This is a genomic window from Lentibacillus saliphilus (assembly GCF_019093865.1).
GTDB classification, from domain to species: domain Bacteria; phylum Bacillota; class Bacilli; order Bacillales; family Amphibacillaceae; genus Lentibacillus_B; species Lentibacillus_B saliphilus.
Genome location: NZ_JABJXD010000006.1, coordinates 1 through 175,227 on the forward strand (window position 1 = coordinate 1; position 175,227 = coordinate 175,227).

Below are 175,227 nucleotides of genomic sequence, written 5' to 3' on the forward strand. Positions count from 1 at the left end.
GATGTTTGACTCTCTTATTTGGTTTTGAAGGTACAAATTATTTGTATCTTGATATACAAACAAGTATAATATATATTGTTGGTTCATATAATAAAGGCGTACTGTGCAACACGACGAACAGTCTTTACGCTTTAAAAATGCATGATCAACAACTCAATATTATCTCATATCGCGGGGTGGAGCAGTCTGGTAGCTCGTCGGGCTCATAACCCGAAGGTCGCAAGTTCAAATCTTGCCCCCGCAACCAAAATCTTTAAATCGTAGTACTTTACATTTAAATATGGTCCGGTAGTTCAGTTGGTTAGAATGCCTGCCTGTCACGCAGGAGGTCGCGGGTTCGAGTCCCGTCCGGACCGCCACTTCTTAATTGTTATAGTTTGATATATAAAACACACGATTCCCTTCGTGTGTTTTTTCGATTGTTTTAATGTTTATGTAAGACGTTACTCTCTATACGTTATCTCCCACATGTTACTTTATTTTTTCTTTTGATCCGGTTTCTGCTATCATGAATATAGCATAGTGAAATGCAAGGTGATGTCGTGATGAATGAGTTTGAATTTATTAATACCATAAAACAAAATGCTTATAGGCAACCATCTTTAATAAAAGGTATTGGAGATGATGCAGCTGTTTTTCGTCAATCATCTCAGGATGTTGTAACAGCGATGGATACGTTTGTAGAGCACGTTCATTTCTCAAAACAGACAATGTCACCATCTGACATCGGATATAGGGTACTAGCAGCAAACTTAAGCGATATGGCCGCAATGGGTGCGGAACCTGCATTTTATCTCGTCTCAATCGTTGTAGGTGATCATTGGAAAAAGAATGAGCTTCAAGATATATTTAAAGGTATGCAGGAATTAGCGAAACAGTATTCGATTGATTTAATTGGTGGCGATACAGTATCAGGTCATGAATTATCGATAACCGTTACAGTCATTGGTTATGTTATAAAAGAAAGAGCCCGTTTTCGAAGTGCTGCTAGAGACGGAGATGTTGTTTTTGTGACGGGAACGTTAGGTGATGCTGCAGCTGGTTTACATATGTGCCTACATCCAGGTGAGTATAAAGACAAGCATCACTTTATTCGTAAACATATTAGACCTGAGCCACGTATCGCATTTGCACGGGCATTAACGTCATTAGATAGAGTCGCCTTAAACGACATTAGTGATGGTATTGCGAATGAAGCATACGAAATTGCAGATGCGTCAAATGTAACTGTTCATTTATATAATGATAAAATACCAAGGCATTCAGGATTAAAGCAATTTAGAGCGTCTGATGTACATAATTGGGTATATTTCGGTGGGGAGGATTTTGAACTCGTTGGGACAGTACCGGAAAAAGATTGGGAAAAGGTTATGACTGCTAGCGAACAAACATCAGTCCCTGTCACAAAGATTGGCTATATTTCGGCGGACAATGAAACTGGTGTTGTTTATCTTCACGATCAAGATGAAGTGATTCGTTTAGGTCAGTTTGGATATCATCATTTTTAAGTAGGTGTTCATATGAAAAAACGTGTGATAAAAACAAAATCAGAAACAGCAACGATTCAGGTAGCTGAAAGGTTAGCGATGCTTTTAAGACCATCTGATGTGATTACCCTTGAAGGGGATCTTGGTGCGGGCAAAACGACTTTTACAAAAGGAATTGCAAATGGCCTTGGTGTAAAGCGCAATGTAAATAGCCCAACCTATACCATTATTAAGGAATATGCTGGCGAGTTGCCGTTGTATCATATGGATGTGTATCGTTTAGAGGACTCAGAAGAGGATATTGGCTTTGAAGAGTATTTTAATGGTGACGGCATTACAGTTGTGGAGTGGGCGCAGTTTATTGAACCTTTTTTGCCACGAGAACGACTGGATGTGCACATTTCATATGTAGATGATTATTCGCGAGAATTGGTTTTTACACCACATGGGAACCATTTTGAGTCGATTGTTTTAAAACTACTTGGTTAATCAATATGCTATTGGATAAAGCCGTATTTTGTATTTGAAGGAGTCAACAAGATGAAGATACTTGCGATGGATACATCTAACAAAGCGCTTAGTGTGGCGATTGTAGATGAAGGTGAAATAATCGCTGAATTAACGACAAACATTGCTAAAAATCACTCGGTACGCTTGATGCCGGCAGTTGAGCAGATTATGAAGGAGGCCAACCTACAGCCAAGCGAACTTGATAAAATTGCTGTCGCAAAAGGTCCTGGTTCTTATACAGGCGTTAGAATCGGACTCGCGACAGCTAAATCAATGGCATGGGCACTGAATATTCCTGTTGTCGGAATATCGAGTTTGCAAGCAACAGTTTATCAGGGCCGTTTTTTTGATGGGGTTGTATCGCCCTTTTTTGATGCTCGGCGTGGCCTTGTTTTTACAGGTCTATACCGGTGGACGAATGGTAAGTTAGTCTTACAACGAGAAGAGATGAACGTTTCGATGGAAGCGTGGTTAAGTGAATTAAAGGCTTCTGATCAACGTGTTCTTTTTTTGAGTCCAGAGATCGAAAGCTTTCGATCAATGATAAAAGATGCGCTTGGAGAAAAAGCTGTCATACCAGAAGCGCCCTTTCATATCGCTAGAGCATCCCATCTCGCTATGATTGGTATGGGTGAAACGGCAGACGAGACACACATATTGACGCCGAATTACTTGCGCTTAGCTGAGGCAGAAGCAAAGTGGCTAGCCGCTCAAGAGGACAGTCAGAACAATGGTTAAAGCAGCATATGAGATTAGAGAAATGGATGCAAACGATTTAAAACGTGTCATGGAAATCGATGCAGCTGTTTATCAGACACCATGGTCGCAAAAGGTGTATGAACAAGAATTAGGGAATAATCCACACGCCTATTATGCTGTTATTGTTGTTAATGGTCACGTCGCTGGCTATGCGGGTGCTTGGATTGTCATGGATGATGCACAAATTACGAATATTGTTATTGCGCCGGAATTTAGAGGACAAAAGTTAGGCTCTCACTTATTTGAGCATATGCTCCAAATGGCGATATATAAAGGTGCCCAACGTCTATCTCTTGAGGTACGCGTATCAAATGTTATCGCACAGAGCATGTATCGTAAATTTGGACTCGTACCAGGTGGCATACGAAAAAATTATTATAAGGACAACCAGGAAGATGCGGTTGTCATGTGGGTGAATTTATTATGACTAAAGATATTTATATACTTGGAATTGAAACAAGCTGTGATGAAACGGCCGTTGCCATTATAAAAAATGGTCAAGACATCGTTGCAAATGTCGTGGCATCACAAATTGAAAGTCACAAACGGTTCGGTGGTGTCGTACCAGAAATTGCGTCACGTCACCATGTCGAACAAATTACACTCGTGCTTGAAGAAGCATTTGCAAAATCAGAGCTTAGCTGGGACGATATTACAGCTATTGCCGTCACAGAAGGACCAGGACTTGTCGGTGCTCTGTTAGTCGGTGTCAATACGGCAAAAGCGCTTGCTTTCGCCAAACAAAAACCTCTTGTCGGTGTGCATCATATCGCTGGGCATATATATGCCAACCAACTTCAGCAGCCATTGATGTTTCCATTGCTCGCCTTAATCGTTTCTGGCGGACATACAGAGCTTGTCATCATGAAGGCACATGGTCAGTTTGAAGTCATTGGTGAAACGCGAGATGACGCTGCCGGTGAAGCGTATGATAAAGTGGCTCGAATGCTCAATTTACCATATCCAGGCGGCCCAATGATTGATAAGCTTGCACATGAAGGGCAAGCAACGATTGATTTTCCTCGCGCTTGGCTTGATCCAGATAGCTTTGATTTCAGCTTTAGTGGTTTGAAGTCATCCGTGATTAATACGATCCATAATGCAAAGCAACGTGGTGAACAGCTTGAAAATGCAGATATTGCGGCTAGTTTTCAAGAGAGTGTTGTTGAGGTTTTAACGAAGAAGACGTATGATGCTGCCATTCAATATGATGTGTCACAGGTCATTGTTGCTGGCGGCGTTGCAGCGAATAAAGGCTTGCGTACGAGCTTAACGAAAGCCTTTGAACATACGAACATTCCACTCGCTATTCCGCCTATTCATTTATGCACTGATAATGCAGCGATGATTGCTGCGGCGGGTACAATTGCATACGAACAAGGTAAGCGAGCCGGTATGGATTTGAATGCCAATCCGTCGCTCCCACTTGAACAGTAAAAAAAGTTGTCCACATATGCCGTGGACAACTTTTTTAATATGCTGTTATAACCGCGTTTGATTTGTGGACACATTTTGTGGATAACAGCAGATCCGATTGTTGATAATGTGAATAATGATGTGAAATGTGAGCATAAAGCTATCGAAAATGTTGATAAGTCTGTGGATGATCTGGATAAGTGCATGTGTTCGTCATTATTCGACAGAGTTCGCTTTATGCCTCATCTTGTAGTTCTGTCCACTCTTCAAGCAACTGCTCAATGCTATGTTCTGTTTCCTTCGTTTTTTCTTGTAGCTCAAGTGCTTTTTCATGATCTTGATAGATCTCAGGCTCAGCAGCACGATTTTGAAGCGCCTCAAGCTCTGTTTCAAGCTTTTCTATTTGTTGTTCTAATTCTGTTATGCGCCGTTCCCGCTTACGTTGATCTCGTTGCCGTTTCTTTTCTTCTTCAAACGTCAGACGGTTGTTGTTTTGAACAGCCGCTTTTGGCTGTTCGGTTGATTGCAGCTCTTCTCGCTCAGCTTCTTCCTTCTTTTTCTCAATGTAATAGTCATAATTACCAAGATAGCTGGTCACACTGCTTGCTTGCATCTCTACAATGCGATCGGTAATTTTATTAATAAAATAACGGTCATGTGACACGAATATAATCGTTCCAGGAAAATCAGCTAATGCAGATTCAAGTACTTCTTTACTATCAATATCAAGATGGTTCGTCGGTTCGTCGAGTATGAGTAAATTAGCCTTTTGCATCATCAGCTTGGCCAATGCAAGTCGCGCTTTTTCACCGCCACTCAGATCATACACGTGTTTAAGGACGTCATCGCCAGAGAAAAGGAAGTTACCGAGAACCGTTCGAATGTCCTTCTCATTAACAAGTGGATGCTCATCCCATAGCTCCTGTAAAACCGTTTTATTGGAATTCAACGTAGCTTGTTCTTGATCATAATAGCCTGCTTGGACATTCGTCCCTAATTGAATTGTACCAGCTGTTGCTTGAAGTGAGCCGAGTATGACCTTTAGCAGCGTTGATTTTCCAATACCGTTTGGTCCGATAAGCGCGATGCGTTCTCCCCTTGATACATTTAAATTAAAGCCACTGAACAACGGCTTGCTGTCTTCTTCATATTGAAAAGAAAGCTCACGAATCTTTAAAACGTCATTACCACTTTGCCGATTGATCGAAAAGGAAAAGTTAGCAGAGCCCTCATCACCTAAAGGCCGATTAATTTTATCTAATTTCGCTAGATCTTTACGTCTGCTTTGAGCACGTTTCGTCGTTGAGGCCCGCGCTATATTACGTTGGATGAAATCTTCCATTTGCTTGATTTCCGATTGCTGTTTTTCAAAAGCCTTGAGATCGCGTTCATAATCAAGCGCTTTTTGATCGAGATACTTACTGTAAGATCCGATATAGCGCTTGGAATGATGGCGGCTAATTTCATAGACAATCGAGACGGTTTTGTCTAAAAAGTACCGATCGTGTGATACAATCACGACAGCACCTTCATATTTATTTAAATACTCTTCTAGCCAGCCGAGTGTATCAATGTCAAGATGGTTCGTCGGTTCATCAAGAATGAGTAGATCGGGTTGTGCAAGCAGCAACTTCCCAAGAGCAAGTCGGGTTTTTTGTCCGCCACTTAATTCCTGTATGGGAGTTGCATCATCATAGTTGGTAAAGCGAAGCCCGTTTAAAACCGCTTTAATTTCTGCCTCATAGCTGTAACCGCCAGCTTTTTCAAATTTGTTTTGTAGATCATCATAATCTCGCAGCAATTTGGCATAGGCTTCATCATCAAAGCGATCTGGTTCACCCATCTGCTGTTCCATAAGACGGAGCGTTCGTTCTTGCTCCTTTAAATGGTTGAAAACAGTCATCATTTCATCCCAGATCGTTTTTTCGGATTCGAGACTCGTATGCTGTGACAGGTAGCTCGTCGTTACACCCTTTGGCTTGATAAATTCTCCTTCATCGTAAGACAAGTCACCATTCATAATTTTAAGCAGGGTAGATTTGCCTGCACCATTACGACCAACAATCGCAACTCGATCCTTGTCTTGAATTTCCAGCTTAATGTTTTCCAATATCGTGTCGGCGCCAAACGATTTACTCACGCCGTTTAATTGCATAATAATCATTTTGTTCACCTCATATTCACAAGTGTATCGTATTATTGCTAAAACAAGCAATCATATTGTGAATCAACTCACGACTTATTGACAGTTTTCTGCTAAAATGGAAATGAACACACATATGGAGATGATTAAATGTCGCAGTTCACGCATTTTAATGAACAAGGCAGGGCACATATGGTTGATATTGGTGACAAGAAGCCAACAGAACGGACGGCAATTGCCCGTTCAAGTGTCGGTGTCACAAAACATATCTATGAACAGATCACGACGGGAAGCATAAAAAAAGGTGATGTGCTTGCTGTAGCACAGGTTGCAGGTATCATGGCCGCTAAACGAACGTCTAACTGGATTCCGATGTGCCACCCTCTGCCATTGAAAGCAGTTGATATTTCCTTTGATTGGAACTTAGAGCATGCTTCATATGAGCTTGTTATCGAGGTTTTTGTTAAAACAAAAGGTTCAACAGGCGTAGAAATGGAAGCGCTGACGAGTGCTAGCGCAACCGCATTAACAGTATATGACATGTGTAAGGCGCTTGATAAAGGCATGGTCATTGGCCCAACGTATTTGGTTGAAAAAAAGGGCGGTAAATCGGGAGACTATATTCGAAAGGAGAACGGATCATGACACAAAACAAAATACCACAGGCTACAGCAAAGCGACTTCCTCTTTATTATCGATATTTAAGAAATTTACAATCTCAAGGGAAATCACGTGTATCCTCAAAGGAGCTGAGTGATGCTGTTAAGGTTGACTCAGCGACAATCAGACGAGATTTCTCTTATTTTGGTGCACTTGGAAAAAAAGGCTATGGCTATAATGTAGAGTATTTACTTGGCTTTTTCCGTAAAACGTTAGATCAGGATGAATTAATTGAAGTCGCTTTAGTAGGTGTCGGCAATCTTGGTGCTGCTTTCCTTCATTACAACTTCATGAAAAATAATAACATCAAAATTGCGATGGCATTTGATTCTGATCCAGAAAAAATCGGAACAGAGATTTCTGGCGTACATGTGTACAATATAGATGACTTAGAAGAAAAATTAGACGACATTAAAGTCGCAATCTTAACGGTTCCAGCATCTGTTGCTGATGCCACGACCGAAAGACTTGCAGATCAAGGTGTTGAAGGGATTTTAAACTTTACACCTGCCAGAATTAACGCGCCGAAGCATATTCGAATTCATCATATTGATTTATCCGTTGAATTACAAGCATTGGTCTATTTTTTAAAGCATTATCCGTTAGTGTAAGATCATATATGAAAGAGCTGATGACAACATATCGGCTCTTTTTTTATGCTGCAATTCCGGAAAAGTTTGGATATTTGTAATTTGCTTAAAGGTAAGGTACGCTTAAATCATTCGACATACGAAATAAACGAGCAGGAGGTCAAATTATGGAACGTATTCCATCGAAGTGGCTCGTTGTCATTTCTATATTGTTTGGAACGTTTACAGTCATTTTGAATAACAGTATGCTCAATCCGATCTTGCCACATTTCATGGATATCTTCGATGCGGATGCCGTCGCAATTGGCTGGGTGTTAACGATTTTCATGGTGTCAATGGGGATGACAATGCCATTAACCGGATATTTAGGTGATCGGTTCGGAAAAAAACGTATTTATATTATTGGTCTCATCTTATTTATGGTCGGTTCAATATCAGGTGCCTTGTCACCTTCACTCCTTATGATTATTGTTTCAAGAGCCATTCAAGGTACAGCAGGGGGACTCATGATGCCAATTGCAATGGCACTTGTCTTTCATGCCTTTCCTCGCAATGAACGGGGTCTCGCTGTGGGGATTTACGGGATTGCGGCAATGGTTGCTCCGGCGATCGGTCCGACGGTCGGCGGCATTGTGATCGAGTATTTTTCCTGGCCATTTTTGTTTTTATTTAATATTCCCTTTGCAGTGGCTGGCATCTTTTTCTGTGCCAAATATTTAGTGCCGACAGAGAAGGATCCGGATTTAAAGTTTGATCTTATCGGTTTTCTTCTTGTGACTGGTGGTGTCGGTTCGGTGTTGTTTGCCCTTGGCAGAGGCTCGACCTTAGATGCGCTGTTATCTCCATCAAATATCATACTCATCATCGTTGGTGCCCTTCTATTAGTCGTTTTTGCCAAGTATGAGGGTAAGCAGACACAGCCGCTCCTTAACTTAGCAATCTTTAAAATTCCGACATATTCTGTATCAATCGTTGTGACAGCAACCGCTTCGATTGGATTGTTCTCAGGTATATTTTTATTACCACTTTTAATTCAAGACGTATACGGACTGTCTGAAATTCAAACTGGTCTACTATTTTTACCAGCGGCATTAATGAGCGGATTATTTATGTCAATCGGCGGGAAGATTCTTGATGTGAAGGGACCGAGATATGTTGTTCCAATTGGCCTTCTTGTGCTGGGGAGCTTTACCCTTTTACTTGGCTTTAATACATTAACGACGTCGTTTTGGTTTATTTTAATTGTTAATGTCATTCGAAGTGCCGGGCTAGGAATGTGTAATATGCCAGCAACAACAGCAGGGATGAATGCAATACCGGACGATCAGGTTGCCCAAGGCTCTGCGATGAACAATGTGATCCGGCAAATATTTTCATCGTTTGGAATTGTGTTCTTCTCGATTTACTTTGAAGTACGTCGGGGATTGCTTGCGACAGGTTCAGCGGGGTTGGAAATGCAAGAGGCTACGCTCCAAGCTCTCAATGAAGCGTTCTTAATATCTGGTATCGTTATTTTATGTGTGGTACCGGTGTCGTTTATTTTAAAAGGCGCACAGAGCGTTAAAAACGAATCAGAATCAGCTGCGTCATAAAGATAAGAGCCCGTTTTGGTTAACGGGCTCCTTCTTATGAATTCTTCTTATTTTTTGCGTGTAGGTGGGTGCGTAGGAAGCGCAGTCCTATACCGATATCTAAGGCGGCGATGACAGCTAGAGCGATGGTCATCGCATTAAAGCGTTCGCCTGGTACTGTAAGGGCGAGGTAAAAGAAAAACGACCCTAGTATAAAATAAATTATCGTATTTGCTAATGGTGATATACGCATGTTTAATCAGCCTCCAAAAATCATTTGCAGCTTTTCCATATTTTCCAGTTGCTTCTCCATATTTTCCAAAACACCAGACATCTGTAAAATAACCGAAATTGAGTTCAGCGTCATATGTACAATGATTGGCACAATAAGCCGCTTTGTTTTAACATAAAGAAAGGCAAATACAAAGCCCATCGCACTGTAAATTAAAATGTGCTCGATTTCACCGTGAATCACGCCGAACACACCAGCGGAAATGAACGCTGCGATAATAAAATTAAAGCGTTTATACAGCGAGCCAAATACAATCTTTCGAAAAATAACTTCCTCTAAAATCGGTGCAATGATCGTCGGTACAATGAAAAAGAGTGGCACAAGCTCGATCATATCTATAATCATCATCGTATTCTCTGAGCCGGCTTCAATACCGAATACATACATCTCAATAGAAGCAGCAATCGCATTGGCCATATAAGCCATAAAGACACCGAGAATCGACCAAAGTACGATTTCCCCTTTTGAAGCGGCATTTCTTAGCGGTGCTTCACGCATGTAAGGCTTCATAATGAATCCAATGACAACCAGTCCAATCACAAAGCTGATTAAGCTCCAATAAACGATCGCCTCATTTTGTGTCAATGGTAGTGCAACATATAGCAACGGGGCAAACAGTAATCCCGAAAATTGCATAATGATATAGGCTAAAATGACGCCCCAGTATCGTCCTGTCAACATCAACGACTCCTTCTAATTGGTATATAGTATATGCTTATGCAGCATATTGAGCGGGAATCAATTTATTTTTTCCATATGAACGTATTTTAGCATAATCTTGTCCCATATAGTAATAGTATGGTTGGACAGGGAGGAAATAGGGTAAACTCAAAAGGGCGTTTGTTGTCGTGGTTTCCGCTCAAAAAAAATATATAAGTTTATCTCTTGCATTTTCCAGATGAATTATTTATTATATTAATTGGAATTAGCACTCACCGATGTCGAGTGCTAACAAACTAAAAATCTGATGAGGAACTAAGGAGGTTTCGACATGATTAAACCACTAGGAGATCGTGTTGTCATCGAGCTTGTTGAACAAGAAGAAAAAACTGCAAGCGGCATCGTACTTCCCGATTCTGCAAAGGAAAAGCCGCAGGAAGGCCATGTTGTTGCGGTAGGTTCCGGCCGTGTAACAGACAACGGAGAAAAGATTGCGCTTGAGGTTAAAGAAGGAGATCAAATTATTTTCTCCAAGTTTGCCGGCACTGAAGTTAAATATGATGGTAAAGAATACTTGATTCTGCGTGAGAGCGATATTTTAGCAGTTATTGCTTAATCGCTAACCGGTGCAGAACAGAATACACATACTTAAACTAAACATTTTAAGGAGGCATTTTTACAATGGCTAAAGATATTAAGTTTAGTGAAGACGCTCGTCGCGCTATGATGCGTGGTGTAGATACATTAGCAGATGCTGTAAAAGTGACATTGGGACCAAAAGGCCGCAATGTTGTTCTCGACAAGAAATTCGGTTCCCCGCTCATTACAAATGACGGTGTAACAATTGCTAAAGAAATTGAACTTGAAGATCGTTTTGAAAACATGGGTGCACAGCTCGTATCTGAGGTTGCTTCCAAAACAAACGACGTTGCTGGTGACGGTACAACAACTGCAACTGTTTTGGCACAAGCAATGATTAGCGAAGGCCTTAAAAACGTCGCTTCAGGTGCTAACCCTGTCGGTGTTCGCCGCGGAATCGAAAAAGCGGTTGAAACAGCGATCAACGAATTAAAAACAATTTCTAGCCCAATTGAGGGCAAAGATTCTATTGCACAGGTTGCATCGATCTCAGCTAACAATGAAGAAGTAGGTCAACTCATTGCTGAAGCGATGGAACGCGTTGGTAACGACGGTGTTATTACAATTGAAGAATCAAAAGGCTTCAGCACAGAGCTTGAAGTTGTTGAAGGTATGCAATTTGACCGCGGTTATGCATCTCCTTACATGGTTTCAGACCAGGATAAGATGGAAGCCGTGCTTGATGATCCATACATCTTAATTACTGATAAGAAAATCGGCAACATCCAAGAAGTATTGCCACTTCTTGAGCAAGTTGTTCAGCAAGGAAAGCCAATCTTAATCATTGCTGAAGACGTTGAAGGCGAAGCGCTCGCAACACTCGTTGTGAACAAGCTACGTGGTACATTCAACGCAGTTGCTGTTAAAGCACCAGGATTTGGTGATCGTCGTAAAGCAATGCTTGAAGACATTGCTGTATTAACAGGCGGCGAAGTAATTACTGAAGATCTCGGCCTTGACCTTAAGAGTGCAACACTTGATCAGCTTGGTCGCGCTTCTAAAGTTGTCGTTACAAAAGAAAACACTACAATCGTTGAGGGTGCTGGAAACCCAGAAAACATTTCTTCCCGTGTCACACAAATCCGTGCACAAGCAGAAGAAACAACATCTGAATTCGACAAAGAAAAACTACAAGAACGTCTTGCTAAGCTTGCAGGCGGCGTAGCAGTTATCAAAGTCGGTGCAGCAACTGAAACAGAATTGAAAGAACGCAAGCTACGTATTGAAGATGCATTGAACTCAACACGTGCAGCGGTTGAAGAAGGTATCGTATCCGGTGGTGGTACAGCCTTAGTTAACATCTACAAAAAAGTAGCAGAGCTCGCACTTGAAGGCGATGAAGCAACAGGAGCAAGCATCGTACTTCGCGCTCTTGAAGAGCCAGTACGTCAGATTGCCCACAACGCTGGCCTTGAAGGATCCGTCGTTGTTGAGCGCTTGAAAGGCGAAGAAATCGGAGTTGGCTTCGATGCAGCTACAGGCAACTGGGTTAACATGGTTGAAGCTGGTATCGTCGACCCAACAAAAGTTACACGTTCAGCCCTACAAAACGCAGCATCTGTTGCAGCTATGTTCCTAACAACAGAAGCCGTTGTCGCTGATAAGCCTGAGGAAAACGAAGGCGGCGGAATGCCTGACATGGGCGGCATGGGTGGAATGGGCGGCATGATGTAATACCGCCCCCCAACCCTTGATATATAAGGGCTTGTATGTGAGATTAGAGTGATTTTCTAAACTTTGTATATTATTGTAGGCTTCTCATAAGTTGTCCAAACTTTTGAGAAGCCTCTTTTTAAATCTTTTTAAATTTCTTTTTATATGCAGATAGATATTGTTTATTTTACGGAATAATTTAATTTTGACGGGATTATTGAAATGGAATCAGAAGGGATGAGCGTAATTGAACTACAGGGTATTCTGGCTGCTTCTTTTTATCCAGGGTTTGTAAAAAACGCTAATTCCTTTTTTATCTACAAAACAGATGTTTATTATAACTGAAAATTACGTCATTATGTAACGCTAGTGAACAACCAATATATAATATTACATATATAGAAAAGGTAAAAAAACAAGAAGACTTGTTTATTCTAAACATTCTTCTTGTTTTTTTGTAGAAATAAATAATAAATAATGAAAGAGAACGAGGAAGTTATTTGTAATGTTAGCAATTATGAGTGACTTATGATAAGTGTTTTTTAGGAATAATTGAAAGGACAATACTACTTTATTAATTTAGGTTTGTCTTTTGGGTAAAGATTTGGGAGCCGATGAAGCTAAATTTATAATAATACGATACTAGTATAATTAAATAAAAGATTAAAATGTCGATAAAAAAGTAAATAATCTTTTTGTAATGTGTATAACTGACTTATATAAAGTCTAATAGGGGGAAAAACTTTGAGATTTTTATTTTATGTACTTTTAAATGCTATACTAATTTCTTTATCAGTAGTTGTTTACATGGAGTCTAAAGAGGGTGAGTTCCAGCATCTGATTGCAATTTGTATTTCTGTTATTGTTATTAACCTAATAATAGTTTTAGGAGATATCATACTAAATAAATTTGTCTTTAGTATTATTATGAAATACGATGAAAAGAGAAGAAAGAAAAAATATAGTCTGTATAATTGGGTAGGGGAATTAGGGCAAGACATATATTTGTATGAGGAACTAAATAAGGTTAAAGAAATAACTAATAATTCTATTAAACAGAACTTCGATTCAATTAAATTTTTATTGAAGGAAAAGTACCCTAATAAAAAGGAATTAAACGAATATAAAATTATACTTGAAGCAAGAGAAAAAAGTGAGCATGTTAAAACTTTAAAAGGTGTAGCGCAAGCATTTCTTATAGCGGGTTCATCTCCATTATTAATAAACGTTACTACAGGTGATATTGATAATGTTATCAATTTATTAAGAAATCTTTTTGTTTTTGTTATAACCTGGTTTGGTTTCCTTTTTATAATTAGGGATTTAAATCATCAAATGGACCGTAATATACTTTTGCTTAAATTGGTTAATATTTGTTTAGAAGAATACGATAGAGATAGAACTGCTTAAAACAAGGTCTGCCGTCTTACACGCACCAGTACTATGGACAATGATTACACGATTGATGACGCTTTGACTCGTTTTTCACTGGGCCTCATTACAGGTCCATTTCGTTCATTAATCGACCAATTCGACTCTGATAACTGGGCTAATTCTTTCTTTATTTTACGTGTTCCATAGTTATTACGGCTCTCTTTAAAAATGCGGGCAATTTCCTTTGAAAGCTCTTTATCTTCCTCTTCCTGTGCACTTTTACATGTTAAATAGTCATGATAGTAATACGTACTTTTGGGGATATTGAAGACGTCGCACATTGCTGAAACCGAATATTTGTGAGCAATATCGAATCACATCTATTTATGTTCTATGATCAGCGCAGCTTGCTTTACAATATCGTTCTTCATAAGTAAACCTTGATTTTCTTTGGAGAGGCGAATCAATTCATTTTGCTATTATGAGCGATTTTCCCTTCGCAGCGGAGGAGCCTGTTCACGATGATTCTTAATCCAGCGATCTAAAGCAAATGGAGTAATATCATATTCTCTAGCAATATCTGCACGTGATTGATTTTGGATTACCGTAATATTGTTAGTTGGCAGTTCGATAAGCACTTTATTAGCTCACTTAATCCATTTTCAAAAAAACTGGTATGATGGGCGGGCGGTTTGCTGAATCTATTAAGACAATGTCCTGGAAATATGTAAAAAATCAGATGTTAATTGGACTGGTGGAGTGTAATTTTTACTGATGTCGTGGCTTCGTATTTAATTAAGAGGAAACTGGTGCTTTACAAAAATATAAAGGTAGTGTTGAATTAAATGTGAAGAAAGTGGAATAAGGAGGAAACCAATGACTCAGGCAGTTGATGAAAGTAAGAAGGTTTTTTCAAAGGAAACAAAAGATTACTTTAAAAGTTTTGAACTTACGTTCACCTTATATCCTGATAATCAAACAAAGTCATATAAATCGCTCGATCATTTTTATTCTTTTATACAGAACGAGGTTGACTTTTGGAGAAAATGCACAACAGGAAAACCTAGTGCAATTCGTTCACACTTTGTCAAAATACTAAATTGGTTGGACCAAATATATAATTATAATTTTCAAAATCAAGATAGTGCGATTAAGAATAACATGAGACAAGTAATAAATAACATTAAAGCAAATCGTTATCCCTGTGTTTTTTCAATAACGTCGAGAGCAAAGTTTATTAAGGAACAGTATGAAATACATCCACAATTTGCAGAATCAGCGTGTGAATATCTTTTAAATATCAGCGGAAATTCCACCTTACAATTAAATATGAATGATAAGTATATCTTTAAGGGGCTAATTGATTCATACTTGTATGAATATCCTCAAACTACTAAAAGTATTTTTAAAAATGAGCAGGAGTCGCTTTATCATTTAAAAACAGATTACAACGATTCTCTAAATAAACTTGATAACGAGTACTATGAAAAGATGAAATATTTAGATGGTAACACTTCGAAATACCAGAGTGACTTAATCACATGGAAAGAGGACTTGCAAAATACAACAGAATCCTTTGTGGAAGATAAAGAATTAGAACTTGAAAACTTAGTTAGTTTATATGAAGAGAAATTGAAGTTAGAAGGCCCGGCAAAATATTGGGAGGAAACAAAAGACCAATATAAAAAAATTGGAAAGCGTTGGATGATAACGGCCGTATCTATTTCAATATCATTCATCACTTTTCTTACTATATTGCTTTTGAAACTCACTATAAATGATACGGAACTAAATTTAAATTCTATTAAAATGATGTTTATCTTAACGGTTATTATTTCTATTGGTATTTTTGTAATTAATTTTTTCATAAGACTGTCAACAAGTGCTTATCATTTGTCTCGTGATGCGCATGAAAGACATCAACTAGCTTATGTTTATCTAGCGTTACTAAAGGACAAGAGTGTGGAAGAATCCGATCGTTCAATCGTGCTCCAATCACTCTTTAGCAGAGCAGATACAGGATTACTTAAAGGAGAATCTAGTCCATCTCTACCAGATGGTTTATTGGGGCAAGCACTTAAAAATATGAATACTAAACAATAGCAATATGGGTATTATGATGCTAAATAAGGTGGACAGACGAAAAGACCTCTAGTTTTAGGTCTTTTCGGTTTTTTGTTATATTTTAGGTGATTCCTTTTTAAGTCAATATATAGGAACTATCTTCGTCAAAATGTAGGTGTCATACTTAAACGAAATATCTCTTATTATTAAGTCTTAAAGTGAACAGAATGAAAGTTGTTTAAAGTTAATTGTTCCTTCCTATGTTCTTCTAATAAAACAACTCATTTTAAACGTTGACACTCCAAAAATAACAAAATGCATCTCAAATACGTCTTCGTTATAATTTAAAGCCCTTTTTTATTTTTAATACTAAAAGCAGCCTAATGTTATTGGAATATCAGTATATTGATTGGGAGGATCTTATGAAAAAAGTACTGTAAAACCATTCTTCTTCCGTTATTTCATCTTTGTAATAGTAAGGTAGATATTATACGCATTATCATAGGAGTCAATATAGTTTTAAGGCTCAAAAAAAAATGATGAAATCGGCTGGGATTATAGGCAATTTATACCCCGAAATAATATAACCCGTTCAGACATAGATAAGATGATCGACATAAAAAGCGAATAGGTGACCTTAAAGAATCTTTAACACTAAAAGAGAAGCAAAACAATTATTGATGGCGCGATTAAACATATGACAATTTTTAACAAGATACCCTTAAAAGAAATTAACGTTTAAGGTGTTTTATTATGTCCACATATACCAACAAATACAAACTTGGCATCAAACAATGTATAGCCAATCGGTTCGTGGGCACTACTAAAATATAAGCTTCAGTATAAAGAGCATCGAGGAATGCACCTAGCGCGATCGCCACTTCTGAACGAGAATATGTGAACGTTTATCGAAAGATCTGTTGCTGAACTCGCGCGCATTTTTAGAAAAAAATTACTGAAAGCGTAGTCTAAACGAGGAAAGCCTGTTATAATTGGCACCTACAGTAATCACAGGAGTGGTTACCAACTCACCTTCCTCAGCAAAAAACAAGTAGTAAAGCCTGGGTATAACTCGGATGCGAGCTAAACCAAGACATCACTTGCTCAAAAGTGAGCTAGGTTTAGCGGGTTTTTGCGGTGTGGAATTTGGGTTAATAAATTCATCTAGTAAGGGAGACTATCATGAGCGGCTATAACACAGTATTAGGAAGAAATACGGAAAATGCACCAAACGAAAACGGTCTATATTCACAGACTGTAGCTTTCTCTCACTACAATAATCTTTCAGCTCAATTACCAATTGAACCGAAATCGGGCAAGTTGGTAGCTGGTGGAATAAAGGAGCAGGCTGAACAGTGCTTTAAAAATATTAAGGCGATTTTAGACAGCATCGATCATGTTATGAATGATGTTGTTCGGATCACTGTATTCGTTACGGATATTAAAGACGTTGACGCTGTAGACGAGGTTTATAAGTCATTCTTTACAACTTATGTTCCTACACGTACGGTAGTCGCAGTGGCAGCTTTACCAATGGATGCTTTGGTACAAGTTGAAGCACTTGTTTCAAATGGTGAAGGTACAATTCCAAACGCGCCACAAGCAGGCGATCTCATTAAGCTTACAAATAACACAGCAAATGCACCAACATGTGCTCTATCTACACAAACTGTGTCATTTTCTCATTACAATAATCTTTCAGCTCAATTACCAATTGACCCTAAAACAGGCAGACTGGTAGCTGGCGGTGTAAAAGAGCAAGCTGGACAGTGCTTAAAAAATATTAAGGCCATTTTAGAAAGCATCGACGTTCCATTTGACGATATTGTTAAAATCAACGTCTTCCTTAAGGACCTATCCGATATCGATGCCGTAAATGAAGTTTATACAACATTTTTCCCAGACTCAGCTATCGCTAGAACTGTAGCCTATGTCCCTGCACGGACAACGGTTGAAGCTTCAGCTTTACCGATGGATGCTTTAGTCCAAATTGAAGCAGTCGTTTCACACGGAGATGGTACACCGCCACAAGCTGTTGAAGACAGACATGGACTTGTTATCTGGGCAAACAACACTGACGACGCACCAAAGGATTCACTATCTACACAAACTGTAGCATTTTCTCATTATAACCACCTTTCAGCTCAATTACCTTTGGATCCAAAAACGGGTGAAATGGTAGCTGGCGGTGTAAAAGAGCAGGCTGAACAGTGCTTGAAAAACATCAAGGCAATTGTAGAAAGCATCGACCACGTTATGGAAGATGTTGTTAAAGTAAATATCTTCGTTAAAAACATCGCAGATATGGATGCTGTAGATGAAGCTTACAAAACATTCTTCCCAGGCGGCGTTCCTGCGCGGAGAACAGTTGGCGTATCAGCTTTACCTAAAGATGCTTTAATCCAAATTGATGCAGTTGTAGGAAACGCTGAAGGAACACCTCCTAAAGCATAATAAGTTATTGTAACTGCTTATATTGAAGACATAAAAGAAAGCTTTTCATGAGTTCATTGAACTTTTGAGAAGCTTTTTTGTTTATTGCTTTAGAATATATGATTACTGAATTCAGTGAATGACTGTCCGGTTAAAAATGTTTTTTGTTTGGAAAGTAGGAGTGTCAGACGAATTATTAAAAAAGTTTTGCGAAACATTGATACTTTTTTTTTTTTTGATAAAATTAAAGTGATTTAGAAACTTGATGCTTTCTAAATTGTATGAATATATCGAAGGAGGTTTTACTATTCAAAAAAAGATCTTAGGTGCTTCAGCAGTGATTTTAGGAATGATCATTTTACTTTTTTTATTGGTTGGGGACTACTATGACCTTCAAAAAGAGTTAGAAAGAGCATCAGCAGAAATGAATCCCCTATTCATATTAATGTCTTTGTGGGCGTTCTTATTCGGTGTATTGATGGAATGGAAAGGTTTAAGTTACCTTTTGAAAGGACAGTTTAAGTTTAACTGGAAGCTTCTTATTCCAACAGTGATATTGTCTGTTTTTGTTTTTATACCGAATAGCTATTGGGTGAAATGGTATGGGGTATCACAGGATTTTTACCCTAACATCTTCTTTTTACCTGAAACACATATGATTTTAGCCGTTTTAGCCGGAACGATGTTGGTTCGCTCTTTTACAGACAATAAGTAAAGCACTATCTTCATAAATATCTTTCCACATACGTTATTATTTTGGGAGATACGTTTTAAAGTTTGCTACGATGATAAAACACACTTCAAGCTGAGGACGCTCTTCAGTTTTTATATTTTTTTCCTATGAAAATCCGTTTTTAACATAACAGTGAACACCGTCTTATAAGTTGATTCACACAGGCATGACGTTAATAAACCTGTGTGAATCGCTAATCGAAGAGGACTTACTATTTTTTGTGTTTAGTCGTTTTTTTGCTCTGGGTTGTTTCAGCTTCAGGCTGGTCATCATAATAGGGCGCATCAGGGTTGTACAACCGGTATTCATTGGCGGCATCTTTTTTTGGGCGTTTTTTTGACATGTTTTCACCTCCGTCATGATATGTTCTAGCTTTATGAACTGGAGAATCCTTTCAAAAAGTATGTTCTCCTGTTTAACGAAGCGGTATACAGACGATAGGAGGGAAAATGTTATACGTACCGACGTAATCATATGGACAAAGAGTGGGGGAGAAGGGATGCATACCAGAAAGATAATAGGTGTTCTGGCTTTTGTTGTTTTTATAGTTGTTACAGGATTTTCTTTATATAAATGGGTGAGGTTTGGAACGATAGATGGTGGTTCTATTTTTTTGAGCTTTTTAAGTTTAGCTTATTTTTTCAACTGGATGACGTGGGGAAATGTTGAAGGCCCGAGGGAAAAAGATGAATTAGACCAACATATTGAACTTAAAAGTGCAAAGATAGGCTATTTCGCTTTAATGATTTTATCGGTATTTGTTTTATTCGTTTTTGATGGTGTATCCAATTTTAATGACATTGAAAATTTCCCTTTACTGATCGTGGTTGGTCTTACATTTGTAACATTGCCTATTACGGAATTTATCTACTCAAAAAAGTATAAATAACAGAAAGAGGACGCTGTCGTGTAACCTTTTCGAAAGCGTCCTTTGTCATATAGTGATGTCTTTGTTCGGTTCACAGGAAAAAAGATGTTCATACTCATATTAATGCAGATTACTCTTTTGATTTCTTAACGCATATTTTAATGACATCTTTTCCGGTGTGACTGAAGGCTAATGTTTCGCCTTCATCTCCTTTTCGAAAGGCCGATTCATAGCTGCTGACTTCACAGATAATGTCCTGCTTAGTAATGATATAGGATGGATTGGGGTGTTTGGTGTCAATTTCAATTAAGCAATGAAATGGGATCTCGTCAATAATTGTTTTCCCACTCGCCTTAGGTGTATCATATGTGATGATTTTACGCAATTTACCTTGGATGACGATGACCTCATCACACGTTTTATCAATGACTGCATGCACTTCTTTTTGAACGGATACGGTTCCTTTTATGGCTGGTGGGACAAGCTGTGTTTGATGTTTGACTAATTCAAAACAGCATAGCTTCTTTTTAGCTGGTGGTCCAGGTGGACCGGGTGGCCCCGGAGGTCCAGGCGGTCCGGGTGGGCCTGGTCGCCCAGGCTGTCCAGGAGGCCCGGGAGGTCCTGGTCGTCCAGGCTGTCCAGATGGCCCAGCAGGCCCCCGTGCACCACGTGGTCCTTGCTCACCTTTGTCTCCCTTTTCGCCTTTTTGTCCTTTTTTTCCACGCTTGCCAGGGGGACCGATACAATTGCATTTGTCCTTACAATCACAGTGTTCATGGCTTTTATGTGCCTCTTTTTCATCTTTTTCTTCTTTTGCCTGTTTGGCTTTATGCGCTTCTTGTATTTCCCGAAATTTCTTAGACTTGGCCGCCACCCTAATTCGCCTCCTTTGCTGTACCCGTTATTATGTTATGTAACAGAATCGTTTATTGTTTCAATGAATTTAGGTTGTTCATCTATACGGCTTTATGCCCCATGACATAAGATGTACTGATAGACTATTCGGAGAGGAGGGATGATGTGAGCGAAAATCATAAAAAAACATATCCAACAGATGCATATGATTGTGTTTGCGATACCCTTCTTTCTATTCAACATGCCCAGAGAAAAGCGAAAGCATCAAAGCAAGCGCATAATGGATATATCCCAATCATGCTGCAGACGCCTTATGGGCATCCATTTATGACATTTGGATCTGTAGGGAAAGATGATTGTTTCGTAACTGTATTTTTTAAAGTGAAGGCAGTTGATTGTAAGCAGCAATGTGCCACACTCATTTTGCTTCGTCCGAATCAATCGATTATTAATAAAGAGACAGAGGACGTGGAATGGCAGGACATTTGTGCAGTAGATTATGTAACAGAAACCGATGAATGTATAACCGTTAAACTGGATTGCTATAATGCTGTAAAATGCTTGTCGCCATCATTCGGTATTTCTAGTGAGGGCTATAAAATGACGTGATGGAGAACCTCGGCATTTTTATTTTTGAAATGTCGCAATTTACTTTTAACGTATGATCGACCAGTTTATTTGACTTTATAATAACGTTACATGGAGAAAACCTATCTAAAAAAGATAGGTTTTCTCCATTGTTAAATGTTGATCATGCATATAACCCTCTGTTGTTACCCACAGAATGGAAATCCGTCATCTGCAAACGCACCTTGGTTAAAGGCGGTCAGTATATCAATTGTGTTTGCTGGTACAGGACCAGGATTGTCTGGATCCGTTGTAGCAAAATAATCATCTGCTGTTTCAATGGCAGTTGCAACGGCTTCTGGAGGCTCTACAGTCTCGCCTTCATTAACACTGCAGCGCGTAATATTTAATTTTGCTGCAAGTAGCTGTCGACGTAGTTGGTTGTATTGTGGTGGCGGACCTGTCTGAAGGATCTCTCTAGCACGTTCAGGAGTGGTCACAATTTCCGTGAACATGCCACCTGGTGTACCAATGGTCTGCGGCAAATACATTAAATACTCACTATCTGGAATAGTCTCGTTGCGGTCCATCCAAAACCCGATTGTATTTGTACAACATTCACCAGGCTCTGGTCCTGACTCTCTCCTGCGCACACATACTTTAAGAATGTCTTTTTCGATCAATTTATAAGCGACTTCCTCTTCTTCCCCGGTTTCTGTGTTAGTCCGCATCCCAAAGTTGTTTAATTGCTCAAAAACAGTGCCAAGGACTGTACAGCCAACAACTTCAAAATCCTCAGCATCGCCTTCATTAACATCCTCACGGTCAATCATACACTGAAAACCAATTTCATCTCTTCTGATTGTACCAGGCTCAGGAATACCGAGAGAATTAAGTGCATCATACGTAATGGTTTTTATGAGTCTCCCACCGACAATAACCTTTTCCGGTACAACACCTTCGATCCAGGCTTCGCAGACGCGATTGACATCGACAGGGTTGGCTGTAATAGCTGGTTCTACAAGCTGTGTTTTATGGTCAATCATGATTTGGCAGCATGATTGAGGGTTAATAAGCAAAAAATTAGCCATTCATTAGACTCTCCTTTCTTATATGGTTCACTATATAAATATGTCGCGCTACATTCGTATGGTTGTAGATTTGTCCTATGTGTTTCGTTTTTAAGTCATTACACTATGTATTAAGTGTCAGGTGTAAAATTTACTGACATTTATCTCTAACAATAATAGTGGAACTTTAGAACCATACTTTGTGAAACACTAAACAAAAAGACCTATATGCCGATAAAAAATAGTAGTATTAAGTTATGACTTAACATGTCTTAATGCCGCATATTTTAACAGACAGGAGATACACCATGAGAAAGTTATTTCAGTTTAAAAGTATTAAGACAAAGATTCTTGCTGGTTTTACAACAATTATTATGTTCGTTTTCTTACTGAGTTTACTAACGTATCTAGCTTTTGAGGAAGTCAATAAGCAGACCGTAGAAATCGTTGATAAACAGGTTATGCTGATGATGCTTAATGAGGATTTGACATATAACATGTCAGAGATAAGGTCATTTGTTCGAGGGTATGCTTTGTTTAATGATGAAGAGAGTAAGCAGACAGCATACGAGCTATTAGAAGAAAGTAAGGAAATTAACAAACGCATGGAAGAGGTTGCAATCACAGACGTTGTTTTTGATTTGTTGGAAAAGAAAAGCCAGTGGACTGCAATGATGGAAAAGGCTTTAGAGGAAGTAAATGATCATCGCGATAAAGCCGCCTTACGTACCTTGGAGTCGGCTGCACCTCTATCACATGATGTTATTGAAGGTTTCGAGCAATTAACAGACGAAAAACGGAAAAATGTTGAAACAGGCGGTGACTTAGTTATTACCGTTGGAAAGGCGTCGAATATTTTCATCATGGTTATTTCGGGGTTAGTTGTTGTAATTGGGGTTGTCATTGCATTACTCACATCAAGGTCAATTGTTAAGCCGATCAAAGCTGTAATGAATCGGATGACTGCACTCGCACAGGGAGATTTAACACAAGAACCCCTTTCTGTAGATACAAAAGATGAAACAGCTGAGCTTGTAAAAGCGACAAATACGATGAATGAAAATAATCGTGAATTGATTGGACGTATCAAGGAAGTTACTGAAATCGTTTCGGGGCATAGTGAAGAATTAACCCAGTCTGCCAATGAAGTGACGACAGGAACAGAGCAGGTTGCGGTAACGATGCAGGAGCTGGCAACAGGCGCTGAGACTCAAGCAACGACTGCAGGCGATTTATCTACTGTTATGGGAACATTTGTAGAAAAAATTGATGCAACGAATGAACAAGGGAATCAGATTGAAACGTATTCAAATGATGTTTTAGATAAAACCAATCATGGTGGTCAGCTCATGCACCTTTCAACAGAGCAAATGGAGAGAATCAATCAGATTGTGAAGGATTCTGTGGTAAAAGTAGAAAGTCTCGACAGTCAATCACAGGAAATTTCCAAGCTCGTATCGGTTATAAAAGATATAGCCGATCAAACGAATCTTCTTGCCTTAAACGCAGCAATTGAAGCGGCACGTGCTGGGGAACAAGGTAAAGGATTTACGGTAGTAGCGGATGAAGTGAAAAAACTTGCCGAACAAGTTTCGGATTCAGTCAATGATATTACAGGAATCGTTAACAATATTCAAAATGAATCAGACCTTGTTTCTACCTCTCTAAAGGCTGGATATGAAGAAGTAGAGCGTGGTACGGAACAAATTCACGCTACTGAACATACATTTAATGAAATCCGTGATGCGGTTACTGAAATGGTCGTTAGCATTCAACATGTATCTAACAATTTGGATGAGCTCGATGATAATACTCAAAAAATGAACGCATCAATGCAGGACATCGCAGCAATCTCAGAGCAATCAGCTGCAGGTATTCAGCAGACAGCAGCCTCCGCCCAGCAGACGAGCAGCTCTATGGAAGAAGTCGCTAAAAGCTCTCAGCAGCTCGCAAAAGTCGCTGAAGACCTAAGTGAAATGATTGGGAGATTTAAGCTTTAAGAAGGAATATATAGTGGTATCGGAGCTGAACTTTGGAAGGTCAGCTCTCTTTTACATTGTCTCTCATCTAGAAAAAATGAATCAAATGCTTCATTTAGAGCGCGGTTATTTATGCTATAATACAGGACAGTATGATAGGGCTTTCATGGGTGGTGGCTCACTTTCCTTTCTTGCTTTTATCCAAGAAGGGAGGTGATGCCTAATGACAGTTTTTGAGTCACTGGTTCTGATGCTCTCTTTTGGAGCGTTAATCGTGTCCATTCTGTCAGAAAAAGAATAACCACCCTTGAGCCTGGCAAGCAACGAGGGTGATTAAGTCATCTGATATTGTGAGTCGCCCCCTGAAGGGCTATCGTACACGTGACCGTTCCATGTATCAGCATGGGCGGTCTTTTAATATGTTATGCGCTTCTCTAATTAGAGTATACCTTATTTCAGTCGGAAAATAAACACGGCTCCATAGCAAGTATCACGTCGCACCATAACCGACATTTTCAGACATAATCCGGAGAGTGCCAGGCACCCCCATCAAAACTTCCATACACCTGTAACATCTAGAAATACGATGATAATTGCAATGGGCACGATGTATTTAATCATTAAAAACCATATGGCGAATATGCGTTTACCAATGGTGGAGCCCATACTCAATTCCTCTAGCAAAACTGTTCTTGGAATTTTAAACGCTGCAAAGATGGAGATCGCCAGTGCCCCGAGTGGCATGAGTATATTAGAAACGAGATAATCAGATAGATCAAACATCGTTTTGCCAAAGATCGTAAAGTCACTTAATACGCCGTAAGATAGTGCGGCCGGAATACCTGCAAGGAAAATGCAGATGCCAACAATCCATGTTGTTTTTCTGCGTTTTTCACTTTTCCCTTTTGTTAGCGCTGCAACAATGATCTCAACCATCGAAAACGCAGACGTGAACGTTGCAAATAAAAACAGCATAAGGAAAATAAACAAGAAGCCGACACCGAAAGGCATTTCGTTAAAGACTGCTGGTAACACGATAAATAATAGGCCAGGTCCTTCTGTTGGTTCAAACCCAAATGAAAACACGGCTGGGAAAATAGCCAGCCCGGCTAAAACCGAAATGAAAATATTCATTAAAACAATTGTAAAGGCTGATTTAGACAAATCTTCTTTTTTAGATAAATAAGAGCTATACGTCACCATAACAGACACACCGACACTTATTGAGAAAAAGGATTGTCCCAGTGCAAATAGTATTGTTTTTGAATTAAGGCTTGAAAAATCCGGATATAAGAAAAAAGAAATGCCTTCACTAACGTTATCTAATGTTAAAGAGCGGATGATTAAAATGATAAAAGCAATAAATAAAGCCGGCATCATAATTTTACTTGCTTTTTCAATGCCTTTTTGAACGCCCTTAGAAACAACAATAATTGTAACGACCATAAAAATAAATTGCGCCACAATACTCATGTATGGGTTGGCGATGACGTCGTTAAAGAGTGCACCATATTCAGTTTCCGCTAGTCCAGTTAGCTGACCTGTGATCGTTTGAAATAAATAAAGCAGGATCCAACCACCGACAACACTGTAAAACGATAAAAGAATAAAACAGGTTATCATTCCAAGAATTCCGATGTAATGCCATCTTGAGTGAGGTGCAAAAGCTGTATAAGCCCTAATGGCGTCTTTTTGTGAGCCCCGACCAATAATAAATTCAGCAAGCAAGATCGGCATTCCGATAAAAAGGGTGAAAATCATAAAAATGAAAAAGAATGCGCCGCCCCCTGAAACGCCTGCGATGTAAGGGAACTTCCAAATTGCTCCTAGTCCAATTGCCGATCCAGCAGTTGCTAATATAAATCCAATCTTCGAGGTCCATTGTTCTGTAGGTTGTTTCATCGAAATCTCCTTGTCCATTTATAAGAGTTAAATAAATCTATTATATTGAATTTGTAGTGGAATTAAAAGTGTAAATGTGAACACTGAGAAAATAATGATGGTTAATACGTCTTCATGTGTAAAGTTTTTTGATATTAACTGGGGTTCAAAACTTAAACAAATGCCCCCCTATAAAAGTCAGCAAGGTAGCCAGCAGCTTATAAATGGGATAGGCTTAATTTAACCGTCATAGTGATCATTATGACATTGTCCATTATGATTAAAAAAAGCAACATCCTCAAACGCGTACTAAAATTCTGTCCGTCATTTCTTTGGTCTAATATAATATCATGTATTATACTTAATGTAAGCGTTTAAATAATTTGGGGAGGCTCTTATGATGACTGCGAATCAAACAATTTATGTGAACGAATTCACGAATGGTATTTTGGATCCAAATGAAGAAATGCTAGGTCCAGTGAAAGATGGTGGTCACATCATAGCGAATACGGCACCTGGGTGTTGGGGACCAATGATCACACCTTGTATTCGTGGTGGGCATGAAGTTACAAAACCTGTAATGATTGAAGGCGCAGAGGTTGGGGATGCCATTGCAATTCGAATTAAATCGATTGCAGTGACCTCGATTGCAACGGCATCTGGGAATGATCAGCCGGTAGACGGTCGGTTTTTAGGTGATCCATTTGTCGCTGTAAAATGTCCTAATTGTGGAGAGTTGTATCCAGAAACGAAAATAGAAGGTGTTGGACCTGAAGCGATTCGTTGTAAAAATTGTGGGCAAGATGTAACCCCATTTGTGTTTACAAATGGTTATACGATTGCTTTTGATTCAAATCGAAAAGTGGGTGTCACGTTAAATAAACAGGCTGCTGAGGCAATCGCTAAAGATGGTCATCACTATATGTCGACACCGGAAAACTCAGTGCAAAACCCAATCGTCACATTTGCGCCCCATGATATGGTTGGAACTGCTGCGCGTCTGCGTCCGTTTTTAGGTCAGCTCGGAACAACGCCATCTAGACCATTACCAGATTCACATAATGCAGGTGATTTTGGCCAATTTTTAATAGACGCGCCTCATGAATATGGTTTATCCAAAGAAGAATTAGAAGATAGAACAGATGGTCATATGGATATTAATAGAGTGCGGGAAGGCGCTATATTAATTTGCCCGGTAAAAGTTAAAGGTGGCGGTGTCTATATCGGTGATATGCATGCGATGCAGGGCAATGGTGAAATTGCCGGACATACAGCTGATGTGGCAGGTATTGTTGACCTGCAAGTAAAAGTTATTAAAGGGCTTACCATCGATGGACCAATGCTGTTACCAGTTGCGGAGGATTTACCACATTTGGCAAAGTCTTTAACAAAAAAGGAAAAAGAAGCGGCATTAAACGTTGCTCAACAGTGGGGCGTTGAGGAGATTGAAGATTCACTGCCAATTTCCTTCATAGGCACGGGTGCAACGCTGAATGATGCAACAGACAATGGATTAAAACGTGCTGCTGATGTTTTAGGCATAGAGGTTGCTGAAGTGATGAACCGAGCAACAATTACGGGCTCTATTGAAATTGGTAGGAATCCAGGCGTTATTACCGTTACAATGCTAGTTCCGACGAGATATTTGGATCAGATTGGTTTAACAGAAATGATTAAAGAGCATTATCATTACGATGTTTAACGATGATCGATACAATAAAGGCTACGATTGTTTAACAGTCGTTTAATTGGCTCAATCACTTTTAAAAATGATCACACCATATCTATTATGTTGTGATCATTTTTTCTTTGAAAGATTGTACTCATATTGGAGGTTTGAATGTACATTGCGTTGTTCTAAAGCGCTTATGAACGAGAAAAAGTGGTCATAAGATAAAGTGCTTTACGTAAATCGACAGGCTCTTCCCTAAGTAAAGTGGTTGTTTTACAAATCGTAATGTACTATTATAGCGTTATTCACCATTAATGTCTTATCTTGTGAATCAACTAACAAATAGACGCTGTATACAGCACCGAAAGGGGAAATCATCATGAAAATAGGCATAGACAAGGTCGGTTTTTTTGCGCCACATCTATACCTTGATATGACGGAACTGGCAGAGGCACGTGAGGTTGATCCGGGGAAATTTACGATCGGCATTGGTCAAGAAAAGATGGCGGTGGCACCACTTACACAGGATCCTGTAACGATGGCTGCGAATGCTGCTTGGGAGATTGTCGATGATGTCGATAGAGACGCGATTGATTTCGTTATTTTTGCGACGGAATCTGGTATTGATCATTCGAAATCAGCTGCGATATATGTGCATCAATTACTTGGACTCAAGCCTGGTGCACGCTGCATTGAAGTGAAGCAGGCTTGCTACGGGGCTACGGCTGCCATTCAAATGGCAAAAGGACATGTGGCACTGCATCCTGATCGTAAAGTGCTTGTTCTTGGCTCGGATATTGCGAGATATGGTTTAAATACTGGTGGTGAGGTCACTCAAGGCGCTGGAGCTGTTGCTCTATTAATCGGACAAGATCCGAAAATAATGGCACTTGAGGATGATAGTGTTTATTTAACGGATGACATTATGGACTTTTGGCGTCCTGTCTATTCAGAAATGGCTTTTGTTGATGGTAAATTTTCTAACGAACAGTATTTATCGTTCTTTTCCCGTGTTTGGGAGCAATATAAAGTCCAAAACAACTTAACATTAAAGGATTTTGCAGCGATTTGTTTTCATTTGCCTTATACGAAAATGGGCTTAAAAGCTTTGCGAACCGTACTTGAAGAAGGTGACGAAGTTGTTCAGGAACGTCTGCAAGCAAATTTCCAAAAAGGTCAAATTTATAATCGAAACGTCGGAAATATATATACAGGCTCGCTTTATTTGAGCGTGCTGTCTCTGCTTGAACAACAAGACGATCTGTCTGCCGGTGACCGAATTGGTCTCTTTAGCTACGGTTCTGGAGCGGTTGGGGAATTCTTTAGCGGCATTTTGCAGCCAGGCTACAAGACCCATTTACATGTGTCAGCACATGATGCATTATTTGCGGCGCGACAAGCATTAACCGTTGCGGAATATGAAGAGATTTTCCAAAGCGGCTTGCCAACGGACGGATCGGCAATGGAGCTTAATATTGATCTCGATCCTGCGCCAATTGTTCTGGCAGGTGTGGAAGATCATATGCGGAAGTATGTGAATAAGGCTAGTGAGGGCATGTGAAGACTGTTGAACTAAAAAAATAGCATGAAGCTTTGTGTGTAAAAAAGCCTGATAGATGGACGGGAAAACCGTCAATTCTATCAGGCTTTTTTTTATGACATTGGCTTATACTATATTTGCCCAATCAGGAACATTTAAGCTGGTGAGTATGGCAAGCTCCTCTTCGCGTTTTTCTAAGTAGGAGCTGATCTCTTGCAAATCTTGATCAACGTATGCAGGATGGGTCATGACCTCAACAGAAGCAGTATCAAGGGATTGGAGGCGATTAAAGATCTTATCGTTAACACCCTGTTCATAAAAATCGGTATAAAGCGTTTCTGTCAAAAGCAGCTGATGCTCATCTTTTAAACTATCTACATAGCGCACTTTAACATTGTACTGTTGAGCTAGGTTAATGACGATATCTTTTAGTGGTGGCCAGCCATGAACATGGTGATGGCTATCAATGTGGTGAAGCTTTAATCCTGTTTCCAAAAAAGCTTCAATCTGATGCATCCACTCTTTTCGAACCGCCTCAACGTTTGGCGGCTCCATGCTGGCGAACGTATTTTTGAATTTAAACAGACCATTCTCATCTACGAGACTTGTGACATCATTAGAAATCGGCTTTCCCCACGTTAGAACGAGATGAATGCCAATCTTTAATGAAGGATGTGCTTTTGCTTTACGAACCGCATAATCAGTTGCGCGACCATTCATCATTAAGGTTGTAGCTCCGACGACGCCCTTCGTATGTGCATGGATAATTCCATCCGTTACCCCTTTTGTTAAACCGAAGTCATCTGCATTAAATAGCACTTTCATATGTATGCCCCCCTTAATGATTAAAAATCATGCAACGGATAATCCCGTTCAATTAAGAAATTTGTTTTATCTCCTCGATAGTACGCACGGGAAAATTCAATACGCTTCCCAGTTTCATCCTCCGCAATTGTTTCCATGTAGAAGCAAGGTAGACCTTCTTCACACTGCAAAAGTTCGCAAATGTGTGCGTCAGCCAAAGTGATTTCAATATGTTCAGTCGTCTTTGCAATATGAACATTGAAATGTTCTTTTAATGCTGAGTATAAGGATGTTTCGACCTGTTCTTTGTTAATGCCAGGTGCAACAGTCCAAGGAACAAAGGCAATCTCATATTGTGTTGGCTCTCCATTCGCTTTACGTATACGTTCGATACGTTGAATAGGATCCTTTATAGAAATATCTAGAGAATGCAATAGATGTTCATTTGCTGGAACGACACTGATATCAACCAATTCGATTTGTGGCGTTTTTCCTTGTGTGGAAATTTGATCACTATACTTTTTGACAGTGTGGGTAAGTGTTTGTTTAACCTTTTCATCTGCTACAAAAGTGCCTTTTCCTTGCTTGCGGACAAGATAACCTTCTAGTGTCAGCTGATGAAGTGCTGTTCGGACCGTTGTACGGCTCACATTAAATGTTTCACAGAGCTCTAACTCCGGAGGGATTTTTTCACCTTTTTTATAAACATTTGTTTTAATGTCATTGAGTAATTTGTCTTTAATGTATGCATACAATGATTTATTATTTTCCATGGCCCTACTCCTTATATCGTAAGTTTAATGACGTCATTTAAACAGATCTAATTTATTAAAATGAGTATAGAGCGTTATGAACTTGAAAAGTCATACATATTAATAACATGACGATAACAATTGCTGCTCTTGTCATAATGAATACTTAGTTTAAGTGTACAAGATCCTCCTTATGATAACAACTAATACAGTCATAGGATCATTATAAATAAAATTTTAATTGTTATAGACAAATAAATAAATGTATGATACATTTTAAGTGAGCCGAGATATATTTTTTTTAAAATATATTAAAGCGCTTTCAACCCAATACCCCTTTAGGTGTAAGTTCTTGTCGGTTGAAAAAGATGATAAATGTTATGTATGAGAGTTTATGCTTAGACATATTCTAGTTGTTATTGTATGATACAAATATAACTTGTAGATACAATTAGCACCCTAGTTTAAAAGGAGAGATAGATATGTCAGTAAAAATTGTTGTGGTTGGTGGTGGATCAAGCTATACACCCGAGATCATTGAAGGCTTAATTAAACGGCATGAGCAGTTTCCAGTTTCTGAAATTGTTCTAGTCGACATAGAAGCAGGAAAAGAAAAACTTGAAATTATAGGCCATCTCGCAAAACGGATGATTGAAAAAGCTCAAAAACCTATTAAGCTATCTTGGACATTAGATCAACGAAAAGCACTTGAGAATGCTGATTTTGTATCTACGCAAATACGTGTCGGTGGATTGGAAGCGCGTTCAGATGATGAGCGCATCCCACTTAGTCACGGATTCATTGGTCAGGAGACGAATGGCGCTGGTGGGATCTTTAAAGCATTCAGGACGATTCCGGTGTTGTTGGAGCTTGCCCGGCAGGTTCATGAGATTTGTCCGAATGCTTGGATTATTAATTTCACCAACCCTGCAGGTATCGTCACAGAAGCGTTATTAAAGCATTCACCTCACAAGAAGGTCATCGGTGTGTGCAATATTCCTTATAATATGCGTCATTCAACAGCAGAGATATTGGAGGCTAATCCAGATGACGTCAAGATTGAATTTGTAGGAATGAACCATTTCATTTTTGGTAGAAACGTGTTTGTAAAAGGTGAGGATCGCACGAGTGACGTTTTGGAAACGTTATTAAATGCCGATCTCGATTACTCACCAGCAAATATTGTGAACCTCGGTTGGTCAAAGACATTCATCAATTCCACACAGCTTTTGCCAAATCCTTATCATCAATACTATTTCCAAACAGAGGAGGTATTGAAAAAAGACCTAAAGGCTTATGAGGAGCATGGTACAAGAGCAGAGGTTGTGATGGATTTGGAAAAATCTCTTTTTGAGATTTATAAAAATCCTGATTTAGATGTGAAGCCAAAGGAGCTTGAAGAGAGGGGTGGTGCATTTTATAGTGATGTTGCATGTAGCTTAATGGATTCGATTTATAACAATAAAGAAGATATTCAAACCGTCAATACATTGAACAATGGGGCAATTTCCGATCTACCAGATGATGCTGTTATTGAAGTCAATGCTGTCATAACACGTCATGGTCCGAAACCAATTGCTGTCGGACGAATTCCTGCATCTGTTAGAGGCATTACGCTCAATATGAAAGCGTTTGAGGAGCTTGTGATTCAGGCAGCTGTTAGTGGAAATTATGAAGATGCTTATCTAGCAATGGTTATGAACCCGTTAATATCAGATGAAAAGAAGAGTAAGACGTTATTAGACGACTTGTTAAAAGCTCATGGGGTGTATTTACCACAATTCAATCTATAGGGGGATGAAAATGAATAAATTCATAGAAATAGCTGGTCGTATAGGCGCACAAAGACATCTTGTTGCAATTCGTGATGGTTTTGTAGCTGCCATGCCACTCATCATTATTGGTGCGTTCGCCGTGTTATTCCAGAACTTCCCACCAATTGGGAAATTTGATTTCGTCGGTATATTAAATAATATTTTTGGTGAAGGAAACTGGCAAGTCACGACAGGAACAATATGGAACGGTACATTTGCCATACTTGGGATGCTTATTGCATTCACCATTGCGTACAATTTAGCCAAGTCATATGAAGTAGATGGGTTATCAGCAGGGCTAATTGCAACAGCATCTTATATTATGCTTGTGCCGGCTACACCTACTGATTGGGGTCTGCAAATGGCATGGTTAGGCACACAAGGCCTTTTCGTAGCGATCATTTTAGCGCTCGTATTAACAGAGCTATTTAGGTTACTGGTCAATTCCAAGTTTACGATTAAGATGCCGGAGGGTGTTCCTGAAGGGGTCGTTAAATCCTTTAAATCTTTACTCCCAGCAACAGTTATTTTATTGGGGGTTGGTATTTTCCAAGCGGTATGGGCAGCGCTAATCGATATCAGTGTATTTGAAATGATATTTAAAATTATTCAGGAACCACTTCAAGCGTTAGGCAATACATTACCAGCAGCATTACTTATTGCATTCTTAAATCATATCTTATGGTTCTTTGGATTACATGGTACGAATATTCTCGGTGGTGTTATTGAGCCTATTTATCTACCATTAATTGAGGAAAATATTGCTGCATTTAAGGCGGGCATGTCTGCAGTCGACGTACCAAACATTGTCACAAAGCCTTTCTTGGATTCTTTTGTCTTTATGGGAGGATCAGGTACAACGATCGCATTACTCATTGCTATTTTCATTGTTATACAGCGTGAGAAAAACCACCCGTATCGCCAAGTGGCAAAGCTAGGGGCTCCAGCATCATTTTTTAATATTAACGAGCCTGTCATTTTCGGTTTGCCAATCGTACTAAACCCAGTTATGCTCATACCATTTGTATTAGTGCCGGTAACATTAACGGTTATTTCCTACTTTGCTTTATGGCTCGGCATCGTACCAAGAACTGTTGCCTTTGTACCATGGACGACACCACCAATCTTGAGTGGATATTTGGTAACAGGTGGTAGTATTCGAGGTATACTGCTGCAGCTGGTGAATCTGTTTGTAGCAATCGTCATATATATCCCATTTGTTATGGCTGGGGTTAGAGCTTTAAGACAGAAAACGGAGGGTCAATCATGACGACACATCATGAAGGTGTAACAGAAGATATTCAAAAAGACATACAAATGCTATCCTTTACGATCATCCTGCATGCTGGGAATGCACGCTCATCTGCAATGGAAGCGATACATTGTGCAAAAGAATATAAGTTTGCTGAAGCAAGAGGTAAGATAGAGGAAGCAGAAGCAGAATTCACCAAAGCGCATCATGAGCAAACAAAGCTATTGACAGAAGAAGCAGAAGGCAACAACCATCAAGTCGGTGTTATTCTCGTTCATGCTCAGGATCATCTTATGACAGCGATGACAGTTAAGGATTTAGCGGTTGAAATGATTAGTATGTATGAGAAAATGCAACAATTGGAGGAGGAGAGATAAGATGAATATCGCTCTAGTCTGTTCAGCAGGTATGTCCACATCCATGCTCGTAAAGAAAATGAGAGAGGCTGCAGAAACAAGAGGGATGGATGCAACGATCGATGCTTATCCAGAATCACAATTAAAAAGCAGTCTAGATGAGCTTGATGTCGTTCTAATCGGACCACAAGTGCGCTTCTTGGAAAAGAACATCAGAGCACTTGTAGAACCAAAAGGTATCAAAGTCGACATTATCGACTCAATGGCATACGGCATGATCCAAGGCGACAAAGTCCTTGAACAAGCCATCCAACTGAAAAACGCTTAAATGTAGTTTTGCTACTCCCAATTTTGGCCGAATGATGTTTATTCATCATTCGGTATTTTTTTATGATCACTTTGCTCTTCTTCTTAATCTCCCTACAAATAAATTAGTGGATACTAAAAGGCACGCATTCTGCTCAAGAATGCGTGCCTTGCATTGATTCCATTTCAAAGTGTCATTATTTTTGGAAAGCTAGCTTCAACGTGTTGTCACCAAGCGTATATGATTTCATATCCTCATTTGCCTGATCTTCACCAATGGCGAGCTCTTTAACAAGAACGTTGTCGCGAATTAATGATTCATTCGCTTTAATGGCTGCAACGATATCATCATCACCATCAAGGACGATGTTGATGCGCAAGTCAATTGGGAGATCCTGTTGCTTGCGTTCGTCTTGAATGGCACGGATCACTTCACGTGCCAAGCCTTCAAGGCGCAATGCTTCAGTAATCGTTGTATCGAGAACGACGTGGAAGTCTTGGTTTGATCCCATAGACAAGCCTGCATCAGCGATACGCTCAACCGTTAATAGATCCATCGTCACTTCCGTGTCGCCATCATCTGTAGGTACGATTGCTTTTTCATTCGCAACAATCTGTGCGGCCTGTTCATCAGACAATGCTTCAAGATAGTTCTTAACGACGCGAACGTTTTTACCGAGAACAGGTCCAGCTGCTCGGAAGTTTAGCTTAACGTCATAGCGTACAAGATCATCAGATGAATGCTTGACAACGACGTCCTTCACATTAATTTCATCCTTGATGATGCTGCTGTATGTTTCAAGTGCGGCACCTTTATCCGGATTAACTGGAATGATCGTTAGCTCTGAAAGCGGCTGTTTTGTTTTGATGGCTTCAGTGTTACGAACACCACGTGCCAATTCAACAACCTGTAGGACAGCATCCATATCTTTTTCAAGCTGTTCATCAACGAGGGCTTCATCCACTTTCGGGAAAAATGCTAAGTGAGCACTTGTACCAGTTAGGTTTTGGTGAATATCCTCGGCAATAAATGGCGTAAATGGTGCCATAAGCTTGCTGAGCTGTGTCAACACTTGATGCAATGTATGATAAGCAGCCTGTTTGGATGGCGTCATGCCTTCTTCCCAGAAACGGTCACGGGAGCGGCGGATGTACCAATTGCTGAGCTCGTCAATGAAGCGTTCAAGCGCTTTAGCGGCTTTTGTAAAATCATACGCATTAAGTGCTTCTTCAACGACGATCGTCACCGAATTCAAGCGCGACGTAACCCAACGATCAAGCAACGTTTTCTCTCCAGCTTCTGCTTCGTCAAATGTGTACCCATCAATGTTGGCGTACAATGTGTAAAAGCCATGTGTGTTGACGAGTGTGTCAATGACCTTGGATTTCGCTTCAATAACAACACGTTCGGAAAAACGTTTGTTATTCCATGGTGCACTGTCAGCTAGAAGTGCCCAACGGAAGGCGTCTGCACCGAATTTCGTAACGATATCGGTTGGATTAAGTGCATTACCCTTACTCTTAGACATTTTACGGCCTTCTTCATCGAGAATATGTCCAGTGGATAGCACACGCTTGTAAGGTACTTTTCCAGTAAATAAGGTAGACACAGCGAGTAAGCTGTAGAACCAGCCACGGGTTTGGTCAATACCTTCACAAATCACATCAGCCGGGAATTGCTTCTCGAATTGTTCTTTGTTTTCAAACGGATAATGCTGCTGTGCATATGGCATAGAACCACTGTCAAACCAGACGTCGATAACTTCAGGAACGCGGTGCATGATGCCATCACATTTTTCACATTTCAGCTCTACACGATCGACATATGGTTTATGCAGCTCAATATCACCGATGTCACCGATCGCTTTTTCCTGAAGATCTGCTTGACTATGTGGTGCATATTGATGATCACAGGAATCACAAATCCAGATCGGGAGTGGTGTTCCCCAGAAACGGTTACGTCCGATATTCCAGTCCACCATATTTTCTAGGAAATTTCCGAAACGGCCGTGCTTGATATGATCTGGGTGCCATTCAACCGTTTCGTTATTAGCAATAAATTGATCTTTAAGGTCTGTTGTTTTAATGAACCAGCTTTCAATTGCGTAATATAAAAGCGGTGTATCGCAACGCCAGCAGTGTGGATAGCTGTGCTCGTACTTTTCCTTATGGTATAAAAGCCCTTTATCAGAAAGGTATTTAACAATATCGACGTCACAATCTTTAACAAAACGACCTGCGAAAATTGGAATATCCTCCGTATAACGGCCTTGCCCATCGACGACGTTATAAAAAGATAGCCCTTTTTCTTGAACGAGCTTGTAGTCATCTTCACCGTAAGCAGGCGCTGCATGGACAATACCTGTACCGCTGTCAGATGTGACAAAGTCTGCTGCGACAACAAAATGCCCTTTTTCTGGCTTCATAAATGGGAAAACAGGCTCATAATCGATACCGACAAGGTCGTTCCCTTTATGGCGCGATACGATCTCGTAAGACTCACCTAGTACTTTGTCAACCAAAGCTTCTGCCAAGATATATACGTCACCGTTTTGCTCAGCTTTAACATAATCAAGGTCAGGATTGACGACGAGCGTAACGTTAGCTGGCAATGTCCATGGTGTCGTTGTCCAGCCGAGGAAAAATTCGTTGTCTGAACCCTTCACTTTAAATTTCGCTGTTGCAGACAGGTCTTTAACGTCTTCATAACCTTGGGCGACTTCATGAGAACTTAAAGTCGTTTGACAGCTTGGGCAGTATGGACTAACACGATGGCCTTTAGAAAGCAGGTTCCGTTTATGCAAGTCACTTAAAATATACCAGACGCTTTCAATGTAACGGTTTTGCAGCGTCACATAAGGATCATCCATATCGAGCCAATAGCCGATGGATTCAGTAAACTCACGCCATTCCTTTTCATAGTTGAAAACACTTTTCTTACATTCTTCGATAAACTTTTCGACACCGTATTCTTGAATTTCTTGCTTGCCAGAGATGCCAAGCTGCTTCTCAACTTCTAATTCGACAGGCAGGCCGTGTGTATCCCAGCCACCTTTACGTAGAACCTGATAGCCTTGCATCGTTTTATAACGGCCAACAAAGTCTTTGATAACACGGCCAAGCACGTGTCCAGCATGAGGCATACCGTTAGCGGTAGGAGGCCCTTCATAAAAAACAAACGTCTCCGCACCTTCGCGTTCATCCATAGAACGTCTGAACACATTTTCCTCTTTCCAATAATCTTTTACGCGATTTTCGCGGTCCAATGCCGCTTCTTTTGTATTGACACTACGCATAATTTTTCACCTCTTAAATGACATGTATTTTGAATGACAACCTAAGTGCGTTGTCTGGAAATGACTGTATGATGGCGTTCATAATCGAGTGCGTAAACACAAAAAAACGCCCACTGTATAAAAACAGGGACGGACTATTCCGCGGTACCACCCATATTCCGTACACATTGTAACGTACGGCACTCGGTAGACGAATAACGGCCGCCAGCCGGTTTTACCTACTTGGTTTCGTTCGGTAAAACATCTCAGAGATGATCTTCAGTCAACATCCGTCATCGCTTTCCACCAACCAGCGACTCTCTAGAGACAGGATCGATGCCTACTCTTCTCGTCAACGACAGTAACATGTATATATTAGATCGTACACCGGATTCCCTGCTATGTAAAGTATTATTATTGAAAGTCTTGCCTATTTTAATGAAAACGATACGAGGTATTTCCGGTATATTTGAATCACTGTCTTAAATGCGCTATAACATCTCAGCATATTCAGATGTTCCCTTTTAACATCCTCAAGAGTCTTATGTGAACTCGATCATATGGCATATCCTTCTTAACCTCACAACTCGGAATTACCTGATGTCCTGTTCCAGCCATTTATGAGAACGCCGCTATGCTTTATCGAAAATTTTTGTCTATTAAAATGAAAACGATACACCGGTATGCTATACTCAAACTGTACGTACAAAAAATCTGAAAGTGGTGAATCACTTTGGTAAGATTACGTCAGTCAGTCTCCCAACAGTAACAATTTTTTAAGGAGGCTATTTAATTGAACAAAACGGATATCATTCCATTTTACGGTGGCACACACCCTGAACTTTTTGAAATAGAACGCAGATGTATGGATCGCCCTGGAAAGGTCATTGATTTCCTTGACCAGCGGCTACCCAACGGAAAAATTATCGATATCGGTGCTGGCAATGGCTACACGGCACAGTTGTTGATAAAAGAAACCAGACCAATTGTTGCGCTAGAACCGGATGAGATGATGATTGATTCTACCAAGCCACTCATTTGGGCGAAAGGAACGGCACAACAGGTCCCTTTTCATGCGAATACGTTCGAAAGCGCGTATGCGACGTGGGCGTTCTTTTTTGATGGTATGCCTGATGTAGACAAAGGACTTGCGGAGGTCGAACGCGTCGTTAAACCCGGCGGTGAGATCATCATTGTTGATAATTACGGACACGATGAATTCTGCGCCTTATCCACACGGAAGATTAATAGTAATGTGGATTATTGGACGGCAAAGGGCTTTGATTACACCGTTATTGACACAGTATTTGCGTTTGATTCAGTAGAAGAAGCACGAACGCTGCTGTCATTATATTTTGGTGACGAAGCGGGGACTGTGAATCAAACTGTATTTGACTATAAAGTCGTTGCTTATACGAAAACGAATCATAAATAAATCTGACATTAAAACATCCTCTTTGGACTGAGTGCCTGAGGGGATGTTTTTTTGTCTATTAGGATGCCATTGTTTAATTTTGTGTAGGAATTTTACAAAGGTGTATTCCCTCAGGTATGTATCGAATGCTGTGGATATTTGTAGTATAATGTACATTAGATTCATTTTAATATACTCGTTTTATTGATGGGAGGTTGTGGCATGGCAGTAGACCACGCAAAAATAGAAGAAGCTGCACGCATGATTCTCGAGGCAATTGGTGAAGATCCGACTCGTGAAGGGCTTCAAGATACGCCAGCGCGAATTGCAAGAATGTATGCAGAAGTATTTCAAGGTATGGATCAGGACCCGAGAGAATATTTTGCAACAATTTTTGGTGAAGATCATGAGGAGCTTGTGCTCGTTAAGGATATCCCATTTTATTCAATGTGTGAGCATCATCTCGTACCTTTTTATGGAGTCGCTCATGTCGGTTATATTCCAAAAGGCGGTCGTGTAACAGGACTCAGTAAATTGGCCCGTGCAGTTGAAGCAGTGACGAGACGCCCACAATTGCAGGAGCGCATTACAGCCACAATCGCTGATTCGATGATGGAAACACTCGACCCACATGGCGTCATTATCGTCATTGAAGCTGAACATATGTGCATGACGATGCGAGGGGTTAAAAAGCCAGGATCAAAAACAGTCACGTCGGCTGTTAGAGGTATCTTCAAGGATGACCCCGCATCCCGAGCAGAAGTATTCAGCTTAATAAAAGGCCAGCAATAAATAAGAGTTTGAACTGCTTCAGAAATGGAGCAGTTCTTTTTCATGGTCAAACATACAAAGCTTGTCCATCCATATGGTGTATAACATACTTTGAAACTAATCGCCCTCTATAATCGTATATTCAAATAGAGGCACATACTGAGTTACCTGGAACGGAAGGCGGCGAAACTCCCGCAAGAATCGGCGAGTCGCGCGTATAACTCGGCGAAACTTCTGAGAGAATCGGCGAGTCGCGCGTATAACTCGGCGAAACTTCTGAGAGAATCGGCGAGTCGCGCGTATAACTCGGCGAAACTTCTGAGAGAATCGGCGAGTCGCGCGTATAACTCGGCGAAATTCCTGAAAGAATCGGCAAAGCCCCACTGCAAGCGTCCGCCTGCGGTGAAAGGTAACGGCGTTATAGCGGAATGTATGTTAAAAATTCACTTAGAATAAATAGGCTTTACATCAATGCTAGATATACTATACAAGGAGGCCGTAAGATGAAAAAAATCACATTAGTTCTGTTTGTACTGCTCGGATTATTCGTGTTCCCATTAAAGGTTCATGCGGTCGATTATACGATCGAAAAAACAGATATTCATGCGTATTTACAAACAAATGGTGATGTCAAAGTTGAAGAAATGCATACATATGAATTTGACGGGGAATTTAACGGAATTACGAGAACACTTATCCCTAAAGACAGCACACAAATTCTCGATGTACAAGCGACTGAAAATGGATCACAATTGAAGGTTGTGCAAGAAGACAATTTGTATAAAGTGTATCGTGGCGGGACGGATGAAACGATTACCGTTCAGCTCACCTATACGATTAAAAATGGTGTCGACTTGTACACCGACATGGCACAATTGTACTGGCCATTTTTTGATGAAAGCAATGAGTCTGACTATGAAAACTTGAATGTGTACGTTCATCCTCCTGAACCAGTAGGGGACGTCGTATTTCTCGGATATGATGCGGCTTGGGAAACGGGAGAAGCGGATAGCAGCGGCGTCGTCCATTTTAATATGGGTTATGTTAATAGTGGTACAAATGGCGATGTACGAGTTGCCTATGATCAAGCGCTTTTTTCTGGTGCCCCGTTAGCGGCAAATCGAACAATTCGTGATGATATAGTGGCAGACAAAGAACAGATTGAAGCTGACAAAGCAGCATTTCAACAACGCAAGAACATGCTTGATCAGTTGGCGCCTTATGTGTTAGCTGGATTTGGTCTTTACTTAATCATTCTAATATTGCGTGCCCGTATCCAAAAACACAACGTCAATTTAGAAGTAGATCGTCAGTTTGTTGCCGATTTCTTTGTACCTAAACTTGAGATAAGCATGCCAGCGACAATTCAATATATGAAGGGCGTAACTGTGAAGATGGCAGATGTGTCAGCAGCGTTGCTCGATTTGGTTCGTCAAGGCTATGTCGAACGGGTTGATGATGAAACGTTTAAGCTAATTAATCGACAGGTAACGCATGACCATGAGCATCTGTTGATCAACTGGCTGTTTGGTCGTGTCGGTAACGGACAGACATTTAGCTTTAATGATTTAGAGCGCTACACGAACCTCAAAACAAATCATGAACAGTTTAGAGACGATTTAAGGCTTTGGCGACAAGCCATACAAGGTGAAGTTAAGCAGGCGGAACTGTATCAAAATAAAACGGGTTACAGATGGTTCATCGCTTTATCGAGCTTACTGCTTCTCCCATTAGCAGTTACGTTTATCATCTATGACTTGTTGCTCTGGATGTTGATCGCACTCTTGTTAATGGGTGTACTCATTGTGTTTGCAGTGGCTCACAATCCAAGAACGGTAAAAGGGATGTATATTAAACGGCAGTGGGATTCATTTAAAGAAACGTTTAGTGAAATCACGCCAGATCAATGGGAAGATTGGCATGATGATGACCAGAAACGGGCGTTCATTTATGGGGTTGGCTCTAGCGATAAAGTGATTATGGACAAAAATGAGGCGTTTGTTGAACAATATGCTGGGCCGAGGACTAGCTACTCTGACATGTACACGTTTTTGCTCATCGCAAGCCTTGCCAACATGCATTTTGGTAAAGCAGATACGGTGGCAGCAGCTACGATATCATCAAGCGGTGGTACACCAGGTGGTGGCGCTGGTGTCGGAGGCGGTGGTGGCGGCTCAGGTGCGTTTTAATATTTGATTATCGAAAGAACCTAGAGTTACTACACGTCTTATCCAATAAGCATACCGTATTATGTCCCGGGCAATATCAATATCAGTTTCTCAGTGGAAAAAGCAGGTGCGGGTATACCTCCTCGTAACCTGCTTTTTGTCTGTCTGTTTAGCCACTAAGAAATTCAAGCAAGAGCCATCGAACAACGATCCCTAGTCCCAATCCAATTGGGACAAAAATGATTGAAAGCCATACAGGTCCAAATAATTGTCCCCCAATCGAAAAGACTGGTGAGTAAATAAGTCCGACCGTAACGACATATGCTGAACAGGCAAGAGGTAAATAAGCAAAATCACTGCGTCCACCACCCCCATCCTTATAAGCATCCCACATTGCAAAAAAGTACAGACACGGATAAAACATGAGCCATGGATAGTTCGTTTGTTCAATGGCTTCTTCAATGTGGCCGTGAAAGCTGAGAATGATGACGTGATTAAGATTGCCAAGCACATTAACGATTAATTCGAGTGTTATGAGTGTTAAGCCTTTTATATATTTATGGTTTAATAGTTGACCAAAACCAGGTAACGCAATACTCCAAAGTAGCATCCCAATTGCTCGATTGTTGTTGTGCGATGTGTGCTTCATACATATCCCGAGGTCACAATGAGGTGATTCGAATATGAGGTGGATGAAAAAGCTTGCGTCTCTGTTTTGGTCTGTTGATAAAATGAGCGTGTTTGGATTAAATAAGGGATGAATGACATTTTCATCTTAACCATCCCTTTAATCCCCTTTCTTGTTTTGATTGATCAGTTGATCACGATCAACCATTTTTGGTGGTTCTTCCATCCACCCTTTTTGGATCAAAAGCGTTGCCCCATCTTCGGCGTATTTTAAAATCTCACCAACGAGTCTCATATAATGTGCGGCTAAATCTTTGCGTGTATACGTCGTTAACGCCATACCGTAAAATGTGACGCTAATGACAATGAGCTCGGTAACAATGTTCATCATTAATTTATCGGAATAGGGACTTGCCTTATGCTCGTCCGTCACCATGGCATCTGCCCCCATAGCAACGGGTATATTTTCTTCTTCTAAGACAGATTGGAATACGTTGACATGCTTCTTAGCAATATCCAACCCTCTAACGATATAATCTCTTACATCATCTGACTGTGCCACTTGTGAAAACCCCATTAACGTAGCAATGCCAAATTGATTTCGCTGCAGGTTGTCATTTAAATAGGCAATTTCAAGTGCTGTTAAAGGTCGTTTATCTCCAAACCATCCTGTCATAAAGCTTTGTTTCTCCACAAAATCAACGTCTTTCGTAACCGGAATGGTAGGAGGTTTAGGATAAATCCCTTTTTGCAGCGCAAGTGTGACGGCTTGATCATTCAATTGGTCAAATATATGTGCCCGATCGGAGAAAAATTCCCGAACATCTTCTCGCATCGACATAATGGTGGCATGTGTATGGGCCATCATGCCAAAGGCGCCAATTTGTGTCATATACAGTAAGTAATAGTCATCTGTATAAAGCCTGGGCGCTTCCACATTTATATCTTCTTCAGTAAATGCAAGAGGCAGCGGGTGGTCGGCTTGCTTAAAGAAGCCTTCCAAGCGCTTTAAATTACCTTGAAGAAATGCTCTTGTTTCAACAATCACATGCTTAATTGCATCATCCTCGATATGTTGAAGAAAGGTTTTAAGTACGTTTGAGCCGATTGAAGCATTCATATAGGCCGCCCATAATTGAGACCATTCTGCGGCGTTCAACTCCAAGTTCGTATTACTTCTCTCCATTATTCAGCGCTCCTTACTAATTAATTAGTTAGTATAGTTTGGATGAAAAGCGCTTCGTTATACAGAGTTTACCATTTTGTATAGAAAATCGCTTTTATGGGAAACAGAAGAGCATACAGTTTTTGTGAGGGATGCCGATGAACTTTAAATCGCTTATTGGTCGTATGAAAAAGATGAACCAACAACAAAATCAGAAACAGACTCAAAATCAAGGCGAGAACCAAACTTTTAATCAATTAGAGTTAAGCGATGTACTCGATGACAACATGACCGCTATCAAACAGTTCATGGAAAATCCGAGGGATCTTGTGGCCAGAACATTTCAGATCCGTAATGCAAATGTGACGTGCGGCATTATATATATTGATGGACTCGTAAATGGAGAGCTTGTTAATAACGATGTGATCAAGCCCGTGCAAACAGCCGCAGCTCACGACAAGCTGCCAGACGCAACAATGGCTGTTTTCGATATGCTATTTCAAGATATTATTGCTACTGGTGATGTGAAAAAAGGGAAGACGATGGATGACGTTATGAATGCCCTTTTGTCAGGTACAACAATATTGTTATTGGATGGAATGAACCAAGCCCTTTTAATTGATTTAAAAAAATGGGAACAACGGTCTGTTGGTGAACCGGTCTCTGAAACGGTTATCAGGGGGCCGCGAGATGGCTTCGTGGAAAACCTTCAGACGAATTTAACGCAAGTACGTCGTTATATTAGAGATGTGAATTTAAGGTTTGATACGCATCAGATTGGTAGACGCTCGAAAAAAGATCTTGTCGTCGCTTATGTAGACGGCATTATTCATCCAGATATTTTAAAAGAAGTTAATCGTCGTCTCAAAACGATTGATATGGATGATGCCCCGGAATCTGGCTTTATTGAACAATGGATAGAAGATAGTTTTTTATCTCCTTTTCCTCAAGTCATTAATACAGAACGGCCAGATAAAGCTGCGACTGCCATTATGCAAGGTAAAGTCGTTATTTTGTTAGATGGCACGCCATTCGTCTTAATTATGCCGGCGACGTTAGATAATGCCCTCCAGTCTCCAGAGGATTATTATGAACGGTGGACGATTGGCACACTTGTCCGTATGTTGCGTTACACAGCTGCGTTTATTGCGGTGTTTTTACCTGCTTTATATATTGCACTCGTTACCTTTCACCAAGAAATGATACCGTCCAATTTGGCCTTTTCAATTGCTGCGACGAGAGAAGGTGTTCCATTTCCAGCTTTTATTGAAGCGTTATTAATGGTTGGAACGATGGAGCTATTACGAGAAGCTGGTGCGCGCTTACCACGCACGATTGGACAGACCATTGGAATCGTTGGTGGACTCGTTATTGGTGATGCAGCTGTTCAGGCCGGCATTGTCAGTCCAATTATGGTCATCGTTGTTGCTCTAAATGCAATTGCTTCTTTTGCGATTCCAACGTATAGCGTGTCGATTGCATTCCGAATACTCGTGTTTGGAATGATGATTGCTGCCGGCGCCTTTGGTTTATATGGCATCATTCTCGGATATATTGTAATTAATATTCACTTAACCAATTTGAAAAGCGTTGGTGTGCCTTACACGGCACCGTTTGCACCGACGTTTCTGAAAGACTTTAAAGATCTCGTGTTCCGCGCACCTGTTCCGCTCATGCAAAAACGCCCAGAATATGTGAAGCCACAAGACGATCAATCTGCTAATAAAGGGGACTAACGCATATGAAGCATTTTGAATATGCAGATGAGAAAATTACAGACAAAGAATTAATGATTGCGATGCCATCCGTTGTTATCGGTGTCGGTATTTTATCGATGCCAAAAAAGATTGCGACAGAAACAGAAGCAGCGGATGGTTGGATACCACTCGTCGTTGCGGGGCTTTTATTTCTCTTTATGTCATGGGGGTTTGCTAAGTTCGTTGCGCAATTTCCGAATCAATCCTTTCTTGAGTATTCGTCTCGTATCATCGGTCGTCGGGCCTCAATCCTCATTATTATTGGATATGCTATTCTCGTCGTTTTGGGGATTGCTTCACAAGTAAGGGGGTTAGCGGATGTCGCTAAGGAATATTTATTTGATCAAACGCCAATTGAAGTCGTTGGACTTTTATATGTATTACTCGTCATTTATGCTGTATGTGGTTCAAGGGCAGCATTGTTTAGAATGAGCATGCTGTTCTTTCCCATTGTTATTTCAATCACGTTGATCGTACTTGCATTCAGCATGAAGGAATTTGAACTAGGTAACGTGATGCCAGCTTTTACAACTGATACGAAAGGCTATTTTGAAGCGATGAAGAGCAGCATAAGATCCTATATCGGGTTTGGGATTATTTTGTTTTACATGGTGCTCGTTAAACGCCCGGCTAAAGCGCCCAAAATGGTGGCGATTGGGATGGTCATTCCGATAGTCGTTTACATCTTATTATATGTCGTCATAATTGGTATTTTCGGCAATGCGATTACGTCGAATCTCATTTATCCAACTGTTGAGTTGGCGAAAAATGTCAGCATACCAGGGGAATTTCTCGAGCGGTTTGAATCGATCTTTTTTGTCATTTGGATTATGGCGACGTTTACGTCCTCGATATTATTTCTTGATGCGGGTGTCTATGGCTTAACGTCTATTCTAGGAAACAATCGTAAGATTCCAATTGTACTGATCCTATCACCCCTCATTTATTTTGTTTCCATGGTTCCGGAAGAATTGCAATACGTTCAGTTATTTGGCATGGTCTGGGGATATTCGCTTTTAATATATACTCTTTCTGTTGTGAGTATTTTGATGATCGTTGCTAAAATTAGGGGGATGATTTAGGTGAAGCGAACAGCTTTAAGTCTATGTATCATTGTTGCACTTTTGACAGGATGTTGGGATGTTATTGATATTGAAGATCGAGGGTATATTATTGGAACTGCGATTGACTTAAAGGAGCGAAAGGGAGAAGGGGCGTATAGTCTGGCGCTCACGAATCAATTTGTTATACCTGGAAATATGACGAGTGCGCCTGGTGAAGGTGGTGGAGGGTCAAAACCATTTACCAATATCACTGTAGATGGCGAGAGCCTCATGATTATCAATCGCAAAATGGGTGCAGAATCAAGTCGACTGCCTTTTTATGGTCATTTGAAAATGCTCGTTGTTTCTGAAGATATTGCTAAGGAAAAAGATTTATTTGCTGGTGTGCTTGATTTGTTTATTCGAATGCAGGAAATGCGCCGTGATATTAAACTCATAATTGCAGAGGAGGAAGCAAAGGACGTCCTAAGCGTTGAACCGGACATTGAAAAAATACCTGCGCTATATCTTGACGCGTTAAGTGAGAATAGTTCAAAAACGATGTCGATGTTAGCGCCAGTCACAGTTGGAGATGTACATGGATTTTTGCTTAATCATCATAGCTATGCGCTTCCAATGTTGAAGAAGAAAGTTGACAAGCTCGTCCAATATGAAGGTGCAGCTGTATTTAGTGGTAAGGGAAATAAGCTGGTCGGATCTCTAAATGATCAAGAGACAAAATCGCTTAATTTAGTTACGAAACCTTTTAAAGGCGGAACAATTGAATTCGAAATGGATGGACATCCTAGTGTATATGAATTGGAATTTTCAAAGCCAGACATAAAAGTTAAAACAAAAGATCCCCAAAGCATCAGTGTTGAAGTTAGTGTCACGACTGAGGGGAGTATGGCTGAGATGTTCGGTAGCAAAAGTTTAATTAATGAAAAGGAAATAAGTAAAATACGCACGATCTTAACAAAGAAGCTTGAGGATCAAATAAACGCGTTAATTAACAAATTACAGCATGAGTTAAATGCAGATTTAATTGGGGTGAATAGTGTTCTGGAGCAGAAGCACCCTGACATTTGGAAACAAATAAAGGATGATTGGGAACAAGGAGAAGACCTGTTTTCTCAAGTTGATATTAAAGTAAAGGCAACGGCTCATATTCAAAGTGTCGGGGCATCAGATCGGGCAAGTGATGGAGGAGGAAAAGAATGAGTTTATGGAAGCAAATTCTATTGACCTTTCAAGAGTGGTTAATCATTTTTTGTACGATTCTCGCTTTTGTCATTCCGTTCACCATATATAAAATCAACCAAAAACTCCATGAATACGGCGATCCACCTTGGAAGAAAGAAGAGTAGCGCTCAAAGTGACAGGCGGCATTTAAGGTGATAAAGTTGGGGAGATTATATAATTTGGGGTGAGGATATGGATGTAACAACTTATAGGTCGTTGGATGCGACTGATCTTGCTGAAAGGATTCACAAAGGGGAGACGTCAGCTGAAGCAATTATCCAGTGTGCGTTTCAGCAGTTAGACAAGGTCAATTCAGAGCTGAATGCGGTTATACATAACCGAAAAGCGCGTGTGCTAAGTGAAGCATGCAATGTAAACAAACAGGATCAAAATCCTTTTTCAGGTGTACCGATGCTGTTGAAAAATATATCTCAAGCAATGCAAGGTGAGCCTTTAACATCTGGCTCTCGGTTAATGTCATCTTACGTTGCAGAAGGTCATTCGAATTTTGTAACGAAATTGCTGAACGCGGGCTTTCTCGTAATGGGGCATACAAATGTTCCAGAGTTTGCCTTGAAAAATATTACGGAATCAAAATTGCATGGGGCAGCGCGAAATCCGTGGAACATTGAGTATTCGCCAGGGGGCTCTAGTGGTGGTGCAGCGGCTGCGGTTGCTGCAGGAATTGTACCGATAGCTGGTGCGAGCGATGGTGGCGGATCCATTCGCATTCCGGCATCATTTACCGGGTTGTTCGGGTTAAAGCCTACGAGAGGGCGTACACCGGTTGGTCCAGGTGCTGGTCGTCAATGGCAGGGGGCATCTATTGATTTTGTATTAAGTAGAAGTGTCCGTGATAGTGGTGCGATGTTGGATGTGATGCAGGTCGTTGAGCCTGCCGCTGCTTTTCAGGTGCCCTTATATGAAGGCTCGTATGCGAATGATATGACAGAGTCGTTTGCGCGTCCGCTTAAGATTGCGTACACGACTGCGTCACCAGTTGGCACACCTGTGTCAGATGATGCTGTTCGCGCTGTTGAAAAAACGGTGAAATGGCTTGAAAGAGAAGGGCATATCGTTGAAGAACAGGACAACGGTGTTGACGGCATGCAGCTCATGCGTAATTATTTTTTGATGAATAGTGGTGAGGTTGCGACGGTCGTTGCCAGTATGGAAGAAAAGCTGGGACGCAAATTGACTGCTGATGATATGGAAATTGAGACGTGGATATTGAATGAAGCAGGAAAATCGGTATCGGCAGCAGCGTTTTCCGCAAGCTTGGCATCGTGGGATGAAGCGGCAGCACAAATGGCGCGTCTTCATGAAGACTACGATTTTTATTTAACGCCAACAACTGCATTCACGGCTCCGAGGGTCGGGGAACTCACTTTTTCGGAAGGGGAGCAGCAGCGTTTGCGGAATGAGGTTGCTCAGCTAGACGGCGCTGGGCAACAGCAGCTTATTTATGACATGTTTTTGCCAAGCTTGACGTATACGCCTTTTACCCAGCTGGCAAATTTAACTGGACAACCTGCAATGTCTTTACCGGTTTACGTCTCAGATAATGGGTTGCCGCTCGGAGTTCAATTCATGGCGCCAAAAGGTGCAGAGCATAGATTGCTTCAGCTCGCATATCAGGTTGAACAATCAGACATATGGATCGGTATAAAGCCATTACAACAAGTTGAGGAGAATGCTGTTTAAATAAAATGAGGCTCCTCGTATTGTATACTTAGGCATTGATTTTAAGTCTTCTAAGTGATTTTTTAACATAAATTCAGCTATAACGCCGTTACCTTTCATTGCAGGCGGACGCTACCGCGGTGCTCGCCGATTCTTTCCGGAATTCCGCCGATATGGACGCGGATCTCGCCGATACTTTCAGTAGTTTCGCCGATTTGGCTGTGGGAGTCGCCGCCTTCCGTTTCAGGTAACTGAGTATGTGCGTCCATTTCATAAATGAAATTTCCGGAGCGGTCGTATTGTTCTGATTTCCATTTGGTTAAACTCTTTTGTCCAGACCCTTTTAAATTCTCTGCTGTCGGTATGTTCATGCTTTGACTAAAAAACGTCTATTACAGACAATGGTGTCTGAATAGACGTTTTTAACGCTTTATCACTAAAGATCTTTCTTTTTTACAATAACGGCATGGCGGCCTAATTGGTCGTAGCTCTTAAAGAAGGCATTTTCATCGTAAATGACCTGACCTTCAAGCGGATTCATCACATGCACGCGACCATCTTCCCAGCCTGTTAATACGACGGCATGTAGATTTGTATATGATTCATGAAAATCATTCGTTTCGTTCATGTACCATCCGCCTTTTTTCATTGGTGGAGATAAATCAAGTGTCACCCATATCACAGAAGGAATCTCCTGCTTTACAAAAGACAGTAGTTCTTCTTTGGTGGCACCACTCTTATTGATGGCTGTAAGCATCTCATTTTCTTCTTCAATAATTGTATGAGCTGCTTCTACAATCGGTTCAGCAAACACGTACCACCCACCGACCTCCTGACGAGGATTACCCGCATAAGCCTTATGAGGATCAGGTCCATAACGACGGCCATCCTGATAGGTAAATTCAGTTTGATTTAAATAAGAATCTGCCATAGTTAACTTAGATACATCGATCCCATAATAATTTAACACCGCAGTTAATGATGTGATTTCACAGCCATTAGGTAACTCTGGGTTTTGCATAACAAGAGGAACCTTCATAACAATAGGCTTCCCTTCTTTAAGCGTATGGACATGACGAGCTGCTTCAGTCTTTTCGCTCGCTATGTATTCAACACTTACCACAATTAGTAGGATGAAAGAGAAATATAAAATGAGTTGAACGATGTTACGCTTTGAAGTCATTAACAATACGCCTCTTATGTTAGTTGATAAAGTTCATTCTCATATGAATATGATATATCTTTAAAATACGTTTTATACCAAACTAAAAACATAAATATGGTCCATACTTTTCTGCCGTGATTCTTCTTACCTTCGTAATGGTCGTTCAATAACTGCATAATTTCTTCTTGGTTGAAAAATTGTTTCGTATCGTCATCCATAAAATAAGCTTTAATTTTTTCATAATACTGTTCATCTCGAATCCAATTGCGGATTGGAACTGGGAATCCTATTTTTTTACGATTAGCGGATTCTTCCGGCAGTGCTCTGGCCGCAGCTAATCTTAGGGCGTATTTCGTATCTTTTTCATTGACGCGATAATGAGACGGAACTTCAGCTGCGACTTCCATAACTTTTTTATCTAAGAAAGGAACTCTGAGCTCGATTGAATGCGCCATACTCATCTTATCAGCTTTTAATAAAATGTCATCGACTAACCATAACTGAAGATCGAGGTATTGCATTTTCGTAACATCATCATAGTCCTTTGCTTTCTCGAAGTGAGGTCCGACCAAGTCTTTAACAGATGGCCCATCAAGATAGTCATCTCTTAAGATGCCTGAAGCCTCCTGTTCGGAAAAAATCTTAGCTTGGCCAATAAACCACTCATCTACTGGTAATCCACCTCTCATTAGGAAGTTTTTACCTTTAATGTTAGGCAGCTGCTTCGCGATCATGCCTAGCGGTTTACGAAAGAAGCTCGGTAGTTTTTTATACTTTCTTAACAAAGGGGATGTTTCATATTCTGCATAGCCCCCAAACAATTCATCTGCACCTTCTCCTGATAAGACGACCGTCACATCACGACTGGCTAATTCAGATAAGAAGTATAACGGAACAATGGATGGATTGGAGTGTGGCTCATCCATCATATATTGGATCTCTTCTAATTTGTCAAAGCACTCATCTGGATTGAGAACTTGATTAACATTTTCAATACCTAAGTGGTCTGATAACAGCTTCGCATTATCGATTTCAGAAAAATTCTGATCACTAAATCCAACTGTAAAGGTTTTATTCGGCTTCAGCACAGAGGCAACATAGCTTGAGTCTACGCCACTTGATAAGAAGGACCCAACCTTAACATCACTCATTTGGTGGGCATGGACGGACTCTCTAAATGTTTGATCAATGCCGTTGACAATATGCTCCAAAGAATCATCTGTTGGATTAAACTGTGGTGTCCAGTATCGATTAATCTCTATTTCACCATCTTGATACACCATATAGTGAGCAGCCGGTAACTTAAAAACCCCTTTAAAAAAGGTTTCGTTTAATACAGGATACTGAAAGGTTAGATATGGTTTTAAAGCGTCTTTGTTCAGTTCTTTCTTGAAGTGAGGGTGAGGTAAAAAGCTCTTAATTTCTGAACCAAACAAAAATGAGTCGTTCATTTGACTGTAATAAAATGGTTTAATCCCAAACATATCACGAGCGGCAAATAATTTTTTCTTAGACTTGTCCCAAATAACGAAAGCGAACATCCCGCGCAGCTTTTCGACGATCGCTTCACCAAATTCCTCATAACCATGTACAAGAACTTCGCTGTCGGTATGTGTTTGGAACGTATGTCCATTTTGTATTAAAGCTTCTCTTAACTCTTGGAAGTTGTATATTTCACCATTAAATATTAAAACAACAGATTGGTCTTCATTATAAATCGGTTGACTGCCATGCTCTAAATCAATAATGCTTAACCGTCTAAAACCGAGCGCAATGTCACCTTCAATAAATTGACCAGATGAATCTGGGCCGCGGTGAACAATTTTCTCGGTCATTTGTTCTAATATTTCATTTGGGTTTTCAGTTTTTCCGATAAATCCAGTGAACCCACACATCTATTCTCATCTCCCTCAATGACTTCATAAAGTACGTTTATATGTATCATTCGTTTTAGTCGAAAAATATCGACTAAAACAGTGGTTGAATTAATCAACTAATGTATGAGTTTAGTACTATAAGGAAGTGATTCAAAAGACCTTTATAAAAAACCCATCCAAGTTATGGTATAACAAAAAAGATGCTTTTGTCATGTCATAAATCCATAAATAGACAAAAATGTTAAATTAGAGGTGTTATTGCTGTTTTTTGTAGATAAATCCGAGTGATTTCTGGAAGTTTTGTGGTAGAGATATCTTTATTTTGCGAGTTTGTTAGATCGAGTTTTCTCTCTCTATGATGTTATATTTTTTCAAGCTAAGGAGATAATAGATCATATACTGTCCTTTTACTTCATCAAGTCTTTTTAGTATATTAATAGTATCAATGACAACATCATAAGCTATCGGCACATTCATACGGAAATAAGTCAGTCTTTTTTAAAAATAGAGAAAGAGGAGTCGATTAGATGGTTCAAGGAACACTTACATACAATCAAGAGGCTGCAAAAATTATCGATAATATTAATAAAGTTATGGTAGGGAAGGAAGAGATCGCAACTTTAAGTCTCGTTGCCTTGCTGGCGGAAGGACATGTGCTTTTAGAGGATGTACCTGGCGTGGGCAAGACGATGCTCGTTCGCACCCTGGCAAAATCACTGGATTGTGATTTTAGACGTATTCAATTCACGCCAGACTTATTGCCGTCAGATGTCACGGGTGTCTCTATATATAACCCGAAAGCAATGGAATTTGAATTTCGTGAAGGGCCGATTTTCGGGAATATCGTCCTTGCTGATGAAATTAATCGGACGTCGCCGAAGACGCAATCGGCATTGCTTGAAGGTATGGAAGAAAAAAGTGTGACGGCTGACGGTGTGACACTCCCCCTTAAACAACCTTTTTTCGTTATGGCCACACAAAATCCGATTGAATATGAAGGCACGTATCCTCTACCAGAGGCACAGCTAGACCGGTTTATTATTAAAATGAAAATGGGTTATCCTTCAATTAATGAAGAACTAGAAATGCTTGAACGGACATCAGAAGGCCATCCAATAGACACGATCTCAGCTGTTATGAATAAGGAAGAACTGACCTCATTGCAAAAACAGGTTAAAGCTGTATATGTTGATCAAACGGTCCAATCCTACATAATCAATCTTGCAGCAGCAACTCGAGTCCATCCGTCTATTTATCTTGGGGTAAGTCCTCGGGGATCAATGGCATTAATGAAAACTGCCAAAGCCTATGCATTCATCTGTGGACGTGATTATGTATTGCCAGATGATGTGAAATATTTGGCGCCATATGTGATGACCCATCGTGTCATTCCGACTACGGAGGCAACGTTTAATGGAGTGACAGCTGAACAGGTTGTCGCTGACGTGATTAAGCAGACGACGGTTCCGATACGAAAGGACTTTTAAGCATGAAGGGCATTTTAAAATTCCTTGGTCAGCTGCTTTTCGTTTTGGTGTTGTTTGCCATATTGTTCACGTATGCCATGTTCCAAGGTGGATTTGTCAGTTGGTTTTTGTTTTATGCGTTAATGCCCGTTTTGCTTTATTATGCGGGGTTACTCTTTACTCCAATTCATAAGTGGCGGATTGAACGGCAATTGAGTCAATCGACTTTGAATACAGGCGGGCGAATGACGATGACGGTTCGCATGCATCGCCGTTTTGCATTCCCTCTATATTACATGGTCGTTGAGGAGCAGGTTCCGGAAAGCTTAATCAAACGTGATTCACCTCAAATGCGGTATCAGATTTTTGATGGTGTCAACACGGCGAACACGCGTCCATCAGTCAAGCGAATGATCCATCCGTGGTTTAAAAAAGAGATTGAGTGTACGTTTAGCTTGCCTGAGATGCCAAGAGGTGCCCACGAGCTAACAACGATTCGCGTTACAACTGGAGATATCTTTGGCTTTATAAAAAAAGAGCACGTATTTTCCGTTTATGATGAAATCGTCGTTGAACCTGCTACGAGACGTGTAAGACTATTAGAGCAAAGAAAAAGCTTTGCTCAAGGGAATATGGTCGCGTCAGGAACGAGTCTCAAGCAGACGAACGTTGTGACGGGTGTTCGGGAATATATGCCAGGAGATAAATTTTCCTGGATTGATTGGAAGCAAACCGCGAGAAAAAATGACATTATGACGAAGGAATTTGAACAAGAACAAAGTACAGAAACAATGATCGTTATGGATGCATCTTGCCCTATTAACCTCAATCCTGCGGCATTTGAAGCAACTGTTGAAGTCGCTTTGTCGCTGATGAAGGTGCTGCGACATAGTGCTTTGCAGGTTGGATTTATGTCAATAGGTGAAGACGTCAGGCACTTTCCTTTTTATCATGACGCCGAAAAGGCAGATGCGATCGGTCAACATTTAACACGGGTTCAACCAACAGGTGAAGCGTCATTTGCCGATGTTCTGCGTCAGCAAATTGAGCGCAATTACACTGGACATGTAACAATTGTGATCACCTCTTATGTAGACGAGATGTTAGGCGATACACTAAGACGTATGAAACAGCGGGGGAAGCGGGTAACGCTTATCTATGTTCAAGCATCACGTCTCATCTATGAGACTGATCGTGTTCTGCTGAATCAATTGCAGCGTGAGGGCTTGATCGTGAATCAGCTCACGGAAAAAGAATTAATTAAGCCAATGATTGAGGTGCGTACATGAGCCGTTTAAAACAAACTGATGAGACACGTTTATACAGTTTTCTGTTATACGCTTGTGGACTTCTCTTGTTTTTAGAATGGATTTATCCAGTCAAGGAGATTGCGCCCCCTTTTAATCTGAATGTATTCATTTTATATACCATCTTCTGTTTCCTCATATCGTTTTTGCGTCTGAACTGGCTTCTGGCATTCGGATTAAAAGCTTTTGGTCTTGTACTGCTCGTTGACAGCTTATATTTAGAGGCGACACTCTTGTCAAGACCGTGGTTTTCTGAGGTCATGACAGAAATCTGGTATAACATTGATATGGTACAAGCTGCTCAGTGGATTGATTTAACAGCGATGTTCCGGACAACCTTGCTATTGTTGTTAATTTGGCTCATGAGCTATTTGCTTTATTATTGGTTTGTTACGGCCAATCGGATGCTGCTCTTTGTCGTACTGACAATTGTTTATATTGGTGTATTAGATACATTCACGACGTATGATGGCATGTTGTCAATCGTTCGAACGTTTGTGATTGCGTTTTTTGCGCTTGGCTTTTCAAACTTTTTAAAAGTCATTCAACGTGAAGCGATTGCCTTGCCGAAGCGCATGTATGCGTGGCAGGCACCGATCATTATTGCTGTTTTAGCGTCTACGACAATCGGTTATGCGCTACCTAAATTTGCACCACAGTGGCCCGACCCTGTCCCTTTTATACAAAGCTATGCAGACAATGCAGGGAGTGGTGGATCAGGCTCAGGCACTACGGTTCGTAAAATCGGCTACGGTGAAGATGATACGAGACTTGGTGGGTCCTTCGTACAGGATGAAAAGGTGATTTTTAAAGGCGCTTCAAAAGAAAGAGGCTATTGGCGGGTTGATTCTAAAGGCATTTATACAGGAAAAGGGTGGGAAAGCTTTTCCAACCTTGGATACGTTGACGCAGGGATGGGATCTGTTTCTCTCAATATGTTCAACAAGGCTAGGGTTGAAACGGAAGAACAGCCCGTCACTGTTTCATTTGCTCCAGGAAAAGGAATTGGTAAGCTGCCGTATCAATATGGTGCTAAAGTTTTCTCGTTTGAACCTGACGCCAATGCCACTATCTCATTTGTCCGGGAAACAGGTAGTGTGTATGCGACAAATAATGATGTAGCTGTGGACCGCCCGGAATACTTAATTGATATTGATCGTCCGTTTTTTAATGAGGATGAGTTGAGACGAGCACCTGAAGATGATCCAGCTGATATCGAGAGGCGATATACACAGCTTCCAGCTACTTTGCCAGAGCGTGTTTATACACTTGCTGAGGAATTAACGGCAAATGTAGACAATCGCTATGATAAAGCGAAAACAATTGAACAGTATTTCGGCCGTTCAGGCTATACGTATCAAATTAGCGATGTCCCAGTGCCAAAGGAAGATGAAGATTATGTTGATCAATTTTTGTTCGATTCAAAGGTCGGCTATTGTGACAACTACTCCACAACGATGGCTGTTATGCTTCGAACACTTGGTATCCCGACGCGCTGGGTGAAGGGCTTTACCCCAGGTGAAAAAGTGGATGACACTGAGCTGGATGGTCATAAGCTCAATATTTATGAGGTCAAAAGCTCTAATTCCCATTCATGGGTAGAAGTGTATTTTCCAGATTACGGATGGGTGCCGTTCGAACCGACGCAAGGCTTTTCCAATCCAACTGAATTTACAGATGATACTGCGCTTGGCGACGAACAAGATGACGAGCCGCTTGAGACACCAGAGCCAGATGAGCAGGATACACCTGAAATGGATATGCCAGATGAACAACAGCCTGAATTAGATGAGGGAGGCGCTGCTGCGGGATCTGACGATGAAGCGACGGGCACCTTTAACTGGTGGCTTCTCGGCGGTGTGATTGCCTTTTTGGTCGTGTTGAGCCTTATTGTATACAAGCTGCGTTGGCAGTGGCGAACCGTTTATTTCGGTGTCATGATGCAACGCAAGGCGTCATTACCTCTGTTTCAAAAGGCATACCACCATCTGCTTCATGTCTTAGATCATAAGGGCTTGACGAAAATGCCTGATCAGACATTGCGAGAATATGCAGCCCGAATTGATCAAAGGTTTGATACCCATTTAATGGGAGATTTTACAGCCTATTACGAGCATATGATATACAGTCGTGAAGAGCAGGAGGATACTCGACAATTGACGGAAAGCTGGAAATTATTGATGAAACGTATCCTATCTTGACTAAAACATGATTAGGTGGTTAAAATAGATATAATCTAATTAGACGTCGTTCGTATATCCTCGATAATATGGTTCGAAAGTTTCTACCGGGGCACCGTAAATGTCCTGACTATGAAGGCGGATAATCTTTGTTTGGTGCTACTATGCCAACCTGGATATCTGCCTTTCTGCTGTCATACAACCGATGTATGTGTGGGAAGGCGTCATCCAGGTTTTTATTTTTTAAACGATAAGGAGCGAGAAGATGGAACATAACGACATGATATTGGTGCTCGATTTTGGCAGCCAGTACAATCAGCTCATTACGAGACGTATTCGTGAGTTCGGTGTTTATAGCGAACTTCATTCACATAAGCTGACGATTGAAGAAATTAAAGCGATGCAGCCTAAGGGGATCATCCTTTCAGGTGGTCCGCATAGCGTGTACGATGAAAACAGCTTCCGATGTGACCCAGCTATTTTTGACCTCGACATTCCTGTTTTAGGTATTTGTTATGGCATGCAGCTCATGTCCATTCATTTTGATGGTAAGGTTGAACGGTCACGCCAGCGTGAATACGGAAAGGCTTTAATTAATGTTGACGGTAATCCTGCACTCTTTGCTGATCTACCAGCAGAACAAACGGTATGGATGAGTCATGGTGATAAAGTCGTTCAGGCACCAGAACATTTCCAGGTGAATGCAACGAGCCCATCAACACCAATTGCAGCAATTAGCCATGATACAAAACCATTGTACGGTGTTCAATTCCACCCAGAAGTGAGACATACTGAATACGGCAACGATTTATTAAAATCATTCGTCTTTAATGTGTGTGAATGCACAGGCGATTGGACGATTGCTAATTTTATTGATCAAGAAGTGGACAAGATTCGTGAACAAGTCGGCGATCGCAAAGTGCTATGCGCATTAAGCGGCGGGGTTGACTCGTCAGTTGTTGCGGCACTCATTCACAAAGCAATAGGCGACCAACTAACATGTATTTTCGTTGATCATGGACTGCTCCGCAAAAATGAAGCCGATGAGGTTATGGCGACATTTGCTGGTGACTACCAAATGAAAGTGATTAAAGTCGATGCGAAAGACCGTTTTCTGTCCAAGCTAAAAGGTGTCGACGATCCAGAACAAAAACGTAAAATCATCGGAAACGAATTTATTTATGTGTTCGACGATGAGGCTGAAAAATTAACCGATATGGATTTTCTCGCACAAGGTACATTGTACACTGACGTAATTGAAAGTGGCACAGACACCGCTCAAACGATTAAATCACACCATAATGTCGGCGGTTTGCCAGAGGATATGGCGTTTGAATTGATCGAGCCGTTGAATACATTATTCAAGGATGAGGTACGTGAGCTAGGTACACAGCTCGGCCTACCTGATACGATCGTTTGGCGTCAGCCGTTCCCAGGACCAGGCCTAGCCATTCGCGTTCTCGGTGAAGTCACAGAAGAAAAGCTTGAAATCGTACGTGAATCAGATGCGATCTTACGCGAAGAAATTGCCAAAGCAGGCCTCGACCGCGACATCTGGCAATATTTCACTGTCCTTCCTAATATTAAAAGTGTCGGCGTTATGGGCGATGCCCGGACGTATGACTATACAATTGGAATTAGAGCTGTAACGTCAATCGACGGCATGACATCTGACTGGGCCCGAATTCCATGGGATGTCCTAGAAAAAATATCAACCCGCATCGTCAATGATGTCGATCATATTAACCGCGTCGTGTATGACGTAACGAGCAAGCCACCTGCGACGATTGAGTGGGAATAAGCTATTGATTTTTGAATGATTTATATTGCTTGAAAAACAGTTATATCAGTGGTTTGAACGTTATCTGTCTAGATGAAATAGCCGTTAACCCACAACAATTATATTTCAAAATGAGACTCTCTTTTATTCACATTATTTGTGAAAAAAGGAGGGTCTTTTTTATGACTAACATTAAAGCACTGCTAGTGATTTTAAGGTGAATTAGCAAATTGAGAGAAGATAATCCCCCTATATCCTATCTCAAAAAGTATACTCCATTTATTCCAGAAAGCCGTGCACTATTGGTAAAGTCTTTCATATCAAGGAGTGCTTCCTAAACATACCGATTCATTTTTTTAGCCGGAATGAATAAATATCAGTATACTTCTGTTTGATAAAATGTCCTGAACTATTTTATATATTGATATAGAGAAAATTTTATGTGTTTAATGGATTCTGTAATCACGCGGTTGTCGAAAGAACAAAATTTAAAGCTCAATAAGCTAAAATGATATTGTTTCAGCAAAAGCACAAGAGTCACCTATGCTATCTGTAAACTCAAAAATTTACCAAGCGGAAATGGAGTGTTTTGATAAGTTAATTAATATATAATGGTGGGTAATATATTTTTTCATAAAAGAGGCATACTCTTTGAATTATTTGGTAGTTGAATTAAAAAAGCAAAATATGATATTCAAGGTGATATATCTAAGTTAAGAGAGGATTGGATGAGAAAACCCCTTAATTATAGGTATGGAGCATATATTAATATTTTGGATAAGAATAAATTTATAGCAATATTATTAGGGAGTGGCAGGAGTCAAGTAATAGATGAACTTGCAATTATATTAGTTTACAAATAATAAATGAAGAGTTGTTAAATGAATTGGATCATTACACAAGATGAATTGTTCGAAATAAAGAATCAGCTAAATCGTTTGATAATCTAATACTTAAGACTTATGGGAGAGGGTAGCTTATTTATTTATAATGTTAGAAGTGTGGAGAAACAATGCATCTTTTATGCATAAATAATTTAGGTGACCAAATCTATTCTCCAATTTTTGTATATTTATAGTACAATAGGCATATACAATCCTTTAAGGAAAACGGTGATATCAATGAGTAGCAACTTTTCATTTTTTTATGGGAAATGGGATGTACTTGCTAACTTGGGAGAGACAGCTGAGAAAAATGTATATCATGATCCACATACAACGATAATGAAACTGCGTTTATTTGCAGAGACAATAACAAAATTTATTCTTGCTTCTGAGAACATTAAAGAGGCATATGGTACAACACAAGTAGACCGTATTAATATATTACGCCGTGAAGGCTTACTTGAGCCAGAATTAATTGATATATTTGATACCCTTCGTCGCAAAGGTAATGTAGCAATGCACGAAGCGGGGTATGGAAAAACAGAAGATGCTAAAATTCTAGTGCATTTAACCTTTCGTTTATCTATCTGGTTTATGGAGGTGTATGGTGATTGGGACTTTCAAGCACCAGATTATGTAGAACCACAAGAGGAACCAGAGATAGATACGGTAAAACTTCAGCAGGAATACGAAGAAAAGGTTAAAAGGCTTGAAGATGAATTAGATGCAATTCGCCAGCAAGCGGAAGTAGAACAAGCAGATGTGAAAAATGGACGTAAAAAGTTATCGAAAAATTTTATGCGACGTCATCAATTAACTGAAGCTGAAACACGCACCATTATCGATGGAAAACTGCGTGCTGTTGGTTGGGAGGCAGAAACCACCGTTCTAAACCATCATAAGAATGGCACCCTTCCAGAGAAAAAACGAAACATGGCGATTGCTGAATGGAAGGTTAAGGGCGGAAGAGTTGATTATGCACTTTTTATTGGTCTTGAACTTGTTGGCTTTATTGAAGCAAAGGCGAAGAAGAAAACAATACCTAGTGCATTAGAAAGCCAAACAAAGGTGTATGCAAAAAATGCAATTCAAATTGAGGATGAAGTCGTTACACCGACAACAGGTGAATACAAGGTGCCATTTTTATATGCTACAAATGGTAGAGCATATTTACGGCAACTTCAAGAGGAATCAGGCATTTGGTTTTGGGATTCCCGTAAACCATTCGAATATGCTCGTCCACTAGAAGGGTGGCACTCTCCTGCCGATTTACAGCTTCTTCTTAGTCAAGATGATTCAGATGCTAATAAGCGGCTAGAGGAAGAGGATATTACAAAGTTTGGTCTAAGACACTATCAACAAAAGGCTGTACTTGCTGCTGAAGAAGGGCTAAAAGAAGGGCTTAGAAGAATGCTCCTTGCGATGGCGACAGGAACCGGAAAAACTCGTACTGCCATTGCTCTCATGTATCGACTCATTAAAACGAAAAAGTGCCGTCGTATCCTTTTTTTAGTTGACCGTAATTCATTAGGGAAACAGACAGAGGATGCACTTAAGGATACAAAAATAGAGGGCTATTCATTTGCTGATATATACGATGTGAAATCTTTAGAGGATATGTCCCCAGAAGTTGAAACAAAGGTACATATTGCGACAGTCCAGGGAATGGTAAGGAGACTTTTCTATAGCGATAATGAAAAGCTTCCAAGTGTAGGACAATATGATTTTATCATTGTAGATGAAGCGCATCGTGGCTATACAAGTGATAAAGAAATGACGGACGAAGAATTGGAGTTCCGTGATCAAAATGATTATATCAGTCAATATCGACGTGTTATCGATTATTTTGATGCGGCATGTTTAGGACTTACAGCAACACCTGCTCTTCATACAACGGAAATTTTTGGAATGCCTATTTTAAAATATTCATATAGTGAAGCGGTTTTAGATGGCTATTTAGTTGACCACGAGCCACCTTATCTTTTTAAGACAGAACTTGCACAAGTCGGCATTACATTTGAAAAAGATGAAGAAGTAGAAGTGTATGATGTAGATAAAGGCGAGATTCAACTAGAAAAAGTGGAAGATACTGTGCATTTTGAAGTGGAGCAGTTTAATAAAAGGGTTATTACTGAACCATTTAATCGAGCGATTCTAAATAAGCTTGTTGAATATATAGACGCGACAGGAAAAGAGAAGACGCTTATTTTTGCTGCGACTGACCAACATGCTGATTTGATAGTTCGATTATTAAAGGAAGCATTTAAAGAGCGTGGCGACGAGATTGAAGATGATGCCATTATGAAAATTACTGGTTATATCTATAAACCGTTAGATGCGATTAAACGATTTAAAAACGAACGACTGCCAAATGTCGTTGTTACAGTTGATTTACTCACAACAGGTATAGATGTGCCCCCAATTACAAACATCGTATTTTTACGGCGTATACAGTCTCGTATTCTGTATGACCAAATGTTAGGACGTGCGACTCGTCTTTGCCCAGAGATTGGGAAAACACATTTTAATATTTACGATGCAGTGGGGATATATGATAGATTACAAAGTTATACAGAGATGAAGCCTGTTGTAAAGAAACAAAATTACAGTATTGGTGAACTATATGAATCACTTGCCAATGCTACCACAGAAGATGAGGCTTCATTTTATCGTGAGCAATTAGTAGCGAAAATTCAGCGTCGTAAACAAAGACTGGATGAAGAAGGAAAACAAAAATTTGAAGAACTATCGAATGGAAAAAATTTCGATGAGTGGGCGAAGGAAATTCAGTCGTATACCCCACAAGAAGCAAAACAACATAACATGCTGTTTGAATACATGGGAACATATCGAGTAACAGGAGAGAAACGATACATCTCCAATAAAGATGATGAAGTAACAGATGTGGTGCGAGGATATGGAGAGGGAAACAAGCGCCCAGAAGATTATTTAGATGGATTTGTACGTTTTATCCAAGAAAATATCAATGAAATACCCGCTCTTCATCTTATTTGTACACGACCTAAAGACTTAACACGGCAGGATTTGCGTGAGCTCATTACCATTTTAGAAACGAAAGGCTTCAAACAATCTCATTTGCAAACGGCTTGGAAACAAACAAAAAATGAGGACATTGCAGCAGATATTATTAGCTTCATTCGTCAAGCAGCATTAGGTGAAACACTTGTTGACCATGAAACACGTATTAAGCGGGCAATGCAAAAAGTGTATTCGCTGCATGATTGGACTCCGAGGCAGACGAAATGGTTAGAGAGAATCGAAAAACAATTACTCCAAGTACCAGTTCTTGCACCAACCGCTGAAGAAGCATTCTCCGAGGGACAATTTAAAACTTCTGGTGGATACAAAATGTTGAAGCGTGAGTTCGGTGACTATATTGATACAGTTGTTACCACTATAAATGAGAACCTTTATATTAGTTAATATTATGCCTCTTTATGGAGGCATTTTTTGAGTTATAATAGGTAGGTTGCATTAATTAATTGGGACAAAAAGACCTAAATTAAAATATACCTAGATTCAACAGGAGGTTAAGAAATGAACAACCAAGAAATCGTACAAAAGTTATGGAATTTATGTAATGTGTTACGTGACGACGGAATTACCTATCAGCAATATGTAACGGAATTAACCTATTTATTATTTTTAAAGATGATGAAGGAACAGGAAACAGAAGGTGTAATTCCAGAGGATTATCGATGGGATGCGTTATTAGATAAAGAAGGTGTACAGCTAAAGACATTCTATCAGCGGTTGTTACTAGATTTAGGAAGCAGCGCAAATGAACAACTACGGCTAATTTACAGTGATGCTACTACAAGTATTGCGGAGCCAAAAAACTTGGAGAAGATTATTAAATCAATTGATGCTCTTGATTGGTACAATGCAAAAGAAGAAGGACTTGGAAACCTTTATGAGGGACTATTAGAAAAGAATGCAAGTGAAAAGAAATCGGGAGCGGGACAATACTTCACTCCTCGTGTACTGATTGATGTGATGGTTCAGCTTATCGATCCGAAAGTTGGGGAACGATGCAATGACCCAGCGTGTGGAACTTATGGTTTCATGATTTCAGCTGACCAATATTTAAAGAATAAAACAGATGACTATTATGACCTTGCCCCTCAACAAACTGAATTCCAAATGAAAGAAGCCTTTACTGGAATGGAGCTTGTAAAAGATACGCATCGTCTTGCATTAATGAACGCTTTGCTTCACAACATGGAAGGACGGTTAGAACAAGGAGATTCTTTATCAGGGAATGGAAAATGGATGAAGAACTTCGATGTTATCTTAACTAATCCGCCATTCGGAACAAAAAGAGGCGGGGAACGTGTATCCCGTGATGATTTAACGTTTGAAACCTCAAATAAGCAGTTGAATTTCTTACAGTTAATTTATAACGCATTAAAAGATGATGGAAATGCAAGAGCAGCAGTTGTCTTACCCGATAACGTATTATTTGAGAGCGGAATTGGTTCGCAAATTCGCCGTGATTTGATGAATAAATGTAACTTACACACGATCTTACGCTTGCCAACGGGTATATTCTATGCTCAGGGTGTTAAAACAAATGTATTATTTTTCACAAGAGAAAAAACAGACCAAGATAATACCAAGGATGTTTGGGTGTATGACCTTCGCACAAATATGTCTTCATTTGGGAAACGTAATCAGCTAACAATGGCTCATTTTGAAAACTTTATGAAAGCCTATGTAGCAGAAGACCGCTCAAAAGTGGAAGACGAACGTTGGAATAAATTCACACGAGAAGATATTGCTAAAAAGGATGATAGTTTAGATATCGGATTGATTGCAGATGAATCATTGTCCTCATATGAAAACTTACCTGACCCAATTGAATCGGCGGAAGAAGCGATAGGAAAACTTCGGCAAGCGATGGGGTTATTAGGTGAAGTAGTTGATGAATTACGTGCTGTTGAAGATGATGAGGTGGTCAAACAGTGAGTAAGAAAAAGAAGACCATTGAGGAATTGTTAGAAGAGGCTATAGTTCCCGAGGAAGAGCAGACATATGAAGTGCCAGAAAATTGGATATGGAGTAGACTTGGAGATTTGGTGAAAGTACAAACTGGGAAAAAAGATGCTAATCATGGCACAGAAGATGGTAGATATCCATTTTTCACTTGTGCCTCTAAACCTATAAAAAGTGAAACCTATTCCTTTGAAGGTGAATCCATCTTATTACCTGGAAATGGTGCAAATGTGGGTTTAACGTTATTTTACGAAGGGAAATTCGAAGCATATCAAAGAACCTACGTTCTAAACGGATTTCAAGGATACATGAAATATCTTTATTATCAATTGCTGTTTGGGTGGAAAAATTATAACGCCAATAAACAATATGGTTCAGCAACAAATTATATTAAACTTGGTAACATAACTCAATACGTGATACCATTACCCCCTTTAAACGAACAAAAACGGATTGCTGAAAAGGTTGAGCGGCTTTTAAGTAAAATTGATGAAGCAAAGCAGTTGATTGAGGAAGCGAAGGAAACTTTTGAACTTCGTCGAGCAGCTATTTTGGATAAGGCGTTTCGTGGAGAGTTGACTAGGAAATGGAGAGAAGATAACGGTATTGATTTTAATTGGGTAGACACTAGATTTGAGAATTTAATAGAAACAGGCCCTCAAAATGGATTATACAAGCCTCAAAGTGCATATGGTAAAGGAACAATGATTGTAAGGATTGATAATTTTTATAATGGTAAGGTTAATAGCTGGGAAACATTAAAAAGATTACAATTAGATGAAAGAGAAAAAGAGTTATATGCACTTAAAAACGATAATATTATTATAAATAGGGTTAATAGTATTGAATATTTAGGGAAATCAGCTTTGATTAAAAATTTAGATGATTCATGTGTGTTTGAGAGTAATGTTATGAGATTAAGTTTAAATGAGAAGGTAAATCCAGATTATTTGATACTATTTCTTAATTCACAAATGGGGTTACAGGAACTGAGAAAGAATGCAAAACATGCGGTCAATCAAGCTAGCATTAACCAGCAAGATGTAAAGAATGTTCTAATTCCCTTACCAAAAATTGAAGAACAACTTGAGATTATACGTTTGCTTAACAATTTAATGTCGAATAAAGATAAGGCTAGTAAGTATTTAGAAATGAATAATGTAATTGATAGTTTAAAGCAGACTATCCTCTCAAAAGCCTTTCGAGGTGAACTTGGAACAAATGATCAAAGTGAAGAAAGTGCGATTGAATTACTAAAAAAAGTGTTGGAAGAACAAGTAAAATAGTTCAAGAGGGCATCCAAATTGGTTGGATGTCTTTTTAGTTGTCTCGTGCATAATGTTGTTTGCTTGTAGTATATGGTACTGGACCATATACATTCACAAATTGGTATTTGGTAAATTCTCGGCACGACTCAATAATTGCTATGACTTAGCACGGTAAAATGATTAAGCGAAATGTAATTAGCTAGCGAAGTTCGATAACGGTTACCGCATAGTGACTGTATATCGGATAGAGGACTGTTGAGAGGAAAATATTGCCGCTCTTATCATGTTGATATAGATAAGGATGTAAATTTGAAGTAAAAAATTTAATTATTTACAAAATTTTAACAAAGTATTAGAATCTAAATTTAGAATACGCTAATATAAATTCATCAGTAAAGTATAGAAGAAACAATGAACATAGCACATATATTAGTTACTAATCAGCATTATATTATACATTAATAATCATGTTCCATTTCAGAATTATAAAGAAGATAGGTGGAATTTTTAAAGTCTTTCTAGTAAAATAAACGGCAACTCTATTGGTGTTGTTGGTAAAATGTGGTATTATATAATTAGGATGATGGTGTAATGGAAACACACTTTTATAGAGTCTAGTTGGGTTCGATTCCCAACCATCAAAGGGTATATTAAGGTAATGTACCTTTTGATGATTGGGAATATCTTGGAGGGAATAATTTTGTATAAACAACATGTACAGAATCTTGCAAGTATTGATGGTGCAATTAAATTAGTTCAACTAGATTTAAGAAGATACGTTTCAACGCAGCAAGAAAACAATGAATATATTTATACAAAAATATTATCCTATTTAGTAACTTGTTGGACAGAAGTAAGAGTTTTAAAGCTAGCATATGAGCCAAATGGCTTTACAGAAGTAGAAATCGCACAGATTATTTCCGCCTCTACATTAAAAGATAAATGGTTAAAGGCTTTAAATATTTCCGTTTGCAAAGCCTATCAACTGAATTTTACTGATGATATAGAAGAAATCAAAAACAAATTGGATTATACCCCGAGAATGAGGTATACAGAACTTGTAAAACTAATTGAAAAAGATTTAATGTTATCAATAGAAATAAGAAATAGAATAGCTCATGGACAATGGGTCTATGCATTCACTAACACTTTGGAGAATATTTCTTCTGATTTGACAGGTGAATTAAGAACAGAGAATATCGTAAAACTTCAACTAAGAATTAAGCTGTTTATAAGTATATCTATAATTATTCATGACCTTGCTGTTTCACCACCTACTTTCGAACAAAATTTTGATAAAAATTTTAAAAAGGTGGAGCAACAAGTAAAGAACCTACATAAAAGAAGTTACGAAGATTATAAGGATAGAATGATACAAAAATACAGAAGGGGTATACAGAAAAGGCGAAATTTGTTAAATGGTTTATAATAAGCATATTTCTTACCTCATTAACTTTATATTTTTCAAAAATATGCTGCCTATAGATTTTGGATAGCTTCTTTTCTTTGTATATTGTAAGTAGATAAGTTGTGGTTTTAAAAGGATTGTGATACGTGTATTGTGGGGCGAAGAATGAGGGTTAGATAGTATCATATGAAACCTGTTATAACCTGTCAAAAGTAAAAATAGTTATTTCGGAATATCCCATTTAAATTTACTACTTAGGGATAACAGAGTTGTACTGTTGTAGTCTGGCTCTTTACTTGTGATAATAATTCGGTTGTCTTTGTGGCAACTGAAAATATAATCGCAATAGCTGATAGTATCAATTTTATTTTTAAGTGGTAAATCGAGTAGGGCGCAAAGGGAAGTGTCAAATTCATTCATTTCATCGCTAAAAATATCGCCCTGTTTATATGCTCTAATGATAAATTATTCAAATGTGACTATGTAACCAAGGATAGCAGAATTGTAAACTATCTTTTCTTTTATTATTTTGTTGTTATCGTATTTTTTGACTATTTCGGTTTGAAAGAGGTTATTTGATTTGAGGAAGAAAAGTAGTATTTTTTCGACGATTTTAGTCAATTGTTTTTGTTTGTTTATATATCATTGCCACACTTTAAAAATTTGATATACCATAGGTATAAACCATAGTACAGATAAGTTAGAGTGAAGAAAATTAAGGGTAAGGGTACTAGTTCTCTCCCCCCAGGTTGCACTTAGTGTAGCGGTGATACAGAAATATAATCTAAAATGATCTTTTTTTGTTTAACAGGATACTATTTTAAATTGGTTGCGATTCTTCATTCTGCATCAGTAATAAATGATACATTATCCGCTTTAGCAGTGACACTTGCACCTTGAGTTTTGGAGAAGTAAGAGCCCACCTCTAAATTAGTGAATTGGATAATTGTACGAATTGGGATTACTTCTCCTTTCTCAAGGTGTTTTGTTTAGGACTTTCACACCTAACTTTTCCATTTTGTGAGCAGGGAGAACAACTGAATAGCGGTAACCTTCTAATTTGCCAGTTCTCTCACCGTCCTTATACTCGTAACTTGGTGAAATATCCACAAGAAGCATTGTTTCCCCCGAAGATTTTGGGTCAATTCGTAGATCAGTTATTCTTATTGGCGTGTTAATTCTCCTTTCTGTTCAATAACCAGTGACATTATTCCAGCAAAAGTTTTTAAAATAACAGGGGCGTAAGTACCTCTAAACTTTCTTGGGTGTGGATTTTCATAATAGTCGGTTGATAAAAATTCATTATGATTTATTTGCTTGCGTACCAACTGATATTCTTCACTACTTTTTGGAATTTTATTTTCGAGGTACTTCATAATTTCTTCTTTGTCTTCAATTGAGATATTCGTAGCTTCATCAAATCCCTTTCTGAATTTAAATGAATCAAAACCACCTTTGAAGGTTACAACATTTAGAGCAGAGTTAAAGGCATAATCTAATTGTTTAACTGTCAACATTTAATTTCCCTCCTTATTGTTTTCTGAACCGCGATCTACTCGTTCTTTAATACAACGAGTAATGTATGCTGTGGGGGTAGTTCTGTCTTCTAGCATTAGTTTCTTGAATTCTGTGTATAGGTTGTCGTCGATATTAAAACTTACTTGGCGTCTTTTTTTTTCTTTTTGTTCCATAGCTGAAACCTCCTAAGCATTTCGAATATAAATCTACATATCTACATATCTACATATCTACATTACTATATGGAGTGAAAGTTTTCAAGTCTCTATACAAACTTAAAGCACATCAAATCAACTCTAATTATTTTCAAATGTTATTGAGTGGGAGTAATTCACTAAGAGCATTTGAAGTGAAAACGTTGATTTGACTGCATTTCAATGGTACGTACAATGAATAGGTTCTCCGCAAAAATTCCGCAAGAGAAAACGGATATAAATGAGGGATATTGTGTAAAAGTAATATCTCTTTTTTGTTTTCTTTTACCATGATACATTTTTCTCTTTCAGACAAGCTAATCGAATTATTCTTATTTAACGTTGATTTAACGTTAGTCTTATATGATGAAAAAACGGTATTGTCATAAGAAAAAGAAAAAACTTTATCAATCGTACTTCAAAAAACAAGGGAGGGGTGAAAGATCTAAAAGCATTAGAGGTTGTATTATTGCTTTGTATTTTCTTAGTTAAGCGCTTCGAAACGATTTTTGGAGATGAGAAAGACAAGGGCATACCGTAAATTTAGAAGAAGATAACGGACACTTTCATGAAATCTCTAAGAGAAGATGAAACAATAAGTATTTTCATAAGCAATACCGATAGGAAGACGAGCTAACACAAGTTGTACTGCCTTATGCTAAAAATGCGGAAGAATCTTAATGAACATCAAGCATTACGATGGTTAACAATGAAGTAAAAGGAGTTATGTAAAAATGAAGAACAGTAATTGGGGATGGAATTATCGGAAACACATGCATCGTAGCATCTTGATGCTATTGTGTATCGTACTCGTTTTTAGTTCTGGTCAAATGGGCGTACATGTAGCAGCAGTTGAAACAGAACAAAATTCAAATGAAGAAGTTGTAGATGAGGAAGAAGTGACTCATACAAAAGAAGAAGAGGAAGCGTCTGTTGAAACAGAAGCAGATGAAACACATCAAACGATAGAAACAGTGAAAGAGCAAGGAAAAACCAGTGATGTAGAGGCAGTAAACGAACAAGAAAAAACAATCAGTAACGAAGACGCACATCTTGAGGAATCAGAAGAAACGACTTTAACGGAAGAATTGGAGGAATCTCAGACTCATCCGTCAGAGGAAATGCCACAAAATGTTGAGAAAGAAGCACCAAAAGTAGACAGCAGCGAAGGAACAGAGAAGAGAGAATTACAAGCTGTTCAACAATCAACCACTGAATCTTCACGTAATGTCGACGCAATATCAGAGTATACATTTTATGATAATGGAGACGGTACAGCGATCATTACAGGTTATACAGGATCAGATACAGATTTAGTAATTCCAGCTGAAATTGGTGATGAAAATTTAACTGTTACCACGATCGGGAATAGTGCATTCCGTAATGGGGGATTAACATCTGTTGCGCTGCCAGAGAGTTTAGAAGTGATTGGTTCATGGGCATTTAATAATAATCATCTAACGGAAATCAACTTTCCAGAGAGTGTAACGGAAATTAGTAGTTTTTCATTTGGAAGTAACGCGTTGACAGAAGTTGTTATACCAACAGGCGTAACGATTATTGCAGGAAGTACCTTCACTGGCAATTCGATTCAATCCGTCCATATTCCAGAAGGTGTTGAAAGTATTCAGAATGAAGCGTTTAGAGATAATGAGTTAGTGGAAGTGGTCTTACCAGATTCATTAACGGAGATTAAGACGCGCGCCTTTTTTGGTAATCAGCTAGAGAATTTAGAGATTCCTGCACAAGTTGAATCGATTAGTACAGGTGCATTCCGAAATAATAATTTAACGAGAGTAACGCTGTATAACTCAAATCCGGTATTTGAAGATACCAATATATTTGCAGGTAATGTTGCAGATGCTGCAGACCTTACTCTTGTCGGTTACCCAAATTCAACAACTGAAGCACATGCAAATATAAACGGGTACAGTTTTGAAGCGTTACCGGAATTTATATTTGCTGATAATGGCGATGGTACAGCGACAATTACAGGTTATACAGGAACAGATACAGATTTAGTCATTCCTGCTGAAATTGGTGATGATCATTTAACTGTTACAGCAATCGGAGAGGAAGCGTTTAGAAGTAAAGGATTGACCAGTGTTACCCTTCCAGATGGTGTTGAAAGGATTGAGACACTTGCATTCTCATACAATGCATTGACCGAATTGACAATCCCTGGAAATGTAGTATCAATGGGTTGGCGTGTTTTTTATGCCAATGATATTGCAACACTTACGCTTTCTGAGGGGATAGAAACGATTGGGAGCGGGGCATTTGGTTATAACCAATTAGAACAAATAGAGCTTCCGAAAAGCTTAAAAACGATTAGCTCTTTTGCGTTTTCTCATAATAAATTAACAACTTTAACACTTCCGGTAGGTGTCCACAGTGTGATGAGAGGGGCATTTCGTGGTAATAACCTTACAGAAGTTACAATTCTTAATGCAGACATACTGCTTGACGACGACCGTGAAGATGTGTTTAAAGAAAATGTCGATCATGCGGAAGATCTTACATTGATTGGTTATTTAAGTTCGACAACAGAGACGTATGCGAAAGAGTACGGATATGGCTTCACGCCAATTCCAGTAGATATTACCGAAATTGTTTCACCTGAAAATATATCAGTTGAATTCGGGACACCATTTCAAGAGATTGGTTTGCCAGAAACAGTGGAAGTGCTAACAGCTAACGACAAGACATTCCAAATGGATGTTACTTGGGATCAGGGCACTCCAAATTATGATGCTAACAAAGCCGGCATGTATATGTTTGAAGGGGAGCTAGTTGCACGAGATGGCCTGGAAAATCCGCAGAATTTAACGGTAAGTATTGAAGTTGTTGTCGAAGAAGGAGAAGTCATAGCTCCATTTGTAACGGAGATTGCAGATATAGACGATATGACGGTTGCCTATGGAACAGATATTTCAGAACTAGACCTCCCAACAACTATCGAAGTGACATTTAGTGATGAAAGTACTTTAGAAGTACCTGTTACATGGAAAGCGAGTGAGACGACACCATATGATGGTAACAAAGCGGGAGAATACATGTTTATTGGGAAATTATCAGAGGATGTATGGAACCCGAACAATCTTTTTGCAACCATACAGGTAAATGTGACAGAACAAGAAAAAGACGCTCCGAAAGAAGAGGATCCAGACGAGGAACAGGAAGAAAAAGATACAATAAAAAAGGAAAAAGAAACAGATGATTCTTCGGATGTTACAGCTTTGCCAGACAAGGAGAACGAACAGAAAGGTGATAAACTTCCATCCACAGCAACATCGATGTATTCGTGGTTGAGTGTCGGAGGCCTTCTCCTCATTTTAGGTGTTGCAGTGATGTGGCGAAGTAAGCGGAAGCGAATGGAACAAGCGTAATAAGCAGTATGGAAACTGGCTGATGTCCGCTTATAAATGGTATGAATTGTGTATCAAGAGTTAAAAATATATACGACTGTTACTGCTAATTTGAAACTATATTATTTACTCTAATCGTTTTTTTAGTATGCTCTACCTGTTCTAAATCAAAAAAACGTTATAAAGTGGAAATACTTGCAGAAGAGCTGGCCCCTCATAAGGGGCTCGGCTCTTCGCTTTATTTACATTGCATTATTTGTTTTTGACCTTTTACGTAGGTAATGAGAGTGAGTAGATTCTTTGGTGAAGTATCTTCATTTTTTGCTGCCGGTTAGTAAGACGTAATACATTCTTTTAACGCACCATAACCACCATCTGTTTGTAATCTAGGCCGTTAATCAATAGTCTGTAATGTCTTCAGCAGGTCCGAAGATCTCAAAGTGAATATCAGTGTCACTTACATTGTAAGATTTCAAGATGTGGTAGACTGTCCGCATAAAACCTTTTGGCCCACAGAAGTAAAATGCAGCATCATTGGTTGGGAGGAGATTGTGAAGCCATTCAGCATCAATATGACCCACTTTGTCGCACTGATCACCTTCGCAGGGATCGCTGTATATAACGTAATGTTTGACGTTTGGATGTTTCTCGCTAATTTCAACCACACGGTCTTTCATGGCATGAAGAATGCTGGAGTGGGCGGCATGAACAAAGATGATGTCACGTTCAGGTTGCGTGCAGACGGCGGTTTCAAGCATACTCATCATAGGAGTTAGTCCGACACCGCCACTCATAAGCACCAAGGGACGCTGATCTGTTTGGTCTAAGAAGAAGTCTCCTGATGGTGCACTAATCGGAAGAATACTTCCCACATGGACGTTGTTATGCAAATGGGTTGAAACAACTCCGTTAGGCAGTCCGTTCACACCGTCTTCACGTTTTACGGAGATGCGGTAATAGCCCTCTTCGGGTGAGCAGGACAGGCTGTATTGGCGTAAGTGTGTGTACGGCGAGCCATCGACATTGACTTTAACGGTAATATACTGACCAGGTTCAAAAGATGGAAATGGCTTTCCGTCCACGGGTTCAAGATAGAAGGATGTGATGACGTCGCTTTCCACAGCTTTTTTTACCACTTTAAAGTCTCGAAAATCTGTCCAACCGCCGACTTTGTTCAAAGTCTCTTGATACATATCTCTTTCAACGCTAATAAATACATCGGCAATCACGGCGTAAGCTTTTTCCCATGCTTCCATGATGTCGTCTGTAGCCACGTCGTCGAGCACATCTTTAATTGCGAGCAGTAGGTACTTGCCTACGATTGGATATTGGTCTGGCTTAATGTTGAGGCTTTTGTGCTTATGGGCAATCTGCTTCACAACAGGAAGAATATTTTCTAAGTTGTCAATATTGGCGGCAGCGGCGTATACAGTGTTGGCAAGTGCCTTGGGCTGGTCACCTTTACGTTGGTTGGTCATGTTAAAAATGTTTTTTAATTCAGGATGATTTCCGAGCATTAGTTCATAAAAGCGTTTGGTAATTTGGTTTCCATACTCTTGTAAAACAGGTACTGTTGCTTGAATGATTGCTTTCGTCTCATTGTCCAATTTGGAGGTGGTTTGCGTTGTCATAATAACGATACACTCCTTTAGTTTTAAACATGTATTTTGAATACATGTTTATTGTACATTGGGATAAACACTATCTCAATAGGGTAAAAGAAGGTGTGTGTTACAATTATGTGAAGAGGGTACTTAGGGGGTCGCTTCTTATGAATTTAAAAAAATATACGGATTACGCGCTACGTGTACTGATCTTTACTGCAATGAAGCAGGATGGTGAACTTGCAAGCATTAGAGAAATTTCCGATGTGTATGATATTTCCACGCATCACTTGGGTAAAATTGTGCACGAGCTGACGAAACTTGAACTGATTGAATCGGTTCGCGGTCGCAATGGCGGGATACGGCTGGCGCTTCCGGCTGAAGATATGAATGTGGGGAAGCTTGTACGTATGCTGGAGGGGGACTTTACGATTTTAGAATGCTTTGATACAGAGACCAATCATTGTGTGATATCCCCAGGATGCACGTTGAAACACGCCTTGAACGAAGCCTTGCATGCCTTTTTTTCTGTACTGGATCATTATACTGTCCAGGACCTTGTGGCCAATGAGCGAGAACTGCTTGAACTGATGGGAATTTAGCATATCGTCAAATTTATTTTTAAATTTTATCTGCTTTATAATCTACAATGTAGAAAGTAGATGAACGTATGATGGCCTCCAAAAATAATTATATTTATACAACATCATATGTTTAGATTATTTGTTTCAAATGAGTTCTACTGCTCGTTTTTTCGTGGCATATCAAACCCCCTCCACAGTTGTACAACCGGAAGGGGGCAATTAGATAACGACATTAGCATAGCCGTCTTAAACTTATAAAGTTGCAATTTGACTTTAAGTATAGATCTAATAAACGTCCTTAAATCTAATTCGTTTCATATGACTTATTCTTCTCGAGCATTATAATCGCAAAGATCATTACGATGATTGTCATGAGTATAATTGCTAATGATGGCGTGTAGCTATTGAATACATCTAAAGTGAGACCGAAAAATAATGGTCCAACAGCGCCTAATAAAAATCCGCCAAACTGCATTTGAGCAGACCAGGTTGTGGCGTTATCGATGCTTTTTGCTTCTTCAATAGGAATGAGCAAAGCGAGAGGAAACAGACCACCAGCTCCAATTGCTAGAAATACTGTCGCAGCCCAAGGGGAAAAATGCCCCATTAATAGCACAATACCAATTAGCTCTGCAAAGCTGCAGATGAGTAACCACATTTTCCTGTTACCTGTTCTTGCAACGATCGCAGGTACTAGAAAACTAATTGGTATTTGAATGACCGTGAACACGGTTAGGAGGACGCCTGATTGTGAATACGTCATTCCCGTTGCTTGAACAAAAGGTGCTAACCACGCGGTAATGGTATAGAAAATAGATGCCATACAGCCAAAAAATAACATGAATAAATAAACGCGTTTATTCGTAATTCGTAAAGATGGGGCTGTTGGTGTGGTGGCCGTCCCGTTAACTTCTTTTTGTTTTATTAAAATAGGCAAAAGTAATAAAGCTGCGATGACGGCTAAAATGCTCCAAAAGCCTAATGCTGATTGCCATGATTCGTTAAACATTTGGAATAAAGGGATTGAAAAGCTTGTTGCAACCGATGCTCCGATGACCATGGATACAGAATATACGCTCGTAACACCAAGCTGATCAGGGAAATGCTTCTTGATGAATCCTGCAATGAGTGGACCGGCAATACCAATTCCGATGCCAGTAAATAGTGATGTTGAAATTAACACCCAGCTGCTTCCAATAAATCCTCGAAAAAGTGTTGCGATAAAAATGAGTGCCATTGCAATTAGTAAAGATTTTTCAATTCCTAACCGTTTGCTTAATTTAATGGAGAGTAAAGCGAATATCCCCATACAAAAAACGGGAACAGATGTAATTAAGCTCGCTGCCGCCCCGCTCATTCCCAAATCAGTTTGGATGATATCGAGCAACGGACCGACAGATGTAATAGATGGTCTTAAATTTAACGAAAGAAAAAAGATGACTAAGATAAGATAGAACGTTCGCATGATACGACCTGCTTTCTTTATTGATTCATATAGTTTAGTATGAAATTAACGATAGATCAATACTATTTTTTCTATATGAACGATAGTTCCGGACTATGGAAGGGTGGAAAAGATGGAGATTAGACAACTGCACTATTTTCTTATGCTGTGTCGCGAGCTTCATTTTTCGGAGGCAGCATATAAGCTTGGCATTTCTCAGCCTACGTTAAGTCAACAAATACGTGTGCTAGAAGATGAAGTTGGTGTCCCATTGTTTGATCGAATTGGCAAAAAGACTGTCAAAACCGAAGCTGGCACGGTTCTCGAACGCTATGCTTTAGAAATGTTTCAGCAGCTTGATCATGCCAAAGAAGCGATAGCAGATCTTAGAGATTATCACGCAGGAAATGTACGAGTCGCTGTGTTACCGTCTGATTTAGATTATCGCTTAACACCTTTGTTAGTTGATTTTCACAAGGCATTCCCCAACACGAATGTTCAAGTGATTCCGTCCATCGATATTATAGATAAAGTGCTTAACAATGAAGTGGATATTGGTGTTGGATTAGCGGATCATTCAGATACCCGTTTACACCAAACTCCGTTTTATACAGAAACGTATAGTCTTTATGTTCATAGCGACCATGAATTCGCTCGTAAAACACTGATCTCACCACAAGATTTGCGTCATATTCCTTTAGTGATGTATCCGAAAGGGTTTTATGGTCGTGATTTAATCGAGATGTGGGGAAAAGAGCATGATCTGTCTATCAAGCCAATTATGGAAACGGGGTCAGCAACTTCCTTGTTTCAGCTTGTCAATGAAGGGATTGGGGCGACAATTCAACCGAGCCAATTGATTGATAGCTTTCAAGCGTTAGATATTCGCGCGGTTGAAATCAAGGACTCCCCCATTAGAGATTTAAATATCATTTATCGCAAGGATAAGTATTTAAGTTTAGCAACACAAACGTTTATGAATAGATTAGAAGATTTCTTTCGGCGGAGAGCATGAGAACAGATAGGATTTTATATGACGGATAAAAGCGGTGCATAGAGCCTGGATGCGCTGTTATCGACGTTATAATAGATGTTCCGGCATATTTTTTCATAAAATAGAGGTTGTTATCTTTCGGCAAATGGCTTAAAATCGTTGATACATCCATTAAGCATCTCCATATAATTCCGAATGTAGATCATAGATTTTGTGCGGATGATCACTAAAATCCGAACATTAAACTTAAATTTTTATTTATTGTTCGTTTAGGGGTTGCTTTTTAGTTTGGACCATAGTAATATATGACTATGCTTTTGAGAAACGACTTTTTTGCTGGTAGACAGCACAATCTAAAAGCATCTTTCAACTTCATACGATTGCGTATAATTTAGGGGATATGGCCCAAAGTCTCTACCGGATTACCGTAAATGATCCGACTACGCAAGATGACATAGACGACATAAGCGCTGTTTTTTCGTGACAGCAGCTTTTGTGTTCGACTGTTTTTTCTTGCACATTTATGTAGAGCATCCCAGGGCTGGGGTGCTTTTTTTGTTTTTCAGTGTGTGCGCGTAAATGGCCGTTGTTTTTCAGGGAGGGTGCTCAGAATTCCGCAAATCGGCGCTGTTATTCCGCAAAGGGCGCTCGGAATTCCGCAAAGCGTGCTCGAAATTCCGCAAAGCGGCGCTGTTATTCCGCAAAGAGTGCTCAGAATTCCGCAAGGCGGTCCTGTTATTCCGCAAAGGGTGNAGTGCTCAGAATTCCGCAAGGCGGTCCTGTTATTCCGCAAAGGGTGCTTGAAATTCCGCAAAGCGGCGCTGTTATTCCGCAAAGAGTGCTCAGAATTCCGCAAGGCGGTCCTGTTATTCCGCAAAGGGTGCTTGAAATTCCGCAAAGCGGCGCTGTTATTCCGCAAAGGGCGCACGGAATTCCGCAAAGCGCCCTGCTTTTTAGCATCCGAGCGGACGATTTCCGTTAAGCCGACCATTTTCCGTACTGTAACGCGTGATAGTTATTTCATCGTAAGCACTTATTTTTTTATTAAGCCGGGATGTGACCGGTCTATCACGCATACGAGAGCACACTGATCGCCACGTATTTATTATATTTTTAGGAGGAACAGAACAACATGAGAAAGTATTTTCAATTCGATGAGTTAGGTACAAACTACCGAACAGAGTTTATGGCGGGTATGACAACATTTTTGGCAATGGCGTATATTCTATTTGTAAATCCAGCCATTTTGAGCCTCGCTGGAGAGACATTACCTGAGGGTATGACACGTATGGATGCTGATGCGGTATTTGTTGCGACAGCTGTTGCAGCCGCTGTTGGTTCTCTATTTATGGGGGTTATTGCCAAGTATCCGATCGTTTTAGCACCAGGTATGGGATTGAATGCATTTTTTGCTTTTACGGTTGTCCTCGGCCACGGTATTCCATGGCAAACGGCTTTGGCTGGTGTGCTCGCTTCTGGACTTATTTTTATCGCTCTTACATTGACGGGCTTACGTGAAAAAGTCATCAATGCCATTCCAGCTAACTTAAAAATGGCTGTTGGTGCCGGTATCGGTGTTTATATTGCCTTTATCGGTCTGCAAAATGCTGGTATTGTCGTCGATAATCCGAACACGCTTGTAGGAATTGGACAATTAACGTCCCCAACTGTGTTGCTCGCTATTTTCGGCATCGTTGTATCTGTTGTTATGCTGACGATTGGCATTAGAGGCGGTATTTTTTACGGAATGATTTTAACGGCTTTAGTAGGTATTCTTGTAGGTCTGATTGATGCACCGAATGGTATTGGTGGAATTGTGAGCTCCGTACCAAGTGTTGCACCAACATTTGGACAAGCGTTCCTTCATTTCGGTGATATTTTCACATTGGAAATGCTCGTTGTTATTCTGACATTCCTATTTGTTGACTTCTTTGATACAGCTGGAACACTTGTTGCAGTTGCGACACAAGCTGGTTTGATGAAGGACAACAAGCTGCCACGTGCTGGAAAAGCATTGTTCGCTGATTCAGCAGCAACTGTTGCTGGTTCTATTTTTGGTACTTCAACGACGACAGCATACATCGAATCAACGGCAGGTGTTGGTGCTGGTGGTCGTTCAGGCTTTACATCAGTTGTTGCAGCTGGATTCTTCTTGTTGGCACTCTTTTTCTCACCATTGTTAAGCGTTGTAACAGCAGAAGTGACGGCACCTGCATTAATCATCGTCGGTGTTCTTATGTCCAGCTCTTTGAAAAATATTGCCTGGGACGAGTTTGAAACAGCTGTTCCTGCCTTTTTAACGATTATTATGATGCCACTAAGCTACAGCATTGCAACCGGGATTGCGATCGGGTTTATTTTCTATCCGATTACGATGCTGTTGAAGGGCAGAGCAAAAGATATTCATCCTGCGATGTATGTATTGTTCGGCATCTTTGTTCTCTACTTTATCTTTTTAAGCTAATAATCCATATAGATTCATATAAAAAGCGGCACTTCCGTACGTTTTCGGAAGTGCCGTTTGTCTATCCAATTATTGATGTGGTGCGCGTTTGCCCCATGGAAGAATATGATAAATGGTAAGTGCAATCGTTCCGACAGTGGCAAGACAGCCCATGCCGAAGTATAAGGTGGGCGCGTCAAAGGCATCGATGATTGCGCCGCCAGCAAGTGATCCGATAATACCCGATATACCAAAAAACACGGAATAATAGACGAGGTGTCCAGTTGACTGAAGTAACCTCGGGATTAATCGGCTGATATAGTCGAAAGAAGCGAGATAGAAAATCGCAAATGTTAATCCGTGTAAAAATTGCAATCCGATAATTTCTACTGGGCTACTAGCCGCTGCGAATAAAAACCAACGCAAGCTATAGAACGCACCTGAAATAATAACGAAAACGATCGGATGGTATTTACGAAACCACAAGCCTGCTGTTGCAAAAATAGCAGCTTCACTAATGACGCTCACAAACCAAGATAGTCCGACGAGTTCTTCGCCGCCTCCGAGTTGAGCAATATATAAACCGATGAAACTATCATTTGTCCGGTGGGTAATCGTTAAGAGCATCATAAAGAGCATAAATAGAATAAAAGGTTTATTTTGTAATAATTGCTTAACGTCCTTTAATTGAATTGGATCTGAATCGACTTCAACATCTTTTAAGCGAAACGTAATGATCAGGGCGATGACACCAAAAAATAAATACGGATAAATCATATACTCAATATCTGTTCGGCGTAAAAATTCACCGATGATTAACGAGGATGTAGCAAAGCCAATTGATCCCCATGTGCGAATCGTACCGAATGATACACCGAGATCGTGCGCCCGTCTTTGAGCAAGGCTGTCACCGAGTCCGCCGATTGGCGATGTAAAGAAGTAAAAGACCGCACCCATAATGAGGATGGCTAATAAACCATTCATTTGGAAAAAGACAATACTACTCATGATGAGTCCAATAATACAGATGAGTAGAATCCGTTTAACGGTTTTATACTTATCACTCATGTAGCCCCAAAAAGGCTGAGAGAAGATCGATGCAAGTGGTCCAACGGCAAGTACCCAGCCAATTTCGGTTGCATTTAGTCCTTTTGCTTTTAAATATAATGGCAGGAAGCTGATAATGATCGTGTTCGTCGCATGAAAGCTAAACAACAACATTTTCAGTGGTGTTAATGAGTCCTTTTTTGACAACGTATTCCGCTCCTTACAGACACATCAATGTGGTCATGTCTGATTAAAATCGTGTTGAAAAATCACTTGAATGCTGGGATCAACATCCAAAGGGCGCGCATGATGGATATCCATAGCCAGTGAGCTGGCAACCGATGTACACGCACGTTCTCTGTACATCAGTGATGATAAGCGATCAATCGTCCCATGTATCTTGAATAAATTCATCCCGTCCGGATTTGGCACGGTCCTCTTCATAGACATCGGCATGTGTTTGATAAAAGTTTTGATGTGCAGCTTCTGCAGGATAGAATGTCGTTGCAGGTAAAATCTTTGTCACAATCGGTTTGGAGAATCGCCCACTTTGTTCAAGTGCAGCTTTTGCAGCTGTCGCTTGTCTGTGTTGCTCGGAATCGTGATAAAAAATAGCGGTACGATAGGCGGCACCTCGATCATGAAATTGACCACCATCGTCTGTCGGATCAATTTGTCGCCAATAGACATCTAGAATCGTTTCATAGGAAATGATGCTAGGATCAAAGGTGATTTGAACCGCTTCATAATGTCCGGTCGTGCCGGTTTTTACATCTTCGTAGGTTGGATTGACGAGCTCTCCACCCGTATAACCAGATATGACGCGATGGACACCGTCCCATTGATCAAATGGCTTGACCATGCACCAAAAGCAGCCGCCGGCAAATGTTGCGTGTGTTGTATGTGCCAATAGAGCACCTCCTTTAAAAATACCTTAAAAAACGTACGATATATATTGTAGAATTTCATTGAATGCCTTATTGTTTACTATATCATAATTATATTGAAGGTGACATGATGCACAATCCGTCTATACATCAATTGTATATAGGTAAAGTAAAAGAATTAGGAGATCCGCATAGTACGGATAAAATGGATCGTCCTTGGACAAGCGGTATGTTTAAAACACCTGTTCAAACGGCTGTTTGGCTGAGTGAAACAGGCTTTATTGGGGATGAAGTCGCCGATAAGAAAAATCACGGCGGACCAGAGAAGGCGGTTTTCGCATATCCAGCTCAACATTATCGTGATTGGCAAGAGGAGCTTGGACGGGATGATCAGGTCATGTTCCCAGGTGCGATGGGAGAAAATTTCTCTGTGATCCATATGGATGAAACAACGGTATGTATTGGTGATACGTACCAATGTGGTGAAGCGGTTATTCAAGTGTCACAGCCGCGTCGCCCGTGTTGGAAGCCTGCGCGGAGGTTCCGTATTCTTGATATGGCACTCCGGATTCAGCATTCTGGTAAAACCGGCTGGTATTATCGCGTGCTCAAGTCGGGATATGTGCAGGCGGGTGATGTGTTTGAGCTTTTAGACCGTCCTTATGAAGAATGGACGATCGCGGCGTCTAACCGAGTTATGTATGAGGGGAAAAAGGACATCGATCAAACGAGAGCATTGGCGTCATGTGACCGACTTGCGGAAAATTGGAAACGTACCTTAGATAAACGGCTACAAGGAATCGAAACGTCCAGTGACAAACGCGTTTTCGGCCCTAACCGATAGGTCACAGTCATATGGTAGTGATGATAAAGGGCGAGAGAAAATACGCAATACAATAAAGAATGACATGCAGCGTCATAACAAACCGCGCGGTAGAATTAAATATTTTCCAATCGTTAAATGCATACATGAATGACATTTCGGGAATGAGCATTAAGCGTGCTGTATACAATGTAATTAATGAAACATGTAAAGGAAGGATTGGTCAGTTTGTTCGATAATGCCTATGTCATGGTCGTCATTATTCTTGTTATTAATATCGTTTACGTTTCGTTTTCGACGATCCGTATGATTCTTACATTAAAAGGACGTCGTTATTTGGCCGCCATGATCAGTATGGTTGAGATGGTTGTCTACGTATTAGGACTTGGGCTCGTCCTTGATAACCTTGACCAAATACAAAATATCATCGCTTATGCAGTCGGTTTCGGTCTTGGTGTCATTGTTGGGACTAAAATTGAAGAAAAGCTTGCTTTAGGTTATATTACCGTTAATGTGATTTCCTCAAATCCGAATATAGACTTTACACGTCAGCTTCGTGATAAAGGGTACGGAGTGACGAGCTGGTTCGCTTATGGGATGGACGGTGATCGCTTGGCAATGGAAATACTAACACCGCGAAAGTATGAACGGTCATTGTATGAAACGATAACGAACATCGATCCAAAAGCATTCGTTATTTCATATGAACCGAAGCACATTCACGGTGGCTTCTGGGTCAAGCAGGTTCGTAAAGGGCGCTTGTTCAATCCGAAAAAAAGACAAACGAGCACGACGACTAAGCCGGCGTCAAAACCACAACCGTCAACAAAGACAATGTCACCAATGGAGGAAGCTGTTCAAGCGAACGAAAAGCATTTAGAGGAGAAGCGTCAGAACGCACAGCAAACACGTGAACAGGATACAACGAATATCGCTAAAAATGCAGCGGAACCACAAAAAAATGCTAACAAATCCCATTCATCCGAGTAAAACACGAACATTGATGTTTTAAAATGGTTTTATGTTCGTTTTTTAGTTGACGATTATAATGCGTTTCTGTTACGCTAATGATAGAAAAATATAAACGACCTCATATAACCTCAGGAATATGGCCTGAAAGTTTCTACCTGGCACCGTAAATGCCAGACTATGAGGGAGGATGACCAAACGAGATATGCCGCCAGTTCATGGTGTGGCTGTATGTTGTCTATTCATCTTCTCTCATATTGAGGGAGACGAATAGACATTTTTATTGCTTTTATTGTCATGAAAACCATGAAAAGGCGAACAATATGTGAAAAGAGGGATTCATTTTGAAACAAATTGGTGTCATTATGGGAAGCCTATCAGACTGGGAAACGATGTCCCACACATGTCGTACGTTAGACGAGCTCGGCATCACGTATGAAAAAGAAGTGATCTCGGCACATAGAACGCCTGATGATATGTTTGAATATGCAAAAACCGCCCAAGCACGCGGTCTAAAAGTGATTATTGCTGGTGCGGGTGGGGCGGCGCATTTGCCAGGAATGGTTGCATCACAAACGTCATTGCCAGTTATCGGCGTTCCGGTGCAAAGTAAAGCTTTAAACGGTATGGATTCGTTATTATCGATTGTACAAATGCCCGGTGGTGTTCCAACGGCTACGATGGCAATCGGCAAGGCGGGTGCCATTAACGCTGCTTTATTTGCTGGACGCATGCTAGCTGCGTTTGATGACAGCATCGCACAGCAGTTATCCGCTTATCACCAATCGATGACCGAAAAAGTAACGGAAATGAGGGATCAGCTTGCAGAAAAGTAACGTCATTCTTCCGTCACAAACGATTGGCATTATTGGCGGCGGTCAGCTCGGACGCATGATGGCCATTGCGGCTAAATATATGGGCTATCAGGTTGTCGTCCTTGATCCAACGCCAAATTGCCCAACAGCACAGGTTGCGGATCAACAGATTACAGCAGCTTATGCCGATTTAGAAGCGATCAAGGCGTTAACGGCTGAAAGTGATGTTGTTACATATGAATTTGAAAATGTTGACCTTGAGGCTGCCGCTCTTATTGAAGCAGAAGGCAAGCTCCCACAAGGGGCTGAGCCACTTGCTGTTACACAAAATCGTGAGAAGGAAAAACAACTCATGAAGCGGTTGGGACTTCCAGTTTCCCCTTTTGTGATCGTGCATAACGGTTCCGAATGTCGCGAGGCGTTAAATGATATCTCTTTTCCGTCTGTCATAAAGACGTGTCGTGGCGGTTATGACGGAAAAGGGCAGCTGAAGCTTGCAGGCCCTGAAGACCGCGAAGCAGCAATTGCATTTGCAGAGGCGAACGGTCACTGTATTATCGAAAGCTGGGTGACATTTGATAAAGAGGTTTCTGTCGTGTTTACGAGAAGTCAAACGGGTGACATACAGTTTTTCCCGCTAGCAGAAAATGAGCATCGTGACCATATTCTGCATCAAACGACGGCACCTGCCTCAGTCAGTAAACGGGTTGAGGAAAAGATCCAAGCATGTGCCAAACAGATTGGCGATGCATTGAACATTGTCGGCACGTTTACGATTGAATTGTTCGTCTCAGGCGAGGACATTTACGTTAATGAGATGGCACCGCGTCCGCACAATTCAGGGCATTACACGATTGAAGCGTGTAATATATCACAGTTCGGACAGCATATCCGGGCCATTTGTGGGTTGCCACTGATGGACATCAAGCTATTACAGCCAGCGATCATGCTCAATATATTGGGTGACACGCTGGAAACAGCGAAAAAAGTGTTAGCTGATCATACATTCGGACATGTTCATTTATATGGGAAAGAAGAAGCAAAGCCAAAACGAAAAATGGGGCATGTAACATTTGTCGCAAATACAATAGATGAAATTAAACAGCAACAAGACATACTGAAGGAGGACATTTGATGATTGAACGGTATACGCGCCCTGAAATGGGAGCGATTTGGACAGAAGACAATAAATATAAGGCATGGCTTGAGGTGGAGCTGCTTGCATGTGAGGCGTGGTCTGAATTAGGCGTTATCCCTCGTGAAGATGTAAAAGCATTACGTGAACGTGCCTCTTTTGATGTAGAACGCATACAAGCAATTGAAGCAGAAACACGTCATGACGTTGTTGCATTCACAAGAGCTGTATCTGAAACCCTTGGGACTGAGCGGAAATGGGTGCATTACGGCTTAACCTCAACAGATGTCGTTGATACAGCCTTATCATATGTCTTAAAGCAGGCGAACGCCATTATACGTAAGGACCTCACAGAGCTGATTGACGTATTGGCGAAAAAGGCTGTTGAGCAAAAGCATACAGTGATGATTGGACGGACGCACGGCGTTCACGGAGAGCCGACGACCTTTGGGATGAAGCTCGCGCTTTGGTACGAAGAAATGAAGCGTCAGCTGGAACGGTTTGAACTAGCTGCTGATCATATTGAATACGGCAAATTGTCCGGAGCGGTCGGAACGTATGCTAACATTGATCCATTTGTCGAGCGCTACGTATGTGAGCAGCTCGGGTTAAAGCCAGCACCAGTGTCCACGCAAACGCTGCAGCGTGATCGCCATGCGTTTTACGTATCGACATTAGCACTCATCGCTGGAACGATCGAAAAAATGGCTGTTGAAGTGCGACATTTACAGCGGACAGAAGTGAGAGAAGCAGAGGAGTTTTTTGCGAAAGGTCAAAAAGGCTCATCGGCTATGCCGCATAAGCGCAATCCAATCGGATCAGAAAACATGTCCGGCATGGCCCGTGTTATTCGGGGGCATATGATTACCGCACATGAAAATATGGCATTGTGGCATGAACGGGATATTTCTCATTCGTCCGCTGAGCGCATTATTCTTCCTGATACGACCATTGGACTCAATTATATGCTGAGCCGCTTTACACGCATCATTCGTGACTTAACGGTTTACCCAGAGCGCATGCTTGCCAATTTGAATGTTACACACGGGTTGATTTTCTCTCAGCGTGTCCTTCTAACTTTGATTGACAAAGGCATGGCGCGGGAATCGGCTTATGACACTGTTCAGCCGAAAGCGATGGAAGCTTGGGAAACAGGCACAGACTTTAAGACACTTATTGAACAGGATGAGGCGGTTACAAACGTCTTATCACCAGAAGACATTGAGGCCTGCTTTGATGTGACGTATCATTTGAAAAACGTTGATGCCTTATTTGAACGCATCGGTTTGACCGAAAAATAATCTCAATTGGAGGAATCACACATGACTGAACAACAGTTTCCAACACCAGAGTCGATTGAACAAAATGAACTTTATCTTGAAATGGGCTTGAGCAAGGACGAATATGGTATGGTCAAGGACATCTTAAAACGACGCCCGAATTGGACGGAGACCGGTCTGTTTTCCGTTATGTGGTCCGAGCACTGCAGCTATAAGACGTCAAAACCTTTGTTGAAAAAGTTCCCAACGAGCGCGCCACACGTGCTCCAAGGACCAGGTGAAGGTGCTGGTGTTGTTGATATCGGTGACAATCAAGCAATTGTCTTTAAAATCGAAAGCCATAACCACCCTTCCGCAGTTGAACCGTTTGAAGCAGCTGCAACCGGTGTTGGCGGGATTGTTCGTGATGTGTTTTCCATGGGGGCGCGTCCAATTGCCGCGCTCAATTCACTCAGATTTGGTGAATTGGACTCAGAGCGGACAAAGGAACTGTTTACAGAAGTTGTTCGTGGTATTGCACATTACGGCAATACACTTGAAGTCCCGACAGTCGGTGGGGAAATTCAGTTTGATGCGTGCTATGAGGAAAATCCTCTTGTGAACGCGATGGTTGTTGGCTTGCTTGATCATGACGACATGCAAAAAGGTGTGGCCGCTGGCGTTGGCAATACGGTCATTTATGCGGGTGGCGCAACCGGCCGTGACGGCATCCACGGAGCAACGTTTGCCTCTGATGATTTAACAGACGAATCCGAATCAAGCAGCTCTGCCGTTGCAATTGGTGATCCAGAGCTAGAAAAACGTTTAATTGAAGCATGTCTGGAAGTGATTCATTCTGATGCGCTCGTTGGCATGCAGGATATGGGGGCTGCTGGGCTTACGTCATCTGCGAGTGAGATGGCGAGCAAGGCTGGGACAGGTATTGAAATGCAGCTCGATCATGTTCCACAAAAGGATTCTAATATGAACGCTTATGAACTCATGCTATCTGAATCACAGGAGCGTATGCTACTCGTTGTTAAAGCAGGGCGCGAGCAAGAAATTATTGATCTGTTTGCAAAGCATGATGTTCATGCGGTGGCCATCGGGCGTGTAATTGAAGACAAAGTGTTCCGTCTTGTTCATAACGGTGAGGTTGTTGCGGACGTTCCGGTGGATGCACTTGCGGAAGAAGCACCTGTGTATCATTTACCAGCGCAAGAAGCAACGTATTATCAAGAATTCCAATCGTTAGACCAAAAAGTGCCAACTGTATCGAATGTGGCTGACACATTCAAACAATTACTTCAGCAGTCAACGATTGCATCAAAGGAATGGGCGTATCGGCAGTATGATGCGTTTGCGAAAGGGCATACAGAGGTTGGCCCTGGTTCAGACGCAGGTGTTGTGGCAATCCCAGGTCATGATAAAGCAATAGCGATGACGACGGATTGTAATGGACGCTACATTTATCTTGATCCTGAAACAGGTGGCAAAATTGCCGTTGCTGAAGCCGCGCGTAATCTCGTCGCATCAGGTGCTAAGCCGATTGCTTTAACAGACGGGTTGAACTACGGTAATCCAACAAATCCAGAAGTTTTTTGGCAAATGGAACAAAGCATTGATGGCATCAGTGCAGCCTGTGACGTATTAGACACACCTGTTATTAGTGGGAATGTGTCACTTTACAATCAATCTAACGATCAAGCGATTCATCCGACACCGATCATTGGTATGGTCGGACTCTATGAATCTCGTAAACATATTACACCGAGCCATTTTCAAGCAGCAGGCGATTTGATTTATGTGATTGGTCAAGCAGAAGCTGAATTTGGCGGCAGTGAGCTACAAAAATTGCTTGATGGTGCGTATTCAGGTCAAGCACCAGCCATTGATTTAACGGTAGAGAAAAAACGTCAAGAAGCCTTGTTAGCAGCTATTAAAAAAGGTCTCGTTACGTCAGCACATGATGTGTCAGAAGGTGGTCTAGCGGTTGCTTTGGCAGAGAGTGTCTTCCATAATTCATCTCTCGGTCTTGATGTTGAGCTTGAGGGCGAACCAGTCGTTCAGCTTTTCAGTGAAACTCAATCACGATTTGTTGTGACCGTTAAGCCAGAGCATAAAGATGCGTTTTTAAATATGGTGTCAGATGCACAATACATCGGTCATGTAACAGATGATGAAGTCATAAAGATTGGTGTCAATGGACAGCAAGTGATTCATGAAGCAACAGAAGCACTCAGCACATTGTGGAAAGAAGCTATTCCAGCACTGCTGAAATAAACGGATAAAGCGAGGCGCGTTCAATGTTTGGAATTTGGGGACATGAAAAAGCAGCAGAATTGACGTATTACGGCATGCATGCGATGCAGCATCGTGGGCAAGACGGTGCGGGGATTGCAGCCAGTGACAAACAGACGATTAGATTGCACAAAGATGTCGGTCTCGTAAATGACGTTTTTGATCGCGCCCAGTTCGACCGTCTGCCTGGGCAAGCAGCAGTCGGCCATGTGCATTATGTGACGAATGGCGATACAGGCTATAGCAATGTTCAGCCACATCTGTTTCATTCACAAACGGGCAGTATGGCACTGAGTCATATCGGCAATATCGTCAATGCCGACACGATCCGTGGTGAGCTCGAAGGCGAAGGCAGTATTTTTCAAACACAGGCAGATACAGAGCTACTGGCGCATTTGATTAAACGCTCAGGTCAGGCACTGTCTGAAGATACACTTGTTGCTGCCTTGAAAAAGCTAGCAGGTGCTTATGCTTTTATCATTTTGGCTGAGGATAAAATGTATGTTGCACTTGATCCGCACGGTATAAGGCCGTTATCGATTGGTCGTCTTGGGGAAGGGTATGTTGTTGCATCTGAGACGTGTGCCTTTGATTTAATTGGTGCAACGTTCGAGCGCGAGGTCCTTCCGGGTGAGCTGATTACGATTAGTGATGAGGGGCTGACGTCTACGCGCTTTGCTTTGCGCCAGCAGCGGGCTCTTTGTGGGATGGAGTATGTCTATTTCTCCCGTCCAGACAGTGATTTAAATCATGTGAACGTTCATGCGTCACGAAAAAGAATGGGCATTGAGCTTGCCAAAGAGGCGCCCGTTGCAGCCGACGTCGTAACCGGTGTTCCGGATTCTAGTATTTCAGCTGCGATTGGCTATGCAGAGGAAGCCGGTCTCCCTTATGAAATGGGGTTAATCAAAAACCGTTACGTCGGACGCACATTTATTAAACCGTCTCAGGAGCTACGTGAACAAGGGGTAAAGATGAAGCTGTCCCCAGTCAGAGGGATCGTTGCTGGAAAGCGGGTCATTATGATTGATGATTCTATTGTTCGTGGTACGACATCGAGACGGATTGTGCGGATGCTGAAGGAAGCGGGTGCGACAGAGGTTCATGTACGAATCGCGTCTCCACCAGTGACCAATCCATGCTACTACGGAATTGATATGTCGACGACAGCAGAGCTCATCGCAGCCAATCATACACTTGCTGGCATCGGGGAAGAAATTGAGGCGGATAGTATTGCTTACTTATCCCCAGAAGGACTAGAACGTGCCATCGTGAAAGATAAAACGATTCATCAAGGTATTTGCAAAGCGTGTTTTACAGGGCAATATCCGGTTATAACAGAAGACTAACGCATTCATAGATAGCAGTCGGTCAGATTATATGAGAAAAGGTGGAGACAAATGGCGGATTTATATAAAGAAGCTGGTGTTGATGTTCATAAAGGCTATGAAGCGGTTGAACGCATGAAGAAGCATATTGCCAAAACAGCCCGACCGGAAGTCATTGGGGATGTTGGTGCGTTTGCTGGTTTATTTAACATCGCTTCATTTAAATACGATGAGCCAGTCCTTGTGTCTGGAACGGACGGTGTCGGTACGAAGTTAAAGCTGGCTTTTCAACAGGATAAACACGATACGATCGGCATTGACCTCGTTGCTATGTGTGTGAACGATATCGTTGCTCAAGGTGCAGATCCGTTATTTTTTCTAGACTATATTGCATGTGGAAAGAACGAACCAGAGATGATTGAACACATTGTTGCGGGTGTGTCTGAAGGTTGTGTTGCAGCCGGTGCTGCTTTAATTGGTGGCGAAACAGCAGAAATGCCGGGCATGTATGAGGTTGGGACGTATGATTTAGCCGGGTTTGCCGTTGGGATTGCTGATCGATCTAAGCTCATTACAGGTGATGCGATAGAAGCGGGTGACGTCATCATCGGACTACCTTCAAGCGGGATCCATTCCAATGGCTACTCTCTCGTTCGTCGGCTCATAGAAGGTCTTTCTTTAGATGAACAGTATGAAGGACTGACCGAACCACTCGGGCAGGCCCTGTTAACACCGACAAACATCTATGTAAAGTCGATTGCAGCTTTAAAGGAAGCCGTCACAATCAAGGGCATTTCACATATTACGGGTGGCGGATTTTATGAAAATATTCCTCGGATGCTGCCTGAAGGACTGGGCGCTCAAATTGACAAGAACAGCTGGCACGTGCCAGAGATCTTTTCCTTTTTACAAAAGCGTGGCGATATGACGGATGAAGATATGTATGGTGTCTTTAATATGGGGATCGGTATGATGGTCGTTGTTGCCAAGGAAGACGAAGAGCAGGCTATGGCTGCACTCCAAGCAAAGGGTGAAAAATCTGTAGTAATAGGTGAGGTTTCAACTCAAGAAGGTGTGCATGTGATCAATGGGTAATGCGAAGGCGGCGGTGTTCGCATCTGGTACGGGAAGTAATTTCAAGGCGATTGTAGAATCGCCCTCTCTTGCCTGTGATATTGCCCTTCTCGTATGTGATCAACCAACTGCACCTGTAATTGACCTTGCCCGGCAGCATGGCGTACCTGTCTTGCTCGTTGATCCGCGAGATTATCCGTCCAAAGCGGCCTTTGAAACGGTTATTTTACAAAAGCTAGCCGACGATCATGTCGATTGGATTTTCTTAGCAGGCTATATGCGATTGATCGGCCCTGTTCTTCTTAACGAATGGGAAGGCCGTATCATTAACATTCATCCGTCCCTATTGCCAGCTTTCCCTGGAAAAGATGGGATTGGCGATGCGTTTAGAGCAGGTGTTACAGAAACCGGTGTGACGATCCATTATGTGGATCAAGGCGTGGACACAGGTGCGATCATTGCTCAGGAGGCCGTCCAGATTTTTCCGGATGATACACAGGACACGTTAAAGAAACGAATTCAAGCGGTCGAACACAGACTTTATCCAAAAGTGATCCATCAGCTTGTCAGCCGTACTTAAGATAGAAGATGCGTTGAATGAATAGAAATAGACAGATAGATTTCTGAGCATAAGATCATGAAAAAGATTGCTATAAAGGAGCTGGCTTAATGCGTAAACGTGCACTAATCAGTGTTTCAGATAAAACAGGACTTGTTCCGTTTGCAGAGGGACTTGTGAAGCTAGGTTATGAATTGATTTCAACAGGTGGAACACTTCGGACGCTTCAGGAAGCAGGACTTCCAGCCATACAGGTCGCTGACGTCACCGGTTTTCCAGAAATTCTCGATGGACGTGTTAAAACACTTCATCCAATGATTCATGGCGGATTGTTAGCAAAGCAAGATGATGACAATCATATGGCACAGCTTGATGAGGCTGGTATTGCGCCATTTAATCTCGTATGCGTGAATTTATATCCATTTAAAGAAACGTTAAAGAATGAAGACGCGACAACGGCCGAAATGATTGAGCAAATTGATATCGGTGGACCATCTATGCTGAGAGCCGCTGCTAAAAACTATGCAAGCTTGACGGTCGTCGTAGATCCATCTGATTATGAGGACGTATTGAATGATCTTGCGAAAGACACGAATGATCTGCAAGCACGCCAACGCTTGGCCGCAAAAGTATTCACACATACGGCTCATTATGATGCTTTGATTGCTCAATATTTTAACGATCAAATCGGCAATGTTTATCCAAATACATATACAGTAACGTATGAAAAATCGAGTAAGCTACGTTATGGTGAAAATCCGCATCAAGAGGCGGCCTTTTATCAAGCACCATTGGCGCCAGCGCATAGTCTTGCCCAAGCAGAGCAGCTTCACGGCAAGGCGCTATCCTATAACAATATTCAAGATGCTGATGCGGCACTAGGTATGCTCCGTGAATTTGACGCTCCAGCAGCTGTCGCCGTCAAGCATATGAATCCATGTGGCATCGGTTGTGGAGACGACATTCTAGCAGCCTATGAAAAAGCGTATGCGAGTGATCCGGTGTCGATCTTTGGTGGCATTGTGGCGTTGAACCGTGAAGTCACACCAGCGCTGGCAGAAAAGCTATCTGATATTTTCCTAGAAATTGTTATTGCCCCTGATTTTTCGGAGGGTGCATTGGCCACGTTAACTCAAAAACAGAACATTCGCTTGCTGAAGCTGGCAGGCGTGACTGATCGCCGTCCTGTACATAAGCTCACAAGTGTAACTGGTGGCGTGCTCATTCAGGATGCTGATGATCAGCCATTCGATCGTGCAAAGGCTGTTTGTGTGACAGATCGTCAGCCGACAGAACAAGAATGGTCAGATTTGTTGTTTGCTTGGAAAGCTGTTAAGCATGTGAAATCAAACGCTATTCTCCTCGCTAAAGATGGCCAAACGATTGGTGTTGGTGCTGGACAAATGAATCGTGTCGGTGCGGCCAAGATTGCACTCGAGCAAGCAGGTGATCAAGCAAAGGGCTGTGTAATGGGCTCAGATGCTTTCTTCCCAATGCCTGACACGGTTGAAACAGCTGCAAAGCACGGCGTAACAGCGATCATTCAACCTGGTGGCTCGAAGCGTGATCAAGATTCTATTGACGTTTGTAATCAATACGGCATTGCCATGATTCATACAGGTATGCGTCATTTCAAGCACTAAACGATGCTTGGAAGGTACGTTAATAATTCTTGAAAGCCAAACATATTTTATTGAAAAGAGGTTGGTCCGATGAATGTACTTGTGATTGGTAAGGGCGGCCGTGAGCATGCCCTTGTGCAAAAGCTGGCAGACAGTTTGCGCGTTGACACGCTGTATGCAGCACCGGGTAATGCCGGAATGAAGGAAGCGACATGTGTTGATATAAGCGAGAACGACATCGATGCGTTGGTGCAATTTGCCGAGCAGCACGATATTGGTATGACGATCGTCGGACCAGAGGCACCGCTCGCGGCTGGCATAGCCGATCGTTTTCAAGAAGCTGGACTGCCTGTTTTCGCTCCGACGAAGGCAGCTGCTCTTCTTGAAGGGAGCAAAAGCTTTGCCAAGGCGTTTATGCAGCGGCATGATGTTCCAACAGCGGCTTATGCGACGTTTTCTGATCCTAAAACTGCTAAAGCGTATATAGAAGAACAGGGCGCACCGATTGTCGTTAAAGCAGATGGACTTGCAGGTGGGAAAGGCGTTGTCGTCGCTGAAACGACCGCCGAAGCGATTCAAGCGATTGACGATATGCTCATCGGTAAAACTTTTTCTGAAGCGGGTTCAACGGTCGTCGTTGAAGCGTATATGGCAGGAAAAGAATGCTCACTCATGGCCTTTGTCAATGGTTCTAACGTATATCCGATGATAACAGCGCGAGATCATAAGCGTGCCTATGACCAAGATAAAGGACCGAACACAGGTGGAATGGGCTGTTATGCACCTGTGCCTGATATGACTGAAAGCATACTTGATTTTGCATGTGAACATATTTTACAAAAAACAGCAGACGGCCTTGTCGCGGAAGGCCGTCCGTTTACAGGCATTTTATATGCGGGGCTTATGCTAACAACAGAAGGTCCGAAAGTCATTGAATTCAACACACGCTTCGGAGATCCCGAAACCCAAGTCGTGTTACCTCTTTTAGAGAATGATCTTTTGCAAGTGTTAGAGGACGTTTTAGCCGGGATTGACCCGCAGCTAACATGGGAAGCACGTTCATGTGCAGGTATTGTCGTGGCGGCGGAAGGCTATCCTGCCGCTTATGAAAAAGGCATGGCACTTCCTGAATTTGCGGGTGACACGTATACGGTTATGGCAGGTGTGGCTGAAGAAGAAGGGCGCCTCGTCGCCAATGGCGGACGCGTCATGCTCGTTGGCGCCAAGGGTCAAACGGTAAAAGACGCAGCAGAAATGGTGTACAAAGCACTGAACACGACCGGAAAGCTAGAAGGCTACTTTTACCGAAAAGATATAGGGGTTTAAGCGTCCGATAGCTGCTTGTAAATTTGAAGAGGTTTAGACATAATCTAAAGTTTATCTCAAGAGACGAACAATGCTCACCATTAGCTCTGGAAATATACGTAGATTCCGGCGGGATCGCCCACGGAATCGGCGAGGTCGGTCTCGGAATCGGCAAGAGTGCCCCCGGAATCGGCGAGAACGCTCTCGGAATCGGCAAGAGTGCTCTCGGAATCGGCGAGAGTGCCCCCGGAATCGGCGAGAACGCTCTCGGAATCGGCAAGAGTGCTCTCGGAATCGGCGAGAGTGCCCCCGGAATCGGCGAGAACGCTCTCGGAATCGGCAAGAGTGCTCTCGGAATCGGCGAGAGTGCCCCCGGAATCGGCGAGAACGCTCTCGGAATCGGCAAGAACGCCCGCGGAATCGGCGAAAGCGGCCTCAGAATCGGCGAGGTCGGTCTCGGAATCGGCGAAACCCGCCCTCGTAATGGGCGAGCGGCCGACTAAGTCCGTTCACGTCCTGCACCAACATCGACACTAAACCGTCTTGGTTGTCGGTTGCGACGTATATTTCCGGAGCGGTCGTATTGTTCGGCTTTTCATTTAATAAACCCTCTTTTGCCCCAACCTTTTCGATGTTTTTAAGAAACCACTCCCTAAATCTCCGCTTGTCAAAAAAACGTCACTTTCATTCTTAAAAACTTTACCGTATGAAAGATAAAATATGTTAAAATGATACAAATCACTGTTTGGAGAGTTGTTTTATGTTGGAGAAAAAATTTTATTGGAGAAACACTGAAATGCGCAAGCATGTAGCAGTCATTGACGGCAAGCGTCCACCATCGCTCGTTTTGAAAAATGCTGTTTACTTAAATTCATACACAAAAAAATGGACAGAAGCTCACATTTGGATTGACCGTGACCGTATTGTATACGTTGGCAATGATTGGCCGACAAACTTAAACGGGACAGAGATTGTAGACTGCAAAGGAAAATTTATCGTCCCCGGCTATATTGAACCTCACGCCCATCCCTTTCAGCTTTATAACCCAGAAATATTAGCACAACAGGCAGCCGCGTTTGGAACGACAACACTTGTTAATGATAACCTCATGTGGCATTTTTTATTAAACAAAAAGAAAGCGTTTTCGCTTATGGAGGCCTTTCAGGATTTGCCTGTGTCGATGTATTGGTGGGCCCGCTTCGATTCTCAGACAGCACTTCAAGATGAAGAAGCAATTTTTAATACTCGAGATGTTTTGTCGTGGCTTGCCCATCCGTCGGTTATTCAAGGGGGCGAGCTGACAGCTTGGCCGGATCTTTTAGATGGCGATGATCGACTGTTGTATTGGATTCAAGAAGCTAAGCGGAAGGGCATGCCTGTTGAAGGTCATTTACCTGGTGCATCTGAAAAAACGTTAACGAAGATGAAGCTACTCGGCTTGACGTCTGAGCATGAATCCATCACAGGCGAAGATGTGCTCAACCGACTTGAGCTTGGCTATCATGTCGGACTACGTCATTCGTCCATCAGACCAGATTTATCAAATCTGATTGACGATTTGATCGCTAAGGGACTGTCGACGTTTGACAATGTCATGTATACAACAGATGCCTCGACACCCGGATTTTATGAGAATGGCTTAATTAATGCTTGTATTGATATTGCGATTCAAAGAGGGGTTCCATTAGAAGAAGCGTATCATATGGGGACGTATAATGTAGCGCGCCATTTTGGACTTCAAGATCAACTTGGTTGTATCGCGCCTGGGCGAATTGCTCACCTCAATATGCTTGATGCAAAAGACAATCCACATCCGATACGCGTTTTAGCTAAAGGTGAGTGGGTTGCCGAGAATGGTGTGTTCACCGGAAAGCATATGATTGATTGGAGTGCGCACAATCTTGAACCTGTCGCTTTTGACTGGACGTTAAAAACGGATGACCTGCAATTTTCAATTCCTGTTGGACTTAAAATGCTCAATGATGTCATTATTCAGCCATATGCGATCAAAGCAGATGTGTCATTAGACCAGTTGCCACATTCGAATGATGACGCGTTTCTAATTTTGTTAGACCGTGACGGTAAATGGCGTGTGAACACAACACTCAAAGGCTTTACGAATCAGCTCGGTGCTATTGTCAGTTCTTATTCTACGACAGGGGATATTGTCTTAATCGGGAAAAATAAGCAGGATATGAAACTTGCCACAGATCGCATGCAAGCCCTTGGCGGTGGCATCGTGATCGTTCATGATGGTCAGGTTTTAGCTGAGCTGCCGTTAACACTCGCAGGCGCGATGTATGATGGGACGATGGCTGATTTAATAACAAAAGAAAAAGAGATTCGTGAAACGCTTAAACAATACGGTTATCCGTTTGAAGACCCAATTTACAGCATATTATTTTTATCATCGACGCATTTACCTTATATTCGCATCACACAGCAAGGTATTGTTGATGTAAAAAAGCGTGAAGTGCTCTTTCCAGCTATCATGAGATAGCGTATAGTAGAGGTATACTCATACATGGGGATTTTTCCTTCTACTTTAAAATAAAGGTGGGATATCATGAAACAACGATGGCTCATTTTGACGGGGATGCTGCTCCTTATCTTTTTGGTAACAGCATGTTCCGGCGATGACAAAGCTGCAGAGACTGACATAAACAAACCTAAGGAAAATGGTATTACAGAAAAAGAACCACCTGAACAGGAAGAACAGAACTTTGCTAACACATACCCGCTAACGGGCATCGGTACAAATGACTCAGTTGATAATCGGGCTGTTGGTGTCATGATTAACAATCATACGAAAGCACGTCCGCAATCGGGATTATCACAGGCGGACATCGTCTTTGAAATTTTGGCAGAAGGTCGGATTACCCGTTTTCTTGCTTTATTTCAAAGTGAACAGCCTGATATCGTCGGACCTGTTCGCAGCGCACGAGAATATTATTTCGATTTAGCAGATGGCTACGATGCATTGTACGTTTATCATGGTGCGGCAACCTTTATTGATCAAATGATTCGAGATAGAGGCATTGAGCATTTGAATGGTGCGATGTATGACAACGACCGTCATTTATTTAAGCGCGAGGCTTTTCGTAAAGCGCCACATAATTCCTATTTGCTATTTGATGCTGTTGCTGACGTTGCTCAGTCAAAAGGCTATCAAATGACACATGATTATGAGCCTTTACCGTTTCTTGCTCAAGAAGACGTTGATGAAATTGAAGGTGATGCGGCTGAACATGTCGAAATCGTTTATTCTAATACACCAATGGAAATTGTAGAATTTGATTATCATGAATCAACAGGGACATACACGCGCTTTAACGACAGAGAACAAACAGTTGAGCTGAATAGTGACACACCGATTGCCGTAAACAACGTCTTTATTGTAGAGGCTTCCCATCAAATCATTGATGATGACGGCCGTCGAGCAATCGATCTTGATTCCGGTGGCGATGCGTATCTCATTCAACAAGGAAAGGTCCAGCACGTGCAATGGGAGAACCGTTCGGGTAGAATTATTCCTGTGAAAGACGGGCAGCCAGTTGGATTTGTACCCGGTAAAACTTGGATAAACGTTGTGCCAACAAGCCCGGGAATCGCACAATCCGTTCATATCACGAACGACTAATTATTTTGATGATGGATCAGGAGGATGAGGCATGCAAATCGATAAATTGCGTGGTGAACAGCTCGACCAATTGTTTGAGGCTATTTTATCTTTGGAAACAAAAGAAGAATGCTACCGTTTTTTTGATGATTTGGCAACGATGAATGAAGTGCATTCCTTCGCTCAGCGCTTCCAGGTCGCCAAAATGCTTGTAGATGGCCAAACTTATCAGGCGATTGAAGACCAGACGAAAGCATCCACCGCAACCATCTCCAGAATTCGCCGTTGTATTAACTATGGTAATGGCGGCTATGAAATGGCGTTAGAGCGAATGAAGGGGAAGGATGACGCTTAATTCCTTTTCTATAGGGACAAGCTTAAATTCTAAATATTTATCATATAGAAAGCTTCACACGGTCAGTGATCATCGTGTGAAGCTTTTTTGTATAAGTACAGGATTGTAGAATACAAAATTTAAACAAAAATCCATTGCATCTAGTATAAAATACACAGTCTTTTTTACTCATGACAGCTATACAGAAAACCTGTAACATACATTTGTCTGATTTATTAACTAATAAACAACAGTGTGAATCAATTTCTTTAACAGATTTTTATTTTAAAATATACAGTTACATATGAATAAGGGGGAGAAAAATGAGGAAAATGCTGTTACTGATTTTAATGCTGTTACTATTTGCAGCGTGTTCCACAGATGACACATCAGAAAAAAAGGATCATACTGATGGTCATGCTTCATCAGACAATGGGGAGAGACAAAATTATCCGGATCATCTACCAGAAAGCCTGTTTAGCTATGAATATGATTCGGAAGACGACTATGAGTTTCGATCACTATATAGTTCTTTAGATGGCAGTACCATTTTATTTACCACAGAAGAGGAGATTAAAAGAGAAAGAGAAAAAACAGCTTATGTGAAATATGGGAAAAACGATGTAATAAATTTAAAGGAGCTTTCAAATGCAAGTGAAGCTGATTTGGAAGACCGTAATTGTACTAGACTTCATTTGTCGCCAAATGGACAATACATAACGTTTAGCTGTTCCTTGGATGAGCGAATGTTTGTTGTTTATGATACGGAACAGGAAGAGATTGTACACCATGAAGAATCTTTGGATGATCCAGCATTAAGAATGTTTGGTATTACAGATAATATGGACGTTCTTTTGGAAAATATTGATAGAGATACAGTGGCAATATATACACCTGAAACAGCGCAATTAAAAGAATTTAATTTGCCGGAACTGTCTGGTGTACCTGATGAGACTTTTGAAAGTGTTTATGCTGCAAATAATGGACAAACAATTATTTTAAATACTTTTTCTCGATTATATGTATTGGATACAAAATCTGGAGATTTAGAAGAAATTGCAGATGTAAAACCATATGAGGAACGATTTAAGGGCGAAACAGAAGGCATTAGATTGAGCGACATAAAGGTATCACCAAATGGAAAGTATCTCTTCTATAGATTGGATGATATAAGTTCCGATATTTATCAAAGCTATAACTTTGTTAATGTAGAGCAAGGCGAAACCGAAAGTTTTACAGATTTTGGATATGATTTTGTGGAAACAATTGATAACAATGGAAACGCCGTTATTAAAGGATTGGGAAACCTCTTTCTCTATCAAATTGATAGTGGGCAAAATCGTATCATCCCTAATGTAGAAAGTGGGGTGTATACAGATGAGATAACATTGACGAGCGATGGCAAAACACTATTTTTTGCAGACAGACAAAATGTTTCTGATGATACTGAAGCATATCATTTATATCGTTTAACGCTTGAAGAGGCTAAAAAGTATGAAAAAGTCGACTTTCAAGCAACGAAAGAAGATAGGGATAAGCTGTTGTCAGAAGTACAAAGCACTTCAAGTAATAAAGAGGGATTTACATTTTATCCGGTTGAAGGTGATGTTAGCGACATGTTTAATGACGTTTGGGAGAGAAGTAAACATGTTCTATACCCATCTGTTTTTCCTGAACAGATATCGTTAGTTAACCATTATTTAGGGTTAAAGCGTGTTACTCAAGAGATCAAATTAGATGCAACTGAATTAACTCAGCGGCGTTTAATTAATGTTTATGCCGCAAGTTATCCTGATAAAGAGAGGAAAGACTTCTGTATTGATAACGACTTGGAATTAGTTGAGACGAAAGACGGTGTCGATTATTTTTTCTACCTTTTCTATAATGATGAAGTCGAGCTTGCCTTTGTAAAAGATGATTGGTGTTATTCAATTGAAGGGAAAGGTTTTACCAAGGAAGAAATGTTTGATATAGCAAATTCTATGGGAAAACGCGAAAATAAACCAGCTGATGTCCCTTTAGATACTGTTAAATTGCCAACAAAACTTCCATTTAAAGATGTGATTATTAAAAATCCACGTGTTGCGCATCACGGAAGAACTGATAAGTATGTATTCTCAGTAGAATATGAAGATCACTCTATACCTTTGAAAATCACATATGTAGTTGGATATCAAGAGCCATCTTTTATAGACAATGACGAAACTATGGAAGTTGAACTTACCCATTCTATGAAAGGTTTTTATAATGAAAAGTGGCTACAATTGTATATAACAGATGGGACGAACTACTATGGCATTGAGACCGATGTTGAGATCAAAGATATAAAAGAATTAGGAGGTAAGGAAACAATAAAGGAAGCGTTAATTGAAATAGCAAATTCGGTTGAGTAGATACTCTACACTTTATAAAATAGGTGCAGTCCTATCAGGCTGTACTTGTTTTTTTATGATTTTGTTGGACAGTATATTCCGCTCATTGATATTGTCGACTCATCTACACCAATTAAAACAACGATTACTGTTGAAGCGCTTAACGTAGCAGAAGAGGACATTACAGAGCTCAAGACAGGAATGGTGACATTCCAGTTCATCGTAAGGTGACAACATTTGAACAGAAGCAATATGATCCATCTGGTGATAATAGCGACTTACATTATTTGCATCCTGTTGACAAAGTTGAAATAGGAGAGGCGGAGGATACGCTTGCTGCGAGCCCACTGGGTATTTACCAGTATCAATATGGGACTCACGAGGAAACAGGTGACGAACTAAAGCCGACCCACTTGCCAGGCAATTACTTACCAATGCCTGCTCAAGGATTAATTCCTATTGAGTGGGCGACACATTACAAAGGTGAGGCACCCATTGATGCCATTCGCGTGAAGGTTGCGGGCATCGATGGGTATACGAAAGATTCGGCACAACACATTAAAGATATTGCCGCCGATTGCGCGAGCATTATTAAACGACCCACAGCTGCTCATATGTGATGAGCCAACAGGCAACCTTGATCGCGCGTCTCGAGATCACATCCTCGCTATCTTGAAGCAGCTCCAAGAGGAAGGGCGGACCATTTTCTTTGTAACCCATGATTACGGAATTCTTCCTTACGGTGATCGCGTTCTGCAGCTCAGTGAAGGGGTATTGGAAGAGATTGATCAGCACGTGTTGCATACTTGATCAATCGGTTCATTTATATATGTAAAAAGAAAAACATGCAATGAGCGATCTACCACCTATCATTGCATGTTTTTTATTTGACACACCGCCCTTACACGAGAAGTTGTTTGATCTCGTCTGGTTTAAGAACTTTTCCAGTAACTTTTACTTCTTCATTAACTACGAGGGCTGGGGTGCTCATAACACCGTATTGCGCAATCTCTTGAAAGTCGGTTACTTTTTCAACGGTTATGTCTTGGTTCAGTTCTTTTACAGCGACTTGAACATTTTTCTCTAATTGTTTACATTTTGCACATCCAGGTCCTAACACTTTAATCGTCATATGACACATCTCCTTAAAATATATAATTACCTATTAATTAAAATAGGAAATCTAATGCATTAAATGTATAGCCTATTATAATAATTCCAATCGTAATGATTGCAATAAATAGAGTTAACAGTTTTGGTTTAATGACCTTACTCAGCATAATGAGAGAAGGCAGAGATAAAGCAGTTACCGACATCATAAAGGCAAGGATCGTACCAACTTGAACACCTTTTCCAAATAAAGCTTCCGCGATGGGCAGTGTTCCAAAAATATCAGCATAAATCGGTATGCCTATAACTGTTGCGATGAGAACTGCAAGTGGATTATCTTCTCCGATAACTGTTTCAATAACGGATTGAGGAATCCAATTGTGAATCAAAGCGCCAATGCCTACCCCAATTAAGATGGCGTACCATACTTTTTTAAAGATGGCTTTCACTTCATCTATGGCATAGCCAATTCTTTCGTTATATGTTAATCGATCGATGTCATCCTCCGTACTGCCGCTATTCATGACAAATGATTCTATATGATGTTCTAACTTTAATTTGTCAATGATCATACCACCGATTACAGCAAGAATGAGACCGACAATGACGTAAACAGCAGCGATTTTGACCCCAAAGAAAGAAGTCAGTAACAAAAAGGAGGCTAAGTCAACCATTGGTGAAGAAATTAAAAATGAGAACGTGACGCCTAATGGTAGCCCTGCTGTCGTAAACCCAATAAAGATTGGAATACTCGAACAGCTGCAGAAAGGTGTGATGGTGCCAAGTAATGCACCGAGAATATGACCTTTAATGCCTTTGATGCCTCCGAGTAGTCTCTTAGTTCGTTCTGGAGGGAAGTAACTTTGGATAAAAGATATGATGAATATTAATACGGACATCAATATAAAGATTTTGATCGTATCATAGATAAAAAAATGAATACTGCCACCGAGCTTTTCATCAACTGAAATATGAAATATGTCTTCCACGAGTAAGTGAATAAGATTCGACAGCCACTCCATTTTAAGGAGCTGGTCGTTCAACCATGAAAATATGTCCATGACGCTTCCTGCTTTCTTTTAATCGAGTAAACGTGTTTCTATTAAAGGAAGAATGGTTTCTTTAATTAAATGATAAACCGTGTACCGACCTTCTTTTTGCGATCGAATCACATTCCCTCGTTCCAATAGTTTTAAGTGATGTGAAATGGTTGACGTTGGAACCCCTAATCCATCAACGATTTCGCACATACAAAGGTCATCAACGTATAACATTGCAATAATCTGTAACCGCGTTTCATCACCTAACGCTTTAAAAAAATCGGCTTTACCTTGTATGGTGGCCTTATCATTAAGTACCGGCAATACTGTTTGAGACTGCATGACAATGGCTTTGGTTTCAGCGGTCGTTTTTACCGATGTTTTCATAAATGCTCTCCCCCTAGTAATATTATAAAACTAGTTTTCTAGTTTTGTGGGCGAAAAAGTTACAATTTGGTTAAGAATGCTTGTTGCTACATCTTTTTTTCGAGGATCTCTGAGGTTTCACACCGATTATGCTTGTAAGCAAGGGTAATATATATACATAGAAATTCTCACTTTATTTTTTTTGAAGTTCATATTTTAACAGTATTTCTTCCTTAACATAGTGAACATATACTGGGGAGAAATCACTGTCAATATGATTGTTTGTTTCGCTGAGTATATGAACATCTTGTTTAATAGCATTTATAAAGAATAAATTGTTTATATTTTCTATGTGACACTTATGCACTTTATAAATGTTTCTGTCTACATTAACTATACTAAATTCTTTGTACGTCCACTGTATTACATACAACATAAAAGTAAAAAATAATGTGTTTCCTATTCCGTATATCAATATATCTGTAATATGACTCATTATAAAGGTATTGTCCTGTATAAAACCATCCATATAATATGACATTAATACTATGTTAAGGATAATTATCCCAATATAACCTGTAACAATAGTTAGGTTAGTGAATTTTTTGATTTTCCCCCCTTGACTTATACGTCTCTTGAGATTTGGTGCTATTAATAAGGTGCTAATTATTAAATAGATGCATATTACCAAAAAAAATAAAATTAAGGATGTCAATGCAAGGAAATGATTGTTTATTACATCAATTTTCTCTGCAATAAAGTAACTCAATGTGTACAGTGATAGAGTTATAAATAATGAAACAAATATAGACTCTAGAAATTTTTCCCATATACCTTCGTGTCTGGGGGTTAACTTTTTTTCGAATGTTGTTTTTGTTAGTGTTTTCATAAAAATTCTAACAACAATAAACGCTACCCCTATAACTGATATTATGGGAGTAATAAATCCTAATATATCTTGTATTGGATTTAATTCCATTGTTTTCACCTCGACAAGAAATTTATAAAAAATTAACTTTGAAGTCAATATATTTAATCAAAATATATAATCTTTTTATAGATTATAATATATTTTTTGTAAACGAACAAAGGAAATTCTGGTAGATATTTTTATTATTCATCCTAAACAATTTCGACCCGTTTGGAAATGTTCGATTAAATTCTTAGTACACTGGGTTAGCATTGCGATGACCTATCCTTTAGACGCCCCCATGCGAGGGCTTTTTTTGTTATAATGAATGAACGTACTATAATGATGGAGGCTTGGACTTTTGGATACGAATTTAATGAAGGAATGGACACATATATTTAAACTTGATCCGGCGAAAGAGATATCTGATGAAGCGCTTGAAGCGGTGTGTGAATCTGGAACCGATGCGATTATTGTTGGTGGAACCGATGATGTGACGCTTGATGGTGTGCTTGATTTGCTATCGCGCATTCGTCGTTATACCGTCCCGTGCATTTTAGAAATCTCTAACATTGAATCGGTGACACCCGGTTTTGATTATTATTTTATACCGATGGTGATGAATTCACAGGACAAAAAATGGATGATGGACGTCCAGCATGAAGCGATTAAAGCATATAAGCCATTGATGGAATGGGAAGAAATCCTTATGGAAGGCTACTGCGTTTTGAATGAAGAAGCGAAGGTGTTTCAACATACAAATTGTCGACTACCAGATGAAGATGATGTACTGGCGTATGCTTACATGGCTGAGCGGATGTTTAAGTTGCCTATTTTTTACATGGAATACAGTGGCACATACGGCGATCCGGCGCTTGTTGAACGGGTCAGCTATGAATTAGACGAGACGCTACTCGTATATGGTGGTGGCATTGAAACGGCTGAGCAAGCCCGAGAAATGAAAGCTTTTGCGGATGTTATTGTCGTCGGCAATAGTCTTTATACGAATTTCAAAGAGGCTATTAAAACAGTAGCAGCGATTAAAGGTTAACTGTAATCAGACATTAGAAAGGGGCGTCCAATGATGAATCAATTATTGAACGGATTAAATAAACAACAGCAGGAAGCGGTCAAGCATACAGACGGGCCACTGCTCATCATGGCTGGTGCCGGTAGTGGAAAGACAAGGGTGCTTACCCACCGTATTGCGTATTTACTTGATGAAAAAGGTGTCGCAGCGCGTAATGTGTTGGCGATTACGTTTACGAATAAAGCAGCTCGAGAAATGAAGGACAGAGTGTCACGTCTTGTCGGTCCAGAAGGCGATTATATGTGGGTGTCGACCTTTCACTCGATGTGTGTGCGGATCCTTCGCCGTGACATCGATCGAATCGGCTATAACCGCAACTTTTCTATTTTAGACACAGGTGATCAGCTGTCAGTCATTAAGCAGGAGCTAAAAAACCTTAACATCGATCCGAAAAAATTCGAGCCAAGAGCGATGCTCGGACAAATTAGTGCGGCTAAAAACGAACTGATTACACCAGAAAAATTCAGTGAGCAGGTCGGTAATTTTTACGATCGTCAGGTGGCCCAAGTATACACGGCTTATCAAAAGACGCTACGGAAAAATGAGTCACTCGATTTTGATGACTTGATCATGCAGACGATTCATTTATTTGACCGGGTTCCTGAAGTTCTTGAATACTATCAACGTCGTTTTCAATATATTCATGTTGATGAGTATCAGGATACGAACCATGCTCAGTATCAGCTCGTTAAACAGCTCGCCCGAAAATATGAAAACCTTTGTGTTGTCGGTGATTCGGATCAGTCGATTTACAAATGGCGCGGTGCGGACATTATGAACATCTTGTCCTTTGAAAAAGATTACCCATCAGCACGGACGATTTTCCTCGAGCAAAATTACCGGTCTACGAAATCCATTTTAGAGGCTGCCAACACAGTCATTGCCAATAATACAAGTCGTAAGCCAAAAAACCTGTGGACAGACAACCCAGATGGGAAACAGCTTCATTATTATCAAGCGTCAACTGAACGTGATGAAGCGCTGTTCGTCACAGAAAAAATTCAAGAGCTCACGCGATTTGGTGACTTCACACCAGCCGATATCGCGATTTTATACCGGACAAATGCGCAGTCACGGGCGATAGAAGAAACGTTGATGAAATCAAATATGAACTATCAGCTCGTCGGAGGCACAAAGTTCTATGAGCGTAAGGAAATTAAGGATATGACCGCATACTTACGTTTGATCGTGAATCCTGACGATGATATTAGCTTTGAACGGGTTGTGAATGAGCCGAAGCGTGGCATCGGTGCAACGTCGGTCGAACGGCTCAGAGCGTATGCCAATGCCAACGATATTTCTTTATTTACAGCGACGAAGGAAGTGGACTTCACGGGTGTTCCAAGAAAAGCAGCCCAAGCCTTATCCGAATTTGGCGCGTTAATCCGGACGCTCTCACAGCAGCAAGAATTTTTAACAGCAACAGATATGGTCGAAGCTGTTTTAGAACGGACAGGCTATGAAACGATGCTGAAAAACGAACGCACGATTGAAGCACAAACACGGCTTGAGAACCTAGAGGAATTTATGACGGTTACGAAGGCGTTTGAACAGTCGAGCGAGGATAAGACGCTCGTTGCTTTTCTAACAGAGCTGGCACTCATTGCGGACATCGATCGTGTTGATGAGACAGACCCTGATCACGATGAGAAGATCACGTTAATGACACTTCACTCAGCAAAAGGCCTCGAATTTCCGGTCGTCTTTTTGATTGGTATGGAAGAGAACGTCTTCCCGCATAGTCGAGCGATGTTTGATGATGCTGAGCTAGAGGAAGAGCGTCGTCTTGCTTATGTTGGCATTACACGTGCAGAGCAAGAGCTATACATGACAAATGCTAAAATGCGTACGATATATGGTAGAACGAATATGAATCCGATGAGTCGATTTATTAATGAAATTCCGGATCATTTAATAGAAGGTATTGAAGTCGCTAAACAGACGATGTTCGGTAGCCGTTCGGTTGAAAAAGCAGATCACGTTCAAGCACCACGCCCAAAACGTGCCGCTCGTAAAACGCCAACGACCGGTGCAGAGCATGAAGTATGGTCAGCTGGCGATAAGCTGAATCATAAAAAGTGGGGCGTTGGAACGGTCGTTAAAGTCCAAGGTGAGGGCGACGCAATGGAGCTTGATATTGCGTTCCCAGCGCCAACTGGCTTGAAGCGTGTTTTAGCAAAATTTGCGCCCATTACAAAAGAATAAGGAGGGACTTGACGCGTGAACAAGCAACAGGCAGAAAAAGAAATTCACCAATTAAGAGCGCTTATTCAACAATATAACCATGATTATTTTGTTTTAGATGCACCACAAGTGTCTGATGCAGAATACGATCGCACGATGTGCCAGCTTCTTGATTTAGAAGACGCCTATCCTGAGCTCGTGACACCGGATTCCCCATCACAGCGGGTCGGGGCTGAGCCGGTAGGTGCCTTTGAAAAAGTCGCCCACCGTGTACCGATGCTCAGTTTGAGTAATGCCTTTGATGAAGGTGAACTACGCGACTTTGATCGTCGCGTTCGCCAAGGTGTTGAAGGAGATGTGACGTACGTTTGTGAATTGAAAATAGATGGACTTGCTGTGTCACTCACATATGAAGATGGCCAGTTTGTTCGTGGTGCAACACGAGGAGATGGAACAACAGGTGAAGACATTACGAGCAACCTACGTACCATTCGCTCCTTGCCGCTCAAATTAAAAGAGCCGACAACGATTGAAGTACGTGGCGAAGCATTTATGCCCCACAAGTCGTTCCTTGCTTTAAATCAAGCACGAGAAGCACGTGATGAAGAACCGTTTGCCAATCCGCGTAATGCAGCTGCTGGCTCACTTCGCCAGCTCGATCCGAAAATCGCCGCTAGTCGTAACTTGGATGTTTTTCTTTACGCTGTAGGTGAATGGGAGGAAGAGACATTAGCTTCTCATAGTGAACGGCTGGAAACCATACAAGCACTCGGCTTGAAAACAAATCCCGAGTGGAAAAAGTGTGCAACGATTGATGACGTGATCGATTACGTCAATCACTGGACAGTTGAACGGCCCAATTTAAATTATGAAATTGATGGGATCGTCATAAAAGTGGACCGCCTTGACCAGCAGGAAGCGCTTGGCTTCACAGCCAAAAGCCCACGCTGGGCCATTGCGTATAAATTCCCAGCTGAAGAAGCGATTACGACGTTAACCGATATCGAACTGAGTGTTGGACGTACGGGTGTGATTACACCGACGGCGATACTTGAGCCAGTGAAGGTTGCTGGGACGACGGTCCAGCGAGCGTCGCTACATAATGCTGATTTTATCGATGAAAAGGATATCCGCCTGGGCGATACGGTTGCCATCAAAAAAGCAGGCGACATTATTCCTGAAGTTGTTCGTGTCATCACTGAAAAGCGTCCAGACAATGCCGAGCGTTATGCGATGCCAGAGCATTGCCCAGATTGCGGAAGCGACCTCGTTCACCTTGAGGAAGAGGTGGCACTACGCTGCATTAATCCGGATTGTCCGGCGCAATTACAGGAAGGATTAATTCACTTCGTTTCACGAGATGCGATGAACATAGACGGTCTCGGTGAAAAAGTTGTAGGTCAGCTGTTCCGGGAAAAACTCGTTCAGACGATTTCTGATATTTACCGTCTTGAAAAGCCTGCTCTTCTTGAATTGGAACGGATGGGGGAAAAGTCAGCCTCTAATTTGATTCAGGCGATTGACCAATCACGGAGCAATTCTCTAGAAAAGCTCATTTTTGGCTTAGGCATTCGCTTTATCGGGTCAAAAGCTGCCAAAACATTAGCTGCTCATTTTAAAACGATCGACGCACTTGCTCATGCCACATATGATGACCTCATAGCTGTTGATGAAATTGGCGAAAAAATGGCTGATTCAGTCGTTCGTTATTTTTCCGAGCCACATGTTGATGAGCTGATTAAGGATTTACACGCACTCGGTGTCAACATGACCTTTAAAGGACGAGAACCGAGCACATCCGTATCCGACTCTCCTTTTACCGATAAAACGGTCGTGCTAACAGGTAAGCTTGAGCATTTTACCCGAAAAGAATTGAAGGATACGATAGAAGCGATGGGCGGATCGGTCACAGGCAGTGTCAGTAAAAATACTGACATTGTTATCGCTGGAGAAGCAGCAGGTTCAAAATACAACAAGGCTGTTGAGCTCGATATTGATATATGGGACGAAGCCAGATTACAGGAAGCTTTAAATGCGTGAGGAGAGGGGTATTATGAAAAAATTAGCCATCTTATGCGGTATTGCCCTACTCATATCCGGTTGCACACCAGACATGAATAAGGAAGATGAGGTTGTTCAAAAAGAAGATGAAAACAAGGGGCAGCCTTCAATTGTTACGAGCTATCAGCTGTCCGATGAAAATTACCGCACGATATTACCTTATGAGGTGAGTGAAGCACGGGGTGTGATCACGGGCCAGATTGCGAACCGTGTTGATATTGATGAAATGGAACAAGGATTAAGACGGCTGTCTAAAGCCTATTTTGATCCGAAAAAATACTACTTTGAAGAAGGTCGGTATATCACCAAAAATGAAGTGATCCGATTAATTGACGAGCTAAACCCTGAGAAGGATCCGTTTAAAGAAGAAGATGATGTCGACCGTGAGGAGAAGGAAGAGTACCAGAAGGAAAATCCACGCTACTTGTCTCATATATTAGAGCAAAATTATATTAAAAGGAATGAAGACAACACGGTTGAGGTTGTTGGTGTGTCAATTGGGATTGCACTGAAATCTGTTTATCATTTTTCAGTCGATGGCTATTCCTTTCAAAAAGATTTGAAACATAAAGAGGCGATTGCCGCGGGCAAAAAACACGCCCAATCCATTTTAGAATATTTAAGAGGAATTGATGAACTGGCAGACGTTCCAATCATGATTGCTTTGTATGAAGAGGCAGATCAAGGCTCTCCCGTACCTGGCAGCTATCAGGCGCTCACATATGCCGAGCCACCAGGTATGATGGTTGATAAGTGGGAAGCTCTCAAGGAGGAAACCATTCTATTTCCTTCTAAACAAGCCGAGGAAAAGTATTTTGATGATTATCAGCTTATGAAGCGATTCGGTGAAGGGGTTGCAGAATTTTTCCCGAATTATGTGGGATATGTCGGTGAAGGGTTTTATATTGATGAAAATTTAAAACGACTGACGATCGAGATTCCGATATCTTTTTATGGAAAAGGTGAAGTGATTGGCTTTACACAGTATGTTTATGGTCTTGTCAAAGAAACCTTTAGCAGCCAGTATGAGCTTGAAATAAAAATCACATCAGATGACGACGTTGAGAGCATTATTAGTCGACCGGCAGGCGAAGACGATCCAGATGTATATATTTCTCACTAGTATATGAATTCATTGAAGTGAAAAAGAAAGTGCGTTAGAATTATATGTGGAAATAAACGGCCTGAGCATTCTAGGGCTGACTGTAAGGAAAACTAAGGGGAGGTTGGAATTATGGTTGTCGCATACAAGCATGAACCGTTTACAGATTACACAGTGGAAGAAAATAAACAAGCTCTGCTGAAAGCCATCAAGGAAGTTGAAGCAGATATGGGGAAAGACTATCCACTCATTATTGGTGGTGAGCGGATTACAACTGAAGACAAAATCGTTTCAGTGAATCCAGCGAAAAAAGATGAGATTGTTGGATATGTTTCAAAAGCGAATCAAGATTTAGCAGAAAAAGCGATGCAGGTCGCTGATCAAACCTTTGAAACGTGGAGAAAGTCTGATCCGAAAGTTCGAGCAGACATTTTATTCCGTGCAGCAGCCATCGTTCGGCGGCGAAAATTGGAATTCACTGCTCGCCTTATTAAAGAAGGTGGCAAGCCTTGGAAGGAAGCGGACGCTGATGTCGCAGAAGGCATTGACTTTCTCGAGTACTACGGCCGTCAAATGCTTAAATTAAAAGATGGTGTTCCTGTGAACAGCCGTCCGATTGAATATAATCAGTACAACTATATCCCACTGGGTGTCGGTGTCGTTATTTCACCTTGGAACTTCTTGTTTGCTATAATGGCGGGCACAACGGTTGCGGCGATGGTTACTGGTAATACAGTTTTATTGAAGCCAGCTAGTTCAACGCCTGTTATCGCTTATAAGCTCATGGAAGTGCTTGAAGAAGCCGGAATGCCAGCAGGGGTTGTGAACTACATTCCAGGCCCAGGAAGCGAAGTCGGCGATTATCTCGTTGACCACCCACGTACACGTTTTGTGAGCTTTACAGGTTCACGTGCGGTTGGTACACGCATTTTTGAACGGGCAGCTAAGATTCAAGACGGTCAAAAGTGGTTGAAGCGCACGATCATAGAGATGGGCGGTAAGGATACGATCGTCGTTGATAATGAAGCAGATCTCGAGCTCGCAGCTCAGTCGATCGTCCAGTCTGCATTCGGATTTTCCGGACAAAAATGCTCAGCATGCTCACGCGCGGTTATTCATGAGGACGTTTATGATCACGTGAAGGATCGTGTCGTAGAATTGACGAAAGAGCTGACAGTCGGTAATCCTTCTGATGCAAACAATTTATTCATGGGTCCTGTTATTGATCAAGCTGCTTATGACAAAATTACAGGCTACATTGATATCGGTAAAAATGAAGGCGAATTACTCGTCGGTGGAGAAGGTGACGACAGCATAGGCTGGTTTGTTAACCCAACTGTATTCGGTGACGTCGATCCGGAAGCACGCATCATGCAGGAAGAAATTTTTGGCCCAGTTGTAGCTTTGACAAAAGCGAAGAATTTCGATGAAGCAATTGATATCGCTAATAATACAGAATACGGACTTACAGGCGCTGTGATCACGAATAACCGTGCTCACCAAGAACAAGCGCGTCAAGATTTCCACGTCGGCAACTTGTACTTCAACCGTGGTTGTACAGCTGCAATCGTCGGCTATCAGCCATTTGGCGGCTTCAACATGTCAGGTACAGACTCAAAAGCCGGTGGTCCAGATTACTTAGTTCAGCATATGCAAGGTAAAACAACATCAGAAATGTTTTAAATTGTTGCGTATTAAATAACACTGTTACATCAGACACCTCTTGTTAAATTCTTTGCAAGAGGTGTTTTCATAGTTTTCATAGCCAGTTTTCATAAATATAGGAAAGTAGGAAAGTTTTTAGGGGGTTAAGTGCTATATTTACCCCTCAACTTTCCCAATATGACATAAGCCAATATATGTTATGATAGATATACAGATAAAGTTAAGCAAATGTTCTCGAAATGCACAACCCACTTTAATGTATATCTTCTGTAGAGCACAATAATTCAAGTCTAGAATAAGAGAGTGTGAACAGAAATGGGAATTGGAGCCAAGATAAAATGGACGCGCCTGGAACAAGGGATGACACAGGAGGATCTTGCTGAAGGAATCGTGTCAATGTCTTATTTATCGAAAATAGAGAACGAACGAACTGCTCCAAGTACAGACGTCGTTGCCATGCTCTGTACACGGCTTGGGATTGAAGCAGATATTGATTTTGAAGAACGCTTACAAGAAAAGCTGCTTGAGTGGTATAAATTGCTCCGGAGTATGGAGGATAAGCAAAAAATAACTACATTATATGAAGAAATAGACGGCTTAATCAGTATGAGCAAGTCTCAAAACTTGTTATATGAAATTCACCGCATTAAATATTACTTGATATTTGCTGAATATGATGACGTGCTTGTGCACATTAATAAATTAAAAAAAGTAGCCGAAACCTTTGATAAGTATCAACAATATTTTTGGTACAAATACCGAGGGAACTACTATTCATTAATGGGCGACTTTTCAGAAGCATTAAGATTGTATCAGTTAGCAGAGGAAAATATGAACCATATTGATTTAGAAGAGGAAGAGCTTGCAGATATAAAGTATTCCATTGCTGTAACTCACAGTAAGTTAAGACATACACTTGAAACGATAGAATATACAGATCTAGCACTCGAAATGTACCAGAAGGAATACAATTTTACGAGATGTGCGCACTGTCATATATTGTTAGGCATATCCTATAGACGCTTAAAAATGTATGATAAAGCGATTAAAAATCAAAACCTTGCGAAGCATCTCGGCGAAATTACTGAAAATAAACAAATCATTCAACTGAGCAATCAAAATTTAGGTTATCTCCATTCTGTAAAAGGCAATACGGAGGAAGCGATTAAATACTATGAAGAGGTTGCGGCAGACGAAACAGTTGATGTCATAGAAAACCTAGCGGCAACAACCTCCTTAATCCGTGAGTACTATAAACTCGAGCTTTATGAGAAAGCAAGAGAGATGATTGCCAAGAGTACGGAATTGCTGGAAACACGATTATACGGAGATGAATATAAATATTTTTACTACATGACATATACATATGACTTTGCATTAAAAGATGATCATGACAATTTCGAAGCACTTGTAACAGAGGAATTTCTCCCTTATTTACGCAAAAACAAGGATTACGCAAGCCTTGTGACCTATACAAAGATGATGGCTGCACATTATGAAAAGCAGCAAAGGTACAAAGAAGCATCAAGGTTCTACAAGCTGGCTAATGTTAATTATCAAGAGCTTGTAGACGTTTAAAAGGAGGGGATATAATTGAAAAAGATGGTTGCAGCTATTTTGCTTGGTTCCATGTTGACTGTGGCGCTCTTTGTGACATCTGGTGACTATATGGACCAGACGATTGAGCGAGAACCGCCGATCATCATTCAAAACGGCGTTACCTCTTCCAGTTAAGTGATGGAAGGCTGGTAGTAGTTTTTTTACCCTATTACTATATGATGTACTTGCCTGAAATAGCCGATGCTATTTCAGGTCTTTTTTTGTTTCAACAGTTTCTTTGGGGACAATTAGAGGTTCACGCCGATTTCGATGCCGTTCTCGCCGATACTGAGGCCATTCTCGCCGATTTTGAGGCCGTTCTCGCCGATTTTGAGGCCATTTCCGCCGATACTGAGGCTGTTCTTGCCGATACTGAGGTCGTTTTCGCCGATACCGAGGCTGTTCTCGCCGATTTTGAGGCCGTTCTCGCCGATTCCATGGCCATTCCCGCCGATACCGAGGCCATTCCCGCCGATTCCGATCTGCTTCCGGAGCTAGCGTTTAGCATTGTTCGTCTCCTTATGCGTTAAATTTTAAGACTTGTCCCAATTTCGTGTGTAGACTTCTGTGCGGGCAGTTTAGGAGGTTTCATCTAGGAGACAGCCCTTCAAGATTAAATATAATACACTAAAAGTAAAACGATTGTAATGAAAGACAAAGACAATGCATGAAAACGCATATGTTCGTAAAAATTAAGATTGACCCGGTCAGAAAGATCTTCTTTGTTGTCCATCTCCTTTAATAAATCTCTATCCTTTTGGAAGATGGAGCGAAATTTCCTGAAGCCGAATGTAATACCGTTGAAAAAACCACCTTTACTAATGAACAGCACAAGCCACAATATAATATATATAAAAGTTAAATAAAACAAAATATTTACGTAATTAACCAAAGAGAAATTGGAAGATATTACAAACAGTATAATGCTTGCAAGAAGGTTCATGATAAGCATGAACCATTTGTTCTTTAAGCTAAAAGTCATCTAATTCACCTTTCTTACACGTTTTATCTTATATTATAGCAAACAAAGTATAAAAAATGATAAAGTTTTTAAAGTAAATTAGCCCTTAAGAAAGCAAGAAGTATTAGGAGTTTCGGTTTATTGGTTGAAATATTATGTAAATTATAACTAGGAAATTTTTAAAAAAGTAGTGCGAAAATCAAATTTATCATGTATAATATCGCTCATAGGCTAAAAACAACATCTTAGAGGAGGGTACATCTATATGAAAATGTCAAAACTTTCATTACTATTCATGCTTGGGCTTTTGCTAACATTTTTAGCAGCTTGTGGCGGTAGTAATGATGATACAACAGGATCATCAGATCAAAATGGAAATGATACCGAAAAGGTCGATCAAGTACTTAACCTAGTGAATGGCGACACGATTCCAACAATGGATGTGTCCTTAGCAACAGACCAATATGCATTCCAGTTTTTAGGCATGACAACTGAAGGGCTTTATCGCCTAGATGAAAATGCATCGCCTACTGAAGGCATTGCAGCTGACCATGAAGTCAGTGAAGATGGCTTAACTTGGACATTCACACTTCGTGAAGATGCACAATGGGAAAACGGTGATGCCGTAACAGCTCATGACTTCGTTTATGCATGGCGTCGTGCTGTTGATCCTGCAACTGGTTCTGAATATGGTCCATTCATGATGAATGGCATCATTAAAAATGCTGAAGCGATCAGTACAGGAGATATGGCAGTTGAAGAATTAGGTGTCAAAGCAGACGGTGATTATACATTAGTCGTTAACCTTGAAAAACCTGTTCCATACTTCCTATCATTGACAACATTCGGTACGTTCTATCCACTCCATGAAGAATTTGTGGTAGAAAAAGGCGAAGACTACGCTACTAACAGTGATAACTTACTTGCAAACGGACCGTTCAAAATGTCCGATTGGGATAGCACAGCAAGCTCATGGACACTTGTTAAAAATGAGAGCTACTGGGATGCTGACACTGTAAACATTGAAAAAATCAACGTTAATGTTGTAAAAGATGCACAGGTTGCTGTTGATCTGTATGAAAAAGGCGAGATTGACCGTGCCGACTTATCATCAGACATCGTTGACCAATATATCTCACATGAAGATTTTGTTGCAACACCACTTACATCAGTATTCTATTTGAAAATGAATCAAACACGTAATGAAGCACTTGCGAATGTGAATATCCGTAAAGCGATTAGCCATGCTTATGATAAACAAGCATTGGTTGACACAATCCTAAATAACGGTTCACTCGTTGCTTACGGTAATATTCCAGAAGGCTTCTCATCTCACCCAGAAACATCAGAAGACTATCGCGACATCAATGGTGACCTTGTTACTCAAGATGTTGAAGCAGCTAAAGATTTCTGGGAAAAAGGTTTAGAAGAGCTTGGAACAGATTCAGTTGAAATCGAATTTCTTGCTGGTGACAGTGAAGTCGCTAAAAATATGAACGAATACTTGAAGAACCAACTTGAAACAAACTTACCTGGTTTAACAGTTAACTTAAAACAAGTTCCATTCCAGCAACGTTTGGATTTAGATACAAACATGGACTATGATCTTCAATTCTCCGGATGGGGACCAGATTATCAAGATCCATACACATTCTTAAGCCTCTGGATCACAGATGGTGAGAACAACAAAATGGGTTACTCAAACGAAGAGTATGATGCATTACTTGCAAAAGCTCAAGGCGAACTCGCTACAAAGCCTGTAGAACGTTATGAAGCTTTGCTAGAAGCAGAACAAATCTTATTTGAAGATGCTGCGATTGGACCTATTTATCAAAAAGCAACCGCACAGCTTATTTCACCACAAATGGTTGGCGTCTTCATGAATCCATTTGGCGCAGACTACGAGTACAAATGGGCTGAAGTCGTACCAGCAGATTAATTTATATTAAAACTTAGAGCTTACTAATGGAGTAAGAGAGTGTATACCGTTATGGCATATGCTCTCTTTTCCGTTAGACCTAATTGTTATGCAATTTGGAAAAGCGTTGTTTTCGTGACGCTTTATTAATGTTAGGTCAATTCTCATCTGGCCTACCAATTATTAGGAGGTGCAAAAGTGGCACGGTATATCGCTAAACGATTGTTTTATATGTTTGTCGCATTATTTATTATTGCGTCAGTATCGTTCTTCTTGATGAAAATGTTACCTGGTAGTCCACTATCTGCCCAGGACAAGTTATCTGATGAACAACAAGAAATTGTTCTAGAAAAATACGGGCTGAACGATCCTCTTCCAGTCCAATACGTACGCTATTTAGGAAACATTGTTAAAGGTGATCTTGGGATCTCGTTTCAATTCTCAAATACACCAGTCACCAAAATAATTCAAGATCGTATCGGTCCATCTATGCAGTTAGGATTCCAGGCATTGGTCGTCGGAACGATATTAGGTGTTCTCTTAGGAATGATTGCAGCCATATTCCATAATGGTTTTCTCGATTATAGTTCAACGCTATTGGCAGTTCTTGGGACATCGATCCCTTCCTTTGTATTTGCCGGACTACTTCAATGGGTTTTTGCAGTGGAGCTCGGCTGGTTCCCGGTAGCTTTCTGGGGAGGATTTGAATATACGGTTCTGCCAACCATTGCACTGATGATTTTCCCAATGGCTACTGCAGCACGTTTTATCCGTACAGAAATGCTGGAGGTACTTGGATCAGATTTCATTACAACAGCACGAGCAAAAGGTATTACAGAGTATGCTGTCGTCTTTAAGCACGGACTCCGCAACTCATTGATCCCGCTCATCACAGTAATTGGCCCCATGGCAATAAGCCTATTAACAGGCTCACTCGTTATTGAACAAATTTTTGCCATCCCCGGTATTGGTGAACAATTTGTTAATTCAATTATGGTAAATGATTATCCGACAATTATGGGCATGACTCTATTGATTGCCTTTTTGTTCATTTTAATCGTTTTAGTTGTGGATATTCTTTACGGATTCATTGATCCAAGAATACGGATATCGGGAGGGGAAAAGTAAGATGGATCAAAACAAACTGTCAAAAGACATGTTCGAACCTCTCGAGCATAAAGAAGATACAAGTGAAAAAATAGCGCGTCCAAGTCGTTCATTTATGCAAGATGCAACAAGAACCTTCGTGCGAAATATCGCTGCGATGTTTGCCTTGACTGTTCTCGTCGTTATTTCTGTCATGAGTATCATTGGACCAAGTATGAATGAATTTGGCTACGATGACCAAGATCTAACGCGAGCAAAAATACCACCACGTATTCCAGTTTTAGAGAATATTTCTTGGTTGCCATTTGACGGTACAATGACAGAGACATTCCAAGGAACAAATGTAGAGGATGCGACAGCAAAAGCGATAATGCGCTTTAAAACAGAAGAAGAATTTGTAGATGTAAAAGTCCTTAATGAAGGTAATGGTACGAGAAATTCTGCTGAAGTGGACGTCACCTACCATAGTTATCAAGCACTTGGCCTTGATGACACGTATTTTTGGTTAGGGACAGACAACTTAGGACGTGACCAGTGGACACGACTTTGGAAAGGAACACGCGTCTCGATGATCATTGCGCTCGCTGCAGCTGCAATTGACTTAGTCATCGGTGTCGCTTATGGCGGTATTTCCGCATACCTTGGTGGTCGTGTTGATAATATTATGCAACGTATTATTGAGATCCTTGTTGGGATTCCGAACCTCGTTGTTATTTTGTTAATGATTATCATTTTACAGCCAGGTATCGTGTCGCTCATTGTCGCGATGATTATTACGGGCTGGATAGGCATGGCGCGGATTGTTCGCGGTGAGGTGTTGAAGTTAAAGAATCAGGAATTTGTGCTCGCATCACGAACATTAGGTGCGTCTACAGGACGGATTATTACAAAGCACTTGTTGCCAAACATAAGTGGCATCATCATCATCAATACGATGTTCACGATTCCGAGTGCAATCTTTACCGAAGCCTTCTTATCATTTATAGGACTTGGCTTGGTACCACCAGAAGCATCACTCGGGACGTTGATTAATACAGGATTCGATAATTTGCGCACATATCCTTATATGTTTATTTATCCAGCGGCTGTTATTTCATTGATTATGATCGCATTCAATATTATGGCGGACGGATTGCGTGATGCGTTTGATCCGAAAATGCATAAATAGAAAGGCAGGTGTCCATATATGAGCAAATTATTGGAAGTAAAAGATCTTGCAATTTCATTTAACACGTTTAGTGGGGAAGTACAAGCCGTTCGTGGTGTTTCCTTTGATGTCGCTAAAGGCGAAACGCTTGCAATCGTTGGGGAATCAGGTTCTGGTAAGTCGGTTACAACCAAATCACTCATGCGCTTGCTTCCTACACCTCAAAGTGTGATAAAAAGAGGACAGATTCTCTTTGAAGGAGAAGACCTCGTTAACAAAACAGATAAAGAGATGCAAAAAATTCGCGGAAAAGATATATCAATGATTTTCCAGGATCCAATGACATCATTGAATCCAACGATGAAAATTGGTAATCAAATCATGGAAGGTCTCATTAAGCACCAGAACATGAGTCGTAGTGAGGCGAGACCGAAAGCCGCTGAGCTTCTGAAACAGGTCGGAATTCCGCACGCAGAAAAGCGTCTACATCAATATCCTCATCAATTTTCTGGGGGGATGCGTCAGCGTGTTGTAATCGCTATGGCACTTGCATGTAATCCGAAGCTGTTAATTGCTGATGAGCCGACAACGGCGCTTGATGTAACCATTCAAGCACAAATCCTTGAGTTGATGAAGGACGTACAGAAGGAGACCGGAAGCTCGATTATCTTTATTACGCACGACCTCGGCGTTGTTGCGAATATTGCTGACCGTGTTGCTGTTATGTATGCTGGTAAAATTGTCGAGATTGGTACAACTGAAGAAATCTTTTACAATCCACAGCATCCGTACACATGGGGCTTGCTAGGCTCAATGCCGACATTAGATGACACGGATGAACATTTAATGTCAATTCCAGGTAGCCCTCCGGATATGTTGAATCCTCCAAAAGGAGATGCCTTCGCACCACGGAATTCTTATGCGTTGAAAATTGATACTGAATTAGAACCACCAATGTTCAAAGTATCTGATACGCACTATGCGGCGACATGGCTTCTTCATGAAAATGCCCCTAAGGTTGAGCCGCCAGCAGAGGTTAAGCGGAGAATGGCTGGCTTTTCAAAAACGGGTGAGTTTCTGAAAGGTGAGGAAGGTGAAGATCAATGACAGTCGAAAAGCTGTTAGAAGTGAAGGACTTAAAGCGTCATTTTAATATTGGTGGAAAAGCAACCGTTAAAGCAATTGATGGTGTCACCTTTGATATTTATAAAGGTGAGACATTTGGCTTGGTCGGTGAATCTGGCTGTGGTAAATCGACGACAGGTAGAACGATTATCGGATTGTATGATGCAACAGACGGCGAAGTTCTGTTTAAAGGGGAAGATGTCCACGGCAAAAAGTCTGCTGCAGAAAAAATGAAATTCAACCGTAAAATGCAGATGATTTTCCAGGACCCATCATCTTCACTTAATTCCCGGATGACGGTTATGGATATTATCGCAGAAGGCATCGACATTCATAATTTGGCCGAAAACAAAGAAGCCCGCAAAAAGCGTGTTGAAGAGCTCCTTGAAACGGTCGGACTTAACAAGGAACATGCGACCCGTTTTCCACATGAATTTAGTGGTGGACAGCGGCAGCGGATCGGTATTGCCCGAGCACTTGCTGTAGAACCAGAATTTATTATTGCAGATGAACCAATTTCGGCATTAGACGTGTCCATCCAAGCACAGGTCGTTAATTTGCTGAAGCAATTACAGGACGAATTTGGCCTCACTTACTTATTTATCGCCCATGACTTGTCGATGGTTAAATATTTAAGTGATCGAATCGGTGTTATGTATTTTGGTAACATGGTTGAGTTAGCGGATAGTCATGAATTGTATAAAAATCCGATTCATCCGTATACGAAATCATTATTGTCGGCGATTCCACTCCCAGATCCAGAATATGAGCGGAACCGTCAGCGTGTTGAATATGATCCGTCCATTCACGATCCAAATGAAGAACAACAATTCCGTGAAATCAAGCCAGGCCACTGGGTAAGATGCTCAGAGACGGAGTTTGAACAATATAAGAAAGACCTCAATTTAAATTAAAAAAGTGCTGTCTTATAAGTCTAGAAGGGACTTTTAGACAGCCTTTTACTTACATATGGATTATTTTATTGGGAACGACAGCCTGATCATATGAAGCAGGCATATAACGACGAAGGACTGGAAATACTGGAGCTACAACACAACAGAGCAAAATGTAAGACATCTCATTCGCTTGCAATAGTTGCTAAACAGGCGTTTGTTCTGCTATTATCAATAGTGTTGTAGCTATTTTTTAATAGGGAAATTCGCCTATTCATAAAGGCTATTGTCCATTAATGCTTATAGACAATCCAACCGTTTGGATGGAAAATATAAATGGAGGTGCCGTTCATGGCTAATATTACTAGGGACCAAGTGATGCACGTTGCTCATCTGGCCAGACTCGCTGTGACTGAAGAAGAAGCAGACGCGTTTGCCAACGATCTTGATGCCATCATTAATTACGCTGAACAGTTAAATGAATTGGATACAGAAGGCGTAGAGCCGACAACACACGTACTTGATTTGAAAAATATTATGCGTGACGATAAGGCCGAGAAATGGGCGCATCGTGATGACGCATTAACAAACGCACCAGACAAGCAAGGCGGTCAGTTTAAAGTACCGTCAATCCTTGAGTAGGGAGGGAACACCATGTCATTATTTGATTTAAGCTTTAAGGAATTAGAACGTCAACTACATAATAAAGAAATTACAGTAGAGGACCTTGTTGACACATCCTATAAAAGAATTAAGGAAGTGGATGATGATGTTCATGCATTCCTTTCATTAAATGAAGAACAAGCCCGTGAGCAAGCGCGTGAGTTGGACAAGGCGGGGCATGACGGACGTGCGAAATTATATGGCATTCCAGCAGGGATTAAAGATAACATTGCCATTAAAGGACAGCCTTTAACGTGTGCCAGCCAGTTTTTGAGAAACTTTAATGATCCGTTGTACAACGCAACAGTCGTAAACAAGCTGAATGCTGAGCAATCCGTTACGGTTGGTAAATTGAATTTGGATGAATTTGCGATGGGGTCATCGAACGAGAACTCAAGCTTCGTTCCGACACGTAACCCTTGGGATCTAGATCGTGTTCCAGGTGGCTCAAGTGGCGGTAGTGCTGCCGCTGTTGCAGCAGGCGAGGTTTTATTCGCCCTCGGTTCAGATACAGGTGGTTCAATCAGACAGCCAGCGTCATTTTGTGGTGTCGTTGGGATGAAGCCAACGTACGGACGTGTATCACGTTTCGGACTCGTTGCATTCGCCTCATCTCTCGATCACATCGGACCAATTACACGGACTGTCGCTGACAATGCCCGTGTACTCGAAGTCATTGCCGGTCATGATCGAATGGATTCCACAAGTGCTGATGTTGATGTACCTGAGTATTCAAATTTAACAGGTGATATGACAGGCATGAAAATTGCCGTTCCAAAAGAATATCTCGCTGAAGGTGTTTCTGAGGAAGTTAAAAACACAATTTTGGACGCTTTGAAGGTCTATGAATCCCTCGGTGCAACATGGGAGGAAGTGTCCTTACCGCATTCTAAATATGCTGTAGCAGCTTATTACTTGCTATCATCATCAGAGGCATCCGCTAACCTCGCGCGTTTTGACGGGGTACGTTACGGTGTGCGCTCAGAAAATGCCGAAAATATGATCGACATGTTTAAGCTCTCACGTAGCGAAGGCTTTGGCGATGAAGTTAAACGCCGGATTATGCTCGGTACCTTTGCGCTAAGCTCTGGTTATTATGATGCGTATTATAAAAAAGCTCAAAAAGTCCGCACATTGATTAAGCAGGATTTTGATAAGGTGTTAGAGGAATACGATGTTATCATTGGACCAACAGCACCTACAACAGCCTTTAAGATCGGTGAAAAAATAGAAGATCCATTAACGATGTATGCAAATGATATTTTAACCATTCCTGTGAACCTTGCGGGTAACCCTGCATTGTCAGTTCCAGCTGGTTTTTCTGAAGCTGGTCTGCCTATTGGTTTACAAATTATCGGTCGCCCGTTTGCAGAGGCAACCGTTTATGAAGCGGCATATGCATACGAACAGGAAACGAAACATTATCTTAAAAAGCCTCACCTAGGAGGTGGCGCATCATGAACTTTGAAACAATTATCGGACTTGAAGTCCACGTTGAATTAAAAACAGATTCAAAGATATTTAGCTCAAGCCCAAATGCATTTGGTGCTGAACCAAATGCGAACGTGAATCCGATTGACCTTGGGTACCCAGGAACATTACCGGTTCTCAACGAAGAAGCCGTTAACTTTGCGATGAAAGCCGCTATGGCACTGAATTGTGACATTGCCACAGATACAAAATTCGACCGCAAAAACTATTTTTATCCGGATAACCCGAAAGCTTACCAAATCTCTCAATTTGACAAGCCAATTGGTGAGAACGGCTGGATTGAAATTGAAGTCGGTGGCAAGAAGAAGCGTATCGGCATTACGCGCCTTCATTTAGAAGAGGATGCTGGTAAGCTCACACACGGTGACGACGGCTATTCACTCGTTGACTTTAATAGACAAGGCACACCGCTTATTGAGATCGTGTCTGAGCCTGATATGCGTTCTCCAGAGGAAGCCTACGCATATTTAGATAAGCTCAAAAATATCATTCAGTACACAGGCGTATCTGATTGTAAGATGCAGGAAGGGTCGTTACGCTGTGATGCGAACATCTCTTTGCGCCCGATCGGTCAAGATGAATTCGGCACAAAGACCGAGCTGAAAAACCTTAACTCCTTTACGTTCGTTCAAAAAGGGTTAGAATTTGAAGAGAAACGCCAGGAAAAAGTCTTGCTTACAGGTGGCATCATTGAACAAGAAACACGTCGTTACGATGAAAAAACGAAGGAAACGATTTTAATGCGTGTCAAAGAAGGCTCTGATGATTACCGTTACTTCCCTGAGCCTGATCTTGTACCGCTTTATATTGATGATGCTTGGAAGGAACGTATTCGTCAATCGATTCCAGAGCTACCCGATGCTAGAAAGCAACGCTTCATTGATGGACTTGGATTGCCAGCATATGACGCGGAGGTTTTAACAAGCTCCAAGGAAATGGCTGATTTCCTTGAAGCAACGATTGCCGATGGTGCTGATATTAAACAAGCATCAAACTGGCTCATGGGTGAAATCTCAGGTTATATGAACAAGCATTTAAAAGAATTGCATGATCTTGCCATTACACCTGAAGCTCTCGGAAAAATGATACAGCTTATCGAGGACGGAACGATTTCGTCTAAAATCGCTAAGAAGGTCTTCGCTGAGCTCGTAGAAAAAGGCGGAGTTCCAGAACAAATCGTTAAAGATAAAGGCCTCGTCCAAATTTCTGATGAAGGCGAGCTGACAAAAATTATTACCGGTATTTTAGACGACAACGAACAGTCGATTATTGATTTTAAAAATGGTAAAGACCGTGCCCTTGGATTTTTGGTTGGTCAAGTTATGAAAGCAACAAAAGGTCAGGCCAACCCACCAATGGTCAACAAAATTCTTATCAGGGAAATGAATCAACGCTAAGAAGAAGGATGAACGGCTGCCGATATGAAGTGGCAGCCGTCACCTTATTTTTTATAAAGCTAGGCGCCAGTGCTTTAAAACATACGACACGCATATGTTAGATTAGAACATATACCTCTGCCATCATCCCTCACGAAATGACCTGCCGCCTACTTACACAATATTTCCTTGATTTGTATGGGAGGAATCTCTTTGAAACGAGCCCGTGTAATATATAATCCAACATCAGGCCGCGAACTTTTAAAAAAGGAGCTGCCTGCTATTTTGGAGCAGTTAGAAAAAGTCGGTTATGAGGCTTCAGCCCATGCGACAACAGGCGAAAGCGATGCGATTTATGCAGCAAGAACAGCGGTTGAGCGCAAGTTTGATCTTGTCATTGCTGCAGGCGGTGACGGCACAATTAATGAAGTCATCAATGGTATATCTGAACAGCCTTATCGCCCTAAAGTGGGCGTCATCCCAGGCGGTACGACAAATGACTTCGCCCGGGCGTTACAAATTCCCCGCGATGTCAAGAAAGCTGTTGAGGTCATCGTCGCTGGTGAAACGATGCCACTTGATGTTGGCCGCGTTAATGATCAGTATTTTATTAACATTGCAGGTGGCGGGAAACTAACAGAACTCACCTATGATGTTCCGATCAAGCTGAAGACGATGCTTGGTCAGCTCGCCTATTATATGAAAGGGATCGAAATGCTCCCATCATTAAAGCCGATTAGAGCGCGAATTGAGTATGATGGAACAGTTGTCGACGAGAAAATTATGATGTTCCTCGTCTCTAATACGAATTCTGTTGGCGGCTTTGAAAAACTAGCACCAACGGCCAAGCTCGATGATGGTTATTTTGATATTCTTATTTTGCGTGAAGCGAACCTAGCTGAATTCATCCGCGTTGCGACGCTCGCTCTTCGTGGCGCACACCTTGATGATAAGCACGTCATCTATGCCCAAGCAAAGCATATTAAAGTAGACACAGATGAAAAAATGCAGCTTAACATTGACGGCGAATACGGTGGCCTACTACCAGGGGAATTCCAGAACCTACAACAGCACGTCGAATTCATCGTCCCAGCATCATTTATCGACAAACAACAAGACACCTGACCATTTCTGGGTCAGGTGTTTTATTCAGCGTTTGGTGGTGCCTGTCACTTGGCGAATAGATCACATAGAAGTCATATGCTGTATCATGTTTTATGAGCACTCCTCACGCCATATCAAGTCTTTTAGGGATAAGACACCACCCTACTTGAAAATACTAGACCTATGACTCGCACGCGCTTTTCATAGATGTGATAAGATATACACAATACATTAACATTGAACATAAAGGAGAACACAATGGCAAAACGCACAGCTCCCGTACATAAAAATGACAGATTAACACTTGAAATAGAAGACCTCACTCATGAAGGGAATGGTGTTGGTAAGGTCGACGGCTATCCGCTCTTTATTCCGTATGCCCTCCCAGGCGAAAAAGTGACCGTTCACGTCGTTAAAGTGAACAAAAACTTCGGATTCGCTAAGCTACTCGAAGTCATCGAACGAAGTCCACACCGTGTTGAACCTCCATGTGACGTGTTTTACCAATGTGGTGGCTGCCAAATTCAGCATATGAGCTATGACATGCAGCTCGACATGAAGCGCAATCAAGTCAAAAATGTGATGCGTAAAATTGGCCACCTTGATCACGTACCTGTTCATCCAGTCATTGGTATGGACGATCCTTGGCGTTACCGCAATAAAGTAGCAGTCCCTGTTGGGGAAAAGAATGGCGAGCTCATTACAGGATTTTATAAAATGCGTAGTCACGACATTATCGCCGACATGGACACATGCGTCGTCCAGGACGAGGTAAACGATCGAATGGTGGAGGCGGTCAGACGCATCGCCACAAATCTCGGAATTACCGCCTATGACGAGAAAAAGGACCGCGGCGTTCTGCGTCATATCATGGTCCGAACCGGAAACGAAACTGACGAGACGATGATCGTCCTCATCACCCGTACTGACAAATTACCACATAAAGACGCTCTCATCCGAGAATTAACTGAAACGTATCCACAAATCAAGTCGATCGTTCACAATATAAATGATCGACGTACAAACGTCATTCTCGACCGTAAAAACAAAGTCATTTGGGGTGAAGATTACATTTACGACACAATCGGTAACATCCGATTTGCGATATCTGCCCAGTCCTTTTACCAAGTGAACCCAAAGCAGACGAAAAAGCTGTATGACAAAGCACTTGAATATGCCAATGTCGGACAACAAGACATCGTTATCGACGCTTACTGTGGCATTGGAACGATCGCGCTGTTCCTTGCACAATCTGCCAAAAAAGTGTATGGCGTCGACGTCGTTCCAGAAGCGATCAGCGATGCCAAGCAAAACGCCCGACTCAACCATATGGACAACGCCGAATTCCACGTCGGTCAAGCCGAAAAAGTCATGCCATGGTGGCAATCGCAAGGGATGAAGCCAGACGTCATCGTCGTCGACCCACCACGCAAAGGCTGTGACGAGGCATTGCTCCAAGCAATGCTCACAATGCAACCAAAACGAATTGTCTATGTGTCATGCAACCCGTCAACATTGGCAAGAGACTTACGCATTCTAGAAGACGGCGGGTATGAAACAAAAGAAGTCCAACCTGTAGACATGTTTCCGCAGAGCATGCATGTGGAGTCTGTAGCGTGGTTGGAGAAGAAGTTGTCCCATTAAAATAAACATTTCCAATTCGATCCTTAGTCAATGGTTTTTCAATAGCTTTTCAATGGTTTGGATAGGTTACACATAGTTTGACATTATAAGGATTTAACATGTTAAAAATGATAGCGTGACGACCATTGATGAAATAGAAGGTACTATGACTTAAGTAGGAAACTCGTTTGTGTTGGTAAAAATATGGTTATTCTTTTGAAGTCCTTAGAGCCAATATTTATACACAGAGCTATCGTAAAGGAAAAAGAAATCAAAGAAGTTAATGTTACTTTTGGAAAAATGTTGCCTGATCAAATGACAAATCTGATAAAACCAGAATATGAATACGGTGCTGACTCTTCCACACTGAGCAAGGCAATGGATGAGGTGAACTTTTAGCAGACTATTTTCCGATTATCTTTTTTAAATCAGTGTCTTTTTAACAAAAAAGAAGTATCAAATTTCCTAGCAATTTAACCCTCGCTGTCTCAAAAAAACACCCCCGAATTGATGTCATACACTATGCATCTAAACGGGGGTTTATTGTTATGAATCTGTCTTAATTGGTTTGGGAACGCATACGTCATCTGAATAACGCATATCAATTCCGCTGCATGGAATACGGTTTAAGTGGTGGTTTAAAATAAATCTCTTAGGCAACGAAGCCATGATACAAAACGAACTGCCATTAGTGAGTTCGCTGGTTTTGCTGTAAAATACTGGTGTTAGTCTCACCCGTTGACGCAATTCACCTCATTATGAGAAAGGTTGTTGTGGTTATCAGCACAAATGCCACTCCAAGTGTTAAAGCAATTGTTTTTGTATTCTTTTTTTCTTCCTTATCATTTGTTCTGTTTATTGTAAACAAGTATATTGAATAAGCAATCAGAAACAATGGCAAGACGAAGAAACCGTACTCTTTAAGCCCTTCCAATGGATAATCACCCCAGTTTATTGTGGCGTTATATTAAATGCCAAAGCCTACGTCATGGAGACGTGTACACCTCTTCTATAGTTATTGGCATCTATACGTGATGACACGAGATAGAAATAGACAGTTCCAATCCCGCCAACGAATGCTGTTGGTACGTTTCCAAAGAACGTTGATACTACCGCTACACCAGTATAAACATGGCCAACAGTTGCAAGGTTTGAAGCTAATATCCTAGATTCTAAGTCGTTTGCATAACGACTATATCCCCACCAGTGATATTTGACAGGTGTTGGTCTCCCGGCAAATAGTTCATTGTCTTCAGAGCTCACATATAAATTTGCAATGCTTAGGTCATTAGATGCCGACAATTCCCCACTTTTGATTTTGGAATTCAAGAAATCAAAGTGTTTTTTCTGCCCCTCCAACAACCCCTCTGGAACGCCTTCAGTAACAGCTAACTTTTGATTTAATACAAAAAAACCTTCTTTTGGTTCAAGCTTAGTTTGATTTGATAGAACTACTGCCGAAAATGCTCCCCCAGTTATCAGAGTATAGGTCTTAAATTCGATTATAATCTAAACAATTAGACGAATCTAATTATAACTAAAACTTCACAACGCATTAATTAAGTTACTAATATTCATGCTTAATCCATCAATTGCTAAAACTATCCATAATGCGCCACCTATAATGCAAGTGCCAAGAAAAAGAACATGCCATGTTTTCATAACGATTTCCCCTCCTTTTTAAATAGAGTTATAATTAATGTACAAATTTCATCACAACAAGGAAGTGAGACTTAGAGTTCGATTATTTTTAATATTATAACACAAGATAAAAGTTATTGGTGACTTCTAATGTGTCTTACTAATCTGTCTCTTGTACATTTAGTGAGTCGAACCTGCCACAGTAAAGCATAAATTGACAGGAGATGTTTTTTAATAGTTGCTAAGATGACAATAAGGAGTTGAAGCCATGGCATGGGTAGAGTCAATACAAAAGGCGATTGATTACATGGAAAAAAATATTATGGAAAATATCACGATTGACAGTATTGCTAAACAAGCCAATGTGTCACCTTTTCATTTCCAGCGAACGTTTGCTGTTTTGACAGAAGTTACGGTTGGTGACTATTTAAGAAGACGGAGATTAACATTGGCTGGAGAGGAATTACTGACAACGGATGCTAAGATTATTGATATTGCCTATAAATATGGCTATGAAACTCCCGAGGCTTTTTCTAAGGCTTTCCGCAGACAGCACAAGGTTACTCCGAGTGAAGTGCGAAAGCATCAGGGGAAGCTGCAATCCTATAACCGCCTGATAATACAGGTAACATTGAAAGGGGCAGAACCAATGAAGTATAGTGTAGTCGAGAAGAATGCGTTTCAAATTGTTGGGGTTAAGCGCGAATATTCTAGTGTGGCAGAGGGAGAAACCGTAGTAGGCATTCCGGAACTTTGGAATGAGGTCAATCAAAATGGGACAAGCGATTTGCTATTTCAATTGAATGACGGAGTCGTAAAAGGCGTTTTAGGAGTTTGTGGGCAAGTTAGTGAAGAGCAAAAAAAGGCGAATGTGTTTGATTATTGGGTGGCGACCTCGTACGCTGGTAAGGTTCCAGAGGGGATGCTTTACTTAGAAATCCCCGCTTCCAAGTGGGCGGTTTTTGAAGTGCATGGACCAATGCCTACTGCGATGCAAAATGCGTGGAAACGAATTTTTTCTGAATGGTTCCCTTCAACTGGGTATCAGCATGCCGGTACACCAGAATTTGAATTATATACGGATGATGATCCCAATAATCCAGATTTCTACTCGGAGATCTGGATTCCAATTAAATAATTTCACTATTTGTATATGGTGTTCGGCAATTGGATCGCGTTAGTTCAACAACTCTAATAACTAAGAGGAGCCAAAGTATACATTATTTTATCCATTTAAATGTATATCTTGGCTCTTTGTTATTCATCTTCACGTACAAAATTTGGACTATGATTAACGTATGTCTTATTAATTCTTTGTTAGAGAGAAGGCAGTATTGATACACCGAAGAAACACATGTCAAAGTCCACCTATCGAAATCTTGAAAGCATCGGAATATCCCCAGTTCTCATTCCAAAAAAATCTTTCCACCCAAAATCACATCAGGTTCCCAAGTTTGTTGAAAAAAATCATTCAAACTTTGAAGCATCAAAAAGTATTCCAAATGAAACCCTCTTATAGAGTTAGGTTACAAACGAAGAAGAAAAAACCTTTAACTGGGGTTCTTGTCAAATCTAACAAAACTACTAATTGTCTTGGTACAATTAAATAAGAGTAGCAGTCAGTAGCGAGAGCAACGAAATGGTAAGGGAAAAGTATAGAATCGTCATATGACATACTTTTTCTGACCTTACCTAATAAAAAGGTGGTTCTTTGTTTTTTTGTAAGCAGTAATAATTCCTTTGAAAGATAAAACTTCAAAAAATACTGTAACATATTTATCGGTAAAACGTGTAAATAATGTAAAAGTAATGAGGGGGGGTCAAATGCGAAATCAACTAAAATTAGAAAAACTATATAAACAGTATGCAAAGACCCTCTATTTTTATTTATTAAGATTAAGTGGCTCGAAACAACTCGCAGAGGATTTAACACAAGAGACGTTCGTTCGTGCTACTGTTCATCTTAATAAATATGAAGGAGAAGAGGCTCGTGCTTGGCTTTTTAAAGTAGCACGTAATGCCTATTTAGATGAATGGCGAAAGCAAAAACGGAGGAAGACAATTCCCCTCTTATCAGTATTTTCGTCCAAAGAAGATATGATTAGTCGGTATGGGATTCCTGAAGATTCCCTTTTAATGCAAGAAACGCAGCAACAACTTGAAGATTTATTGTTTTTTTTGCCTGAACAATATAGGTCGATCATTTACTTGCGTGAGTATGAGGAATTTAGCTATAAAGAAATAATGGAGACATTGCAATTAACAGAAGGGCAAGTGAAAGTGAAACTTCATCGAGCTAGAAAGCGGTTATCGAGCCTTGCTGAAAAGAAAGGGTGGTATTATGACGGAATGGAATAAAGAATTGGAAAAGAGAATATTAAAAAAATCAAAGTTCACCTTATCGTTTCGGATTTTACGAACATTGTTAATGGTATTAGTTATTTATGCTTTATACATGATGATTACGAATGTCGTTGCAGACAAACTTGCCGTTGGAAAGGAAAATATGTATTATTCAAGTCTTGCACTTGAGTGGACTGTCCCAAATGTTCGGGGTGATTTCGATATTAAGGAAGAAGCAATGACTGTTTTTGGAACAAAAAGATTGTCCTATAACTTACTTAAAAAAGTAGGTAGTGAGGATGTTGTGATTGGTGAAGCACAAGTAACAAAGAGACTGTTCAGTGGTCTTTCAAATATTAACTACTCCCACCCTGGTTTACAGCAATTAAGCGAATTTTCCTTCTCGCTACCTGAAGATCCACAAACAAATAGGAAACTGGAAGCTAATACCTCACCTCATGTATGGGAATCATTAGAGATGTTACCTGGTGGAACGGTAGGAGAGTTAGCTTTTTCAACTACAAGTTTTATGAAATCAGAAAAACTAATTGAAAATTTACATGAATACGATATTCATATATTATGGATGCCTTTATTTACTGGGGAATTTGTAAATTTTAATCCAAACGATTGGAGTGAAGGTAGTAATTTGATCATGGTTTCAGATGTAATTGGTCTAACAGGTGGAATTGATCATGACGAAAATTATCATCAATCTTTACGGATCAATTGGTTGGATGAAGGGTCGTTAAAGGAAAGTAAACAATTAATGTTAAAAAATATGAAAGAACTCCTAAATAAACCTAATAGTTATTATGAGAAATTTTTAGGTTTGGGGCACTTGAAAGAAAAATATCAATACTTAGAAGGCGAGGGTTTTATTGTATATGGAGCCGTTGTAACAGGTCCTGTAAAAGAATTGTTAAAGTTAAAAGATGCCCCATTTGTTCAAGGTGAACAATTAGGTGAAGTTAAGTTATGGAATTGGGAGAAACAAAATGAATAAAATTGGAATATAAGGGGTTTAAATGGCAATAAAAATCCAATTTGTGATCTCTGTTATGCACCACAGTCTGCAACTAATGCAAACTATGATGTGTGTTGGAATGTCAACTTAGAAGGTAAAACTGCTGTTATTCCACCTTCTAATTATAATTACGTGTATCGGAGTGTACTATTAACTGCGAAGTAAGAGTCGTACGCTCTCTCACTTACATAGTTAATATTACACTCTCTATTACACGTCCCAATTTTAATACGCAGGCGGGATGTTTTCTCTTTATTTTTGCGATATTGTTTGATGGCTTATTTCTGATTGTAAGACCAACGCCTGGAATCAGCACCTAGTATAATAACTGGAAAATCCATATACCGTGCTTTCTACTCGCTAAGTAGTTAAAATTCTTTCTTGTTCATAATCGACACACTAATTTTATAAGAGAGTAGTAGAGCTACAACTGCAATAACGATTGCTCCCATATTTAACATTCCGATGCTCATTGTTGATAAATTATTTAACATTGAAACCAAATCAAAACTGAATGACTTTGCAATTTTAACGATAAGGACGCCGATAATAAACATTAAACCTAAAGCGCCCATAATACCTATTCGGCTCTTTTCTCCACCAAATTTTAATTGAAAAGGAAGCATAAACGCTAATATCATTAACATTGCTGGCAAAACCATAAGTGCAGTCATTAAAGTATCAAGTATTAAATTATGATCTCTTGTTAGTCCTGCACCCAAAACAATAATCGTTCCAAGTAACCACGAACTTCCACCAACGATAAGACCAAATCCGTACTTTTCTTTGACATAGCATTTTCGGTTAATTGGTAATGAGAATATAAAGGCGTTCCCATTATCAAATTCATCATAACTGATCGTACTTAATGTGAATAATGAACCTATAAATGCCATATACCCAATGATAAATGAGGAGACTTCTGTGAATACAGCCATTCCAACTGCTATCGCAACAATGAGCAGATAGAAATGCTTTTGAGCTTTCATGAGTTTGAAATCTTTAATTAATAGTCCTTTCATAATTCGACACCTCTAATCATCATTGTAATGACTTCATCAATCGTCCCTTTTTCAATTGCGATTTGCGGGTGGTTTTCTATATAATATTGCTTCTGATTTGTCAAACAACTATAACCGTAACTTTCTTTCTTGTAACGTAAGATATATTGTTTATCAATATCGGCATATTGTTTCTGATCTACTTTTAACAAAGCGTAGTCGCTTAGTAGAACGTCTGTATCTTCGTGCATGATGATTTTTCCTTCATGTATCATATAAAGGTCATCGCATAAAGTTTCCAAATCGCTGGAGATATGAGAACTAATTAAAATAGAACGTTCCTCATCTTTTTCCATAAAATCTCTTAACATTTCTAATAATTCATCTCTGGCAATCACATCGAGCCCTGCGGTTGGTTCATCTAATATTAGTAATTTAGCATTGTGCGAGATGGCTATCAAAATTTTTAATTTTGCTTTCATACCTGTTGAAAAATCTTTAGTTTTTTTATTTCGTGGCAAACCAAACCTCTGTATCTGTTCCATAAAAAATGGTTTATCAAATGCTTTATAAAGATTATCCAAAATAGGAATCATATCATTAATAGTCAAATATCCACTAAATCCAGAATCTGATAAAACAATTCCCAAATCCTGCTTATCTTCTGTCTTGAACGCTTGAATATCCTTTCCTAGTATACGGACTGTTCCACCATCACTAGTAATCAAGCCTAAGATTGCCTTGAATGTTGTACTCTTACCTGAACCGTTTTGTCCGATTAGACCTGTTACACGACCTTGCATGATTTCTAACGAACAGTCTAATGAGAAAGCATCATAGTTCTTTTTTAAATGTTCAATCTTTAACATATATCAACCCTCCAAAATCAATTCAAATAAACTCTTAATGTCTTCATCACTTATCCCACAACGTCTGCCCTTTTGAATAGCCATTTCCAAATCAGCTTCCACTTCTTTTTTTTGTTCCTCCAATAAAAGCTCTGTGTTTGTCGCTGCTACATACGTTCCTTTGCCATGAACCGTTATGGTAAAGCCTTCAGATTCCAAATTATCGTATGCTTTCTTAACAGTTAGAGCACTAACTTTGAGTTCTTTTGACAAAGTACGAACAGACGGTAAATTATCATTTTCTTTCAGCTCGCCATTACGTATTAAAGTTTTGATTTGATCTACAATTTGCTCGTAAATGGGAACCATCAATGAGCTGTTAATAATAATCCTCAATTTTTATATCCCCTCCGTTCGTTAACAGTATATAACAGTCGGTAACTGTTGTCTAGTGTTATACTCTGTTTATTGAAATTAGATCGTTCTGTGGATATGATTTTGCCGGTAAGTAAAATATTTTGGATGAAGATATTTACAATGAATACCGTTTTAGGTCGATTTCTCCAAATAAAGAAGATTATTTTCATAATGGGTGGTAACATAAATAAAGAGCCGTTAAATTTTTCGTCTCTTTATTTTTTTATTTGCCTGTTAAAAGTACACAACGCTTGTGGTGTTGGTAGCGTGGATATCTAGGTCGGTATGGTTTTCAACACGGGCTATCTGGATAGTTCAGGTTACGGACTAGAAATAGGTTGAGTTAGTAAGATGGATGTTTTATCAAAATAGTGTTTAGGGAAGAAGGTGAGTTCTTGTATAAAATTTTATTAGTTGAAGATGACAAAGCGTTATCAAATGGAATTGCTCTTGCTTTGCAAACTAATAGTGTAGAAATCATTCAGTGTTATGACATAAAATCTTCTAAAACTAAATTAAGTTACAATACATTTGATTTAATGATTTTCGATATAAATTTACCTGATGGTAATGGCATGGACTTGCTTTGTGAAGTGAAAAAAGTAAGTGATACGCCTGTCATTATGTTAACGGCAAATGATATGGAAGTAGATATTGTAGCCGGTCTTGAAATGGGGGCAGATGATTATATCACAAAACCTTTTAGCCTTGCCATACTTCGTGCAAGGGTAAACACCCAACTTCGAAAGCGTTCTAATGCTAATGCCAAAGAGAATACTTTTATCCAAGATGCTTTCCAGTTTGACTTTGATAAAATGGAATTTCATAAAAATGCCACAGCCATAGAATTAAGTAAAACCGAGCAAAAATTGTTGCGTATATTAGTTGAGAATAAGGGTGTTACCTTGGATCGTAGTACTTTAATTGACCGAATTTGGACAGATGGTGCAGAGTATGTAGATGAAAATGCATTATCTGTTTCCATTAAAAGATTACGTAACAAATTGGAGGACATCCCTTCAAAGCCACAATATATCAAAACTGTTTATGGAATTGGTTATGCATGGGTGGTGACGTAAGAATGAGCCTATTTAGAGTAAACAAGGTCATGGAACGATTAAATCAAATGGTTGATAATGCGATAGAAGGAAGGCCAATAGAAAATGGCTTTGATGAAACTAAAATGTCAGCATTGGAGACAAAATTATCTAACTATCTTGCTATGAACAGCACTACTAAAGAAAAATTGAAGGAAGAGAAGTTTAAAATCAACGAGTTAATCTCTGATATTTCTCATCAAACAAAGACACCTCTTTCAAATATACTGCTTTATACACAGCTACTTGCAGAAAGTGACTTATCCGAACAAGACAAAAATTGTGTTGCTGCATTGACACAGCAAGCCGGAAAATTAAATTTCCTAATTTCTTCTCTAGTAAAAACATCAAGACTAGAAACTGGAATAATTGCTGTAACGCCTATACGTTTTAGTATAAATAATCTTTTGGAAAATGTAATCAATCAGATAAAACCAAAAGCGAGCGATAAACAGATTACATTATCTCAAAAGGGAGAAAACATACAGGCTTTCTTTGATCCGAAATGGACGGCTGAAGCGCTATATAATATAGTTGATAACGCAGTAAAATATTCTAAGGTGGGTGGGAAGGTTGATATAGTTGTTACTGCATATCAACTTTTTTGTCGCATTGATGTGACTGATACAGGAATTGGCATCAGCGAAGAAGAAACCACAAAAATATTCTCGCGTTTTTATCGATCACAGGCAGTCAGTAATGAAGATGGTGTAGGAATAGGGCTATACCTTGCAAGGGAAATTATTGCAGCAGAGGGGGGCTATATTAAGGTGAGGTCAGAATTAAACCGAGGCTCTACTTTTTCTGTGTTTTTACCAATGGAAGGATGAAATCTTTCAAAACCGTTAGATTTGTCCCCTCTCTCGAAAGATTGTAGAAAGATTTATGGTTTATAATCTGTATTGTAGAGCTACGATACAGATTTTTTTTATGGAGGTGACTAATTATGATTATTCTTGAAACAAGGAGCTTAAAAAAAATATATGGTAGTGGCGATTCTACTGTTCATGCTTTAGATGGTGTTAATTTAAAAGTGGAGAATGGCGAATTCGTATCAATTGTGGGTACATCTGGAAGTGGTAAATCTACCTTATTGCATATGCTTGGTGGACTTGATCGTCCTACAAGTGGTGACGTTATTGTAGGTGGAAAAGAGATTTTTACATTGAAGGATGAAGAACTTACTATTTTTCGTCGGCGCAAAATTGGATTTGTTTTTCAAAACTATAATCTTGTACCTACCTTAAATGTTTATGAAAATATTGTTTTGCCAATTGGTCTTGATGGAAATACGCCAGATAAAGACTATGTGGATAATATTATTCATACGTTAGGGCTTAAAAGTAAGTTGCGAAATATGCCGAATAATCTATCGGGTGGACAACAACAACGTGTTGCAATTGCTAGGGCGTTGGCATCAAAGCCAGCGATTATTCTTGCAGATGAACCAACGGGAAATCTTGATAGCAAAACGAGTCAAGATGTATTAAGTCTGTTAAAAGTAACAAGTGAAAAGTTTAAGCAAACGATTGTTATGATTACTCATAACGAAGAAATATCTCAACTTGCAGATAGGGTCGTTAGAATTGAGGATGGGCAGATTGTAGGTGGTGTCAGCAATGCTTAAGGTAAACAGTAAAAAGGCTATAAATTATTTAGTGAAAAGTAGTTTGAAACAATATAAAATGCGTAATTTGTTTACGATTATTACGATTGTTTTATCCGTAAGCTTAATTGCTGGCCTTGCCTTTCTATCTTCAGCAATAGAAGAAACAGAGCGAAAGGAGCTTTCCACAAGGCAGCATGTCATTTACCATAATGTAAATGATAAGCAGATATCAGCTTTAAAGAGTCACTCTCAAATTTCATTTGAAAAGGACATTAAAAGAGGACAAAGCTTTGAACAAGAGGATTATATTATTACGCCATATTATATAGAACAAAATGATTCTCCTTTTATAACAGTCGATATTGCTGAGGGAAGATATCCAGAGCAAATAAATGAAGTGTTGGTATATGATCAAATGCTTGTTCAAATGGGCATTAAGCCAAGAGTAGGGCAAAGTATGTCCATTACTTATCTTGACGGAACAACCGAGGACTATACTGTGTCTGGTCTATTAACTGCAGAAACAACTGATGTGTTTCCTGTTTATTTTTCAAGAGAGTATGCTTTAAGTGGAAGTCAGTTAAAAGATGTTCCATTTGACCTTTCAGCCCAAATTGAGGGTGCTGAGAAAATGGGAAGCGAGGAATTTTTATCAGTTATTCGTGGAATAGGTGCAGGTTGCGGTATAGACCGCAAGAATATAAACGAAAACAATGCTTTTCTAAGAAGTCTTACTTATAATTATACAGAAGTTATCATGATTGCGTTGTTAGCTTTTGCTATTTTACTTGTTAGTGTTTTGGTTATCTATAGTATATTTTATATCTCTATTTCGGAAAGAACTAGACAATTTGGTCAGCTTAGGACAATTGGTATGACTAAAAAGCAAGTGAAAAGAATGGTGAGAAAAGAAGGTGCGGTTCTCTCGTTAATAGGGAGTGTAATAGGTATTATCATCGGTGCGGTGTTTGCATTTTCAATGAAGCCACAAGGTTTTAGCCTTGATGTTTTTGCACTCTATGCAATAGCTATTTTCGCTGCGAACTTTATCACGGTGCAGGTGTCTATTGCAAAGCCGGCAAAGCTTGCAGCAAGTATCTCACCAATTGAAGCTACAAGAATGAGCGGTTATGAAGTAAAGAATAAGAAAAAACAAACGAAGAATCTACAAAGAAAATTGTCACCACTATCTTTGAGTATGATTTCTACTAAAGGCAATCGCAAAAAATCAATGATGACGATCATTTCGTTAAGCCTTGCAGGTATTGTATTTATGTCTGCAAGCAGTTATGTGGATTCGATGAATGCAGAAGAATTTTCTCGGGAATCTTGGTTTAAATTTGGTGAATATACGATCAATATTTCTTCAAATGCTGCAAAAGTGAATGATTATGGAGACATGGGTATTAAGGCAAATAATCCTTTGAACGACACTCTTATTGAAAATTTGCAGGCAGTTGACGGTGTAAAAAAAGTTATTGCTATGCAGACATTATCAGTGAATTACACTTATAATGATGTGACCAAAAAGGATGTAGCTGCTCCATTTACTAAAGATGATGCAGGTCTGATGTCTCAGTATTTGAAGGCAGGTAGCATTGACTACGAAAAAATGATTGAAAATAAAGAAATCATTATCGCGCATAACGAAATTGCAAAGGAAATTTTCGGTTGGGATTTCAAAGTTGGAGATACTGTGAGCTTAAAGTGGTATAATGGCGAAAATGAAGTAGAGGACGTCTTTACAATCGCGGGAATATTGCAGCCGAGCACTACTTTATACAGGAACCAAGAGATGTTTAGGCTTGCTCATAACGCAGGGTGGTTTATGATGCCACAGGGATTGCTTGACACAATGATGACGCCTAAATTTAATTTAAACACGCGAATTATTGTTTCTACGGAGGACTATTGGAACACAGAAGAAAGAATTGAAAAAGAAATTCTATCATTCACAGCAAATAATCCCCTTGTTACCTTATCTACGCTCAAAAGTGAAATGGAGAATGATAAGCAACTATACAGTGTGATATATTTTACCTTCATGGGGGCAGCATTATTTGTCATAGCTTTTAGTATCATTAATCTACTCAATACTTTGATATCTAACACAATGGCACGGAAAAGAGAGTTTGCCTGCCTTGGTGCAATTGGTGCAAGTAATAGGCAAATAAAAATTATGATTATAGGAGAAGGGATGTACTTTGCAGCAGTTAACCTAATCGTAACAGTTACTATCGGTACTTTGATGGGATATGCACTTGTGAAATTTGCAAAATGGAACGGGGTTAGCTTTTTGGTGTATCAGTTTCCGTTGACCTATTTGCTTGGTTATTGCCTATTTGTGCTGCTCGGTACCTTAGCAATATCAGCGGTTATTTCTAAGGTTTTAAGTAAAAAATCTTTAATCGAAAGGTTAAGGAAAATTGAGTAATAAGTCTAAACGTGCAACAAAAACACAGACTGTAGCAGAGGGGATTCGACAGTCTGTGACTGTACTTATCTTTTAGGCGTTTTCTAAGTTTTTCAAGCGCACAGCCAACATTGACTGCTTTGTCAATATGCTTTTGAAATAATTAATTTTAGCGCTTTTGTTTTAGCTGATCATTCAAATACATTAAATGCTTCTAACATATCATCAAAATAAAATCGATGCGTAATGAGTTTTTCTGGTTGAATTTTTTCAATGGCCTTACCATCTGAACTGTGGATAACATGCGTAGGCCCAAATTTCTTGGACATCTCGAACTGTTATCATCTAGGTCAATCATAATAATTTCTACTGGAGAATAGAATTGTGCTGTGAGGGAATTTTATTATAAATAGTTAACTAAAACATAATTGTCATCATTTCAACACATTCCAGCTGCGTTTTAATTTATAGATTAATATAAATAATTCATAAACAGATCTTGGTTGAATTTCTTTATAGCCTCATTCGTGATGTGTGATAACGGCATATTACTGTGTTTAAGCCATCCAAAATAGACGAGATGATCTGAGAAATTTTCAACCTCTAACGTAATAAGGTCTCCTGATAAGACAAGTGGATGATGGGCAAATGAATAGTCATGCCCAATGGTAACGGCCACACCTTCAGTTAGCGCCATCGTAATGGCGTCTCCATTGTTCGTAGAAAATAAAACTTCAACGTCACCAAACACATTGGAAAAATCACGGATGAACGATTTAACATAATCATCCTTATACAGGACAAAGGTTTGTTTTTTTAGCTCCTGTGGTGTTATGGTCTTTTTTTGTGCCAGCGGTGATTTTCTTCCGACACAAAGCACCATTTTGCCTTTGATCACGGGCTCAAAAGAGAGGCCGATACTCTGTTGAAGAAGTTTGTCGCTCATTGCTATAAAACCGGCATCTATACGTCTTTCCTGATAGTCCTCCATGATTTCGAACGAACCTTTTTCATTAATGTCCACTGAGAGGTTTGGATACTTTCTTTTTAGTTGTGTGGCTGTTTTAACGAGCGTTGCCATGACACCTGGCAGTCCTACTAAACGAAGCTCGCCTGTTATTGTATTCTGTTCCTCTTTCGCGCCCTCTCTAAGCTCTTGAACACTGTTTAAGATTTCATGAGCTTTAATAATGATTTTCTTTCCATCTTCAGTCGGTAACGCGCCGTTACGAGAACGGTTGAATAGCTGTATACCTAATTCATTTTCAAGTGCAGAAATGGACTGGCTAATACCAGATTGTGTAATATGGAGCGTTTCTGCAGCTTTTGTAATGGATTTTCCTTTGGCAACTTCTACAATATGCTCAAGCTGTTCTATATTCACTCGTTCACCTCATGTACTTAAGTAGTACTTATAGTATCATAACTAATATTAATTTCGGTAATCTATAGGTAAATATTATAATGTGTATAAAGGTATTATAGAATAATTTAATTATACCTAAAAAAAGCAGAACACCAAAAGGGGATGTAGTACAATGAAAGCAGCAGTATGGTATGGAAAATATGACGTACGTGTTGAAAGTACAGAAGAACCCACAGTTGAATCTGGAAAAGTTAAAGTAAAAGTTGCTTGGGCTGGTATTTGTGGTAGTGATTTACATGCTTACCACGGAGAAGGTATTCCAGTAGACGAGCCACATCCAGTTTCAGGTCAAAAAGCACCTCTTACATTAGGACATGAATTTGCAGGTGTCATTGAAGAAGTCGGAGAAGGCGTTTCTGGTTTTTCAGTTGGTGACCGTGTTGCAATAGAGCCACTTATATATTGTGGTGAATGTGAATATTGTAAAGAAAATCATTATAACAAATGTAATTCTGTAGGATTTATCGGACTACAAGCAGATGGTGGCTTCGCTGAATATGTTGTATTAACACCAAATACACTGCACAAGCTTCCAGAAGAAGTATCCCTTGAAGAAGGTGCACTTGTTGAGCCAGCTGCCGTAGCGCTACACGCGGTACGACAAAGTAAAATAAAAGTCGGTAATAAGGTTGCTGTATTTGGCGTAGGACCAATTGGCCTATTAACAATTATTGCTGCTAAAGCTGCTGGTGCTACAGATATTTATGCAGTTGATATGTCACCTGAAAGATTATCAATAGCCAAAGAAGTAGGCGCTACTCATATCATTAACCCTGCTGAAACAGATTCAGTACAAACCATCTTAGAATTATCAAATGGTGGCGTTGATGTTGCGTATGAAGTTGCTGGTGTTGAAGTGACACTTGCGAATGCATTGTCTACTGTTAAAAAAGGTGGAGAGGTTATGGTGCTCTCTATTTTCCCACAGCCTGTAAAAGTAGATATGTTACAGCTTACCTTTAAAGAAGCTTACATTACGTCTACATTAGGCTATCGCAACATCTACCCTGACGTCATTTCATTAATTGCATCAGGTGCCCTTGATGTGAAGAAGGTTATTACGAAAAAAATTACGTTGGATGAAATTGTTGAAGACGGCCTAAAATTATTAGACCGTGACAAGAGCCAAGCTAAAATTTTAGTGGACGTTCAAGCTTAATAAAGAAGAGAATTCTAGGCTGACTTCTAGCGGGGAAATTCTTTTTAAGATGTTTTATAAATATATTAATTGTGCGTGGCGGTGGACGTTTTTAGTTCACCGCCACGTTGTTTTTTCGGATTTGAGTGCAACTTAAATTGGTTGGAATGGGTATTTGAAAGGAAAAGTTTAAAATTAGTATGTTAAGTGTTATGATTTGAAAAAGAATCATAGAAACCTAAACTCATTTTTGATAGATGACTTGAAAAGCTGAAGAAATTCCTTTGTATTCATTTAGAAAGGGAGGGGTTGCGATGGCATATTCAACAGACGCTTCCAGTTCGTTGCGTCTTGATGGTGAAGCAAAGACGATATCAATTGTATCTAACAATTGTTGTTACGGTCCTTATTATTTAATGGAAATTGAAATAGAGCAGCATCTTACGATTACAGACGATGGTCAAGTGTCGTTCACTGGCTTCAAATTAGGTAACGGGTTGGATGAATATGAGTGCACCCGTACAAAGCAATGTTCTTTGGATCAACAATCGACAGATCGTATTTTTTCGGCCTTCACGAGATTTTTCAGTGATGAATTTGTTGAAATGTTTGCTACAGATATTGGTACATGGGAACTGACAATAACCAACACGACAGGGCAGGATTTTGTGTTTAGAGGCCCTTTGTGTGAGGATTATGAAATAGACGGCATAGATCTATCGGATATGGTGCGCGATGCATTGGGCATTGAAAATCTTTTTGTTTTTGATGGCAATAACAAGCCAGATCAGGTAGAGCGCATTTCGGTGGATTATTACAAGACTACAAACATAAAGCCGTACGCGCTCATAAATGAGTTGGAAGACGACCGAGTCACGTGGGACTATTCGGAACACGTGGTTATAGACCGTGAGACAGAAACGATAGAGCACATTCAACAAATCGATTCTGGTTGTGTTGTGTCGCAGCAATACCGTGTTGAGGGAAGGGTGTCAGAATTTCTTGATGATCTTGATGCAGAGTGCTTATTTGAAGATATTAAGGGGAGCTCTCTTGGTGCTGAAGATCCAAATGAAAAAAGGACATATATCATTACACTGGATTTTAAGAACAATCCACAGCGTGTCATCGAAGGTTCGTTTGACAAAAATGGACTCCCAGAAGATTGGTCAGAGTTTGCAGAAGATCTGTCTAATTTTTTAAGTGCGTACAAACACGGAGATATTTTTAATCGGTCTATATATAGCAAGGCAAAACGCCAGGCAAATGAGTATATGTTTTGTAGTGTTGTGTTCCATTATGGGGATAAACGTTATTATTACATTGCAGATGATGACACGATTAAGGTTGGTGATTTTGTACTTGTTCCTGCTGGTATGGATAATCACATAGCTAAAGTGCAGGTGGTCGATATTGAATATGTTTCCAAAGAGGATGCCCCATTGGATGTTGATCAAACAAAGCATATCATTCGGAGATGCAACGAAAATGATTGTGATCCTGCATAATACGTGTAGCAAGTATCAATCATGTTTAGCGATAAAGGAAACAAACTGGGACAAAAGAGGGTTAACCAAATGACAATCCGAACAATACGACCGCTCCGGAAATATACTACGCCTTCCTCCCACTTTCCGGAGTTGGTGTTGAGCATTGTTTGTCTTTTACGTTAAACTTTAAGTTATGTCCCAGCCTCGTCCTAAGTTAAACGATTACTTTGTTAGAGGTGTAATGCTTTATAATGTTCGATTACACTTTCCGTAATTAACGGCGTATTATAAAATTGTACTTGTCAAACCTTCAAGCTGTTTAGAGCCATAAATTAGTAACGTAATGAGGACTACGAGCATGATTGCGTTCGCAAAACTTTCTCCATCAAAACCGCTCATTTATCATCATCCTTTATCCATTTTTTTTTGAAACGCTTCAAAAACATCGTCTATCGTCATATCACCATTTTCTTCAAGAAAATCTGCTAATTTATCCGCCTTTTCATTCCCGTTTGTCAGGTACTTTCCAATGAGTGTTACCGATACGATAGGTGAATTGCGAAACAATTGAACAGCATCTACTTCCAATTTACCTGAAAGCAATAAAGCAGCTGCAACGAGGTCTAAGTGTTTGCCTTTAAATAAATCCTGCATCGTATAATTTGAAAGTGGATTTTGTTTCTTTTCATTACCTTTATTCGGCTTTTGAGGTGCCTGATTTGGTTGCCTTCTTTTATTGTAATATTGACCATTCATTGAAGAAAGCACCCCCTCAAATTAATTTATGCCACTAATACATCCGTGTGAATGGATTACACCTATGGTTTTCAGTGAAAAGACAATTTCTAAAATGTATAATCGTTGTGTACCACATTTGAGCGGAGAGCATAAAAGAATAGCCACCTCGTATGACAGGCTTTGAAAATAGGGATTGGAGTGAGATAAATGAGGAATGAAGAAGAGATGATGGATCTCATTATGGGCGTTGCGAGGAATGATGACCGCATTCGCGCTGTTTATATGAATGGGTCCAGAGTAAATCCTAATGTCCCGAAAGACATTTTTCAGGATTATGACATCGTATATGTCGTAACAGATGTAGCACCTTTTATTCATGATCAGGCATGGTTGACCACGTTTGGTGAGTTAATCATGATGCAAGAGCCTGACAAAAATGATTGTGGCGAGGAGGGCATCGATCACACGAAAACGTATGGCTTGTTGATGCTTTTCACAGATGGTAATCGCATTGACCTTCGTCTGCAAACGAAGGAAGCGATGATAGAAACGTATGGTGAAGATAAGCTCACGCGACCATTAATGGACAAGGACAATAGTTTGCCTTCAATTCCTGCTCCGACTGATGTGGATTACCACGTGAAGCCACCTACTGAAGAGGTGTTCAATAGCTATACGAATGACTTTTGGTGGTGTTTACAAAATGTTGCTAAAGGAATTTGGCGTGATGAACTTCCTTATGCAAAGCTGATGTTCGAATATACGACGAGAGATGCACTCCATAAAATGATCACTTGGTGGATTGGGATTCAAGAAGGTTTTCAAGTGTCGCCCGGAAAGCTTGGGAAATACTTTAAAAACTATCTTCCTGAATCATATTGGAGCATGTACGAAGCCACGTATTCTGATGCTGATGAAACACATATGTGGGACGCCTTATTTGTCACGTGTGAATTATATAGGACGCTGGGTCAAGATGTCGCAGCTCATTTTGATTTTACATATCCAATGGGCGACGACCAAAACATGACGAACTACCTGGAGCGTGTCAGGCAATTACCGGCTGATGCAGAAGGAATCTATTAGACTTCGTTTCATACCATAATCAATTGCGCGCTAGCTATACGCCATATGTTTGCTGATGAAGTTGTTTTAACTGATCGTTAATGAGCCTCCTTGTTCTACTTGTATTGTATTTGAAACCGAGCCTGAAGTAGAGGGATTTAACAAAGGTCGTTATAGTGAACTTCGTGCGATAATAATGGTTTGACGGGCCGTTATCTGTGTACATTAATTCAAGCTGCTTAAATAATTGTAAAACCCATTGTTCTAAGTGACGGTCACTCAATCCTTTTTCAACAAGGACTTCAATTACAAAGATAAGTCGCTCATCTTCTTCGTCAATATATGTTGCATCCTTAAACAAGCAATGTTGTATCGTATCAAGGGTTTCTATGTAGGTGTCGAGGTTAATCTTTGGGTGTGCAGCGAGTGACGCCAATAAATCCGCGCCGTGTGCAATGCTATGAGCCCACCCTTTTCCTGGGACATAGCCTCTCGTATCCTGTTCATGTTTTAAGTACGTTATCGTTTTGTGATAAACAGTCTTGATATCGTCTTTAGATAATACGCCAGTGTCACGGTCCTGATGTATGAGCGCTGTGATGACCAAAGATGAAAAGGATCTGGTAAATACCGCGTCTGTGTGTTTTTCTCCTATTTTATAAAACAAATGCTTGTCATCGAGACAAGTTGCTAAAATATGTTGGTATTGAAGGTCAGATAGTCTATTGTCACTAATGATTTTAATAAAGGTGGGATAGATAAGCTGATCTCTTAGTTCGGGATCAGTTGCTCCAATATGATTTAACATTTCATCGATTAATGCTTCTAGCTGTTCATAGTTTAATTGATCGAGATCCATATTTTTTAATTTTAGTTTTAGCATGTCAGGAGCTCCTTGTCGCATATTTTTGCCGCAATATGAGTAGATACGTACACTTTGATATATCCACTTTAAATAAGTTTCAATTGATTTACAATTAGTTGCAATTAAACGCACCAAAAAATGAGTGGAGGCGATAACGTGAAACAACCAAAAAGACCGAAACTGCCTTTATCTGACGACGAAAAACGTGAGCTTAGACGGTTGAAGATCAAGTTGAACGAATTTCATAACTTGGATGTAGATCAGATTATAGAGAAGGAGCTAGGCTGTTGGACAGATCCTTGTGTTGAAGATCAAATTATCTGTATCATCCACTATGCCAATCGACCTGAGAGTGATAAACAGTGGTATGATTTCACAGCTGAGAGGAAGCGGTACAGGGTGCAAAATGGTTATCCTAGTGATCGGCCTCAAGTCGCGTGGTATGAGGAGCCACAATCTTAAAAGGCAGTGACCATTATGCAATATAACATGTTACCCTTTAAGAATACCCCTTCCAACAAAAATTCTTGAAGGGTTGACAAGCCCATGTTCCCTGATAAACATGTCCGGTCGCGAAGTATAATTTCGGAGCGGTCGTATTGTTGGGGCTTCATGTGAAAGGGCTTTTTTCTAACTGTTAGGACAGGCAGGGGGAGAGACATGCTTCAATTCCTCCCCCGACTACCGAGCCATCTTGTGCTTGAATTCCATTTGAACCCATTTATCAAGTATGCGTTCAATACGTGCGCGATTAAACCGTTGAACGATAATGATTGGTAGGTTAAAGAGAAGGGCATATACGATCATAACCCATCCTGCCCAGACTGGATTCCATAGAAAAAAAAGTGGCGCTGGGAGGATCGACAGCCAATGGGTTAGTTCTGCTCGCTTGGATTCGCTTAAAAACAAAATCAAATCTCTAATACTTCTACCTGGTAACTGATGTTTACTAAAGCCTTGTTTAAGGATCAGTGTGCCATCGGGAATGAAATCTTTCCACGCTTTAATCTTAAAGACGTGCTGCCAAAAGTCTCCCTCACGTTCCCAGGAGCGGATATGATAGATTGTATGCTGTTGGTCGAAATATGATCTTGGGAGCTTTAAGCATATGACAGAAATAATGATGTGAAAGAAGCCCCACGCTAAAATATCCACTACAATTGTCCATGGTGTTGATAAAGAAACAAATGGCATGTACGTTCTTCCTTTCTTACACTTTAATCTGTCTACCCCGCCATGATACGGAATGACGGACATGGGTCCGATACAACGAATAAAGGAAAATCACAGTGAAAAATGAAAGCAGTAGCGGGTGAAACAGGAAGATCCATATTTTGAAGTTTCCTGTTCGTCTTGCAAGTACCCCCAACTGAATCATATAGATCACATAGAGCATCCCTGATAAGAGGATGAAAGAGAGATTTTCAGCATATATGGCTAGGCCTCCGCCTACAACGCTCATCATGCCACCTGCAATCCAAAGGTTGATCAATCCCATAATAATTGGATGGGTTGATTGCGAGGCTGTGGCGAAATTTTTCGTCCAGCCTTCGACGAGCTGTCGAAAGCCTTCTGGATACATACGGAAGGAAATAATGCCTTTTCCCCCGTAACAATGAACAGGTAAGCCGGCTTTTTTAAATTCAATTCCGAGCGCTAAATCATCCATGATTGCTTCTTGGATGTGTTCATGGCCCCCGGATTTGAAATAGTCGTCACGATCACTCAAAATGCATGGACCGAATGCCCCGGCTGTCTCGAATCGGTCTTTCCAAATCGAAAAGACATTCATGCCAGTAACGACGATAATATTAAAAATGGCTGATGCCTGTTCGTATAGTTTTTTTGTTTCATGATACGGCTGTATCGCCATGATGCCGCGTGCGCCCGCTTCCTGAAAAGAGCTTAATAAATGTATGAGACTATCTTTATGCGTCATTTCCGTGTCAGCGTCGAGAAAGAGGAGCCACCTTCCTTGAGCCGATAGAGCGCCATTCCAGCATGCGCGTGACTTTCCTGCCCATCCTTCGAGACTTGTTGTGTTCGAAATGACTTTGGCGCCATAGCGCTTTGCTACAAAAGCCGTTTGGTCTGTTGACTCATCATCAACGACGATCAGCTCGAACGCTTGCAAGGATTGCTTGCTTAACGAATTTAATAACGGCTTAATGCGCCTAGCTTCATTTCGGGCTGGGATAATAATGGACACGAGTGGTAGGTTCTCGTTAACATCTTGTGTCTGTTTAGGAGTGGGCAGCTTCCAAAACATTAAGAAGCCCGAAATGATAGATATGATGACGACACACATACTGATCATGAACATTGAAAATACGATATGCTTCCCCTCCTATTGCAACAGCCCCTTTGATCTTGGTATGAGGGGCGTTTAATGCTTGAAACCATCTCGCCGCAAAATTTTATCCTTTACTTGCTGTCCACTCAACGTAACCATTGGCATGCCACCGCCAGGATTAACCGTTCCACCGACAAAGTACAAGTTATCATATCGTTCACTGTGCTTTGGATGCTTAAAGCCGCGATTTTTCTTTTTGTTTGAGACAGTGCCATATATAGAACCGCGGTGCGACAAATAGGTACGTTCAATGTCATGTGGCGTCCATACATCGCGTGTCACGATATGCTCCCTTAAATTGTCCAATCCCATGTTTTCCAGTTTAATTAAGACCTTTTCCTCTAATGTCTTGTAATCATCCGGTGTAAATGGGTTATCTTGAATGTATGGGATGTGCGGAAGAATTTTTAAATTTTCATGTCCAGGTGGTGCTTGGGCTGGATCGGTCTTATTTGCATTGACGAGATAAATTGTTGGATCGTCTGGCAGCTGATGCTGATGGAAGATCTTATCCATCTGTTCCTGTAAATGCTCTGAGAAAAAGAAATTATGATGGCCCAGCTGTGGATATGTTTTGTTCACACCGAGATGTATGACGAGTCCTGAACTGGACGGTTCGAACGTTTTCTCCAGATCGGCTATGACGTCGTCTTTTTCTCCTAATAAAGCGTGATAGGTTGGGATGACTTCCATATTAGAAATATAATAATCTGCTGTAATGCGCTCCCCACTGTCCAGTCGAGCACCAGTGATGACACCTTGTGACTTTTCAAGCTGAACAATCTCTTTTCCGGTATGGAGGTTGACCCCACATTCTTTCGCGAGCTCAACAAGGGCGTTAGCGAGTAAATGCATGCCACCAGGAACATACCAGACGCCCTGTGCGTGCTGCATATAAATCATCATGTTGAGAACGGCTGGTGCATCGTAAGGTGATGAACCGACATATTTTATGAAATAGGCGAGCATATCTCTGAATCTAGCATTACTGATGCGCTTTTTGATGGCGTCGTACATCGTAGAAAACAGATCGAATTTAAGTGACGTTGTGAGCCCGTGGTGTTTAAGAACAGCGCTTGTCGTGTCTAAGCCTTCTTTAAAATAACCGGATTCTGTTAGATCGTATAAGCCTTTTGCATACTCTAGGAACGCTTTATATTCCGCGATATCTTGACTGCTTAGAGTGGTATTCATCTGCGTCATTTTGTCTAAGTTTCCATACAAATCGATCATCGTCCCGTCAGGAAAAAACGAGCGCCATTCTTTATCGAGTCGTTGAATTTTAACGTAGTCTGCCATTCTTTTTCCACTGTTTGTGAACAGCTTTTCAAAAATATGCGGCATCGTTAGGATAGATGGCCCTAAATCAAATCCGAAGCCGTCTTGCTCAAGACGATTTAACTTTCCGCCTAAATGATCATTTTTTTCATAGAGTGTGACGTTGTATCCGTGTTGTGCAAGAGATATGGCTGCGGACAATCCACCGAGTCCACCGCCGATGACGAGTACGTTTTTCATAAATTACACCTCTTTTTGACTGAATCGCTTTAAGCGTTAAGACATTCGCGGATGTTGATCATTTTATGCTTTTGGACAAAGCTTCGTTTCGTGAAGCAATCATAATCGTTCTTTCGGACAGCATTTAAAATCTCACGATAAATGTGTGCAGAAGCGGCAACGGGCTGTTGACTGTCCGCATCAAATTGGTCGATATGCATTTGAAAAGTATCGTAAAGTGCTTCAGCACGTGCGGCGAGTTTTTCCCATAGCTGGATAAACTCTGGTGTAATGTGGCCGTTTAAAAAATCGGTCATTGTATAATTGGCTTTGGCCATTTCTTCTAATGGTAAATATATACGATCTTTATCACGTAAATCTTCACCGATATCACGTAGCACATTCGTAATTTGCATCGCAATGCCTAGATTTAAAGACACCTCTGTTAAATCCTCACGTACTTTTGACGCAATAATGGGCTGCAGCATTAACCCGACAGATCCTGCGACAAGCTTTGAATAGTGCTCTAAATCATCTAGTGTTTTCGGAATTGAAAAGTTGATATCCATACGCTGTCCAGCTAGTTGATCATAAAAAGGCTGGATATCCATGTCGAACCACTGGAACACATCTCTTAACGCGCGCCACAATGGGTGACTTATTTCTTTACCTTGCTCAAATAGCTCAAGTTCTTTTTCCAAAGTGTTTAAGGCTAGCAGCTGTTCGGAAGGAGATGTGTGTTCATCAACACTGTCATCGGCAATGCGACAAAACGCATAGACGGCATAGACAGCTTGAGCTTTTTGCTTCGGAAGCTTGGAGAAAGCGAAATAAAAGCTTTTGGAATGCTTTCGAATAATACGTTCGCAATAAGCGTAATCAGACTGAATTTGCAATGCGATCGTCATGATCATTCCCCCTCTGTTTATTAGAGTCATGTGCATAAGCAACGGTCTTCTCATCATCACGCAATAGCTCTTCTACAGCGATTTTTGCCGATAGTAAAACAATTGGTACACCTGCGCCAGGATGGGTACTGCTTCCGGTAAAATAAAGATTTTCGCAGTTTTTGGCCTTACTTTGCGGTCTCATATGATTGCTTTGTGATAAAGTTGGCTGTAATCCGAAGCAGGCCCCATTGTAAGCGTTGAATTTTTCTGCAAAGTCGATTGGTGTTGTATAGGATTCTGAAACAATCTCTTGATCGATTTGCTCGAATCCTTTGATGCTTTTGAGTGAATTCAAGACGTAATCTCGGTAATATTGAATCGTTTCGTCGTTCCATTCGTATTTGGCGGTTGATAAATCAGATACGGGAACGAGAATGTACAGGCCGTCTTTGCCCTCTGGTGCGAGTGATGGGTCCATTTTGGAAGCGATATAGACGTAAAATGACGCATCGGTTAACTTGTTCCCGGCAAAAATATCATTTAGATTTTGTTCCAGATTGTCATTAAAGAAAAAGTTATGAACATGGTCGATGTCGTCGTATTTTTTGTCCATCCCTAAATACATTAAAAAACAAGAACAGGAATACTTCATATTGTCGATTTTTCTGTCTGTATATTTACCCTTCGCCTTCGTGTCTAATACGAGATGCTTCATAGCATAAGGGAAGTCGGCATTACATACGACATAGTCTGCGTCTATATCTTGATTGTTGACCAGTATTCCTTTTGCTTGCTCGTTAACGATTCTTATTTCTTCAACATTTGCGTTATAATGAACGGTGCCGCCTAATTCGAGAAACAGTCGTTCCATAGACTGTGCCATCGTGTACATACCGCCTTTGATAAACCAAACCCCGTAAAGAAACTCAATCATCGGGATCATTGTATAAAGGGATGGTCCATTAAAAGGTGAGATGCCAATATATAATGTTTGAAAGCTGATCATTTCTTTGAGGCGGTCGTTTTTAATGTATTTGCTAATAAAATGGTCGGCACTGTCAAATGTCTTTAGCTTTAAGGCTTGTTTAAGGGTGGATGGGTTATAGAAATCGGAAAAATGACGAAAAGGCTTTTGGATAAAATGATCTCTGGCAACGATGAATCGTTTATAAATTTCATTGAGATAATCGAAAAAACCTTGGCTATCTTCATCACCGAACGATTCAAGTGTTTCCATTAATGACGTCATATCTGAAGACATGTGATAGGGTTCATCTGGACGATCACGGAAGTAAACGCTGTACATTGGATCGAGTTTTTCCATTGGAATGTAGTCGTCAGGGTCACGTCCGCAAAGCTCGAATACCTCTCTGTATATTTCTGGCATCATGACGATACTTGGTCCTAAATCAAACTGATAGCCATCTTGGTCGATGCGATGCATTTTTCCACCGGGCATAGATTCTTTTTCATAAATCGATACGCTATAACCAGCATGCTGGAGTCGAATTGCGCTTGCTAAGCCTGCAACGCCAGCGCCGATGACGATTACTTTTTTCTCGTTCAATCGAAACGCCCCTTTTTAATTTTTTTATGATAATGGTATTATTTGTACAATGTTTTATAATGAAATTATACATGATATTATATATATGTCTATACTTTAACTTTGATTCGCTTGAAAAACGTATAATACGGTTTATATTTGTATAATGTTATGGTATAATGATTATACAAAAGAGTTGGACGTAGGAGAAAGGATTGAAAACATGACGGATCATTTTTTGATTAATAAGGTGTCGGAAATGACCGGTCTCTCAACACAGGTTATTCGTAAATGGGAAGATCGTTATAGCTTAATTCAGCCGAGTCGTCAGGATAATGGCTACAGACTATACAGTAAAGATGACATACATACATTGCTCAAAATAAAGGCTTTAAGGGAACAGGGGCATTCTGTGCAAAAAGCCATCGACATTTACGAGTCAGAAAAAGCTGTTGAAGATCAGACTGGTCGTGCGGAGAAGGGGAACGTGGGAGAAAGTCATTATGTGAATCGGATGCTTGAAAGTGGCGCCGTATATGATGAAGCAACGCTTACTTTGTTGTTGAAGCAGGCACATCATGAATTTGGGCTCGACTTGTTTTTGCAGAACACGATAAAGCCATTTTTATTAAAGGTTGGAAAGCAGTGGGCGACGAAGGAATGGGATGAAAGTCAAGAGGCAATATCGAGCCTCGTAATTAGAGACTTTTTAGCTCAGATTGCACGTCATTTTGATCACGCCCCTGATGCGCCCCTTGCACTTGGCTGCTGCTTGCCAGGTGAGAAGCATGAAATTCCACTGCAAATGATCTTGTTGCGAATGAACATGCAAGGTTGGAAGACAATTTTTGCAGGAGCCTCGCCATCATTTAAGGCGATCGAGCAATTGGTGGCTCGGTTGAAACCGAAGAAAGTTCTGTTATCGGCATCAACGAGGCAACCGTTTGAAGAAGATCCTATGATGTTTGACAAGCTTGTAGATATTGCCCGGAGCAATCCCGACGTGACGTTCTATTTGGGTGGTGTAGGTGCGCTAGATTATGAAATCATCTACCAATCTGACTGGCTCACATTTGCCAAGGATATGGATGATGTGCTTTCTCATGGGAAACGTGCGGATGAAGGCTCTTTAGGCTGACGGTTTAGGGTGGGCGTGTGGAGGAGAATCGGCGAGACCTCACGAATAATCGGCGAACCCGCATGAAGAATCGGCGAAATCGCGCGAAGAATCGGCGAACCCCGTACGAAGAAGTGCTGCCCGGGCTCGTACGTGGATAATCTCATGTACCGGAGCACAATAAAACACCCTAAAAGCTCGTTTTTGAGTCTAGCTTTTAGGGTGCTTATTAATATTTGGGCGCGTGTAGCTTAAACGCCTTTGTATGCTTGACGATAAACCTCGGCGAGCTCGCTCACTAATGGTAGTTTAGGATTGGCGATGGTGCATTGATCGTCAAAAGCCAATTCAGCGAGGTGCTCAACGTTGGCTTCGAAATCTTTTTGATTAACACCTGCCTCCTTAATGCTCATAGGAATGTTTAAATCTTTAGCGAGTTTAATGATCGCCTGTACCAAGCTTTCGACACCTTCTTCTGGCGTGCGTGCAGGGAGGTGGAGTGTATGGGCGATTTCTGCATACCGTTCATGCGCAATAAAATGTTCATATTTCGGGAAGGTGGCAAACTTCTCTGGTTTCCGAGCATTATATCGAATGACGTGTGGTAAAAGAATTGTATTCGCTCTTCCGTGTGCGATGTGATAGGCGGCGCCTAATTTATGTGCAAGGCTGTGATTGACGCCTAAAAATGCATTTGAAAATGCCATTCCAGCAATGGTTGATGCGTTGTGCATTTTTTCTCTTGCTTCTTCATCATCGCCATTACGATATGCCCTAGGTAAATATTCAAATACCAATTGGATCGCTTTAATGGCTAAGCCGTCTGTATAATCATTCGCCATGCTTGATACGTATGCTTCAATTGCATGGGTCAATACATCCATACCGGTGTCAGCTGTAACGTCTTTTGGTACAGACATGACGAATTGCGGATCGATGATCGCCACATCTGGTGTTAGCTCATAGTCAGCAAGTGGATACTTCGTGTTCGTCTTTTTATCTGTGACGACGGTGAACGATGTGACCTCTGATCCTGTTCCAGAAGTTGTCGGTACAGCGACGAATTGAGCTTCTTTACCGAGCTTTGGATATTTAACGATACGTTTACGGATGTCCATGAACTTCTGTTTTAAATCGTTAAAATCAACATCAGGATATTCGTAAAATAACCACATCGCTTTCGCTGCATCCATTGGTGATCCTCCGCCAAGTGCGATAATAACGTCCGGTTTAAATTGCTGCATTTGCGCTGTGCCTTTTTCGATCGTTTCAATAGATGGATCAGCTTCAACATCTGAAAAAATTTCACAATGGACATAGTCGGAACGTTTCCGTAAATAATAGAGTGCTTGATCAACATAGCCAAGCTCAATCATCATCGGATCTGTTACAATAAATGCTTTCTTGATGTTAGGCATTTTTTCCAAGTATTGTATGGCGTTTTTCTCGAAATAAATTTTTGGAGGTAATTTAAACCATTGCATATTGTTGTTCCTCCGAGCCATATTTTTGATGTTCATTAAATGGACCGTGCTGACATTGGAGGATACCGAGTTGCCTCCGAATGTTCCGCAGCCTAATGTTAGAGACGGCATATGTGCGTTATAAATATCACCGATTGCCCCTTGCGAAGAAGGAGAGTTGACGATGATTCGTCCAGCTTTCATGCGCAGAGAATATGCATCGATCACACTTTGGTCAGTTGAATGGATGACAGCTGAATGTCCGAGACCGCCAAAATGAAGCATGTCATCAGCACGTTGAATGCCTTCGTCTGCATTAGCGACTTTATAGCAGGCTAAGACGGGACTGAGCTTTTCCCTTGATAATGGATATTCTGGGCCGACACCTTCAAGCTCTGCTATCAAAATTTTAGTGTTTTGTGCGACTTTGACCCCTGCCATCTTGGCAATTTCATAGGCAGGCTTGCCAACGATGTCTGCATTTACAGCACAGGTCTTAGGATTGATAACGAGCTTTTCGACCTTTAAGCGCTCTTCATCTGTTAAGAAATAGCAATTGTTCGCTTCGAGCTCTTGTTTAACCGCTGTATAGATGTCTTTGTCAATGATGACAGCTTGCTCAGAAGCGCAAATCATACCGTTGTCAAATGTCTTCGATAAAATAAGGTCATTAACAGCCCGTTTAATTTTAGCTGTTTTTTCAATGTAGCACGGGACATTCCCAGGACCGACCCCGAGTGCAGGTTTCCCTGAGCTGTAGGCGGATTTAACCATACCAGATCCACCAGTTGCGAGAATAAGTGATATGCCGTCATGATGCATGAGTGTCTGAGTTGCTTCTACGGAAGGTTTTTCGATCCACTGAATACAGTGTTTAGGTGCACCAGCCTTGATCGCAGCTTGATACAGGATTTCGGCGGCTTTGGCGCTACATGTTTGGGCGGAAGGATGGAAGGCGAATATAATAGGGTTACGTGTTTTGATAGAAATCAACGCTTTAAACATCGTCGTTGACGTCGGATTTGTGACAGGGGTAATGCCACAAATAACCCCAACTGGCTCTGCTAATTCGACGATCCCCTCTTGTTTGTTTTCGTTTATGATACCGACTGTTTTGTTGTATTTAATGTTGTGGTAAATATACTCCGTTGCAAAAATGTTCTTAATGACCTTGTCTTCAAAAACACCACGCCCAGTTTCTTCAATTGCGAGTTTAGCCAATGACAAGTGTTCACCAAGCCCTGCTAAAGCCATCTCCTTGACGATTAAATCAATTGTAGTCTGGTCCAATTGTTTAAATTCCTCTAAAGCGCGTCCAGCCTGATCAGCTAATACGTCAATGGCCTGAGAAACAGGTTCACCATGCGGTCTTACCTTTGCTTGTTGTGCCATAGTAATGCCTCCCTTTTAAATTGTGAATTAATGAGCATAAAATACTTTAAGTATATCCTTTACATCTATATTATATATGGATATTTCATGTTTTACCATAATTATATTGTGAAATAATGAGCATATAAATATGAAAGCGATTTAGATAAAATGATCTAAACGCTTTCATTGTTGTAAGGGGTGGATTGGATAGAATTGTGAAAAATATATGACAATAATAAAGTGCATATTGTGTTTACCTAAAGTGGTCCCGGTTTTCTGTTAAATGCGGCATCATGTATGTTGAAAAACGCCCTAAAGGTATGTCTTCAAGGTGATGTTAGACGAAGATCATCTATAGAGTCATAGGCTGTTATTCAAAAAATGATCATTCGTTCGGGATCTTATCAAATAAGAGAAGGGAGAATGTTGCAATTGGCCCTAAGAATAAAGAAAGCAAGAACCAATTCAGGCCACTTCTGTTCTTACCTTGAGCAATACCAGCGTTTATTAAGGCGAGGGTTCCCCAACCGACAAAATATTCATCACTCATACGTGTCACATCCCTTTAGAAAAAGTTATTAACGTTAAATTTACTGATAAACAGATGAATGTACTTGAATTTACCTAAAATCCTCCGATAATATATATAGGTTAAAAGGATTAGTTTAAAAGAACTAATTAGGTGCAGGCAGCGAGCTCGTTCTAAGCGGCCTGTTTGAGTGTCATTATAACATTTCATAGATTGATTATCAGATATTTTCGATTAAAAAAAGAGGGAGTCATGATAATGGCAGAAATGATGAAAGTAATTGTATGTAAACTTCAAGATCAAACGTATGGCGTTGACGTACAGCATGTCCTATCAATTGAGGAGATGACGACGTTAACACCTGTTCCAAAGACGTCTGAGTTTATTAAAGGGATTCTGTATTTGCGAGGCGATACGATTCCAGTCATCGATTTAAAAGAGCGTTTGCGTATTAGTGGAGAATCTACGGATAATCAACGCATCGTCATTGTAAGTATGGAAGATTCTCAGATTGGTTTTATCGTTGATGCCGCAACAGATGTAATTGATATTGATACGTCAGTTATTGAGGCAGCACCAAGCATTTTAGGTGAAGTGGATAAAAGATATATTTATGGTGTTGCTAAGCTTGAGGAGCGCATTTTAATTTTACTTGATCTCGTCAACATATTAGATTTTGAGGAAGCAAATGAAGTGAAGCAACTAGAGGGAAATATGGAGAATATAGGCTAAGAAAAAAACAGGGGGGACATAAAGAATGAAGAAGTTATTTAACTTCAAAAAAATACGCACTAAAATATTGTTTGGATTTGGTGCAGCAATCTCGATGATTGCAATTATGATGGTTTTAATATTTTTATCCTTTCAAAAGATAAGTGATGAAACAAATGTTATTGTTGATACTGAATTACCTTTAATGGAATATGCAGAGGAATTGACACTTAATATGTCTGAGACAACGGCATTAATGAGAGGGTATGTACTCTATCAGGACGATGCCATTAAGCAAGATTTAAGAGAAACGCTTGATCAAAGTGAACAGCTTGAACAGGACTATTTAAGCATGGCGAATAGTGAAGAAGCACAAGCGTTGTTTGCCAAAAAAGAAGAATGGGAAGCTCTGTTACAAAAGGTTATCCGAGATGCTGGGCTTGGCTATCAAGATAGTGCCATGTCTATTATTACTGAAATGAAGCCTATATCTGATGAAATTATGACAGGCTTTAAAGAATTAGCAAATATGGAAGTTGTTAACATTGAAAAGGCTGGCGCGACTGTACAAAGAACACTGGTGACTACAGCGATATTCGTTTATATCATTGCGTTTTTCGTTCTTGTTGTGAGTGTTGTCGTTGCATTTATAACGGCGCGTTCAATAGCGAAACCGATTAATCGGGTCATGCACCGCATGAATGCTTTAGCAGATGGTGACTTAAGTCTAGAGCCTTTGGAAATTAGATCTCGTGATGAGGTTGCTCAACTCGTTGAAGCGACGAATACGATGAACAAAAACAATCGCGAGTTAATGCACCGCATATCAAATGTAGCTGAAACGGTGTCTAGTCAAAGTGAAGAATTAAATCAATCCGCAAATGAAGTGAAGTCAGGTACTGAACAGGTTGCGTCAACGATGGAGGAGCTGGCTTCAGGAACGGAAACACAAGCAAATAGTGCAGGAGAACTGTCTCACTTAATGAGCACGTTCGTTGGGAAAATTGAATCTGCTAATAAAAGCGGCGAGCAAATTGAACAAGGCTCTCAGGAAATCTTAGAAATGACAGATGAAGGGCGTAAGATGATGATCGCGTCCACAGAGCAAATGGCGCGTATTAATCATATTGTTAAAGACTCTGTTAATAAAATGAGTGGACTGGATGCGAAATCGCAAGAAATCTCTCAGCTCGTAGCAGTTATCAAGGATATTGCTGAACAGACGAATTTGCTTGCGCTAAATGCAGCGATTGAGGCAGCGCGCGCTGGGGAGCACGGAAAAGGCTTTGCAGTCGTAGCTGATGAAGTCCGTAAGCTAGCCGAGCAAGTTGCATCATCTGTTAATGATATTACTAAGATCGTTACAAACATCCAATCGGAATCTACCGTTGTAACAGAAGCGCTCAATAATGGATTTACTGAAGTTGAACAAGGTACGACGCAAATAGAGTCTACCGGGGAGACGTTTGGTAAAATTAGTACGAGCCTGACTGGTATGGTAGAGGCGATAAAAGGCGTATCGGATCATTTAAACGATATTGCGTCGGGCAGTCAGCAAATGAGTGCAGCTGTAGAGGATATTGCATCTGTATCAGAGGAATCTGCTGCCGGTGTTGAACAAACAGCAGCTTCCGCCCAACAATCCAGTAGTTCAATGGACGAGGTCGCTGCAAGCTCAGATCAACTTGCACAATCAGCTGAAGAACTGAATGAACTCGTCGGTCGATTTAAATTATAAAAAATAGCACGATAAAAAACATCCCGTATCACCAATGTGGTACGGGATGTTTGTATGTCATTCGAGCGTGCTTTTAATCATTTTATGAATAGACGATCATGTTATGCGTTTTCGGCTGCTTCGATTTTTTTCTTGTGCGCTAAATACATGCGTTTAGATACAAGGGTCTGCATAATGATGAACAAGCCACCGACAGCCCAGTACATCGGTAGAGCAGCTGGTGCATTTAACGAGACAAAACCAATCATAACGGGTGAAATTAACCCCATAATCGCCATCTGTTTCTGTTGCTGCGGATCAAGGCCAATTTGAGAAACCTTGAATTGAATAAAGTAGATGACGACAGCTAATCCGGTCAACAGAAGATCTGTTTCGCCGAGATTAAACCAAAGGAAATTGTGTGCTGCAATTTCTGGTGTTTTTCTAATTGCATAATAGAACCCGATTAATATCGGAAATTGAATGAGCATCGGTAAGCACCCTGCCATTGATGCTAATGGGTTGAAGTTATGCTTTTGATAAAGCTGCATCATTTCTTGTTGCATCTTCGTCTGTGATTCACGATCTTTTTTATCTTTATACTTCTTTTGAATTTCGTCCATTTCTGGTTTGATAACCTTCATTTTGTCTTGCATTTCTAGGCTATTCCGCGTCTGCTTCAGCATGAACGGCATAACTGCTAATCTAATAAGCAGTGTGATAATAATAATCGCTAAGCCATAACTTTCGTTCAACATGTTCGCAAGTCCTTTAATTAGGACAGAAAAGGTATATACGAAATAATGGTTGAACCAGCCTTCTGTATCAGCACTAATCGGTTCATTTAAATCTGTACAACCACTTAACAGCAAGATTAATACGAGGCCGATTAAACCGTATTTTTTAATGAATGTGAATATAGATGTTTTTTCCATGTTTGTCCTCCTCGAATGTTGTTCATGTCATTGAAGTAAGAGGAGGTATGGCCATCAGCATCATCATCTGGTGCATCAATACGCTTGAAGATGTGCGTCAGCCATGTTTGTATTTCCATGTTTTCGGTAAATGGTTGGTCTGGAAAGCTTGCAGCATTTTGTATCGCAATCGTTCTCTTGATATGCAACCGGTGCTTAATAGAAACCGGTGCATTCATGTGAATCAACTTCATTGCCGCGGCTGCTGTCCCAAACATACTGACGTAAAAATAGAACGGTGAAGCATCATTTAACAGCTCATTTAACAATTCAATCAACATCTATATTCACCTCCTTTTATCGTAAGAGCACATTTTGTTGATTGTTAGATTTATATTATAACAGAAGTTTCATCATGAGGTATAGGGCATGTATGTTAATATAAGCTGGAATTAATCGCCTTTTCGCATTGAAACACTGAACCCATCGTCTATGCCCAATAGAAAAAGCTGCTCTCTAGATTTTATCTAAAAAACAGCTTTATAATGATGGTTTAATTATTTAGCGAAACGATGGTTGCCGATGGTGACAGTTGTTTCACGAGATTTGATCCAATTACTGACAGCGGTTTTAGGGTTGTAGAAGTAGATTGATCCACGTCCTTGGCCACGGAAAGCAACCGCTTCATTAACGGCACGCATATCTGTTGCAGTATATCCGTTATTGATGGCACCGTTTTGAACAGGTGTGAAGGCGTAATGACCACTTACACGCTCATAGATGACGCCTCTTACTGTATTAGGGAATGATTTATGATCAACGCGATTCAATACAACGGTTGCAACGGCGACTTTTCCAGCATATGGCTCGCCTTTTGCTTCAGCGTTTACGAGCTTCGCCATTAAAACACGGTCAGCTTGTGAAATCCCATTGCCTGGTATGTTTATTGTTTCTCCTGCATAGAGCAGGCTATTGGTCCGGTTGTTCGCACGCATTAAATCGGCTACGGATATGTGGTGTTTATTTGCGATCAGCCAAAAAGAATCGCCTTTCTTTACTTGGTAAGATGCTGCATCAGCAGATACTGGCACGGCAAATAAAGTTACCGCTAGTGCAGCTGCCACGATTGTCTTAATCAATTTCATGATGATAACCTCCTCGTATTTAAGCTACGATTACAGATTACTAGATGTAACATAGTTTATCATTAACCAAAAAATCCCTTGTTGACAAACAGGTGTTAGGATGCTATTTGCAGTAAGGCTTAACAGATTTCAAGGAAATGCTTACCAAGCGTTGAAATCATCCATATACCGGCTATGTTGGGTAATGGTGGATTGATTTTAACAAACATATTGCGAAATATGACAGAGAACTGTATCGGGATTTCTTATTAGGTGATTCGAGCCATTTTTTTATACGAAGTTTAAGAGTACTTGATTGGCGTATCACGTCAGACATGATATATTGATCATATATGTACTGTTTTCCTGGTGTGAATAGTAAGGAGCTGTAATATATGAATAAAATAAACATATTAACGGATGACGTGAATCATGTAAATGAAAGGTCACACAGTGTTGGGGCTGTGCTAGCTGATCTGAAATCGTTGTTTAAAGGTCTCGTTCTCGTGTTGAATGTGCTACCGGTCTTTGTCGGGTTTTGGCTCGCCATTTATTTCACGACGGGGACATTTGCTGGTCAATGGGAGAACCTATTTCTCACTGTTGTTGGTAGCACGTTTGTGATGGCTGGTGCGCTTGCGTTGAATAATTGGTACGAGGTTGACCTTGATCAGGCGATGGAGCGGACACAAGGACGTCCGACTGTAACCGGGCATTTTAAATTAAGAACAGTCCTTCTTATCGGGAGCGGCTTAAGTATGGCTGGTATGCTCATGCTCGTCTTTACAACTTTAGAAGCTTTTGTTTATGGGTTAATTGGGTGGTTTACATACGTTGTCCTCTATACATTTTGGTCAAAGCGCAAGTACACTTTAAATACGATTATTGGAAGTGTATCCGGTGCTGTGACGCCTCTTATCGGTTGGGCAGCGGTTGATTCGGCATTCCATATCGTACCAATTGTATTGGCTCTGATTATATTTATTTGGCAGGTGCCTCATACATTTGCGATTGCAATTAAACGTTATGATGATTACAAGCGGGCTGGTGTGCCAATGCTTCCTGTTGCCTATGGGTTCGATGTGACGAAACGCCAGATGCTTATTTATATTATTGCTTTATTTCCACTGCCATTTTTTATCGTGAGCCAGATTGGGATAACATTTTCAGTTGTGGCGTCTCTTTTAAATATTGCCTGGATTATTCTATCAATCAAAGGGTTTAAAGTGGTCGATCACAGGGCGTGGGCTCAGCGAATGTTTGTGTATTCACTCGTGTATTTAACGACAGTGCTATTGTTGATGTTCGTCGTTACATTTCCGACTTTTAGTTAAGTAGATATAAAGAAAGCTGCAGACATGATATGTGCAGCTTTTTTTTATGCGATAGATTTAGACTAACTTTAATTTTGCATGAAATCTATTGAGAGAGTGTGGTATGATGTTCGTAAAATTGGGGGGATGTTGTTGGGACTCATGGAAAACATACATAAGAGTAAAGCGGCAATTCAGCAGGTGATCGTTGGTCATGATGAAGTCATCGAGCTCATGTTTGTGGCATTGCTCGCTAAAGGGCATGTGATTTTGGAAAGCGTCCCTGGCTCAGGTAAAACGAAGCTGGCTAAAGCATTTGCAAGAGTCATAGACGGGGATTTTAGTCGGATTCAGTTTACACCTGATGTTTTACCGAGTGATGTAACGGGCATTCAATTTTTAAACCCTAAAACGAAGGAATTTGAACTGAGAGTTGGACCTGCTAAAACAAATATATTACTAGCGGATGAAATTAATCGGGCCACGCCACGTACCCAGTCAAGCTTACTCGAGGTTATGGAGGAGCAACAAATGACGATTGACGGGATTACAGTTCATGTCCCATTGCCGTTTCTTGTAATGGCGACGCAAAATCCTGTTGAAAGCAATCGGGGGACATTCCCGTTACCAGAGGCACAGCTTGATCGGTTTTTGATGAAAATAAAAATGAACTACCTTTCATTTGATGATGAAAAAACAATATTATCGCGCTATAGACAACATGATCCGCTAGACGATGTAACCGCAATCTTGTCTTGTGACGACATCGTTCAATTGCAACAGTCTGTTTCTGAGGTCGCGGTGTCTGATGTGGTGGAAAATTATTTACTTAATATCATACATCAGACGCGAACAGATCCTGATATTGAGCTTGGTGTCAGTTCACGTGCTGCACTTGCACTTATGCGAGCTGGGCAAGCAAAAGCTTTTATTGCGGGAAGAACGTTCGTATCCCCAGCGGACATTAAGACCTTGGCGGCACCGGTGTTAGAGCATAGAATTGTTTTGTCGATGGAAGCATCGATCCAAAAAACGAAACAACACGTCATTCGGGCACTTTTAGAGCGTGTTGATGTACCCGTAGAACTTGGTGTCGAGTAGTGGTGAGCGTGTGAACATTTGGAGCTATAATCCATTCAATTTGAAACGTTGATCTTAACCGTCCTAAAATATCACTCGTATATACTCTTTTTAATTGAGAATCGTTATCAGTTGCTGTATAGTAAACAGTACCATATGATTCATATCATTGATTAAGGAGAATATATGATGCACATATACTGGACTAAAATAAATCAGATTATTGAAGAAACACCTGAGGTAAAAACGTATTTGCTCGATTGTCCGGAAGACTTTACATGGGAAGAAGGGGCCCACACCCATTTCGCACTGGAAGGTTTTAATCACGGAGATAAACCGAACCGCAGCTTGATTCGCCACATGTCAATATCCACTTTACCTCACGAAAATGCAATCGGAATTACAACACGTATCAAAGAACAGTGTTCAGAGTTTAAAACGATTTTAAGACATCTTGAGGCTGGCGATGAAGTTGCTATATTTAAAACGCATTCGAATGTTCCACTTAAAAGAGAAGACAAAAATGTGTATCTGCTGTCATCGGGTGTCGGTCTGGCAACATTCAGACCGCTTGTACTCGATTATTTCGAACGTGCTGACAAGGTCAATCAAATTCATTCCCTTAACATCGATTCATCAAAGCAATTCTTGTTCCCTAACATTTTTGAATCCGCACCTGAGAAGAAGTTCACATCACAGTTTGTCGACAATCGTAAAGATTACTATGAGGAAGTGAAAAAACTGGCTGCGGATCATGAGGGACTTTTCTATATTGTCGGTAGCGATGAATTCATCGTTCAGAACATTGAAGTACTCCGTGAACGAGGAATCAGTTCGGAACAAATTATGCTCGACAAGCATGAACATCAATTGCCTGAGTTTTTATCGTTTGACCTTTCCGTTTAATCGAGATGAGATCGTTTCTTGCAAAATATTATCTAACTACTCCTTGGCTGGGCAATTGTAGAAAAACTAGAAAGATAGTAAGTGCTGCTTGAAAGAGGTGAAACTCATGCCAACATGTCAACAATGTGGTAAAAGATGGACCTGGAAGCAAACGATGCGAGCGTCTTTTACGTTAGACACGGGTTATATGTGCCCTTATTGCGAAACGAAGCAATATCTGACGAAAAAAGCTCGGCATAAAACGAGTGCAACGGTTTTTGTCATTCCTATATCATTATTATTGCCTGTTTTTTTCGATATGCAATGGTACGTTCTTGTGCCTATTTATTTGAGTGTGGGCGTGTTGATTTTTCTAATTCAACCATTTTTAATGGACCTATCAAATGACGAAGAGCCACTTTGGTAGCGACATGACGCTCATATAAGTGTGTTTTTTATTGCGCTTTAAACGGGCAGATGTCAGTGAAACGATTGACATCTTCCCGCTTTTATAAAACCTACATCAACTGTTGCTTAATGTGTGCAATGGCCGTTTCGGCAAGAGGCTGATCAAACCTTCCGTCCACTCTCATCGCTGACCCGAAGTGATAATCCTTTGCCCCAATCTGTTGATGAAGTGCGCTAATGTTAGCTGCACTGAGACCGCTCCCAGGCATAATACGCGGACCACCAGATTTTTCAGACAAGGTAACGAGCTGCTTTAACATCGCGGCCCCTTCTGCACATGTTTTCTTTCCACCGGATGTTAAAATACGCGAAATATGCTGGCTGTATTTTGACAAAATGGCATAGGCGTCAAGCTGAGACTGGGCGTCATCAAACGCTCTATGAAAGGTTATGTCCATCTCTGGTGCCAGCTCTATCACCTTCGTTAAGAGCTGTTCATCGACCTGACCATCCTCAGTAAGACAGCCAAAGACGATTCGCGTCCCCCCTAATTGCTGGATAATGGAAATATCCTCTTTTATGACGTGCCAATCTTCTGTTGTATATGTAAATCCGTAGCTGTGCGGGCGCACCATGACGTGAACGGGAAGTGGTGCGCTTGAGAGCACACGTGCTAGAGTGCCATAGCTTGGTGTCAGTCCCCCTTCCTGCATGGCACTGACGAGCTCGACTCGATCAGCTCCGAGCTTCTTCGCTTGCAACGTATCTCTTTCATTAAGTGTAATGACTTCAATATTCACTTTCATCACCTCATCATTAATAGTCGGGACAATCGTGTGGCAAGGGCGCCTTTTGAACAACGCGTCCTTTACGTCCTACAGTTGTTTCTGCGCGACTTAAGGCATTCATAATGGCTGCTTCAGTCGTTTCAACAACGGCTTGAAATAAGTTGTTCATCACTGGACTATCATCAGGAATAAACGACATATGCTGCATGTTCTTTGACGGGTCTTTCTGGTGTGTGTTAGCCGTTGAAAATGCAATGGCAATGTCGCCACTTCCATGTGCAATGATGCTCCCTGTTCGGGCAAGCCCTGCTGTCGTTCTTTTGGCCAAGCGTTTTAATTGTCGGTCATAGAGTGGGGCATCTGTTGCCAAAATGATCATTATAGATCCGTCGGCTGGTTCGGTTTCAGCTTCTGACCATTGTGCAAATTGTGCATGCTCAGGTTTTCCAAAGTTTGTTAAGACGAGACAGCCAACTGTGTAGCCGTCTTCTTCAGTAGGTACGATGCGCGAAGCAGACCCGATGCCGCCTTTATAGCCAAAGCAAATCATCCCTTTTCCAGCACCCACTGCCCCTTGCTCGACAGGGCCACTATGAGCTGATTCGATTGCTTGAATCGCGTGTTCAGGCGTAACAGCCATATGTCGCATCGAATTTAAATAGCTATCATTACACTCTCCAACAACGACATTGAGAGAGCTTGCTGTGTCACCAATCGTGTCGTTCTTTTGTAACATGTATTGCAGCGTACCTTGAAGCACTGCACCGACACTGAACGTATTCGTCAGCATAATCGGTGATTCTAATTGCCCGAGTTCATCAAGCTGAACAAGTCCAACAGATTTTCCAAAGCCATTAATCACATGACTCGCGGCAGGTACTGTGTTTGAAAATAAATCATTCCCATGGGGCAAAATGGCTGTAATGCCAGTACAAACCCGCTCTGAATCAGGCAATGATTGCTCAATTGTGACATGACCGACCTTCACCCCAAGTACGTCAGTTATACAGTTATGAGGTCCTTTTTCCAGCTGCATAAGTGCCGCTCCTTTCTCCGTCGTTATACTGGACTTGGAGTCATTACTTATAGCTTACCATCACGCTGACTGAAATGCATGAATGAAACAGGAAGGAACATATAGTCATAATACAAGCATTTTTATTGGAGGCTAATCGCATGTGGACAGAATTCAAGGAATTCGCTGTACGGGGAAATGTTATAGATTTGGCTGTCGCTGTTGTCATTGGCGCAGCCTTTGGTAAAGTCGTTTCGTCACTGGTAGAGAACATTATGACACCAATCTTTAGTCTGTTTCTAGATGTCGTTGACGTGTCATATTTAACATTAACCATTGCTGACACGGATATTTTTTATGGGATGTTTATTCAGTCGATACTTGATTTTGTATTGATTTCAATGGCGACCTTCTTTTTAATTCGGATGATTAATCGTTTTAGAAGAGAAAATGAGAAGGAAGCTGAAACCGGTAAAAATAAGCAAGAACAGGTGCTAAAGGAAATCCGTGATCTATTGAAGGAAAAGCACCCTGTGAAGCCAACTGCGCATCATCAGAAACTGATTGTTCATATATCGGGAAAGAGATATGATCCACGGAAGTAGGCGATTCCGGTTCCTGTAAAATGACTGGCCTGATCTAGGAGAATACGCCTTACTTCCAAAAAGACAGACGAGGAAAGACCTCATCTTTATTAAGGTCAAGCTGTTTAATACCTTATCAATAAGAGTCATGATAAAATAACATGGATGATTAACCGACGATTCAAAGCATGTTCGTTTTTTTTATAAAAAGCGGTCATACTTTCATCAAATTTTCACATACGCCATGTACAATGAAGGTGAATTGCCACGATCAGGAGGAAGATATATGCCATCAGCATGGGTATTGACATCAATTGCGATATTAGCCGGAAGCTTTTTAGCCGGGTTTATATTGTATTTTGGTTTAACGCCACTTAAGAAGCAGGAACGCAAGAAACAATTGGAAGATGTGTTAGGGACGGTCATTAATTTCATCATTTACATATGGCTTGGAAAACTGCTTTGGGGGCTGCCGACACTCATTCAAGATCCGCTTGCGGTGCTGGCATACCCGAGTGATTCGAAAGCCTTTTATTTGGCGACGTTGTTTAGTGCCATTCATCTCGCCTATAAAGCATATAAACACGGGCTCGCGCTCTGGTCACATTTGAGTGCGTTGTTATACGTGTTTATCGGTGCGTCGTTTACGTTTGAATTTATTAGTATGAATACAGCGGGTGGTGGCCAATCATGGATGGTCTTAGCTTTACTGTTTGTGCTCTTACTTATGATGATCGCTTTGCAAAATCGAATGACTATAAAGCTGCACCTCTCGTTCATTGTGTTTTTGTGGGGCGCTGGGTATACAGCTTTAAGCTTCATTCTCCCTTATGTGGCGCTGTTTGATTACATGCTCGCTTGGTGGTATTTTGCCATATTTAGTATCACAGGGCTCGTTTGTTTCGTGATTCAATTAAGAAGGAAGGTGACAACATGACTGGTGTAGCTGATCTATCGATATGGCTGGCGCTCGGCGCTGGTATGCTGTCTTTTTTATCACCGTGTACGTTGCCCATATTCCCAGCTTATTTGTCCTATATTACCGGAATGAGTGTTAAGGAATTGCAAACGAATCAAGACATGAAAATACGGAGCAAGCTGCTCATTCACTCGGTCTTTTTCTTGCTCGGCGTGTCGCTCGTCTTTATTGGACTTGGTGTTGGTGTGTCGTTTTTAGGAACGTGGATTCAAGACTTGATGACGGGCACATCGGGTGTGTTACTCCAACGAATAGCCGGGATTTTCATTATTGTGATGGGCTTGTTTGTTGCGGGCTGGTTAAATATTCGTCTTTTTATGAGAGAAAAGCGGTTTAAAATGACACAAAAACCTGTCGGATATATTGGGACTATTTTTGTCGGTGTTGGCTTTGCGGCAGGCTGGACGCCTTGCATCGGACCGATTTTTGCTTCGATTTTATTTTTAGCAGCGAGTAATCCGGGGCAGGGTACGTTATATACGATTATGTATGTGATCGGATTTGCCTTGCCGTTTCTCATCTTAACCTTCTTCATCGGATCATCGCGATGGATCGTTCGCTATAGTGGTATCATTATGAAAGTCGGTGGATCGGTCATGATTTTAATGGGGGTTTTATTGTTTACTGGTCAAATGACGCGTATTTCCAATGCACTATTGAAGTTGGTTGAAAACACATGGCTGTCTAATTTGGGTTAGTGTGGGAGGATGAATACAATGAAAAAAGCGATTATTATTGTTGTAATTACCGCCATGTTCGGCTGGGCGATTTATGATTTTGTCATAAGCTCAGATGCTGCAGATACAGCTGATCAAGCTGAGCAAAATGATGGTGGGGCTGGTGAAAATGATAATGACAGTGCAGGCGATCTTAAAGTCGGTCTTGATGTGGGAGATTTAGCGCCTGATTTTGAATTGACGACATTAAAGGGGGAAACAGTAAAGCTGTCTGATTATCGTGGGAAACGTGTGTTTCTCAATTTCTGGGCAACCTGGTGTGGCCCTTGTCGTGCGGAAATGCCTGATATGGAACAGTTTCACATTAATAAAAATGTCGTCATATTAGCGGTTAATTTAACGGAGTCAGAGTCGAAAAGAGAAGATGTACCACAATTTGTTGAGGACTTTGAATTAACGTTTCCAATTCTGATGGATGAAGAAACTGAGGTCGCTCATCTATATAAAATTCAACCGATCCCCACAACCTACTTAATTGATTCCAACGGCATTATTCATCGTAAAGCCTTTGGGGCGTTGAATTATGAGTTGATGGTTCAAGAATTTGAAAAGATGGATTAAAGGCCACGATAACTGAGGTGTCTTATATGAAACAGACGATACTTGTCGTTGAAGATGATCCAATGATCCGGCAGCTCGTGCGGATTTACTTGGAAAAGGCTGGTTATGATGTTGTTGAAGCCGCAGATGGTGAAGTGGCTAAAACAGTTTTCCTAGATACCCATCCGTGTCTCGTCATCTTAGACTTAATGCTTCCCAAAGTGAGTGGGGAAGCTTTTTGTCATTGGGTTCAAAATGACGTTTCTGATGATGTATCGATCATTATGCTCTCTGCTAAAGCGCGGACAAAAGATAAAATTGATGGGTTAAAAATGGGGGCAGATGGATATGTAACGAAGCCGTTTGATCCGGAAGAGCTCATTGCTCAAGTAGAAGCCGTCCTGCGCAGAACCGGTCAGTTTTGCCAAAAAATCACCTATGACGGTTTGAGCATTATGCCAAGGAAGGGTCAAGTGCTTCTGTACGATAAGCCACTTGATTTAACAAAGCATGAATTTACGCTGCTGTATCATTTAATGCAGGCACCGGATGTTGTCTTTTCTCGAGAAGCACTTATGGGGCAGCTTTATCCACACGAAGAATCGATCGTCATGGATCGAACGATTGATGCCCATATTAAAAAGCTGCGCAGTAAAATTGAGGACATTCCTGCTGAACCGAAGCGGATTGTCACTGTTCGTGGAATGGGGTATAAATATGCGACTCATTAATCGACTGTTGCCACATAGCTTGATTGGCCGCTTAACATTCGTCAATGTTGTTGTGATCGCTGGTGTGATTATTGCGAGCAGCTGGGCACTTTACAATACAGCGTGTTTTCTAGCTGAGGGGCTGGGGCGTTTAGATGAGCAGCGGCAGCTTATGTTTAATCGAACGCTGTTAAATTATTTGCTGACGTTTATTATGACGTCCTTGATAGCAGGCGGTATTTTACATTTTTATCTCACTAAAAAACTACTAAAGCCTGTTCGTCAGCTGATCGCGTCAACAAAACAGATGCGGGCGGGAAAGTTTCCTGACCCATTGCCTGTTACGTCTCAAGATGAGCTCGGGTTATTTGTTGAACAGTATAATGCATTGATTGCGCAAATCGAATTGAATGAAACAGAACGGCAGAAATACGTTCAAGATTTATCACATGAATTTCGTACACCTTTATCAAACTTGAATGGTTACTTAAAAGCTTTATCAAAAGGTGATATTGCTGGTGATATGGCTATGTACCAGGCGTTATATGAGGAATCTGTTCGGTTGACGTCAATGGTTGAGCAATTGGATCGGTTGAAGGAATGGGACCACACCGCAAATCGATCGATTATGGCACGAGAAAGTGCTACGATGGAGGACGTGATCAAACAATCTGTCGCAATGTTTGACTGGAAGGCACAGGAACAAGGTATAACGCTTAAGGTAGATGTAGCTGACGCAGAAATGAGCATTCACCAAGAAGGTATTCAACAAGTGATCAGTAATTTCCTTGATAATGCAATTCGGTATTATGAGGGAAACGGTCCAGTCGAGGTCATTGGGCATCCTTCTGGGAAAGGTTATCGTGTCAATGTTACCGGACCAAGTATAGACATTCCTGCCGACGCAAAGCAGCACATTTTTGATCGTTTTTATAGGGTTGATGCATCACGAAGTCGAGAAACAGGTGGCAGTGGTTTAGGGCTGTCTATTGCCAGGGAAATAATTACGCAGCATGGTGGAGAAATAGGTGTTACAACGTATCCTGATTCCCATTTAACGACATTTTGGTTTGAGTTACCGCAAAATGTATCGGTTGATTAAAGACATGAATGTGGAAAAAACGTCTGTAATCCGCTAAACTTGACCTGACGTCATTGATAGGGGGGATAAACGATTAAATTTCTGTTGTATCAAATTCTTGCTATAGCTGTTATTTGGTCTGGTATGGCTTTCTTTTTAGAGCACCTAGAAGGCTTAGAGAAAGTAATATTTTATGTCGTAACCGGTTGGCTCATTTTTTTAGTCATAGCACTCATGAAAAATGTCGTTATGAATCGCCGCCGTTCAGAAGACAAGAACCCGCAAAGGTAAAACTTTTGACAGGGTTCTTTCGTTATTGGATATGAAAAAATGTTAGGTGCGTGTTTGCAAATGAAGCGCAATCGATTAAACTAACTACATAGTCATTAAAGGACATGCTCTCTCGAAGCTACGGGTGTATGTAACGAACTGCATGTGTTGGCACATCAATGACGACGAAATTTTATAAGAACAAGAAGCGGGAATGCAGTTTTTAAAGAAGCAGTCCGAACATCAGGGAGATGAACAACATTGAAAGATTTATTAACAAAAAAATGGGCTGTAATTAGCATTGCCATTTTTTGTGCAGTTTTATGGGGCAGTGCGTTTCCAGTTTTAAAAATTGGTTATGCTGAAATGCAGATGGCGGCCGATGATACGATGGCTAAAGTAGTGTTTGCAGGCATTCGCTTTTTAATGGCTGGCCTTATTTTATTAATTGCACTCATGTTTATTGGCAGGAAATATTTACGTGTTACGAAGCGGCAATGGCCGTTTTTGATTGTATTTGGCATCGTTCAAACTGCGATTCAATATTTTTTCTTTTATAATGGATTGGCAAATACATCAGGTATTCAAGGTGCAATTCTCGTATCAAGTGGCACCTTCTTCACGGTAATATTGGCGCATTTCTTTTATCGAAATGATCGGTTAAACTGGCAAAAAGTCATTGGCCTACTCGCTGGCTTTACCGGGATTGTTGTGGCAAATTGGGGGCAGTCGTGGTCGTTTGGTTTTCAATGGAATGGGGAAGGCTATATGATTATGGCAGCTTTGACAGGCGCAATTGGTACGATTATGGCTAAGGAAATGGCTGTCGGTATTCATCCATTTGCTTTGACAGGCTGGCAGTTGACGATTGGCTCGGTCGTTATGCTGATCATTGGGTTGCCGAACTTGACCCCGGGAGCAATCGTATTTACACCATTTGGCTGGGGGCTCATCATTTATTCAGCCTTATTATCAGCTATTGCCTTTGCGTTATGGTATTCGCTCTTAAAATACAATAAAGCGGGCGAGATCAGCATATACAAATTTATGACCCCTGTCTCAGGCGCACTGTTATCCGCTTTCTTTGTTGCGGGTGAAGTGATGAATGTGATGATCATCGGTGCGCTGGCACTTGTTGCAGCCGGAATTATTGCGATCAATTATAAACCGACTGGACATTAATGGTATACTTCAGGAGACAGACGTTTTTTATAAGAGTTGATTAATTAAAGCAATAGATGGGAATATAGTGGGTAAAGGAACATTGAACACAATAGTTTTGTGAGGAGGGCATACATGAAGCTTTTTCAAGTAAGAAAAGGACAATTTGTATTTTATCAAAATGAACTACACAAGGTATATTCTGTGAAGCCAATGTTTAAAAAATCGGTGCATTTGTATCGGTTAAAGGATATGAAGCAGATTTTAACGAGTGCACCGGAAATTCATTATTATAAGCCACAGCACCATGACACGTTTATCTTTTATGGGAAACGTTATACGATCGATCAGGATGTTATCCCTGAGCCAGGCGACTTTATTTTAATTACGAAGCCGACGCCCGATTTTCTTGATCATTATTCTTTAAATGATATTGAGAAAGTGGATAGTATTGAGGATGGAAATGTTGTGACGACGCGAGACAACGGTGTTAAGCATCATGAATATGTTGTACTCGTTCGCGGACGTAAAGAAGGCGCTACCGAGATTGCCTATTATGATAAGAATCTTGTCCCAGAAGAACAACAGATTGAAGATGAATCTATATCATACCTCGCGGAAAATGATGACGTGATTAAACCATCTGTTGGAGATGTCTATTATGATATTCGCGAGCAGACGAAAGCGATTATCGTAGCGATGACAGTGGATGAGGTTGTTTTTGGCCACGGTGTAAAAGTGCATATTAGTGAGGTTATAGACGATAGTAAATATGAACTCATCTATCAGGTGAATGAAGATTTTTAGGGACAATTTGGATCGAAACGGCACTCCGAAAGTTAGAGATGGTCTAGCTTTTGGGGTGTTTTTTTATGTGTGCGATTGGTGTGAATGCATGACTTGTGTTTGTGATAGGGAGACGGGAGGGATATGCGGCTGATTTGCGTTTTATGCGGCTGGGAAACAGGATATGCGTTACTATTTTGATATATGC

Annotated in this window: 151 protein-coding genes, 2 tRNA genes, 1 pseudogene, 3 riboswitches and 1 other annotated feature; of the genes and pseudogenes, 109 read left to right on the top strand and 45 right to left on the bottom strand. The window is 40.6% G+C overall.

Annotation, left to right across the window (positions count from 1 at the left end; translation table 11 throughout):
• Positions 1 to 170: 170 nt before the first annotated feature.
• From HPC67_RS10755 to tsaD, 7 genes are all read left to right on the top strand, one after another.
• A tRNA-Met gene (locus HPC67_RS10755) sits at positions 171 to 247 on the top strand.
• Positions 248 to 282: 35 nt separating this feature from the next.
• Positions 283 to 359, top strand: a tRNA-Asp gene (locus HPC67_RS10760).
• A gap of 186 nt (positions 360 to 545) precedes the next feature.
• Positions 546 to 1,508, top strand: a complete 963-nt coding sequence (gene thiL, locus HPC67_RS10765; RefSeq protein WP_217587745.1) for a thiamine-phosphate kinase — start codon at positions 546 to 548, stop codon at positions 1,506 to 1,508.
• A 12-nt stretch (positions 1,509 to 1,520) separates the two neighbouring features.
• Entirely contained in the window at positions 1,521 to 1,976 is a 456-nt protein-coding gene (gene tsaE, locus HPC67_RS10770) for a tRNA (adenosine(37)-N6)-threonylcarbamoyltransferase complex ATPase subunit type 1 TsaE (RefSeq protein WP_217587746.1), read from the top strand.
• Positions 1,977 to 2,027: 51 nt separating this feature from the next.
• Positions 2,028 to 2,735, top strand: coding sequence for a tRNA (adenosine(37)-N6)-threonylcarbamoyltransferase complex dimerization subunit type 1 TsaB (tsaB, locus tag HPC67_RS10775; protein ID WP_217587750.1), 708 nt, complete (start codon positions 2,028 to 2,030; stop codon positions 2,733 to 2,735).
• Positions 2,728 to 3,183: a ribosomal protein S18-alanine N-acetyltransferase gene (rimI, locus tag HPC67_RS10780; protein WP_217587755.1), complete on the top strand. Its 456-nt coding sequence runs from the start codon at positions 2,728 to 2,730 to the stop codon at positions 3,181 to 3,183. Before tsaB ends, rimI begins: the two co-directional genes overlap by 8 nt.
• Complete coding sequence (tsaD, locus tag HPC67_RS10785) at positions 3,180 to 4,193, top strand: tRNA (adenosine(37)-N6)-threonylcarbamoyltransferase complex transferase subunit TsaD (RefSeq protein ID WP_217587759.1); 1,014 nt, start codon at positions 3,180 to 3,182, stop codon at positions 4,191 to 4,193. Before rimI ends, tsaD begins: the two co-directional genes overlap by 4 nt.
• A gap of 214 nt (positions 4,194 to 4,407) precedes the next feature.
• On the opposite strand, the gene HPC67_RS10790 is transcribed toward tsaD, so the two are convergent.
• Positions 4,408 to 6,336 (bottom strand): ABC-F family ATP-binding cassette domain-containing protein, encoded by a 1,929-nt coding sequence (locus tag HPC67_RS10790; protein WP_217587760.1) that lies wholly within the window; start codon positions 6,334 to 6,336, stop codon positions 4,408 to 4,410.
• A gap of 129 nt (positions 6,337 to 6,465) precedes the next feature.
• Between HPC67_RS10790 and moaC the strand changes: the two genes are divergently transcribed.
• From moaC to HPC67_RS10805, 3 genes are all read left to right on the top strand, one after another.
• The gene (gene moaC, locus HPC67_RS10795; RefSeq protein WP_217587761.1) at positions 6,466 to 6,960 is read left to right on the top strand and encodes a cyclic pyranopterin monophosphate synthase MoaC; all 495 of its coding nucleotides are present in this window, start codon (positions 6,466 to 6,468) and stop codon (positions 6,958 to 6,960) included.
• Positions 6,957 to 7,586, top strand: a complete 630-nt coding sequence (locus HPC67_RS10800; RefSeq protein WP_217587762.1) for a redox-sensing transcriptional repressor Rex — start codon at positions 6,957 to 6,959, stop codon at positions 7,584 to 7,586. The genes moaC and HPC67_RS10800 overlap by 4 nt, the downstream gene beginning before the upstream one ends.
• Before the next feature lie 146 nt (positions 7,587 to 7,732).
• Positions 7,733 to 9,157, top strand: coding sequence for an MDR family MFS transporter (locus HPC67_RS10805; protein ID WP_217587763.1), 1,425 nt, complete (start codon positions 7,733 to 7,735; stop codon positions 9,155 to 9,157).
• A 34-nt stretch (positions 9,158 to 9,191) separates the two neighbouring features.
• Here HPC67_RS10805 and HPC67_RS10810 read toward each other — a convergent pair whose 3' ends face one another.
• A complete protein-coding gene (locus HPC67_RS10810; protein WP_217587766.1) occupies positions 9,192 to 9,389 on the bottom strand; it encodes a DUF4305 domain-containing protein in 198 nt (65 codons plus the stop codon).
• A gap of 6 nt (positions 9,390 to 9,395) precedes the next feature.
• Positions 9,396 to 10,109: a CPBP family intramembrane glutamic endopeptidase gene (locus tag HPC67_RS10815; protein ID WP_246569999.1), complete on the bottom strand. Its 714-nt coding sequence runs from the start codon at positions 10,107 to 10,109 to the stop codon at positions 9,396 to 9,398.
• 310 nt (positions 10,110 to 10,419) lie between these two features.
• On the opposite strand from HPC67_RS10815, the gene groES reads away from it, so the two are divergent.
• From groES to HPC67_RS10830, 3 genes are all read left to right on the top strand, one after another.
• On the top strand, positions 10,420 to 10,704 hold the full coding sequence (gene groES, locus HPC67_RS10820; protein ID WP_217587768.1) for a co-chaperone GroES: 285 nt from the start codon (positions 10,420 to 10,422) through the stop codon (positions 10,702 to 10,704).
• Positions 10,705 to 10,769: 65 nt separating this feature from the next.
• A complete protein-coding gene (gene groL / locus HPC67_RS10825) occupies positions 10,770 to 12,401 on the top strand; it encodes a chaperonin GroEL (RefSeq protein WP_217587771.1) in 1,632 nt (543 codons plus the stop codon).
• A 723-nt stretch (positions 12,402 to 13,124) separates the two neighbouring features.
• Entirely contained in the window at positions 13,125 to 13,790 is a 666-nt protein-coding gene (locus HPC67_RS10830) for a hypothetical protein (RefSeq protein ID WP_217587773.1), read from the top strand.
• Between the two features lie 44 nt (positions 13,791 to 13,834).
• Here the strand turns inward: HPC67_RS10830 and HPC67_RS16005 are convergent, their stop codons facing one another.
• The gene (locus HPC67_RS16005; RefSeq protein WP_217587775.1) at positions 13,835 to 14,095 is read right to left on the bottom strand and encodes an IS3 family transposase; all 261 of its coding nucleotides are present in this window, start codon (positions 14,093 to 14,095) and stop codon (positions 13,835 to 13,837) included.
• 535 nt (positions 14,096 to 14,630) lie between these two features.
• Between HPC67_RS16005 and HPC67_RS10845 the strand changes: the two genes are divergently transcribed.
• From HPC67_RS10845 to HPC67_RS10855, 3 genes are all read left to right on the top strand, one after another.
• Positions 14,631 to 15,857 (top strand): DUF6161 domain-containing protein, encoded by a 1,227-nt coding sequence (locus HPC67_RS10845; protein ID WP_217587777.1) that lies wholly within the window; start codon positions 14,631 to 14,633, stop codon positions 15,855 to 15,857.
• A gap of 1,143 nt (positions 15,858 to 17,000) precedes the next feature.
• Positions 17,001 to 18,272 carry a RidA family protein gene (locus HPC67_RS10850; RefSeq protein WP_217587779.1) on the top strand — a complete coding sequence of 424 codons (1,272 nt, stop codon included), beginning with the start codon at positions 17,001 to 17,003 and terminating at the stop codon, positions 18,270 to 18,272.
• Positions 18,273 to 18,516: 244 nt separating this feature from the next.
• A complete protein-coding gene (locus HPC67_RS10855) occupies positions 18,517 to 18,966 on the top strand; it encodes a hypothetical protein (RefSeq protein ID WP_217587780.1) in 450 nt (149 codons plus the stop codon).
• A 229-nt stretch (positions 18,967 to 19,195) separates the two neighbouring features.
• Here HPC67_RS10855 and HPC67_RS15890 read toward each other — a convergent pair whose 3' ends face one another.
• Complete coding sequence (locus tag HPC67_RS15890) at positions 19,196 to 19,327, bottom strand: hypothetical protein (protein ID WP_281417520.1); 132 nt, start codon at positions 19,325 to 19,327, stop codon at positions 19,196 to 19,198.
• Between the two features lie 156 nt (positions 19,328 to 19,483).
• Here HPC67_RS15890 and HPC67_RS10860 point away from each other — a divergent pair, with 156 nt between their 5' ends.
• Complete coding sequence (locus tag HPC67_RS10860; RefSeq protein WP_217587781.1) at positions 19,484 to 19,873, top strand: hypothetical protein; 390 nt, start codon at positions 19,484 to 19,486, stop codon at positions 19,871 to 19,873.
• Between the two features lie 109 nt (positions 19,874 to 19,982).
• Here HPC67_RS10860 and HPC67_RS10865 read toward each other — a convergent pair whose 3' ends face one another.
• The gene (locus tag HPC67_RS10865) at positions 19,983 to 20,726 is read right to left on the bottom strand and encodes a hypothetical protein (protein ID WP_217587782.1); all 744 of its coding nucleotides are present in this window, start codon (positions 20,724 to 20,726) and stop codon (positions 19,983 to 19,985) included.
• 146 nt (positions 20,727 to 20,872) lie between these two features.
• Here HPC67_RS10865 and HPC67_RS15895 point away from each other — a divergent pair, with 146 nt between their 5' ends.
• Positions 20,873 to 21,316 (top strand): CotY/CotZ family spore coat protein, encoded by a 444-nt coding sequence (locus tag HPC67_RS15895; RefSeq protein ID WP_217587783.1) that lies wholly within the window; start codon positions 20,873 to 20,875, stop codon positions 21,314 to 21,316.
• 164 nt (positions 21,317 to 21,480) lie between these two features.
• Here the strand turns inward: HPC67_RS15895 and HPC67_RS10875 are convergent, their stop codons facing one another.
• On the bottom strand, positions 21,481 to 22,365 hold the full coding sequence (locus tag HPC67_RS10875; protein WP_217587784.1) for a hypothetical protein: 885 nt from the start codon (positions 22,363 to 22,365) through the stop codon (positions 21,481 to 21,483).
• A 287-nt stretch (positions 22,366 to 22,652) separates the two neighbouring features.
• On the opposite strand from HPC67_RS10875, the gene HPC67_RS10880 reads away from it, so the two are divergent.
• Entirely contained in the window at positions 22,653 to 24,344 is a 1,692-nt protein-coding gene (locus HPC67_RS10880) for a methyl-accepting chemotaxis protein (RefSeq protein ID WP_246570001.1), read from the top strand.
• Positions 24,345 to 24,546: 202 nt separating this feature from the next.
• Positions 24,547 to 24,624 carry a putative holin-like toxin gene (locus HPC67_RS16010; RefSeq protein ID WP_425514318.1) on the top strand — a complete coding sequence of 26 codons (78 nt, stop codon included), beginning with the start codon at positions 24,547 to 24,549 and terminating at the stop codon, positions 24,622 to 24,624.
• Between the two features lie 248 nt (positions 24,625 to 24,872).
• Here HPC67_RS16010 and HPC67_RS10885 read toward each other — a convergent pair whose 3' ends face one another.
• Entirely contained in the window at positions 24,873 to 26,225 is a 1,353-nt protein-coding gene (locus tag HPC67_RS10885) for a sodium-dependent transporter (RefSeq protein WP_217587790.1), read from the bottom strand.
• A gap of 379 nt (positions 26,226 to 26,604) precedes the next feature.
• Here HPC67_RS10885 and HPC67_RS10890 point away from each other — a divergent pair, with 379 nt between their 5' ends.
• Together HPC67_RS10890 and HPC67_RS10895 are read left to right on the top strand one after the other, a co-directional pair.
• Positions 26,605 to 27,906: an acetamidase/formamidase family protein gene (locus HPC67_RS10890; protein ID WP_217587792.1), complete on the top strand. Its 1,302-nt coding sequence runs from the start codon at positions 26,605 to 26,607 to the stop codon at positions 27,904 to 27,906.
• 349 nt (positions 27,907 to 28,255) lie between these two features.
• Positions 28,256 to 29,437, top strand: coding sequence for a hydroxymethylglutaryl-CoA synthase (locus HPC67_RS10895; protein ID WP_217587795.1), 1,182 nt, complete (start codon positions 28,256 to 28,258; stop codon positions 29,435 to 29,437).
• Between the two features lie 105 nt (positions 29,438 to 29,542).
• Here the strand turns inward: HPC67_RS10895 and chbG are convergent, their stop codons facing one another.
• Together chbG and HPC67_RS10905 are read right to left on the bottom strand one after the other, a co-directional pair.
• Positions 29,543 to 30,241 (bottom strand): chitin disaccharide deacetylase, encoded by a 699-nt coding sequence (gene chbG, locus HPC67_RS10900; RefSeq protein WP_217587797.1) that lies wholly within the window; start codon positions 30,239 to 30,241, stop codon positions 29,543 to 29,545.
• Positions 30,242 to 30,261: 20 nt separating this feature from the next.
• Positions 30,262 to 30,993 carry a GntR family transcriptional regulator gene (locus tag HPC67_RS10905; protein WP_217587798.1) on the bottom strand — a complete coding sequence of 244 codons (732 nt, stop codon included), beginning with the start codon at positions 30,991 to 30,993 and terminating at the stop codon, positions 30,262 to 30,264.
• 461 nt (positions 30,994 to 31,454) lie between these two features.
• Here HPC67_RS10905 and HPC67_RS10910 point away from each other — a divergent pair, with 461 nt between their 5' ends.
• Genes HPC67_RS10910 through HPC67_RS10925 form a run of 4 tightly spaced genes read left to right on the top strand, consistent with a single transcriptional unit; the run spans position 31,455 to position 34,722 of the window.
• Positions 31,455 to 32,765, top strand: a complete 1,311-nt coding sequence (locus HPC67_RS10910; protein ID WP_217587799.1) for a 6-phospho-beta-glucosidase — start codon at positions 31,455 to 31,457, stop codon at positions 32,763 to 32,765.
• Between the two features lie 10 nt (positions 32,766 to 32,775).
• Complete coding sequence (locus HPC67_RS10915) at positions 32,776 to 34,056, top strand: PTS sugar transporter subunit IIC (protein WP_425514316.1); 1,281 nt, start codon at positions 32,776 to 32,778, stop codon at positions 34,054 to 34,056.
• Positions 34,053 to 34,415, top strand: a complete 363-nt coding sequence (locus tag HPC67_RS10920) for a PTS lactose/cellobiose transporter subunit IIA (RefSeq protein ID WP_246570003.1) — start codon at positions 34,053 to 34,055, stop codon at positions 34,413 to 34,415. The genes HPC67_RS10915 and HPC67_RS10920 overlap by 4 nt, the downstream gene beginning before the upstream one ends.
• Before the next feature lies 1 nt (position 34,416).
• Positions 34,417 to 34,722: a PTS sugar transporter subunit IIB gene (locus HPC67_RS10925; protein WP_217587803.1), complete on the top strand. Its 306-nt coding sequence runs from the start codon at positions 34,417 to 34,419 to the stop codon at positions 34,720 to 34,722.
• Between the two features lie 175 nt (positions 34,723 to 34,897).
• Here the strand turns inward: HPC67_RS10925 and ileS are convergent, their stop codons facing one another.
• Entirely contained in the window at positions 34,898 to 37,996 is a 3,099-nt protein-coding gene (ileS, locus tag HPC67_RS10930) for an isoleucine--tRNA ligase (protein WP_217587810.1), read from the bottom strand.
• Between the two features lie 122 nt (positions 37,997 to 38,118).
• Positions 38,119 to 38,340 (bottom strand) — a binding site (T-box leader).
• A gap of 428 nt (positions 38,341 to 38,768) precedes the next feature.
• Between ileS and HPC67_RS10935 the strand changes: the two genes are divergently transcribed.
• The 3 genes from HPC67_RS10935 to HPC67_RS10945 all read left to right on the top strand — a co-directional run bounded on the left by HPC67_RS10935 (position 38,769) and on the right by HPC67_RS10945 (position 42,349).
• Entirely contained in the window at positions 38,769 to 39,410 is a 642-nt protein-coding gene (locus tag HPC67_RS10935) for a class I SAM-dependent methyltransferase (RefSeq protein WP_217587817.1), read from the top strand.
• Between the two features lie 201 nt (positions 39,411 to 39,611).
• Positions 39,612 to 40,181, top strand: a complete 570-nt coding sequence (folE, locus tag HPC67_RS10940; protein WP_217587818.1) for a GTP cyclohydrolase I FolE — start codon at positions 39,612 to 39,614, stop codon at positions 40,179 to 40,181.
• 482 nt (positions 40,182 to 40,663) lie between these two features.
• Positions 40,664 to 42,349 carry a DUF2207 domain-containing protein gene (locus HPC67_RS10945; RefSeq protein WP_217587821.1) on the top strand — a complete coding sequence of 562 codons (1,686 nt, stop codon included), beginning with the start codon at positions 40,664 to 40,666 and terminating at the stop codon, positions 42,347 to 42,349.
• Between the two features lie 148 nt (positions 42,350 to 42,497).
• Here the strand turns inward: HPC67_RS10945 and HPC67_RS10950 are convergent, their stop codons facing one another.
• Complete coding sequence (locus tag HPC67_RS10950) at positions 42,498 to 42,977, bottom strand: hypothetical protein (protein ID WP_217587822.1); 480 nt, start codon at positions 42,975 to 42,977, stop codon at positions 42,498 to 42,500.
• Positions 42,978 to 43,115: 138 nt separating this feature from the next.
• The gene (locus HPC67_RS10955) at positions 43,116 to 44,141 is read right to left on the bottom strand and encodes a DUF3231 family protein (RefSeq protein WP_217587824.1); all 1,026 of its coding nucleotides are present in this window, start codon (positions 44,139 to 44,141) and stop codon (positions 43,116 to 43,118) included.
• A 137-nt stretch (positions 44,142 to 44,278) separates the two neighbouring features.
• Here HPC67_RS10955 and HPC67_RS10960 point away from each other — a divergent pair, with 137 nt between their 5' ends.
• From HPC67_RS10960 to HPC67_RS10980, 5 genes are all read left to right on the top strand, one after another.
• The gene (locus tag HPC67_RS10960) at positions 44,279 to 45,856 is read left to right on the top strand and encodes a spore germination protein (RefSeq protein WP_246570006.1); all 1,578 of its coding nucleotides are present in this window, start codon (positions 44,279 to 44,281) and stop codon (positions 45,854 to 45,856) included.
• A gap of 5 nt (positions 45,857 to 45,861) precedes the next feature.
• Positions 45,862 to 46,959, top strand: a complete 1,098-nt coding sequence (locus HPC67_RS10965) for a GerAB/ArcD/ProY family transporter (protein WP_217587825.1) — start codon at positions 45,862 to 45,864, stop codon at positions 46,957 to 46,959.
• Positions 46,960 to 48,141 carry a Ger(x)C family spore germination protein gene (locus tag HPC67_RS10970; RefSeq protein ID WP_217587826.1) on the top strand — a complete coding sequence of 394 codons (1,182 nt, stop codon included), beginning with the start codon at positions 46,960 to 46,962 and terminating at the stop codon, positions 48,139 to 48,141.
• Complete coding sequence (locus HPC67_RS10975) at positions 48,138 to 48,287, top strand: hypothetical protein (RefSeq protein WP_217587828.1); 150 nt, start codon at positions 48,138 to 48,140, stop codon at positions 48,285 to 48,287. The genes HPC67_RS10970 and HPC67_RS10975 overlap by 4 nt, the downstream gene beginning before the upstream one ends.
• 67 nt (positions 48,288 to 48,354) lie before the next feature.
• On the top strand, positions 48,355 to 49,866 hold the full coding sequence (locus HPC67_RS10980) for an amidase (RefSeq protein WP_217587829.1): 1,512 nt from the start codon (positions 48,355 to 48,357) through the stop codon (positions 49,864 to 49,866).
• A 95-nt stretch (positions 49,867 to 49,961) separates the two neighbouring features.
• On the opposite strand, the gene HPC67_RS10985 is transcribed toward HPC67_RS10980, so the two are convergent.
• The 3 genes from HPC67_RS10985 to asnB all read right to left on the bottom strand — a co-directional run bounded on the left by HPC67_RS10985 (position 49,962) and on the right by asnB (position 52,905).
• Positions 49,962 to 50,216 (bottom strand): hypothetical protein, encoded by a 255-nt coding sequence (locus HPC67_RS10985; RefSeq protein ID WP_217587830.1) that lies wholly within the window; start codon positions 50,214 to 50,216, stop codon positions 49,962 to 49,964.
• 65 nt (positions 50,217 to 50,281) lie between these two features.
• Positions 50,282 to 51,028: a C39 family peptidase gene (locus tag HPC67_RS10990; RefSeq protein ID WP_217587832.1), complete on the bottom strand. Its 747-nt coding sequence runs from the start codon at positions 51,026 to 51,028 to the stop codon at positions 50,282 to 50,284.
• A gap of 14 nt (positions 51,029 to 51,042) precedes the next feature.
• Positions 51,043 to 52,905, bottom strand: a complete 1,863-nt coding sequence (gene asnB, locus HPC67_RS10995) for an asparagine synthase (glutamine-hydrolyzing) (protein ID WP_217587836.1) — start codon at positions 52,903 to 52,905, stop codon at positions 51,043 to 51,045.
• A 509-nt stretch (positions 52,906 to 53,414) separates the two neighbouring features.
• Here asnB and HPC67_RS11000 point away from each other — a divergent pair.
• The 8 genes from HPC67_RS11000 (at position 53,415) to HPC67_RS11035 (ending at position 68,217) form a co-directional block, all read left to right on the top strand.
• Entirely contained in the window at positions 53,415 to 54,374 is a 960-nt protein-coding gene (locus HPC67_RS11000) for an AAA family ATPase (protein ID WP_217587837.1), read from the top strand.
• Positions 54,375 to 54,376: 2 nt separating this feature from the next.
• Positions 54,377 to 55,642 (top strand): DUF58 domain-containing protein, encoded by a 1,266-nt coding sequence (locus HPC67_RS11005; protein WP_217587838.1) that lies wholly within the window; start codon positions 54,377 to 54,379, stop codon positions 55,640 to 55,642.
• Positions 55,639 to 57,861: a DUF4129 domain-containing transglutaminase family protein gene (locus tag HPC67_RS11010; RefSeq protein ID WP_217587840.1), complete on the top strand. Its 2,223-nt coding sequence runs from the start codon at positions 55,639 to 55,641 to the stop codon at positions 57,859 to 57,861. The genes HPC67_RS11005 and HPC67_RS11010 overlap by 4 nt, the downstream gene beginning before the upstream one ends.
• Before the next feature lie 30 nt (positions 57,862 to 57,891).
• Positions 57,892 to 57,993, top strand: a riboswitch (purine riboswitch).
• A gap of 112 nt (positions 57,994 to 58,105) precedes the next feature.
• Complete coding sequence (guaA, locus tag HPC67_RS11015) at positions 58,106 to 59,641, top strand: glutamine-hydrolyzing GMP synthase (RefSeq protein ID WP_217587842.1); 1,536 nt, start codon at positions 58,106 to 58,108, stop codon at positions 59,639 to 59,641.
• Positions 59,642 to 60,741: 1,100 nt separating this feature from the next.
• Positions 60,742 to 63,948, top strand: coding sequence for a type I restriction-modification system endonuclease (gene hsdR / locus HPC67_RS11020; protein ID WP_217587844.1), 3,207 nt, complete (start codon positions 60,742 to 60,744; stop codon positions 63,946 to 63,948).
• A gap of 114 nt (positions 63,949 to 64,062) precedes the next feature.
• A complete protein-coding gene (locus tag HPC67_RS11025; RefSeq protein ID WP_217587846.1) occupies positions 64,063 to 65,493 on the top strand; it encodes a class I SAM-dependent DNA methyltransferase in 1,431 nt (476 codons plus the stop codon).
• On the top strand, positions 65,490 to 66,806 hold the full coding sequence (locus tag HPC67_RS11030; protein WP_217587848.1) for a restriction endonuclease subunit S: 1,317 nt from the start codon (positions 65,490 to 65,492) through the stop codon (positions 66,804 to 66,806). The genes HPC67_RS11025 and HPC67_RS11030 overlap by 4 nt, the downstream gene beginning before the upstream one ends.
• Before the next feature lie 682 nt (positions 66,807 to 67,488).
• Complete coding sequence (locus HPC67_RS11035; RefSeq protein WP_217587849.1) at positions 67,489 to 68,217, top strand: hypothetical protein; 729 nt, start codon at positions 67,489 to 67,491, stop codon at positions 68,215 to 68,217.
• A gap of 1,142 nt (positions 68,218 to 69,359) precedes the next feature.
• On the opposite strand, the gene HPC67_RS11040 is transcribed toward HPC67_RS11035, so the two are convergent.
• Positions 69,360 to 69,713, bottom strand: coding sequence for a hypothetical protein (locus HPC67_RS11040; protein WP_217587850.1), 354 nt, complete (start codon positions 69,711 to 69,713; stop codon positions 69,360 to 69,362).
• Entirely contained in the window at positions 69,714 to 69,887 is a 174-nt protein-coding gene (locus tag HPC67_RS11045) for a hypothetical protein (protein ID WP_217587851.1), read from the bottom strand.
• Between the two features lie 755 nt (positions 69,888 to 70,642).
• Here HPC67_RS11045 and HPC67_RS11050 point away from each other — a divergent pair.
• Complete coding sequence (locus HPC67_RS11050; RefSeq protein WP_217587852.1) at positions 70,643 to 73,297, top strand: leucine-rich repeat protein; 2,655 nt, start codon at positions 70,643 to 70,645, stop codon at positions 73,295 to 73,297.
• A 377-nt stretch (positions 73,298 to 73,674) separates the two neighbouring features.
• Here the strand turns inward: HPC67_RS11050 and hmpA are convergent, their stop codons facing one another.
• On the bottom strand, positions 73,675 to 74,907 hold the full coding sequence (gene hmpA / locus HPC67_RS11055) for an NO-inducible flavohemoprotein (protein ID WP_217587854.1): 1,233 nt from the start codon (positions 74,905 to 74,907) through the stop codon (positions 73,675 to 73,677).
• 140 nt (positions 74,908 to 75,047) lie between these two features.
• On the opposite strand from hmpA, the gene HPC67_RS11060 reads away from it, so the two are divergent.
• Positions 75,048 to 75,482 carry an RrF2 family transcriptional regulator gene (locus HPC67_RS11060; protein WP_217587856.1) on the top strand — a complete coding sequence of 145 codons (435 nt, stop codon included), beginning with the start codon at positions 75,048 to 75,050 and terminating at the stop codon, positions 75,480 to 75,482.
• 286 nt (positions 75,483 to 75,768) lie between these two features.
• Here HPC67_RS11060 and HPC67_RS11065 read toward each other — a convergent pair whose 3' ends face one another.
• Positions 75,769 to 76,929, bottom strand: a complete 1,161-nt coding sequence (locus HPC67_RS11065; RefSeq protein ID WP_217587858.1) for an MFS transporter — start codon at positions 76,927 to 76,929, stop codon at positions 75,769 to 75,771.
• Positions 76,930 to 77,041: 112 nt separating this feature from the next.
• On the opposite strand from HPC67_RS11065, the gene HPC67_RS11070 reads away from it, so the two are divergent.
• Complete coding sequence (locus tag HPC67_RS11070; protein WP_217587860.1) at positions 77,042 to 77,923, top strand: LysR family transcriptional regulator; 882 nt, start codon at positions 77,042 to 77,044, stop codon at positions 77,921 to 77,923.
• Positions 77,924 to 78,264: 341 nt separating this feature from the next.
• Positions 78,265 to 78,365, top strand: a riboswitch (purine riboswitch).
• A 669-nt stretch (positions 78,366 to 79,034) separates the two neighbouring features.
• Positions 79,035 to 80,366 (top strand): NCS2 family permease, encoded by a 1,332-nt coding sequence (locus HPC67_RS11075; RefSeq protein ID WP_217587862.1) that lies wholly within the window; start codon positions 79,035 to 79,037, stop codon positions 80,364 to 80,366.
• Positions 80,367 to 80,435: 69 nt separating this feature from the next.
• On the opposite strand, the gene HPC67_RS11080 is transcribed toward HPC67_RS11075, so the two are convergent.
• Positions 80,436 to 81,599 (bottom strand): MFS transporter, encoded by a 1,164-nt coding sequence (locus tag HPC67_RS11080; protein ID WP_217587864.1) that lies wholly within the window; start codon positions 81,597 to 81,599, stop codon positions 80,436 to 80,438.
• 175 nt (positions 81,600 to 81,774) lie between these two features.
• Entirely contained in the window at positions 81,775 to 82,302 is a 528-nt protein-coding gene (gene msrA, locus HPC67_RS11085) for a peptide-methionine (S)-S-oxide reductase MsrA (RefSeq protein ID WP_281417521.1), read from the bottom strand.
• Positions 82,303 to 82,409: 107 nt separating this feature from the next.
• Here msrA and HPC67_RS11090 point away from each other — a divergent pair, with 107 nt between their 5' ends.
• The 18 genes and pseudogenes from HPC67_RS11090 (at position 82,410) to HPC67_RS11175 (ending at position 102,414) form a co-directional block, all read left to right on the top strand.
• Positions 82,410 to 83,123 (top strand): MOSC domain-containing protein, encoded by a 714-nt coding sequence (locus tag HPC67_RS11090; RefSeq protein WP_217587866.1) that lies wholly within the window; start codon positions 82,410 to 82,412, stop codon positions 83,121 to 83,123.
• A gap of 207 nt (positions 83,124 to 83,330) precedes the next feature.
• A pseudogene (locus HPC67_RS11095) lies at positions 83,331 to 83,903 on the top strand (DUF2179 domain-containing protein); the annotation flags it as partial.
• A 269-nt stretch (positions 83,904 to 84,172) separates the two neighbouring features.
• Positions 84,173 to 84,272: riboswitch (purine riboswitch) on the top strand.
• 143 nt (positions 84,273 to 84,415) lie between these two features.
• Positions 84,416 to 84,907, top strand: a complete 492-nt coding sequence (purE, locus tag HPC67_RS11100; protein WP_217587869.1) for a 5-(carboxyamino)imidazole ribonucleotide mutase — start codon at positions 84,416 to 84,418, stop codon at positions 84,905 to 84,907.
• Positions 84,894 to 86,021, top strand: a complete 1,128-nt coding sequence (purK, locus tag HPC67_RS11105) for a 5-(carboxyamino)imidazole ribonucleotide synthase (protein WP_217587871.1) — start codon at positions 84,894 to 84,896, stop codon at positions 86,019 to 86,021. Before purE ends, purK begins: the two co-directional genes overlap by 14 nt.
• Positions 86,021 to 87,322, top strand: coding sequence for an adenylosuccinate lyase (gene purB / locus HPC67_RS11110; RefSeq protein WP_217587873.1), 1,302 nt, complete (start codon positions 86,021 to 86,023; stop codon positions 87,320 to 87,322). Before purK ends, purB begins: the two co-directional genes overlap by 1 nt.
• 21 nt (positions 87,323 to 87,343) lie before the next feature.
• Positions 87,344 to 89,563, top strand: coding sequence for a phosphoribosylformylglycinamidine synthase subunit PurL (purL, locus tag HPC67_RS11115; RefSeq protein ID WP_217587875.1), 2,220 nt, complete (start codon positions 87,344 to 87,346; stop codon positions 89,561 to 89,563).
• A gap of 23 nt (positions 89,564 to 89,586) precedes the next feature.
• On the top strand, positions 89,587 to 90,930 hold the full coding sequence (gene purF, locus HPC67_RS11120; protein WP_217587877.1) for an amidophosphoribosyltransferase: 1,344 nt from the start codon (positions 89,587 to 89,589) through the stop codon (positions 90,928 to 90,930).
• A 51-nt stretch (positions 90,931 to 90,981) separates the two neighbouring features.
• Positions 90,982 to 92,004 (top strand): phosphoribosylformylglycinamidine cyclo-ligase, encoded by a 1,023-nt coding sequence (purM, locus tag HPC67_RS11125; RefSeq protein WP_217587879.1) that lies wholly within the window; start codon positions 90,982 to 90,984, stop codon positions 92,002 to 92,004.
• The gene (gene purN / locus HPC67_RS11130; protein ID WP_217587880.1) at positions 91,997 to 92,563 is read left to right on the top strand and encodes a phosphoribosylglycinamide formyltransferase; all 567 of its coding nucleotides are present in this window, start codon (positions 91,997 to 91,999) and stop codon (positions 92,561 to 92,563) included. Before purM ends, purN begins: the two co-directional genes overlap by 8 nt.
• Before the next feature lie 89 nt (positions 92,564 to 92,652).
• A complete protein-coding gene (gene purH, locus HPC67_RS11135; RefSeq protein ID WP_217587882.1) occupies positions 92,653 to 94,185 on the top strand; it encodes a bifunctional phosphoribosylaminoimidazolecarboxamide formyltransferase/IMP cyclohydrolase in 1,533 nt (510 codons plus the stop codon).
• Between the two features lie 69 nt (positions 94,186 to 94,254).
• The gene (purD, locus tag HPC67_RS11140; protein WP_217587884.1) at positions 94,255 to 95,490 is read left to right on the top strand and encodes a phosphoribosylamine--glycine ligase; all 1,236 of its coding nucleotides are present in this window, start codon (positions 94,255 to 94,257) and stop codon (positions 95,488 to 95,490) included.
• 23 nt (positions 95,491 to 95,513) lie between these two features.
• Positions 95,514 to 95,972 (top strand): hypothetical protein, encoded by a 459-nt coding sequence (locus HPC67_RS11145; protein WP_217587885.1) that lies wholly within the window; start codon positions 95,514 to 95,516, stop codon positions 95,970 to 95,972.
• Positions 95,973 to 96,229: 257 nt separating this feature from the next.
• Positions 96,230 to 97,969, top strand: a complete 1,740-nt coding sequence (locus tag HPC67_RS11150; RefSeq protein WP_217587888.1) for an adenine deaminase C-terminal domain-containing protein — start codon at positions 96,230 to 96,232, stop codon at positions 97,967 to 97,969.
• A 66-nt stretch (positions 97,970 to 98,035) separates the two neighbouring features.
• Complete coding sequence (locus HPC67_RS11155; RefSeq protein ID WP_217587889.1) at positions 98,036 to 99,109, top strand: DUF3048 domain-containing protein; 1,074 nt, start codon at positions 98,036 to 98,038, stop codon at positions 99,107 to 99,109.
• Positions 99,110 to 99,140: 31 nt separating this feature from the next.
• On the top strand, positions 99,141 to 99,443 hold the full coding sequence (locus tag HPC67_RS11160; protein ID WP_217587890.1) for a YerC/YecD family TrpR-related protein: 303 nt from the start codon (positions 99,141 to 99,143) through the stop codon (positions 99,441 to 99,443).
• 302 nt (positions 99,444 to 99,745) lie between these two features.
• On the top strand, positions 99,746 to 101,815 hold the full coding sequence (locus tag HPC67_RS11165) for a lactonase family protein (protein WP_217587891.1): 2,070 nt from the start codon (positions 99,746 to 99,748) through the stop codon (positions 101,813 to 101,815).
• Between the two features lie 45 nt (positions 101,816 to 101,860).
• Complete coding sequence (locus tag HPC67_RS11170; protein ID WP_217587896.1) at positions 101,861 to 102,025, top strand: hypothetical protein; 165 nt, start codon at positions 101,861 to 101,863, stop codon at positions 102,023 to 102,025.
• A complete protein-coding gene (locus tag HPC67_RS11175) occupies positions 102,022 to 102,414 on the top strand; it encodes a hypothetical protein (RefSeq protein WP_217587897.1) in 393 nt (130 codons plus the stop codon). Before HPC67_RS11170 ends, HPC67_RS11175 begins: the two co-directional genes overlap by 4 nt.
• Before the next feature lie 281 nt (positions 102,415 to 102,695).
• On the opposite strand, the gene HPC67_RS11180 is transcribed toward HPC67_RS11175, so the two are convergent.
• The 3 genes from HPC67_RS11180 to HPC67_RS11190 are packed head-to-tail and all read right to left on the bottom strand — an operon-like array spanning position 102,696 to position 104,331.
• A complete protein-coding gene (locus tag HPC67_RS11180) occupies positions 102,696 to 102,926 on the bottom strand; it encodes a thioredoxin family protein (protein WP_217587899.1) in 231 nt (76 codons plus the stop codon).
• A gap of 37 nt (positions 102,927 to 102,963) precedes the next feature.
• Entirely contained in the window at positions 102,964 to 103,965 is a 1,002-nt protein-coding gene (locus tag HPC67_RS11185; protein ID WP_217587901.1) for a permease, read from the bottom strand.
• 18 nt (positions 103,966 to 103,983) lie between these two features.
• Positions 103,984 to 104,331: an ArsR/SmtB family transcription factor gene (locus HPC67_RS11190; protein WP_217587905.1), complete on the bottom strand. Its 348-nt coding sequence runs from the start codon at positions 104,329 to 104,331 to the stop codon at positions 103,984 to 103,986.
• Positions 104,332 to 105,596: 1,265 nt separating this feature from the next.
• Between HPC67_RS11190 and pcrB the strand changes: the two genes are divergently transcribed.
• The 8 genes from pcrB (at position 105,597) to HPC67_RS11230 (ending at position 115,451) form a co-directional block, all read left to right on the top strand.
• Positions 105,597 to 106,271: a heptaprenylglyceryl phosphate synthase gene (gene pcrB, locus HPC67_RS11195; protein ID WP_217588043.1), complete on the top strand. Its 675-nt coding sequence runs from the start codon at positions 105,597 to 105,599 to the stop codon at positions 106,269 to 106,271.
• Between the two features lie 33 nt (positions 106,272 to 106,304).
• Complete coding sequence (pcrA, locus tag HPC67_RS11200) at positions 106,305 to 108,515, top strand: DNA helicase PcrA (RefSeq protein WP_217587906.1); 2,211 nt, start codon at positions 106,305 to 106,307, stop codon at positions 108,513 to 108,515.
• A gap of 15 nt (positions 108,516 to 108,530) precedes the next feature.
• Complete coding sequence (gene ligA / locus HPC67_RS11205; RefSeq protein WP_217587907.1) at positions 108,531 to 110,534, top strand: NAD-dependent DNA ligase LigA; 2,004 nt, start codon at positions 108,531 to 108,533, stop codon at positions 110,532 to 110,534.
• 13 nt (positions 110,535 to 110,547) lie between these two features.
• Positions 110,548 to 111,678, top strand: a complete 1,131-nt coding sequence (locus HPC67_RS11210; protein ID WP_217587908.1) for a CamS family sex pheromone protein — start codon at positions 110,548 to 110,550, stop codon at positions 111,676 to 111,678.
• Positions 111,679 to 111,789: 111 nt separating this feature from the next.
• Entirely contained in the window at positions 111,790 to 113,340 is a 1,551-nt protein-coding gene (gene pruA / locus HPC67_RS11215; protein ID WP_217587909.1) for an L-glutamate gamma-semialdehyde dehydrogenase, read from the top strand.
• Between the two features lie 297 nt (positions 113,341 to 113,637).
• A complete protein-coding gene (locus HPC67_RS11220; RefSeq protein WP_217587910.1) occupies positions 113,638 to 114,900 on the top strand; it encodes a helix-turn-helix domain-containing protein in 1,263 nt (420 codons plus the stop codon).
• Between the two features lie 15 nt (positions 114,901 to 114,915).
• A complete protein-coding gene (locus HPC67_RS11225; RefSeq protein WP_217587911.1) occupies positions 114,916 to 115,056 on the top strand; it encodes a hypothetical protein in 141 nt (46 codons plus the stop codon).
• A 50-nt stretch (positions 115,057 to 115,106) separates the two neighbouring features.
• Positions 115,107 to 115,451 (top strand): hypothetical protein, encoded by a 345-nt coding sequence (locus HPC67_RS11230; protein ID WP_217587912.1) that lies wholly within the window; start codon positions 115,107 to 115,109, stop codon positions 115,449 to 115,451.
• An 83-nt stretch (positions 115,452 to 115,534) separates the two neighbouring features.
• Here HPC67_RS11230 and HPC67_RS16015 read toward each other — a convergent pair whose 3' ends face one another.
• Positions 115,535 to 115,903: a DUF3899 domain-containing protein gene (locus HPC67_RS16015; protein WP_217587914.1), complete on the bottom strand. Its 369-nt coding sequence runs from the start codon at positions 115,901 to 115,903 to the stop codon at positions 115,535 to 115,537.
• Positions 115,904 to 116,147: 244 nt separating this feature from the next.
• Between HPC67_RS16015 and HPC67_RS11240 the strand changes: the two genes are divergently transcribed.
• The 11 genes from HPC67_RS11240 (at position 116,148) to HPC67_RS11290 (ending at position 128,728) form a co-directional block, all read left to right on the top strand.
• Positions 116,148 to 117,821 carry a peptide ABC transporter substrate-binding protein gene (locus tag HPC67_RS11240; protein ID WP_217587916.1) on the top strand — a complete coding sequence of 558 codons (1,674 nt, stop codon included), beginning with the start codon at positions 116,148 to 116,150 and terminating at the stop codon, positions 117,819 to 117,821.
• 177 nt (positions 117,822 to 117,998) lie between these two features.
• A complete protein-coding gene (opp3b, locus tag HPC67_RS11245) occupies positions 117,999 to 118,928 on the top strand; it encodes an oligopeptide ABC transporter permease (RefSeq protein ID WP_343327836.1) in 930 nt (309 codons plus the stop codon).
• 1 nt (position 118,929) lies between these two features.
• Entirely contained in the window at positions 118,930 to 120,075 is a 1,146-nt protein-coding gene (gene opp3C, locus HPC67_RS11250; RefSeq protein WP_217587918.1) for an oligopeptide ABC transporter permease, read from the top strand.
• Between the two features lie 18 nt (positions 120,076 to 120,093).
• On the top strand, positions 120,094 to 121,161 hold the full coding sequence (locus tag HPC67_RS11255) for an ABC transporter ATP-binding protein (RefSeq protein ID WP_217587920.1): 1,068 nt from the start codon (positions 120,094 to 120,096) through the stop codon (positions 121,159 to 121,161).
• Complete coding sequence (locus HPC67_RS11260; RefSeq protein WP_217587923.1) at positions 121,158 to 122,093, top strand: ABC transporter ATP-binding protein; 936 nt, start codon at positions 121,158 to 121,160, stop codon at positions 122,091 to 122,093. The genes HPC67_RS11255 and HPC67_RS11260 overlap by 4 nt, the downstream gene beginning before the upstream one ends.
• Before the next feature lie 330 nt (positions 122,094 to 122,423).
• Entirely contained in the window at positions 122,424 to 122,714 is a 291-nt protein-coding gene (gene gatC / locus HPC67_RS11265) for an Asp-tRNA(Asn)/Glu-tRNA(Gln) amidotransferase subunit GatC (RefSeq protein WP_217587924.1), read from the top strand.
• Positions 122,715 to 122,726: 12 nt separating this feature from the next.
• A complete protein-coding gene (gene gatA, locus HPC67_RS11270) occupies positions 122,727 to 124,196 on the top strand; it encodes an Asp-tRNA(Asn)/Glu-tRNA(Gln) amidotransferase subunit GatA (RefSeq protein WP_217587931.1) in 1,470 nt (489 codons plus the stop codon).
• Positions 124,193 to 125,623, top strand: a complete 1,431-nt coding sequence (gene gatB / locus HPC67_RS11275; protein WP_217587932.1) for an Asp-tRNA(Asn)/Glu-tRNA(Gln) amidotransferase subunit GatB — start codon at positions 124,193 to 124,195, stop codon at positions 125,621 to 125,623. Before gatA ends, gatB begins: the two co-directional genes overlap by 4 nt.
• A 192-nt stretch (positions 125,624 to 125,815) precedes the next feature.
• Positions 125,816 to 126,727 (top strand): diacylglycerol kinase, encoded by a 912-nt coding sequence (locus HPC67_RS11280; RefSeq protein WP_217587933.1) that lies wholly within the window; start codon positions 125,816 to 125,818, stop codon positions 126,725 to 126,727.
• A gap of 237 nt (positions 126,728 to 126,964) precedes the next feature.
• Positions 126,965 to 128,350 (top strand): 23S rRNA (uracil(1939)-C(5))-methyltransferase RlmD, encoded by a 1,386-nt coding sequence (gene rlmD / locus HPC67_RS11285; RefSeq protein WP_217587935.1) that lies wholly within the window; start codon positions 126,965 to 126,967, stop codon positions 128,348 to 128,350.
• A 183-nt stretch (positions 128,351 to 128,533) separates the two neighbouring features.
• A complete protein-coding gene (locus HPC67_RS11290) occupies positions 128,534 to 128,728 on the top strand; it encodes a hypothetical protein (RefSeq protein ID WP_217587936.1) in 195 nt (64 codons plus the stop codon).
• Between the two features lie 582 nt (positions 128,729 to 129,310).
• Here the strand turns inward: HPC67_RS11290 and HPC67_RS11295 are convergent.
• Positions 129,311 to 129,688, bottom strand: a complete 378-nt coding sequence (locus HPC67_RS11295; protein ID WP_217587937.1) for a hypothetical protein — start codon at positions 129,686 to 129,688, stop codon at positions 129,311 to 129,313.
• 550 nt (positions 129,689 to 130,238) lie between these two features.
• On the opposite strand from HPC67_RS11295, the gene HPC67_RS11300 reads away from it, so the two are divergent.
• From HPC67_RS11300 to HPC67_RS11310, 3 genes are all read left to right on the top strand, one after another.
• The gene (locus HPC67_RS11300; protein ID WP_217587939.1) at positions 130,239 to 131,108 is read left to right on the top strand and encodes an AraC family transcriptional regulator; all 870 of its coding nucleotides are present in this window, start codon (positions 130,239 to 130,241) and stop codon (positions 131,106 to 131,108) included.
• Between the two features lie 686 nt (positions 131,109 to 131,794).
• The gene (locus tag HPC67_RS11305) at positions 131,795 to 132,328 is read left to right on the top strand and encodes a sigma-70 family RNA polymerase sigma factor (protein ID WP_217587941.1); all 534 of its coding nucleotides are present in this window, start codon (positions 131,795 to 131,797) and stop codon (positions 132,326 to 132,328) included.
• Positions 132,312 to 133,319, top strand: coding sequence for an anti-sigma factor (locus HPC67_RS11310; RefSeq protein WP_217587945.1), 1,008 nt, complete (start codon positions 132,312 to 132,314; stop codon positions 133,317 to 133,319). The genes HPC67_RS11305 and HPC67_RS11310 overlap by 17 nt, the downstream gene beginning before the upstream one ends.
• A gap of 389 nt (positions 133,320 to 133,708) precedes the next feature.
• Here HPC67_RS11310 and HPC67_RS11315 read toward each other — a convergent pair whose 3' ends face one another.
• Genes HPC67_RS11315 through HPC67_RS11325 form a run of 3 tightly spaced genes read right to left on the bottom strand, consistent with a single transcriptional unit; the run spans position 133,709 to position 135,585 of the window.
• On the bottom strand, positions 133,709 to 134,362 hold the full coding sequence (locus HPC67_RS11315; RefSeq protein WP_217587946.1) for an ABC-2 transporter permease: 654 nt from the start codon (positions 134,360 to 134,362) through the stop codon (positions 133,709 to 133,711).
• Positions 134,359 to 135,210, bottom strand: coding sequence for an ATP-binding cassette domain-containing protein (locus HPC67_RS11320; protein WP_217587949.1), 852 nt, complete (start codon positions 135,208 to 135,210; stop codon positions 134,359 to 134,361). Before HPC67_RS11320 ends, HPC67_RS11315 begins: the two co-directional genes overlap by 4 nt.
• Before the next feature lie 3 nt (positions 135,211 to 135,213).
• Entirely contained in the window at positions 135,214 to 135,585 is a 372-nt protein-coding gene (locus HPC67_RS11325; RefSeq protein ID WP_217587953.1) for a GntR family transcriptional regulator, read from the bottom strand.
• Between the two features lie 416 nt (positions 135,586 to 136,001).
• On the opposite strand from HPC67_RS11325, the gene HPC67_RS11330 reads away from it, so the two are divergent.
• From HPC67_RS11330 to HPC67_RS11345, 4 genes are all read left to right on the top strand, one after another.
• A complete protein-coding gene (locus HPC67_RS11330) occupies positions 136,002 to 136,685 on the top strand; it encodes a response regulator transcription factor (protein ID WP_217587955.1) in 684 nt (227 codons plus the stop codon).
• 29 nt (positions 136,686 to 136,714) lie between these two features.
• The gene (locus HPC67_RS11335) at positions 136,715 to 137,533 is read left to right on the top strand and encodes a sensor histidine kinase (protein ID WP_217587957.1); all 819 of its coding nucleotides are present in this window, start codon (positions 136,715 to 136,717) and stop codon (positions 137,531 to 137,533) included.
• 116 nt (positions 137,534 to 137,649) lie between these two features.
• Positions 137,650 to 138,330, top strand: a complete 681-nt coding sequence (locus HPC67_RS11340) for an ABC transporter ATP-binding protein (RefSeq protein WP_217587959.1) — start codon at positions 137,650 to 137,652, stop codon at positions 138,328 to 138,330.
• Entirely contained in the window at positions 138,323 to 140,746 is a 2,424-nt protein-coding gene (locus HPC67_RS11345; RefSeq protein WP_217587960.1) for an ABC transporter permease, read from the top strand. Before HPC67_RS11340 ends, HPC67_RS11345 begins: the two co-directional genes overlap by 8 nt.
• A 451-nt stretch (positions 140,747 to 141,197) precedes the next feature.
• On the opposite strand, the gene HPC67_RS11350 is transcribed toward HPC67_RS11345, so the two are convergent.
• The gene (locus HPC67_RS11350) at positions 141,198 to 142,109 is read right to left on the bottom strand and encodes a LysR family transcriptional regulator (RefSeq protein ID WP_217587961.1); all 912 of its coding nucleotides are present in this window, start codon (positions 142,107 to 142,109) and stop codon (positions 141,198 to 141,200) included.
• A 154-nt stretch (positions 142,110 to 142,263) separates the two neighbouring features.
• Between HPC67_RS11350 and HPC67_RS11355 the strand changes: the two genes are divergently transcribed.
• Together HPC67_RS11355 and HPC67_RS11360 are read left to right on the top strand one after the other, a co-directional pair.
• Positions 142,264 to 143,310, top strand: a complete 1,047-nt coding sequence (locus HPC67_RS11355) for a 2,3-butanediol dehydrogenase (RefSeq protein ID WP_217587962.1) — start codon at positions 142,264 to 142,266, stop codon at positions 143,308 to 143,310.
• 293 nt (positions 143,311 to 143,603) lie between these two features.
• Positions 143,604 to 144,797 (top strand): hypothetical protein, encoded by a 1,194-nt coding sequence (locus tag HPC67_RS11360; protein WP_217587963.1) that lies wholly within the window; start codon positions 143,604 to 143,606, stop codon positions 144,795 to 144,797.
• Positions 144,798 to 145,184: 387 nt separating this feature from the next.
• Here HPC67_RS11360 and HPC67_RS11365 read toward each other — a convergent pair whose 3' ends face one another.
• Positions 145,185 to 145,535, bottom strand: coding sequence for a hypothetical protein (locus HPC67_RS11365; protein ID WP_246570009.1), 351 nt, complete (start codon positions 145,533 to 145,535; stop codon positions 145,185 to 145,187).
• A gap of 189 nt (positions 145,536 to 145,724) precedes the next feature.
• Here HPC67_RS11365 and HPC67_RS11370 point away from each other — a divergent pair, with 189 nt between their 5' ends.
• A complete protein-coding gene (locus HPC67_RS11370) occupies positions 145,725 to 146,603 on the top strand; it encodes an aminoglycoside 6-adenylyltransferase (protein ID WP_217587965.1) in 879 nt (292 codons plus the stop codon).
• A 34-nt stretch (positions 146,604 to 146,637) separates the two neighbouring features.
• Here HPC67_RS11370 and HPC67_RS11375 read toward each other — a convergent pair whose 3' ends face one another.
• Positions 146,638 to 147,465, bottom strand: a complete 828-nt coding sequence (locus HPC67_RS11375) for a DUF2785 domain-containing protein (protein WP_217587967.1) — start codon at positions 147,463 to 147,465, stop codon at positions 146,638 to 146,640.
• Between the two features lie 138 nt (positions 147,466 to 147,603).
• Here HPC67_RS11375 and HPC67_RS11380 point away from each other — a divergent pair, with 138 nt between their 5' ends.
• Positions 147,604 to 147,909 carry a helix-hairpin-helix domain-containing protein gene (locus tag HPC67_RS11380; RefSeq protein ID WP_343327837.1) on the top strand — a complete coding sequence of 102 codons (306 nt, stop codon included), beginning with the start codon at positions 147,604 to 147,606 and terminating at the stop codon, positions 147,907 to 147,909.
• A gap of 219 nt (positions 147,910 to 148,128) precedes the next feature.
• On the opposite strand, the gene HPC67_RS11385 is transcribed toward HPC67_RS11380, so the two are convergent.
• The 5 genes from HPC67_RS11385 to HPC67_RS11405 all read right to left on the bottom strand — a co-directional run bounded on the left by HPC67_RS11385 (position 148,129) and on the right by HPC67_RS11405 (position 153,754).
• The gene (locus tag HPC67_RS11385; protein ID WP_217587971.1) at positions 148,129 to 148,641 is read right to left on the bottom strand and encodes a glycosyl-4,4'-diaponeurosporenoate acyltransferase CrtO family protein; all 513 of its coding nucleotides are present in this window, start codon (positions 148,639 to 148,641) and stop codon (positions 148,129 to 148,131) included.
• Between the two features lie 16 nt (positions 148,642 to 148,657).
• Positions 148,658 to 149,770: a glycosyltransferase family 2 protein gene (locus tag HPC67_RS11390; RefSeq protein ID WP_217587973.1), complete on the bottom strand. Its 1,113-nt coding sequence runs from the start codon at positions 149,768 to 149,770 to the stop codon at positions 148,658 to 148,660.
• Between the two features lie 63 nt (positions 149,771 to 149,833).
• Positions 149,834 to 151,318, bottom strand: a complete 1,485-nt coding sequence (locus HPC67_RS11395) for a phytoene desaturase family protein (protein ID WP_217587974.1) — start codon at positions 151,316 to 151,318, stop codon at positions 149,834 to 149,836.
• A 29-nt stretch (positions 151,319 to 151,347) separates the two neighbouring features.
• The gene (locus HPC67_RS11400; protein WP_217587976.1) at positions 151,348 to 152,205 is read right to left on the bottom strand and encodes a phytoene/squalene synthase family protein; all 858 of its coding nucleotides are present in this window, start codon (positions 152,203 to 152,205) and stop codon (positions 151,348 to 151,350) included.
• Positions 152,177 to 153,754 carry a phytoene desaturase family protein gene (locus HPC67_RS11405; RefSeq protein WP_217587978.1) on the bottom strand — a complete coding sequence of 526 codons (1,578 nt, stop codon included), beginning with the start codon at positions 153,752 to 153,754 and terminating at the stop codon, positions 152,177 to 152,179. Before HPC67_RS11405 ends, HPC67_RS11400 begins: the two co-directional genes overlap by 29 nt.
• Positions 153,755 to 153,956: 202 nt before the next feature.
• Here HPC67_RS11405 and HPC67_RS11410 point away from each other — a divergent pair, with 202 nt between their 5' ends.
• The gene (locus HPC67_RS11410; protein ID WP_217587979.1) at positions 153,957 to 154,871 is read left to right on the top strand and encodes a MerR family transcriptional regulator; all 915 of its coding nucleotides are present in this window, start codon (positions 153,957 to 153,959) and stop codon (positions 154,869 to 154,871) included.
• Positions 154,872 to 155,101: 230 nt separating this feature from the next.
• Here HPC67_RS11410 and adhE read toward each other — a convergent pair whose 3' ends face one another.
• The gene (adhE, locus tag HPC67_RS11415) at positions 155,102 to 157,705 is read right to left on the bottom strand and encodes a bifunctional acetaldehyde-CoA/alcohol dehydrogenase (RefSeq protein WP_217587982.1); all 2,604 of its coding nucleotides are present in this window, start codon (positions 157,703 to 157,705) and stop codon (positions 155,102 to 155,104) included.
• Positions 157,706 to 158,072: 367 nt separating this feature from the next.
• Entirely contained in the window at positions 158,073 to 158,237 is a 165-nt protein-coding gene (locus HPC67_RS11420; protein WP_217587983.1) for a hypothetical protein, read from the bottom strand.
• Positions 158,238 to 158,474: 237 nt separating this feature from the next.
• On the opposite strand from HPC67_RS11420, the gene HPC67_RS11425 reads away from it, so the two are divergent.
• Positions 158,475 to 158,948, top strand: a complete 474-nt coding sequence (locus tag HPC67_RS11425; protein WP_217587986.1) for a chemotaxis protein CheW — start codon at positions 158,475 to 158,477, stop codon at positions 158,946 to 158,948.
• A gap of 25 nt (positions 158,949 to 158,973) precedes the next feature.
• Positions 158,974 to 160,665: a methyl-accepting chemotaxis protein gene (locus tag HPC67_RS11430; RefSeq protein ID WP_217587988.1), complete on the top strand. Its 1,692-nt coding sequence runs from the start codon at positions 158,974 to 158,976 to the stop codon at positions 160,663 to 160,665.
• 101 nt (positions 160,666 to 160,766) lie between these two features.
• Here HPC67_RS11430 and yidC read toward each other — a convergent pair whose 3' ends face one another.
• The 3 genes from yidC to HPC67_RS11445 all read right to left on the bottom strand — a co-directional run bounded on the left by yidC (position 160,767) and on the right by HPC67_RS11445 (position 162,703).
• Positions 160,767 to 161,579 (bottom strand): membrane protein insertase YidC, encoded by an 813-nt coding sequence (gene yidC, locus HPC67_RS11435; RefSeq protein ID WP_217587990.1) that lies wholly within the window; start codon positions 161,577 to 161,579, stop codon positions 160,767 to 160,769.
• Entirely contained in the window at positions 161,534 to 161,899 is a 366-nt protein-coding gene (locus tag HPC67_RS11440) for a hypothetical protein (RefSeq protein ID WP_217587992.1), read from the bottom strand. Before HPC67_RS11440 ends, yidC begins: the two co-directional genes overlap by 46 nt.
• Before the next feature lie 216 nt (positions 161,900 to 162,115).
• Positions 162,116 to 162,703: a cell wall hydrolase gene (locus tag HPC67_RS11445; RefSeq protein WP_217587995.1), complete on the bottom strand. Its 588-nt coding sequence runs from the start codon at positions 162,701 to 162,703 to the stop codon at positions 162,116 to 162,118.
• A gap of 374 nt (positions 162,704 to 163,077) precedes the next feature.
• On the opposite strand from HPC67_RS11445, the gene cyoE reads away from it, so the two are divergent.
• From cyoE to HPC67_RS11465, 4 genes are all read left to right on the top strand, one after another.
• Positions 163,078 to 164,016 (top strand): heme o synthase, encoded by a 939-nt coding sequence (cyoE, locus tag HPC67_RS11450; RefSeq protein ID WP_217588003.1) that lies wholly within the window; start codon positions 163,078 to 163,080, stop codon positions 164,014 to 164,016.
• 141 nt (positions 164,017 to 164,157) lie between these two features.
• On the top strand, positions 164,158 to 165,096 hold the full coding sequence (locus HPC67_RS11455) for an AAA family ATPase (RefSeq protein WP_217588048.1): 939 nt from the start codon (positions 164,158 to 164,160) through the stop codon (positions 165,094 to 165,096).
• A 168-nt stretch (positions 165,097 to 165,264) separates the two neighbouring features.
• On the top strand, positions 165,265 to 165,981 hold the full coding sequence (locus HPC67_RS11460) for a dihydropteridine reductase (protein ID WP_217588004.1): 717 nt from the start codon (positions 165,265 to 165,267) through the stop codon (positions 165,979 to 165,981).
• Between the two features lie 106 nt (positions 165,982 to 166,087).
• Positions 166,088 to 166,387, top strand: a complete 300-nt coding sequence (locus HPC67_RS11465; protein ID WP_217588005.1) for a TIGR04104 family putative zinc finger protein — start codon at positions 166,088 to 166,090, stop codon at positions 166,385 to 166,387.
• Positions 166,388 to 166,478: 91 nt separating this feature from the next.
• Here HPC67_RS11465 and HPC67_RS11470 read toward each other — a convergent pair whose 3' ends face one another.
• Entirely contained in the window at positions 166,479 to 167,168 is a 690-nt protein-coding gene (locus HPC67_RS11470) for a copper homeostasis protein CutC (RefSeq protein WP_343327838.1), read from the bottom strand.
• Between the two features lie 16 nt (positions 167,169 to 167,184).
• Positions 167,185 to 168,192, bottom strand: coding sequence for a DmpA family aminopeptidase (locus tag HPC67_RS11475; protein WP_217588007.1), 1,008 nt, complete (start codon positions 168,190 to 168,192; stop codon positions 167,185 to 167,187).
• Between the two features lie 140 nt (positions 168,193 to 168,332).
• Here HPC67_RS11475 and mscL point away from each other — a divergent pair, with 140 nt between their 5' ends.
• The 8 genes from mscL to HPC67_RS11515 all read left to right on the top strand — a co-directional run bounded on the left by mscL (position 168,333) and on the right by HPC67_RS11515 (position 175,040).
• On the top strand, positions 168,333 to 168,776 hold the full coding sequence (mscL, locus tag HPC67_RS11480) for a large conductance mechanosensitive channel protein MscL (protein WP_217588012.1): 444 nt from the start codon (positions 168,333 to 168,335) through the stop codon (positions 168,774 to 168,776).
• Between the two features lie 265 nt (positions 168,777 to 169,041).
• Positions 169,042 to 169,692 (top strand): hypothetical protein, encoded by a 651-nt coding sequence (locus HPC67_RS11485; protein ID WP_217588014.1) that lies wholly within the window; start codon positions 169,042 to 169,044, stop codon positions 169,690 to 169,692.
• Positions 169,689 to 170,432 (top strand): cytochrome c biogenesis CcdA family protein, encoded by a 744-nt coding sequence (locus HPC67_RS11490; RefSeq protein WP_217588016.1) that lies wholly within the window; start codon positions 169,689 to 169,691, stop codon positions 170,430 to 170,432. The genes HPC67_RS11485 and HPC67_RS11490 overlap by 4 nt, the downstream gene beginning before the upstream one ends.
• An 18-nt stretch (positions 170,433 to 170,450) precedes the next feature.
• Positions 170,451 to 171,032, top strand: a complete 582-nt coding sequence (locus tag HPC67_RS11495; RefSeq protein WP_217588018.1) for a redoxin domain-containing protein — start codon at positions 170,451 to 170,453, stop codon at positions 171,030 to 171,032.
• 26 nt (positions 171,033 to 171,058) lie between these two features.
• Entirely contained in the window at positions 171,059 to 171,742 is a 684-nt protein-coding gene (locus tag HPC67_RS11500) for a response regulator transcription factor (RefSeq protein WP_217588020.1), read from the top strand.
• Positions 171,729 to 172,823: a sensor histidine kinase gene (locus HPC67_RS11505; protein WP_217588027.1), complete on the top strand. Its 1,095-nt coding sequence runs from the start codon at positions 171,729 to 171,731 to the stop codon at positions 172,821 to 172,823. The genes HPC67_RS11500 and HPC67_RS11505 overlap by 14 nt, the downstream gene beginning before the upstream one ends.
• Positions 172,824 to 173,333: 510 nt before the next feature.
• Positions 173,334 to 174,254: a DMT family transporter gene (locus HPC67_RS11510; protein ID WP_217588028.1), complete on the top strand. Its 921-nt coding sequence runs from the start codon at positions 173,334 to 173,336 to the stop codon at positions 174,252 to 174,254.
• Between the two features lie 114 nt (positions 174,255 to 174,368).
• Entirely contained in the window at positions 174,369 to 175,040 is a 672-nt protein-coding gene (locus HPC67_RS11515; protein WP_217588029.1) for a hypothetical protein, read from the top strand.
• Positions 175,041 to 175,227 lie beyond the last annotated feature (187 nt).

Bases quoted from the DNA above. Each gene is read 5' to 3' on its own strand.
- thiL (WP_217587745.1), top strand. From the start codon at position 546: ATGAATGAGTTTGAATTTATTAATACCATAAAACAAAATGCTTATAGG.
- tsaE (WP_217587746.1), top strand. From the start codon at position 1,521: ATGAAAAAACGTGTGATAAAAACAAAATCAGAAACAGCAACGATTCAG.
- tsaB (WP_217587750.1), top strand. From the start codon at position 2,028: ATGAAGATACTTGCGATGGATACATCTAACAAAGCGCTTAGTGTGGCG.
- rimI (WP_217587755.1), top strand. From the start codon at position 2,728: ATGGTTAAAGCAGCATATGAGATTAGAGAAATGGATGCAAACGATTTA.
- tsaD (WP_217587759.1), top strand. From the start codon at position 3,180: ATGACTAAAGATATTTATATACTTGGAATTGAAACAAGCTGTGATGAA.
- HPC67_RS10790 (WP_217587760.1), bottom strand. From the start codon at position 6,336: ATGATTATTATGCAATTAAACGGCGTGAGTAAATCGTTTGGCGCCGAC.
- moaC (WP_217587761.1), top strand. From the start codon at position 6,466: ATGTCGCAGTTCACGCATTTTAATGAACAAGGCAGGGCACATATGGTT.
- HPC67_RS10800 (WP_217587762.1), top strand. From the start codon at position 6,957: ATGACACAAAACAAAATACCACAGGCTACAGCAAAGCGACTTCCTCTT.
- HPC67_RS10805 (WP_217587763.1), top strand. From the start codon at position 7,733: ATGGAACGTATTCCATCGAAGTGGCTCGTTGTCATTTCTATATTGTTT.
- HPC67_RS10810 (WP_217587766.1), bottom strand. From the start codon at position 9,389: ATGCGTATATCACCATTAGCAAATACGATAATTTATTTTATACTAGGG.
- HPC67_RS10815 (WP_246569999.1), bottom strand. From the start codon at position 10,109: ATGTTGACAGGACGATACTGGGGCGTCATTTTAGCCTATATCATTATG.
- groES (WP_217587768.1), top strand. From the start codon at position 10,420: ATGATTAAACCACTAGGAGATCGTGTTGTCATCGAGCTTGTTGAACAA.
- groL (WP_217587771.1), top strand. From the start codon at position 10,770: ATGGCTAAAGATATTAAGTTTAGTGAAGACGCTCGTCGCGCTATGATG.
- HPC67_RS16005 (WP_217587775.1), bottom strand. From the start codon at position 14,095: ATGTGCGACGTCTTCAATATCCCCAAAAGTACGTATTACTATCATGAC.
- HPC67_RS10845 (WP_217587777.1), top strand. From the start codon at position 14,631: ATGACTCAGGCAGTTGATGAAAGTAAGAAGGTTTTTTCAAAGGAAACA.
- HPC67_RS10850 (WP_217587779.1), top strand. From the start codon at position 17,001: ATGAGCGGCTATAACACAGTATTAGGAAGAAATACGGAAAATGCACCA.
- HPC67_RS10855 (WP_217587780.1), top strand. From the start codon at position 18,517: ATGCTTTCTAAATTGTATGAATATATCGAAGGAGGTTTTACTATTCAA.
- HPC67_RS15890 (WP_281417520.1), bottom strand. From the start codon at position 19,327: ATGTCAAAAAAACGCCCAAAAAAAGATGCCGCCAATGAATACCGGTTG.
- HPC67_RS10860 (WP_217587781.1), top strand. From the start codon at position 19,484: ATGCATACCAGAAAGATAATAGGTGTTCTGGCTTTTGTTGTTTTTATA.
- HPC67_RS10875 (WP_217587784.1), bottom strand. From the start codon at position 22,365: ATGGCTAATTTTTTGCTTATTAACCCTCAATCATGCTGCCAAATCATG.
- HPC67_RS10880 (WP_246570001.1), top strand. From the start codon at position 22,653: ATGAGAAAGTTATTTCAGTTTAAAAGTATTAAGACAAAGATTCTTGCT.
- HPC67_RS16010 (WP_425514318.1), top strand. From the start codon at position 24,547: ATGACAGTTTTTGAGTCACTGGTTCTGATGCTCTCTTTTGGAGCGTTA.
- HPC67_RS10885 (WP_217587790.1), bottom strand. From the start codon at position 26,225: ATGAAACAACCTACAGAACAATGGACCTCGAAGATTGGATTTATATTA.
- HPC67_RS10890 (WP_217587792.1), top strand. From the start codon at position 26,605: ATGACTGCGAATCAAACAATTTATGTGAACGAATTCACGAATGGTATT.
- HPC67_RS10895 (WP_217587795.1), top strand. From the start codon at position 28,256: ATGAAAATAGGCATAGACAAGGTCGGTTTTTTTGCGCCACATCTATAC.
- chbG (WP_217587797.1), bottom strand. From the start codon at position 30,241: ATGAAAGTGCTATTTAATGCAGATGACTTCGGTTTAACAAAAGGGGTA.
- HPC67_RS10905 (WP_217587798.1), bottom strand. From the start codon at position 30,993: ATGGAAAATAATAAATCATTGTATGCATACATTAAAGACAAATTACTC.
- HPC67_RS10910 (WP_217587799.1), top strand. From the start codon at position 31,455: ATGTCAGTAAAAATTGTTGTGGTTGGTGGTGGATCAAGCTATACACCC.
- HPC67_RS10915 (WP_425514316.1), top strand. From the start codon at position 32,776: ATGAATAAATTCATAGAAATAGCTGGTCGTATAGGCGCACAAAGACAT.
- HPC67_RS10920 (WP_246570003.1), top strand. From the start codon at position 34,053: ATGACGACACATCATGAAGGTGTAACAGAAGATATTCAAAAAGACATA.
- HPC67_RS10925 (WP_217587803.1), top strand. From the start codon at position 34,417: ATGAATATCGCTCTAGTCTGTTCAGCAGGTATGTCCACATCCATGCTC.
- ileS (WP_217587810.1), bottom strand. From the start codon at position 37,996: ATGCGTAGTGTCAATACAAAAGAAGCGGCATTGGACCGCGAAAATCGC.
- folE (WP_217587818.1), top strand. From the start codon at position 39,612: ATGGCAGTAGACCACGCAAAAATAGAAGAAGCTGCACGCATGATTCTC.
- HPC67_RS10945 (WP_217587821.1), top strand. From the start codon at position 40,664: ATGAAAAAAATCACATTAGTTCTGTTTGTACTGCTCGGATTATTCGTG.
- HPC67_RS10950 (WP_217587822.1), bottom strand. From the start codon at position 42,977: ATGAAGCACACATCGCACAACAACAATCGAGCAATTGGGATGCTACTT.
- HPC67_RS10955 (WP_217587824.1), bottom strand. From the start codon at position 44,141: ATGGAGAGAAGTAATACGAACTTGGAGTTGAACGCCGCAGAATGGTCT.
- HPC67_RS10960 (WP_246570006.1), top strand. From the start codon at position 44,279: ATGAACTTTAAATCGCTTATTGGTCGTATGAAAAAGATGAACCAACAA.
- HPC67_RS10965 (WP_217587825.1), top strand. From the start codon at position 45,862: ATGAAGCATTTTGAATATGCAGATGAGAAAATTACAGACAAAGAATTA.
- HPC67_RS10975 (WP_217587828.1), top strand. From the start codon at position 48,138: ATGAGTTTATGGAAGCAAATTCTATTGACCTTTCAAGAGTGGTTAATC.
- HPC67_RS10980 (WP_217587829.1), top strand. From the start codon at position 48,355: ATGGATGTAACAACTTATAGGTCGTTGGATGCGACTGATCTTGCTGAA.
- HPC67_RS10985 (WP_217587830.1), bottom strand. From the start codon at position 50,216: ATGAACATACCGACAGCAGAGAATTTAAAAGGGTCTGGACAAAAGAGT.
- HPC67_RS10990 (WP_217587832.1), bottom strand. From the start codon at position 51,028: ATGACTTCAAAGCGTAACATCGTTCAACTCATTTTATATTTCTCTTTC.
- asnB (WP_217587836.1), bottom strand. From the start codon at position 52,905: ATGTGTGGGTTCACTGGATTTATCGGAAAAACTGAAAACCCAAATGAA.
- HPC67_RS11000 (WP_217587837.1), top strand. From the start codon at position 53,415: ATGGTTCAAGGAACACTTACATACAATCAAGAGGCTGCAAAAATTATC.
- HPC67_RS11005 (WP_217587838.1), top strand. From the start codon at position 54,377: ATGAAGGGCATTTTAAAATTCCTTGGTCAGCTGCTTTTCGTTTTGGTG.
- HPC67_RS11010 (WP_217587840.1), top strand. From the start codon at position 55,639: ATGAGCCGTTTAAAACAAACTGATGAGACACGTTTATACAGTTTTCTG.
- guaA (WP_217587842.1), top strand. From the start codon at position 58,106: ATGGAACATAACGACATGATATTGGTGCTCGATTTTGGCAGCCAGTAC.
- hsdR (WP_217587844.1), top strand. From the start codon at position 60,742: ATGAGTAGCAACTTTTCATTTTTTTATGGGAAATGGGATGTACTTGCT.
- HPC67_RS11025 (WP_217587846.1), top strand. From the start codon at position 64,063: ATGAACAACCAAGAAATCGTACAAAAGTTATGGAATTTATGTAATGTG.
- HPC67_RS11040 (WP_217587850.1), bottom strand. From the start codon at position 69,713: ATGTTGACAGTTAAACAATTAGATTATGCCTTTAACTCTGCTCTAAAT.
- HPC67_RS11045 (WP_217587851.1), bottom strand. From the start codon at position 69,887: ATGGAACAAAAAGAAAAAAAAAGACGCCAAGTAAGTTTTAATATCGAC.
- HPC67_RS11050 (WP_217587852.1), top strand. From the start codon at position 70,643: ATGAAGAACAGTAATTGGGGATGGAATTATCGGAAACACATGCATCGT.
- hmpA (WP_217587854.1), bottom strand. From the start codon at position 74,907: ATGACAACGCAAACCACCTCCAAATTGGACAATGAGACGAAAGCAATC.
- HPC67_RS11060 (WP_217587856.1), top strand. From the start codon at position 75,048: ATGAATTTAAAAAAATATACGGATTACGCGCTACGTGTACTGATCTTT.
- HPC67_RS11065 (WP_217587858.1), bottom strand. From the start codon at position 76,929: ATGCGAACGTTCTATCTTATCTTAGTCATCTTTTTTCTTTCGTTAAAT.
- HPC67_RS11070 (WP_217587860.1), top strand. From the start codon at position 77,042: ATGGAGATTAGACAACTGCACTATTTTCTTATGCTGTGTCGCGAGCTT.
- HPC67_RS11075 (WP_217587862.1), top strand. From the start codon at position 79,035: ATGAGAAAGTATTTTCAATTCGATGAGTTAGGTACAAACTACCGAACA.
- HPC67_RS11090 (WP_217587866.1), top strand. From the start codon at position 82,410: ATGCACAATCCGTCTATACATCAATTGTATATAGGTAAAGTAAAAGAA.
- purB (WP_217587873.1), top strand. From the start codon at position 86,021: ATGATTGAACGGTATACGCGCCCTGAAATGGGAGCGATTTGGACAGAA.
- purL (WP_217587875.1), top strand. From the start codon at position 87,344: ATGACTGAACAACAGTTTCCAACACCAGAGTCGATTGAACAAAATGAA.
- purF (WP_217587877.1), top strand. From the start codon at position 89,587: ATGTTTGGAATTTGGGGACATGAAAAAGCAGCAGAATTGACGTATTAC.
- purM (WP_217587879.1), top strand. From the start codon at position 90,982: ATGGCGGATTTATATAAAGAAGCTGGTGTTGATGTTCATAAAGGCTAT.
- purN (WP_217587880.1), top strand. From the start codon at position 91,997: ATGGGTAATGCGAAGGCGGCGGTGTTCGCATCTGGTACGGGAAGTAAT.
- purH (WP_217587882.1), top strand. From the start codon at position 92,653: ATGCGTAAACGTGCACTAATCAGTGTTTCAGATAAAACAGGACTTGTT.
- purD (WP_217587884.1), top strand. From the start codon at position 94,255: ATGAATGTACTTGTGATTGGTAAGGGCGGCCGTGAGCATGCCCTTGTG.
- HPC67_RS11150 (WP_217587888.1), top strand. From the start codon at position 96,230: ATGTTGGAGAAAAAATTTTATTGGAGAAACACTGAAATGCGCAAGCAT.
- HPC67_RS11155 (WP_217587889.1), top strand. From the start codon at position 98,036: ATGAAACAACGATGGCTCATTTTGACGGGGATGCTGCTCCTTATCTTT.
- HPC67_RS11160 (WP_217587890.1), top strand. From the start codon at position 99,141: ATGCAAATCGATAAATTGCGTGGTGAACAGCTCGACCAATTGTTTGAG.
- HPC67_RS11165 (WP_217587891.1), top strand. From the start codon at position 99,746: ATGAGGAAAATGCTGTTACTGATTTTAATGCTGTTACTATTTGCAGCG.
- HPC67_RS11180 (WP_217587899.1), bottom strand. From the start codon at position 102,926: ATGACGATTAAAGTGTTAGGACCTGGATGTGCAAAATGTAAACAATTA.
- HPC67_RS11185 (WP_217587901.1), bottom strand. From the start codon at position 103,965: ATGGACATATTTTCATGGTTGAACGACCAGCTCCTTAAAATGGAGTGG.
- HPC67_RS11190 (WP_217587905.1), bottom strand. From the start codon at position 104,331: ATGAAAACATCGGTAAAAACGACCGCTGAAACCAAAGCCATTGTCATG.
- pcrB (WP_217588043.1), top strand. From the start codon at position 105,597: ATGAAGGAATGGACACATATATTTAAACTTGATCCGGCGAAAGAGATA.
- pcrA (WP_217587906.1), top strand. From the start codon at position 106,305: ATGAATCAATTATTGAACGGATTAAATAAACAACAGCAGGAAGCGGTC.
- HPC67_RS11210 (WP_217587908.1), top strand. From the start codon at position 110,548: ATGAAAAAATTAGCCATCTTATGCGGTATTGCCCTACTCATATCCGGT.
- pruA (WP_217587909.1), top strand. From the start codon at position 111,790: ATGGTTGTCGCATACAAGCATGAACCGTTTACAGATTACACAGTGGAA.
- HPC67_RS11220 (WP_217587910.1), top strand. From the start codon at position 113,638: ATGGGAATTGGAGCCAAGATAAAATGGACGCGCCTGGAACAAGGGATG.
- HPC67_RS16015 (WP_217587914.1), bottom strand. From the start codon at position 115,903: ATGACTTTTAGCTTAAAGAACAAATGGTTCATGCTTATCATGAACCTT.
- HPC67_RS11240 (WP_217587916.1), top strand. From the start codon at position 116,148: ATGAAAATGTCAAAACTTTCATTACTATTCATGCTTGGGCTTTTGCTA.
- opp3C (WP_217587918.1), top strand. From the start codon at position 118,930: ATGGATCAAAACAAACTGTCAAAAGACATGTTCGAACCTCTCGAGCAT.
- HPC67_RS11255 (WP_217587920.1), top strand. From the start codon at position 120,094: ATGAGCAAATTATTGGAAGTAAAAGATCTTGCAATTTCATTTAACACG.
- HPC67_RS11260 (WP_217587923.1), top strand. From the start codon at position 121,158: ATGACAGTCGAAAAGCTGTTAGAAGTGAAGGACTTAAAGCGTCATTTT.
- gatC (WP_217587924.1), top strand. From the start codon at position 122,424: ATGGCTAATATTACTAGGGACCAAGTGATGCACGTTGCTCATCTGGCC.
- gatA (WP_217587931.1), top strand. From the start codon at position 122,727: ATGTCATTATTTGATTTAAGCTTTAAGGAATTAGAACGTCAACTACAT.
- gatB (WP_217587932.1), top strand. From the start codon at position 124,193: ATGAACTTTGAAACAATTATCGGACTTGAAGTCCACGTTGAATTAAAA.
- rlmD (WP_217587935.1), top strand. From the start codon at position 126,965: ATGGCAAAACGCACAGCTCCCGTACATAAAAATGACAGATTAACACTT.
- HPC67_RS11290 (WP_217587936.1), top strand. From the start codon at position 128,534: ATGGTTATTCTTTTGAAGTCCTTAGAGCCAATATTTATACACAGAGCT.
- HPC67_RS11300 (WP_217587939.1), top strand. From the start codon at position 130,239: ATGGCATGGGTAGAGTCAATACAAAAGGCGATTGATTACATGGAAAAA.
- HPC67_RS11305 (WP_217587941.1), top strand. From the start codon at position 131,795: ATGCGAAATCAACTAAAATTAGAAAAACTATATAAACAGTATGCAAAG.
- HPC67_RS11310 (WP_217587945.1), top strand. From the start codon at position 132,312: ATGACGGAATGGAATAAAGAATTGGAAAAGAGAATATTAAAAAAATCA.
- HPC67_RS11315 (WP_217587946.1), bottom strand. From the start codon at position 134,362: ATGAAAGGACTATTAATTAAAGATTTCAAACTCATGAAAGCTCAAAAG.
- HPC67_RS11320 (WP_217587949.1), bottom strand. From the start codon at position 135,210: ATGTTAAAGATTGAACATTTAAAAAAGAACTATGATGCTTTCTCATTA.
- HPC67_RS11335 (WP_217587957.1), top strand. From the start codon at position 136,715: ATGGAACGATTAAATCAAATGGTTGATAATGCGATAGAAGGAAGGCCA.
- HPC67_RS11340 (WP_217587959.1), top strand. From the start codon at position 137,650: ATGATTATTCTTGAAACAAGGAGCTTAAAAAAAATATATGGTAGTGGC.
- HPC67_RS11345 (WP_217587960.1), top strand. From the start codon at position 138,323: ATGCTTAAGGTAAACAGTAAAAAGGCTATAAATTATTTAGTGAAAAGT.
- HPC67_RS11355 (WP_217587962.1), top strand. From the start codon at position 142,264: ATGAAAGCAGCAGTATGGTATGGAAAATATGACGTACGTGTTGAAAGT.
- HPC67_RS11360 (WP_217587963.1), top strand. From the start codon at position 143,604: ATGGCATATTCAACAGACGCTTCCAGTTCGTTGCGTCTTGATGGTGAA.
- HPC67_RS11365 (WP_246570009.1), bottom strand. From the start codon at position 145,535: ATGAATGGTCAATATTACAATAAAAGAAGGCAACCAAATCAGGCACCT.
- HPC67_RS11370 (WP_217587965.1), top strand. From the start codon at position 145,725: ATGAGGAATGAAGAAGAGATGATGGATCTCATTATGGGCGTTGCGAGG.
- HPC67_RS11375 (WP_217587967.1), bottom strand. From the start codon at position 147,465: ATGCTAAAACTAAAATTAAAAAATATGGATCTCGATCAATTAAACTAT.
- HPC67_RS11385 (WP_217587971.1), bottom strand. From the start codon at position 148,641: ATGCCATTTGTTTCTTTATCAACACCATGGACAATTGTAGTGGATATT.
- HPC67_RS11390 (WP_217587973.1), bottom strand. From the start codon at position 149,770: ATGTTCATGATCAGTATGTGTGTCGTCATCATATCTATCATTTCGGGC.
- HPC67_RS11395 (WP_217587974.1), bottom strand. From the start codon at position 151,318: ATGAAAAACGTACTCGTCATCGGCGGTGGACTCGGTGGATTGTCCGCA.
- HPC67_RS11400 (WP_217587976.1), bottom strand. From the start codon at position 152,205: ATGACGATCGCATTGCAAATTCAGTCTGATTACGCTTATTGCGAACGT.
- HPC67_RS11410 (WP_217587979.1), top strand. From the start codon at position 153,957: ATGACGGATCATTTTTTGATTAATAAGGTGTCGGAAATGACCGGTCTC.
- adhE (WP_217587982.1), bottom strand. From the start codon at position 157,705: ATGGCACAACAAGCAAAGGTAAGACCGCATGGTGAACCTGTTTCTCAG.
- HPC67_RS11420 (WP_217587983.1), bottom strand. From the start codon at position 158,237: ATGAGTGATGAATATTTTGTCGGTTGGGGAACCCTCGCCTTAATAAAC.
- HPC67_RS11425 (WP_217587986.1), top strand. From the start codon at position 158,475: ATGGCAGAAATGATGAAAGTAATTGTATGTAAACTTCAAGATCAAACG.
- HPC67_RS11430 (WP_217587988.1), top strand. From the start codon at position 158,974: ATGAAGAAGTTATTTAACTTCAAAAAAATACGCACTAAAATATTGTTT.
- yidC (WP_217587990.1), bottom strand. From the start codon at position 161,579: ATGGAAAAAACATCTATATTCACATTCATTAAAAAATACGGTTTAATC.
- HPC67_RS11440 (WP_217587992.1), bottom strand. From the start codon at position 161,899: ATGTTGATTGAATTGTTAAATGAGCTGTTAAATGATGCTTCACCGTTC.
- HPC67_RS11445 (WP_217587995.1), bottom strand. From the start codon at position 162,703: ATGAAATTGATTAAGACAATCGTGGCAGCTGCACTAGCGGTAACTTTA.
- cyoE (WP_217588003.1), top strand. From the start codon at position 163,078: ATGAATAAAATAAACATATTAACGGATGACGTGAATCATGTAAATGAA.
- HPC67_RS11455 (WP_217588048.1), top strand. From the start codon at position 164,158: ATGGAAAACATACATAAGAGTAAAGCGGCAATTCAGCAGGTGATCGTT.
- HPC67_RS11460 (WP_217588004.1), top strand. From the start codon at position 165,265: ATGCACATATACTGGACTAAAATAAATCAGATTATTGAAGAAACACCT.
- HPC67_RS11465 (WP_217588005.1), top strand. From the start codon at position 166,088: ATGCCAACATGTCAACAATGTGGTAAAAGATGGACCTGGAAGCAAACG.
- HPC67_RS11475 (WP_217588007.1), bottom strand. From the start codon at position 168,192: ATGCAGCTGGAAAAAGGACCTCATAACTGTATAACTGACGTACTTGGG.
- mscL (WP_217588012.1), top strand. From the start codon at position 168,333: ATGTGGACAGAATTCAAGGAATTCGCTGTACGGGGAAATGTTATAGAT.
- HPC67_RS11485 (WP_217588014.1), top strand. From the start codon at position 169,042: ATGCCATCAGCATGGGTATTGACATCAATTGCGATATTAGCCGGAAGC.
- HPC67_RS11490 (WP_217588016.1), top strand. From the start codon at position 169,689: ATGACTGGTGTAGCTGATCTATCGATATGGCTGGCGCTCGGCGCTGGT.
- HPC67_RS11495 (WP_217588018.1), top strand. From the start codon at position 170,451: ATGAAAAAAGCGATTATTATTGTTGTAATTACCGCCATGTTCGGCTGG.
- HPC67_RS11500 (WP_217588020.1), top strand. From the start codon at position 171,059: ATGAAACAGACGATACTTGTCGTTGAAGATGATCCAATGATCCGGCAG.
- HPC67_RS11505 (WP_217588027.1), top strand. From the start codon at position 171,729: ATGCGACTCATTAATCGACTGTTGCCACATAGCTTGATTGGCCGCTTA.
- HPC67_RS11515 (WP_217588029.1), top strand. From the start codon at position 174,369: ATGAAGCTTTTTCAAGTAAGAAAAGGACAATTTGTATTTTATCAAAAT.